Annotated in this window: 217 protein-coding genes, 1 tRNA gene, 1 other RNA gene, 7 pseudogenes and 1 CRISPR repeat array (3 of these 227 cut by a window edge); of the genes and pseudogenes, 101 read left to right on the forward strand and 125 right to left on the reverse strand. The window is 66.3% G+C overall.

What is annotated here, in order from left to right; genetic code table 11:
- Window positions 1–83 (forward strand): annotated as a pseudogene (gene istA / locus KBY97_RS00505) (IS21 family transposase); its annotated part reaches 994 nt to the left of the window's first position; the annotation flags it as partial.
- 376 nt (window positions 84–459) lie between these two features.
- Window positions 460–1257: an IS21-like element helper ATPase IstB gene (istB, locus tag KBY97_RS00510; protein WP_255144690.1), complete on the forward strand. Its 798-nt coding sequence runs from the start codon at window positions 460–462 to the stop codon at window positions 1255–1257.
- Window positions 1258–1605: 348 nt separating this feature from the next.
- Here istB and KBY97_RS00515 read toward each other — a convergent pair whose 3' ends face one another.
- The 5 genes from KBY97_RS00515 to KBY97_RS00535 all read right to left on the reverse strand — a co-directional run bounded on the left by KBY97_RS00515 (window position 1606) and on the right by KBY97_RS00535 (window position 7697).
- Complete coding sequence (locus KBY97_RS00515; RefSeq protein WP_255144691.1) at window positions 1606–2592, reverse strand: toll/interleukin-1 receptor domain-containing protein; 987 nt, start codon at window positions 2590–2592, stop codon at window positions 1606–1608.
- 239 nt (window positions 2593–2831) lie between these two features.
- Window positions 2832–4502: a hypothetical protein gene (locus KBY97_RS00520; RefSeq protein WP_255144693.1), complete on the reverse strand. Its 1671-nt coding sequence runs from the start codon at window positions 4500–4502 to the stop codon at window positions 2832–2834.
- Window positions 4499–5917: a hypothetical protein gene (locus tag KBY97_RS00525; protein WP_255144695.1), complete on the reverse strand. Its 1419-nt coding sequence runs from the start codon at window positions 5915–5917 to the stop codon at window positions 4499–4501. The genes KBY97_RS00520 and KBY97_RS00525 overlap by 4 nt, the downstream gene beginning before the upstream one ends.
- Before the next feature lie 2 nt (window positions 5918–5919).
- Window positions 5920–6324, reverse strand: a complete 405-nt coding sequence (locus KBY97_RS00530; RefSeq protein WP_255144696.1) for a hypothetical protein — start codon at window positions 6322–6324, stop codon at window positions 5920–5922.
- Window positions 6325–6401: 77 nt separating this feature from the next.
- A complete protein-coding gene (locus tag KBY97_RS00535; RefSeq protein ID WP_255144697.1) occupies window positions 6402–7697 on the reverse strand; it encodes a hypothetical protein in 1296 nt (431 codons plus the stop codon).
- A 372-nt stretch (window positions 7698–8069) separates the two neighbouring features.
- Here KBY97_RS00535 and KBY97_RS00540 point away from each other — a divergent pair, with 372 nt between their 5' ends.
- Entirely contained in the window at window positions 8070–9125 is a 1056-nt protein-coding gene (locus KBY97_RS00540; protein ID WP_255144698.1) for a DUF4145 domain-containing protein, read from the forward strand.
- Between the two features lie 603 nt (window positions 9126–9728).
- Window positions 9729–10797: a CRISPR direct-repeat array (repeat unit 36 nt; unit sequence GTTTCCAATGAATAGGTGTCACCAGCGAGTGGTGAC).
- 269 nt (window positions 10798–11066) lie between these two features.
- Here KBY97_RS00540 and cas2 read toward each other — a convergent pair.
- Both cas2 and cas1 read right to left on the reverse strand, forming a co-directional pair.
- Entirely contained in the window at window positions 11067–11348 is a 282-nt protein-coding gene (gene cas2, locus KBY97_RS00545; protein WP_255144699.1) for a CRISPR-associated endonuclease Cas2, read from the reverse strand.
- A pseudogene (gene cas1, locus KBY97_RS00550) lies at window positions 11345–11851 on the reverse strand (CRISPR-associated endonuclease Cas1); the annotation flags it as partial. The gene cas2 and the pseudogene cas1, both read right to left, overlap by 4 nt.
- A gap of 232 nt (window positions 11852–12083) precedes the next feature.
- On the opposite strand from cas1, the gene KBY97_RS00555 reads away from it, so the two are divergent.
- The 4 genes from KBY97_RS00555 to KBY97_RS00570 all read left to right on the forward strand — a co-directional run bounded on the left by KBY97_RS00555 (window position 12084) and on the right by KBY97_RS00570 (window position 15117).
- Window positions 12084–13154 (forward strand): ATP-binding protein, encoded by a 1071-nt coding sequence (locus tag KBY97_RS00555; RefSeq protein WP_255144700.1) that lies wholly within the window; start codon window positions 12084–12086, stop codon window positions 13152–13154.
- Window positions 13151–13510, forward strand: a complete 360-nt coding sequence (locus KBY97_RS00560; protein ID WP_255144701.1) for a hypothetical protein — start codon at window positions 13151–13153, stop codon at window positions 13508–13510. The genes KBY97_RS00555 and KBY97_RS00560 overlap by 4 nt, the downstream gene beginning before the upstream one ends.
- Entirely contained in the window at window positions 13510–13731 is a 222-nt protein-coding gene (locus KBY97_RS00565; RefSeq protein WP_255144702.1) for a hypothetical protein, read from the forward strand. Before KBY97_RS00560 ends, KBY97_RS00565 begins: the two co-directional genes overlap by 1 nt.
- A gap of 132 nt (window positions 13732–13863) precedes the next feature.
- Window positions 13864–15117, forward strand: coding sequence for an ATP-binding protein (locus KBY97_RS00570; RefSeq protein WP_255144703.1), 1254 nt, complete (start codon window positions 13864–13866; stop codon window positions 15115–15117).
- Window positions 15118–15411: 294 nt separating this feature from the next.
- On the opposite strand, the gene KBY97_RS00575 is transcribed toward KBY97_RS00570, so the two are convergent.
- Both KBY97_RS00575 and KBY97_RS00580 read right to left on the reverse strand, forming a co-directional pair.
- Entirely contained in the window at window positions 15412–15591 is a 180-nt protein-coding gene (locus KBY97_RS00575; RefSeq protein ID WP_255144704.1) for a hypothetical protein, read from the reverse strand.
- A 201-nt stretch (window positions 15592–15792) separates the two neighbouring features.
- The gene (locus KBY97_RS00580; protein WP_255144705.1) at window positions 15793–15939 is read right to left on the reverse strand and encodes a hypothetical protein; all 147 of its coding nucleotides are present in this window, start codon (window positions 15937–15939) and stop codon (window positions 15793–15795) included.
- A gap of 218 nt (window positions 15940–16157) precedes the next feature.
- On the opposite strand from KBY97_RS00580, the gene KBY97_RS00585 reads away from it, so the two are divergent.
- Window positions 16158–16940 carry a hypothetical protein gene (locus tag KBY97_RS00585; RefSeq protein ID WP_255144707.1) on the forward strand — a complete coding sequence of 261 codons (783 nt, stop codon included), beginning with the start codon at window positions 16158–16160 and terminating at the stop codon, window positions 16938–16940.
- On the opposite strand, the gene KBY97_RS00590 is transcribed toward KBY97_RS00585, so the two are convergent.
- Window positions 16897–17343 (reverse strand): hypothetical protein, encoded by a 447-nt coding sequence (locus KBY97_RS00590; protein WP_255144708.1) that lies wholly within the window; start codon window positions 17341–17343, stop codon window positions 16897–16899. The genes KBY97_RS00585 and KBY97_RS00590 overlap by 44 nt on opposite strands.
- A 95-nt stretch (window positions 17344–17438) precedes the next feature.
- On the opposite strand from KBY97_RS00590, the gene KBY97_RS00595 reads away from it, so the two are divergent.
- Window positions 17439–17573, forward strand: a complete 135-nt coding sequence (locus tag KBY97_RS00595; protein WP_255144709.1) for a hypothetical protein — start codon at window positions 17439–17441, stop codon at window positions 17571–17573.
- Here the strand turns inward: KBY97_RS00595 and KBY97_RS00600 are convergent.
- Entirely contained in the window at window positions 17568–18059 is a 492-nt protein-coding gene (locus tag KBY97_RS00600) for a hypothetical protein (RefSeq protein WP_255144710.1), read from the reverse strand. The two genes, KBY97_RS00595 and KBY97_RS00600, sit on opposite strands and share 6 nt — an antisense overlap.
- A 174-nt stretch (window positions 18060–18233) precedes the next feature.
- On the opposite strand from KBY97_RS00600, the gene KBY97_RS00605 reads away from it, so the two are divergent.
- The 6 genes from KBY97_RS00605 (at window position 18234) to KBY97_RS00630 (ending at window position 27483) form a co-directional block, all read left to right on the forward strand.
- On the forward strand, window positions 18234–20411 hold the full coding sequence (locus tag KBY97_RS00605; RefSeq protein ID WP_255144711.1) for a WYL domain-containing protein: 2178 nt from the start codon (window positions 18234–18236) through the stop codon (window positions 20409–20411).
- Window positions 20408–21910 (forward strand): IMS domain-containing protein, encoded by a 1503-nt coding sequence (locus KBY97_RS00610; protein ID WP_255144712.1) that lies wholly within the window; start codon window positions 20408–20410, stop codon window positions 21908–21910. The genes KBY97_RS00605 and KBY97_RS00610 overlap by 4 nt, the downstream gene beginning before the upstream one ends.
- A gap of 37 nt (window positions 21911–21947) precedes the next feature.
- A complete protein-coding gene (locus tag KBY97_RS00615) occupies window positions 21948–23051 on the forward strand; it encodes a putative CRISPR-associated protein (protein ID WP_255144713.1) in 1104 nt (367 codons plus the stop codon).
- A gap of 110 nt (window positions 23052–23161) precedes the next feature.
- Entirely contained in the window at window positions 23162–23728 is a 567-nt protein-coding gene (locus tag KBY97_RS00620) for a hypothetical protein (protein WP_255144714.1), read from the forward strand.
- Window positions 23729–23842: 114 nt separating this feature from the next.
- A complete protein-coding gene (locus tag KBY97_RS00625) occupies window positions 23843–25954 on the forward strand; it encodes an ATP-binding protein (protein ID WP_255144715.1) in 2112 nt (703 codons plus the stop codon).
- A gap of 71 nt (window positions 25955–26025) precedes the next feature.
- Window positions 26026–27483, forward strand: coding sequence for a DEAD/DEAH box helicase (locus KBY97_RS00630; protein WP_255144716.1), 1458 nt, complete (start codon window positions 26026–26028; stop codon window positions 27481–27483).
- A 21-nt stretch (window positions 27484–27504) separates the two neighbouring features.
- On the opposite strand, the gene KBY97_RS00635 is transcribed toward KBY97_RS00630, so the two are convergent.
- The 12 genes and pseudogenes from KBY97_RS00635 to KBY97_RS00690 all read right to left on the reverse strand — a co-directional run bounded on the left by KBY97_RS00635 (window position 27505) and on the right by KBY97_RS00690 (window position 39246).
- Window positions 27505–28305 carry an SPFH domain-containing protein gene (locus KBY97_RS00635; RefSeq protein ID WP_255144717.1) on the reverse strand — a complete coding sequence of 267 codons (801 nt, stop codon included), beginning with the start codon at window positions 28303–28305 and terminating at the stop codon, window positions 27505–27507.
- Window positions 28306–28421: 116 nt separating this feature from the next.
- The gene (gene fmt / locus KBY97_RS00640; protein WP_255144719.1) at window positions 28422–29480 is read right to left on the reverse strand and encodes a methionyl-tRNA formyltransferase; all 1059 of its coding nucleotides are present in this window, start codon (window positions 29478–29480) and stop codon (window positions 28422–28424) included.
- A gap of 39 nt (window positions 29481–29519) precedes the next feature.
- A complete protein-coding gene (locus tag KBY97_RS00645) occupies window positions 29520–30902 on the reverse strand; it encodes a TldD/PmbA family protein (protein WP_255144720.1) in 1383 nt (460 codons plus the stop codon).
- Window positions 30903–30904: 2 nt separating this feature from the next.
- On the reverse strand, window positions 30905–32341 hold the full coding sequence (locus KBY97_RS00650; RefSeq protein ID WP_399217043.1) for a TldD/PmbA family protein: 1437 nt from the start codon (window positions 32339–32341) through the stop codon (window positions 30905–30907).
- 108 nt (window positions 32342–32449) lie between these two features.
- A complete protein-coding gene (gene acsF, locus KBY97_RS00655) occupies window positions 32450–33547 on the reverse strand; it encodes a magnesium-protoporphyrin IX monomethyl ester (oxidative) cyclase (RefSeq protein ID WP_255144721.1) in 1098 nt (365 codons plus the stop codon).
- 239 nt (window positions 33548–33786) lie between these two features.
- A complete protein-coding gene (locus tag KBY97_RS00660; protein WP_255144722.1) occupies window positions 33787–34248 on the reverse strand; it encodes a DUF2996 domain-containing protein in 462 nt (153 codons plus the stop codon).
- Between the two features lie 60 nt (window positions 34249–34308).
- A complete protein-coding gene (locus tag KBY97_RS00665) occupies window positions 34309–34848 on the reverse strand; it encodes a hypothetical protein (RefSeq protein WP_255144723.1) in 540 nt (179 codons plus the stop codon).
- 8 nt (window positions 34849–34856) lie between these two features.
- The gene (locus tag KBY97_RS00670; RefSeq protein ID WP_255144724.1) at window positions 34857–35480 is read right to left on the reverse strand and encodes a flavin prenyltransferase UbiX; all 624 of its coding nucleotides are present in this window, start codon (window positions 35478–35480) and stop codon (window positions 34857–34859) included.
- Window positions 35481–35483: 3 nt separating this feature from the next.
- Complete coding sequence (locus KBY97_RS00675; protein ID WP_255144725.1) at window positions 35484–37790, reverse strand: RNB domain-containing ribonuclease; 2307 nt, start codon at window positions 37788–37790, stop codon at window positions 35484–35486.
- A 105-nt stretch (window positions 37791–37895) separates the two neighbouring features.
- Window positions 37896–38180, reverse strand: a complete 285-nt coding sequence (locus tag KBY97_RS00680; protein WP_255099363.1) for a TMEM165/GDT1 family protein — start codon at window positions 38178–38180, stop codon at window positions 37896–37898.
- A 224-nt stretch (window positions 38181–38404) separates the two neighbouring features.
- Window positions 38405–38731: pseudogene (locus KBY97_RS00685) on the reverse strand (TMEM165/GDT1 family protein); the annotation flags it as partial.
- 98 nt (window positions 38732–38829) lie between these two features.
- Window positions 38830–39246: a YkgJ family cysteine cluster protein gene (locus tag KBY97_RS00690; RefSeq protein WP_255144726.1), complete on the reverse strand. Its 417-nt coding sequence runs from the start codon at window positions 39244–39246 to the stop codon at window positions 38830–38832.
- A gap of 117 nt (window positions 39247–39363) precedes the next feature.
- On the opposite strand from KBY97_RS00690, the gene psb30 reads away from it, so the two are divergent.
- Window positions 39364–39471 (forward strand): photosystem II reaction center protein Ycf12/Psb30, encoded by a 108-nt coding sequence (gene psb30, locus KBY97_RS00695; protein ID WP_094510689.1) that lies wholly within the window; start codon window positions 39364–39366, stop codon window positions 39469–39471.
- 4 nt (window positions 39472–39475) lie between these two features.
- On the opposite strand, the gene recJ is transcribed toward psb30, so the two are convergent.
- A complete protein-coding gene (gene recJ / locus KBY97_RS00700; protein ID WP_315857124.1) occupies window positions 39476–41497 on the reverse strand; it encodes a single-stranded-DNA-specific exonuclease RecJ in 2022 nt (673 codons plus the stop codon).
- A 23-nt stretch (window positions 41498–41520) separates the two neighbouring features.
- Between recJ and KBY97_RS00705 the strand changes: the two genes are divergently transcribed.
- The 3 genes from KBY97_RS00705 to KBY97_RS00715 are packed head-to-tail and all read left to right on the forward strand — an operon-like array spanning window position 41521 to window position 43693.
- The gene (locus KBY97_RS00705; protein ID WP_255144727.1) at window positions 41521–42297 is read left to right on the forward strand and encodes an HAD-IA family hydrolase; all 777 of its coding nucleotides are present in this window, start codon (window positions 41521–41523) and stop codon (window positions 42295–42297) included.
- A complete protein-coding gene (locus tag KBY97_RS00710) occupies window positions 42294–42638 on the forward strand; it encodes a DUF565 domain-containing protein (RefSeq protein WP_255144728.1) in 345 nt (114 codons plus the stop codon). The genes KBY97_RS00705 and KBY97_RS00710 overlap by 4 nt, the downstream gene beginning before the upstream one ends.
- Window positions 42639–42643: 5 nt before the next feature.
- Window positions 42644–43693 carry a hypothetical protein gene (locus KBY97_RS00715; RefSeq protein ID WP_255144730.1) on the forward strand — a complete coding sequence of 350 codons (1050 nt, stop codon included), beginning with the start codon at window positions 42644–42646 and terminating at the stop codon, window positions 43691–43693.
- Here the strand turns inward: KBY97_RS00715 and rpmF are convergent.
- On the reverse strand, window positions 43654–43833 hold the full coding sequence (gene rpmF / locus KBY97_RS00720; RefSeq protein WP_255144731.1) for a 50S ribosomal protein L32: 180 nt from the start codon (window positions 43831–43833) through the stop codon (window positions 43654–43656). The two genes, KBY97_RS00715 and rpmF, sit on opposite strands and share 40 nt — an antisense overlap.
- A gap of 264 nt (window positions 43834–44097) precedes the next feature.
- Here rpmF and ftsH (KBY97_RS00725) point away from each other — a divergent pair, with 264 nt between their 5' ends.
- Complete coding sequence (gene ftsH, locus KBY97_RS00725; RefSeq protein ID WP_255144732.1) at window positions 44098–45918, forward strand: ATP-dependent zinc metalloprotease FtsH; 1821 nt, start codon at window positions 44098–44100, stop codon at window positions 45916–45918.
- Between the two features lie 97 nt (window positions 45919–46015).
- Here ftsH (KBY97_RS00725) and KBY97_RS00730 read toward each other — a convergent pair whose 3' ends face one another.
- The 3 genes from KBY97_RS00730 to thrC form a co-directional block, all read right to left on the reverse strand.
- On the reverse strand, window positions 46016–47005 hold the full coding sequence (locus KBY97_RS00730) for a cupin (RefSeq protein WP_255144733.1): 990 nt from the start codon (window positions 47003–47005) through the stop codon (window positions 46016–46018).
- A 94-nt stretch (window positions 47006–47099) separates the two neighbouring features.
- Window positions 47100–47375, reverse strand: coding sequence for a MoaD/ThiS family protein (locus tag KBY97_RS00735; protein WP_255144735.1), 276 nt, complete (start codon window positions 47373–47375; stop codon window positions 47100–47102).
- 102 nt (window positions 47376–47477) lie between these two features.
- Complete coding sequence (gene thrC / locus KBY97_RS00740; RefSeq protein WP_255144736.1) at window positions 47478–48764, reverse strand: threonine synthase; 1287 nt, start codon at window positions 48762–48764, stop codon at window positions 47478–47480.
- A 149-nt stretch (window positions 48765–48913) separates the two neighbouring features.
- On the opposite strand from thrC, the gene KBY97_RS00745 reads away from it, so the two are divergent.
- A complete protein-coding gene (locus KBY97_RS00745) occupies window positions 48914–51793 on the forward strand; it encodes a UPF0182 family protein (protein WP_315857125.1) in 2880 nt (959 codons plus the stop codon).
- Window positions 51794–52002: 209 nt separating this feature from the next.
- Here the strand turns inward: KBY97_RS00745 and fba are convergent, their stop codons facing one another.
- From fba to KBY97_RS00820, 15 genes are all read right to left on the reverse strand, one after another.
- Complete coding sequence (gene fba / locus KBY97_RS00750) at window positions 52003–53076, reverse strand: class II fructose-bisphosphate aldolase (RefSeq protein ID WP_255144737.1); 1074 nt, start codon at window positions 53074–53076, stop codon at window positions 52003–52005.
- A gap of 140 nt (window positions 53077–53216) precedes the next feature.
- Entirely contained in the window at window positions 53217–54341 is a 1125-nt protein-coding gene (locus tag KBY97_RS00755; RefSeq protein WP_255144738.1) for a Gfo/Idh/MocA family protein, read from the reverse strand.
- Window positions 54338–54913 (reverse strand): hypothetical protein, encoded by a 576-nt coding sequence (locus KBY97_RS00760; protein WP_399217050.1) that lies wholly within the window; start codon window positions 54911–54913, stop codon window positions 54338–54340. Before KBY97_RS00760 ends, KBY97_RS00755 begins: the two co-directional genes overlap by 4 nt.
- Window positions 54913–55788 (reverse strand): acetyl-CoA carboxylase, carboxyltransferase subunit beta, encoded by an 876-nt coding sequence (accD, locus tag KBY97_RS00765; protein WP_255144740.1) that lies wholly within the window; start codon window positions 55786–55788, stop codon window positions 54913–54915. Before accD ends, KBY97_RS00760 begins: the two co-directional genes overlap by 1 nt.
- A gap of 85 nt (window positions 55789–55873) precedes the next feature.
- Complete coding sequence (locus KBY97_RS00770; RefSeq protein WP_255144741.1) at window positions 55874–56716, reverse strand: A24 family peptidase; 843 nt, start codon at window positions 56714–56716, stop codon at window positions 55874–55876.
- Window positions 56713–56985 (reverse strand): hypothetical protein, encoded by a 273-nt coding sequence (locus tag KBY97_RS00775; RefSeq protein WP_255144742.1) that lies wholly within the window; start codon window positions 56983–56985, stop codon window positions 56713–56715. The genes KBY97_RS00770 and KBY97_RS00775 overlap by 4 nt, the downstream gene beginning before the upstream one ends.
- A gap of 94 nt (window positions 56986–57079) precedes the next feature.
- Window positions 57080–57982, reverse strand: coding sequence for a phosphoribulokinase (locus KBY97_RS00780; protein WP_255144743.1), 903 nt, complete (start codon window positions 57980–57982; stop codon window positions 57080–57082).
- Between the two features lie 47 nt (window positions 57983–58029).
- Window positions 58030–59118: a 3-isopropylmalate dehydrogenase gene (gene leuB, locus KBY97_RS00785; protein WP_255144744.1), complete on the reverse strand. Its 1089-nt coding sequence runs from the start codon at window positions 59116–59118 to the stop codon at window positions 58030–58032.
- 70 nt (window positions 59119–59188) lie between these two features.
- The gene (lpxD, locus tag KBY97_RS00790; RefSeq protein ID WP_255144745.1) at window positions 59189–60241 is read right to left on the reverse strand and encodes a UDP-3-O-(3-hydroxymyristoyl)glucosamine N-acyltransferase; all 1053 of its coding nucleotides are present in this window, start codon (window positions 60239–60241) and stop codon (window positions 59189–59191) included.
- Between the two features lie 47 nt (window positions 60242–60288).
- Window positions 60289–61410, reverse strand: coding sequence for a glutamate 5-kinase (gene proB / locus KBY97_RS00795; protein ID WP_255144746.1), 1122 nt, complete (start codon window positions 61408–61410; stop codon window positions 60289–60291).
- A complete protein-coding gene (locus KBY97_RS00800; protein WP_255144747.1) occupies window positions 61407–61922 on the reverse strand; it encodes a YqeG family HAD IIIA-type phosphatase in 516 nt (171 codons plus the stop codon). Before KBY97_RS00800 ends, proB begins: the two co-directional genes overlap by 4 nt.
- Window positions 61919–62473, reverse strand: a complete 555-nt coding sequence (locus tag KBY97_RS00805) for a DUF3727 domain-containing protein (protein WP_255144748.1) — start codon at window positions 62471–62473, stop codon at window positions 61919–61921. The genes KBY97_RS00800 and KBY97_RS00805 overlap by 4 nt, the downstream gene beginning before the upstream one ends.
- A gap of 10 nt (window positions 62474–62483) precedes the next feature.
- On the reverse strand, window positions 62484–62942 hold the full coding sequence (gene ruvX, locus KBY97_RS00810) for a Holliday junction resolvase RuvX (RefSeq protein WP_255144950.1): 459 nt from the start codon (window positions 62940–62942) through the stop codon (window positions 62484–62486).
- A gap of 50 nt (window positions 62943–62992) precedes the next feature.
- Window positions 62993–64138 carry a hypothetical protein gene (locus KBY97_RS00815; RefSeq protein ID WP_255144749.1) on the reverse strand — a complete coding sequence of 382 codons (1146 nt, stop codon included), beginning with the start codon at window positions 64136–64138 and terminating at the stop codon, window positions 62993–62995.
- Window positions 64139–64209: 71 nt separating this feature from the next.
- Window positions 64210–65457: a F420-0:Gamma-glutamyl ligase gene (locus tag KBY97_RS00820; protein ID WP_261356178.1), complete on the reverse strand. Its 1248-nt coding sequence runs from the start codon at window positions 65455–65457 to the stop codon at window positions 64210–64212.
- Window positions 65458–65555: 98 nt separating this feature from the next.
- Between KBY97_RS00820 and KBY97_RS00825 the strand changes: the two genes are divergently transcribed.
- A complete protein-coding gene (locus tag KBY97_RS00825; protein WP_255144751.1) occupies window positions 65556–66938 on the forward strand; it encodes a PhoH family protein in 1383 nt (460 codons plus the stop codon).
- A 5-nt stretch (window positions 66939–66943) separates the two neighbouring features.
- Here KBY97_RS00825 and fumC read toward each other — a convergent pair whose 3' ends face one another.
- The 5 genes from fumC to hisA form a co-directional block, all read right to left on the reverse strand.
- Complete coding sequence (gene fumC, locus KBY97_RS00830) at window positions 66944–68320, reverse strand: class II fumarate hydratase (protein ID WP_255144752.1); 1377 nt, start codon at window positions 68318–68320, stop codon at window positions 66944–66946.
- Window positions 68320–68916, reverse strand: a complete 597-nt coding sequence (locus KBY97_RS00835; RefSeq protein WP_255144753.1) for a thylakoid membrane photosystem I accumulation factor — start codon at window positions 68914–68916, stop codon at window positions 68320–68322. The genes fumC and KBY97_RS00835 overlap by 1 nt, the downstream gene beginning before the upstream one ends.
- 39 nt (window positions 68917–68955) lie before the next feature.
- On the reverse strand, window positions 68956–70650 hold the full coding sequence (locus tag KBY97_RS00840) for a DUF3685 domain-containing protein (protein ID WP_255144754.1): 1695 nt from the start codon (window positions 70648–70650) through the stop codon (window positions 68956–68958).
- 917 nt (window positions 70651–71567) lie between these two features.
- Window positions 71568–71930 carry a Fur family transcriptional regulator gene (locus KBY97_RS00845; protein ID WP_255144952.1) on the reverse strand — a complete coding sequence of 121 codons (363 nt, stop codon included), beginning with the start codon at window positions 71928–71930 and terminating at the stop codon, window positions 71568–71570.
- A gap of 164 nt (window positions 71931–72094) precedes the next feature.
- Entirely contained in the window at window positions 72095–72856 is a 762-nt protein-coding gene (gene hisA, locus KBY97_RS00850) for a 1-(5-phosphoribosyl)-5-[(5-phosphoribosylamino)methylideneamino]imidazole-4-carboxamide isomerase (RefSeq protein ID WP_255144755.1), read from the reverse strand.
- 90 nt (window positions 72857–72946) lie between these two features.
- On the opposite strand from hisA, the gene KBY97_RS00855 reads away from it, so the two are divergent.
- On the forward strand, window positions 72947–73864 hold the full coding sequence (locus tag KBY97_RS00855) for an NAD-dependent epimerase/dehydratase family protein (RefSeq protein WP_255144953.1): 918 nt from the start codon (window positions 72947–72949) through the stop codon (window positions 73862–73864).
- Here the strand turns inward: KBY97_RS00855 and KBY97_RS00860 are convergent.
- The gene (locus tag KBY97_RS00860; RefSeq protein WP_255144756.1) at window positions 73836–74453 is read right to left on the reverse strand and encodes a CDP-alcohol phosphatidyltransferase family protein; all 618 of its coding nucleotides are present in this window, start codon (window positions 74451–74453) and stop codon (window positions 73836–73838) included. The genes KBY97_RS00855 and KBY97_RS00860 overlap by 29 nt on opposite strands.
- 125 nt (window positions 74454–74578) lie before the next feature.
- Between KBY97_RS00860 and KBY97_RS00865 the strand changes: the two genes are divergently transcribed.
- The gene (locus tag KBY97_RS00865) at window positions 74579–75013 is read left to right on the forward strand and encodes a CBS domain-containing protein (protein ID WP_255144954.1); all 435 of its coding nucleotides are present in this window, start codon (window positions 74579–74581) and stop codon (window positions 75011–75013) included.
- On the opposite strand, the gene pdeM is transcribed toward KBY97_RS00865, so the two are convergent.
- Window positions 74970–75656 (reverse strand): ligase-associated DNA damage response endonuclease PdeM, encoded by a 687-nt coding sequence (pdeM, locus tag KBY97_RS00870; protein WP_255144757.1) that lies wholly within the window; start codon window positions 75654–75656, stop codon window positions 74970–74972. The genes KBY97_RS00865 and pdeM overlap by 44 nt on opposite strands.
- 95 nt (window positions 75657–75751) lie before the next feature.
- Here pdeM and KBY97_RS00875 point away from each other — a divergent pair, with 95 nt between their 5' ends.
- Entirely contained in the window at window positions 75752–75988 is a 237-nt protein-coding gene (locus tag KBY97_RS00875) for a hypothetical protein (RefSeq protein WP_255144758.1), read from the forward strand.
- A gap of 159 nt (window positions 75989–76147) precedes the next feature.
- On the opposite strand, the gene KBY97_RS00880 is transcribed toward KBY97_RS00875, so the two are convergent.
- Window positions 76148–77377, reverse strand: a complete 1230-nt coding sequence (locus KBY97_RS00880; protein WP_255144759.1) for a glycosyltransferase family 2 protein — start codon at window positions 77375–77377, stop codon at window positions 76148–76150.
- A gap of 703 nt (window positions 77378–78080) precedes the next feature.
- Between KBY97_RS00880 and KBY97_RS00885 the strand changes: the two genes are divergently transcribed.
- Both KBY97_RS00885 and KBY97_RS00890 read left to right on the forward strand, forming a co-directional pair.
- Window positions 78081–78677 (forward strand): hypothetical protein, encoded by a 597-nt coding sequence (locus KBY97_RS00885; protein ID WP_255144760.1) that lies wholly within the window; start codon window positions 78081–78083, stop codon window positions 78675–78677.
- 174 nt (window positions 78678–78851) lie between these two features.
- Window positions 78852–80978 carry a 4Fe-4S binding protein gene (locus KBY97_RS00890; RefSeq protein ID WP_255144761.1) on the forward strand — a complete coding sequence of 709 codons (2127 nt, stop codon included), beginning with the start codon at window positions 78852–78854 and terminating at the stop codon, window positions 80976–80978.
- Window positions 80979–81057: 79 nt separating this feature from the next.
- Here the strand turns inward: KBY97_RS00890 and KBY97_RS00895 are convergent, their stop codons facing one another.
- The gene (locus KBY97_RS00895) at window positions 81058–83268 is read right to left on the reverse strand and encodes a PhoX family phosphatase (RefSeq protein WP_255144762.1); all 2211 of its coding nucleotides are present in this window, start codon (window positions 83266–83268) and stop codon (window positions 81058–81060) included.
- Window positions 83258–85789: a glycogen/starch/alpha-glucan phosphorylase gene (locus KBY97_RS00900; RefSeq protein ID WP_255144763.1), complete on the reverse strand. Its 2532-nt coding sequence runs from the start codon at window positions 85787–85789 to the stop codon at window positions 83258–83260. The genes KBY97_RS00895 and KBY97_RS00900 overlap by 11 nt, the downstream gene beginning before the upstream one ends.
- 133 nt (window positions 85790–85922) lie before the next feature.
- On the opposite strand from KBY97_RS00900, the gene KBY97_RS00905 reads away from it, so the two are divergent.
- Window positions 85923–87869 (forward strand): NAD-binding protein, encoded by a 1947-nt coding sequence (locus tag KBY97_RS00905; RefSeq protein ID WP_255144764.1) that lies wholly within the window; start codon window positions 85923–85925, stop codon window positions 87867–87869.
- Between the two features lie 42 nt (window positions 87870–87911).
- Here KBY97_RS00905 and KBY97_RS00910 read toward each other — a convergent pair whose 3' ends face one another.
- The 4 genes from KBY97_RS00910 to KBY97_RS00925 form a co-directional block, all read right to left on the reverse strand.
- Entirely contained in the window at window positions 87912–88856 is a 945-nt protein-coding gene (locus tag KBY97_RS00910; protein WP_255144765.1) for a phosphate ABC transporter substrate-binding protein, read from the reverse strand.
- A complete protein-coding gene (locus tag KBY97_RS00915; protein ID WP_255144767.1) occupies window positions 88853–89551 on the reverse strand; it encodes a PspA/IM30 family protein in 699 nt (232 codons plus the stop codon). The genes KBY97_RS00910 and KBY97_RS00915 overlap by 4 nt, the downstream gene beginning before the upstream one ends.
- A gap of 71 nt (window positions 89552–89622) precedes the next feature.
- Complete coding sequence (locus tag KBY97_RS00920; protein WP_399217101.1) at window positions 89623–92121, reverse strand: ligase-associated DNA damage response DEXH box helicase; 2499 nt, start codon at window positions 92119–92121, stop codon at window positions 89623–89625.
- Between the two features lie 82 nt (window positions 92122–92203).
- The gene (locus KBY97_RS00925) at window positions 92204–92413 is read right to left on the reverse strand and encodes a DUF350 domain-containing protein (RefSeq protein WP_255144769.1); all 210 of its coding nucleotides are present in this window, start codon (window positions 92411–92413) and stop codon (window positions 92204–92206) included.
- Here KBY97_RS00925 and KBY97_RS00930 point away from each other — a divergent pair.
- The 4 genes from KBY97_RS00930 to KBY97_RS00945 are packed head-to-tail and all read left to right on the forward strand — an operon-like array spanning window position 92412 to window position 95995.
- On the forward strand, window positions 92412–93500 hold the full coding sequence (locus KBY97_RS00930; protein ID WP_255144771.1) for a hypothetical protein: 1089 nt from the start codon (window positions 92412–92414) through the stop codon (window positions 93498–93500). The genes KBY97_RS00925 and KBY97_RS00930 overlap by 2 nt on opposite strands.
- Window positions 93501–93530: 30 nt before the next feature.
- Window positions 93531–93764: a hypothetical protein gene (locus KBY97_RS00935; RefSeq protein ID WP_255144773.1), complete on the forward strand. Its 234-nt coding sequence runs from the start codon at window positions 93531–93533 to the stop codon at window positions 93762–93764.
- On the forward strand, window positions 93761–95308 hold the full coding sequence (locus KBY97_RS00940; protein WP_255144774.1) for a polyamine aminopropyltransferase: 1548 nt from the start codon (window positions 93761–93763) through the stop codon (window positions 95306–95308). Before KBY97_RS00935 ends, KBY97_RS00940 begins: the two co-directional genes overlap by 4 nt.
- A 60-nt stretch (window positions 95309–95368) precedes the next feature.
- Window positions 95369–95995, forward strand: a complete 627-nt coding sequence (locus tag KBY97_RS00945) for a DUF4178 domain-containing protein (RefSeq protein WP_255144776.1) — start codon at window positions 95369–95371, stop codon at window positions 95993–95995.
- A gap of 34 nt (window positions 95996–96029) precedes the next feature.
- Here the strand turns inward: KBY97_RS00945 and KBY97_RS00950 are convergent, their stop codons facing one another.
- The 5 genes from KBY97_RS00950 to nadA form a co-directional block, all read right to left on the reverse strand.
- Window positions 96030–97700, reverse strand: coding sequence for an ATP-dependent DNA ligase (locus tag KBY97_RS00950; RefSeq protein WP_255144955.1), 1671 nt, complete (start codon window positions 97698–97700; stop codon window positions 96030–96032).
- Window positions 97701–97966: 266 nt separating this feature from the next.
- Window positions 97967–99241, reverse strand: a complete 1275-nt coding sequence (locus KBY97_RS00955; protein WP_255144778.1) for a choice-of-anchor tandem repeat GloVer-containing protein — start codon at window positions 99239–99241, stop codon at window positions 97967–97969.
- A gap of 217 nt (window positions 99242–99458) precedes the next feature.
- Complete coding sequence (locus KBY97_RS00960) at window positions 99459–100235, reverse strand: hypothetical protein (RefSeq protein WP_255144779.1); 777 nt, start codon at window positions 100233–100235, stop codon at window positions 99459–99461.
- 167 nt (window positions 100236–100402) lie between these two features.
- Entirely contained in the window at window positions 100403–101422 is a 1020-nt protein-coding gene (locus KBY97_RS00965) for a ligase-associated DNA damage response exonuclease (protein ID WP_255144956.1), read from the reverse strand.
- Between the two features lie 28 nt (window positions 101423–101450).
- Complete coding sequence (nadA, locus tag KBY97_RS00970; RefSeq protein ID WP_255144780.1) at window positions 101451–102569, reverse strand: quinolinate synthase NadA; 1119 nt, start codon at window positions 102567–102569, stop codon at window positions 101451–101453.
- On the opposite strand from nadA, the gene KBY97_RS00975 reads away from it, so the two are divergent.
- The 4 genes from KBY97_RS00975 to KBY97_RS00990 all read left to right on the forward strand — a co-directional run bounded on the left by KBY97_RS00975 (window position 102568) and on the right by KBY97_RS00990 (window position 105736).
- Complete coding sequence (locus KBY97_RS00975) at window positions 102568–103419, forward strand: TIGR04168 family protein (RefSeq protein ID WP_255144781.1); 852 nt, start codon at window positions 102568–102570, stop codon at window positions 103417–103419. The genes nadA and KBY97_RS00975 overlap by 2 nt on opposite strands.
- Entirely contained in the window at window positions 103413–104486 is a 1074-nt protein-coding gene (locus KBY97_RS00980) for a hypothetical protein (RefSeq protein ID WP_255144782.1), read from the forward strand. The genes KBY97_RS00975 and KBY97_RS00980 overlap by 7 nt, the downstream gene beginning before the upstream one ends.
- A gap of 12 nt (window positions 104487–104498) precedes the next feature.
- A complete protein-coding gene (locus KBY97_RS00985; RefSeq protein WP_255144783.1) occupies window positions 104499–104792 on the forward strand; it encodes a hypothetical protein in 294 nt (97 codons plus the stop codon).
- A gap of 203 nt (window positions 104793–104995) precedes the next feature.
- Window positions 104996–105736: an endolysin gene (locus tag KBY97_RS00990; protein ID WP_255144784.1), complete on the forward strand. Its 741-nt coding sequence runs from the start codon at window positions 104996–104998 to the stop codon at window positions 105734–105736.
- A 4-nt stretch (window positions 105737–105740) separates the two neighbouring features.
- On the opposite strand, the gene KBY97_RS00995 is transcribed toward KBY97_RS00990, so the two are convergent.
- Window positions 105741–106589: a TPM domain-containing protein gene (locus KBY97_RS00995; protein ID WP_255144785.1), complete on the reverse strand. Its 849-nt coding sequence runs from the start codon at window positions 106587–106589 to the stop codon at window positions 105741–105743.
- A 47-nt stretch (window positions 106590–106636) separates the two neighbouring features.
- Here KBY97_RS00995 and KBY97_RS01000 point away from each other — a divergent pair, with 47 nt between their 5' ends.
- Together KBY97_RS01000 and KBY97_RS01005 are read left to right on the forward strand one after the other, a co-directional pair.
- The gene (locus KBY97_RS01000; protein ID WP_255144786.1) at window positions 106637–107851 is read left to right on the forward strand and encodes an SAM-dependent methyltransferase; all 1215 of its coding nucleotides are present in this window, start codon (window positions 106637–106639) and stop codon (window positions 107849–107851) included.
- Between the two features lie 126 nt (window positions 107852–107977).
- Complete coding sequence (locus tag KBY97_RS01005; protein ID WP_255144787.1) at window positions 107978–109054, forward strand: hypothetical protein; 1077 nt, start codon at window positions 107978–107980, stop codon at window positions 109052–109054.
- Here KBY97_RS01005 and KBY97_RS01010 read toward each other — a convergent pair.
- From KBY97_RS01010 to KBY97_RS01025, 4 genes are all read right to left on the reverse strand, one after another.
- A complete protein-coding gene (locus KBY97_RS01010; RefSeq protein WP_255144788.1) occupies window positions 109035–109859 on the reverse strand; it encodes an efflux RND transporter periplasmic adaptor subunit in 825 nt (274 codons plus the stop codon). The genes KBY97_RS01005 and KBY97_RS01010 overlap by 20 nt on opposite strands.
- Window positions 109856–110113 (reverse strand): hypothetical protein, encoded by a 258-nt coding sequence (locus KBY97_RS01015; protein ID WP_255144789.1) that lies wholly within the window; start codon window positions 110111–110113, stop codon window positions 109856–109858. The genes KBY97_RS01010 and KBY97_RS01015 overlap by 4 nt, the downstream gene beginning before the upstream one ends.
- An 82-nt stretch (window positions 110114–110195) precedes the next feature.
- Window positions 110196–113309, reverse strand: a complete 3114-nt coding sequence (locus KBY97_RS01020; RefSeq protein ID WP_255144790.1) for an efflux RND transporter permease subunit — start codon at window positions 113307–113309, stop codon at window positions 110196–110198.
- Window positions 113309–114574: an efflux RND transporter periplasmic adaptor subunit gene (locus tag KBY97_RS01025; RefSeq protein ID WP_255144791.1), complete on the reverse strand. Its 1266-nt coding sequence runs from the start codon at window positions 114572–114574 to the stop codon at window positions 113309–113311. The genes KBY97_RS01020 and KBY97_RS01025 overlap by 1 nt, the downstream gene beginning before the upstream one ends.
- Before the next feature lie 184 nt (window positions 114575–114758).
- On the opposite strand from KBY97_RS01025, the gene KBY97_RS01030 reads away from it, so the two are divergent.
- From KBY97_RS01030 to KBY97_RS01050, 5 genes are all read left to right on the forward strand, one after another.
- Window positions 114759–115295: a PadR family transcriptional regulator gene (locus tag KBY97_RS01030; RefSeq protein WP_255144792.1), complete on the forward strand. Its 537-nt coding sequence runs from the start codon at window positions 114759–114761 to the stop codon at window positions 115293–115295.
- Between the two features lie 25 nt (window positions 115296–115320).
- Window positions 115321–116136 (forward strand): bifunctional hydroxymethylpyrimidine kinase/phosphomethylpyrimidine kinase, encoded by an 816-nt coding sequence (gene thiD, locus KBY97_RS01035; RefSeq protein WP_255144793.1) that lies wholly within the window; start codon window positions 115321–115323, stop codon window positions 116134–116136.
- A gap of 244 nt (window positions 116137–116380) precedes the next feature.
- A complete protein-coding gene (locus tag KBY97_RS01040) occupies window positions 116381–117550 on the forward strand; it encodes a serine hydrolase (RefSeq protein WP_255144794.1) in 1170 nt (389 codons plus the stop codon).
- 284 nt (window positions 117551–117834) lie between these two features.
- The gene (locus KBY97_RS01045) at window positions 117835–119556 is read left to right on the forward strand and encodes a YdiU family protein (protein WP_255144795.1); all 1722 of its coding nucleotides are present in this window, start codon (window positions 117835–117837) and stop codon (window positions 119554–119556) included.
- A 61-nt stretch (window positions 119557–119617) separates the two neighbouring features.
- Complete coding sequence (locus KBY97_RS01050) at window positions 119618–119899, forward strand: nucleotidyltransferase family protein (RefSeq protein WP_255144957.1); 282 nt, start codon at window positions 119618–119620, stop codon at window positions 119897–119899.
- Here KBY97_RS01050 and KBY97_RS01055 read toward each other — a convergent pair.
- The 6 genes and pseudogenes from KBY97_RS01055 to KBY97_RS01080 all read right to left on the reverse strand — a co-directional run.
- Entirely contained in the window at window positions 119862–120092 is a 231-nt protein-coding gene (locus KBY97_RS01055) for a DUF5615 family PIN-like protein (RefSeq protein WP_255144796.1), read from the reverse strand. The two genes, KBY97_RS01050 and KBY97_RS01055, sit on opposite strands and share 38 nt — an antisense overlap.
- The gene (locus KBY97_RS01060; protein WP_255144797.1) at window positions 120089–120319 is read right to left on the reverse strand and encodes a DUF433 domain-containing protein; all 231 of its coding nucleotides are present in this window, start codon (window positions 120317–120319) and stop codon (window positions 120089–120091) included. The genes KBY97_RS01055 and KBY97_RS01060 overlap by 4 nt, the downstream gene beginning before the upstream one ends.
- Window positions 120320–120584: 265 nt before the next feature.
- Window positions 120585–120911, reverse strand: a complete 327-nt coding sequence (locus tag KBY97_RS01065; RefSeq protein ID WP_255144798.1) for a nucleotidyltransferase family protein — start codon at window positions 120909–120911, stop codon at window positions 120585–120587.
- A gap of 51 nt (window positions 120912–120962) precedes the next feature.
- Window positions 120963–121166, reverse strand: a pseudogene (locus KBY97_RS01070) (hypothetical protein); the annotation flags it as partial.
- A 171-nt stretch (window positions 121167–121337) separates the two neighbouring features.
- Window positions 121338–121535, reverse strand: a complete 198-nt coding sequence (locus tag KBY97_RS01075; protein WP_255144800.1) for a type II toxin-antitoxin system HicB family antitoxin — start codon at window positions 121533–121535, stop codon at window positions 121338–121340.
- A 76-nt stretch (window positions 121536–121611) separates the two neighbouring features.
- A pseudogene (locus tag KBY97_RS01080) lies at window positions 121612–121899 on the reverse strand (DUF3427 domain-containing protein); the annotation flags it as partial.
- Between the two features lie 201 nt (window positions 121900–122100).
- Between KBY97_RS01080 and KBY97_RS01085 the strand changes: the two are divergent.
- The 3 genes and pseudogenes from KBY97_RS01085 (at window position 122101) to KBY97_RS01095 (ending at window position 123748) form a co-directional block, all read left to right on the forward strand.
- Window positions 122101–122442: a helix-turn-helix domain-containing protein gene (locus KBY97_RS01085; protein ID WP_185465818.1), complete on the forward strand. Its 342-nt coding sequence runs from the start codon at window positions 122101–122103 to the stop codon at window positions 122440–122442.
- Between the two features lie 2 nt (window positions 122443–122444).
- Window positions 122445–122738 (forward strand): annotated as a pseudogene (locus tag KBY97_RS01090) (type II toxin-antitoxin system HipA family toxin); the annotation flags it as partial.
- 254 nt (window positions 122739–122992) lie between these two features.
- On the forward strand, window positions 122993–123748 hold the full coding sequence (locus KBY97_RS01095) for a type II toxin-antitoxin system HipA family toxin (RefSeq protein ID WP_255144802.1): 756 nt from the start codon (window positions 122993–122995) through the stop codon (window positions 123746–123748).
- Here KBY97_RS01095 and KBY97_RS01100 read toward each other — a convergent pair.
- Window positions 123721–126975 (reverse strand): DUF3427 domain-containing protein, encoded by a 3255-nt coding sequence (locus KBY97_RS01100; RefSeq protein WP_255144803.1) that lies wholly within the window; start codon window positions 126973–126975, stop codon window positions 123721–123723. The genes KBY97_RS01095 and KBY97_RS01100 overlap by 28 nt on opposite strands.
- A gap of 269 nt (window positions 126976–127244) precedes the next feature.
- Here KBY97_RS01100 and KBY97_RS01105 point away from each other — a divergent pair, with 269 nt between their 5' ends.
- Window positions 127245–131096, forward strand: a complete 3852-nt coding sequence (locus KBY97_RS01105; RefSeq protein WP_255144804.1) for a PIN domain-containing protein — start codon at window positions 127245–127247, stop codon at window positions 131094–131096.
- Window positions 131093–133027, forward strand: a complete 1935-nt coding sequence (locus tag KBY97_RS01110; protein WP_255144805.1) for a hypothetical protein — start codon at window positions 131093–131095, stop codon at window positions 133025–133027. The genes KBY97_RS01105 and KBY97_RS01110 overlap by 4 nt, the downstream gene beginning before the upstream one ends.
- Window positions 133028–133281: 254 nt before the next feature.
- Here KBY97_RS01110 and KBY97_RS01115 read toward each other — a convergent pair whose 3' ends face one another.
- Window positions 133282–133887, reverse strand: a complete 606-nt coding sequence (locus tag KBY97_RS01115) for an HIT domain-containing protein (protein WP_255144806.1) — start codon at window positions 133885–133887, stop codon at window positions 133282–133284.
- Between the two features lie 164 nt (window positions 133888–134051).
- Here KBY97_RS01115 and KBY97_RS01120 point away from each other — a divergent pair, with 164 nt between their 5' ends.
- Both KBY97_RS01120 and KBY97_RS01125 read left to right on the forward strand, forming a co-directional pair.
- Window positions 134052–134405 (forward strand): nucleotidyltransferase domain-containing protein, encoded by a 354-nt coding sequence (locus KBY97_RS01120; RefSeq protein ID WP_255144807.1) that lies wholly within the window; start codon window positions 134052–134054, stop codon window positions 134403–134405.
- Between the two features lie 136 nt (window positions 134406–134541).
- Window positions 134542–134775, forward strand: a pseudogene (locus KBY97_RS01125) (hypothetical protein); the annotation flags it as partial.
- 800 nt (window positions 134776–135575) lie between these two features.
- Here the strand turns inward: KBY97_RS01125 and KBY97_RS01130 are convergent.
- Together KBY97_RS01130 and KBY97_RS01135 are read right to left on the reverse strand one after the other, a co-directional pair.
- Window positions 135576–136199: a Fic family protein gene (locus KBY97_RS01130; RefSeq protein WP_255144808.1), complete on the reverse strand. Its 624-nt coding sequence runs from the start codon at window positions 136197–136199 to the stop codon at window positions 135576–135578.
- 30 nt (window positions 136200–136229) lie between these two features.
- Entirely contained in the window at window positions 136230–136577 is a 348-nt protein-coding gene (locus KBY97_RS01135) for a nucleotidyltransferase domain-containing protein (protein WP_255144809.1), read from the reverse strand.
- A gap of 313 nt (window positions 136578–136890) precedes the next feature.
- On the opposite strand from KBY97_RS01135, the gene KBY97_RS01140 reads away from it, so the two are divergent.
- The 4 genes from KBY97_RS01140 to KBY97_RS01155 all read left to right on the forward strand — a co-directional run bounded on the left by KBY97_RS01140 (window position 136891) and on the right by KBY97_RS01155 (window position 138278).
- Complete coding sequence (locus KBY97_RS01140; RefSeq protein WP_255144810.1) at window positions 136891–137205, forward strand: nucleotidyltransferase family protein; 315 nt, start codon at window positions 136891–136893, stop codon at window positions 137203–137205.
- Window positions 137202–137585: a DUF86 domain-containing protein gene (locus tag KBY97_RS01145; protein ID WP_255144811.1), complete on the forward strand. Its 384-nt coding sequence runs from the start codon at window positions 137202–137204 to the stop codon at window positions 137583–137585. The genes KBY97_RS01140 and KBY97_RS01145 overlap by 4 nt, the downstream gene beginning before the upstream one ends.
- Window positions 137586–137776: 191 nt before the next feature.
- Window positions 137777–137950 (forward strand): type II toxin-antitoxin system RelE/ParE family toxin, encoded by a 174-nt coding sequence (locus KBY97_RS01150; RefSeq protein ID WP_255144960.1) that lies wholly within the window; start codon window positions 137777–137779, stop codon window positions 137948–137950.
- Complete coding sequence (locus KBY97_RS01155; RefSeq protein WP_255144812.1) at window positions 137943–138278, forward strand: helix-turn-helix transcriptional regulator; 336 nt, start codon at window positions 137943–137945, stop codon at window positions 138276–138278. The genes KBY97_RS01150 and KBY97_RS01155 overlap by 8 nt, the downstream gene beginning before the upstream one ends.
- On the opposite strand, the gene KBY97_RS01160 is transcribed toward KBY97_RS01155, so the two are convergent.
- Both KBY97_RS01160 and KBY97_RS01165 read right to left on the reverse strand, forming a co-directional pair.
- Complete coding sequence (locus KBY97_RS01160) at window positions 138264–138449, reverse strand: hypothetical protein (protein WP_255144813.1); 186 nt, start codon at window positions 138447–138449, stop codon at window positions 138264–138266. The two genes, KBY97_RS01155 and KBY97_RS01160, sit on opposite strands and share 15 nt — an antisense overlap.
- Window positions 138450–138915: 466 nt before the next feature.
- The gene (locus tag KBY97_RS01165; protein WP_255144814.1) at window positions 138916–139128 is read right to left on the reverse strand and encodes a hypothetical protein; all 213 of its coding nucleotides are present in this window, start codon (window positions 139126–139128) and stop codon (window positions 138916–138918) included.
- A 50-nt stretch (window positions 139129–139178) separates the two neighbouring features.
- Here KBY97_RS01165 and dcd point away from each other — a divergent pair, with 50 nt between their 5' ends.
- Window positions 139179–139703 carry a dCTP deaminase gene (dcd, locus tag KBY97_RS01170; RefSeq protein ID WP_255144815.1) on the forward strand — a complete coding sequence of 175 codons (525 nt, stop codon included), beginning with the start codon at window positions 139179–139181 and terminating at the stop codon, window positions 139701–139703.
- A gap of 415 nt (window positions 139704–140118) precedes the next feature.
- Here the strand turns inward: dcd and KBY97_RS01175 are convergent, their stop codons facing one another.
- From KBY97_RS01175 to KBY97_RS01190, 4 genes are all read right to left on the reverse strand, one after another.
- Window positions 140119–140520: a type II toxin-antitoxin system VapC family toxin gene (locus KBY97_RS01175; RefSeq protein ID WP_255144816.1), complete on the reverse strand. Its 402-nt coding sequence runs from the start codon at window positions 140518–140520 to the stop codon at window positions 140119–140121.
- Between the two features lie 8 nt (window positions 140521–140528).
- On the reverse strand, window positions 140529–140789 hold the full coding sequence (locus KBY97_RS01180) for a type II toxin-antitoxin system Phd/YefM family antitoxin (RefSeq protein WP_255144817.1): 261 nt from the start codon (window positions 140787–140789) through the stop codon (window positions 140529–140531).
- 118 nt (window positions 140790–140907) lie between these two features.
- The gene (locus KBY97_RS01185; protein WP_255144818.1) at window positions 140908–141348 is read right to left on the reverse strand and encodes a lipocalin-like domain-containing protein; all 441 of its coding nucleotides are present in this window, start codon (window positions 141346–141348) and stop codon (window positions 140908–140910) included.
- A 249-nt stretch (window positions 141349–141597) separates the two neighbouring features.
- Window positions 141598–141819, reverse strand: a complete 222-nt coding sequence (locus tag KBY97_RS01190; protein WP_255144819.1) for a hypothetical protein — start codon at window positions 141817–141819, stop codon at window positions 141598–141600.
- Window positions 141820–141999: 180 nt separating this feature from the next.
- Between KBY97_RS01190 and KBY97_RS01195 the strand changes: the two genes are divergently transcribed.
- On the forward strand, window positions 142000–143340 hold the full coding sequence (locus KBY97_RS01195) for an MFS transporter (protein WP_255144820.1): 1341 nt from the start codon (window positions 142000–142002) through the stop codon (window positions 143338–143340).
- A 138-nt stretch (window positions 143341–143478) separates the two neighbouring features.
- Here the strand turns inward: KBY97_RS01195 and KBY97_RS01200 are convergent, their stop codons facing one another.
- The 3 genes from KBY97_RS01200 to KBY97_RS01210 form a co-directional block, all read right to left on the reverse strand.
- Complete coding sequence (locus KBY97_RS01200; protein ID WP_255144821.1) at window positions 143479–143739, reverse strand: hypothetical protein; 261 nt, start codon at window positions 143737–143739, stop codon at window positions 143479–143481.
- Window positions 143740–144024: 285 nt separating this feature from the next.
- A complete protein-coding gene (locus KBY97_RS01205; protein WP_255144822.1) occupies window positions 144025–144684 on the reverse strand; it encodes a rhodanese-like domain-containing protein in 660 nt (219 codons plus the stop codon).
- On the reverse strand, window positions 144681–145109 hold the full coding sequence (locus KBY97_RS01210) for an NUDIX domain-containing protein (RefSeq protein WP_255144823.1): 429 nt from the start codon (window positions 145107–145109) through the stop codon (window positions 144681–144683). Before KBY97_RS01210 ends, KBY97_RS01205 begins: the two co-directional genes overlap by 4 nt.
- Window positions 145110–145242: 133 nt before the next feature.
- Between KBY97_RS01210 and KBY97_RS01215 the strand changes: the two genes are divergently transcribed.
- On the forward strand, window positions 145243–146721 hold the full coding sequence (locus KBY97_RS01215) for a glycosyl hydrolase family 57 (protein ID WP_255144824.1): 1479 nt from the start codon (window positions 145243–145245) through the stop codon (window positions 146719–146721).
- A 60-nt stretch (window positions 146722–146781) separates the two neighbouring features.
- Here KBY97_RS01215 and KBY97_RS01220 read toward each other — a convergent pair whose 3' ends face one another.
- Entirely contained in the window at window positions 146782–147543 is a 762-nt protein-coding gene (locus KBY97_RS01220; RefSeq protein WP_255144961.1) for a VanW family protein, read from the reverse strand.
- On the opposite strand from KBY97_RS01220, the gene KBY97_RS01225 reads away from it, so the two are divergent.
- Window positions 147442–147660 (forward strand): hypothetical protein, encoded by a 219-nt coding sequence (locus KBY97_RS01225; protein ID WP_255144976.1) that lies wholly within the window; start codon window positions 147442–147444, stop codon window positions 147658–147660. The two genes, KBY97_RS01220 and KBY97_RS01225, sit on opposite strands and share 102 nt — an antisense overlap.
- Here the strand turns inward: KBY97_RS01225 and KBY97_RS01230 are convergent.
- The gene (locus KBY97_RS01230) at window positions 147657–148385 is read right to left on the reverse strand and encodes a GAF domain-containing protein (RefSeq protein ID WP_255144962.1); all 729 of its coding nucleotides are present in this window, start codon (window positions 148383–148385) and stop codon (window positions 147657–147659) included. The two genes, KBY97_RS01225 and KBY97_RS01230, sit on opposite strands and share 4 nt — an antisense overlap.
- 286 nt (window positions 148386–148671) lie before the next feature.
- On the opposite strand from KBY97_RS01230, the gene KBY97_RS01235 reads away from it, so the two are divergent.
- Window positions 148672–150537, forward strand: a complete 1866-nt coding sequence (locus KBY97_RS01235) for an ATP-binding protein (RefSeq protein WP_255144825.1) — start codon at window positions 148672–148674, stop codon at window positions 150535–150537.
- On the opposite strand, the gene KBY97_RS01240 is transcribed toward KBY97_RS01235, so the two are convergent.
- Window positions 150527–151876 (reverse strand): cation:proton antiporter, encoded by a 1350-nt coding sequence (locus KBY97_RS01240; protein WP_255144826.1) that lies wholly within the window; start codon window positions 151874–151876, stop codon window positions 150527–150529. The two genes, KBY97_RS01235 and KBY97_RS01240, sit on opposite strands and share 11 nt — an antisense overlap.
- 204 nt (window positions 151877–152080) lie before the next feature.
- Here KBY97_RS01240 and KBY97_RS01245 point away from each other — a divergent pair, with 204 nt between their 5' ends.
- Window positions 152081–152287 carry a hypothetical protein gene (locus KBY97_RS01245; RefSeq protein WP_255144827.1) on the forward strand — a complete coding sequence of 69 codons (207 nt, stop codon included), beginning with the start codon at window positions 152081–152083 and terminating at the stop codon, window positions 152285–152287.
- Between the two features lie 57 nt (window positions 152288–152344).
- On the opposite strand, the gene KBY97_RS01250 is transcribed toward KBY97_RS01245, so the two are convergent.
- The gene (locus tag KBY97_RS01250) at window positions 152345–152518 is read right to left on the reverse strand and encodes a hypothetical protein (protein WP_255144828.1); all 174 of its coding nucleotides are present in this window, start codon (window positions 152516–152518) and stop codon (window positions 152345–152347) included.
- 88 nt (window positions 152519–152606) lie between these two features.
- Window positions 152607–153272, reverse strand: a complete 666-nt coding sequence (locus tag KBY97_RS01255; protein WP_255144829.1) for an SDR family oxidoreductase — start codon at window positions 153270–153272, stop codon at window positions 152607–152609.
- Window positions 153273–153379: 107 nt separating this feature from the next.
- Here KBY97_RS01255 and KBY97_RS01260 point away from each other — a divergent pair, with 107 nt between their 5' ends.
- Window positions 153380–154870 carry an FAD-dependent oxidoreductase gene (locus tag KBY97_RS01260; protein WP_255144830.1) on the forward strand — a complete coding sequence of 497 codons (1491 nt, stop codon included), beginning with the start codon at window positions 153380–153382 and terminating at the stop codon, window positions 154868–154870.
- Between the two features lie 39 nt (window positions 154871–154909).
- On the opposite strand, the gene KBY97_RS01265 is transcribed toward KBY97_RS01260, so the two are convergent.
- A complete protein-coding gene (locus tag KBY97_RS01265; protein ID WP_255144831.1) occupies window positions 154910–155125 on the reverse strand; it encodes a hypothetical protein in 216 nt (71 codons plus the stop codon).
- 96 nt (window positions 155126–155221) lie between these two features.
- Between KBY97_RS01265 and KBY97_RS01270 the strand changes: the two genes are divergently transcribed.
- Window positions 155222–156028, forward strand: a complete 807-nt coding sequence (locus tag KBY97_RS01270; RefSeq protein ID WP_255144832.1) for an ABC transporter ATP-binding protein — start codon at window positions 155222–155224, stop codon at window positions 156026–156028.
- Between the two features lie 62 nt (window positions 156029–156090).
- Complete coding sequence (locus KBY97_RS01275) at window positions 156091–156807, forward strand: PCC domain-containing protein (protein WP_255144833.1); 717 nt, start codon at window positions 156091–156093, stop codon at window positions 156805–156807.
- Between the two features lie 6 nt (window positions 156808–156813).
- On the opposite strand, the gene KBY97_RS01280 is transcribed toward KBY97_RS01275, so the two are convergent.
- The gene (locus KBY97_RS01280) at window positions 156814–158532 is read right to left on the reverse strand and encodes a mechanosensitive ion channel family protein (protein ID WP_255144834.1); all 1719 of its coding nucleotides are present in this window, start codon (window positions 158530–158532) and stop codon (window positions 156814–156816) included.
- Entirely contained in the window at window positions 158529–158939 is a 411-nt protein-coding gene (locus tag KBY97_RS01285) for a YccF domain-containing protein (protein WP_255144835.1), read from the reverse strand. Before KBY97_RS01285 ends, KBY97_RS01280 begins: the two co-directional genes overlap by 4 nt.
- 135 nt (window positions 158940–159074) lie before the next feature.
- On the opposite strand from KBY97_RS01285, the gene KBY97_RS01290 reads away from it, so the two are divergent.
- Together KBY97_RS01290 and KBY97_RS01295 are read left to right on the forward strand one after the other, a co-directional pair.
- Window positions 159075–160514 carry an NAD(P)/FAD-dependent oxidoreductase gene (locus KBY97_RS01290; protein WP_255144836.1) on the forward strand — a complete coding sequence of 480 codons (1440 nt, stop codon included), beginning with the start codon at window positions 159075–159077 and terminating at the stop codon, window positions 160512–160514.
- Between the two features lie 28 nt (window positions 160515–160542).
- Entirely contained in the window at window positions 160543–161595 is a 1053-nt protein-coding gene (locus KBY97_RS01295) for an isopenicillin N synthase family oxygenase (RefSeq protein WP_255144837.1), read from the forward strand.
- Here KBY97_RS01295 and KBY97_RS01300 read toward each other — a convergent pair.
- The gene (locus KBY97_RS01300) at window positions 161504–162550 is read right to left on the reverse strand and encodes a metallophosphoesterase (RefSeq protein WP_255144838.1); all 1047 of its coding nucleotides are present in this window, start codon (window positions 162548–162550) and stop codon (window positions 161504–161506) included. The two genes, KBY97_RS01295 and KBY97_RS01300, sit on opposite strands and share 92 nt — an antisense overlap.
- A gap of 244 nt (window positions 162551–162794) precedes the next feature.
- On the reverse strand, window positions 162795–163736 hold the full coding sequence (locus tag KBY97_RS01305; protein ID WP_255144839.1) for a phycobilisome rod-core linker polypeptide: 942 nt from the start codon (window positions 163734–163736) through the stop codon (window positions 162795–162797).
- 394 nt (window positions 163737–164130) lie between these two features.
- Here KBY97_RS01305 and KBY97_RS01310 point away from each other — a divergent pair, with 394 nt between their 5' ends.
- The 4 genes from KBY97_RS01310 (at window position 164131) to KBY97_RS01325 (ending at window position 167095) form a co-directional block, all read left to right on the forward strand.
- On the forward strand, window positions 164131–164412 hold the full coding sequence (locus KBY97_RS01310; protein ID WP_255144840.1) for a hypothetical protein: 282 nt from the start codon (window positions 164131–164133) through the stop codon (window positions 164410–164412).
- A gap of 109 nt (window positions 164413–164521) precedes the next feature.
- The gene (locus KBY97_RS01315; protein ID WP_255144964.1) at window positions 164522–165511 is read left to right on the forward strand and encodes an ATP-binding cassette domain-containing protein; all 990 of its coding nucleotides are present in this window, start codon (window positions 164522–164524) and stop codon (window positions 165509–165511) included.
- Window positions 165495–166307, forward strand: coding sequence for an ABC-2 family transporter protein (locus tag KBY97_RS01320; protein WP_255144841.1), 813 nt, complete (start codon window positions 165495–165497; stop codon window positions 166305–166307). The genes KBY97_RS01315 and KBY97_RS01320 overlap by 17 nt, the downstream gene beginning before the upstream one ends.
- Window positions 166307–167095 carry an ABC transporter permease gene (locus KBY97_RS01325; protein ID WP_255144842.1) on the forward strand — a complete coding sequence of 263 codons (789 nt, stop codon included), beginning with the start codon at window positions 166307–166309 and terminating at the stop codon, window positions 167093–167095. Before KBY97_RS01320 ends, KBY97_RS01325 begins: the two co-directional genes overlap by 1 nt.
- Before the next feature lie 120 nt (window positions 167096–167215).
- On the opposite strand, the gene KBY97_RS01330 is transcribed toward KBY97_RS01325, so the two are convergent.
- Entirely contained in the window at window positions 167216–167788 is a 573-nt protein-coding gene (locus tag KBY97_RS01330; RefSeq protein ID WP_255144843.1) for a hypothetical protein, read from the reverse strand.
- Window positions 167789–168163: 375 nt separating this feature from the next.
- Between KBY97_RS01330 and KBY97_RS01335 the strand changes: the two genes are divergently transcribed.
- Window positions 168164–169753, forward strand: coding sequence for a serine hydrolase (locus KBY97_RS01335; RefSeq protein ID WP_255144844.1), 1590 nt, complete (start codon window positions 168164–168166; stop codon window positions 169751–169753).
- 50 nt (window positions 169754–169803) lie between these two features.
- Window positions 169804–170145, forward strand: coding sequence for a hypothetical protein (locus tag KBY97_RS01340; protein WP_255144845.1), 342 nt, complete (start codon window positions 169804–169806; stop codon window positions 170143–170145).
- Between the two features lie 31 nt (window positions 170146–170176).
- On the opposite strand, the gene aroB is transcribed toward KBY97_RS01340, so the two are convergent.
- Window positions 170177–171286 (reverse strand): 3-dehydroquinate synthase, encoded by a 1110-nt coding sequence (gene aroB / locus KBY97_RS01345; RefSeq protein ID WP_255144965.1) that lies wholly within the window; start codon window positions 171284–171286, stop codon window positions 170177–170179.
- 127 nt (window positions 171287–171413) lie between these two features.
- The gene (recQ, locus tag KBY97_RS01350; protein ID WP_255144846.1) at window positions 171414–173291 is read right to left on the reverse strand and encodes a DNA helicase RecQ; all 1878 of its coding nucleotides are present in this window, start codon (window positions 173289–173291) and stop codon (window positions 171414–171416) included.
- Window positions 173292–173366: 75 nt separating this feature from the next.
- Here recQ and KBY97_RS01355 point away from each other — a divergent pair, with 75 nt between their 5' ends.
- From KBY97_RS01355 to ssrS, 3 genes are all read left to right on the forward strand, one after another.
- Window positions 173367–174251: a carbohydrate ABC transporter permease gene (locus KBY97_RS01355; RefSeq protein WP_255144847.1), complete on the forward strand. Its 885-nt coding sequence runs from the start codon at window positions 173367–173369 to the stop codon at window positions 174249–174251.
- Window positions 174252–174327: 76 nt separating this feature from the next.
- Window positions 174328–175614, forward strand: coding sequence for a 5-(carboxyamino)imidazole ribonucleotide synthase (locus KBY97_RS01360; RefSeq protein WP_255144848.1), 1287 nt, complete (start codon window positions 174328–174330; stop codon window positions 175612–175614).
- A 6-nt stretch (window positions 175615–175620) separates the two neighbouring features.
- Window positions 175621–175803, forward strand: a non-coding RNA gene (ssrS, locus tag KBY97_RS01365) — 6S RNA.
- 227 nt (window positions 175804–176030) lie between these two features.
- Here the strand turns inward: ssrS and KBY97_RS01370 are convergent.
- On the reverse strand, window positions 176031–176309 hold the full coding sequence (locus KBY97_RS01370; RefSeq protein WP_255144849.1) for a DUF2103 domain-containing protein: 279 nt from the start codon (window positions 176307–176309) through the stop codon (window positions 176031–176033).
- A gap of 69 nt (window positions 176310–176378) precedes the next feature.
- On the opposite strand from KBY97_RS01370, the gene KBY97_RS01375 reads away from it, so the two are divergent.
- Window positions 176379–176594, forward strand: a complete 216-nt coding sequence (locus tag KBY97_RS01375; RefSeq protein WP_255144850.1) for a hypothetical protein — start codon at window positions 176379–176381, stop codon at window positions 176592–176594.
- Window positions 176595–176599: 5 nt separating this feature from the next.
- On the opposite strand, the gene clpS is transcribed toward KBY97_RS01375, so the two are convergent.
- Complete coding sequence (gene clpS, locus KBY97_RS01380; protein WP_255144852.1) at window positions 176600–176926, reverse strand: ATP-dependent Clp protease adapter ClpS; 327 nt, start codon at window positions 176924–176926, stop codon at window positions 176600–176602.
- A gap of 75 nt (window positions 176927–177001) precedes the next feature.
- Between clpS and petN the strand changes: the two genes are divergently transcribed.
- The 4 genes from petN (at window position 177002) to KBY97_RS01400 (ending at window position 180009) form a co-directional block, all read left to right on the forward strand.
- Complete coding sequence (petN, locus tag KBY97_RS01385) at window positions 177002–177103, forward strand: cytochrome b6-f complex subunit PetN (RefSeq protein WP_094510511.1); 102 nt, start codon at window positions 177002–177004, stop codon at window positions 177101–177103.
- A gap of 19 nt (window positions 177104–177122) precedes the next feature.
- Window positions 177123–177272: a hypothetical protein gene (locus KBY97_RS01390; protein WP_255144853.1), complete on the forward strand. Its 150-nt coding sequence runs from the start codon at window positions 177123–177125 to the stop codon at window positions 177270–177272.
- A gap of 101 nt (window positions 177273–177373) precedes the next feature.
- Window positions 177374–178516 carry a CofH family radical SAM protein gene (locus KBY97_RS01395; protein WP_315857127.1) on the forward strand — a complete coding sequence of 381 codons (1143 nt, stop codon included), beginning with the start codon at window positions 177374–177376 and terminating at the stop codon, window positions 178514–178516.
- Entirely contained in the window at window positions 178513–180009 is a 1497-nt protein-coding gene (locus KBY97_RS01400) for a hypothetical protein (protein WP_255144855.1), read from the forward strand. Before KBY97_RS01395 ends, KBY97_RS01400 begins: the two co-directional genes overlap by 4 nt.
- A gap of 52 nt (window positions 180010–180061) precedes the next feature.
- Here the strand turns inward: KBY97_RS01400 and psb29 are convergent, their stop codons facing one another.
- A complete protein-coding gene (gene psb29 / locus KBY97_RS01405) occupies window positions 180062–180835 on the reverse strand; it encodes a photosystem II biogenesis protein Psp29 (RefSeq protein WP_255144856.1) in 774 nt (257 codons plus the stop codon).
- 191 nt (window positions 180836–181026) lie between these two features.
- Here psb29 and clpP point away from each other — a divergent pair, with 191 nt between their 5' ends.
- On the forward strand, window positions 181027–181620 hold the full coding sequence (gene clpP, locus KBY97_RS01410) for an ATP-dependent Clp endopeptidase proteolytic subunit ClpP (RefSeq protein WP_255144857.1): 594 nt from the start codon (window positions 181027–181029) through the stop codon (window positions 181618–181620).
- Window positions 181621–181744: 124 nt separating this feature from the next.
- Here clpP and KBY97_RS01415 read toward each other — a convergent pair whose 3' ends face one another.
- From KBY97_RS01415 to pyk, 5 genes are all read right to left on the reverse strand, one after another.
- Entirely contained in the window at window positions 181745–181999 is a 255-nt protein-coding gene (locus KBY97_RS01415) for a hypothetical protein (protein ID WP_315857126.1), read from the reverse strand.
- Between the two features lie 120 nt (window positions 182000–182119).
- Window positions 182120–184051, reverse strand: coding sequence for an ATP-dependent zinc metalloprotease FtsH (ftsH, locus tag KBY97_RS01420; RefSeq protein WP_255144858.1), 1932 nt, complete (start codon window positions 184049–184051; stop codon window positions 182120–182122).
- A gap of 76 nt (window positions 184052–184127) precedes the next feature.
- Window positions 184128–184427, reverse strand: a complete 300-nt coding sequence (locus tag KBY97_RS01425) for a DUF1830 domain-containing protein (RefSeq protein ID WP_255144859.1) — start codon at window positions 184425–184427, stop codon at window positions 184128–184130.
- A 126-nt stretch (window positions 184428–184553) separates the two neighbouring features.
- A complete protein-coding gene (locus KBY97_RS01430; RefSeq protein WP_255144860.1) occupies window positions 184554–185783 on the reverse strand; it encodes an ABC transporter permease in 1230 nt (409 codons plus the stop codon).
- A gap of 72 nt (window positions 185784–185855) precedes the next feature.
- Window positions 185856–187643 carry a pyruvate kinase gene (pyk, locus tag KBY97_RS01435; protein ID WP_255144861.1) on the reverse strand — a complete coding sequence of 596 codons (1788 nt, stop codon included), beginning with the start codon at window positions 187641–187643 and terminating at the stop codon, window positions 185856–185858.
- 66 nt (window positions 187644–187709) lie between these two features.
- Here pyk and KBY97_RS01440 point away from each other — a divergent pair, with 66 nt between their 5' ends.
- Both KBY97_RS01440 and KBY97_RS01445 read left to right on the forward strand, forming a co-directional pair.
- Window positions 187710–188039 (forward strand): nucleoside triphosphate pyrophosphohydrolase family protein, encoded by a 330-nt coding sequence (locus tag KBY97_RS01440; protein WP_255144862.1) that lies wholly within the window; start codon window positions 187710–187712, stop codon window positions 188037–188039.
- Between the two features lie 106 nt (window positions 188040–188145).
- Window positions 188146–188688 (forward strand): hypothetical protein, encoded by a 543-nt coding sequence (locus KBY97_RS01445; protein WP_255144863.1) that lies wholly within the window; start codon window positions 188146–188148, stop codon window positions 188686–188688.
- 106 nt (window positions 188689–188794) lie between these two features.
- On the opposite strand, the gene KBY97_RS01450 is transcribed toward KBY97_RS01445, so the two are convergent.
- The 3 genes from KBY97_RS01450 to ilvA are packed head-to-tail and all read right to left on the reverse strand — an operon-like array spanning window position 188795 to window position 191280.
- On the reverse strand, window positions 188795–189091 hold the full coding sequence (locus tag KBY97_RS01450) for a YggT family protein (RefSeq protein WP_399217074.1): 297 nt from the start codon (window positions 189089–189091) through the stop codon (window positions 188795–188797).
- 26 nt (window positions 189092–189117) lie between these two features.
- The gene (gene scpB, locus KBY97_RS01455) at window positions 189118–189669 is read right to left on the reverse strand and encodes an SMC-Scp complex subunit ScpB (protein ID WP_255144864.1); all 552 of its coding nucleotides are present in this window, start codon (window positions 189667–189669) and stop codon (window positions 189118–189120) included.
- 48 nt (window positions 189670–189717) lie between these two features.
- Window positions 189718–191280, reverse strand: a complete 1563-nt coding sequence (ilvA, locus tag KBY97_RS01460; RefSeq protein WP_255144865.1) for a threonine ammonia-lyase, biosynthetic — start codon at window positions 191278–191280, stop codon at window positions 189718–189720.
- Between the two features lie 169 nt (window positions 191281–191449).
- On the opposite strand from ilvA, the gene dxs reads away from it, so the two are divergent.
- Window positions 191450–193360 carry a 1-deoxy-D-xylulose-5-phosphate synthase gene (gene dxs, locus KBY97_RS01465; protein ID WP_255144866.1) on the forward strand — a complete coding sequence of 637 codons (1911 nt, stop codon included), beginning with the start codon at window positions 191450–191452 and terminating at the stop codon, window positions 193358–193360.
- 8 nt (window positions 193361–193368) lie between these two features.
- Window positions 193369–194577, forward strand: a complete 1209-nt coding sequence (locus tag KBY97_RS01470; RefSeq protein WP_255144867.1) for an NAD(P)/FAD-dependent oxidoreductase — start codon at window positions 193369–193371, stop codon at window positions 194575–194577.
- A 44-nt stretch (window positions 194578–194621) separates the two neighbouring features.
- Here the strand turns inward: KBY97_RS01470 and psaK are convergent, their stop codons facing one another.
- From psaK to KBY97_RS01485, 3 genes are read right to left on the reverse strand one after another with little or no spacing between them, the layout of a single operon-like run.
- Window positions 194622–194879 carry a photosystem I reaction center subunit PsaK gene (gene psaK / locus KBY97_RS01475; RefSeq protein ID WP_094510498.1) on the reverse strand — a complete coding sequence of 86 codons (258 nt, stop codon included), beginning with the start codon at window positions 194877–194879 and terminating at the stop codon, window positions 194622–194624.
- Window positions 194876–195343 (reverse strand): DUF3593 domain-containing protein, encoded by a 468-nt coding sequence (locus KBY97_RS01480; RefSeq protein ID WP_399217077.1) that lies wholly within the window; start codon window positions 195341–195343, stop codon window positions 194876–194878. Before KBY97_RS01480 ends, psaK begins: the two co-directional genes overlap by 4 nt.
- Complete coding sequence (locus KBY97_RS01485; RefSeq protein WP_255144868.1) at window positions 195340–195639, reverse strand: DUF2499 domain-containing protein; 300 nt, start codon at window positions 195637–195639, stop codon at window positions 195340–195342. The genes KBY97_RS01480 and KBY97_RS01485 overlap by 4 nt, the downstream gene beginning before the upstream one ends.
- Before the next feature lie 63 nt (window positions 195640–195702).
- On the opposite strand from KBY97_RS01485, the gene csaB reads away from it, so the two are divergent.
- Window positions 195703–196755, forward strand: coding sequence for a polysaccharide pyruvyl transferase CsaB (gene csaB / locus KBY97_RS01490; RefSeq protein ID WP_255144869.1), 1053 nt, complete (start codon window positions 195703–195705; stop codon window positions 196753–196755).
- Between the two features lie 239 nt (window positions 196756–196994).
- Here csaB and KBY97_RS01495 read toward each other — a convergent pair whose 3' ends face one another.
- Window positions 196995–197567: a peroxiredoxin gene (locus KBY97_RS01495; RefSeq protein ID WP_255144870.1), complete on the reverse strand. Its 573-nt coding sequence runs from the start codon at window positions 197565–197567 to the stop codon at window positions 196995–196997.
- Between the two features lie 21 nt (window positions 197568–197588).
- Window positions 197589–197825 carry a 50S ribosomal protein L28 gene (gene rpmB / locus KBY97_RS01500; RefSeq protein WP_094510493.1) on the reverse strand — a complete coding sequence of 79 codons (237 nt, stop codon included), beginning with the start codon at window positions 197823–197825 and terminating at the stop codon, window positions 197589–197591.
- Window positions 197826–198662: 837 nt separating this feature from the next.
- On the opposite strand from rpmB, the gene KBY97_RS01505 reads away from it, so the two are divergent.
- Window positions 198663–199256, forward strand: coding sequence for a hypothetical protein (locus KBY97_RS01505; protein WP_255144871.1), 594 nt, complete (start codon window positions 198663–198665; stop codon window positions 199254–199256).
- Between the two features lie 822 nt (window positions 199257–200078).
- On the opposite strand, the gene htpG is transcribed toward KBY97_RS01505, so the two are convergent.
- Window positions 200079–201968, reverse strand: a complete 1890-nt coding sequence (gene htpG, locus KBY97_RS01515; protein ID WP_255144872.1) for a molecular chaperone HtpG — start codon at window positions 201966–201968, stop codon at window positions 200079–200081.
- A gap of 618 nt (window positions 201969–202586) precedes the next feature.
- Here htpG and KBY97_RS01520 point away from each other — a divergent pair.
- Both KBY97_RS01520 and KBY97_RS14635 read left to right on the forward strand, forming a co-directional pair.
- A complete protein-coding gene (locus tag KBY97_RS01520) occupies window positions 202587–203681 on the forward strand; it encodes an ABC transporter substrate-binding protein (protein WP_255144873.1) in 1095 nt (364 codons plus the stop codon).
- A gap of 189 nt (window positions 203682–203870) precedes the next feature.
- Window positions 203871–204719, forward strand: a complete 849-nt coding sequence (locus tag KBY97_RS14635) for a shikimate dehydrogenase (protein ID WP_261356180.1) — start codon at window positions 203871–203873, stop codon at window positions 204717–204719.
- Between the two features lie 679 nt (window positions 204720–205398).
- Here the strand turns inward: KBY97_RS14635 and KBY97_RS01535 are convergent.
- Window positions 205399–207075 carry an alpha-keto acid decarboxylase family protein gene (locus tag KBY97_RS01535; protein WP_255144874.1) on the reverse strand — a complete coding sequence of 559 codons (1677 nt, stop codon included), beginning with the start codon at window positions 207073–207075 and terminating at the stop codon, window positions 205399–205401.
- 356 nt (window positions 207076–207431) lie between these two features.
- A tRNA-Lys gene (locus tag KBY97_RS01540) sits at window positions 207432–207503 on the reverse strand.
- A 62-nt stretch (window positions 207504–207565) separates the two neighbouring features.
- Here KBY97_RS01540 and KBY97_RS01545 point away from each other — a divergent pair.
- From KBY97_RS01545 to KBY97_RS01570, 6 genes are read left to right on the forward strand one after another with little or no spacing between them, the layout of a single operon-like run.
- Entirely contained in the window at window positions 207566–208126 is a 561-nt protein-coding gene (locus tag KBY97_RS01545; RefSeq protein WP_255144875.1) for a gamma carbonic anhydrase family protein, read from the forward strand.
- A 27-nt stretch (window positions 208127–208153) separates the two neighbouring features.
- Complete coding sequence (locus tag KBY97_RS01550) at window positions 208154–208276, forward strand: photosystem II protein Y (protein WP_255144876.1); 123 nt, start codon at window positions 208154–208156, stop codon at window positions 208274–208276.
- Entirely contained in the window at window positions 208276–209670 is a 1395-nt protein-coding gene (trmFO, locus tag KBY97_RS01555; protein ID WP_255144877.1) for an FADH(2)-oxidizing methylenetetrahydrofolate--tRNA-(uracil(54)-C(5))-methyltransferase TrmFO, read from the forward strand. The genes KBY97_RS01550 and trmFO overlap by 1 nt, the downstream gene beginning before the upstream one ends.
- Window positions 209671–209694: 24 nt before the next feature.
- Entirely contained in the window at window positions 209695–211248 is a 1554-nt protein-coding gene (gene crtH, locus KBY97_RS01560) for a carotenoid isomerase (protein WP_255144878.1), read from the forward strand.
- A 55-nt stretch (window positions 211249–211303) separates the two neighbouring features.
- On the forward strand, window positions 211304–211552 hold the full coding sequence (locus KBY97_RS01565) for a hypothetical protein (RefSeq protein WP_255144879.1): 249 nt from the start codon (window positions 211304–211306) through the stop codon (window positions 211550–211552).
- Window positions 211553–211581: 29 nt separating this feature from the next.
- On the forward strand, window positions 211582–212133 hold the full coding sequence (locus tag KBY97_RS01570; RefSeq protein WP_255144880.1) for a hypothetical protein: 552 nt from the start codon (window positions 211582–211584) through the stop codon (window positions 212131–212133).
- 98 nt (window positions 212134–212231) lie between these two features.
- On the opposite strand, the gene KBY97_RS01575 is transcribed toward KBY97_RS01570, so the two are convergent.
- Window positions 212232–212957 (reverse strand): response regulator transcription factor, encoded by a 726-nt coding sequence (locus tag KBY97_RS01575; protein WP_255144969.1) that lies wholly within the window; start codon window positions 212955–212957, stop codon window positions 212232–212234.
- A gap of 193 nt (window positions 212958–213150) precedes the next feature.
- Here KBY97_RS01575 and KBY97_RS01580 point away from each other — a divergent pair, with 193 nt between their 5' ends.
- The gene (locus KBY97_RS01580) at window positions 213151–213417 is read left to right on the forward strand and encodes a DUF6761 family protein (RefSeq protein ID WP_255144881.1); all 267 of its coding nucleotides are present in this window, start codon (window positions 213151–213153) and stop codon (window positions 213415–213417) included.
- An 87-nt stretch (window positions 213418–213504) separates the two neighbouring features.
- Here the strand turns inward: KBY97_RS01580 and grxD are convergent, their stop codons facing one another.
- The 4 genes from grxD to KBY97_RS01600 all read right to left on the reverse strand — a co-directional run bounded on the left by grxD (window position 213505) and on the right by KBY97_RS01600 (window position 215504).
- On the reverse strand, window positions 213505–213828 hold the full coding sequence (gene grxD, locus KBY97_RS01585) for a Grx4 family monothiol glutaredoxin (protein WP_255144883.1): 324 nt from the start codon (window positions 213826–213828) through the stop codon (window positions 213505–213507).
- A gap of 104 nt (window positions 213829–213932) precedes the next feature.
- Window positions 213933–214166, reverse strand: coding sequence for a BolA family protein (locus tag KBY97_RS01590; protein WP_255144884.1), 234 nt, complete (start codon window positions 214164–214166; stop codon window positions 213933–213935).
- 60 nt (window positions 214167–214226) lie between these two features.
- Window positions 214227–214793, reverse strand: a complete 567-nt coding sequence (locus KBY97_RS01595; RefSeq protein ID WP_399217084.1) for a hypothetical protein — start codon at window positions 214791–214793, stop codon at window positions 214227–214229.
- 27 nt (window positions 214794–214820) lie between these two features.
- Window positions 214821–215504, reverse strand: coding sequence for a 1-acyl-sn-glycerol-3-phosphate acyltransferase (locus tag KBY97_RS01600; RefSeq protein WP_255144970.1), 684 nt, complete (start codon window positions 215502–215504; stop codon window positions 214821–214823).
- 258 nt (window positions 215505–215762) lie between these two features.
- On the opposite strand from KBY97_RS01600, the gene KBY97_RS01605 reads away from it, so the two are divergent.
- Window positions 215763–216512: a pyridoxine 5'-phosphate synthase gene (locus KBY97_RS01605; protein WP_255144886.1), complete on the forward strand. Its 750-nt coding sequence runs from the start codon at window positions 215763–215765 to the stop codon at window positions 216510–216512.
- Window positions 216509–216841: an MgPME-cyclase complex family protein gene (locus KBY97_RS01610; protein ID WP_255144887.1), complete on the forward strand. Its 333-nt coding sequence runs from the start codon at window positions 216509–216511 to the stop codon at window positions 216839–216841. The genes KBY97_RS01605 and KBY97_RS01610 overlap by 4 nt, the downstream gene beginning before the upstream one ends.
- Before the next feature lie 35 nt (window positions 216842–216876).
- Here the strand turns inward: KBY97_RS01610 and KBY97_RS01615 are convergent, their stop codons facing one another.
- Both KBY97_RS01615 and KBY97_RS01620 read right to left on the reverse strand, forming a co-directional pair.
- On the reverse strand, window positions 216877–217044 hold the full coding sequence (locus KBY97_RS01615) for a hypothetical protein (RefSeq protein WP_255144888.1): 168 nt from the start codon (window positions 217042–217044) through the stop codon (window positions 216877–216879).
- Window positions 217045–217424: 380 nt separating this feature from the next.
- Complete coding sequence (locus tag KBY97_RS01620) at window positions 217425–217769, reverse strand: hypothetical protein (protein ID WP_255144889.1); 345 nt, start codon at window positions 217767–217769, stop codon at window positions 217425–217427.
- Between the two features lie 111 nt (window positions 217770–217880).
- Between KBY97_RS01620 and KBY97_RS01625 the strand changes: the two genes are divergently transcribed.
- Window positions 217881–218537, forward strand: a complete 657-nt coding sequence (locus KBY97_RS01625; RefSeq protein WP_255144890.1) for a metallophosphoesterase — start codon at window positions 217881–217883, stop codon at window positions 218535–218537.
- A gap of 19 nt (window positions 218538–218556) precedes the next feature.
- Window positions 218557–221958, forward strand: coding sequence for an exodeoxyribonuclease V subunit gamma (locus tag KBY97_RS01630; protein ID WP_255144891.1), 3402 nt, complete (start codon window positions 218557–218559; stop codon window positions 221956–221958).
- Window positions 221955–225877: the 5' portion of a UvrD-helicase domain-containing protein gene (locus KBY97_RS01635; protein WP_255144892.1), read on the forward strand. The gene runs 1 nt beyond the window's last position; only the first 3923 of its 3924 coding nucleotides appear in the window; the start codon lies at window positions 221955–221957; its stop codon straddles the right edge of the window (only 2 of its three bases are visible, at window positions 225876–225877). Before KBY97_RS01630 ends, KBY97_RS01635 begins: the two co-directional genes overlap by 4 nt.
- Window positions 225875–225877: the beginning of an AAA family ATPase gene (locus KBY97_RS01640; RefSeq protein WP_255144893.1), read on the forward strand. 1704 nt of this gene lie beyond the right edge of the window; only the first 3 of its 1707 coding nucleotides appear in the window; the start codon lies at window positions 225875–225877; the stop codon falls past the right edge of the window. The genes KBY97_RS01635 and KBY97_RS01640 overlap by 4 nt, the downstream gene beginning before the upstream one ends.

The following is a 225877-nucleotide window of genomic DNA, read 5'->3' on the forward strand; positions in this document are numbered from 1 at the left end:
GCCACCAGCTGACGGTGCATCTGCGCCATGACCGGCTGGATCTGTTCCTGCGCAGTCAGTTCACCTTGACGATCCAGCGGCTGCACGCCCGCAAGGGGCACAAAGGACCGCTGCGGCGGATCGATTTCCGCCATGTGATCGAGAGCCTGCGCCGGAAACCCCGGGCGTTGCTGCGCGCCCAGCTGCAGGCCGACATCCTCCCCGGCGAGGCCTGGCATCAGCTCTGGCGTCGACTGCTGGGGGCGTTGACCCCGGATGAGGCCGCCAAGGTGATGGTCGACAGCCTGCATGTGGCGGCGAGCCGTGACGATCTCGATGGGGTGCAGCGCTACCTGGAACGCCAGCTCCGCAAGGGCGAACTGAGCCTCGATGGACTGCGCAGCCGCTACGGCCTCCGGCCGCCCAGGGGCCTTGCGGCCCTGCCCCAACTCGACATCCCCGAACATTCGCTGACCAGTTATGACGAACTCCTGGGTGGAGCCCCCCAGCCGGCCGGCGCTGGAGAGTGCTCTGCCGGCCCTGCTCAAGCAACTCAAGCTGGCCCAGTTCCGCAGCCAGTGGCAGGCAGCGGAGCAGCAGGCCAAGGCCGATGGCTGGAGCCCGGCCAGCTACCTGTATGTGCTGGCGGAGCAGGAGCACCAACAGCGCCACCAGACACGGCTGCGGCGGTTGCTGCATGAGGCCCAGCTGCCCTGGCCCAAAACCCTGGCCGACTACGCCTGGGAGGCGATCCCTGATCTCGATCGCCATCAGATCGAGCAGCTCGCCCACGACACCAGCTGGATTGACAGGGGCGAAAACCTGCTGCTATTCCGCCCCAGCGGCGTGGGCAAAACCCATCTGGCCTCGGGGATCTGCCGCAGCCTGATCGCCCTGGACCGCTCGGCACGGTTTTTCTCGGGCACGACGCTGGTGCAGCACCTCCAGCAGGCCAAAGCCGACTACGCCCTGGCCAAGGCGCTCACCAAGCTGGATCGCTACGCCCTGCTGGTGATCGATGACATCGGCTACGTGCGCAAGGACGAGGCTGAGACCTCGGTGCTGTTTGAGCTGGTCATGCACCGCTACGAGCGCAAATCCCTGCTGGTGACGAGCAACCAGCCGTTCAGCGAGTGGGAGAACGTCTTCTCCACCAGCGCCATGACCGTGGCGGCGGTTGACCGGCTGGTGGACCACAGCACGATCATTCAAATCAACGGCGAGAGCTACCGCCGCAAGCGGGCACGGCGTTCAGCCCCACCCCAGGCCGGTCGATAGCCAGTGATTTGGCGTCCTGACCGGGCGTCAATTACCCGCCAACGGCAGCTGCCTCACAACGCCGCCAGCCCCTGCCATGGCAGGGGCTGGGCTAGGCAACCCGCCTACGTAATTGCACAAAGCCGCCTACGTAGTTGACATCAGGCAGCCAGCTATTGGGTCGATGTTCCAGCGGCTTTTGCCTGTGGGCATGGCTGCTCCTAACGCAGGCTCTGTGTCTTCCGCTTAAACCGTTCGATGCTTCTGATTGATGGTTCTCTTTTGCAGAACGAATTCAAGGATGCCAACGGAGCTCGGCCTTATCAAGTAAGCCTTTAATACTCAGGCTTGGCTGAACAGAGTTGTCACTCATTTGGCGATATCACTGCGCATCACCTCAAAGTAACTGCTTTGGTAGTCAAACTGGAAGCAGCGGAATGGAGTCATCCCACGTAGGCGTCCGCCAATATCAAAGGCAAGCACAGCAGGGCATTCAAGGTAGAGATCCATTGGCTTTCCTTTGATGTGCGGCGCTTGCAACACACGGGTGGCTGAACGTGCCAGGTCGGCCCAGATGTGTGGATCATTCAGTGGGATCATGAACCTGTTCGAATCTTTCGGCACATGCCCTTTCAGAAAGAACACCCAGACAGGAAGGTGTTCCTGAAGGCGATGACGCATCACTTCTGCAACCGTGTCCCCCCGGGAAAGCTCTCCGGTGCACTTGCACAGAAATGCCAGTTGATCGGGAAGCGCCAGCCGATTGTGCTCCGGTGCCACCAAAAAGGTGGTTGAGTAAGCAGAAGGCATCAAGGGAAGGTATCTGAATGTAATTCCATCAACCGTGAACGAGGCATCTTCTCCAAGTACATCTGCTGCCTCGCCGACGGTAAGGTCTCCGCCATCAAGCAGTTCCAGCAAAGAAGAGATCTTCTGGGAGGGCTTGCCCATCAAGCTCGTCACTAGCTTGCTCAGAGCGCCGTGATAGCCAATTTCAGCGAAGGTAAAATCCACAATCTGGCGAACCCGCCATGCCTCAGGCAGATTCTCCAGCAGACAGGTTCGCAGGATATAAATCTTCTTTTCTGATTCCAACGCGATCCTGAATTCATCCGAAACAGCCACGGAGGCTGCAGCTTCTATGGATGCCAAGAGGATGAAGTGATCACAGGAGCGAATGCTCTCTGCAATTGTGGTTTCCCAGTCTGGGTCATGGGGGGCAATGTCACTTGTGTCAAGCCAAGCCTCCAGCCCCGCTCTGGCCAGATCGCATTGCAGCAGCCTGGCAAGTGGAGCATTGGTTCGGTCGTAAGACAGGAAGACCCTTGGCTGCTCGCCTGTTGTTGTTGATGACATGGCAGTGAAAGGCCTTGGAATCTGAGGTTATCCTAAAGGCAATGTTCAACTATCCACGTGTATCTCGCTCATCTACTGAGACACGAAAGCGGGCAAGCTGTCTGCCTCAGATGGCTAGTCGTGGGCAGCAAGTGCAGTAGATCCCTAAGCAGGTTCCAAGTCAGCTGATGGTCAGGGGCAGGTTTGGATCCGTTGATGGTCTGCTGGACTGATGGTCTGATGGCCATTGGCTCAAACCATCAACTCACCGGCTTGTACACACGCTGCAGCTGGCTGGTGACCCAATCATTGAGCTCGTCGATCTTTTCTCTGCCAACGGCTTCCACGGCGCATTTCAGGCGCATGGTGCGTTGCTGTTCGGTGCTGTTGGTGGCCATGGCTTGCTGGATCGCCTGAAGTCCCCGCTCAAATTGCTCACGTGAGCGTGTGTAGCGGGTCACCATGTCGGCATAGCCCATCAGTTCCCGGAAGCCAAGGGAAAGCACGAAGATGATGAAAAAGAATTCTGGTAACCAGGCGATCTGCGTTGTTGGTTGCCTGGCAATGAAGATGGCACTTGCCAGCGCTCCAGCATAGGCCAGCCCTGCAATCCAAAGGCAACGGCTATCGCACCGCTTGTAGCGAATGCACGTGATAGCCAGCCAGTGCACCTGCTCCTCCAACCAACGCCTCACAGCGGATACAGGAGCGATCGCACCACTCCCTGGAAACCCAGCGAGCCTGGCGATCAGCTGCAGGCGTTTCGATCGAAGCACCATGCGGATCCAGGCCATGTTTGTATTGGTCTGGGTTCGAAAGAGATCGGCCACATCAGCCTCCACTTCCATCTCGCTCCAGAACTGCTGCACGGTGAGGGCTTCGGCCAGGCAACGGTTTTCAATGAACGCTTGCTTTTGCTTCCGCTGTAGTTTTGGAAAGATCACGGCAGCCAGCAGAATGGTCAGCAGGCCGGCAACCAGATAAGGCTGAAATGTGAGCAAGAACCCGATACTTCCTCCAAGCCCCACGAACGCATAGCAACAGAGCAGAAATCGCTGCTTCCCTTGCACCGCCTGCTGATCAACGTGCCTCCACAGCATAGACTGAACCGGCGCATCGGCGCTGATCGTTGCTGGTGAAGCCAGCAGGCTTGCATTAATCCGATCCAAAGCCGCCGGCAGCTTCAAGGTGGCATCCAGCTGGTTGACCGCCTTTGTTTCAAGCCAGTAGGCACGAGCAGGCCGTTCGTTGTTGCCAGCGTTCTTATGGCGCGGGGTGTGATACTCGATCATCGCGCCAGGCTCTCTGGCGGCTACCACCTCATCCACATTGAGAAACAACGGGTGTACCTCCCCTTTCTGCAGGGCGATGGTCTGCCCGGTGCCGCCCATCTCCATGGTTTCACCGCCATTGAAGAACGCTGCAACCAAATAAGCGTGGCGCACCAGGAAGATGCCCTGTCGGCCATAGCAGTCAGGGCTGGGAAGATCCTCTCCAGGGGCAGCCTCCCCTCGCAGCTCGGCGCAATTGCCTGGATGCAGTACGGCATGGCACCGCATCAGCAGATGATCAAAACGATCCTGTTCTTCCGGCTTGAAATCGATGCGGTAGCGATTGGGATGCTGCGGCAGCGCCGCCACCAGCAGGTGGTGCAGCGGGGCGTGAGGTTGCGTGGCATTGCGGCTCACAGCCATCTCCAGAAACACCTCTGCAGCCATGCTGTCCATCCCTGTGGCCAGCCCGTTGAGCATCAGGATCGGCGTGTGTGGCAGGGCGTGGAGAAGTTGGCGCAAATCTTCCTTGAAACGTTCCACCACTTGCGGAACGCACGCTTGGATGGGATCACGGTGGCCCACCACGCCCAACACCAACGGAATCAGGCTTTTGTCGGGTTGCTGGGGGCCATTGGAAGGCGCTGGGGTGGTGATCAAGGCAGCTGCCAGGGCGAAATCTCAAGGCTATCGTTCACCAGGTCAATCACCTCCACACCGATATCTCGTACCACGGCACGAAGGTGTGCAGCAAGATCGGGATCTGCCATCTGGTCGGCTGTCTGAGTTCGGCGGAGTTCCCGCAAGTGCTGTTCCAGCTTGGCAGCGAACCGCTTCTGCCGCAGCACCGACACCATCGGAACAGGCCGGCGATACCAGAAAGACGCGAGCGTCAGCAACCCGATCGGCAGCAGCAGCTGGATGGCGAGCTGAACCCTGGCCATGGCAACCCAGGGGGTGAGCAACGGCAGCATCAACAAGAGGAGCACCAGGCCGCCCGTGATCCATTGCAGCCATTGCCGCTGCCCCTGCAGCCGTTCTGCATCAGCGATGGCGTGGGCCTGCCACCAAGCCACGTCTTCGGCGGCTTGATGGAGGCACTGCCGTGGCTTGAGCACGGCCGTTGTCCCTCTCCAGAGCCAGAGTTGCCGCGCACGGAGCAGCAACAGCAAGGAGCCCTGATCGTTCCCGCTGTGCAGCGGGCGTTGCTTGGCATGGATGAATTCAGCAGCTTCATCACTGATCCCGAAGCTGTGCCAGAGGCGCTGCACCCAGAGAATGTGGGCCACACACCACCACTCCAGGCTGCGCTTGCGCAAAGGCTGCCAGTTCAACCAGGCGAAACCGACTCCACCGAACCCCACCAGTGCCAACGGCGAGGCCACCATGGCAGCTAGGGCCAATAGCGGCAGGATCAGCACCAGCAGTTTGGCTTGCAATCTCCGGTTGCTGAGGCGTTCGAACTGCTCACTTTTCTCCAGCGCCCAGGCTTCGATCCAGGGGCCGTAGGGATCGGCTTCTGAACAAAAGCGGCGCAGCCCACCAGCCAGCCTGCGCGTCTGAACCCATGCCCAGAGGTCGGCGTGCGCCGGCAGCAACTGATTGGCCGGATTGAAGGCCTCATCCCGGCTGAAAGGCAGATCGCCACGGCAGCGGTGAAGGGTGCAGCCATCAGCCTCGCTCTGATACTCCAGCAGCACGGTGGCCATGCTTGGCAATCGCAGCTGCTGATCAGTCAGCTGCTGGTGCATCAGAACGCCATCCGCTGGCGCCAGCAGCAGCAGCAGCTGGCTGTGGCGCAGCAGCCCCTGGAGGGCACCTGGTAGCTGCTGACAGCACACCACAGCGCAGCCATCAACCTTGCAGACAAGCTCCTGTAACCGCACGAGCGTATCCGCTGCGACCGGCATTCCATCCAGTTGCCCCACCACCACAACGGCTTGCATGCCAGGCCTGAGTTGCCTGAGATGCAGCATCAGTTCGTAGTGAAGGTGTTTCACCAGCTCCTGGCGCCTCCACAAGCTCTGCGCATCCGCGCAGCTGGGAAGCAGCACCCCCACGGACAGCGTGAGCAAGGCTAGTTGTGTGCGGGATCGTTCAGAATCTTGTAGTGATCCAGCAGGTCGTCGTTGAGGTTGGGGTAGTAGGTGTCTCCTGTCTCTGCCACATGTTTCCGCCAGAGGTCAAAGAGGATCTCCTGGTATTTCTTCTCGGCATAGCGGCGATCAGAAGACAATTGCGCATTGTTTCTCAGCCAGCTCAGCGACCTGACCTGAAAAGCTTCAGATTCCTCCACGGGGGGCCTTTCAAGTGCTTCCAGTGAGCTGTTCAGAGCTTGAGAGAGAGCAGTTGAATCAAGCAAGCCATAATCCTGTGTGTTGTAGAAGTCGTCGATGAGCAGTTTCGGCGCTTTGGCTTCTCGCACTTTGTCGACGAGGTCTTGCAGTTGAGGGTCGCGGGAGGCGAGAGGGATCCAGGGCATAGCTTGGCAGTGATGGAGGTGAGGTGAGGAGAACGAGGCGCAGGTGGGAGAAGTGATAATCGAGTTGAAGATAGGGCTCAGGAATGAAGCTTCAGTTGCTTATCAATCAAACGCCCATACTCATCAAGGCGATCATCCCTGATGGAAGTGAGCTCGTTGGTGTAGGAAGCTTTCACATCATCCAATTGAGAAATATCATAAATGCGCTTGGCGGCTAAGGCCGTGAGCACTACAGAGGTTGTGAGAATGAAGATTGAAAGCACAATCAAGCTGAACCTGCCAGCAAAGAGATTGGCGTAGAACTGGGAAAAAGCCTGTGACACAGCTATTTGCCCGCTCACCCATTCAATCTCTCCACTTCTGGAGCGGAAGTGCTCGTTGAAGAGATCGGGCTCCTGCTGCTGGAGATAGACAAGGTTGGGCTGGGAGCCAATCAATCCGGATTTCTCATCGACCGCAGCGCGCAGCGGTGCAGCCTTTTCCCTGTTGATCTCCTTCCACACCTGCTCTTGGCGACAAGCTCCAGGGATGGCAGCCACGGATCCATACTTTTCAACCAGTTGTGGGCTGGTCAGGCCCACATCCGACTTCACTTCCGCGTTGCTGCCAAAAGCTTGGACAAACAACGACTGGAACTGCCGCTCATTGTTTCTTCTGTCGGTGCCCTCCATGCGCCTGTTCAGATCAGCGCATCGCCTGGAAGCCGCTTGCTGAGAGGGATCAGAGCCTTCGAGCCTTGCTAACTCCCGCTGGTCCTTCTCCAGCTTTTCCTTTGCCAACTCACCGGCAAAGACGGTAGCAATGCTTTGAGAACCCAGCAACAGATCAACGCCGGGTCCTGATGAAACTGTTTTCAAGCCGCAGAGAACGATGAACGCCAGCAAGCTCCAGTTGGCCTTGTTGCCACTATTTCGTGCACGGTTAGTGGCTGCTTCACCGCTGGCGTTTGAGAACAATAGGAGGATATACGAAAAAACAAAGGCTCCAGGCAGAGCTGCACCCTGAAAGGCAACAAGCAGAAGCGTAAAGAGTGGAAGTGTACAGAGGAAGTCGAAGATTGTGGAGAGCGACATCAACTTCGCCACTCCGTTCAACGAAGCATCGAGCCCTGAAGTGGCGTAGGCCTTGCCCCGCATGCTCCTGCCTGGCACCCAGATGGAATCGCGGAATTTGCCCAGTACACCGTTTCGAGGAGGATCGAGCTCAACGGAATGGGGCGCTGTAATTCTTGTGATCGACGACGAATCCTCTGGCCGATACTGACAAGTGACCCGATTGGCCTTCTCGCGCAACTCCTTGAGACTTGGCTCCTGCTCCAGCCAGGCGAAGAGTGCTTCGATGTCAATCTTGCCGGAGGGGATGCTGTTGGTCATCAGGGAGTGAGAAACGGTGGCGAAGATTGAATGTGGGCAACAATGATTGACGCAATGGGCGATCAGCCGGCGATGCCAACAGACTGCCGGCAGGCAGGAGTGCAATGGATTTCATGCACCCGATGACTTCCCAGCCGCACCAGTGAGCATCGGCAGATCTTAAGAGACTGCCTCTGACTGCTCAAGGGTTGATGCACATTTCGACCAACCAGCTGGCTGGAGGATAGCCGCTTCGTCTCACAGCCTGGGCATTTGTCTGCACAGGATGGTTGGTCGGAAACGACAACCCCTCCCATCCCCGGAACATTGGCAGGCAACTCAGCCGCACCAGCCCGCAGACTGGCCCCAACGCCACGAACGCAGCCCAACACGATGCTCCTCAATGCTTTTGATGTGGATCCCGGCCTGCCAGAACGCACGCTCGAGCTTCAAGTTGGAGAGCTGTTCGGGCTGGGTGTCCAGGCCGATCTGCTGGTGGTATCGGCCTTCCAGGGTGTGTATGAGCCTGTGCCCGGCACCTTGATTGCCCGCCTGCAGGAAGCCTGTGGGCTGGAGGTTGGCTCCCTGCCGGTAGCCCTCGATCTGCGCCAGAGCCGGCTCGGCTGCTGGGTGAGTGAGCCCTTGGCACAGTGCTGCCCTCCCGTGCGCTGGCCTGATGGTTCGCGCACGCGGTTCCGGCGCATCGCTGTCGTGGAAAGCCTCCCTGCTGATCCCAAGGCTGCAAACCCGGAATCGTGGCCGGTGTTCAACCAGCTGTTCTGCCTGCTGGCTCTGCTTCCCCTGCACGGCATTGCCAGCGCCACCGTGGCCACGCCGCTGCTGGCGACGGGCAACCAGGGCATTGCCCCACAGTTGCTGTTCCCTGCGTTGCTGGAGCGCTGCCGTGACGGGTTTCGGCACATCCCTGATTTGGAACGGCTCGTTCTGTTTGACCGTGAGCTGGGCCCCTTGGAGCAATTGGCTGCTCTGATTGATGGCGAGCTGAACCGCCCGGAAACGCAGCGCAAGCTGATCGCGCTGCAGGAAGATTTCCTGCCGCCTGAAGCCCTCGTTGACCTGCTCCTGAGCTTCAGTGGCCGCCACCAGCAACTCAAGCTCGATGGCGACATCCAGGAGCTGCACCATCAGCTTTCAAACACACAAACCACAGCGGTGGCCCTTGGCATTCACAGCCGGCGGCTGGTGGAACGCCTGGTGCGGCAACGGCTGGGCTGGCGCTACGGCACGTTGAATGAAGGCATCCTGGAATTGCGAAGGCACAACCTGCATCCCTGGATCATCAGCTGCCTGCACCAGGTGCGGGTGTTCGGAAACATGGTGAGCCACCCAGGCAAGCCCGGGCAGCAACGCGATGTGCACGTTACCGACGTGGTGGCCATGCTGGCTGCGCTGCAACGTGTGCTCGCTGATTACCCGTGGAGTTTGTGAGGCTGTTGATCTTTTCTGGACGCCTCGATGTTCAAAGCCTTGGCCCACTCCTGATCGGCTTGCTGGTTGCAGTGTGCTGTTTCTTGTCTCCAAATGCCTCATGCGCTGATTCAACCACTTCGCTATAAGGATTGGGCTTTAACGAATTGTAGAAGCCTGGAACCAGCTGAGGTCCATGCGCTTACGGAGCTTCCTATTCGGAAAGCTGATCGTGAAGTTGAGTGATTAGCCCAGGAGGCAACGGTACGCGCTCCCCTATCTGGCCTGCATCTCGATGCGGCTAAAGGTAGTCCTGAATGTCATAGCGCTCTCTCAGGCAGATCTTAATGGGGCTTATCAGTGTTCCATCTGCATGGCAAGCAAGAACAAACAACGAGTCTTCTGAGACAATACGTAATTTATCGTTTACAACTATAGGCTCGCCGGTGTCATTGTATAGAAACTTCCAATAGGTCGGAAGGTCTGGTGTGTTCGGAGTGTGAATCAGGCGTTTGTCGCGAAACTCATCAATGATTGCAGGCATAACAAACCTGTTGAAGGTTGAGTACAGCATGGGATTCCTGTGTTTGGATTCGAGCATATGAAGTAGCCAGTTCGCATGGCTCATTTGGCGTCCCTTGCGAGTAGTGATCCACTGAGAGCATCAGTAGACCTTTCTTGCAAGCAACTTCTTCCCTATCAATAGGTGTCACCAGCGAGTGGCGATCCTCTCAGCAAAGGCCCTCTCCGAGGGAGCAGTGGACAGTGTTTCCACTCAATAGGTGTCACCAGCGAGTGGTGACTCTGGAACAATTAGAGTTTATTGGTATGAAATTACTCGTTTCCAATCAATAGGTGTCACCAGCGAGTGGTGACAGGGGATCCGTTTTGGACGACGGAGCGGACGTTCCGAGGTTTCCAATCGATAGGTGTCACCAAAGAGTGGTGACTCCTATCGTGATCAATCGCGATGGAGAATACGATCTTCCTGAGTTTCCAATCAATAGGTGTCACCAGCGAGTGGTGACCATTATCCTCACATTAATTCTATTGTTCATAGGAGCTCGTTTCCAATGAATAGGTGTCACCAGCAAGTGGTGACCAAGCGTCGACCTTCCTGAGCCAGGGCCTAGCCCGATGGTTTCCAATGAATAGGTGTCACCAGCGAGTGGTGACCCTTCAACGGAAAGAGTGGTGGTATCGGGTAAGAAGTTTCCAATGAATAGGTGTCACCAGCGAGTGGTGACGCTCTGGTCAATATCGGGTGATGGGTTTCAATCCCACTGTTTCCAATGAATAGGTGTCACCAGCGAGTGGTGACTGGTTGACACTGGCGGAGAAGGTGGCGTGCAATCAGTGGTTTCCAATGAATAGGTGTCACCAGCGAGTGGTGACCCCTTCGACATTCGCTGCCAGTTCGCTTGTGACCTGGGCGTTTCCAATGAATAGGTGTCACCAGCGAGTGGTGACCCCGGTCGCCAAGCCACCCTCAATGAGAGCGGCCGTATCCTGTTTCCAATGAATAGGTGTCACCAGCGAGTGGTGACTCCCGTCGGGGTGGTGGATGGAGGACGCGGATCCGCACAGTTTCCAATGAATAGGTGTCACCAGCGAGTGGTGACTGGTATTCTGAACCCAACACATCCCCCCCGGACGCGTTTCCAATGAATAGGTGTCACCAGCGAGTGGTGACAGCGGCCCCCGAGAGGGCCTGCGCGGCAGGCGATCCGAAGACCGTTTGCGCACCCCTCCACTATGGGCACCCTTATGCGGTGCGTCAACCCTGTGGAAAACGCTGAGATCCATTGCGCTGCAGGCCAGCGCGCAGGATCACGCCAACACTGGGGTTCTGGACGACCGCCGGGGTGCGCGCGGCGGATCGAAACGGCCCAGGGCTCTGTTGCCAACCGTTCTGCCCTGTGGGTTCTCTGCGCACCCCCTGGCCGTTCCGGTGATCCCGGCTCAGATCACCTTGTCCTGCCAGACGGGCAGCTCCACCTCCCGCCCCAGCTGCAATGGCTCGGCGGCCCGTGCAGGCAGCGCCCAGAGCCGCAGGCTGTCGGCCGGTTCGGCGATGCTCTCCAGCCTCTGCCGCAGCCGGCGCAGCTGGTGGGGCCGCAACCGGCATTCGAACACGCTCCACTGCAGGCGCACCCCATAGCCCTCCAGCAACTTGGCCAGCTTGCGGCGCCGTTTGTTACTGGGGCTGTCGTAGGCGATCACCCAGAGTTGTTCCTCGCTCATCGCCGCAGTGGCACCTGCAGGGGGCGATCGGGATCATCCACCCAGCGGGCGAAGCTCTGCACCAGCTGATCGAGCAGTTCCCAGCGCGGGCCGGTGTTGCCATCGCACAACAGGATCGGCTCGGCCATGAACGCCGACCAGGCCTGCAGCCACAGGCGCCGGCCGGCCTCGGAGAGATACACACCGCCAGCGTTGGGCTCAAAGTGCACCTCGGCCCGCAACTGTCCGCTGCGGATCAGTTGTCCGTGGAAGGGATCCACCAGGTAGGTGCGCAGCGGTTCGATCAGATCCGACACCAACGCTGCATGGCGGGCCGATCCCACATGCAGCACCCCGGTGTAAGGATCGAGCCCGCGCAGCTCCACCCTCAGCAGCAGGGCATTCCACAGCACGCCATAGCCGAAGCCGCAGAGGGCATCGAACGGTGTGCGCGGAGGCCGCCGGCTGCGCACCGCAAAGCCGAAGCCATCGCCCTCCAGCAGGTTGCCGAGGCTGCGGAAGTAGAGAGCTGCCGCAGCGAGGAGTCCACCCCGGTCCGGCCGCCTCTGCGCGTGAACCGCTGCAGCACCACACGGCTATTGGCGATCTTGCCGGCGGTGCCGTGGGAGCGCAGCAGATAGAGGGTTCCCTGGGGCGGGCTGTTTGGAGATGGTCCGTTGGTCGTTCGCACGGGCTCTCATCCATCAACGCGTGTCCCGGTGCAGGATTCCTATCCACCCGGTTACTGCAACGGCGATGGCCACGTCCCTGCGCTTTCACCTGCTGATCGGCCCGCCGCTCAGCGGCAAAACACCGTTGGCGAGCCGTTTGGTGTCGCGTCTTGAGGCGCGTGGCCGTGAGGCTTTGGAGTTGACGGTCAGTGAGGCCCTTCAGGAGGAGCTGGAGTGGATGCCATTGCAGGAATCTTTCATCCTGACGTTCTTCCGGAAAGCGGCAGGTCTGGCGCCTATCGCCGGCATGCGCCCCGGCGGTATGGATCCGCTGGATGTCGTGATCGATGGAACGGCGATAACCCGCGCTCAGCGATTGCGGTACATGCAGATGGTCGATCAGGCGGTCCCGATCGAATGGATCGGCTGGTGGCTGCACACGCCGCTGGACATCTGCCTGCGGCGGAACAGCAGGCGGCCCTCAGCCACCATGTCGCGTCAGGCCATTATCGAGGCCTTTTGGCAGCTGAGGGATCGCAGGGCACTGCCGTCGATCGAGGAAGGATTCAGCGCCCTTGTGCAGCTCGACCCGTTCGAATTCTTCGGCAAAAATGATGGTGATGCGATCGACCAGGTTCTGGATCTCATCCTCGATGACCTTCCAGCTTGCTGCGCTGATGTGGCGGCCCAGCGGCAGGGGTTGCAGCTGCATGCCTATTCCCGTCTGATCGAATTCGAACGGTTGATGCAGCACCTCTCGATCCGACTCAACGTCTCGCACGGGAGCGAGCTGAGCCCGGGCATCTCTGAGCCCTCAGACAGGAGTCGACTCCGGATCATGGCCCACACTGAGGCAGAAGATCTTGACTGGATGTTGAACAACAGGCTGATATTGCCACGGGTGCTCGGCCAGAGCTCAGCTCCCATCCACGCTCCCGAGCCGCCGGAACGTACCCGTCTGCACTGGGGCGGTTGGCATCGCTACGCCGATGCCAGGGCTTTTGAGATGTTGATGGAGGAACTGCGACTGTATATGTACAGCTCACAGGATGAGCCCCACCCATCCAGCGCCGACCTGCAGGAGCTGATCGCTCGCTACAGCCTTCAGCCTTGGGATTCTGACAGGGTGCTCGGGGAACGGCACAGCCAGCCATGACTCCAACTGAACCCAGCCCACTGCAGATCTACGAGCGGGTCAGCCAGGCGGGCAGCTTCGCCAGCCGCGCCGGCCGAGGCACGATGTCGGTGGTGCGGGAGTTCATCATCACCGAACATCTGCGCGGCACCGGTGTGGTTCCGCAGGTGGACCTGGACGAGGGGCTCTATGGCTACCCGTTGAGCTTCCAGATGGAGAAGATCAACAACGGCGGCACCCTGCAGGACTGGCTGGAGTTCCACAGCCTGTCGCCCATCCCGAGGCTGGTGTGGGCGGAGATCTTCCAGGGGGTGAGTGAGGGGATCCGTGCGGCCGCCGGCTCCGGCCCCACATCATCGATTTCGGTGTGGCCGTGATGGACGAGGAGCCGTTCGAAGCCCTGGCCCATGGCTTCGGCCTGCCCGATGTGGTGGCCGAATCGCAGCACTGGTTTGAGCGCCAGATCCGGCCCCGCTACGACGACCCCAGCGATGAAAAGGCCTTCCTGATCAGCGACATTCAGGAGTGGATCAACACCCTCAACATTCAGGATCTCGATGGCCCGCTGGAGGGCTTCCGCCGCGGGCTGCGCACCTGACCGAAACCGAATCCGGCGAACACCCCATGAAGGGGACGGCGAACTCCGCAGGAAAATGCCGGCAAAAGCAGCATCAAAGCGGCGGCGAAAGCAGCAGTAAGCTGTCGGCATCCACACCATCGAGTCGCAGGGATGCCGGCGTATCGCCCCCGAACCGTCGATGGCGAACTGCTGGATCAGCTCCGGTCCGCAGGGGCGGTGGTGATCGAGGGACCCAAGGCCTGCGGCAAGACCATGACGGCGACCCAGCAGGCGGCTTCCAGGGTGCTCCTGGACGTTGACCTCGCGGCTCGGCAGGCAATGGCCGTTGACCCAGCGCTGGTTCTGGCAGGCGCCAGGCCGCGTCTGCTGGATGAATGGCAGGTGGAACCTGGGCTGTGGAATCAGGTGAGGCGGGCCGTGGATGCCGCGGATCAGCCAGGCCAGTTTCTGCTGACTGGATCGTCGGTGCCGGCCGATGACGCTGATCGCCACACCGGCGCTGGGCGGTTCTCCTTCCTGCGGATGCGTCCGATGACCCTTTTCGAAGCAGGTGTCTCCGCGGGTGGGGTGTCGCTGCGGCAGCTGTTCGCGGGTGAGACCCCACGATCGGCCGATCCCGGCCTCACGGTGCAGGATCTCTGCGCCCTGATCAGCGTCGGCGGCTGGCCGGCACAACAGGGCCGGCCGGTGAAGGCGGCGCTGCGGGCCGCCCGCGACTACCTGGAACAGGTGCGGCAGGTGGACATCAGCCGGGTGGGGGAGCATCGCCGCGATCCCGTCAAGGTTGGGACCCTGCTGCGGGCCCTTGGGCGGCATTCGGCCACGGAGGCGCGCCTGGCCACCCTGGCCGCCGATGCGGTAAGTGGGGGCGCGGCACTGGATGAGCGCACCGTGACCGACTACCTGCAGGCGCTGGAGCGGCTGATGGTGATCGAGGATCAACCCGCCTGGGCCCCCCATCTGCGCTCCAGAGCAAGGCTGCGCAAGGCACCGAAACGGCATTTCGTGGATCCCTCACTGGCTGTGGCAGCGCTGGGCGCTGGCCCGGAGCGGCTGCTGGCGGATCTGGAGTTGTTGGGTCTGCTGTTCGAATCCCTGGTGATCAGGGATCTGCGGGTGTGTAGCCAGCCGTTGGATGGGGAGGTGCTCCATTACCGCGATCACTACGGTGTGGAGGTGGATGCAATCGTGCAGCTGCGCGACGGCCGCTGGGGAGCAATCGAAATCAAGCTGGGCGAAGGGCAGGTGGAGCAGGCGGCCACCGGCCTGCTTCACTTCACCCGCCAGATCGACACGAGCCGAACCGGCCGGCCGAGTTTCCTCGCCGTGATCTGCGGCAAGGGCTATGGCTATCGGCGTGAGGATGGGGTTGTGGTGGTGCCGGTAGGGGCGTTGGGGCCCTGATCGCGGCTGCTGCGCTGGGCCCTTTCGATGTTCTGCGCGGCCACAGATTCCGTGGTCATTACCAGCTGGATATAGGCCTTGGGCTTCTCCATCTCGGCGCGAAGCTTCAACTTGATGCGCTGACGGTAGGGATTGTCCGCCTGCGGTGGCGCGTCAGACAACCTGGCGCGCTGGTCAAGCTGTGCTATCTGTTGATCATGCTGTCCCGGTGCTGGCTGCGCCAGATCCGGTTCGCGGGCTTCTGCAGGTGGCCTGCTCCACCTCCCTGAACAACGGGCCGTCCAGGCCAGCCAGCTACTGCCGGGTGCGCCCCGAGAGACGCAGGGATCCGAGACGGCCATTGGTGGCCTCAGGCAGGATCTCCAGGAAGCTGTCGAACAGCGGCGCCTCCGCCGGGATGAAGCCGGGAATGCGCCATTGAAAGCCGCTGCAGTCTGAAGAAGGCCGATATGGCTTCCAATCAATTGGTGTCACCAGCGAGTGGTGACAGTGGCCCCCGAGAGGGATTGCGCTGCAGGCTATCCGGAGACCGTTCTCGCACCCCTCCACTATGGGCACCGCTTCGAAGCGCGTCAACCCTGTGGAAAACGCTGAGATCCATTGCGCCGCAGGCCCGCGCGCCGGATCACGCAAATACTGAGTTTTCAGCCGTTGGGTGGGGGGTGCGCGCTGGACTCACCGTGCACAGGTTTCTGCTCCCGGCCGTTTTGCCCTGTGGGCGTCCGCGCGCACGCCGTAGCCCTCCAGCAGCTTGGCCCGCTTGTGCCCTCGCCTTTTGCTGGGGCTCTCGTAGCCGATCACCCAGAGTTGCTCCTGGTTCATCGCCGCAGGCCTGTGCTGTCTGTGGATGCAATCTGCGGGCCTCACGACCAGCCCCTTTGGTTCTTCGCAGGAAACTCCTGAAAAGATCGGCGATCAACGAGATGGTGGCTTGGTACGCAACAGAGAGGCGAACCGTGACGGACAAACAGCTTCCAACTCTCCCAGACTCCAGTCAATCTGCTCGTCCCAAGGGCCGCACCGCTCGTCCCAGGCAGCCGGTGATTCGTCATCGCCCTGCCGAGGCGGCGCGACCCGTTCGCACCCGTGGTCAGGATCCCTTGCTCAGCGGCAAAGGCCCGCTCGCGTTGAGCAGCATCCACGGCGAAGTGGCCCAGTTCAGCGGCGTGGTGGATCGTTTCGGCGGCAAGCAGAAACTGGGCAAGATCGTGCCCACGCTCTGCGTGCGGTCCTTGCGCCATGTGGCCAGTGGCCGGGTGGTGGAGCCCGAGCACTGGTGGTTTCGCCTCAGCCAGGAGTGGAGTGAGCTCGGTCTGCAGCCCGGTGATGCCGTGCAGTTCACCGCCAAGGTGCACCACTGCACCAAAGGCTGGGTGGATCAGTGTCTCAGCGAAGGCGATCACGCATCGGTGCGCGATCAGGTTGTGGGATTTGCCGGCAACATTCGCTCCGTGGTGGTAACCCGCCGCTCCCCACGTCGCCTGGATCACGAGCTGCTGCTTCGCGAGCAGCTCCAGCAGCAGGAGGCGCGAATCAGCGCGGCCGATCAGGCACGGCTCAACCTTGAGGCCCAGGTGACTCAGGCACGGCTCTGCCTGGAGGCCCAGGTGGATCAGGCAGCGCGTGCCCTGGCGGCGCAGCAACGGCGCGCACTGTTGGCGGTGGTGTGCGCCCTTGGCCTTGGTTTCTCCGCAGGAAGGTTGGTGGGTTGGCGCATGGCCAGCCCTGGCGAGGCGGCCTCCATGGGGGCGGCGCCCCAAGCCAGCAGTGGGTTCCAACTCACGGAATCCGCTGTTGCCCCACCCGGAAGGAGTACCCCGTAAAGGCTGAAAGCCGCATTGCAAAATTGGTGGCGTCCCCCACGCTGGTGAAGCTGGCCACCTGGGTGGCTCCATCGGCGGTGGCGTAGGCATCGCCGCAGTAGCGGCTGCGCACCAGATCGAGGGCCTCGCGTGGCCCGAGCACGGGCCACCAGCTCAGGCCACTTCCATCGGTTGAACCGCATGTGGGCTGCCAGGCGAATGTTGCTGCATCAGGGCTCTGGGATCCCGTCGGGTTCTGGGGGTTCACGCGCGCCGAGCGTTGCGACATCTCCACGACCGCCATCAGCCCCACCAGGCCGGCAACCAGCGCACCGATCACCACGCCCTTGTGCAGAGAGAAGTGTGGTGGCTCTGGAGCTGCCTCGAACGCCAGCCTCGAAGGCTCAAGTGCTTGGGCAGCCATTGGTGTGGCGTGGGCTATTCGTGAGTTGAGGGCTGTGGGGGATGCTGTTTGTGATGGTGACCCATCTGCTTGTGAGATCGACGCTGATGCACTAGTTGGTGCTGAACTTTGTGCTGCCGCTTGGGATGGAGCCGGTGCAGGAGCCGCAGCCGGTGCTTCAGTTTGAGATTGCTCAGCGTAGAGCCCTCGAAAATGATCATCAGAAGAGCGACGCGGTTGGCTGGTCATGATGGTTGAAGCTCCCCACGTAGAAACTCAAGCTTGGCGCGATCGATGGCGTTCAAGAGAAAGTGGCACTCATCCAGCGACAACTTCTCGGCGGGTATAAGCATGAGATAGCCGCCAGTCGATTCAATTGCAATCGATTTGCTGCGCCCAAGGAAATACACCAACACCAACAACACGGCAAAGAAAAAGAGCACCCCGGTCACGCCATTGCCGATCCCATCCGGCAGGCCCGTGGCCAGCAGAGCACTCAGCACCAGAAGTCCCGCGATCACCAGCAGGCCTGGCTTGGAGATCACCCGCAAGCCGGTAGACGCCACGGAATCCAGCAGGATGCTGTCTACCTGTAGGTCAGACAGAACATAAAAGCGGTGGCGCACCCGGTAGTTGGTGACCTGCAATGAGACCCGGCTGCTCTCCAGATTGACTCTTTCTCCGGGTAGCAGGGCGAGCGAGCCAGACATCCACGCAAAGCACTTCTCAACAGTCACCCTATCGACTCCGCTGGGACCATGCATGCCGATTTGCGGTGTGACGCATGAAAACCCCAAGCAATCCCTTCGGCTTGAGCATGCTGAGCCGACGATGACCAAAAGGTTGCCATCAACCGCCACTCCAGCCAGGCTTTGACGATTCGATGCGTCCCGGGCTTCGAACCTGCGTTCATGCCTTCACCGAATCTCCAGCTCCTTCCGCCCCTGCGCTGCCATCTGCTGATCGGCCCTCCTGCCAGCGGAAAATCCAGCCTGGCCGCCGCGCTCCTGCCCCTGCTCTCCCTTCCGGATCGGCCCGCCCCAGTGCTGCTCTCCACCGGTGAAGCGTTGGCGGAGCGCTTACGGCTGGCCACTGCCGGCAGCCAGCCGGTGATCGTGGAGGCCTGTCACACCAGCAGATCCCAGCGCCTGGCGGTGATTCAGGCCTTGCAGCTGCCAGCTCCGCTGGAATGGATCGGTTGGTGGCTCACCACTCCCCTTGCCACGTGCCACCGCTGGAATGGTGGCCGTGGCAGCCAGGCCGTTTCCGAGCAGGCGGTGGCTGACGCTTACCGCGAACTTCATGGCAGCAAGGTGTTCCGGCCCAGCCGGCAGGAGGGATTCGCCTCCTTGGTGGCTGTCGACCCCAGCAGCCATACGCCGCAGGAGCTCGATCAGTTGCTGCGCACCAAGCTGGCCGGCCTTTCCACCTCCATTGCGCAGGCGCACAAGCGCGCGCCTCGGCCGAATCGCCTCCACGGCTACTCACGCCTGCTCGATTTCGAGCGCCTGATGCACCTGCTCAGGCTGCTCAGTGAAGGCCACGGCCACACCACCGCTGACCTTGTTACGATCCTTCAGGAGCGCCACGGCCCTTGCTACGCCGATCCAAGCGTGATTCCTGTGGATCTGGCCTGGCTTGAAGCGCAGGGCTTTGGTATTGCCACGCCTGTCACCACTCCAATCGTTCCACCACCCTGCACCGTTGTCGATCAACACAACGGTGTGTGGTGCGCCTACGGCGACAGCGACAAATTCCGCCAGCTGATCACCTTCATCCGCCACCTGCTCCATCATCCGTTCGAGCACCCGCCCAAAACAGACGACGACCCGATCCAGGTGGTTCAACCCACGACGCGTCAATCGGCCGCTAGCAGCAAGCAGCTCTATGAGCACCTCGGCCGCCAGCTCACGGCCCTTTACCCCGATCTCTTCCCCTGGGGCGGATGGATGCACTCGCTTCATAACGACATCACCGACGTGATTCATCCCTATCAACTTTCCAGCGGGCATGCCCGCAAAGGGTTCACGATCGGCACGGCCCTTCTCAATGAAGCCGAACTGATCGAAATGCACAGCATCGTGCTCGATGCCACCACGCGCAAGCACGATCCATCGCCAGCGGGCTACGAACTGCGCGACAAACTCTCGGCCTGTCTGCCTCGGGCCGGCATCGCCATCGATGAACGCCTGCCGGTGCGAGCCACGGCCAATCGCTCGATCGTTGACCCGGAGCTCGTGGCACCCACCGCATTAACGCGGCATGCCAGGCAGCTGGAGCAGGCGATCGTGCGCCGTGAGCCGATCGTGATTGCCAGGCTCAGCCACGCCGGCAGATTTCAGCCACAGGATTCTGCTCAGGCTCAGGCCGCTGCTGTTGCCAGCCAGGGGCCCTGGACGGTGTGGCCCCTGCAGTTGCTCTTTCACAACATTGCCTGGTATCTGGCCTATGAGAAGCAGCCGGAGCCCGGCCAGAGCCACGGCCTGATCAAGACCGACCGGCTCGACTGGCTCGAGTGGCGCAGGAGCCCGGCGCCGCTGGCTCCGCCCCGCTCCTACGCCGATCAGCAGGCCAGCGTGGCCCTGTTGCACCGTTTGATCAAACGCAGCGGCGGAATCCACTTCGGCGGTGACCCTGCTCTGCAGCGGCGTATCGGGGGGAGCAGCGCCAAAGCCGCCCGTGCGGCCATGACGACCTTGCGGTTTCGCTGCAACCAGCAGGTGTTCCCCTTCTTTGTGGCCGGTTCAGCCCGCTTTCCTGGTCAGATGCGCCTGTCAAAGCGGCGTCCACACGATCCCTGGCGGCATCGCCCCGATGCCGATGCTCTGCACCAGATCGCCCCGGATCTCACCGACGACGACCATCCCTATCCCGTGGAAATCAAGCTGCCGCCCTGGACGTTACGGGAGGATTTCGATTTTCGCCGCTGGCTGTTTGGCTTTGGCAATGCCATCTATATCGAGCAGCCCGAAGAATTGCGGATCATGCAGGTCAATCAGGCCAGGCAGCTGATTGACACCATCACCGCCAAAGCTGAGGCAGAAAATCAGGCCAAAGTGAACGCCTGGAACAGAAGGGTGGCACCATGACCCGCCGTTTTCACGAGCGCGAGGGCCCGCTCGGTGGGCGCTACTGGGAAGACGACGACGGCAACAAGATCCATGAGCAGGAGGGCCCCTTCGGTGGGCGCTACACCGAAGACGACGACGGCAACAAGATCCAGGATCGCAAGGGTCCCTTTGGCGGCCGCTTTGTCCAAGACGCCGACGGCAATACCAACAGCGAGATACCCGGCGCGTCGGGCCCCATGGCTGTGGATTCCGACGGGAAGCGCACGCGGCTGCGCAGCGGGCCGTTCGGTGGGCGCTGGGTGGAAACCGACAGCGCCACGCCGATTTTCCCGGAACAGCCCGCGTCCGCCAGGCGCTTCAGCCTGCCTCGCCCCCGCTCCTCAAGCTCCTCCAACAACGATGACACCTGGAGCGGCATCGGATTTCTGCTGACCGCTTTGTTCGTGCTGGTCGTGGTGATCCTGTTTGTCTATATCGGCGTACCGATCCTCGCTGGCATTTGGTTGGCGAAGCTCGTGAACCGTCGCTGGGTCGAGCCGGTGCCCGACCGTCACCGTTGGCGCTGGGCGATTCTTCCCGCTGCCTTCGCCGCTGGGGCCCTTCCCACTAACGAACTGGTGGCCACCGGCTTTGGCGCCCTTAACTGCACCGATCCACAGAGCGTGTCCTGTGCCAATTACCGCCTGGAGCCCACCCCCACCGTGCTGGGCTTGCATCGCTGGCTGGTGCAACGCGATTCCATCGCCAGCCAGCCACCGCCGGCGGATTCATCAGCCACATCGTCATCGTTTGCGCCGCCGTATCAGCCTCTCTATCACCCGCCTGTTCAGCCACCGCTGCAGCAGACGCCAATCGCCCCCAACAGTTCCAGCCAGCCCTTGGCCCGGCTGCGGGCCAGCGATCCCCGTGCGCGCATCAACCTGCGCCATGAACCCAACACCCAGGCGCCGTTGCGCGGCTTCGGGGCGGTCGGAGATCAGGTGGCAGTGCTCAACAGCAGCACCGGCGCTGATGGCCTGGTGTGGCTCTACGTGCGGTTTCCTGCTTCCGGCGCCGAAGGCTGGATCCGCTCCGACTTCGTGGATTCGGCCGCTGCGCAACCCAACCGCTCACGTTCCAACGCTCCCGCCGTTGCTCTTGAGCGCGATGAAGCGCTTCGCCTGATTGAGCGTTGGTTGGCGGCCAAGGGCCGCGTCTTCGCGCCACCCTTCGACACGAGCGCGATGGCCGGTGTGGTGGGCCAGGGCCCGCTGCGCCATGACATCACCAAAGCCAATGGCTCCATCGATTGGCTGCGGGCCAACAACAGCCGCTACAGCTACCAGAGCACTCGCCTCTCTGCCATTCAGTCGATGAACCTCAGCGGATCACCTGCTTCCATCACAGTGCTAATCGACGAGCAATCCACGTTTCATGGTCCGAAAGGCGACAAACCAAGCGCTACTTCCAATCCTTTCCTTTATACCTTTGTCTGGGAGGATGGCCGCTGGCAGATTCTGGACGCCCGCAAGCTCTGACTTCGCCCTCGTTCCTTCTTTTTTTGCAATCTCTGGCATGGCCAATCCCCGTTTCGTTCTCTCCCCCTGTGGCACCAGTGTCCTCACCAACGTGTCCAGCATCGAGGAGCGTCGCCTGCTCACCCGCTATGCCAATGCTCACGCGCCGGAAGATGTTCCTGTAGAGGAACGCCAGCAGCTGGAGGCGATGATCCAGCGGGCACAACAACGGCTGGAGGCAGCGGATCTCGATCGGGCCGTCCGGCAGTCTGCTGAGCTGAACGGCCTGATCAAGCTCTGTGATCGCCGCTTGGAGGCAGGTCCGGATGTTCACCAGCTGCTCTGCACGGACACCTGGCTGGGTGAAGCGGCCAGCAGTCTGATTGCCGCCTGGCTCCGCTCCCGCCAGTGCATTGTGGCAGTTCGGCGCCAAAGTGATCTTCAGACGGCACGCCTGGACGCCTTTCAGCTCGCATTGTCGGAGCTGGTGAAATGGTGCGCTGAAGATGTTGCCGGCTACCGTGCCTCCGGTTTTCGCGTGATCTTCAACCTCACCGGTGGCTTCAAGAGCATTCAGGGATTTCTGCAGGTGCTGGCCACCTTTCACGCTGATGAAACGGTCTACATCTTTGAGAATGCCGCTGATCTGCTGAGGATCCCCCATCTCCCTGTGCAGATGGCTGTCGAACGTTCGCTTCGTGATCACCTGAGTGTGTTTCGCCGCTTGTCCCTGGGTCTAACGGTTGATGGGGTGGCTGGGATTCCGGAGATCCTGCTCATGCAGCTCGACGGACAGAGCACCCTGTCGCCCTGGGGAGATCTCGTGTGGTCTCAGAGCAGAAAGACGCTCTACAGCGAAGGGCTGCACCCCTCGCCAAGCCATCAATTGCGTTTTGGCCAAGGGTTTGTGCGCAGCAGCGAAGGCCTTCCGGCCGATCGGATCACGCTCCTCAATGAGCGCATCGATCAACTCTCACGCCATCTGGAATGCGATCGCAACTACAACCCCGCTTCTCTCGACTTCAAGCCCCTGCGGAACAGCCCACTTCCCTTGTCAAGCCATGAGGCGGATGCCTGGGCGGATCAGGATGCCAAGCGCCTGTTCGGACATTTTGAGCAGGAGGTCTTCGTGATCGATGCGTTGGCCAAGGGGTTGCACTAGCCAGGCGAAAATCAGCCCTCCACCCACACCCCCCATTCGGTCCTTCGCAGCAACCGGCTGCCTGGCGCCTGCTGCCCCCCTCACCATGGCTTCAGTTGCACCACCAGCTGATGACCTTCATCCTTCCCCTTCATGTCCTGCACCGCGAAGTGCACCGCTTTCGCGGTGTCGTCGACCGCTTCGGCAGTTTCGTCAGCGGCCCGGACACCATCCACACCCTCTGCATTCGTGGTCTTCACCACGCCCGCAGCAACCGTCCGCTCCTACCGGCTCACTGGTGGTTTCGGCTGCGGGAGGGGTGGACCACCGTCGGCATTCAGCCCGGCGATGAGGTGATCTTCACCGCCAAGGTGCAGCGTTGCTCCAAGGGCCTCGATCAGCACGGCCAGCCCCAGCCTGATGCCGGCAGGGAGCGCCGCCAGGTGATCGGGATCGGCAACAGGGTGCGTGATGTTGTCGTCAGCCGCCGGGCGTGGCAGGCCTCGCCCCGGTCGGCCGAGCACACCGCTCTGGTGCTGGAGGTGGAAGTGTTGCGGCAGCAGCTCAGCAGTGCCCGCTCCAGCCGCACCCTCTGGTTGGTGCCCACTCCGTCGTCATCGCCTGGGCCGCACCTGCCCGGCCCTTCCCTGCACGACTGGGAACGGAACCTGTCGATCGGGCCTGCAGCAGGCAGCTGATCACTGAGCTGATCGGCACTGAGCTGGCGCCTGACCGCAGGCCCGTCTGCCCCTCGGTGCCCTCTTCACACCCCCTCTCCCTTTGCTTCTCCCCCCACTCTTCTGGTTCTTTCCATGGCCGATCTTCTCCGCTGCCACCTGTTGATCGGCCCACCTGGCAGCGGCAAAACCACCCTGGCGGCTGTGTTGGCCCAGCGTTTTGCTCTCCGAGGGCAGGTCGTTGAGGTGCTGTCCACCGACGGCATCCGTGAGGAGCTGTACGGCGATGCCACGATCCAGGGCTTCTGGCCGGCGATTGAGCGTCGGCTGCATGAGCGAATCACTGCTGCGATCGCCCGTGGTGTCGGCGTCATCGTTGATGCCACCCATGCCAAGCGTCCCTGGCGGCTGGCGATCACTCAGCGGCTAGAGCTTCCCCAGCCGGTCCAATGGATCGGTTGGCAGCTCACTACACCGCTGGAAACCTGCAAGCAGTGGAACCGCCTACGGGAGCGACGCGTGCCCGATGCCGTGATCCACGCCTTTGCCGCCTCATTGGCGGATGCGATCTTTCAACCCAGCCGGGCGGAAGGGCTGGCGGTGCTGGTGGATCTTGACCCCTCGGCGCACGCCGACCTTGAGGCGGCTGTGGAGCAGGAGCTTCGCCGCCTTGACAGACGCATCGTGGCCTCCCTCAACCGCGAGCAGAGCCACCAGCTGCATGGCTATTCCCGATTGCTCGATTACGAGCGTTTGCTGCACCTGTTGCAGCTGCTGATGCGTTTTCCCGATCTCCATGCGGCAGATGCCCCCACCACGGCCGCCCTGCAGCAGATCTGCAATCCCCTCCCCAATGGCGATCTGGCGGCACGAGCAGCCGCCTATCTCACCGCCTTGCACGGCAACTGCTACGGCGATGCCGCCGCGATCATGGCCGATCTGGCCTGGCTGGAGCAGCAGGGTTTCTTTTCCGTGCTCCCTGCCGAGGCGCCGATCTCCGCTCCACCGCCCGATGCCCGTGTGGCAGCAAACCAGGGGGGCTGGCCTCAGGAGGCCGACGCCAAGGTGTTTGTGCGCGTGCTTTCCCTGATCCGCCATGTGCTGCAGCATCCCTTCGACAAAGGCAGCGAAGGCCCGGTGCAGCGCCATCTGCTCGAACGCCTTCACGAACTCGATGCCTCCACCTACACCCCCCGCAGCGGCGACACCTTGCGCCGTGACATTCAGAAGGTTCTGACCCCCTATGGCTTCCGCCCTCCGGGGGAGAACGTGCGTCATGGCTATGCCCTGGGTACGGCGTTGCTGTCGGCTTCCCAGCTGCGCGATGCCGTGACCCTGCTGCGCAGCACCGCCGCGCAGCTTGGTGACCCGGTGCACCAGCAACTGCTCGCCGACCTCGAGCGACGCCTTTCCCAGGGGGGCCTGGAGCTTGAGGCCTCGTTCAGTGTGCGACGCATCGCCAACCGCTCGATCGTGGACCCAGCCCTGGTGCGCTCCGACTCCCTGGCCTGCCGCGATCAGGCCCAACGCTTGGAGGCGGCCATCCTGCAGGGCAACCGCGTGGTGCTTGGCCGCATGGCCTCTGCCGCCCGTTTCACCACCAGCACGGACATGTCTGATCAACGGATGTGGCCCCTCCAGCTGGTGTTCCACAACATCGGCTGGTATCTGGCCTATGAAGTGGAATCCCCCGGCCGGGCCGAAGGCCTGATCCGTACGGAACGGGTAGACCGTCTGCTACTCCAGGAGGTTCACAGTGGCTTCCGCCAGGCACCTTCCCAGCGTCAGCGCAGCCTGCAACGGCTCGACCGCCTCCTGCGGCATACCGGCGGCATCTATTGCGGCGAGAACCTTGAAGCCCAGCTCGCCATCGGCGGCACCGATCCCGCTGTCCGCCACCGGACCCTGCAGCCCTTGCGTTTCCGCTGCACCCGCTACGTGTTCGCCTTCCTGCGCGAGGGTCTGCAACGCTTTCCATTGGAATGCATCCGCCTGTCGAAGCCCCTGCCAGGCGACGACTGGTGGCGCCATCCCGACGCCCCCCACGTGCTCGAGCCCGGCGATGGCAGCCACCCCTACCCGATCGAGATCGATCTGCCCCCCTGGACCCTGGCGGGCGACATCGATCTGCGCCGTTGGCTGTTCGGCTTCGGAAACGGGGTGATCATCGAGGGTCCTGAGCTGCTGCGCCGGGAGCACCGCGAACGGGCCGAGGAGGTGGCGGCGCTGTACGCATCTGCAACCTGAAGCGGAGCCTTGAGGCTGCGCCTCCCATCACCCCTGGCGCGGTTGGTGGCTCCCTCTAGGCTTAACCCACCATGCGAGCCGCTGCGATCACCCTTCTGACCCACCCAGCTCCGGGACAGGAGCAGCCCAGCGGCGGTCGCCGCACCTCACCCATCCGCCGCCTTGACGCAGAAGAGCAGGCACCGCAAGAGCGGCCTGTACTTACCGATCTTCCCGACGCCGGCGTGTCGTTTGCCTCGCTCGGCCTCTCGGAGCCGCTGCTCAAGGCGATCGTGGCCAAGGGTTACACGGTGCCATCACCGATCCAGCTGCAGTCGATTCCGGCGGTGCTCGCTGGCCACGATGTGATGGCGGCCGCTCAGACGGGCACCGGCAAGACCGCCGGCTTCACCCTGCCGATGCTGGAGCGGCTTCAGCACGGCCCCCACGCCCGCAACAACCAGGTGCGGGCTCTGGTGCTCACGCCCACGCGCGAGCTGGCGGCCCAGGTGCACGAAAGCGTGCAGGTCTATGGGCGCTACCTCGATCTGCGCAGTGATGTGGTGTTCGGCGGGGTGAAGGTCAACCCGCAGATGCAGCGCCTGCGCCGCGGCGCCGACGTGCTGGTGGCCACACCGGGGCGTCTGATGGACCTCTATCAGCAGAACGCCATCCGCTTCGACCGGCTCGAAATCCTCGTGCTCGATGAAGCCGATCGCATGCTCGACATGGGCTTCATCCGCGACATCCAGAAAATCCTGGCCCTGCTGCCACCGAAGCGGCAGAACCTGCTGTTCTCCGCCACCTTCAACCCCTCGATCCGCAAGCTGGCCCAGGGGTTGCTGCACAACCCGGTGCAGCTGCAGGCCACCCCTGAAAACAAGGCCGCCCCGCTGGTGGAGCAGGTGATGCATCCCTGCGACATGGCCCGCAAGGCCGATCTGCTCACCCATCTGGTGCGCGAGAACGACTGGCGGCAGGTGCTGGTGTTCTCCCGCACCAAGCACGGGGCCAACCGCCTGGCCGATCGCCTCAACCAGGAGGGCCTCACGGCCATGGCGATCCATGGCAACAAGAGCCAGGGCGCCCGCACCCGGGCGCTGGCCACCTTCAAGAGCGGCGAGTTGCGCGTGCTGGTGGCCACCGATCTGGCCGCCCGCGGCCTCGATATCGAGCAGTTGCCCCATGTGGTGAACCTCGATCTGCCCAACGTGGCCGAGGACTATGTGCACCGCATCGGCCGCACGGGCCGGGCCGGCCAGAGTGGCCATGCCATTTCCCTGGTGGCCGCCGAGGAGCACGAACTGCTGCGGGCGATCGAGCGGATGATCGGCAACCCACTGCCGCGCCGCGAGATCGCCGGCTTTGAGCCCACCATCCTTTCGGCCCCACCGTTGGACCTCAGCGGCGGGCGGGGCAAGGGTGGGCGCCGCTCCGGCGGTGGTGGCGGTGGTGGTCGGCCCGATCGGCCCCCCAGCCGCTCCCGCCGGCCGGCCACCGGCTCCGGAACAGCCGCAGCACCGGCCCGGGCGCGCAGCCGGCGTCCCTGAGCCTCCCCCCAGACTGCCGGCTCAGGCCGGCGGTGGTGGCGGTGGTGGCGGTGGTGCCGGCCGAAACAGGCTGGCCAACGCCTCCAACGCAGCCGGCAGTTCCCCAGCAGGGCGCTGCGCCGGCAGGGTGAGGCTCTCAATGCTCACGTCGCTGAGCGCCAGGCCGACGGCGGCAAAACTGCCGCGGCAACGGTCCTCCGTACTGTTGGCCAGCACTGCCAGTGACGGCTCCTCCCGCGCCGGTCCATGGGCGCCATCGCAGCTCACCTGCCGCAGCTGGCTGCAGATTTCCAGGAACAGCGGCGCCAGCAACTCAGCCACCGCTGGCGCCGGCCGTGAGGGGCCCTCGATCAGTTGGCGGGCGCCCAGGGTGCGCAGCAGCAACAGCGGGTCGCGGCACTGGATGGCGCAGCGCCCGGAGGCGCTGAAGGATTCCGCCAAGGACGCCTCCTGCCAAAGCGCAGGCGGCAGCACCGGCTGCGCAGAGCGCAGGCCCCAGGGCAGAGCGATGAAGGATCGCAGGTCCACCACGTGGATCTGGGCGTTGAAGAAGGTGCCTTCCTGGCCCGGCAGATCGATCACCCCCGCCAGCTTCGGCAGCGTCTGGCGCTTGAGCTGATGGCGGCCGGTGGGGAGCACATCGGCCAGCCGATCACCGACGGCGAACACCGCCACCTGATCCGCTTCCACTTTTAACCAGGTGCCCACCCGCAGCGGTGCCTGCGCATGGTCCAGGGCCCACAGCAGCGGATCAGTGCTGCGCCCACTCTCCAGCGCCGTTGCTGGCGCCTGCGGCGCCCCTTCTGCTCCGGCCTGCACCATCGTGCCTGTCCTGTCCGCCCATGGCGTCACTGTATGGAAAGGCGCCCGGCGTGGTCGCCAGTGGAGCCGGCGCCGCTGCAACCTGTTCTGCTGCAAGCGACTCAGCGACAAACCGTTCAGCCGCGAGCAGGCGATCGCTCTGCCTCGCAGGCTGAAGCCCCCTCACCCAACCGGTCTCCCGGTTGCAGGCCCAGCTGCTGGAGCAACGGCTGGCCGCTGGCCGCCTGTTTGCCTTCCAGCTGGGCACTGCGCAGCAGCAGCGGGCAGCCGCCGGTGGCCACCACTAGCCCCACCCCCGGCACCAACGCCAGCACCTCACCGGGAGTCCCTTGCCGCTCCGCGGCGCCGGTGGCCAACGCCCGGACGTCGGCGCTCAGCTGCTCCGCCAGCCTTCCCACCAGCGGCTCGGTGGCGAGCAGCTTGAGCCGCTTGCCCGCCAGCGTGGTGGTGGCGCCGGGGTAGAGCCCCATCACCTGCCGGTGGATCGCCAGGGCCGAGCGGCTCCAATCCACCGCGTAATCCTCTTTGCGCAGCAGCCGGGCCAGACGCACCCCGTCGTCGCCCTGGGGCCGCAGCCCCAGCCGCTGCCAGCGCTCCGGCTCGGGGCCACGACCAGCGGCCTCGATCATCGGTATCGCTTCCACCAGCAGGCTGGCGGTGAGCGCACTGAGCCTGGCTCCGAGCTGCTGGGCGTTGTCGAGCAGGCCAATGGCAAGGCGGCCTTCGAGCAGCACCGGACCGGTGTCGAGGCCAGCCTCCATCGCCATGATTCCCACGCCGGTTTCCGCATCGCCTTCGATCAGGCACCACTGGATCGGCCCGGCCCCACGCCAGCGGGGCAGCAGGGACCCGTGGCCGTTCCAGCAGCCCAATGGCGGTTGCTGCAGCACCTCGGGCGGCAGCAACTGGCCGAAGGCCACCACCACCGAAAGATCGGCGCCGAGGGCCGCCAACTGCTGCTGGGTGTCTGGTTCGCGGCGGATGCGGGTGGGTGTGATCACCGGTAAGCCCAGCTCCAGGGCGCGGGCCTTCACGGCTGATGGGACGGCAGCGGCCCCCCGCCCGCGCCGCCGGTCGGGTTGGCTCACCACCCCCACGATGGTGTGGCCGGCCGCCACCAACGCCTCAAGGCTGGGCACGGCATAGGCCGGCGTGCCCCAGAACAGGATCTTCACAACAGCGCGGGCGGGTGGATCAAACGGGGCCGGCGCCGCTCAGGCGTCCCCGGTCACGGACAACCCTTCCACCCACACGTGCGGGCAAAGGCCATCGGGGGTGAGCTTGGCTTCTCCTTCAAAACCGAGGAGGCCCTTGAGCACGGCCCGGATGTCACCGGCCACGGTGGCCGCTTCGATCGAGCGCGCTTCCCCGTTGCGAATCAACCAGCCGTCAAACGGCAGCGAGAACGAGCCCTGGCTCGCCTTCACGCCGGCATGAAGCGCCGAGAGTGAATCGATCCACACCACGCCGTCGGCGCTGTGACGATCGAGGCCGCTGGCGCCACCGGAGGAACCGGCGCTCGGCCCCACCTCAAACCAGTGCGGCCCCACCGACACCTTGGCGCCCAGGCCCGCATGGCCGGTGGGCTCCACGCCGAAGGCGCGCGCCGTGGCTTCGGAATGGAGGAAGTGGCGCAGCACGCCACCCTCCACCAGGGCCAGGCGCCGCACCGGCGTGCCTTCGCCATCGAAGTTCGAGGCGCCCACATTGCCGGGATGCAGGCCGTTGTCGTGGATGGAGAGAAACGGCACCGCCAGGGTGCTGCCCAGCGCCTCGCGGTCGCTGAGGCTGACGCCATCGAGCACGGCCCGGGCATTGAACAGGCTGCTGAAGGCGCCGATCAGATCGAGAAAGGCTTCCGGCGAAAAGATGCAGGTGTAGTGGCCCGTCTGGATCGGGGCGTAATCGAGATGGGCGATGGTGCGCTCGGCCGCTTCGGCGATGCAGCCGGCCACATCCAGCTGCTGCAGGCCGTAGGCCAGACGCACGGCGCCGCTGCTGCGCGGCTTGCGGCCTTCCTCTTCACTGCGGGCGTAGAGGTAAAGGCTGGCCGTGGTGAGCTTCTGCTCGCGGCAGGCGCCGGCGCTGTTGAGGTACAGGCGCTCGCTGCTGCGCTGGGCCAGGCCGTTGTAGGGAACGGTGGTGATGGCGGCATGGCGGCTGAGCAGCTCGCGCTCCGCTTCGCGCAGGGTGTCCAGCAGTTCGAGGATGCCGCGCGGTTCCACCAGGGGTTGATCGAGCGGTTCGAGTGGGGCCGTGGCCAGCGGCGAAAAGGCGGGGATGTCGTCGGCATTGCCGTAGGCGCTGGCATCACGGGCGCCGCTGAGGGCGCGGGCCAGGCCGGCGGGGGAGAGGTCGGAGGTGCTGGTGATGCCCACCAGGCCATCGCCGTTCCAGACCCGCACGGTGATGGCGCTGCGCTGGGCGCCCTTCAGCTGCTTGGCCTCGCCCCGGTCCACCTGCACGGAGGTGTCGGTGCTGCAGGCGGCACCCAGATCCCAGCGTTCGATGCCAAGGCCCTGGGCCAGGCTGCCGAGCTGCTCACTGAGGGAATGGGCATCGAGGCCCAGGGTGGCCATTGCTGTGGAGGTACCCATGATCAGCGGCCCCCCACGGTGATGGCATCCACCTTGATGTGCGGCTGCCCCACGGTGACGAAGATGCTGCCACTCACCGACCCGCAGAAGCCGGCCGCCAGCTCCAGGTCGTTGGCGCACATCGACAGCCGCGGCATCACTTCCTTAGCTTCACCGATCAAAGTGGCCCCCTTCACCGGCTTGCCAAGGCGACCGTTCTCAATCAGATAACCCTCTTCCACCGCGAAGTTGAACTGGCCGGTGGGGCCCACACTGCCGCCCCCCATCGATTTGCAATAGAGGCCCCGATCCACCGATTCGATCAGCTGCTCCGGGGTGTGCGGGCCGGCGGCGATGTAAGTGTTGCGCATGCGGCTGGCAGCCGCGAAGGCGTGGCTCTGGCGCCGGCCGCTGCCGGTGCGGGGGTGGCCGGTGCGCAGTTCACCGGCGCGGTCGGAGAGGAAGCGCTTGAGCACCCCGTTTTCGATCAGCACCGTGCGCTGGGGCACCATGCCCTCGTCATCCATCGACAGGCTGCCGAAGGCACCGTCGCTGAGGCCCTCGTCGATCGCCGTCACGGCGCTATGGGCGATCGGGGCTTCGATGCGGTCGGCGAAGGGGGTGGTGCCCCGCTCCACCTGGGTGGTTTCCAGCAGGTGGCCGCAAGCCTCGTGGAAGATCACGCCACCGAAGCGGTTGGCGAGCACCACCGGGTAGGTGCCCGCTTCCACGTAGTCGGCATGGAGCATGGCCTGGGTGCTGGCGCACAGGTCGATCGCGGCCGCCTGGGCATCCCATTGGCGCAGATCATCCGGGCGGTCGCTGCTGCCGTAGCGGCGGCCCTGGCTGGCACGGTGGTCGCCGTCGGCGGCCAAGGCCGTGAGCCCCACCGACTGATGCAGCCGGATGTCACGGGCGAAGGTGCCATCGCTGGCGGCCACCATCACCTCCTGCCAGTCGCGGGCGTAGCTGCCGCGGCGCGCCTGCAGGTGCTGGCCGTGCCGATCAAGCAGGGCGGTGCCCTCCAGCAGCCGGTCGGTGGATTCCGCCAGGGTTGGGCAGGCGCCCAACCAGTCGCCTTTGGCGAGGGCGTGATCGTGCAGTTCGGGCAGGCCGTCGAAGCCGCTGAGGCTGCTGCTGCTGATCGTCAGGCCGAGCATGCCCAGGGCCTGCTCCAGGGCCACCAGCAGACCCCGCTCGCTGAGGTCGTTGGTGGAAACAAAGCCGTCACGCTCGCCGCGGAACACGCGCACCCCGGCGCCCCGGCCAAAGGCCGGGCTCACGCTGGTGATGCGGTCCTGCTCGGCCAGAAGCCCGATGTGGTCGGCGCTCTCCAGGAACACTTCCACCAGGCTGGCTCCAGCGGCGCGTCCAGCAGCCAGCAAGGGCTCCAGGCGTTGACGCCAGCTGAGGTCAAAACCTTCAAGCGCCAGCAAAGGGCGAGCAGTGGAAGCAACCAAGGAAGTCGGCCTGATCTTGGTGGATCAGGCTAACGGCGGGGCCTCAGCGACGGGACTGCAGAAGCTTTGCTAGGGCGGACTGGCCCCCAGGGCTTTGAAGGGCTGGGCTCAGCGCACGGCGGGTTGGAAAGCCTCGCTGCGGATCGGAGCCATCAGGAACAGCTTCGCCATTTCGAGGCCGTTGGCGGCCCAGAAGGGCAGCTTGCGCAACACCTTGATAGGAGCGATGGCCGAGGAGGCATCGGCGGCGCTGAGCGCCTGGTTGTTGCCCACGATCCGCTCCAGCCGCTCATAGAAGCGCGGGTGCTCCACGTTGAGCACCACGGGGAAGACGCGGGCCGAGGTTTCGTTGGTCTTGGCGATCACGTACTTGTCGTAAGTGCGGGCATCAAGGCCAAGCGCCTCATAGAACTCCTTGCGGGCCACGTCACGCACATACATCGTGGCGAACACCGCCAGCAGGAAGAAACGGCACCACAGCCGCGCCTGCAGGCCGCGCACAGTATCCGGCTGGGCCTTCATCAAGGCGTCGAAGAAGTCGCCGTGGCGGTTTTCGTCCTGGCACCAGTTCTCAAAAAAGTTGAAGATCGGGAAGATCTTGCTGTCGGGGTTCTTCTCGAGGTGGCGGTAGATGGCGATGTAGCGCCAGTAGCCGATCTTCTCCGAGAGATAGGTGGCGTAGAAGATGAACTTGGGCTTGAAGAAGGTATACGACTTACTGGCGGTGAGGAAGCCCAGATCAAGCTGAAGCCCGAAATCGCCCATCGCCTTGTTGAGGAAGCCGGCATGGCGGGCCTCATCCCGTGCCATGTGGGCGAAGCATTCGGCCAGCAGCGGGTTCTTGGTTTTGATGCGGCGGCTCAGTTCCTTGTAGAGCAGGAAGCCGGAAAACTCCGAGGTGCAGCTCTGCTCAAGAAACTCCACGAACACACGGCGTGTGTCGGGATCGAGCTTGTCGGCGGCACCATCGAATTCGCTGTTGCGAACGAAGTGGTGGCGGTTGTAGTCCTTGCGGAACTCTTCGCAGATCGCCTCCAACTCCACTTCATTGGGCCGCAGATCCATCGCCGCCATGGCGTCGAAATCTGTGGTGTAGAAACGCGGCGTGAGGATCGTGTCTTTGACCGGATCCTTGAAGGCCGGTGCACCGGCGCGGCCCTCAGAGGCGGCGACGGGAGCGCTGGGTGCGGCGGTGGGAGGCACCATTCTGACGTCGAAGCAGGCGATGCAGGCATCGTAAGGGCCATCCGAGCCGGCGGGGCCCAGTTGTGAAGCTCCCACAAAACCAGGCGTGACCAAGACTGAGCAAAACGTCTCAGCGCCACACCGAGGCCCGTTTCAGTTGGGCCGAGCGGCTTCCAGCATCAATGCTGGCCAGGTTGCTGCTGGTTTCAGTTCGGCCCGAGCTGCTGCTGGTGTCAGTTGGGCGCGAGCTGTTGCTGGTTTCAGTTGGGCCCGAGCCACTTCTGGCCGTTGAGGCGCGACACCACCCGGGACACCAGCAGGGGCAAGGTGGCTTTGCGCTCGTCGATCAGGAACGACTCCAGCAAGGTGGGTTCGCTACCTGATTCCGCCAGGCTGAAGGTTTTGGGGCCGTGGATGTCGGTGGTGGTGAAGCACAGCCAGAAGCGCCGACCCCGGGGCATGGACCCCTTCACCACCCAGCAGTCGCTGCCCACCACAGGCATCGGCGCCTGCTCGAAGCTCAGCTCCGGCGAGGGCCCGCCATAGACCTGCATTTCCTTGGCCAGCGCCGGCAGGAAGATCTGCGGCACGAACTCCGCAAACGGCTTGTCTTCCAGAGCCGGGGGCTTGGCTTTGGCCGCAGGCGTGGCCTTGGTTGCGGGCGCGGAATCTGCTGGTCCCTTGGCAGATGGCGTGGAGGCGGCTCCGTTGGGTTCGCTCACCGGCACGGGGATCTGGCGTTCAGGTCGTTGGAACTTTAGGGGCGGCAGTCGCAGGCTGGATCACCAGTCGTCGCTCTGGGCCGCATCCCAGCCATCCCCACCGGCTCCTGCTGCTGCTGCGGCAGCGGACGTGGGGGCAGGGGAAGTTCTTGCAGCGCCCACGCCTGGGTCCGCGCGGTGAATCACCCGGAAGGGAACGGCCACGGTGGGGGCGGGGTCTCCCGCGGCCCGAACGGGTCCGGCAGCCGCGGCGGCAGCAAAGGGCCGCCCCCGTTCGGACGCCTCAGCGGGGGCCTCGCGGCGCCGCGAGGGCTCGCTGCGGGGCAGGTCCCAGGGTTCCGGCTGGGCTCCCGCCTCCAGGCCCCGGCGCTGCCGCTGAACAACGACCCGCGCTTGACCCTTGAGCGCCAGGGCCGTGGCGCCCGCGCTCAGGGCGGCGCCACCAGCGGCAGCCGCGGCGATCCAAAGACCGATCGGCAGCGCTGGGGAGGTCCAGATCAGCAGACGCAGGCTGGTGGCCGGCCGCGGGTTGATCGCACCCACCAACAACACCGCCAGCAACGGGAGAAGCAGGGGCAGCAGCAGCAGGCGTTCCAGCACAGCAGGGCTCAGGTGGGGAGCGGCTGCTCGATCGGACCCTGCCAGCGGCGCAGGTTCCCGAGTTCGAACCCGAGCGAATCGAACACCCGGATCACCAGAAAATCGACCATGTCCTCAAGGGAGCGGGGCTGCTGGTACCAGGCGGGAATCGGCGGGGCGATGCGGGCACCGGCCTCCGCCAGCTGGGTGAGGTTGCGCAGGTGCACCAGGTTCCAGGGCATCTCCCTCGGCGCGATCACCAGCGGCCTGCCCTCCTTGAGATGCACATCGGCGACCCGCTCCACCAGATCCAGCGCCACACCGCTGCTGATGCGTCCAACGGTGCCCATGCTGGCCGGCAGGATCACCATGCCGCGGGTGCGGAAGCTGCCGCTGGCGATCGCCGCCGCCTGGTCGTTCCAGCGGTGGCAGCGCAGGGGCCCATTCGCGCAACCGGTGCGCTGCAGCCAGAACGCCCTCTGGGCGTCAGGCTCAACGGGAATGCGCAACCCTTGCTCCGCCAGCCACACGGTGATGGCACCGCGGCTCACGATCAGCTCCACAGGCTGCCCGGCCTGCAGCAGCAACTGCAGGGCCCGTTCTGCCAGCGGCATGGCGGATGCGCCGGAAACCGCCAGCACCACCGGATCCATCGTTCAGGCCTCCTCGCTGGAATCGGGCTCGAAGCCGTCCTGGTCGTCGGGGCCCGTGCTGTCCTCGAAGCTGCTACCACCGTCGTCGTCCGGCAGGATCGCCGCCAGATCGATCTGGTGGCGCAGGGCATCCACCTTGAGGATGGTCACCTCAACGGCGTCGCCCAGCATGTAGGTGCGCCGGTTCTTGCGGCCCACCAGCCGGTTCTGGCGAGAGCGGTACTCATACCAGTCGTCCTTGAGTGAACTCACATGCACCAGCCCCTCCACCAGGGAGGGAGGGATTTCCACGAAGAAGCCGTAGCTCTGCACGCCACTGATCACACCGGTGAGGGTTTGGCCCACCAAGGGTTCGGCGGCACGGGCCTGGGCCATCGCCAGCAGGTCGGCCTGGAGGTCGGCCACGAAGCGGGCCCGGCCATTGAGCCGCTGCAGCAGGGACACGCTGCGGGATTGCTGCAGCTCGGCCATCTGGCTCGGCGGCAGCAGCGGCCAATCGATCTGGCCATGGCAGGCATCGGAGGCCAGGTCGACCCGGGTTTTATGGCGCACGCTGGGGCGATCTTTGCCTTCGGTGAGCAGCAGCACCAGCAGCTGCTGGTTCCACAGATCGGCATAGGAGGAACTGGCCAGACACCAGGGGGCGTAGGCCTGTGCTTCGCCGGCCAGCAGGTTGGGCCCCGGCTCCAGGCTGATCTGCACGGGCCTGAGCACTTCGCTGAGCTGGTGCTGCAAGCCGCGGCGGCGTTCGCTGGTGGCGAAGATCCCGGCCAGCACGCCAGGAGCGGGGGCATTGCCCTCGTCGTCCAGTTCAAGCGGCACATCGAGGGCTAGGGCGGCCTTTGCCACCTCGTTGATCTCCGCAGGATCGGGAGCCGCCTGCACAGCGAACAGGGCCGGCAACTGCAGCGCCTGCAGGTGATGGCCCAGGGCACGGCCTGCCACCAGCACCACTTCCCGCAGCAGCGCCAACGGCTGGGTGGGGGGCAGGGCGATCATCCAGCCGCGATGGTGCTCATCGGGTTCGGGCGTGCGCAGATCACCGAGCACCTCGAGCGAAGGGAACGGCAGATCGAGATCAACCGAGCCCGCCGCCAGCCGCTGCTCCTGCAGCCCACGACCCACCGCGATCAGCCGTTCCAGATCGGGCAACACGGTTTTGAGCGCCTTGAGGGGCGCCGGCACCGTGCGGGCCTTCGGCTTGCGATCTGCCAGGGCCTCCAATGCAGCGGTGTCCACCTCGGCGTCAGGGCGGATGGTGGTGAGGGCAAAGCGGTAGTGGCTCAGTTGCCCCTCCGGCGTGATCGTGAGGGCGACGGAAACGGCGGCTGAAGATTCCCCCGGCCGAAAGCCCGTGGCCTTGGCGAGTGCCGGGCTCAGCAGCGGCAACCAGCGCTGGCCGAGGCAGTAGGCCGAGCCCTGCTGGCGCAGCCATTGGTCGGTGGCACTGCCGGGCGCGATGCGTTCGGCCACGGCGGGGCTGTGGATCCACACCCGCAGGCCCTCGTCGCTGTCCTCCAGCGAAAGGGCCGGCAGTTCCGGCGCCTCTGCTCCCTGCCAGGGCCGCAACAACAGGGTGGGCAGAGCGGTGAGATCGGTGCGGCCCTTGTCGTTGGGGCTGCGCAGGCTGGCGCGCGGAGCATTGGCGCGCTCGCGCAGGCCATGTTTGGTGAGCAGCAGATCCAGATCCGCCTCTTCACCCCCTTTGATCGGCAAGCGGCGTGCCACGTGGCCCAGGGGAGGGAACTGTGCCACCGGGTAGCGATCAAGCCGTACCTCCACCACCGATTCGGCCTCGGGATCGAGGTAGGCGGCATCCTCTGCGGGCAGGGCCACGGTGGTCAGCAGGCGGTCGTCCAGGGGCACGGCCACCAGGCGGTCGTCCTGTTGCTCCACCTGGGCCAGCAGGCTGGCGGTGGCCCGCTCGAGGATGCACTGCACGCCGCCTTCCGGTGAACGGCGCCGCCCCCCTTCGCGCGTGATCCGCACCAGCACGCGGTCGCCGTTCCAGGCGTGATTGAGCTGGTGGTCACGGATGTAGATGTCATCACCGCCGTCTTCGCGCAGGGCGAAACAGAACCCTTTGCTGGAGCAGCGCAGCCGCGCCTCAATCAGGCTGTCGTCGGTGCGGCGCGAGATGCCGGCCTCGTTCGACTCCAGCAACCCCACCTTTTCAAGACCTGCGAGGGCGATGCGGAGGTGTTGCTTGTCGGGCGTGAGGCTCAGACCGAGCGCCTTCTCGAGCTGCTCGACCGGCAGAACATCGGATTCGGGCAGATGGTCGAGCAGGTCAGCGACCGAAAACTTCATCGGAGCAGCGGGGAGAGACAGGGTTGGAGCCAGGAACGGAGCAGGGGATGGCGGCTTCCGGGGCGTGCAGCGGAGCCCCCGGGAACTGGCGTCTTAGCAAAGACTTTACGAAGCCTCCTGCCGCACCCGGATCAGCAGGCGGCTGCCGATCACCAGGAACCCCAGCGAGGCGGCCAGCTGCAGGGCGGCCGGCGGGATCAAGGAGGAGAGCGAACCCCCCGCCAGGGCCCCCAGCAGGCTGGCCAGCACCAGTGCGCCGGCGCTGCCCAGAAACACCGCCAGGGTGTTGCTGGAGGTGCCGCTGATCGTCACGATCGTGAGCTGGGTTTTGTCACCGAGTTCGGCAACGAACACAGTGAGAAAGGTGGAGGCCAGCAGCGGAAGTTGCATCGGAGGAGAGGGGTGGGCGGGGAAAAACAGGCTTGAGCAAGGTGGAACGTGCGATCACGGGAACACCCACCCAGGGGAAGATCCATCCAGGCGACGTTCCGTTCTAGGGAAGATCAACCCAGCGAAAGGATCAACCCAGGCACGCTTGATCCAGGCAGCAGCGTTGCGGCCACTGATGTCTGCCACACGGCGGCCCCTGGTGCTTGCAGCACGGCGGCAGTTGGTGTCTGCAGCAATTGCACCGCCGCCTGGATGCCCAGCCAGAGACCGAGCGCCACCATCAGCACCCCGGCAAACAGCTCAAGGCGTTGCGGGGGGAGCACCGTGGCCAGCCAGCGGCCGAGCAGCACCCCCACCAGGCTGGAGCAGATCAGGGCGAGCGCCGCCCCCACAAACACCACACCGGGGCGCCCCGACTGAGCGGACAACAACAGTGCCGCCAGCTGGGTCTTGTCGCCCAGTTCCGCCAGAAACACCGTGGTGAAGGTGGTGAACAAAATGCTCAAGAACGAAGCCGGCAGGGCGGCTCCGCTGGCTTCCGGTCCGCTCAGCTGAGCGTTGCTTGCCTCAGGTGCGCCCGCCTCCGGAACACTGGCCGGAGTGGGCGCAGAGCCTGCGGCAGGTCCGCTGCTGGGGTCGCTGGTGGCGCTCATGAAGGGCGGGAGGCAACGGAGCCAGGTTGGCTGTTCGGTTGGCCGTTCAGCGGCGCCGGCGCCCGGCGGGTGGCCCGTTCAAACCGCCGCAGCTCCAGGCTGCGCCCGCCGAATTCGCTGCGGATCTGCTGCTGACAACAGCGAATGGCGAACGCTTCGCTTTCTGCTGGCGGCACCCCGAACAGACCAGCCAGCTGGCTCACCTGGCAGAAATCGGGCCGCTCGGCGTAGATCCTGCAGCGGCGGGAACCGGTGTCGAAATGGCGGCACCAGCCGTCGGCACCCACCATCGACAGGTAGGTCTCCCGCTGCTGCGGATTGAGGGCTTCGAGAGCCTCGCCCCGTTCCTCGGGATCAAGGCGACAGCAGGCCCCACATCCGGAGATGCAGCTCCAGTGGGTTCCGCAGACCATCAGGCCACCCCGCGTTGCTGTGACAAGCCGTCACAGTGGCATGGTCGCCACCGGGATGCCTGTCACCACGACCCTTAGGCTGCCGTGCAGAGCGCTTTCCTTGCGAGCTTTCGGACCATGGGTATTGATTTCCATCTGATCGCCAACTTCCTCGCCCTGGCTCTGATCACCCTGGCCGGTCCGGCCGTGATCTTCATCCTTTTCTATCGGCGCGGCGCGCTCTGAGCCTTCAGGCCACCAGGCCCAGCGCCAGGCTGGCCTCGTCAATCAGGCCCTGCACGTAGGGGTGCCGCTCCCCTTGCACGTTCGTTTCGTGCAAGGGGATTCCCATTTCTTCGCCTGAGGCATTGCGGATACGCAGCTCCTCCGCCTCCACCCGGCACCAATAGGAACGCCGGCGGCGCTGCAGCAGCACCTCGCCTCCACCGCTCTCGCGCAGGCCCACCACTTCGAGCTGCAGCCGCTCCTCGCCCTGCCAGTGGTTGAGCCTCAGGCGAAAGGCCACATCCACCACGGCCGGCACCGCTCCTTCCCCTTGCCAGCGCCAGGCGATGGCCCGCTGGCGGATGCCGTTCTGCTCCAGCACCAGCTGCAGATGGCCGCCCCGCAGGCTGCGCTGCTCCACCACACGGCACCCCTGGCTCCAGAACACGGGGGTTTCATGGCCGGCACCGAACGGCTCCAGCCGCTGCAGGCAGTGCCAGAAGGGCCTGTCGATGCGATCGAGCGCCAGCCGTGCTTCCGGCTCCACCGGCAGCCCACCGCCCAGGGGGGTGGCATTGCCACTGGCGATGGCGCTGAGCGCGTCGTGGAGAGCAGCGACGTTCTCGGCCCGCACCGTGAAACCTCCGGCGGCGGGGTGGCCGCCGTGGCGTTCGAGCAGGTCGTGGCAGGCCCGCAGCGCCGCATCCACCGCAAACCCCTTGGGCGCCCGCACCGATGCCCGCAGCAGCCCGTTGCCCTCGCCGGCCAGCATGGCCACCGGTGCCCCGAAGCGCTCCACCAGCCGGGCCGCCACCACGCCGATCACGCCGTGGTGCCAATGGCTCTGGGCCAGCAGCAGAAAGGGGCTGCGCTCGGGTCCGTCGGCTTCCACCAGCGCCACCGCCTCCGCTTCGATTGCATCGCAGAGGTCGCGGCGCTGCCGGTTGAGCGCTTCGCACTGCTGGGCCAGTTCCATGGCGCACTCCAGGTCTGCGGTGGTCAGCAGGTCGACCACCAGCTGGGGATCACCGAGCCGGCCGACCGCATTGATCCGCGGCGCGATCTGAAAGGCCACCGCCATGGCATCCAGCGGTCGCTCACCAAGGCCGGCCAGCCGCTGCAGAGCCTGCAGCCCGGGCAGCGCGGAACCTTGCAAGCGGCAGAGGCCGTCCTGAAGCCAGCGGCGGTTCACCCCATGCAAGGGGGCCATGTCGGCAATCGTGCCGATGCAGAACAGATCAAGCGCCATGCCGGTGGCATCGGCGCGGTTCAGCCGCTCGGCAAGGGCCACCGCCAGCACGTAGGCCAGCCCCACCCCGGCCAGGCCGCGGTAAGGCGAGGCTTCGGGGGTGACGGCCGGGTGCAGCAGCGCCAGGTATGGCGGTGGCTCCGGCGGAATGGTGTGGTGATCGGTGAGGATCACGTCCACCTGCAGCGCCCGGGCCCGGTTCAAGGCGGCGGCGGCGGCGATGCCGTTGTCCACCGTCACCAGCAGGCGGATGCCGTCGCCGGCCAGGCGCTCCACCATCGCCGTGTTGAGCCCATAACCATCCTCCTGACGGCTGGGAATCGCCGCCACCGGCCGTGCGCCCAGCCGCTGCAGCACCCCCACCAGCAACGCCGTGCTGGTCATGCCGTCAGCGTCGTAGTCGCCGCAGATCGCCAGCGCTTCGCCCCGCCCGCAAGCCAGCGCCAGGCGCTCCACGGCCACGCCCAGGTCCGGGAAATGCTGCTGGGGATCGGGGGCCGCGGGGGGATCCAGCAGGGCGGTGATCGACGCAGCGTTGTCAAAGCCTCGCCGCCGCAGCACGGCCAGCAGTTCGGCTGGCAGCCCCAGGGCGGCCAGCGTCATGGGCGCATCCCTGGCTTCGCGGGCACTGGCTGCAGGATCACTGGCTGCAGGATCACTGACTGCTGAATCATTGGCTGCCGGATCATTGGCTGCCAAGGCCGGCAGGGGCGCCGGCAGCTGCCAGCGTTGCTCGGGCAGGCGGGTCAACAGGCCATCGTCGAGGCGGCCGTCGCATTCTGTGTGCTGGCTGTTCATGCGGCTTTGCGTAGCCTCCGTGCATGGATGACGCTCCCCTGAAGCATTCCCTTGGCGCCCTGCTCTGGGACGTGGACGGCACGCTGGCGGAAACCGAGCTGGACGGCCATCGCCCCGCCTTCAACCTGGCGTTTGCCGAAGAAGGCCTCCCCTGGCACTGGGATCCGCTCACCTACATCCAGCTGCTGGCGATCAGTGGCGGCCGCGAGCGGTTGCGCAGCTTTCTCAGCGATCAGGGGCCCGAGCCCCCCGATCCCGCCCTGCTGGAGGCCCTGGTGCGCCGCAAGCAGCAGCACTACACCGCCCTGATGGCGGCTGGGGCGATCCAGCTGCGACCGGGCGTGCAGCGGCTGATCACTGCCGCCGCCGCCGCCGGACTCACCCAGGCGGTGGTCACCACCAGCGGGCGCCGCGCCGCCCAGGCGCTGATCGAGCGCCTGTTGCCCGACGCGGCAGCGGCCTTCGCCTTTCTGGTGTGCGGCGACGACGTGACCGCCCTGAAACCCGCCCCCGACGCTTACCTCCTTGCCCTGCGTCAGCTGGCCATGCCGGCGGCGGCGGCGGTGGCGATCGAAGATTCCAGCAATGGCACCAGGGCTGCAACGGCGGCCGGTCTGCGCACCCTGGTGACGCTCAGCGAAGCCACCTGCCGTGAACCGCTCACTGCGTTCAAGGGGGCTGCCGCCATCGTGAGCCAGCTTGGCGAGAGCGACGCTCCCGTCTCGGTGTTGCAGGGCCCGGCTTGCCCCGGCGGCCTGATCACGCTCTCCTACATCGAGCAGCTGGTCGTTTCTTCGTGAGCACCCCGCCGGTTCAAGCCACCCGCTTTCAGCACCTGCTCGATCGCAGTGCCGCGGCCCTGCTGCAGGGGGTGCGTGGCACCTGGCGGCGCCGCAGCCTGTCGTTGATTGCCCTGCTGGCCGGGTACTTTGCCGGCAACAACCTCACCTCCTACTTCCTGGTCACCATCGGGCAGCGTCCGGTGGTGGTGCTGCTGTTGGTGGTGGGCCTTGAAGGGCTGGTGCGGGTGCGCAGCCATCAGGTGCGCGGGGAACCCTCCCTGGCCTGGGTGATCTGCGACCACCTGCGGCTCGGGCTCGTCTACGCCGTGGTGGCGGAGGCGTTCAAGCTGGGCTCGTGACGCTGATGTCAGGGCCTGCCTTCACCCCGCTCTGGCCGGAAGCTCCCTACCACCGCCTGCTGCAGGCCTGCGGCGTGGCCGATCCTGCGGCCTGGCACGGGCGCTGGCGGCAGCATCCAGACGCCCTGTCCATCCCGCCTGATCCGCGCTGGGCGCTGGTGTTGCCGCTGTTGACCCGCTGCCAGCGCGAGGCGGCCCAGGGCAAACGCCTGCTGATCGGCCTCAATGCCCCGGTGGGGGCGGGCAAATCAAGCCTGGGCGCCTGGCTGAGCGCCTTGGCGCCGGCGTTTGGGCTGCGCCTGAGCAGCCTCTCGATTGACGACTTCTACTGGCCCTGGCAGGAGCGCAGCAGCCGGATGGCGGGCAATCCTTTTGGTGTCGACCGGGTGCCGCCCGGCAGCCATGACGCAAACCTGCTGGCCCACCAGCTCACAAGCTGGCGCCAGGACGGGGTGCTGCGATGGCCCCGCTTCAACAAGCGCCTGCGGCAGGGGCACGGCGATCGCAGCGGTTGGAGCAGCCAGGAGGCCGATGTGGTGCTGCTGGAGGGCTGGCTGATCGGCTGTCGTGCCATCGGCGCGGCGGCACTGGCGGGGCGGCTGGAGCAACTGGGGGGTGCGGCGGCCCTGGGGCTGACGTCCGAGGAGCACGCGTGGCTGCCGCACTGGGACGCCGCGTTGGAGCCGTACGTGCCGGTGTGGGCCCAGTTGGATGGGCTGTGGGTGTTGCAACCGCTCGACTGGTGCTGGCCGCGTCGCTGGCGCTTCCAGGCCGAAGCACGCCAGCGGCGACGGAGCGGCGGCGCTGGCGCGGCAGGATCGGCGTTGGGTGGGGCCGACGTGGAGCGAATCGTGCGGGCCAGCCTCTGCTCACTCCCACCAGCCCTGTACCAGGACCCCTTGGTCACGAACGCTGGCTGCCAGCAGATCACTGGTGCGGAAGCGGTGGGGTTGCTCGATGGCCGCCGCCGCTTCCGTTGGATCGGCCCCGGAGATGAAGCCGGCACCGTTGCTGATCAGCTGTCTTCAGTTTCGGCGCTTTCATCGATCGGGTAGACGAAGCCCTGGGCCCGGCCACTCAGCACGGCTTTGCCGAGCGAGAGGGCCTTGCTGGCGGCAACACCCGCCTTGGCTTTCCAATGGGCGTGGCGCTGGTTGCGCTTGCCCTTGGACGTTTTCTTCTTGGGAACAGCCATTCCCTACCTACTGCCAAACAACTACTTTCCGTTGCCGGCCTGCCTTTCGTCAAATCGCTAAACTGCTTGCAGAAGCAAATCCATGTGAGCAGCGCGCCTCCTGTGCTTCCGCTCTGGTCCAGCGGATCCACCGCTGCCCTGGCGGTTGCCCCAGATCCCAATGCGGCACCTGCCGCTGAATCGAGGCCATCTGCCACCAGCACCAGCCCTACTCCAGGTGATCAGGCCCCTGCCGAACAAGCACCGGCAAGCCCAACTCCTGCAGTGGCCCCAGCCCGCCCGGGCCTGTTCAGCAACCTCGGCGTGCGTCAGCCTGCCCCCCCCACCTACAGCCAACTGCTGGCGCTGATGCGCGATGGGCAGGTGAAGGAACTGGAGCTCTTGCTGCGACAGCGGGAAGCTCTGGTCACCCTCGCCGATGGCACCAAGACGCGGGTGGCGGTGTTCGCCAACGACACCCTGCTGCTCAGCACCGCCGAGCAGGCGAAGGTGCCGCTCAGCGTTCGCGACGATCGCCAGGAAGATGCCACCGCCGGCCTGGTGGTCAACGTGCTGCTGGTGGTGATGCTGGTGGGCGGTCTCACCCTGCTGATCCGCCGCTCCTCCCAGGTGGCCAACAAGGCGATCGGCTTCGGCCGCAGCCAGCCGCGGCTTCAGCCCGAGGGCACGGTGTCGGTGCGCTTCGAGGATGTGGCGGGCATCAACGAGGCCAAGGAAGAGCTGCAGGAAGTGGTGAGCTTCCTGCGCCAGCCCGAGCGATTCACCTCCATCGGCGCGAAGATCCCCAGAGGGGTGCTGCTGGTGGGCCCGCCAGGCACCGGTAAAACCCTCCTCGCCAAGGCGATCGCCGGCGAAGCCGGCGTGCCCTTCTTCTCGATGGCGGCCTCGGAGTTCGTGGAGATGTTCGTGGGCGTGGGCGCCAGCCGGGTGCGCGACCTGTTCCGGCGCGCCAAGGAAAAGGCACCCTGCATCATTTTCATTGACGAAGTCGATGCGGTAGGGCGCCAGCGGGGTGCGGGCATCGGCGGCGGCAACGACGAACGGGAGCAGACCCTCAACCAGCTGCTCACTGAGATGGATGGCTTCGAGGAAAACTCGGGCGTGATCCTGCTGGCGGCCACCAACCGGCCGGATGTGCTTGATGTGGCCCTCACCCGGCCCGGTCGCTTCGACCGTCAGATCAGTGTGGATCTGCCCGACCGCCGTGGCCGTGAAGCGATCCTGGCGGTGCATGCCCGCAGCCGCCCCCTCTCTGAAGAGGTGTCGATGGCCTCCTGGGCTGCCCGCACGCCGGGATTCTCCGGCGCCGACCTGGCCAACCTGCTCAACGAGGCCGCCATCCTCACCGCCCGCCGCCAGAAGGCGAGCATCGACGACCAGGCGCTCAGTGATGCGCTGGAGCGCATCACCATGGGTCTGTCGGTGGCTCCCCTGCTGGACAGCGCCAAGAAGCGCCTGATCGCCTACCACGAGGTGGGCCACGCCCTGCTCACCACCCTCATTCCCCACGCCGATCGCCTCGACAAGGTGACCCTGCTGCCGCGGGCCGGCGGTGTGGGCGGCTTTGCCCGCACCATGCCCGATGAGGACATCATCGATTCCGGGTTGATCAGCCGCGCCTACCTGCAGGCACGGCTGGTGGTGGTGATGGGCGGGCGGGCCGCGGAAACGGTGGTGTTCGGCCCCAGCGAAATCACCCAGGGCGCATCCGGCGATCTTCAGATGGCCACCCGCATCTGCCGTGAGATGGTCACCCGCTACGGATTTTCACCTCTCGGCCCGGTTGCGCTTGAAGGCGATGCGGCCGAGGTGTTTCTCGGTCGGGATTTGATCCATACACGGCCCAGCTACGCGGAAAGCACCGGTCGCCGCATCGATGCCCAGGTGCGTGCACTCTCGCGAGAGGCGCTCAATCGGGCCGTCGGCGAACTGCAGCAGCGCCGCGATCTGCTCGATGATCTGGTGGAGCTGCTGATCGAGCGGGAAACCCTCAGTGGCGATGAATTCCGGGCGATCGTGGAGAGCTACGAAGCCAACCAGACGGCCGGCATCCAGCGTGCGCTCACCCCCTCTCCCGCAGCCTGAAAGGTGGCACAGGAGGGGGGCTAAGCACCCGATCAAACCAGTCGAATGAGTCGAACCAGGGGATGCGTCGAACCCGGCGATCAGGTCAATCAGGCGCTCAGGTGAAGCGGATGTCGAGGCTGCGCAGGTAGGTGTGCAGGCCGGCGTCCTGGATGGGCAGCAACAGTGCGGTGCGGCCGCTTTCGTTCACGTGGGAATGCCACTGGCCCGGCGGGGTCACGAAGGCGGCGCCCGGCTCCCACTCCATCCGCACCGGATTGCGGATCGTGCCGTCGGCATTGAGCTCGCTGCCCGAGAGCGTGGCGCAACCGGGGTCGCAATCGATCACCAGATCCAGGGCCACCGACTGGTGCCGGTGCGGCGGCTGGACCGCACCGGCCGGCACCATGCCGTACATCGCCCAGAGGGTGTGGGTGATGGTGCGGCTGGCCGGCAGAGCGGTGTTGGCCAGCAACAGGCTGAGCCGGTTGCTGCGGGCGCTGCTGGGGTCGGCAGCCAGCAGGTCCAGCTCCTGGCGCAGCCAGCTGCCCGGGTAGTAGGTGGCCTCGAAGCGGGCCTGATCGGCACTCACACCCAGATGGCTGAGCAGCGGGCCGTCGTGCACCCAATACAGAACGCTGCCGGCAGTGGCATCCAGCTGGGGCTCAGCTCCTGCCGGCAGCACGAACAGGTCGCCTTGGCTCCAGTGCTGGCTGAAGGCCGGGGCGATGGCGTTGCCCTCCCGCTGGCAGCGGCCTTCGCCGTGGAGCACGTAAAAGAGCAGGCTGGTGGCATTGGCGCCGGCCTTGATCGATTCCCCGGCCAGCAGGCGAATGAAATTGGCAGAAAGGGCCGGGCTGGTGGCCGGACCGCTGCAGCCCAGGGCCCCGCTCAGATCAAGGGGCAGCACAGCCGTGGGGCCGCTGGCGTGGAGTTCAGGGCCCCAGCGATGGTCGGGGATCGGTTCGGTGAGCCCGTGGCGGATCGGGTTGGCCGCCTGTCTGTAGTCGAACAGCTGGGCGGTGGGGCTTGGGCTGCTCGGCGCCGCAGCGCAAGGCAGGCCGGGGCTGCTCGGTGGAGCGGCGGGTGCTGGCTTGGTCTGGGTCATGGATCCAGCCGCGGGATGGTATCGGTGAGCCTATTGACGCAAGCCTGGAGCCGGGGGGTGGCCGCCGCTGACACCATTTCAACAGGCGTTGGCCTCAGCCACCAGCCACGGCCGGCACGATGCTCACTTCATCGCCATCGCTCAAGGCGGTGGCCTGATTGTCAAGGAAGCGGATGTCTTCGCTGTTCACGTAGACATTGAGGAAGCGGCGCAGCTTGCCTTGTTCATCGGTGAGGCGCGCCTTGATGCCGGGGAACTGGCTGTCAAGGGCCTGCAGCAGGCCATCCACGCTGGACGCCTCCAATTCCACGCTGGCCTGATCAGCGGTGTACTTCTGCAGCGGGGTGGGAATCAGGACCTGAATGGCCATGGGGGAAGGGAAAGGGGGAAAAAGAATCGGGAACGCCGGAGAAGGCGTAACGGGAATGCCGCTCAGACGGTGGGAAGGCGGTGGAAAGACGGTGGGCGGGGGTCAGACCCCCATCGGCTCCCAGGTGGCGCGATGCAGCGATTGGGCCCGCTCCCAGGCGGCATTGAAGCTGCTGAGCTGGGGTTCGATGGTGTGGGGCTCGCCCACCACCCCACTGATGGCCTCAAGGGTTTTGAGCCCGTTGCCGGTGATGTAGGCGACGGTGGTTTCCTCGGGATCGATCTTGCCCTGCTCGGCGAGCTTCTTGAGCACGGCGATGGTGGTGCCACCGGCCGTTTCGGTGAACACGCCCTCGGTTTCGGCCAGCAGCTGGATGCCGGCCACGATTTCCTCGTCGGTGACGGAGGCGATGGTGCCGCCGGTGCGACGGGCGATGTCGAGGGCATAGGGGCCGTCGGCGGGATTACCGATGGCGATCGATTTGGCGATGGTGTCGGGCTTCACCGGGGTGATGAAATCACGGCCCGCCTCGAAGGCCTGGGCGATCGGTGAGCAGCCTTCCGCCTGGGCGCCGCTGAAGCGCACCGGCTTGTCGTCGACGAGGCCCACCTTGATGAATTCGTCGAAGCCCTTGCGGATCTTGGTGAAGAGGGAGCCGGAAGCCAGCGGCGCCACGATGTGGTCGGGCAGTTGCCAGCCCAGTTGCTCGATCACCTCGTAGCCGAGCGTTTTGGAGCCTTCCGAGTAGTAAGGGCGCAGGTTGATGTTCACGAAGCCCCAGCCGTAGGTGTTGGCCACTTCCGAACAGAGCCTGTTGACCTGGTCGTAGTTGCCCTTCACCGCCATCAGGGTGGGGTTGTAGATCAAAGTGCCGAGCACCTTGCCCAGCTCCAGATCGGCGGGGATGAACACACAGCATTCGAGGCCCGCATGGGCGGCGATGGCGGCGGTGGAGTTGGCCAGATTGCCGGTGCTGGCGCAGCTCACCGTGGTGAAGCCCAGCTCACGGGCGCGGGTGAGGGCCACCGACACCACCCGGTCCTTGAAGGACAGGGTGGGCATGTTGACGCCGTCGTTCTTGATGTAGAGGTGCTTGAGGCCGAGGCGCCGCGCCAGCCGGTTGGCCCGCACCAGGGGCGTGAAGCCGGTGCCCACATCGATGGGGTCGCCCTGAACGGGCAGGAATTCGCGGTAACGCCAGATCGAGGCCGGGCCCGCTTCGATCGTCGCCCGGGTGACCCGGGCGCGGATGGCGTCGTAGTCGTAGACGACTTCCAAAGGCCCGAAGCAGACGTCTTCGCAGACGTGGCGGGCACCGGCGTCGTAGGGGTGGCCGCATTCCTTGCAGCGCAGCCCCGTGAAGGTGGCACGAGAGAGGGTGGCCGTCACAGGCTCACTGCAGCGATGGAACGAAAGCTAGCAGCGGTGCACAGCCGACCCAGATATATCCGATCTCTGAAGTCGGGTATTTGGGTGTGCCTGGAACCCCATTCAGGCCACAGGCTTGTCAGCGGCCGATGCCTGTTTAGCCTCTGCCCGTGCCCCACCGTTTCTCCCGCCTGAAGCCACCGCTGCTGGCGGGGCTGATCTTCGTGCCCCTGCTCGCCTTGGGCGTGCTGGTGGTGTCGCGGCTGAGCGTCGAGTGGTCGTGGTATTCCCAGTTCGACTTTCAGCAGGTGCTGTTGCGCCGCTGGATGCTGCAACTGCTGGGTTTTCTGCTGGTGATGGGGGTGGGCATTCCCCTCCAGCTGCAACAACTGCACCGCTGCTGGCGGCTGCGCAGCGAGGCGCCAGCCAAGCCGTTGCCACGCCAGGCCTTGCTGCGGATGGGCCCCCTCGCCCTGGCCTGCACGCTGCTGGTGCTGCTGTTGCTGCTCAGCACAGGACTCCTCTTTCTGTTCGTCCAGGCCCGCGGCCTGATTTCTGATCCCTTCGACAGCGATGTGGTCAGCGGCCTCTCAGCACTGGCCGGCCTCTCGCCCACTTGGGTGGCGCTGCTGGCCGCCGTGCTCGGCCTGTTGCTGTTGCTGCGGCCCTTGCCGGTGCTGCGGGTGGTGCTGGCGGCGGCGCTGGCGGGATCGGCCACCGCCCTGGCCCGCGGCTGGAGCCTGTGGTTGCCGGCGCTGCTGGCGGTGCCCTTCGGTGAAGCCGATCCGCTCACCCATTTCGACCTCAGCTTCACAGTGCTGCGGCTGCCGGCACTGCAACTGCTGCTCAGCGTGCTGATCGCGCAGTTACTGGTGGGGCTTGCTGGCTGCCTCTGGGTCAGTTTCACCGAGGGATCCAGCCTCAGCGACCTGCGCTTCGTGGGCCTGAGCCGCGAACAGCAAGGGGTGCTCAAGCCGCAGATCGCCGTGCTAGCCGCCCTGGCCTCTTTGACCAATGCGCTGTCCCCGTTTGCGTTGATGGTCCAAGGGAGTGGTGTGGCTGCTGGCGCCGGCTTCGTCGACCTGCACGTGCGCCTGCCGATCCGTCTGCTGCTGGCCCTGCTGCTGCTGCTGGCGTCGCTCGGCCTGGCCCTGCCGGTGCGGCGCAGCTGGTTGCGGCGCCTGGTGGTGATTCCCCTGCTGGCCACGGCCCTGCTGCTGCCGGTGGCCGAATACCTGGTAGCCCCCCAGGTCCAGAGCTTGTGGGTGCAGCCGCGGGAGCTGGAGGTGGAAACGCCCTACATCGAGCGCAGCATCCGCGCCACCCGCCGCGCCTTCGGTCTCGAAGATGTGCGCGATTCAATTCTGGAGCCCCTGCAACGGATCACCGCCGACGACCTCGTCGGCGCGCCGGGCACCCTCGCGAACATCCGCCTGTGGGACAGCGGACCCTTGCTGGCGGCCAACCGCCAGTTGCAGCAGCTTCGCCTCTATTACAACTTCCCTTCAGCGGCCGTCGACCGCTATGACCTCTCGGCCCCCGGCGAGGATCAGACCTCTCAGCAGGTGCTGATCTCCGCCCGGGAACTCGACAGCAGCGCGCTGCCTGAGGGGTCACGCACCTGGCTCAACCGGCATCTGGTGTTCACCCATGGCTACGGCTTCACGGTGTCACCGGTGAATGCCTTCGGCGCCGACGGGTTGCCGTTGTTCTTCGTGAAGGATCTCGGCCGCAGTGAGCGGGTGCAGGGCATCCCCCAGCTGGGCATCAAGGACGCCGAAGCGCAGGCCGCCTTTCCGGTGGGCCGGCCACGCCTGTACTTCGCCTCTGGCCCGGCGCCTTATGCGATCGCGCCCACAAAGGTGCAGGAGTTCGATTTTCCTGATGGAGAACTCAACGTCTTCACCCACTACGACGGCGAGCGTGGCATTCCGCTGACCAACGCCTGGCAACGGTTCAAGGCTGCGGTCTATCTGCGCGAGCCGAGGGTGCTGTTGGCCGGTTCCTTCACCTCCCGCTCGCTGTTGCTGCTGCGGCGCCAGGTGAATGAACGTGTTGAAGCCTTGGCACCCTTTCTGCGCTTTGAGAGCGAGCCCTATCTCGTTACCGTGAGGGTGGATAACGAGCCTGAATTCGAGGCAGAGCACCATCAGTATTGGATGCTTGATGGTTACACCACCAGCCGCAGTTATCCCTACAGCGATGCCAACAGTGACGGCATCCGCTATTTCCGAAATGCTGTCAAGGCCGTGGTGGATGCCCAGGATGGCCGGCTCTGGCTCTATGTGAGCGAGCCGAACGATCCGGTGCTGCGCACTTGGCAGCGGGCCTTCCCGGAACTGTTCCACCCGCTCACCGACATGCCGGAGCCGCTGCTGGCCCACATCCGGGTGCCCAACAACCAGTTCAAGATCCAGTCAGAACGCTTGCTCCGATATCACGTCACCGATGCACGCACTTTCTACAACGGCGACGACGTGTGGGCGGTGCCACTTGAGACCTATGGCTCCGAAACCGTGGCCGTTCAGCCTTATCACGCCACCCTGCAATTGCCTGGGGAGAGCCGGCCGGAATTCGTGCTGCTGCTTCCCTTCTCCCCCGTGCGCCGCTCCAACCTGGTGGGTTGGCTGGCCGCTCGCAACGATCCTCCCCATTACGGCGAACTCTTCCTTGTGCGGTTTCCGCAACAGCGGCTGTTGCTCGGACCGCAGCAGATCACCGCATTGGTGGAGCAAGATCCTCAGATCAGCTTCCAGTTCGGCCTCTGGAACCGTGCTGGCGCCAGGCTTGTGCGCGGCAACCTGCTGGTGCTGCCGGTGGGGGATGGGCTGCTCTACGTCGAGCCGATCTACCTGGAATCGGGCAACAACAGCCTGCCCACACTGGTGCGGGTGGTAGTGACCGACGGACGCCGCTTCGTGATGGACCGGGATCTCAACACGGCCCTCAATAAGCTCACCCAGGAGGCTCCAACTACCACCAGTCCAGCGGAATCACTGCCGGAATTCTCTCTGCCTTTGGCGATTCCCGGCCTCGACGGACTGCTGTGACGCCAGCCCGCTGATGGTGTCGCATAAAAAAGGGGCCTGCCATCGGCCCCGAATGAAATGAGCGCGAAATCACTCTGCATAAAAAAGGGGCCGATGGCCCCTGGGTGGTGGTGGCCAGGATGAGCGAACCCGCTCAACTGACCAGGGGTGATTGGGCTCAACCGGCTTGACCGGCCGGTGTGGCCGGTTCAGACCGTCAGTGGCCGGGTTCAGACAGGCACGGCGGTTTTGGGATCTAGGGCGCCCTTGGCGTAGAGAGCAGCGTAGTAGTTGATGTTCTGCTGCTTGATCTTGCTGGCCTGGCCGGCACACCAGAACTGCTGGTAGCGATCCAGGCACACCTTCTTCATGTAGGCCCGGGCCGGCTTGTTGAAGTGGCGGGGGTCGAAGTTGGCGGGATCCTTGAAGGCGGCTTCACGCACAGCGGCGGTGAAGGCCAGGCGGTTATCGGTGTCGATGTTCACCTTGCGAACGCCGTTCTTGATGCCGTTCTGAATCTCTTCAACTGGCACGCCATAGGTTTCGGGAATGGCACCGCCGTACTTGTTGATCATGTCAAGCCATTCCTGGGGAACGGAGCTGGAGCCGTGCATCACCAGGTGGGTGTTGGGGATCGCCTTGTGAATTTCGGCGATGCGGGAAATGGCCAGCACTTCGCCGGTGGGCTTGCGGGTGAACTTGTAGGCGCCGTGGCTGGTGCCGATGGCGATCGCCAGGGCATCCACCTTGGTTTTGGTGACAAAGTCGGCGGCTTCGGCAGGATCGGTGAGCAGCTGTTCGCGGGAGAGGGCACCTTCGAAACCGTGGCCGTCTTCCGCTTCACCCTTGCCGGTTTCCAGTGATCCGAGGCAACCGAGCTCGCCTTCCACGCTCACGCCGATGGCATGGGCCACATCCACCACTTCTTTGGTGACAGCCACGTTGTAGTCGTAGCTGGCGGGGGTTTTGGCGTCAGCTTCCAGGGAGCCATCCATCATCACGGAGGTGAAGCCGTTGGCGGCGGCACCGAAGCAGGTGGCGGGGCTGTTGCCGTGGTCCTGGTGCATCACCACCGGGATGTCGGGATAGGTTTCGGTGGCGGCGATGATCAGGTGACGCAGGAAAATCTCGCCGGCGTACTGGCGGGCTCCGCGGGACGCCTGCAGGATCACCGGGCTGTCGGTTTCATAGGCAGCCTCCATGATCGACTGGACCTGCTCCAGGTTGTTGACGTTGAAGGCAGGGATGCCATAGCCGTTCTCAGCGGCATGGTCAAGCAGCAGCCGAAGTGGAACGAGGGCCATGGGGGAATACCTCTGAGGGTGTGGGTGGGCACGTCGGGGGGCCAGCGCAGTGAACGAGGGGAGGCGGACCAAGAGACCAGGCCACCGGCTTCGAAACCCTGACGCGGGATGGGCGCGACTCTAGGCGATGCTGATCGCCCTTAACCCACCGCCACGCTCTGGCGCAGGCCGGTATCGGCGGCGGTGATGGCCAGATCGCAGCAGAGCTGACTGCGAAAACCCTCGCTTAAACCTGGCACCATCGGCCGCCCCGTGCGCACACTGTTGGCCCACCAGCGGTGCAGCCGCGCCACCGGGGCGATCCGTCCATCGGCCCAGGTGCGGGAAAAGGCGAGAGCGGGATCAACCGGCACCGGCTGCAGCGCATCCCCTCGCCCTGCCCGCCAGAGATGGAAGCCATGCACGTAATCGCTTTGATTGTCGCTGCCCAGCACCAACGTGCCTTCGCTGCCGTAAAACTCAAGCCAGCAACCGCGTCCCTGCCGGGCCACCGCCGCCAAGCTCACCTGCGCCGGCACCAGCCGCTTGTTGCCGGCAACAAGGCCTGCGTCGAGGCCCAGCTGCAGCAGGGCGATGTCTTCCGCGTCCACGGCAGCCTGGCGCCCGCTGCCATCGGGCAGGGGTCGGGCAGTGATGGCGGTGGAGAGTGCCCCCTGCAGCTCCCGGGTGGGGCCGATCAGCCAGTGCAGCATGTCGAAGGCATGGGTTCCCAGCGCTCCCAGCACGCCACCACCCTCGCTGCGTTGGGCATACCAGTTCCAGGGGCGAGTGGCATCGGCGCGGCTGCTCATCAGCCAGTCGAGCTTCACCAGCCATGGATCGCCGATCACGCCTGCCGCCAGCAGGGCAGCCAGCTGCTGAAACACCGGCACCGCCCGGTATTCGAAGTTGACCGCCACCTGCAGCCCTTGGCGGATCGCCAGCCGCTGCAGCTCCTCCACCTGCTCCGCCGACACCCCCACGGGTTTCTCGAGCAGCAGGTGCTTACCGGCGTTGAGGGCCGCTTTCGCCAGGTCGAAGCGTGGCGCCGGCGGCGTGGCGATCACCACCGCCTCGATGCCGGGCTCGGCCAACAGGGCGCCGAAATCGGTGAAGCCAGGCAGTGCAGCGGCACGGGCGGCCTGCTGCACCCGCTCGCGGCGCGGGTGCCAGAGCGCCACCGGTTCGGTGGAACCACTGGCACGCAGGGCCGGCAGGTGCACCTTTTCCCCGAACCCAAGGCCTGCCACCGCCACCCGCAGTGGCGCACCGTTGGAGTAGGTCATCGGGAGGCCAGCAGTGGAGCGCCGGCGGCGCAGGCTTCCTCCAGCACGGCGGTGATCAGGGCGTCGCCGCCGGTGGGTTGCCAGTCGGCTCCGAAGCGGGGCAGGCCGTTCACGGCGGTGTCGCGGTAAAGCCGCTGGCCGCAGTCGAGGTCCATCACATAGAGCTGGCCGGGGCGCGCTTTGGCCTTGATGGCGTTGCCGGAGTCGTCTGCTTCGGGTGGTGGGGCCGGCTGAAAGCGGCTCAGCACCGAGAGCCAGCCATCACGGCTCAGCCTCAGGCTGCCCTCATCCCACCACTGGCGCCCTTCTTCGGTGGCGGGCACCTCTTTCCAGCTGACCGGACCGGCCAGGGCCGCCCCCGCAGAAGGGCCGGGAGCCGGCAGCAACAGCGCCGGAAGCAGCGTCAGCAGCAGCACGGCGACTACCACGACACCCTGGCGCCTGCCGCCGGCGATCCTCGCCCGGGCCAACGACCCGATCCGGCTGGCGCGCGACCAGATCCGGTGGCCGGTCTCCTGGAGAGACCAGCACTGCACCAGCGGCTGATCACTCTGCTGCGAAAGCCGTGCCATCAGGCGGCTACGGCGGGGGTGACGCCATGCAGCCGCAGCAGACTTGCAAACGTGGAGCGGAAGCGCGTGCGTGGCACGATCAGGTCGACAAAGCCGTGTTCCTGCAGATATTCCGCCGTCTGGAAGCCTTCGGGCAACTTTTCGCGCAGGGTCTGCTCAATCACCCGGCGTCCGGCGAAGCCGATCAAGGCCTTGGGCTCGGCGAGGATCAGGTCGCCCAGCATCGCGAAGCTGGCGGTGACACCGCCGGTGGTGGGGTGGGTGAGCAGGGGGATGTAGAGCAGCTCTGCCTGGCGGTGACGCTGCAGGGCGCCGGAAATCTTGGCCATCTGCATCAGGCTGAGCATCCCCTCCTGCATGCGGGCTCCGCCTGAGGCACACACGATCAGGACGGGCCAACCGCGATCTGTGGCGGTCTCGACCATGCGGGTGAGCTTCTCGCCCACCACTGAGCCCATGGAACCGCCCATGAAGCGGAAATCCATCACGCCCAGCGCCAGCGGCAGGCCGTCAATCCGGCAGAGGCCCGTGATCACCGCATCGCGCAGTCCGGTGCTGATCTGGGTGTCCCGCAGGCGATCGGCGTAGCTGCGTCGGTCTTTGAAGGCGAGCGGATCGGTGGGGGAAAGGTCGGTATCGAGGGCCTGGAAACTGCCCTCATCGGCGATCAGCCGCAGCCGGGCTTCACTGTCGATCCGCAGATGGTGGCCGCAGCCGCTGCAGACACTGGCATTGGCGATCAGGTCTTTGCGGTAGACCACCAGCCCGCATTCCGGGCACTTGCTCCAGAGGCCGTCGCCCTCGTCGAGTTCCTGGGGGGTGCGCACCACCGGGACAGCCTTGCGGCGATCGGCGAACCAGTCGAACAGCGACACGGGAGAGACGACAGGCGCAGGGACTGAGATCCATTAAACGCCGCCGCTGCCGGAGCGGCTCCGGGGCTGCTCAGTGGCAAGCCGTTCAGAGGCTCTGGAAACCGAGCCAGCCGCCGAACCAGCGCAGCCACCAGCCCTCCCCTGCTAACCACACGGCGATGCCGCCGAAGGCCAGAAAGGGGCCGAAGGGAAAGGGCTGATGCGGACCCAGCCGGCCGGTGAGGCGGCCGAGCGAGCCCAGCAGGGCGCCGCCCAGCACGGCCAGGGCCACCGCCAGGCCCATGCCCTGCAGCCCGAGCCAGGCCCCCAGCAAGGCCGTGAGCTTGGCGTCGCCCAGGCCAAGGGCAGGGCGGCCAAGCAGCTTCTCGCCCGAGGCGCTGAGCCCTTCGAACGCGAGCAAGCCCACGGCTGCAGCGAGCAGATGGTTCACCAGCAGCTGGCGGGCAACCGCCTCCGACTGACTGATTCCCAGCAGGGCGGTGACGACCAGACCCCCCACCAGTCCCCAGCGACAGAGCGGCTCAGGCAGCCACAGCTGATCGGCATCGATCAGCACCAGGGGAATCAGCAGGCTGATCAAGGCCCAGCCGGCCATCAGCAGCAACCAGAACGGCGGCGCGCCCATGGCGGTGGGGCGGGCCAGCACGACCGCCACCCAGAGCCCGGCGGTGAGCAGTTCCACCAGGGGGTAACGGGGGGAAATCGGAGCGTTGCAGTGGTTGCAGCGGCCCCGCAGCCACAGCCAGCCCAGCACCGGAAGGTTTTCGTGCCAGGCCAGCGTGGCGCCGCAGTGGGGGCAGTGGCTGGGGGGCGAAACGATCGACTCGCGGCGCGGCAGTCGCCAGGCCACCACGTTCAGAAAACTGCCGACGCAGGCGCCGAGCAGGGCAGCCAACACGGCGATCGGTTCGATGCTGATGGGAGTCATGGGCGTCGGGTGTTGCGGGAGCGTGCGCCCCGCCCGCCAATCATCTCCAGCGGAATGAACCGCTCCTCCGGGAGGAGCACCGGGGCTTCGAACACCACCCGGCCCTGATCGGTGGCCTCCTGCAGGACGATTCCCAGCGGTTCGCTACCGCCGGGGACGTGTTCGCAGTAGTGGAAATACACCTGACGGGCCCGCCGCAGCACATCGCCGCTGTTGATCCGATCCCAGCGCATGGAATGGTTGGCCGCGCTGCCGGCCCCGCGAATCACGAAGGACGGGGGGAGGGAACCGGATGGGGAATCAGGAGATGTGGCGATGGAAATCGTCCTCCCCCGGCGCGATCGTCAGGGGCAGCCTAAGCGGTCAGAAGAGGCTCTTCTTATCTTCGATCATCCGGTGGATGATCGGCGTGAGGATCAGCTCCATGGCAAAGCCCATCTTGCCGCCGTTCACCACGATGCTCGTGGGGCTTGACATGAAGGAGCCGTTGATCATCCGCAGCAGGTAGGAGAAATCGATCCCCCACTTCTCCCGCGCTCCCTTGCGGAAGTGAATGATCACGAAGCTTTCGTCGGGGGTGGGGATGTTGCGGCAGATGAACGGGTTGGAGGTATCCACCGTGGGCACCCGCTGGAAGTTGATGTCGGTGCGGCTGAACTGGGGGCAGATGTGGTTGATGTAGTCGGGCATGCGCCGCAGGATCGTGTCCACGATCGTTTCGGCGGAGTAGCCCCGCTCAGCGTTGTCACGGCTGATCTTCTGGATCCATTCCAGGTTGGCGATCGGCACCACGCCGATCAGCAGGTCGACCAGCGAGGCCACGTCGTAGCCATCCCCTTCCACACCGCCATGCAGGCCTTCGTAGAACAGCAGATCGGTGCCGGTGGGGATCTCTTCCCAGGGGGTGAACTGACCGGGTTCCAGCTGGGTGCCGAGCCGGGCGTTGTGCTCGGCGGCCTCCTCGACCGAGTGCAGGTAGTAGCGCTTCTGGCCGTTGCCGGATTCGCCGTAGGCCCGGAACAGATCCTCCAATTGGTCGAAGAGGTTGGCTTCCGGACCGAAGTGGGAAAAGTTGATGCCGTTGGCCTGGGCCTTGGCCATCTCCTCCTTCATCGGGCCGCGCTCGAAGCGGTGGAAGCTGTCGCCCTCCACCACCACGGGCTGGATGCCCTCCCGCTGGAAGATGTGCTCAAAGGCGCGCTTGACCGTGCTGGTGCCTGCGCCCGAGGAACCGGTGACAGCCACGACCGGGTGACGTTTGGACATCGGTGCAGCGGGGGAGAAACGAGGCTGTGAGTTTGGCAGGTCGCCGGTCAGAGGGCTTCCAGCAGCCGATCACCGATTGCGGCGCAACCCAGCTGCGTGCAGCCAGCGGCCAGGCCGGCCTCACCGATCAGGTCGGCGGTGCGGCAGCCCGCCGCCAGCACCCTGTCCACCGCACGCTCCAGGGCATCGGCGGCCTCAGGCCGCTGCAGACCCACCCGCAGCAGCATGGCGGCCGACAGCACCATCGCCATCGGATTGGCCACGTTCTGGCCGGCAATGTCGGGCGCTGAGCCGTGCACCGGCTCGAATAAACCTGGCCCATCGCTGCCGAGGGAGGCGGACGGCAACATGCCGATGCTGCCGGTGAGCATGGCGGCTTCGTCGCTGAGGATGTCGCCGAAGAGGTTGCCAGTGAGCAGCACATCGAACTGCTTCGGCCACCGCACCAGCTGCATGGCGGCGTTATCGACGTAGAGATGGCTGAGCTCCACGGCGGGATGGTCGGCGGCCATCGCCGTGACCCGGTCGCGCCAGAGCTGGCTCACATCGAGCACGTTGGCCTTGTCGACCGAACACAGCCGCCCACGGCGCTCGGCCGCCAGCTGGAACGCCACCTTGGCGATGCGATCGATCTCGTAATCGCTGTAGGCCATGGTGTTGAAGGCGCGCACATGCCCACCGGCTTCCACCCGGCCTTTCGGGGTGCCGAAGTAGATGCCGCCGGTGAGCTCGCGCACCACCAGCAGGTCAACGCCTTCGATCACCTCGGGCTTGAGGCTGCTGGCGCCCGCCAGAGCCGGAATGATCTTCACCGGGCGCAGGTTGGCGAACAGGCCGAGGCCGGCCCTGAGGGACAGCAGACCGCTTTCGGGGCGCTGCTCGCGCGGCAGAGCGTCGTAGCGGGGGCCGCCGATCGCTGCCAGCAGCACCGCATCGCTCTGGCGGCAGGTCTCGAGCGTGCGCTCCGGTAGGGGCACCCCGCAGGCATCGATCGCCGCCCCCCCCACCGGCTGTTCGTCGAAGCTGAGCGAAAAGCCGTGGCTGGCGCTCACCGCCTCCAGCAGCCGCCTGGCCACCGCCGTGATCTCCGGACCGATGCCGTCGCCGGGCAGAAGGGTGATCCGGTACGTGGTCATGGGTTCAGCCGAGGCGGCGGGGCCAACTGGCGAGATTACCGGCTCAGCTGCAGACGCCGGCGCAGGGCCCTCAGTGATCGCTTGCGGCGGCCTTGAGCTGGCGCACGCTGCGGGCCAGCTCCGGCAGCTTGCTGAAGGCCGCCGAGCAGCGCAGCCACAGCCGGTTCGGGATCGCTGGGTAGCCGCTCACCACCTCGCCGGCGGCGATGTCGCCATGCAAGCCCGACTTGGACGAAGCGATCGCCCGATCACCGATCGTGGTGCGGTTGGCCACACCCACCTGGCCCGCCAGGATCACGCCATTGCCGAGGCGGGCACCGCCGGCGATGCCCACCTGGGCCGCCAGCGCACACCCCCTGCCGGTGACAACGCCATGGCCGATCTGCACGAGGTTGTCGATCTTGGTGCCGGCGCCGATGCGCGTTTCCCCCACCGAGGGACGATCGATGGTGGTACCGCAGCCCACTTCCACCTGCTCCTCCAGCACCACCAGGCCTGTCTGGGGCATCTTGCGCCAGCCATTGGCGGTGGGCACGAAGCCGAACCCCTCCGAACCGATCACGGCGTTGGAGTGCACCACGCAGCCACGCGCCAGGCGGCTGCCGGGATGAAGCACCGCGTTGGCATGCACCTCACAGCCTTCGGCCAGGTGCACGTCGGGGTAAAGCACCACGCCGGCATGGAGCACGCAGCCCTCACCCACCAGGCAGTCGGCCCCCACCACCACATGGGCGGCGATATGCACGCCAACGCCGACACTGGCGCTCGGATCGATCACGGCAGACGGGTGAATGCCGGCGGGCCATTGCCGGGGCGGATGCAGGGCCGCCAGGGCCTCGGCGAACCCCAGCCGCGGATCCTTCAGGGCCACCCAGGCCAGGCCCCGCTCCTGCGCCAATTGCTGCAGTTCCGGGTCGAGCGGCAGCAGCAGGGCCGAGGCGCAGCAGGTGGCCAGGGCGGCACTGAGCTGGTGGCCAGGCATGAGAAAGGAAAGCTGGCCGGTGGCGGCCTGGTCCACGGCGGCCGCCCCGCTCAGTTCGGGGTCGCCTGCGAGATGCCGCGGCGCGGTGTCGTTGAGCACGCCCTGCTGGGCGAGGTGGAGCAGCAGGGTGCTGAAGCGCATGCTGCCGGAGCCGCGAACTGAGGCCGGATCGTAGGCCTGCTTTGCGGTCAGTCGGTGACGGGTGCCAGGGCCGTGAGTACCAGATGATCTCGATGCACCACCGCTGCTCCCGCCGGCTGCTGCAGCTCCCGCTGCACGGCGCTGCTGCTGAGGCCCAGCACCTGCCGCACCTCCTCGCTGCTCAAGGCGCAGAGGCCCCGGCCGATCTCCTCTCCCTGAAGCGACACCAGCCGCACCGCGTCCTGGCGCCCGAAGTGGCCCTCCACGGCGCGGATTCCCACGGCCAGCAGCGAGGCACCGCGCTCCACCAGCGCCTGCTGGGCACCGGCATCGATCACCAGATCCCCCTTGGGCAGCAGGGCGTGGGCCATCCAGCCCTTGCGATCGGCCAGGGGCTGGCGGCTCGGTTGAAACACGGTTCCCACCTTGTCGCCGGCCACCAGGGCGTCCAGCACGCTCGGATCGCGGCCATCGGCCAGCCGCACCCGCACCCCGCTGGAGGTGGCGATGCGGGCGGCGGTCAGCTTGGTGGTCATGCCGCCGGTTCCCCAGCGCCCGCCGCCGCTGGCCACGCCGCTGAGCCGGGCCAGCTCCTGGAGGTCGCGCACCTCTTCGATCGGTTCGACGTTGGCATCGCTGCGGGGATCCCCGGAATAGAGCCGGTCGACATCGGTGAGCAGCACCAGTTCCTCCGCGCCGATCGCCACCGCCACCAGCGCGGAGAGGGTGTCGTTGTCGCCGAAACGCAGTTCGTCGGTGGCCAGGGTGTCGTTTTCGTTCACGATCGGGATCACGCCCCAGCCCAGCAGGTGCTCGAGGGTGCGGCAGCCGTTCTGGTAGCGGCGGCGCGAGGCGAGGTCGCCGCGGGTGAGCAGCACCTGGGCCACGCAGACGCCATGGGCCGCAAAGGCTTTGGCATAGAGCCCCATCAGCTGGCCCTGCCCCACCGCCGCCGCCGCCTGCAACGCCACCACTTCGGTGGGGCGCTGCGTCAGCTGCAGGGCATGGCAGCCCAGGCCCACGGCGCCGCTGGTCACCAGGGTGACCTGATCGCCACGGCGGCGCTGCTGGCTGAGGCTGGCCGCCAGATCGGCGATCACGCAGGCGGTGTCGCGATCGGCCGCCCCCCGCAGCAGGCTGGTGCCCACCTTGATCACACGCCGCGTCATCCCTTCAGATCCGCTCCCACCAGCCGCGCCAGCCGCACTTCCAGCCGTTGCAGATGATCAACGCGGCAAGGCATCCCGTGCACATCCACCGGCTTGGCCAGCACCGTGAACAGGCCGAGCCGGTTGCCGACCAGCACATCGGTGAAGAGGCGATCACCCACCACCGCCACCTGCCGCGGCGGCAGATCCAGTTCGGCCAGCACCCGCCGCAGGGTGCTGCGGCGGGGCTTGCCCGCCGAAATGGTGTAGGGCAGATCGAGCTGATCGGCCACCGCACCGATGCGGCGCCGGGAGGGGTTGTTGCTGAACAGGTGAATGCGCAGGTGCGGCTTCGCCAGAATCAGCCACTGCTCCACCGCAGGCGGCAACTGCGACTGCCGGCGCGGGATGAGGGTGCGATCCACATCCAGCACCAGCGCCTTGATGTTCTGGTCGAGCAGGCGCTGCAGGGGCAGCCCGGCCAGGCTGGTTTGCAGCTCCCAATCGGGTTGCAGCAGGTGGCGGGAGGTCACCCAGCGCTCTCCCGATCGTCGAGTTCGGCCTCGATTCTGGGCTGCACACGGTCGAATTCCTCGCCTTCCACCAGCACGGCTTCGCCGTTCTGCATGCGGGCCACCACGAAGAAGGGATCCAGCGGGATGTACAGGCCGTACTCCTGGTCTTCGACCATGAAGCTGACGAGCAGCTCGTAGGTGTCGGTGTCGTCGTCGTCGTCGCCCTCTTCGTCGTCGAGATCCTCTGGATCAGGCTCCTCCAGCTCACCGCTCACCGTGAGCGTGACGGCAGAACGCACCAAGGTGAGGTCGTGCTCCTGCAGCACCACATCGGCCACCGAGAGGATCGGCTCGGTGGCATCGAGGGTTTCGATCGGCTCCGGTTCGTCGTCTCCTTGCATCCGGAACAGGCAGACCGGGGTGTCGACTGGGGTGAGCAGGGCGTAATCCTGCCCATCCAGTGGAATCAGTTGTTCGAGGAAACAGAGCAGCTGGCGGTCGTGGTCGTCACGGACGAGAACCGTGGGCACGTCACCGGATCCTGTGATCGAGGGGCCTTCGGCACTCATAGAGGGGGAGTCAGACCCTCTCAGAATGTCGCAGCGTCGGCCTGGTGTCCGTATGCGGGGTCGCCAAGGTCACCGGCTCATCACCTTCCCGCAACCATTGCTCCAGCAACAGTGCCGCAGCGGCGCTGTCGAGGGCGCCGCTGCGGTCACCGTGCAGGCGGTGGCGTTCGCCCGCTTCCCAGCTGCTGCCGTGCTCATTCACCCAGGCCAGTGGCAGGTTCAGGTGGCGGGCCAGCCGTTCGCCGTAGCGGCGGCAGTGGACGGCCTGGGGCGTGGGCTGCTGACGGCTGTCGAGCGGCAGGCCCACCACCAGGGCCACCACCCGCCGGCTCAAGCTGAGGGCGCGCAGGATGTCGAGGTCGTGGGCGTAAATGCCGCGCGCGAGCGCCGGCAGGGGTGTGACCGTGAGACCGAGCGGATCACAGCCCGCCAGGCCGATGCGGCGCCGGCCCACATCCACAGCCAACACAGAGCGGGGCTGCGGTGGCCTGGTACGTTGCGGCGCAGCGGGGGTAGTGCTCACCGGGCGGCGGACAGCGCGCTGGAGCAGGCGCTCTGCGAGCGAGATGGCCGGGCGGCGGGCGTGAGCGCCGAGGGCCCAGCGGGGGTGGGCACCGTGCGGCGGCGCGGCTTGAAAGGGTCGAGCACGGTGTCAAGGCGCCAGTTGGCGGCGCGGCTGCTGATCTGCTCATGGCGCCGCCACACGCTGCGGGCCATCAACAGACGCTCGCCTTCCGGGCTGGCGCCGATGCTGCGCAACCAGGCACAGCGCTCCGCATCGCCGGCATCGCTGCACAGGCGCACCACCGGATCACTGGCCACCGCCTGGATCAGCAGCTGCTCCAGCGCCGGGCCATGCAGCCGCGACCAACCGGGATGCAAGGTGAGCTGCACGTCCACTGGGCCGTGGCCCTGGTGGTGCAGCCGGCGCACGCCAGCCACCGCCTGTTGACGACTGGGGTCGAGCCAGAGGGCGCCGGGGCCGCTGCTCTGATCCAGCAGATCCTCCATCCGTCGGTCGAGCAGCTGGCGCAGCAGCGCCGGGCAGGCGGCCTGCTCCAGGTGCAGCAGCAGACCGGCGGTGCGCCGGTTCAGGGGCCGCAGCTGGAGGTCGCCGGGGGGGGGCAGCGCCGGACCCGGCTCGGCCGGTGCGCTCCACAACCAGGAGAGTTCGTGCCGCAGCGGCTGAAAGCCCTGCTCCCGCAACAGCGCCAACCGGTCGGTGTCGGTGCTGTCGCAGCGGGCGATCCAGCTGGCCGCACCGCTGCAGCGGTGCAGCGCCTCGCGCAGCAGCGCCGCCTGGATCTCCTGGCCGCAGAGGCTGCCTGGCCGCTGCAGAGCGCTGCGTGCCACCCGCAGGGCCTCCACGCCCCAGCAGCTGCCGCTGCGGTTGAGGCGCCGCACCACGCTCAGCCCCAGCATGCAATCAGCCGCCACGTAGGCCACCAGCACTTCAGGGGCCAGAGGCGGCCGCTGCACGAGGGCACTCAGCAGGCGCTCCGGCTGGCGCAGCAGCAGTGAGCGCTGCAGCAGCGGCTGAAGATCGGCAAAGGCAGGATCGCTCAGCAGGGGCAAAGACCAACCCTGCAGGGGTTGGATCCGCAGCTCCCCTGGCGCGGCGAGCGGGTCACCTCCCGAGGGGCGTAGGGGGATGGGGTGCCGCACGTGACATCAGTCGTGACCCGACTGTATCGGTTCTGGACCGGCTGGCCGGGGCGGGCGCCGCCGCAAGGCCGTCAGGCGGGACGCACCACCACCAGGGGGGTGCGCTCGTTGGCATTGCCGGCCGGATTCGGCCGTAGTGCCCGCAGCAGCAGGCCCTCATCGCAGCCCTCGCTGGCGGCCAGCACCTTCACCCGGCCCAGATCGTTCACATCCACCACTGCCACCGGCACCCCCAGTGCCCTGGCCAGTTCACGGCAAGTGCGCTCCGGTTGCGCCGGGCCCAGCACGATCGTCTGGTCGTAGGGAGGGGTGGTGCCGGTGATGTCATCGATCAACCGCGCCTGCTCTCCCGCCAGCCGGTAGAAGCCGCCGCGGCTGCCCACGAGCTTCATCAAGGTGCCCGCCAGCCAGGCGCACAGCACCCGCGCGGGGCCCACGTCATCGATCAGGGTCTGCAGGCCGCAGGCGGTCGCCAGGCTGCTGGTGGGATGGAACACCCGGCAGAGCAAGCGGGCCAGAGCCGACGGCTCCACCATGGCCGGGTGCTGATAGCGGCCCTGCATCACCGCCAGCGGTGTTTCCCCGATCGTGAGGATGTCGCCGGGTTGCAGCACGGCACCGGCGTAGCGGCGCAGCACCTCGGCCGGATCATCCAGCACGCCCAGCAGATGGGTGGGCAGCGGCAGGACCTGGCAGGCCTCCCCTGCGCGCCAGCGGGCCGTGGCGGGCTGCAGCGGCTCGGGTTTGCGCAGCGGAATCAGCAGACCGTCGCGGCGCTGCAGCCGCCCGAAAGGCCCGTAGTTGATCCACAACACTTCAAGCCAGAGGGTGTCGATCAGGGCGAGGGGATCGTTCTGGTGCTCAGCGGCGCCGGCGGCGGGGCGGCCGGCAGGTGCGGCGATCGTGAGCGTGACACGGGCTTCGGTCTGCTTGTGGCTTTTGACGATGTAGGCCGCCCAATAGCCATCGGCGCGGCTGTCTTCATCGGGATGGGCGGCGGTGAGGCGGGTCGTGATCGTGACCCCGCTCAGGTCGCCTTTGCCCAGCAGGGTGGGCCGCAGCTCCACTTCCGGCACCATCACCTCCATGCGGGCATGGGGGTTGCTGAGGCGCAGCACGCCGTCCACGGTGATGGCCGCAGTGGCGGCTCCTGGGGATGCCTCAGTGGCGCTGCCGGTTGCCGGCTCGTTCACCGCCCAGCTGTGGGAATCGAGCCGCAGCGGTGAGGCGGGCCGCAGCCGGTGGCGCAACTCCAGCCAGAGCAGCAGGACGCCGAAGCCCAAGGCGGCGATCAGGGCCAGGCACAGAGGAGCGGGCAATGGGGCCACGGAGTGCGCGGGGGCGGCGAAACAGCGGGAGCGTAGATGCTGGCCTCAGCACCGCCTTAGCTTTCTGGGCGGCAGGACGCCGGCACGCCATGAAGAAGACCTTCGTTCTCGATACGAACGTTCTGCTGCACGACCCGCGGGCGCTGGTGCGTTTCGAGGACAACAACGTCGTGATTCCAATCGAAGTGGTCGAGGAGATCGATCGCTTCAAACGGGACAGCAGTGAGAAGGGCCGCAATGCCCGTCAGGTGTCGCGCCTGCTTGACGGCTTACGCGAGAAGGGCAACCTGGCGGAGGGGGTGGAGATCGACCCGATCGCCCACGGCCAGCTGAAGGTGGTGTTCTGCCGCAGCGAAACGCTCAGCCAGTTGCCGCCGGAACTGAAATCCGGCAACGGCGACAACAACATCCTGGCGGTGGCGCTGGAGCAGCGCCTGCAAGGCGTGATGGGCAGCCAGCCGCCCGTGATCCTGGTCACCAAGGACACCAACCTGCGCATCAAGGCGGATGCGGTGGGCCTGATCGCTCAGGACTACACCAGCGACAAGGTGGCGATCGCCGATCTCTACCCCGGCACCGCCGAGTGGTGGGTGAGCGCCGCCCAGATGGCGCAGCTGCAGCGCGAGGGCAGCCTGGTCGTGGCGGAGCTGCCACCGCTGCCGCCGGACGCTCCCCTGCTGCAGGCCAATGAGGGCGTGACCCTGGTGGATACGGCCCAGCCCGGCCACACCCTGCTGGCCCGCTATTGCGCCGCTGCCGCCCAGTTGAGGCCCCTGCCCAAGGTGTCCCGCGCCAAGCTGGGCCGGGTGTCAGCGCGCAACCGGGAGCAGACCTTCGCGCTTGATCTGCTGCTCGATGCCTCGATCCAGCTGGTGACGCTGGTGGGCAAGGCCGGCACCGGCAAGACGCTGCTGGCCCTGGCGGCCGGTCTGCATCAGGTGGCCGATGACCACACCTACGAGCGCCTATTGGTGACCCGGCCCGTGATCCCCCTCGGCAAGGACATCGGCTTTCTGCCCGGCGATCTTCAGGAAAAGATGGGTCCGTGGATGCAACCGATCGTCGACAACCTCGACTATCTGCTCGGCAGCGACGACCCGGGTCAGGCCCAGGCCCGGGGCGCGCGCAGCGCACGCAACAACTGGCTGGATCTCAAGAGCATGGGCCTGTTGGAAGTGGAAGCCATCAGCTACATCCGCGGCCGCTCGATTCCCAACCAGTTCATGGTGGTGGATGAAGCCCAGAACCTCACCCCCCATGAGGTAAAAACGATTGTGACCCGGGTGGGCGAAGGCACCAAGATCGTGTTCACCGGTGATCCCTACCAGATCGATAATCCTTATGTGGATGCCGACAGCAACGGGCTCACCTGGCTGGTGGAGAAGTTCAAGGGCCAGGAGCTGGCTGGCCATGTGACCCTGCGGAAGGGGGAACGCTCCGCCTTGGCGGAGTTGGCGGCCAATCTGCTCTGAGCCGCTCAGATCATCCGGGCGGGATCAATGCAGCGGTCGAAGGCTTCAGGGCTGATTTCCCCGAGCACCAGCGCCGCTTCCCGCAGGCTGAGCCGGTGCACGTGGGCGTGGCGGGCGATGCGGCAGGCGCCGTCGTAGCCGATGGCGGGAGCCAGCGCGGTGACCAGCATCAAGCTCTGATCGAGCAGGGTTTCAATGCGGGCGCGGTCGGGCTCGAGCCCTTCAATGCAGTGTTCGCGGAAGGCGTGGCAGCCGCCGGCCAGCAATTCGATGCTCTGGAGCAGGTTGAGCGCAATCAGCGGCTTGAACACGTTGAGCTCGAAGTTGCCCTGGCTGGCGGCCATCTGCACGGCGGTGTTGTTGCCCATCACCTGCACGGCCACCATCGTGAGGCTCTCGCACTGAGTGGGATTCACCTTGCCGGGCATGATGCTGGAGCCCGGTTCGTTTTCCGGCAGCACCAGTTCCCCCAGCCCGCAGCGGGGGCCGCTGGCGAGCCAGCGGATGTCGTTGGCGATCTTCATCAGGCTGCCCGCCAGCACCGTGAGCGCGCCGTGGGCACCGGCCAGCGGCTCATGGCCTGCCAGGGCCTGGAATTTGTTGACGGCGCTGGTGAAGGGCAAGCCGATCCGTTCCGCCAGCCGGGCGGCCACCGCCTCGCCGTAGCCCTTGGGGGCATTGAGGCCGGTGCCCACCGCCGTGCCACCGATCGCCAGCTGCAGCACCTGGGGCAGCAGTAGGCGGAGGCCGGCGGCGGCCAGCTGCAGCTGGGCCACGTAGCCGCTGAATTCCTGGCCGAGGCTGAGCGGCACCGCATCCTGCAGGTGGGTGCGGCCGATCTTGATGATGCCGCGGTAAGCCTCGGCCTTGGCGGCCAAGGTGGCGGCGAGCGCCTCCACCGCCGGCAGCAGGGTGTGTTCGAGCTGAATCGCCACGGCGATGTGCATCGCGGTGGGAAAGGTGTCGTTGCTCGACTGGCTCAGGTTGACGTGGTCATTCGGGTGCACCGGGTGCTTGCTGCCGAGCACACCGCCAGCGGCTTCGATCGCCCGATTCGCGATCACCTCGTTGACGTTCATGTTCGTCTGGGTGCCGGAGCCGGTCTGCCACACCTTGAGCGGGAATTCCGGGTCGAGCGCCCCTGAGGCCACCTCTTCGGCCGCCGCCACGATCAGCGCCGCCAGCTCGGGCGTCAGCTGGCCCATGGCGCTGTTCACCTCGGCGCAGGCCGCCTTGAGCTCGCCGAAGGCATGCACCAGCTTCAGCGGCATCGCCTCACCGAAGGGGAAGAAGTGCAGGGAGCGCTGGGTCTGGGCGCCCCAGTAGTGCTGGGCCGGCACCTCCACTGGCCCGAGGCTGTCGGTTTCGGTGCGGGTGGCCATCAGCTGCCGGACACCACTTCGCTGTTGAGCTCGTTGAAGCTGCGGGTGCTGGTGGCCCGCTCACCGCCGGCGGGCTCCAGGCCGGTGGCCTCGGTGAGCACGGTGCTGATCGTGGTGGTGTTCACCTGGCCGTTGGCATCGAGCAGCACCTTGCCGTCGCCATCGAAGACCACCACCTGCGGAATCGTGCCGTTCCAGTAGTGCACGGGATCATCGGGACCCTGATCCTCCAGGCCCTGCAGCGGATCGGTGGTGAGCGGGATCAGCTCCACATTGCGACCCCACAGGCGCTGCAGCTCCGAGAGCACTGGCGCGAACTGCTTGCTGTCGGCGCTGTCATCGAGATAAAACACGAGCACCACGGGGCGATGGTCGGCGCGGGCCTGGGCCAGCGTGCTGCGGGGCGGCACCAGCGAGCCGTTGCCCGCGTAAAGAGCATAGATGTTGCCGTCGTAGCTGTTGGTGGTGAGCGAGGCCAGCGCCGGCCGCGGGGATACCAGCAGCAGCAGCGCCACCAGCAGCGCCATGCTGCGGCGGATCAGGGAAGGAAAGGCGGTAGGGCGCAGCAACCGGAGCGGGAGGCGGGTTGGGGTCATTGTGACGCCCAGCGCGAAAGGCCAGGGCTCAGCCCCCACTCACGGGCGGTTGATGCCCTTGCCCATCCCCTGCAGGATGCCCCGGCCGATCAGGCCGATGGCCCGGCCGATCACCTGGGTGAGCACCACCACCAGCAGATCGCCCAGCTGGCGCAGGAACGACTGCAACTGCGGCGCCACGGCATCACGGGCTTCGAGGGCCAGGGTGACCGCCTGCTGCAACCAGCCCAGCTGGCGCAGTTCGCGGTCGCGGGGCTCGGTGAGCAGCAGCGGCGTGATCCGGCCGGCTTGCAGGCGGAACAACAGCCGCCGGCTCTCGTAGAGCTGGATCGGCCGTTCGAACCAGCTGCTCCAGCGCTGCTGAGCATTGAGCTGGTTGCGCAGGCGCTCCAGGCTGCGGGTGGCCAGCAGCTCATGCACCAGCAGATAGCGCCTGAGCTCCGGCCAGTCACCGCAGCAGGCCAGGAGCTCGGCGCTGATCAGCTCAGCCGTGCGGATCAGCCAGTTGCTCACCAGGGCTTCCAGGTGCAGCAGAGCGGTGGGCTCATCGGGAGACAGCAGGCGGCCGTCCACCAGCAGCGGTTGGCCGCCCATCAGCGCGCTGAGCATCGGCAGTGAGGCGGGGAGTTCCGGGTCGTTGTTGGTGAGCACGGTGGTGCTGGTGAGCTGGTCGGCCACCGGCAGCAGCACCCCATCGAGGGGAAGCCGCACGTAGGCGCCGGCCACCTGCCGCAGGGCATGGCGGCGCAGCTCCGGCTGCAGTTCCTGCCAGCGGGCCTCCAACGTGTCGTTGGCGGGTCGTTCCTGCCGCAGCCGCACCAGGAGCTGATCGAGCTGGCCCAGCAGGGCGAGCAGCAGGTCGCGGCGCCGCTCCACGCTGAGCCCCTGCAGGGCGAACAAGGTACCGGCGTGCGGATCAAGCGGTCCCGCCAGGCTGGCGTCCTGCAGCCGTTGGCGAATGGCGCTCCACACCCCTTCGGCGGTGCGTTGCCGCAGGGTGATCGCCGTGCTGCCGCTGACGGGGGGAGTCGGCAGCTGGCCCGTTGCAGCAGGGTCCGGCGGGCCAGCGTCGTCACTGATCAGGGCATCGCCCCAGGCCAGCACCAGCGGCCCCCACAGCCAGAGCAGCAGGGAGCGGGCGGCGCCGAGCTCCCGCAGGCGGCCTTCGAGGATCAACTGCAGCAGGAAGGTATCGGGCGGTGGATTCAGCAGGCGGCGGCACAGGCGCAGCTCGGCATCGATCTGCTGCAGGCCGCTCTGCAGCAGCCATTGCCCCAGCCCGATCGGCCCCATCAGCGGCGTGACCTCAGCGGCTGGAGCACCATCGCCCTGAAGATCCACCACCCGGCCACCGGCCAGCAGGGTGCCCACCGCAGCCAGCAACGCCTCGGGACCGGGATCCTGCAGCAGGCCGGCGACGGGAAGCTGCACCAACCAGTCGCTGGAGCAACCCGGCTGCGTGGGTAACAGCAACAGCAGCGGGGCGGGCTGCCAGCGCTCTTCCAATCGCTGCAGCTCCCGCAGCAGGTTGGCGGGCTGCACCGGCGCGCTCACACTCCAGATCAACAGCTGGGGTGCCCGGCTGCAGGCCGCTGGATCGGTGAAGATCTCCGCGGTGCAGGGGGCGGCGCTCAACAGACGGCTGAGGCCATCGCGCAGCAAGGGGTCGGCGAACAGCAGGATCCTGGGACGGTGTGCTGCCGTGGCTGGAGCGTCCTCAGGGGCTGGTGTCACTCGTGGCGTGCGGTCATTGGCGCCAAGGTAACGAGCCTGCGGCGATTTCTCCAGCGTGAACGCAGGCCATTGGCGCGAAAAGATGCGTGCCGCATGCTGAGCCGATCGCGATCTGCCTGTTCTGATCTTTGTCTGGCCTGAGGATGAACGGTGGAAATGGTTCGTGGTGGCGGCTTGCAAGAGGAGACCTATTCGGAGCAAGAGGGCCGCTCACTCGGCCAGATTTCAGAGAATCGGAGTGAGGTTTTCAGAGAATGGGGGATTGAAGAGGGAAGGCCGCACAAAGCGAAGGCATGAAAAGCAGACACTTAGAAAAGGAAAGGGGATTGCAGCATCAAACGGTGCAATCAGCCAAGTTCATGAATGCAGAGCCATGCAATCAGGACAATCTTGCCACCCGAAGTAGCAAGGGAGCATGCAATGCGGCGGGATGCCCTGAGTAACAGCAGCTCGCCACAGCATTGGCGCCGATCCCGACACCATCGTCAAGTCCGGCTGGCAAGTCGCCAAGTCCGACTGTGCAGGAATCCTGCCTCAAGAGGCACTGCCTGGGGCAACAAATCTCCTGCCAAACAATTCACAGATGCGGCGCCATGATCAGCGCCTAAAGATCAGGAAACCTAAGACGATGCAGGCAAAGCTAAAACAGACTGAAGTCAACGCAGGCAAACGCTCAAGCAGATAACAATCAAGCGATTGTTGATCAAGCCACGTCAAGAATCAATGTCAGCATATCTATCAATCAAGCAAGGTATTGGCCATGTCGTTCAGCCAACAAATGAGCCAAATGCAAAAGACAGCTGGGACAAGCTGCATGCCAACGGAACAGCTCGGCCACCGGTAACGGCTGCATGGAGAACACCCATGTCGCACCTTTTTTCTCTCACCGGCGCAACCCACTCACCGGCGCCACACGCTCAGTGGCGGGGCCGGCCGGCCAGTTGCAAGGTGTACGACTCGATCGTGTAGCCGGTGAGTTCTTCGATGCGGTGGACCAGTTCCGCGGGGAGCACCACATCAAGATCCTGGATTTCGCCACTCTCCAGGCAGGTGAGGTGGCTGTGGGGGTCGCTGCGGTAGCCATAGAGGCGGCCGTTGGCGCGATCGAGGCATTCGATCACCCCGGCGCTCTGCAGGGCTTCGAGGTTCTGATACACGGAGGTATGGCCGATGCGGCGTCCTTGCTGATTGAGGCGCTCAAAGATGTCGCGGGCACTCAGGTGACGCTGTTCTTGCCAGAGCAGTTCGAGCACGAGCTTGCGCTGGCGGCTGAGGCGCATGCCCAGATCGCGGCAGCGCCGAAACACCTCGAGCACCCCTGCGAGGGCGGCGGGGCCTGTGCTCTGCCCGTTGTTCAGCGGTGGGGCAGACGCAGCCTTCACACGTGGATACGAATGCTTTACCTCAACCTTAATCGATTCTCGCTTTGGCAAGGGACAGGCCCTTAGCAGACGCTGGGCGGAATCGGATCCTGTAACCGCTCCGGTCCCACGGCCTGCAGCGCTTCACGAAAATCGACCGCCCCGTCGTAGAGGGCCCGGCCCACGATCACCGCCTCCACGCCCAGCGGCTCCAGGGCCAGCAAGGCCAGCAGATCGGTGAGCGATCCCACGCCGCCGGAGGCAATCACCGGCACCGGGCTGGCGGTGGCCATCGAGCGCAGCGCCTCGAGATTCGGGCCGGCCAGGGTGCCATCGGTGGCGATGTCGGTGCTCACGATCGCCGCCACACCGCTGCCCTCGAAGCTGGCGGCGAGAGCTGTGGCCTCCACCGCGCTTTCCTCCAGCCAGCCGCGGGTGGCCACCTTGCCGCCGCGGGCATCGATGCCCACCACGATCCGGCCGGGGAAGCGGGCCGCCAGCGCATGCACCAGCTCTGGCTGCTCGATCGCCACCGTGCCCAGGATCACCCGCTCCAGGCCCGCGGCGAGCAGCGCTTCCGCCCGCTCGGCCGTACGCACACCGCCGCCCAGCTGCACGGGAATGCGGAGCGCCGCCGTGATCGCGCGCACCACCGCATCGTTGACCGGTTCACCACTACGGGCGCCATCGAGATCGACCAAGTGCAGCCGTTCGGCCCCCTGGCGCTGCCAGTCGAGGGCCTGCGCCACCGGATCGTCGCTGAAGCGGGTGACCTGGTCGTAATCGCCCTGGTGCAGCCGCACGCAGTGGCCGTCGAGCAGGTCGATGGCGGGAATGATCTGCATGGCGGAGCGGGTGAGCCGTGGTCGGGGGCCATCCTCGCTGGCAGGGGTGGGGGCAGCGCTTGAATGGCGGCGCCGTTGCCGCTGCCTTCCGTGAAGATCCTGGTGATGGGTGGCACCCGCTTCATCGGTAAGCCCCTGGTGGCCCAGCTGCAGGGCTATGGCCATGCGCTCACCCTGTTCACCCGCGGCCGCCATCCGGTGCCGGCCGGAGTGGAGCATCTGGTAGGCGACCGCAGCGATGCCGCCGCGCTTGAGTCCCTGCGGGGCCGCGCCTTCGATGTGATCATCGACAGCAGCGGCCGCAACCTCGACGACAGCCGGGCGGTGGTGGAGCGCACCGGCCCCCCTGCCCATCGCTTCGTGTATGTGAGTTCGGCCGGCGTCTACGCCGACAGCGAGCTGTGGCCGCTGGATGAAAACGCCGCCACCGATCCGGCCTGCCGCCATGCCGGCAAGCTCCACACCGAAGACTGGCTGCGGGCCGAGCGCATCCCCTTCACCAGCTTCCGTCCCACCTACATCTACGGCCCCGGCAACTACAACCCGGTAGAGAGCTGGTTCTTCGACCGGATCGTCCACGACCAGCCGGTGCCCCTGCCCGGCGACGGCACCACCATCACCCAGCTGGGCCATGTGAGTGACCTGGCCACGGCCATGGCCCGCTGCCTGGAGGTGGAGGCCGCCACCAACCGCATCTACAACTGCTCGGGCCGCAAGGGCGTGACTTTCCGCGGGCTGGTGGCGGCGGCGGCACGGGCCTGTGGCAAGGATCCGGCGGCGGTGACAATCCGCACTTTCGATCCCTCGGGCCTCGACCCCAAGGCCCGCAAGGCGTTTCCTCTGCGCCTGGCCCATTTCCTCACCGATGTACACCGGCTGGAGCGGGAGCTGGCCTGGACGCCTTGCTTCGATCTCGATGCCGGCCTGGCGGACAGCTACAACAACGATTACGCCCTTCGCACCGCCGCCCGCCCGGATTTCAGTGGCGACGCGGCGCTGCTGGGCTGAGGTACCCCAGCGCCGAACTCAGGGCCAACGCCAGCGACGGCCAGAACAGCCACCAACCGGTGCTGTGCAGCACGGCAACCAGCCCGGCCTGGCCGAGCCCCAGCCCCCAGCGTTCGGGCCAGAGCAGCAGCAGCAGGGCGCTGAACTGCAGCACCGTCTTGGCCTTGCCGGCGCGGGAGGCGGGGCCGCCATCCCCCTGGCCGGCCCGCCAGCCGGAGATCAACAGTTCACGGGCCAGCAGCAGCCACACCGCCCAGAGCGGCAGATTGCCGGCGGCGCCCAGCCACAGCAGCGGGGCACTGATCAGGATCTTGTCGGTGAGGGGATCAAGGCGGGCGCCCCAGGCGGAACCGCCGCCGGCACGGCGGGCCAGGGCGCCATCGGCCCAGTCGCTGAAGCCGCCGATCAGCAGCAGGCACCAGGCTGCCCCCTGCAGGTCGGCAGCCAGCAGCAGCAGCAGCGGCAGGCCGAGCACGGCCCGCGCCACTGTGAGGCCATCGGCAAGGCGCCGGGCCGCAGAAGCGGCAGGCCGGTCGGTGGGTCGGTCGGCAGGTCGGCCTGTGGGTCGGTGCTGGGGTGTCGGCGTCAAGCTGGGCAGGTCGGAAAGGGCAGTCTGCTGCTGCGGATCCTGAGCCCTCGCTGGCCTAGAACCATTTCAACCGCAATGCACCGATGACCCTCGACTCCCAGCCGACCCTGCGGGTGGCGGCGGCCATGACCAGTCCAGTGTTGAGCGTGACACCCGAAACCCCCCTGCAGCAGGCGGTGCAACTGCTGAGCGAACACCACATCAGCGGCCTGCCGGTGCTGGATGCCAACGGAGCGCTGGTAGGGGAGCTCACGGAGCAGAACCTGATGGTGAAGGAAAGCGGCTTTGACGCCGGCCCCTACGTGATGTTGCTCGATGCGGTGATCTACCTGCGCAATCCGCTCGACTGGGACCGGCAGGTGCACCAGGTGCTGGGCAACACGGTGGGCGAGCTGATGGGCGCTCACCCCCACACCTGCTCTGCCGAGCTCTCCTTGCCGGAGGCGGCCCGGCTGCTGCAGGACCGCAGCACCCAGCGGCTGTTCGTGCTTGAGGGCGACAACCTGGTGGGTGTGCTCACCCGCGGTGATGTGGTGCGCGCCCTGGCGGCGGCGGCTTGAGCCAGGCCACGATCGAGCCGTCGGCCACCAGCCAGCGCTGGTGGTAGGCCTCGCAGGGGTGGCCGCCGGTGAGCGTGCCGAAGGCCGGCAGCACCAGGCGCTGGGCGTCGGCGTGGTGCACAAAACAGGGCAGGCGCAGCCGATCACTGCGGCCACCAACCGTGGCCACCGGATGCAGGTGGCCACAGAGCTGCAGCAGCTCACTGCCGCCCGCTGGCAGGGGTTCCGGACCGTGGCTGAGCCAGAGGGGCCCGCGTCGGCTGCTGGGCTGCTGCACCAGCCCTTCGAGCCAGCTGCCCCGTTCGTGGTTTCCGGCGATCAGGGTGAGCGGGCAATCGAGCAGCTCCGGCAAGGCCTGGATTTTCTGGCGTAGCTCACCGGTGAGGCCAAGCCGTCCGTGGATCAGATCACCCAGCACCAGCACCTCATCGGGCTGCCAGCGGTGCGCCAGGGCGATCAGGGCGTTGAAGGTGGCGGCATCGCCATCACTGGGCAAGGGCACGCCGTGGGCCTGAAACGACTCCGCCTTGCCCAGGTGCAGATCCGCCACCAGCAGCAGGCGCTGGGCAGGATCCCACACCGCCTTTGCTCCCAGGAGCTCAAGCCGATGGCCGCGCCAGTGGAAGGGAAGGTGTTCGCTCAACGGGTTTTTTGAGGAGCCTTGCTGCTGATGTGTTCCATCTGATACCCAGTTTCCCGCTCCATCCGTCAAGATTCCCTCACTAGGCGGCACTCCCCGTGAGCCAACGTCGTTCCCAGCGCCAGCTTCCTGGAGAGACTCTCCAGTGGATCGAAGGCCGCCTGCGTGATCTGGAGCGGCTGGAGTTTTTTGAAGAGGCCTACGCCCTGCGGATGGAAATGGCGGAATGGCTGCTGGAGCGTGACAGCAGCATGTCCGTGAGCAATCTGACGGTGGCCCGCCTGCTCCGTGATGGCTGCCTCGCCCCGGCGCCACCGGTCTCGGAGCAGGGCTGAACCGCCGCCGCTCCGTAACCTGCACCCACCTTTGGCACCGCCTCTGTCATGACCATCGCCCTGCTCGTTGCCCTTGTCGGTTCGTTGGCGCTGATGTCGGTGATCATCCGCCGGCTTGAGAAGGCCTGAGCACCCCCTTCAGGCCAGTGAGCCCCGCCTTCAGGCCAGTGAGCGCCCACGCCAGGTCCAGCCTCGGCCGGTGGTGGTTTTCCAGATCGAGGCCAGCGTGATCGCGGCGATCAACCCACCGCCCAGCCCGGCCAACCACCAGTGCCGTGCCGGCAGCAGCACCCGATGCTGCGCCCAGAGCCGCAGGGCCAGGTGCAAGGCAATGCCGGCCGCCGCCGGGGCCAGCAGCGGCGAAAGGTTTCCTTCCTGCAGGCTGTCGATCCCGGCCAAGGCCAGCAGCAGCCAGGGACCGCTGAACAGCAGCAGCGTCACAACGCCACTGGCGAGCACCAGCGCACCGTTGCCCTGCAAGCCCAGATACCAGTTCTTGGTCCAGCCTTCCCAGAGGCCGGCGAAATCGCGGTACATCCTCAGGCTCACAAGATCCAGCGCCAGCAGGTAACGCAGCCGGAACCCCTGCCCCTTGATCGCCCGCGCCAGGGCCATGTCCTCCACCACTTCCGCCGCCACGGCCCGGTGCCCGCCGATGGCGTCGTAGGCGCTGCGGCGAAACAGCATGAACGGCCCGGCAGCAAAAGCGCTGGGGTCGTGTGGGTCGTTGGTGCGATCGGTGGGGAAGCCCAGGGTGAGCAAAAACGCCACGATCGGCTGCACCAGCCACTCCGCCAGGCAGCCGCAGGCCAGGCGCGGCGCCAGGCTGAGCAGGTCACTGCCCTGTTGTTTGGCGTCCTGCAGGGCGGCCCGTAGCGCGCCCGGGTCCACGCTCACATCCGCATCGACAAACAGGATCCAGCCGTGGGGGGTGGCCGGCGGCCGTTGCCGTGAGGCTTCGCTGCACGGCCAGTTCTTGCCACACCAGCGCTCCCCGACCGGCCGGGGCCCGCAACGCAGCACCTGCCCTGCCGGCAGAGGCACGGGGGCGGATGCTGGGGTCGCCCGTTCTGCGATCACGGCTTCCGCCTTGCGGATGGTGTCGTCGCTGGAGCCATCGTCGGCCACCAGCACCTGCCAGTGGCCGCAGGGTGGATCGCTCGCCAACAGCGCCCTCAGGCAGCCCTCAATGTTGGCGGATTCGTTGTAAGTGGGCACCACCACCAGCAGATGGTCGTCGTTGGCGGTGGCGAAGTCAGTGGCGATGGCGGTGGCGATGGCGGTGCCTTCGGCGCTGCTGCGGCCTTCGCCATTGGCGCGCTGGAGCCGGGGAGCACGCCGCAGGATGACCTCCAGCAGCACCAGCATCAAGGCCAGCCCGGCAACCACCGACCAGCCAAGCGTCAGCGTTGCTGTATGCCAATCGATCGTCAGCGCAACTGAGAACCAGCCGACCGTTGAGATTGCCGGCCACGTGAACGTCAGCACCAGCGCCATTCACGCATCCTCATCAGCTTGGGTGTCCGCCCTCCAGCATGGGGCTGCGGCCCCAGCGAAGCAGGCACCGGCAGGGGGGCCAGCATGGTGGATTGTCAAAGGCGGACCCAGCCTGGGATCCTCAGCACCACTGAATTCCCGCAATGCTCGGTTGACAGCCTCTTCGCCTGGCAGGCCTATCACCAGGCCATCTTGGGAACGGCGTCAAGCACAAATATCTCTGCTCATTTAGAAATTCATCGAGATATGCATTCCGTAATGAATATCTTCGTGCCATCGCATTCTCTTGTACCAGTTGCAAACAGCCTCAATCGCCAGCCATCGCGCAGGTTTGAACAAATCCCACAGGGTGGTCATTGAGCAGAAGTCAATGCTGCCTCAGCAGAGAGGATGGACGGCGAGTCGCGGCGTGGCAGTGGCGCTTAAGGCTGTGCCACAAGTCCCACTGGCATGAGCGCAACGTGGAGCTTGGGCGGCACGCTGATTGGCAACCAGGGTCACATTCGGTCACCGCTGGTGCTGCGGCAATGCTTGCCACTGAGGAGCGGTTCGATTTAGTTAAAGGCCCCTGAGTGTCACCACGATGGACGGACGCATGCAACGGCTATTGCTCACGTCGCTGCTCCCCTATTCCATGGCCCTGGCACTGCTGCTGCACGTGCCGGCGCGGGCCTCCACCTACCAGGCGCTATGTGGGACCGCCGCCTGCACCGTGAACCTCGACGCCAACGGCATCGCCTCGCAGGGGCGTTTCATCCCGATCGGCCGGGTGGCGCAGTGGTTCACCGGAGGCCAGGAAACCTTCGACACCACCAACGGCACCGTGGGCGCGATCGGTGGCGGCACGGCCGGGGCGATTGCCGGTGGCGTGCTGCTGGGGCCGATCGGGCTGGTGGGGGGCATGGTGGGCGGCGCCTTTGCGGGCTCCAGGGCCGGCAAATCGGCCGACCTGTATTTCACGGTGGTGGGTTATGACACCGCGGGCCAGAAAACCACCTTCAGCTTTCGGTTTGTGAACCCGACACCGGCCAACCAGCTGAAAACTGAACTGCCGATGTTCACCGGTCTGGCGATGGGCCAGGTGCGCCCGATTGCGGAATTGCAGCGCACCGGCATCGCCCTGCCGGAGCGGCTGTCAGACCTGCCGCCCTCCCTGGCGATCCCCTCCCAGCCCTACGCCCCGGGACGCTGAGGCCTGCTGCATGGAGGTCTGCTGCATGGAGGCCTGCTGCATTGATCCCCAGGTTTGGTCGCAACGCGCAGAAGCGCACCAGAGTGGAGCCATCTGCAGGCACCGGCCTTGAACGCGCCTCTGCCCCCAGAGCCCACCGCTCCAGACCCCATCGGGACGCTTGAGGAACACGGCGTGCCCGAGGCCTTACTGCGGCTGGCTCCGTTTCTGGTGGGGCCGGCGCGGCGGGGTGTGGTGGGCTCAAGCCGCTATGCGCGCACCCTGCGCGATGCGGTGCACCGGGCCGCCGCCGACCCCGCGCACGGGCCGGTGCTGCTCTCGGGGGAACCGGGGCTGGAGAAGGACAACCTGGCGGCCCTGATTCATCGCGGCTCCAGCCACCGCCGCCGCCTGATGGTGCGGCTGGATGGGGCGCTGCTGCGGGCCGACGGCAGTGACCTGTTTGGTGTCGCCGGCAGCGGTGGGCACGGCGCGTTGTTGGAGGCCCTTGGCGATGGCGCCCTGCTGATCGACCAGCTCGACCGGGTGGATCCCGCCCTGCTGCCCGCCCTGCTGCAGCTGGCCCGCGACGGTAGCTGGCAGGCACCGGGGGAGCCGCCGCCCCAAGACCAGGCCACCGCGAGCCATCACTTCGCGGGGCGTGTGTTCTTCACCGCCGAATCGGCCCTGCCGGCCTTCGATCGGGTCTGCAGCCGCATCCGGGTGCCAGCGCTGCGGGTGCGGCGCCAGGACCTGGGCGAATGGCTGCGGTACCTGCTGCGCCAGCAGAGCCGCCACCTCGGCTGGCCGGTGGCGCCGGCGGTGGGGGCAGAGGTGGTCCGGCGCTTGCAGACCCACGATTTCCCCGGCAACATCCGCGAGCTCAAACAACTGGTGGAGCGGGCCCTGCGGCAACTGCCGGTGCCGTCCGCCGCCACGGCCGGCGAACGCCAACCACCGCTGCTGCCCGAAGAGGTGTTCTGGCTGGCGCCACGGCAGCCTCGCCTGCGCTTCGATCTCTGGCGCTGGAAGCCCTCCCTGCGCGGTCGCATGCGCTCGCCGCGCTTCTGGAACGCCCTGCTCTTCGGCCTGGTGAGCTGGGTGTTCGTGCTGGTGAACATCTGGCTGTGGGCCGGCCCCCAGGACCGCGCCCACAACGGCGGACTGGTGTTCTTCTGGGCGTGGTGGTGGCCGCTGATCCTGATCAGCTACCCGCTGGTGGGGCGCCTGTGGTGCTCGTTCTGTCCGTTCATGGTGTGGGGAGAGATCGCCCAGCGGCTGTCCCGTGCCGTGGGCTGGCGACCCGCCGCCTGGCCCCACGGCGACACCGACGCCTGGGCGGCGCCCTGCCTGGCGGCCGGCTTCGCGGCGATCCTGCTGTGGGAAGAGCTCAGCGGCATGGAAAACGTGGCCCGGCTGAGCAGCAGCCTGCTGCTGGTGATCACCGCCGGCGCCGTGATCTGCTCGGTGCTGTTCGAGAAGCGCTTCTGGTGCCGCTATCTGTGCCCGGTAGGGGGCATGAACGGCCTGTTCGCCAAGCTCTCGGTCGTCGAGTTGCGTGCCCAGGCCGGCGTCTGCGCTGGCAGCTGCAGCAGCTACGCCTGCTTCAAGGGTGGGCCGGCGGAAGGGGAGGGGCTGGCCACAGCTGGCTGCCCGCTCGGCACCCATCCCGCCCACCTGACCGACAACCGCAACTGCGTGCTCTGCCTGACTTGCGTCCAGGCCTGCCCGCACCGCTCGGTGCAGCTGAGTGTGCGGCCCCCCGCCGCTGATCTGCAACGGGACATGCGGCCGCCGGCGGGGGAGGCCGGCCTGATCCTGGTGCTGGCCGGTGGCGTGTGCCTGCACGTGTGGCAACGCCTGCTGGGCGGCCTGCCGCTGGCGCCCGCCAGCCTGCAGGAGGGCCCGCTGCTGCCCCGCCTCGCCTTCGCCGCTGTGGCACTGGCGCTGCCGTCGGCGCTCTTCCTGCTGGCCCGGCTGGTGGCGGCACTGCGGAGCTCCGTGCCGGCCCCGGGCCTGCGCCTGGCGCTCTACGGCCTGCTGCCGTTGCTCTGGGCGCTGCTGCTGGCCCGCCATCTGCCGCTCGGCATGGCAGAGGCGGGCCTGGTGCTGCCCGTCAGCTTCCAGGCACCGCTTCCGGCCTGGAGCGCCGACCCCCACGTGATCGCCTTCTGTCAGAGCGTGGTGGTGCTGGTGGGCGCCGCAGGCTCCCTGCTGCTGCTGCGCCGCTTGCTGACGCCGGGGCGCTTGTCCCTGTGGGGCGGCTGGCTGGCGGCGCTACTGCTGGCCACCTCGGGCCGCTGGCTGGTGGCGGTGGGCTGATGGCGGTGGGCTGATGCACTGACCACGGATCACCGATCACCGGGTCGCGGTTCACGGTTCACGGTTCACGGTTCACCGTTCATAGGAGGCGCTGGCTGGTCGGCGCTAGCAGCGGAGCGCCATCCAGGCGGCGGATCGCCACCACCCCTGGCCTTGGCGGCCGCCCCGGCACCCCCGACGGCCAGTTCGAGCCCAGCGGCACCCAACGCAACTGGTCAAAGGGGAGGCCATCGCGGTTGACCAGCCGGTAGCCCTGACCTTCGCGGGCAGCGCCGGCCCTGGTGCCATTCGCTTCGCCGGGGTGCTGCACGGCCAGAAACAGGCTGGTTTCGGCGGCATCGAAACAGGGACCGCACAGCTCGCATTCCATCGGCCCCGTGGCGAACAACAACGCCTCCCCCGCCGCCGGCCCGCTGCGGGGCAGCAACCAGCAGCCGTTGTTGCCGAACTGCAGGATCTCCCTGCCGCGGCCGGCGTGGTCGGTGACCATCCAGAGGTTGCCGGCGCGATCGAAGGCGAGGTTGTCGGGGTTGGTGAAACCGGCGCCGCCCTGCCATGGCGTGCCGCCGGTGGCCGCCATGCGCCAGCGGAAGCGGCTGCCCGCTGCAGGACCGCCATCGCTGAGCCGCATGATCCAGCCGTGCGGCCAGCTGGCTTCACCGGCCGGGCCACGGAAGATGGCGGGATCGGCGCGGCCATCGGCATTGGCGCCGCCGGCGGTGAAGGCGATCAGCAGGTCGCCGTTGAGGGGATCGAGATCGGTATCTTCCGGCCGCGCCGAGGGCGTGGCGCCCGCGGCGGTGGCGGCCAGATGGGCGTCGATCAGGATTGCCCCCATCCGCTGCTCGCCCTCGCCTGGGTAGAGGTCGCCGAGGGTGGGGAAGCGGCGGCGGTAGTCCACCACCTGGGCATCGCTGCTGAACGTTTCGGCGCCGGCGCGGCGACGGTCGCTGTGGGGCAAGCGGCAGGCCTGCGGCACGCCGTGGCCTTCGAAGTGGCTGGGCAGCAGCGGATCCACGGCCGTGCTCGGCGTCAGCGGCAGCCACTGGCCGCTGCCGTCAGCGGCGAAGCGGGCCGCCTCCAGGCGGCCGTCCTGCAGCAGGCGGGAGTTGGTGGGGTCGGCGGGATCGCTGATCCGCCCCGCGCTCACGAAGCGATAGAGATGACCCCCCATGCGGTCGCAGCCGGAATACACCACCAGCGGCTCACCCGCCTGCGCCCGCACCGCCACTGCCTCATGGCGGAAGCGCCCCAGCCAGCTGTGCTTCACGGCAGGCTGCTCGGGCCGCTGCGGATCCAGCTCCACCATCCAGCCATATTTGTTGCCCGCCAGGGCAAAGGGGTTGCCGAGGCCCTTCACCCGCTGCTCGCCGAACTGGAAGGGCAGCTGGGCCGGCGGCGAGGCGCTGCCATCGGCAAACACCGCTTCGGCCACCTGATCCTGGAAGTTTTCCTCAGCGCTGAGCACCGTGCCCCAGGGGGTGACGCCGCCGGCACAGTTGGCGAAGGTGCCGATCACACGATCGCCGAGGCCGTCGTCATAGCCGAGGCGCTCGCGGGCGCGGAACACCGCCGCCGCCGGCCCGCTCACCCGCAGCAGGGCGGCCGGATCCTCCAGACCGCTGAGCCCATCGATGCGCCGGTCGTAGCGGCCGGACTCCCGCCGCCAGCTGCCCTCGCCATCGCGGCGCAGGGCGATCACGCCGATGCCCAGATCGCGCAGGGCCGCCGCCGCCAGCTGGCGGCACTGCCGTGCCAGCAGACCAGCCGGATCCAGCGACGGCACGTCCACAGCACCGCCCCGCTCCACCAGCGCCTGGATCACGGCGCGGGCGGGCAGCTCCTCACCGGTGGCCTCCTTGAAGCCTTCGAGCCAGGGCCGCGGGCTGATGTACTCGAAGTTGACCGTCAGCAGCGCCAGGCCATCGCCCAGCTCCCGCAGGGCCAGGTAATCGTTGTTGTAGCCGAAGCGGCCCGCCGCCACCGGCTCGCCCCACACCGCCACCAGTTCGGCGCGGTAGCCGTCCGGCACCACCAGCCGGTCGTCGAGCGTGATCACGCTGAACAGGCGCTGCTGCTCGGCGCCGCTGAGCCCAGCCACCGGCAACGGCAGGGGGCCGGGCAGGGGCTTGAAGGGCAGTGCGTTGGGGGAGGGAGGCCGCCGCGCGGCCGTGCGGGAAAGGGCCTGGGCGGCCGGCGGGTTGGCCCCGCCCGAAGCGGCGGCAGCGGCAACCGATACCCCCAGGAGGGCCAGCAGCTCGCGGCGGCGCAGGAGCGGATCAGCAGCCATGGGTCATGGCGATGCGCAGCGGGCGCACGCCCCAGATGCCATCGCAATACTGGCGGATGGCACGGTCGGAGGAGAAGAAGCCGCTGCGGGCGGTGTTCAGCAGCGACCGGCGGGTCCACAGGGCCGGCTGGCTCCAGGTGCGGCTCACCTGATCTTGGCAGGCGAGGTAGTCGTTGAAATCCGCCAGCAGAAAATAGGGATCGGCCCCCCGGATGGAGTCGACCAGGGGGCGGAACAGGTTGCCATCCCCTGCGCTGAAGTGGCCCGCGCTGATCAGATCCAACGCCTCGCGCGCCAGGGGTATCGCGTCGAGGCGGTCGTGGGGTTGACCTTTGGCGCGCAGCTCGGCGATCTGCTCGCTGGTGCGACCGAACAGGAAGAAGTTGTCGGCACCCACCTGATCGCGGATTTCGATGTTGGCCCCGTCAAGGGTGCCGATCGTGAGCGCACCATTGAGGGTGAATTTCATGTTGCCCGTGCCGGAGGCCTCCAGCCCGGCGGTGGAGATCTGCTCGGAGAGATCGGCCGCCGGATACACCTTCTCCCCCAGCTTCACGTTGTAATCGGCCAGGAACACCACCTTCAGCAAGCCGCGGACATCGGGGTCGGTGTTGATCACACCGGCCACGCCGTGAATGAAGCGGATGATCAATTTCGCCATCGCATACCCCGGCGCCGCCTTGCCCCCGAAGATCACCGTGCGCGGCACCATGCCATCGCTGTCGCCGCGCTTGAGCCGGAGGTACTGAGCCACCAGTTGCAGGGCATTGAGGTGCTGCCGCTTGTATTCGTGGATCCGCTTCACCTGGACGTCGAACAGGCTGGCCGGATCGATCACCTGACCGCTGCGCGCCTCGATCAGGGCCGCCAGGCGCTCCTTGGCGGCGCGCTTCGCCCCGGCCCAGCGCTCCAGAAAGGCCGCATCGTTCTGCCAGGTTTCCAGCCGCTGCCAGAGCTCCGGAGCGGCAGGCCAGGCGCTGCCGAGCGCTTCGTCCAGCAAGGCGCCCAGGTCGGGATGGGCGAGGGCCAGCCAGCGGCGCGGCGTCACCCCATTGGTGACATTGGTGAAGCGCTCCGGCCAGAGGCGGGCGGCGTCGGGGAAGAGGCTGGTGCGCACCAGCTCGCTGTGCAGGCCGGCCACGCCGTTGATCCTGTGGGCCGCTGCCACGGCGAGGTGGGCCATGCGCACCCGCTTGCCACCCGTCTCATCGATGATCGACACGCGCCGCAGCAGGTCGTTGTCGCCCGGATGCCGCAGCCGCACCTCCTGCAGAAAGCGGTGGTTGATTTCCAGGATCACCTCCAGATGCCGTGGCAACAGCGAGGCGAACAGGCCCAGGTCCCAGCACTCCAGCGCCTCCGGCAGCAGGGTGTGGTTGGTGAAGGCGATCGACCGGCTGGTGATGTCCCAGGCCGCCTCCCAGCCCAGCTCCCGCTCGTCCACCAGCAGCCGCATCAGCTCGGCCACGGCGATCGCCGGATGGGTGTCGTTGAGCTGCACGGCCCAGTGTTCGGCAAACGCTTCGATCGGGATGCCCCGCAGCATGAGGCTGCGCACCATGTCCTGCAGGGAACAGCTCACGAAGAAGGCCTGCTGCCGCAGGCGCAGCCGCCGTCCGGCGTCACTGCCGTCGTTGGGATACAGCACCTTGGAAAGCGTTTCCGAACCCACCTTCTGCTCCACCGCGCCGTAGTAATCACCGCGGTTGAAGGCATGGAAATCGAAGTCTTCGGCGGCGCCGGCCCGCCAGAGCCGCAGCCGGTTGCAGCTGTTGACGCGAAAGCCCAGCACCGGCACATCGTGGGGAATGCCGATGACCGCTTCAGCAGGCACCCAGCGATGCCGCAATTCCCCGCGTTCATCGCGGATCTGTTCGGTGTGGCCGCCAAAACCCACCCTGCAGCTGCGCTCGGGTTGGATCAATTCCCAGGGCCAGCCTCCCTTCAGCCAGCCGTCGGTGATCTCCACCTGCCAGCCGTTTTCGATCAGCTGATCAAAGATGCCGAACTCGTAGCGGATGCCGTAGCCGGTGGCGGGGATCTCCAGGCTGGCCAGCGACTCCATGTAGCAGGCCGCCAATCGTCCCAGCCCGCCGTTGCCCAGGCCCGGCTCATCCTCTTCATCAAGCACCGTGTCGAGGTCGTCGATGCCAAAACGCCGCAGGGCTTCACGGGCCTGCTCGGCGATGCCGAGCATCAGCAGGTTGTTGCCCAGCTGCGGGCCAATCAGGAACTCAGCCGAGAGGTAGGCCACCGCCTTGGGCCGCAGCCGCCGCAGCTCGTCCTTGTAGGCGAGGTGACGGGTCATCAGCCGGTCGCGCACGGCATAGCTGAGCGCCATGTAGAGGTCGTGGGGGCTGGCCCCCCTGGCCTGCCGTCCCAATGTGTAAAAAAGGTGTTCGGTCATGCCGTCGACCAGATCCTCAGCGCTCAGCCCGTTGCGTTGCGGGTCGCCGTAGCTGGCCGGCAGGGGCAGGTCGGAACTGGAGGGCGCCAGGCTCGGCGTCTGCGGTCCAGACATGGCTGACGGGCGTGGAACCCTTTCACGCTGTCGGTGGCCGGTTAAGGGCTGATCAACAGGCGGTTGGGCTTCGGAAGCCGTCACATTTCGCGGTCAGCTCCGCCGATGATGGAGGTCCTCCCTGGCGGCGAGCGTGAGCGGCCCATTCGAGGACAGTGACGCCAGCTGCCCCGGCCAGGCAACGGCGGTGTGCTGTCGGGCCGACCTGGTGCTGGTGTGTGGCCTCGGTTCGCTGGGCCAGGCCTGCCTGAGCCGCCTGCTCAGCTTCGATGTGCCCCTGGCGGGGCTCGATCTGCAACCGCCCAGCTGGCTCGATCCCTCCCTGCGGCAGCGGCTCGGCGCCGGGCTGCTGCAAGGCGACATGCGCCAGCCCGGTGATCTGCTGCGGGCCGGCCTGCACCAGGCGCGCGCCGTGCTGCTGCTCAGTTCCGATGGCTCGGTGAACGTGGAAGCGGCGTTGCAGTGCCGCCTGCTCAACCCCGACGCCACGATCGTGCTGCGATCCTCCAGCCGGCAGGCCAGCCTGGGGGCCCTGCTGGAGGCCCGCCTGCCCGGTCTGGCGGTGGTGGATCCGGCCTTGCTGGCCACCGGTGCGATCAGCGGCGCGCTGCGCCCGGGCGAAGCCGCCGCCAGCTTCGAAGCCGACGGCCAGCTGTATCACCTGGTGGAAGGGCCCCGCCAGGACCCTCGCTGGCAGCGCCCGGTCCATCTCACCGAGCAAGCCGGGGGCGGTGGGAGCGATCTGCTGCTCACGCCGGGATCCCTGCACCCGCTCGGGGTGGCGCCCATGGCCGCCGGCCATCACTCTGAAGCGGCGGCGGGGGTCTTCGCGCTGCCACGGCGGATGCTGGCGCCGTTCGCCCGCCGTTCACGGGCCCAGTGGCTGGCCATGAGTGCCCTGGCCCTGCTGCTGGTGATCGGCCCGCAGCTGTTTTCGCAGCCGGGCAGCTGGCGGCAGGGGATGTTCGTCACCCTTGCCCTGCTCAAGGGGGAATACGTCGATCCGGTCAACGTGCTGCTCGATGGCGGCGCCGGCCTGGCGGAGGCCAGCGGCTGGCTGATCACCGGCACGCTGCTCTATTCGCTGGTGGGCACCCTGCTCACGTCGGCCCTGGTGGCCGTGCTGCTGGAACGGCTGCTGCGCGATCGCCTCGTGCGCAGGCGCCCCGCCCGGCTGCGGCGGGGGCTGCGGCCGGTGTTGCTGGTGGAAGGCGCCAACCTGGCGCGGGGCGTGGCGCACGCCCTCCAGCGCCAGAAGTTGCCCGTGGTGCGGGTGCAGCCGGGTGAGGAGTGGGAGGGGCAGGACGCTGGTACCCCCATTTACGAGAGCGTCGATGCGGCTCTGACCGCCCTCCGGGGAAGCAGGGTGTCGGCGGTGGGTCTGCTCTCCCCCGATCTATTGGCGAATCTGGAAGCGGCCCTGGCGCTGCAGCGGCGCTGGCCCGAGGCACGGCTGGCGGTCCTGGCCCATGCCCTGGCGGCGGCACCCAGGCTGGGGCAGCTGCTGGGCGGGGTCACAGTGATCTCGGCGGTGGACCTGGCCGCTGACGCCCTGGTGGCCACCGCCTTCGGGGAACGGGTGGAGGGGGTGGTGGGCATCGGCGGCCACCATCTGCTGCTGGTGCGCTACCGGATCGCGCCCGGCGACACCCTGCTCGGCCGCACCATCGCCCGCTTGGAGCAGGGCTATGGCGTCACGGCCGTGTCCCTGCGGCGCCGCGGCAGCGCCACGGTGATCGAGCTGCCGGCCTGCGATCTGGTGCTGGCTGCGGGCGATGGCTTGCTGGTGTTGACCACGCTGGCGGGGTTGCGCCAGATCGAGCGCGGCGACGCCGTGCCGCCGGGCTGGCGGTTGCGGCTGCGCGTGCAACACGGGGTGGAGGGCGACGCGCGTTTCGAGCTGCAGCAGTGCCTGGCCCGCTGGCTGGGCTGCGCGCCAGGGGAGATCATCGGGCTGCTGGCGGAAGGCGAGGCCCTCACCGCGCCGCTCGACCGCGAGCCCGCCGAACGGTTGCATGATGAGCTGCGGCGGCTGGGAGTCGGCAGCCAGCTGGAAGCCCAGCCCTCAGGCGAGAGCTGAACGGCGCAGCACCTGGATCAGCAGAATGGCGCAGTTTCCGTATCAGGGGCCCTTCACGCCGGCCGCGATCGCGGCGGTGCCCTGGGGGGAGAGGGCGTAGCCGAGAAAGGCCTGGACGGCGGGCCCCGCCGGCTCGCGGTAGGCGTAAAGCAGGGGCCGCTTGAAGGGGTAATCCTGCGCTTCCGGGGTGCTGCCATCGATCGGCACCACCCGCACCGTCTGTTGATCGGCCACCTGGGCAAAGGTGGCGTAGCCGATGCCATCGCTGCCGAGCAGGCGCAGCATCGGCGTGGTGGCGTCGCGCTCCATGGTGGTGATGGTGGGGCCGCTGCCGAAGGGCTGCCCCTCCAGCACCAGGTCACGGAAGGCCGAATGGGTGCCGCTGACGCTGGGGCGGTTCAGCACCCGGATGGCCCGATCGGCGCCGCCGAGGGTGGCCCAGTTGATGATCTCGCCGCGAAAGATCTGCACCGCCTGGCTGCGGGAGAGGCCACGACGGAAGGGGTTATCCATGCCGACCACCAGGGCGATCTGGTCGTCGGCCACCGGCACGGCCCTCAGCCCCCGGCCCTGCTCCTCCGGCGAAAGCGGCCGCGAGATGGCCGCCAGGGTCACGGATCCGCCCAGCAGCGCCTGGATGCCGTTATCGGTGCCGACCGCGGCGGTGCTCACCTCGGTGCCAGGGAACGCTGCCATGAAGCCGGCCTTGAGGGCTTCGTTGATCAACACCATGCTGGTGGAGCCATCGATGCTGATGGCGGTGCCGGCCGGCACGGCGGCTGGCGGCGGAAAGGCCGCCGCCTCAGGATTCTGGCCCGGCAGGCTGGGCAGCCCCTGGGGCAGGCCGGGCAGGGAAGGAGGGGAGCCCAGCAGGCCGAGCAGCTGGGTGCGGCCACTCCATAGCGCGCCAGCCCCGATCAACAGCAGCAGGATGAACACAATCGGCGGTGGGCCGCTGCGCTTGCCACCGGATTTTTCTTCGTTCATGGTTGCCTGTCTTCGAACTGGGGCATGGGGGCGGCCTCAAGGGCCTGCAGCCGCTGGGTCACCTCCGCATCGAGCGAGAGCTGCTCCAGATCGGCCGTGAGCTTTTCCTGGGGATTTTCGCTGAGTTCGGCGAGGGCGGCGTTGCGCAGATTGCGCCCCTCCACTGCGTTCTTGGCCTGTTCGAAGGAGGAACGGGCGGAGCCGATGTCGAAGTCGTTGTTGACCTGGGCGATCGATTCGAGCGCGGCGTTAACCTCCGCCAGATCTTTCATGTTCTGCATGTCGCTCTTGTAGTGCTCGAGCTTGAGGCGCTCCCGGTTGAGCTTGTCCTTGGAGGCAGTGACATAGGCCTCAGCCTGCTGCACCTGCTGCTCGAGGGCGGGCAACAGCTTCTCGATCTGAATGGCGCGGCCCATCGCCAGCTTGGCGCCGTCGATCTGGCCGGCCTTCTGGGCCAGCGCGGCCTGCTGTTCGTAGGTGCTGAGCTCGATTGTTTTCGCCTGATATTTCTTCTTGGCCCGCTCATAGGCACCCACCTGCATGGCCACCGCCTGGGCGAGTTTCTGCACGGAAAGCTGCATCGACTGCAGGGATTCCTCGGCCACGGCCACGGCGATCTGGCCGCCGGATTCCACCGGCCGCCCCCACAGCCAGCGCCAGCTGCCCACCACCACACGGCCAGCCCGATCACCCATCAGCCAGTAGATCAGTCGCTTCACAAGTCTGTGCGGCGTCGCCCCAGCGTACGCAGTCCGTCCAGTGCGGATCAGATCCCCTCCGCCCGCCTGGCCTCCGCCATCAGCCGCTCCAGCCGGGTCAGCACCGATTCATTGCTCATGCGGTTGTTGAGCCGCTCGGCCAGCAGCGGAAAGGCGAATGGCCCCGGGCGTGGCGTGAGCTCCAGGCGCAGCTCGCTGGCCCGCAGGCGTGTGAGGGCGGCCTGCAGGCGGCCGAGCTCCAGCTGCTCATCGAGCACCTCACGGCGTGCCTGGGCCAGCAGGCGGTTGGCCGGTTCGTGCTGCAGGAACACATCAAACAGCAGGCTGGCGCTGATCTGCAGCTGGCCGCCGGTTTTGTTCTGGCCGGGAAAGCCGTTCAGCACCAGGCCGCTCACCTGGGCGATGGCGCGGAAGCGGCGGCGGCACAGCTCCGAGAGGTTGATCGTGCGCTCCAGGTCGTCCTGCAGCCCCGCCGCATCCAGCAGCGCCTCGCCGGCCTGCTCGAACAGCGCGGCGAAGGGATAGCCGCGCGGAGCCAGCAGCTCGAAGCCGTAATCGTTCACCGACACCGTGATGGTGCCCGGCTGCAGCCGCGCCAGGCGGCCGGCCCAGAGGAAGCCAAGGCCCTCATGCACGAAACGCCCTTCAAAGGGATAGGCGTAGAGGTGGCTGCCCTCACGGCTGCGGGTGATCTCCACCAGAAACTCGTGCGCGCGCGGCAACGCCGACAGCTCGTGCTGGCGGCGCAGCAGGGGCTCCAGGGCGCGCAACTCAGGGGTGTCGAGCGTGGCGGGGCCCGCCGGATCGGGGCTGGCTGATGGGTGAGTGCCGCTGTGGTCGTTGGCCGCCAGGGCCCGGGCGCAGCGGTCGACCTCCTGGCGCAGGTGTTCGCTGAGCAGGTCGGAGAGGGCCATCTGCCCACCGGCCCAGGCCGGCACCAGGGTGCTCTTGCGGCTGCTGGCCTTCACCAGGGCGGTCATGTCGCGCAGGCGCACGAACTCCAGCTGGCGGCCGGCGAAGAAGAACACATCGCCGGGCTTGAGCCGGCTGACGAATCCCTCCTCCACATGGCCGAGTGTGGCGCCCCGCACCACCTTCACCGTGATCGAACGGCTGGCGGTGATCGTGCCGATGTTGAGGCGGTGCAGGCGGGCGATGGCGGTCTCGCGCACACGAAAGCGGAAGGGGGCTTCTGGGTGCTCCTGTTGTGTCGGCATGCGTTCCGCCGCCGCCAGCGGCTCCCGTTCGAGCTTGCGGTAGCGGGGGTAGGCGCCGAGGCAGTCGCCGCCGTGCTCGAGGAAACGGAGGCACCACTGCCAGTCGTCGTCGCTGAGCTGGCGGTAGCTCCAGGCGCTGCGCACGTTGACCAGCTCCTGCTCCGGCTCAAAACCCGGCCCGCAGGCCAGGGTGGTGAGGTGCTGCAGCAGCACATCGAGGGGGGCCTGCGGCAGCCGGCGCCGTTCCACCAGCCCCGCCGCCAGCCCGCGTCGCATCGCGCTCAACTCCAACAGTTCCAGGGCGTTGGTGGGCATGAACAGCACCTGGGAGGTGCCGCCGGGGCAATGGGCGGAGCGGCCGGCCCGCTGCAGCAGCCGCGCCAGATTTTTGGCGCTGCCGATCTGCACCACCCGCTCCACCGGCTGAAAGTCAACGCCCAGGTCGAGCGAGCTGGTGCACACCACCCAACGGATCCCCCCCGCCTTCACCCCCGCTTCGATCGCCTCCCGTTCGGCCCGGTCGATCGAGCCGTGGTGCAGCGCCAGCGCCCCCTCCATCTCCGGGCAGGCATACCGCAGGCATTGATGCCACCGCTCCGACTGGTTGCGGGTGTTGGTGAACAGCAGCGTGGAGACGGCTGGATCGAGCGCCGCCACCAGCTCCTCGTACATGCGCAGACCCAGGTGACCGGCCCAGGGGAAGCCGTCGATCTGCTCGGGCAGCAGGCTGCGGATCTCGGTGTGGCGGCGCAGCTTGGCGGTGACGATCAACGGCGGCGCGGCTGCGGCCCCCACCGCCGCGCGCGCCGCTTCCTCCAGGTTGCCGATCGTGGCGCTGATCGCCCAGGTGCGCAGGCCCGGCCGCAGCCGGCGCAACCAGCTGAGGCACAGCTCGCACTGGCTGCCGCGCTTGCTGCCCATCAGCTCGTGCCATTCATCCAGCACCACCGTTTCCAGGCTGCCGAACAGCTCGCTTGCCTTGGCGCCCGCCAGCAACACCGACAGCGATTCCGGCGTGGTGATCAGGATCTGGGGCGGCTGGCGCAGCTGGCGGCTGCGTTCGGCGCTGGCGGTGTCACCGTTGCGAATGCCCACCCGCAGCGGCCAGTCCATCGCCTCGATCGGCGCGCGGATCGCCAGGGCCAGATCACGACTCAGCGCCCGCAGCGGCGTGACATACAGCAGCCGCACGCCCCCGCCGGGGCTGGCCAGCATGCGGGCGATGGGCCCCATCACGGCGGCGTAGGTCTTACCGGCGCCGGTGGGCACCTGGATCAGGCCGTCGCGGCCCTCCAGGCAGGCCTTCCAGCACTGGCGCTGAAACGGCATCGGCCGCCAGCCCTGGTGCCGGAACCAGTCTTCGATCGGGCGGAGCGAGGCGCCGGTGCGGCTGGCCAAGACGCGCCACCCGTCAGCTGGTGAGCACGGCCACCACCACGGCGGCGATCGCCAGGATCACAGCGCCCAGCACCAGGCCGGCGGCGGTGTTGCCCTTGCGGATCTCGCTGCGGTAGTCAATCGGCGAGAGGCGATCGAACAGCAGCAGGCCGCCATAGATGAGGATGACCCCCAGAAACGTCCAGCCAACCGTCAGCAGCAACTGGAGCAGCGGTTTGACCATGACCACGTCACGCCTTCGCCGTCAGGGTAGGGACTCCCCGGGAGCGGGCCGAGCGGGCGGCGGCGCCGGTGCGGCCGCTGCAGGGGCCACCACCGTGCGCTGGCCCCTGCTGGCGCTGCTGCTGCCGCTGCTGCCGCTCTCGGTGCTGGCGCTCTCGGCGCTCGAACCGCCGCAGCGGCTGGTGCTGGTGGCGACGGAGGAGCAACCGGCCCGCAGCGAGCCTTTCGACCTGCGCGATGGCTGGCTGGGCAGCCCGCGGATCGCGCTGGAGGCGGAGATCCCCGACAACAGCACGGTGGAGCTGGGGGTGCGCCTGCTCGACGAGGCCGGCCGGCCGGTGCTGGAGCTGTTCAAGGATGGCTGGCGCGAAAGCGGCACCTGGGCCGAAGGTGGCGAAAGCGGCAGCTGGCAGGAGCGGGACACAACGCTGCAGCTGCAATTGCGCCCGCAGACCAGCGGCCGCTTCCAGCTGGAGGTGACGCTCGATGAGCTGCTCGGCGTGAGTGGTCTGCCGCTGCAGGCACCTGTGACGCTGCGCGGCACGGTGCGCAACCACAGCGTGGCCGCCGCTCTGCTGCTGTACACGGCGGCGGTCAGCCAGGCGATCGTGCTCTGCCTGCTGGCGGCGGTGTATGGCGCAGCGCGCTCTCGGCGCCGGCTGCGGGTGGAGGAAGGGGTGGCGGCGCTGCGCCTGCCGCTGGGCGGGCCGGGCCTGGTGAAGCTGGTGGTGCGCGCCCGCTGGGAGCTTCCCGATGGCGCCAAGCCCGAGCACGATCCGCCCGCCCTGGCCCCGTTCAGCCTGAGCCTCAGCGATGGCGCCGGCCAGCGCCGCCTCGACCATCAGGCCACGTTGAAGGTCTGCCGGCACACCAATGATGGCGACAGTTGGCTCACACTCACGCAGACGCACCACCTGCGACTGGCGGAACCGGGCAGCTACCGGCTGCGGGTGACGGTGCCTGAAACCTTCAGCCCCCAGGGTGACCCCTGGGAGATCGAGTGGTTGCAGCTAAGCGTGGAGGATGGTGTGAAGACGGCGTTCCGGGTGCCGCTGCTGCCACTCCGGCCGCGGGGCGCCCGGGCCTGAGATGCTCACAGGGTAGGGAGCCCGCTTGCCATGCCCCGCGAACAAGCGGTGATCCTGCTGTTGGCCGTGGGCGCCGTGGGCGTGGGCACCACCGCGGCGATCCTGCAGCCCGCCCTGTTCCGCCTCGGCCAGGAGGGCACGCCGGCCAGTTTCAGCGGTGTGCGCTATGGCGGCAGCTACCGGGCGGGCCGCTGGGTGGCGGCGCCGGATCGCTCGCGCGCCTGGTCGGGCTTTCAGGGGCGCGGACCCGGCACCGCCAAGTGATCGCCCCGTCCGCCCCGCCGCTGCGCCCCCTGCAGGTGTGGGTGCTGCTGCTGGCGGCGGCGATGTCCTCCACCGTGAGCCTGGTGCTGGAGCTGATGCTCGCCACCCAGGCCAGCTATCTGCTGGGTGACCACACCCTGGCCACCGGCATCGTGGTGGGCACCTTCCTGGCGGCAATGGGCCTGGGGGCCTGGCTGAGCCAGTTCCTCGCCTGCGGCCCCAATCCCTTCGCTCGCCTGCTGCGGCTGTTCCTGTTGGTGGAACTGCTGCTCAGCCCGCTCTGCCTGCTGGCGCCCCTGGGGCTGTTCGCCCTGTTCGGTGCCGGCGGACCGGTGTGGCTGGGGCTGGTGGTGCTCACCGTGCTGGTGGGGGTGCTGGGCGGCATGGAGGTGCCGCTGCTCACCCGCCTGCTGGAGACCCAGCAGCACCTGCGCACGGCGCTGGCGCGGGTGCTGGCGCTCGATTACCTGGGCGCGTTGGTGGGGGCGCTGCTGTTTCCGCTGGTGCTGCTGCCCTGGCTGGGCCTGCTGCCCACCGCCGCCGTGCTGTCGCTGGTGCCGCTGCTCAGCTGCCTGGTGATCTGCCGGGTGTTTCCGCTGGAACGCCGCTGGCGCTGGCTGGTGGCCGGCACCTTGCCGCTGGTGGCCCTGGTGGCCTGGGCCGTGCTGCCCCTGGGCGACAAGATCGAAGACAGCCTCTACGACGACCCGGTGGTGGGCCGGGTGCAGAGCCGCCACCAGCGCATCGTGCTGACCCGCCGCCGCGATGACCTGCGCCTGTTCCTCGACGGGAACCTGCAGTTCTCGAGCCTCGACGAATACCGCTACCACGAGGCGCTGGTGCATCCGGTGATGGCCTTCCACCGGCAGCCGCGCCGGGTGCTGCTGCTCGGTGCCGGTGATGGCCTGGCCCTGCGGGAAGTGCTGCGCTGGCCGGGCGTGCAGCGGGTGGATCTGGTGGAGCTGGATCCCGCCATGCTGCAGCTGGCGCGCCGGCACCCTTTCCTGCGGCGTCTCAACCAGGGCAGCCTCGACGACCCGCGGGTGCATCTGCACACGGGAGACGCCTTCGAGCGGGTGCGGCACCTGGCCGGCACCTACGACGTGGTGATCGCCGATTTCCCCGACCCCGCCACCGCACCGCTGGCGCGGCTTTACAGCGTCAGCTTCTACGGCCGGCTGCTGCAGCTGCTGGCCCCGGACGGCCGGTTGGTGACCCAGGCCTCCACGCCCTTCTTCACCCCCAAGGTGCTGGCCTCGATCCAGGCCACCTTCGAGCAGCTGCCGCTCACCACCCGCGCGTACAGCGTGGATGTGCCCAGCTTCGGCCCCTGGGGCTTCGTGATCGCCTACCGCGCGGGCCAGAGCCTGCAGGCCACCCCGCTGCCGTTCATGGGCCGCTGGGCCGACGACGCCCAGATCGCCCGTCTGTTCCCCTTGGCGCGGGATCTGCGGTTAGCGCCCGGCGAGCAGGTGCGGCCGAACCGCCTGCTGCGTCCTGTGCTGGCCGAGTACCAACGCCAGAGCCGCTGGTCGGGGCCCTGAGGGTGGTGCCGATAAGCTCCCCGCTACCGGTGGCCGTGGCCGGGCTTTGAGAGCGAGCCGATGACGGTGTGGGTCCTGCTGCTGGCGCTCCTGGTAGCCGCTTTCGTGGTGCTGCAGCTGCGGCGCTGGCGCCGCCGCCCGGCCGCCCTGCCGCAGGACCGCACCCTGTTCACCCTCTGCACCGGCGACATCGTGCAGTTCGAAGGACGCGACTGGGTGGTGGAAGACCGGCTCCTGTACAACGAAGAAGGCTTCGAGTGGCTGGAGTATCTGCTGCGGGACGGCACCGACGGCCGCTGGTTGAGCGTCACGGAAGACGATTGGCTGGAGGTGAGCTGGCTGGAGGGTGTCAACGCTTCGGAGTTGGCGCTGGCGCCGCTGGTGGGCCCCGGCGCGGCCCACTTCCCGGCGCACGTGCAATTCGACGGGGTGCGCTATGCGCTCAAGGAGCAGGGCCAGGCCTCGATCAGCTCCAGTGCGCGGGTGATGAACCGGCGCCAGAGCGGCTGCCGCTACGCCGACTACACCGCTGCCGGTGGCCTGGTGTTATCGCTGGAGCAGTGGGATCTGGCCGCTGCCGCCGCCGCCGGCCAGGCCCCTGACCCGCCCGAACTCAGCGTGGGCCGCCTGATCGATCCCGCCCTGCTCACCCTGCTGCCCGGCGATGGGCGCTCGGTGTACCGCTGAGGCGCATGGCTGTCCCAAAGGGACGGCGTTCCGGTCAGCCGTCCTCGAGCAGGGCTTCGGCAGCGGCCAGGGTGTCGGCCTCAGCGGCGTGTTTGTCCTGGCGCCAGCGCAGGATGCGCGGGAAGCGCACGGCCACACCGCTGCGGTGCCGGCTGGAGCGCTGGATGCCTTCAAAGCCGAGGGTGAACACCTGCAACGGCTCCACCGCCCGCACCGGTCCGAAGCGTTCGGTGGTGTGGCGGCGGATCCAGCGGTCGAGTGCCGTGATCTCGGCATCATCGAGGCCGGAATAGGCCTTGGCGAAGCTCACCAGCTGGCGCGGGCTGCTCTCTGCTGCTGCCGTTTGCGGATCCGCCGTGGCCCACAACCCGAAGGTGTAGTCGGTGAAGAGGTTGGCGCGGCGGCCGCTGCCTGCCTGGGCGTAGAGCAGGACCGCATCGAGCTCCATCGGCTCGAGCTTGTGTTTCCACCAGTGGCCCCGCTTGCGGCCCGCCAGATACGGCGAGTCGAGCCGCTTGAGCATCAGGCCCTCGGCGCCGGCCTGGCGCGCCTGACTGCGCAGTGGTTCCAGCGCCTCCCAGCTCTGCAACGGCAGCCCGGCCGACAGGCGCAGGGACCCCTTGATGGCGTCTGCGGCCCCTTCCCGCACCGCGGCGCTGAGCTGGCCCAGGGCCTGCAGCCTCGCCGCCAGGGGCTGCAGGCGTTGGTCGCGGCCGCCCTCTTCCAGCAGGTCGTAGGCCACGAAGGCGGCCGGGCAGGCCTCACGCAGCGCGCGGCTCACGCTGCGGCGCCCCAGGCGCCGTTGCAGGGCCGCAAAGCCGAGCGGGCGCTCTGCCGCCGCCGGCCACACGATCACCTCGCCATCGAGCACGGTGCCGTCCGGCAGAGCATCGCCCAGGGCCACCAGCTCCGGGAAGCTGTCGTTCACGAGGTCTTCGCCGCGGCTCCAGAGAAAGGTGGTGCCGGCACGGCGGATCAGCTGGCCGCGGATGCCATCCCATTTCCACTCGGCGCGCCACTGGGCGGGGTCATCTGCCTGCAACCGCTCCGGCTCCAGCGGACTGGCCAGGAAAAAGGGATAGGGGCGGCTGATTGGGGCGGCCTCATTGCCGGCGGTGGGGCAAAGCAAGGCGGTGAAGGCGGCGCCACTGGGCTCGAAGCCGCCCATCAGCCGATGGGCCACCTCCGCCTCCTCCAGCTGGCTCACCACGGCCAGGGCGCGCGTGACCAGGCCGGTGGACACTCCCACCCGGAAGCCGCCACTCAGCAGCTTGTTGAACACGAACACCTGCGACGGTGGCAGGGAGGCCCAGATCTGCAGCAGCGCCTGCGCCTGCGCCTCGCCCTCCAGTGCCGCCAGTGCCGGCAGCCGCTCCGCCATCCACTGATGCAGGGGCAGATCCAGCGGCTCTTGAGCCGGCAGGTTCAATTCCGGCAACAGCAAAGCGATCGTTTCCGCCGAATCCCCCACCTGGGCGTGGCAGACGTCGAACAGCCACTCAGGCAGCCCCGCCGCCCCCAGGCAGACCTCCCGCAACCGCCGCCCGGTGAGCAGCCGTCGGCGCCGTTTGCCAAGCAGCAACTGCAACGCCCAGGCCGCATCGGCCGCCGGCGCCTCGCTGAAATAAGCCGCCAGCGCCACCACGCGCGCCTTGGTGCCGCTGCTGCGATCCAGGCACTCAAAAAGGTCGCAGAAGGCGTGCACGGGGCGGGAGTGGTTGGGTAGGGCCTCAGGCCCTGCGCCGGTTGTAGCGATCAGGGGCGAGGCGGTGTGAGGGGGCGTCCGTTGGCGGGCCAGCTGTTCCATGCTCCACCGCGACGCTGACACCGGCTCTCAACATCAACCACCAGCTGCAACCACTGCCCGTCAGATTGGCAACCGCTCCTGCTCAGATCTGTGAGCGATGACCTCAACGAGGAGCACCATGGCGCGGTGTTGCCGCAGATGGCATCACCGCGCCATGGTGCAGATCACCCGAACCGGGAGGCCTTGATGCGCCTGCGGAGCTTGCGGCTCCACCCGAAGGCCATGCCTGCCCCGAAGATGGGAAGCGGGCCTGGAACTTGCAGGGTGTAGAGCGTACCTTCATTATTGGCGCCGCCAAGATTGGTGGTGCCGTAGAAGATGTCAGCGGGTCCAGCGGTCAGTGCCGCTTCCGTACTTTCTCCATTGGCGCCATCGAAGCTGACAAGGCTGGTGATGGTGTTGCTGTTGCTGTCAAAGGAGAAGATCGAGCCAAAGTCATTCGCGCCTCCCTGGTCGGTGGTGCCGTAGAAGAGACCACCGCTGCCAGGGGTCAAGGCAGCGCTCGGGCTTTCTCCATTGTCGCTATTGAAGCTGACGAGGCTGGTGATGGTGTTGCTGTTGCTATCAAAGGAGAAGACCGTGCCTTCGTTATCGCTCCCGCCCCGTCGTGTGGTGCCGTAGAAGAGGCCAGCGCTGCCAGGGGTCAAGGCTGCACTTGGGCTTTCCCCGTTGGCACCCACGAAGCTCACGATGCTGGCAATAGTGTTGCTGTTGCTATCAAAGGAGAAGACCGTACCGCTGTTATGGGTCCCGCCCCTTTCTGTGGTGCCGTAGAAGAGGCCACCGGTTCCTTCGATCAATGCAGCGCTGGGTGTGGAGCCGTTGGCGCCAACGAAGCTGGCTAGGCTCGCGATGGTGTCGTTGTTGCTGTCAAAGGAGAAGACCGTACCGCCGTTGTGGGTCCCGCCCTCTTCTGTGGTGCCGTAGAAGATCCCGCCACTCCCGGCTGTCAAGGCAGCGGTGGGGTTGGCCCCGTTGCTGCCATCAAAGCTCGCGAGCGTGCTGATCGTATTGGTATTGCTGTTGAAGGAGAAGATCGCGCCCGCACTATTCGCCCCGCCGGCAGAGGTGGTGCCATAGAAGAGACCACCGCCGCCGGCGGTCAATTCAGCTCTGGGCCTGACACCGCCGTCGGTGCCACCAAAGCTGGCAAGGCTGGTGATCGAGCTGCCATCAAAGGAAAACACCGTTCCGAAGCCATCCGTTCCGCCGTTTGCCGTGACTCCGAAGAAGAGACCTGGGGGCCCGGCGGTCAAAGCAGCGCTGGGTCTGCCCCCATTGGGGGCGCCCGTGAAGCTGATGAAGCTGGTGATGGTGTTGGGGGCCGCCAGGCCTGGCAGTGGGGCAAGCGATGCCCCTGCCACAAAGATTGGGAAGAGAACTGTCCTCGACAAGCCTCCCCAAGCGGCGGCAGTAATCTTGGTATCGAGTGACACCATCGTTAGGGGTGACCAGGCAGTTCTGACGCCGATAGCTGCAGGCATGGCGCTTAAGGCCTTATTGGATAACGTCTACAAAAACTACACCCATTTTTCTCGATTATCCTCCAGTTGGAGTGGGCTCGATCACACCAGAAAGGCCAAGCCTCTGACCCCGCCGCTCAACTGGTGGCACCAAATCAAGCTGAGGCCGGTGAGCATCAGCAGCAAGGAGAAGTCACTGACGAAATTGTTGCAGCGCCTCCCGGGCATGGCCTGGCAGGGCTGACAGCCGCTGGGTTGGCGTCAGGCGCCTGGCCGTGCCACGCGCGATGCCGGCCTCGGGGCTCAGCCACCAACGCACGTCGCTCAACCGACGCCGCGCGATCAGCTCCAGCTGCCTCTGGCACCTGTCGCGGGGAGCCTGGAGGAGCAGATCTTTCGGAAGGCCCAGATCAAGCTGATCGTTCAACACCCGCGCCGGCACCCAGAAGGCCCGCGGCACCCCCAGCTCCTGCACCCAGCGCTGCACCAAGGTCCAGTCGATCGGAACGGTGGCCGTGCGCCGCAGCAAAGCCACGTCCCAGGCAGCCTTGGTGCCAAAAGCAAACAGATGGATGGTGGGGAGCCGTGCGGGGCGCCTCCAGCTGGCCGCTGAAAAAGTCTGGCGCCCAGGCACGAAGAGCGGGATCATCCACCAGTGGCAGCAGCGGGCGGGCCAGGCCGCAGGCCAGGGCTGCTCAGGGTGGTTCATGGCGTGGTGAAACACACGAGGGGCGGAACATGGGTTCACCGCCGCTGAAATGGATGGTGCGGATGCCCGCAGCGGCTGAAGCGCCGCCAGCGTCGCCGCCATGCCGCGTGCGCCCAGGATGGTGCTGTAGGGCGTGAGGGCCAGCGGGGCTTCGGCGGCCACGAATGGCTGCAGCTCGCCTGGTTGCGGCTGTGCCGTGCGCCGGGCGAGGAACACCACCCCCGCGAGCGGGACGCCAGCGGGGCCGTCGTTGGCAGCCACTTCATGGGGGTGGAACAGGGCCCCCTCCTGCCTCCGCAGAAAGGAAGGCGACGACTGAATGGAGCTCCACAGGCGGGGTGCCAGCAGCTCGTGGACTCCTCAACCTGCACGCCACCGCGTGGTGATGCAGCGGGTCTCAAGGGACGCGTCAGCCTCGATGCTGGTGATCAATCAGCCGCAAGCGTTTCAGGCTCAGCGTCTTCCCCCCGCTCCGCCGCGAAGCCGCCGCTGAGCGGCTCGGCGCTGATGCCTTCCACCTCGCGCAGGTAGCGGGCCAGCACGTCGCTCTGGCCGTGGGTCACGTACACCTGCCGGGCCTGGCTCTGGCGCACGGTGGTGAGCAGGCCGTTCCAGTCGGCGTGGTCGCTGAGCACGAAGCCCCGCTCGTAGCCGCGGCGCCGCCGGGCACCGCGCACCGCCATCCAGCCGCTCACGAAGCCCGTCTGCGGCGCCTTGAACCGCTTCATCCACACCGAACGGTGCGCCGACGGGGGCGCCAGCACCAACCGGCCCGCCAACGGCTCACTGCGGGGCAGCTCACTGGCGGGCCGGGTGGGCGGCATGGCGATGCCCTGCTCGCGGTAGGGCGCCATCAGGGTCTGCACAGCGCCGTGCAGCAGCACCTCCTCATTCAGGCCGAGCTGGTGCAGCTCCGCCAGCAGGCGCTGGGCCTTGCCGAAGGCGTAGCAGAACAGAATCGAGGGCCGCTCCGGTGCCTGCTTCCACCAGCTGGCGATCTCGGCCGCCACCTCCTGGCCCGGCCGCCAGCGGTACACCGGCAGGCCGAAGGTGGCTTCGGTGATCAGCACATCGGTGGGCACCGGCTCGAACGGCACGCAGCTGGGGTCGGCATCGCGCTTGTAATCGCCGCTGATCAGCCAGGTTTCACCACCGGCGCTGATCCGCACCTGGGCCGAACCCAGCACGTGGCCGGCGCTGTGAAACGACACGGTGGCGTCGCCGAGGCGCAGCTCCTGGCCGTAGGCCACCTGCCGCAGATCGATGCCCTGGCCCAACCGCTGGCGCAGCACGCCGGCGGCGCTGCCCTCCGCCCAATACACCTGGCTGCCGGGCCGGGCGTGGTCGGCGTGGGCGTGGGTGATCAGGGCGCGCGGCACCGGCCGCCAGGGATCAATCCAGGCGTCGGCGGCCGGGCAGTAGAGCCCCTGCGGGGTGTGCTGGATCAGGGCGCCCGGCGGCAGCAAGGGGCCCGGCTCAGCGGCTCATCTCGAGCATGCGTTGGATCGGCAGCAGTGCCCGGGTGCGCACCGCTTCATCGAGCTCGATCGCCGGCTCCAGGGTGGCCAGGCAATGCCACAGCTTTTCGAGCGTGTTCAGACGCATGTAGGGGCAGGCATTGCAGCTGCAACCGTCCTGACCGGGCACCTCATGGAAGGTTTTGTGGGGCAGCTTCAGGCGCATCTGGTGCAGGATGCCCGGCTCGGTAAGCACGATGAAAGCCGTGGCGTCGCTGGTTTCGGCGCGGTGCAGCAGCTTGCTGGTGGAGCCGATGAAATCGGCCAGATCCAGCATGTTGGGCAGGCATTCCGGGTGGGCGATCACCTCGGCGCCGGGATGGTCGAGCCGCAGCTTCAGCAGGGCCTGCTCGCTGAAGGTTTCGTGCACGATGCAACTGCCCGGCCAGAGGGTGAGCTCACGGCCGCTCTGGCGCGCCACCCAGCGGCCCAGGTTCTGATCCGGCGCGAACAGGATCGGCCGGTCGGGGGGCAACTGCTGCACCAGGCTCACGGCATTGCTGCTGGTGCAGATCAGGTCGCTCTGCGCCTTCACCGCGGCTGAACAGTTGATGTAGCTCACCACGTAATGGTGGGGGTGCTGGGCGCGGAAGGCGGCGAAGGCGTCGGCGGGGCAGGCATCGGCCAGGGAACAGCCCGCATCCAGATCGGGCAGCAGCACCGTTTTGCCCGGGTTGAGGATCTTGGCGGTTTCAGCCATGAAGTGAACGCCGCAGAACACGATCACCTCCGCGTCGGTATCCGCGGCGCGGCGGGAGAGCTCGAGTGAATCGCCGATCACATCGGCGATGTCCTGGATTTCAGCGTTCTGGTAGAAGTGCGCCAGGATCACAGCCCGCCGCTGGCTGGCCAGCTCGCGGATCGCCTGCGGCAGCGCGTGCCGGGCGGGAACAGGGCTGCCAGCGATAGGGCTGGCGCTCAGCAGGCTGCCAGCGGTGGGGCTGGAGATGAGCGGCCTCGTGGTGAGCGGCCTGGTGGTGACGGTGTCGATGGCGGGAGTGGAGGGTGTCGCGGTCGCCGCCCAGAAAGCATCTGGGGCAAGATGACACCACCCTAGGGACGGGGGCCCGGCCCGCATGCGCATTGCGATCGCCGGCGACCTGCACGGGCAATGGGATGCCAGCGATGTGACCCTGCTCCACCGGCTCGCCCCCGATGCGGTGCTGGTGGTGGGCGACCTCAGCGATGGCCAGGAGCGCATCGCCGCCAGCCTGGCGCGGCTGGAGCTGCCCCTGGCCTGCATCCTCGGCAACCACGACGCCGGCCGGGATGCCAGCGGCCGCTGCCTGCGGCGTCAGATCGAGCTGCTGGGCGAGCGCCATTGCGGCTGGGCGCTGCGGCAGCTGCAGCCCCCGGGGCTGGCGGTGGTGGGTGCCCGGCCCGGCAGCGCCGGCGGTGGCTTCCATCTCTCGCAGGCGGTGGAGGCGCTCTGGGGCCCGATGAGCGCCGACGATTCGGCGCAGCGCATCACCAGCGCCGCCCTGGCGGCCGATCCGGCCCTGCCGCTGGTGCTGCTGGCCCACAGCGGGCCGGCCGGTCTGGGCAGTGAGGCCCAGGATCCCTGCGGCCGTGATTGGAAACCGCCCGCCTGCGACTGGGGCGACCAGGACCTGACCCTGGCGATCGAGCGCATCCGCCGCCACCGGCCGGTGCCGCTGGTGGTGTTCGGCCACATGCACCACGCGCTCAAGCGCGGCCGGGGCCTGCGCCGCAGCTTTGTGATCGACCGCAGCGGCACCGCCTACCTCAACAGCGCCTGCGTGCCGCGCCATGGCGTGGATCAGGAGGGACGCGCCCTGCGCCACTTCTCCTGGGTGGAGTTGGTGGACGGCCGCCTCCGCCGCGCCAGCCACCGCTGGTACCACCCCGGTGGCGAGCTGCTCTACGAACAACTGCTGGTGGAGCAGCCGCTGGCGGTGCCGTGCTGATCTACGCCTGCGTGAGCGGCCATGGCTACGGCCACGGCTCCCGGGTGGCCTCGGTGCTGCTCGCCCTGGCGGCGCTGCGGCCCAGCTGGCGCCTGGTGCTCTCCACTGCGCTGCCGCCAGCCTTTCTGCAGCTGGCCCTGGCGGGGGTGCCGTTCGAGCACCGCCCGCTGCGCTGGGATGTGGGCGCGATCCAGGCCGATGCGCTCGGTGTGGACGGCGACGCCACCCTGGCGGCCTTGGAGGCCGTGGCGGCCTCGCTGCCGCCGCTGCTGGAGGCGGAGGCGCAGTGGCTGCTGCAGCAGCAGGAGCCGGTGCTGCTGCTGGGCGATGTGCCACCGGCGGCGGCGCAGCTGGCGGCGTTGCTGCAGCGGCCGCTGGTGTGGATGGGCAACTTCGGCTGGGACGACATCTACGCGCCGATGGGGGGGCCATTCCTGGGCTGGGCCGAGCGCTTCCAGCACGATTACCGCCGCGGCACGCACGTGATTCGCTGTCCGTTTTCGATGGCGATGGACTGGGGCCTGCCGGAGACGGCGGTGGGCCTGACGGCGGCGGCGCCGCAACTGGAGGCAGAAGCGTTGCGCCAGCGGCTGGGCTTGCCGGCCGAACGGGAGCGCTGCGTGATGGTGAGCTTCGGTGGGATGGGCTTTGCGCTGGGGCCTGAGCCCTATGGCCGCTGGCCCGGCTGGAGCTTCGTGAGCACCGATGCCAGCGCCGCCGCAGCGCCGAATGTGCGCCTGCTGCCGGCAGACGTGCGGCCCCTGGAGCTGATGCGGCTGTGCGGCCGCCAGATCAGCAAGGCCGGCTACAGCATCTTCTGCGAGGCGCTGTCCCAGGGCACCGGGCTGCATCTGGTGGAGCGCCACGGCTTTGCCGAAGCGGCGGTGCTGGAGGGCTGGCTGCGGCGCCATGGTCAGCACCGGCTGTTGAGCCGGGAGCAACTGCTGGCCGGCGATTGGCAGCTTGACCAGCCGCTGCTGCCCCCCAGCGACGGCCTGCTGGCAAGCGATGGAGCCGAGCAGGCGGCGGGGCTGTTGGTGCAGCTGGCCGAAAGGATGGCGAGTTGAACAAAAGCGGCAATGGCTGGGGAGCATTGCGCCGCAGCCATTCTGGTGTCATTCACTACGTTGCGGCTTCAATCAGCAGATCTGATCAACCAGAGCAGATTGATTGGAGCAGCAAAAAGCTCAGTGGCCGACAGTGATCAGAACCGTGCGGCGCCTCAAGATAACTGGTGGACGATTGTGCGATTGGCACAAATAAGCTGTGGATGGTTATGGGCGTTTGTCACATTGTGCCGAACCAAACCCGCCGCGATGGATTCATCCTTCCCTACGACGGTTTCAGAACAAGAAACTGACCTGCACATCTGAGCCACATCGTCAAGGCTCAAGAGCACTTCTCAGTCAATTCACAGAATTTTAAGCCAAATCAGAACCCGTAGCAGCAACAACAGTTCTGTTGATTGCTTGCTTCCGGGTAACGGCAAATTCCCACTGGGTTTCGCCACATCGTTCTCGATTTCCTCTTCACTCCGACACCCGTTTTGCGCACTCTCCGTTCTGCTGCCCGCCACTTGCTGCTGCCGGCAGCCGCTCTCGCCCTGGCGGCTCCTGCCCACGCTGCCGCGCCCAGAACGCCCTTCCTGTGGCAGGAGATCCGCCGCCCAGCCCCGGCGCCGGCCATCACGGGCCCCCATTCCCTGGCGGTGGCACTTCCCGGTGAGGCGCCGCAGGATCCGCGCTTCTACGTGATCACCCCCGAGCGGCGGGCCCTGCTGAACACGATCCGCTACGCCGAAGGCACCTGGGCCCGCGGCGAAGACCGGGGCTACTGGATCATGTTCGGCGGCAGCCTGATGCCGTCGCTGGATCGCCACCCCAACCGGGTGAACCGCACGCCGGGCTACGCCAGTGCCGCCGCCGGTGCTTACCAGTTCATGCCCTTCACCTGGACCATGGCCAGCAGCCGCATGGGCCTCAATGGTTTCGGCCCCCATGTGCAGGATCAAGCGGCCATCTTCCTGATCCAGCGCCGCGGCGCCCTGCAAAAAGCCGACAGTGGGGTGTTCAGCCCGCAGCTGGCCGCCCGGCTGGCACCGGAATGGGCCTCGTTCCCCACCCTGGCGGGCCGCAGCTTCTACGGCCAGCCGGTGAAGCGCTTCGATGAACTGCGCCGCTTCTACGACGCCAACCTGGCCGAGCTGCGCGCCTCGCTCAGCATGCGCACCGATGTGGCCGTCGCGCCGACGCCACCGCCCCTCTGCGACAACGACAGCCTCTCCTGCGCGCTGGAGCAGGTGAGCCCCACCCCCTGAGCGCTCACCCGCCCGCATCGCCCACCGGAGGTTTTCCCACCGTGCGCTGGGCGATGAAGTAGGCGGCCAGGGAGCTGCCGAGGAAGCCGAGGCCGTTGCGCAGCACCGGCAGCAGGTCGGAGGTGCGGGTCACCACCGGGCCCAGGCCAAACACCACAAACAGCATCACCCACAGCGGTGAAAGCAGCAGCACCCAGCTCCAGGCCACGGTGTCGCCCTCCTTGCGCGGGTAGGCGGCGAAGCCCACGATCAGCCCGCCCAGCACCGAGGTGCAGAAGGTGAGCAGCCATTGCTCCTGTGGCAGGCCCGGCACCACCTGGCAGCCACCGCGCTCCAGGCAGGTCTGCACGGCGCCGAGCGCCGCCACGATCGCCCCGTCTTCGCCGTTGTCGCGCACATAGAACTGATTGCCGTAGCGCGTCTGCAGCTCCACCCAGAAGGTGCGCGGCATCAACGCGAACAGGGCATCGCCCACGTTGAAATTCAGCAGGTTGCCGCCGCGGGGGTCGGCCACCAGCAGCACGCTGCGCTCATCGAGATCCCAGTACTGCTTCACCGCCAGCCCCGGGGTGCGCTCGTACTGGGTGAGCACCCGCAGCTTCCAGCCGCTGGCATCCTCGAAGCGGTCGAGCTTGTCTTCCAGGGCGGCGCGCTGGCCGTCGGTGAGCGCCCGGGCCAGATCGATCACCGGCGTGGGGTGATCGGGCAGCAGCTCCGGGTTATCGGCGGCAAAGGCGGGCGCCGGCGGCCACAACAACAGCAGGGCGGCCAGCAGCGCCAGCCAGGGCCCTGCCGCGGCGCGGCGCCGGGGCAACGGCGAAGCCGGCGAGCGGGAGGCGGAGGAACGGCCCATGCGGCAGGTTCAATGTGTTCCGATTCTCTTTAACGCCAGGCCTGCCCGTGTCCGTTCCCCCCTGGCTGCAACAGCGTCTTAACGCGGCCGGCGGCAGCGTGCCCTTCCGCACCTACATGGACTGGGCCCTGCACGACCCCGACCACGGCGCTTACGGTGCCGGCCGCCTCCGCATCGGCCGCGCCGGCGACTTCGTGACCGCCCCGGCACTCGGCCCGGAGTTTGCCGCCCTGCTGGCCCCCCAGCTGGCCCAGTGGCTGCAGCAACTGGAGGCCACCCGGCCCTTGGCCCTGGTGGAGACAGGTCCGGGCGAAGGTGAGCTGGCGGGCCAGCTGGCGCAGGCGCTGGTGACCGGCTGGCCCCAGCTGGCCGCCCGCACCGAACTGGTGCTGGTGGAACCCAACGCCGGCATGGCCGCCCGCCAGCGGCAACGGCTGCAGCACTGCCCGCTGCCGGTGCGCTGGAGCAGCTTCGAGCAACTGGCGGCGGCACCGGTGGCCGGTGTGGTGGTGGCCCATGAGGTGCTCGATGCCCTGGCGGTGGAGCGGATCGTGTCGGACGGGGCGGCCTGGCGCCAGCAGCGGGTGACGCTCCACCAAGGGACGTTGCGGCTGGAGCCCGGCGCACCCCTGGAGCCGGAAGCGGCGGCGCGGCTGCAGCCGTTGGGGCTGGCGGCGCCGGGCGCCCAGCGGCCCGCCGGCTGGTGCAGCGAGCTGCATCCCGGCCTGGAGCCCTGGCTGGCGGCCTGCGGCGCGGCGCTGGGGCGCGGCCGGCTGCTGGTGATCGACTACGCCCTGGAGGCCTGGCGCTATTACGCGCCCTCGCGCTCCGAGGGCACCTTGATGGCGTATCGGGAGCAGCGGGCCAGCGCCGATCCGCTGCTGGAACCCGGCGCCTGGGATCTCACCGCCCATCTCTGCATCGACAGCCTGGTGGCTGCGGCAGTTGCCAGCGGCTGGCAGCTGCTGGGCCAGCGGCGCCAGGGAGAAGCCCTGCTCGCCCTGGGGCTGGCCCAGCGCCTGCACGGGTTGCAGCATGCCCGTGGGTGCGACCTGCCAGGCAAAGGCAGTGGCCGCGTGGATCTGGCTGATGCGCTGGCCCGCCGCGAGGCCCTGCTGCGGCTGGTGGATCCCACCGCCCTGGGCGACTTCCGCTGGCTGGCTTTCCAGCGCGGGGAAGGCGAGAGCGAGGGCCCCGCGCCCAGCCTGTTCCTGCAGGACCCCGCTCCCACAGCAGAAGTGGCGGGAGCAGAGGCGAGCTGAGTAGTGATCACAACCCTCAGCTCTGGGCCGGGGCGTATGGCGTTCTCACCGTCTTGTTTTCCCTTGTTAAGACCATTCGAGAGAAGGCACTACCGCTCTAGCGTCATATCGTGATGTGGTGCCGCCATGCCGGACCTTGCTGTTCCAACCCCTGTGCTGGGCCGAGCACGCCAGGCGGTGATTCAGATGCTGGCAGCCGCTTCACTGGCGTTGCTGCCCGGCCTGGCGCAGGCGGTGATCGTGGTGGAAGGCAACGGCAGCCTGGTGCCCGCCGCCGATCTGCCGGGCTTCTCCACCCTCGGGGTTCAAGGGGGCCCCAATGGCGGCTTCATCGGCATTCCGATCGGGCCTTCCACCTGGATCGGCGCCGGCCATGCCGGCGTGTCGTCCACCCTCTTCTATCAAGGCAGCTCCTACAGCTCTCGCCGGCTCACCGCCTTGGACGTGGTGGATCCGCTGTGGGGGAACACCGTGGTGGCAGGAGAGGTGGTGGTCATGGAGCTGGAAGCGGGGGTGCCGCGCTTCAGCAGCTGGTCACCCCTCTGGAGTGGGCCTGCCGGCTTGGACGCCAACAACACCAGCCTGCTGGTCTATGGACGCGGCACAGCGCGTGGCGAGGCCATCTGCCGTCCAGGCCTATCGGCCTGCGACCCCACGGATCTCAACCAGATCGCCGGTTGGCGATGGGGCGGCGGCCAGTCGCTCACCACCTATGGCACCGGGATGCTGAGCACGAATGCATCGGTGAGCCGCAACGGGGCCTGGATCACCTGGCCGTTCGAGCAACCCACGGCAGCCAATGGGCTACCGGGCACAACCTCGATGCTGTCGGTGGGGGATTCCAGTGGTGCGGTGTTCGCCCACAACGCCAGCGCCGCCGCCTGGCAGTTGGTGGGCCTCAATTACGCGGTGGATCTCGTCTACAGCCTCAGCATCAGCAGCAGCGGCACCAGATCTTGCGAGAGGGTGCACGGAGCCGTGTTCAACCTCACAGGTTTTTACCGCAATAACAGCTGTATCAACGGCACGGAGATCACCAGCGAAAGCGCGCTGCGCGGCCACTCCTACGCCAGCTCGCTCCATGCCCTCTCCCATGACCTCGCCCCACTGGCGGTGCCCGCCCCACTGCCGTTTGCGGCGTTGGCCTCAGCGATGGGCTGGGCCCGGCGGCTGCGGCGCCGGATCAGGACGCAAAGCGGGTGATGGTGCGCAGCCCCACCAGCTGTCGCACGCGGCGGGCGTCGGCGGGCGCCAGTTCCAGCCGCACTTCCACCACGCCATCGGTGGGGGCGCGGTCGGCAGGATTCACCTGGCGCACGCGCGCCGCCAGGCTGCCGGGGAAGGCGCCGCTGAGGCTGCTGATGCGGGCCGTCTGTCCCAGGCGGATGCGGGCCAGGTCGTTGGCATCCACTTCTGCGATGGCTTCAAGCTCGTCGCTGCTGCCGAGCTCGAGCACGTTCATCACCCCCGGCCGCTCGCCCACGCGGGCATAGAGGCGCAGCACCTTGCCGTCGATCGGGGCACGCAGGGCGCTGCTGTCGAGATCGGCAGCGGTGCGGAGAATCGCCTGGCGGGTGGCCTCCCGATCGGCCTGCAGATCCACCAGCTGCTGTTCGCGTTGGTGCAGCTCGGCGCGCGCGAGGGCACCGGCCAGCACCAGCGGCCGGAAGCGCTCCAGCTCTTCCTCAAGGCGGCCCGCCTGGCGACGCAGGTGATCCGAGCGGTTCTGCAGCACCTGGCGCTCGGCCTGCAGGGCGGCGCCGGAGTCGAAGCGGGCCAGCAGCTGGCCGCGTTGCACGCTTTCCCCCTCCCGCACCAGCAACTGCACCAGGCGCGGGCTCACGCCGTTGCTGCTGATCGGCGCGGCGAGCTTGCGGGTTTTACCCGCCAGTTCGAGCCGGCCGGGCGTGGAAAGCGGCTCAAAGGGGCCGCTGGCGCGCAGGGTCTGGACCACACCGGCACCTGCGGCCAGCAGCATGAGCACCCCCAGGAGGCGGGAGCGCTTCATTTGCCTTCGTTCACGCCCCGGTTGATCACGCATCCGGCGGTGGCACCGATCGCCGCGCCCCCCAGCCGGTTCACCACACTGCCGCGGCTGAGCAGGCCGCCGGCGGCCCCGCCGATCAGCACGCCATTGCGGCAGCGGTCGCGGTTGGCATCGGCCTGCTGTTGCTGCTTCGATTGCTGCGCCTGGGCCGGCATCACGTTCAGCAGGGCTGCGGCCAGCACCAGGGCGCAGGCTGATCGACGCGTGAGCGACATCTTCAAGCAGGAAGCCAAGGGTGCGCCGACCTTACCGAGCCTGCCCGGGGGCGCCATGGCCGAGTTGTGACAGGGTATGAGATCAACACGGCGGTGGGGCGAGCGCGGCCGCCGGGTGCCGCACGGCCACTGGCCGCTGCGCAGCCGGGCGCATCAGCAGGGCGTGGGCAGCCGGCACGTAAAAGAGCGCCAGGCCGGTGGCGCCCACCAGCCCGCCGGACACCGCGATCGCCAGCGGCGGCCAGAAGCCGGTGGGATCGAGCATCAGTGGCAGAAAGCCGATCACGGTGGTGAGCGTGGTGGCCACCACGTGGCGGGTGGCGTGCAGCACCACGGCGGTGCTGGCGGCCGGATCGCCATTGGCGGCCGCTGGATCGGTGCGCAGGGCATTGAGCACCACGATCGAATCATTCACCGCCAGCCCGATCAGGCCGAGGGTGCCCAGGATCGCGGTGAAGCCGAACAACGAGCCGCTGAGCTGGAGCGCCAAGGCCGCCAGGCCCACCGCCAGCACCGCCACCGAACCGATCAGGGCGGCCAGCCGGAACGAACGGAAGGAGAGCACCAAGGTGGCGGTCATCAGGATCATCAGCACCCCCACCGCGGACAGCAGGCCGCCCACGGCATCGCCGCGGGCGTCAGCTTCGCCGCCAACGCTGAGCTGCACCCCTGCCGGCAGCTGCCAGCCGTCGCGCTCCAGCTGCCGGCGGAACTCCGCCAGCACGGTGCTGGGCAGGGTGCCGGCGGCGAGGTAGCCCTGCACGGCGTTGATGCGCTGGCCGTCGCGGCGGGCGATCGCGGCCAGCTCCGGCTCCAGCTGCAACGTGGCCAGCGCCGCCAGCGGCACCGTGCCAGCGCCGCCGGGCGCCACCAGATCAAGGGCCGCCACCTGCCCGGGATCGCCCCGTTGCGTTTCTGCCACCTGCACCCGCACCGGCAGGGTGGTGGTGCCCTCCTGGATCGAGCCGCCCACGACGCCATCGAGGCCGGCCTGCAGCTGCCGGGCGATGGCGCGGTTGTCGAGGCCGCTGCGGCGGGCCTGCTCCTCATCCACCGCCAGGGCCAGCCGCGGCAGGGCCTCGCTCAAGCTGGCACGGGTGTGGGTCACCGCTGGCTGCTGCGCCAGCCGCTGCCGGAGTTCATCGCCGAGCTGGCGCAGCTGCTGCAGGTCGGGGCCCTGCAGGCGCAGCTCGATCGGCGCCGCAAACGGCGGCCCCTGCTCCAGCTGCTTCACCAGCACCTGGGCCTCCGGGAAGCGGCGATCGAGGCTCTGCTGCAGGGTGCGGATCGTGTCGCGCAGACCCTCGGCGCTGCGCAGCTGCACCAGGCCCTGGGCGTAGTGGGAGGCGTTCTCCTCACTGGCGATCACGTTGTAGAAGAACTGCGGCGCGCTCTCGCCCAGAAACCAGTGCACGTCGTCAACGTTGGGATGGCTGCGGATGTGCTGGCGCGCCGCCAGCGCCAGCGCTTCGGTGCGGGCGATGGCGCTCTGCTGCGGCAAGTGCAGCTCGATCTGGAACTGGTCGCGGTTGGTGGGGGGAAAGAACTGGCGCTCGAGGCTGGCGAAACAGGCGAAACCCACCACCGGCAGCACCAGACACAGCGCCACGCCCTGCCAGGGACGGCGCAGCAGCTGGTGCAGGACGGCGGTGTAGCGGCTGGTGAGTGCTGGAACGGCGATGCCCTGCTCCCACCAGCGCACGCCGGGCCCCAGCGGCTGCCAGCGGTGCAGCCGCGCGGCCAGGGCCAGGATCACCGTGAGCGAGAGCAGCAGGGAACAGAGCAGCGCAAGAATCACGGTGAGGCCGATGCTGCCGATGAATTCGCCTGTGGCCCCTGGTGAGGCGGCGATCGGCACGAATGACAGCACGGTGGTGAGCGTGGCGGCCAGCATCGGCACCAGCAGGTAGCGGCCGGTCTGCCGCACCGCCTCACCGGGCGCTGTGCCGGCCCGCAGGCGCTGCTGCAGCTCCTCCACCACCACGATGGCGTTGTCGATCAGCAGGCCCAGGGCAATCACCAGGCCGGTGGCCGACATCTGATGCAACGGCACCGCCAGCACCCGCATGCAGCCGAGCACCATCAGCGCCGTGAGCGGCAGGGCCGCCCCCACCACCAGGGCGGCGCGGCCGCCGAGCATCAACGCCGACACGGCCATCACCAACAGCGAGCCGGTGATCAGGTTGCCGATCACCCCATCGAGGCGCTCCTCCACGTAACGGCTCTGATCGAGCACGGTGTGCAGCCCCAGGCCCGCCGGCAGGGTGGCGCGCACCTCCTCCAGCAGCTGGCGTGCGTCCTGGGCCCAGTGGTCGAGCCGCATGCTTGGGGCCACTGTGGCGGCCACCACCACGGCGGGGCGGCCGTGCACGAGCGCCTGCTGGGCGGCGGGGTGGCGCACCCCCCGGCGCACCGACGCCACCTGGGCGAGGCGGGCACTGGCGCCATCGGCGCCGTTGGTGAGCGGAATGGCCCGGATCCGCTCGAGTGAATCGAGGGCGCCATCCACCTGCAGCAACCATTCACCGCGCGCGTTGCGCACCTGCCCAGCGGCCTCCTTGGCATCGCTGGCGGCGATTCGTTCGGAGAGCTCGCGGGCGGTGAGGCCCAGCCGGGCGAGCTCGCGGGGGCCGATCTCCACCAGGATCTCCTCCTGGGGTTCGCCACTGATCTCCACCTTGTTGGTGCCGGGCAGGGCACGCAGCCGGGTCTGCAGGTCGTCGGCGAGGCGGGAGAGCAGGCCCAGATCGGCGGGGCCGGGCAGCTCCCAGGTGAGACCCACGATCAGGGCGCTGGCGCCCACATTGCCATCGCGGAATTCCGGATCGCTGGCCTCCGGCGGCAGCAGCGGGGTGGCGTCGTCGATCGTGCTGCGCACCTTGCTCCAGGCCGGCGCCAGCTCACGCACCGCATCCTTGAGGACCACCGCAATCACCGAACTGCCCGAGGCGGAGGTGGAGGAGAGCTCATCGACCTCCTCCAGTTCCAGCAGGGCCTCTTCCAGGGGTTTGGTGATCAGCGCCTCCACCCGCTCAGGTGTGGCGCCAGGCAGGGTGGTGATCACCAGGGCATTGCGCTGGCTGATCAGCGGATCCTCCAGGCGCGGCAGGGTGAGCAGGGAGCTGAACCCCCACACCACCACCAGCAGCACGGTGAGCAGCAGCAGCTGGCGGTTGCGGTGAAACAGATCACCCATCAGTTCGCCTCTTTCACCCACACGCCCGGCACCACCCGCTGGGTGCCGGTGGCGATCACGCGCTCGCCGGGGCGCAGGGTGCCGCGCACCAGCGAGCGCTCGCCGTCGCTGTGCGCAACGGTCACCAGACGGCGGGCCACCTGCTGCCCCTGGGCTGGAGTGCCACTGCTGCCACCGCCGTTGGAGTTGCCGCTGCTGCCGAGCGCTCTCACACCGCCACTGCCGGCCGGCGCCTCAAGCACATACACCGACCACAGCCCGCCTTCCGCCGCCACCAGTGCGGTGGTGGGCAGCCAGAAGCCTTCTCCCTGCTCGCGCTGCTGCAGGCTGAGCCGGGCGGTGGACCCCACCGGCAGATCGTTCACCGGCAAACGCAGCACCACCGTGACCGTGCGGCTGGCGGCATCAAGCTCCGGCAGCAGGGCGCTGATGCTGGCCTGCAGGCGGCGATCGCCCACCTGCACGGGATGGCGATCGCCCAGGCGCAGGCCACTGGCGACGGCAGGGGGCAGGCCCACCCGCACCTCCTGCGGGGCCGCCTCCACCAGGGTGATCAGGGCCTGGCCGCCGCTCACCACCACGCCCTCATCGAGCAGCCGCCGGCTCACCGTGCCGGCGAAAGGGGCCACCAGCACGCTGCGGGCCAGGTCCACATCGATCTGGCGCAGGCGGGCGCTCACGTCGTCCACCTGGCTTTCGGCCTGAAGCAGACGGCTGCGCAACACGGCACTGCTCTGGATCTGCTGGTCGAGTTCCTCGCGGGCAATGGCGCCCTGGGCGAGCAGTTGCTGGCGCCGTTCGCGTTGCAGCTCGGCGAGGATCAGCTGCTGGCGCACCTCCTCCACCCCGGCCACCGCCACCCGCCGCTGGGCCGCCACCTGCTGGCGCTGGGCCTGCAGCCGGCGGCGATCGAGGCGGGCCAAGGGCTGCCCGCTGGCCACCCGGTCGCCCTCCTCCACCAGCACCTGCTCCAGAGTGCCGGGCAGCTCGAAGCCGAGGCTGCTGCTGCGGCCGGCCACCACTTCACCGGTGAAGGCGCGGGTGGTGAGGAAGCTGCTCACCGGCTCGGCCGTCACCACCGCCACCGGCAAGGGGCGGACCGTGGGCGGGCGGGGCCGCAGGCCGGGCGAGAGGGCCAGGGCGACAGCAGCGGTGGCGGCCAGGGGCAGGCCCCAACGGACCCAGCGGGGCTCAAGGGACCCGCGCAACGCCTGCCGCAGCACCGGGGCAGGGGCGGCAGGCGTGGCAGCGGGGACGGAATCCATGGCTGGAAAGGGGCGTGCAGCGTGGGCGGGCAACGGGGCTGAGCCCGGCGCTGGCCGCGCCATCCACTACACAACAGATTGAGTATGTGCGACAGTGTATGCACAACGAATTGAGTAGGTCAACCAAAGGCGGTGGCGGCTGGGAGAAGATCAGGTGCCAGCCGTTGCGACCTCCCCCCCTGCCATGGCCCTGGCGCACACGATCCTCACGGTGCTCTGCGAGAAGGAGGCCAGCGGCTACGACATCAGCAAACAGTTCGAGGAATCGATGGCCTGCTACTGGACGGCCAGCCAGCAGCAGATCTATCGGGAGCTGGGGCGGATCGAGCAGAACGGCTGGGCCTGCTGCCGGGTGGTGCCGCAACACGGCAAGCCCGATCGCAAGGTGTATGCGATCACCGAGGCGGGCCGGCAGGAGCTGAGCCAATGGGCGGCCGAACCCTCGCTACCCACACCGATCCGCGAAGACCTGCTGGTGAAGGTGCTCGGCGGCCCCTACACCGATCCCGATCAGCTGCTGGCGGAAGTGCAACGCCGCCGCGGCGTGCATGCCGGCCAGCTCGCGTCCTACCGGGAAACAGAAGCGCTGTTCTTCAGCCAGGGCGAGCTGCCGCTGCAGGAGCAGTTCCGCTATCTCACCTTGCGCCGCGGCATCCTCTTCGAGCAGGAATGGATCCTCTGGTGCGATGAGGTGATCGCCTTCCTGGTGGCGCTGCGATAGAGAACGGTGCATCGCTGCCGCTGCCATGGCCTTGATCCCGATTGCGCTCACGATCGGCGGCAGTGATTCCGGCGGCGGCGCCGGCATCCAGGCCGACCTCAAGACGTTCAGCGCCCTGCAGGTGCATGGCTGCTCGGCGATCAGCTGCGTGACGGCCCAGAACACGCTCGGCGTGGAGCGGGTGGACGCCCTGCCCCCCGAGGCGTTGCGGGCCCAGGTGGAGGCGGTGAGCCGGGATCTACCGGTGGCGGCGCTCAAGACCGGCATGCTGCTCAACCGGGGCTTGATCGAGGCCACCGCCGCCTCGATCGCGCCGCTGGCGGCCGCCCGGGTGATCGATCCGGTGATGGTGTCGCGGAGCGGGGCGGTGCTGCTGGAGCCGGAGGCGATCGAGGCCCTCAAAGCCCTGTTGCTGCCGCTGGCGGATCTGCTCACCCCCAATGTGCAGGAGGCACGGCTGCTGGGTGGGCAGCCGCTGGAGAGCGCCGGCGATCTGGAGCTGGCGGCGGAGCGCATCGCCGCGATGGGGCCCAAGGCGGTGCTGATCAAGGGGGGCGGGCTGCGGGGCCTGCGCGGCAGCGACGTGCTGTGGCGGGACGGCCGGATCCAGTGGTTTCGCTTGGCGCCGGTCGCAACACCCCACAGCCACGGCAGCGGTTGCACCCTCTCGGCGGCGATCACAGCCGAGCTGGCCCGTGGGGCCGCCCTGGAAGCGGCGATCCGCACGGCCAAGGCCTTCGTGGCCGGTGGCTTGCGCCATGCCCTGGCGATCGGCGGCGGCCAGGGGCCGCTGTGCCATTGGCATCAGGCGCTGGGGAAAGGACCGGAAGGCCAAACGTGAGCGTGGCCGACCGTGAGCATGGTCACACCACTGATCACTGATCATCACGGGAGCCGGGTGGGTGAGCGAGACCTTGGCATCGTTCCCAACGACGACAGACCGGTAGGAGATCGCCATGGTGATTCGACAGTTGCGGCTGCCTGCACGAGCGAGTGAACGTCCTCGCGGGCACGGCCGATCTGCGCGGCGCATTTTTGGCGCCGTGCTCGCTGCCTGCCTGAGCGGAGCGGTGCCCGTTCAGGCCATGAACATCAGCGACGAACGGGCGGCGGATCCGGCCCAGGCTGCTGGCATCCTGCGGATCGTCCGCAAGCGCATGGCCGACGACCACCTGAGGGCGGTGATCGTGCGCGTCACGGTCGACGGCAAGGAGGTTGTCACCGAAGCGATGGGCGAGTCGATCACGGGTGTGCCCGCCACGACGGACATGCACTTCCGCAACGGTGCTGTCGCCATTTCCTACGTGGCAACGCTGCTGCTGCAACTGGTCGACGAGAACAAGGTGAGCCTGGACGACAGGCTTTCAACGTGGCTTCCAGACATCCCGAACGCGGACCGCGTCACGCTCGGCCAGCTCGCCCAGATGACATCCGGCTACCGCGACTACGTGATCGGCAATGACCCGTTCGCCAAGGTTCTGCTCGCGAACCCGTTCCGCCAGTTTGCGGTTGAGGATCTGCTCGCTTACGCAAACCTGCAGACGCTCTGGTATGAGCCCGGCACGAGTTGGAACTATGCCCACACGAACTACATCCTGCTCGGCCTGGCGCTCGAAAAGATCACGGGCAAGACGATCCCCGTGCTGATGGAGGAGCGGGTCTTCAGCCCCTTGGCGCTCCGCAACACCCTGGATCCCGGCGGCACGCCCGCGATCGCACCGCCGGTTCTTCACACCTTCTCGTCGGAGCGGCGTGAGCACTTGGGCATCGCAGCAGGCACTCGCTTCTCTGAGGAGTCGACCTACTGGAACCCGTCGTGGACGCTCACCCGCGGTGCAGTCCAGACCACCAACATCCATGACATGGCCACGTCTGCCGAGGCGATCGGCACGGGTCGATTGCTGTCGCCTGAGAGCCACAGGCTGCAGATTGCCCCGAAGCTTCGGGGCTTCGGAAAGCCGATCAAGGGTTGTGCCACCTGCACCACGCTCAGCGACTTCTACACCTATGGAATCGGGATCGTGCTCTCGGGCTCCTGGCTCCTGCAGAACCCGCTGTTCTCCGGGCAGGCCGGGGTCATGGCCTACCTGCCATCGCAAAAGATCGCAATCGCGGTGGCGGTGACCTTCGACGAAGAGGCCTTCGATCCAAGCGGTGCGTACGTGAACTCGGCGGATGACATCTTCCGCGAGATCGGCGCGTACCTGGCGCCCGATGAAGCTCCGCCCGTCAGGCCTCACCCCAACGCCAAGTGAGCCGGGAAAGCTGAGTTCTCCAGGGGCAGGAAGGAGCACCGTGGCGCCACGACACAAGGCGGCAAGCCCCTGGGGTCCCTGCCAGCGAAAGAGGTTGGAGGGTCTGCCGCCCCGATGCCCCGAGGCTCCCGACCCCCTGGATTCCGCCGCCGTGGCGGGCCTGGAGACACCCGCAAGGTCGCCACTGTGGCCGCCCGCATCGCCAGGATGGGGACCTCAGCGTCAGGGCCTAGCCCAGGCCGCTCAACTCCTAGAGACCCGTGCCGACATCCGTGCCTACATCGATGCCGTTACCAGGGCCGACAGCAGGGCCGACAACAGCGGCCACACCAGAGCCAACCGCCACGTTCGCGGCGTTTGCACAACGGGCCGATTACTCGCTGCTGGATTCGCTGCGGGCGGATCCGCAGGCCACCGTTGATGGCGACGACCACCAGCCCCGCCAGGTGTTCTCCGGCCATTACGTGCCGGTGACACCCACGCCGCTGCCGGCGCCGGAGCTGGTGGCGCACAGCCGCACCCTGTTCCAGGAGCTGGGCCTGGGTGAGGCGCTGGCCCACGACGACCAGTTCCGCCGCCTGTTTTCCGGTGACATCAGCGCGGCCACCGGGCCGATGCGACCGTTCGGCTGGGCCACCGGCTATGCCCTTTCGATCTACGGCAGCGAATACATCCAGCAGTGCCCGTTCGGCACCGGCAACGGCTATGGCGATGGCCGGGCCATTTCTGTGTTCGAAGGCGTCTTTGGCGGCCAGCGCTGGGAGATGCAACTCAAGGGCGGTGGGCCCACGCCCTACTGCCGTGGCGCCGATGGCCGCGCCGTGCTGCGCTCCAGCGTGCGCGAGTTTCTGGCGCAGGAGTTGATGCACGCCCTGGGCGTTCCCACCTCCCGCTCGCTGACGCTCTATGTGTCCAGGTCGGAAACCGTGCGCCGGCCCTGGTATGCGCCGAATTCCCGCGCGTTCGATCCCGACATTTTGGTGAACAACCCGGCGGCGATCACCACCCGCGTGGCGCCCTCCTTCCTGCGGGTGGGCCAGCTGGAGCTGTTCGCCCGCCGCACCCGCAGTGGTGCCCATCCGGAGGCGCTGAACGAGTTGCGGATGATCGCGAGTCACCTGATCGCGCGCAACTACCGGCAGGAGATTGATCCGAACCTGGCGTTCAGCGACCAGGTGGTGGAGCTGGCGGCATTGTTCCGCGCGCGGCTCACGTCACTGGTGGCGAACTGGATGCGGGTGGGCTACTGCCAGGGCAATTTCAACAGCGACAACTGCGCCGCCGGCGGCACCACCCTTGACTACGGCCCCTTCGGCTTCTGCGAACTGTTCGACCCCCGCTTTCAACCCTGGACCGGCGGCGGCGAGCATTTCAGTTTCTTCAATCAACCGGCGGCGGCTGAAGCCAACTTCCAGATGTTCTGGTCTGCCATCCGGTTGCTGCTGGAGGGCAACACGGAGGCACTGGCCCGGCTGGATCAGATCCGCGACGGCTTCGCGGAAGCGATGCAGCAGGAGCTTGAGGCGATGTGGGCCGGCAAGCTGGGCCTGAGCCGCTACGACGCCGAGCTGGTGAATGAGCTGCTGCAGCTGATGGTGGCCGCCAAGGCGGATTACACGATCTTTTTCCGCAAGCTGTCTGACATCCCGGAGCAGGTCTCTGCCCTGAAGAAGAGCTTCTACCTGCCCAGTTCTGAGCAGCTCGACGGGCAGTGGACGCTGTGGTTGCAACGCTGGCGTGCTCAGATCACGACCAACGGCGACATCAACGAAACCTCCGCCGCGATGCAACGGGTAAACCCGACCGTGACCTGGCGCGAATGGCTGATCGCCCCGGCCTATGAACAGGCGGCGCAGGGTGACTACAGCCTGGTGGGGGAGCTGCAGGAGGTATTCAGCCATCCCTACGACGCCCTATCTCCGGAGCTGGCGGCGACCTACGACCGGCTGAAGCCCAGGGAGTTTTTCAACGCTGGAGGCGTGTCGCATTACAGCTGTTCCTCCTGAGCCGGTCGGTGGCTTCTGGCCAGGTCGCGGGTGCGGCTGGGTTCGTGCCAGAGCACGCCGGCTGGCCTGCCAGCTGCATCACGTCAGGCAGCTGCATGCCTTCGGTTCGATGCTGCGATCCGACTATCTACCTGGCAAGAGTGATATCGACTTGCTGGTTGAGTTTGAACCTCTGGAACCAATCACCTTGGTGGAGGCCTATTTCGGCCTGGAACAACAGCTTGCCGCGAGCATCGGCCCATCTGTTGACCTCGTGATGGCGACAGCCATTCGCAATCCGATCGTGCGCTCTGAGATTGATGCGTCTAAACAGCTGATCTATTGGGAGTACAGCCTCTGGTAACACTGAGAAGAAGGAAGTCTTCGTCCTTGGTCACAAGCACGTAACCATGACGGAGCGCCACTTTCCAGATTTCTCGATCGTCAGCGCCACCAAGCCCGAGAAGGCGAATGTGCTGCGAATTAGGAAACCGTTCGGCGATCAGAGGAATCAGCCGTTCGGAGAGATTCTCAACCAGCAGCAGCCGCAGGGTCACGCTGCCGGGCAGGTGGTTATCAGCCGGCGTTCCCGCTCTGCGGCAAAGGCCAAGCAGGCGAGGACATCTTCATGGGTGAGCTGAGGAAAATCCTGGATCAGCTCAGCTTCTGTGCTTCCGCTGGCCAATCGTCCCAGCACATCCCCCACGCTGAGCCGAGTTCCCTGAACGCAGGGCTTGCCGAAGCGAACGGCCGGATCAATCGTGATGCGTTCCAGAAGGTCCATCTGGCTACTTTAATCCCACTTTCGCTGACCGACCCGCATCCCCCTTAAGCCGCCAATCCAGCTCCGGAACGAACGCCGCCGGAATCGCCCGCTGCAGCAGGTGCCAGCAGGAGCACCACTCTGCGACCAGGACGATCCGCTTGCCCGCGTGGCTCACGTCATGGGCGGTGGCGGGGCAGATGGAATCCATCCGGTCTTTGGATGAATTGGGCCAATGGCTAAGGAATGGGCGAATCCTTATCCAATGCAGCCAAAAGAGAGCATTTCAGAATTCCAGGAGAAGCCGGCGTGAAGCGTCCACGTCTTTACGGAAATAGGGATTTTGGATCATGGATTCCGTCAGGAGGTCCACCGGACGGCCGAAGAGGGCTTCCAATTCATCGGCGAAGGAACAAAAGCGCCGGGCATAGCCCGGTTCCCGCTGCCCCGTCATCTGCTCGATGAAGTCCAGGTCACTGCTGGCAGGGTCAAAGAGGCCCTTCGCCGCCGAGCCGAACAATTCCAGCCGATCCACGCCGTAGTGGTTGCACAGGTGCCTGAGCGGCTCCAGCCGATCGGCCAGCAGGGGCAGCAGCGGGGCAACCGTGTCCATGGGGTCAGGCTAGCGGGGCCCGGGTTTTCCCTAAAACCGCCAACGCCGCCGCTATGCCAAGCAACGGCCTGGCATCCACATCGCCGGAATCGCCCGCTCCAGCCGCCAGCGGCTCTCCCAGCAGTGGAACAGGGAGGGGTCGAGGGCCAGGTCGCGGGTGCGGGTGGAGGGGGAGAAGAGGGCTTCGCTTTTGCGCAGGGTGATGAACAGCAGATCGCACTGGGTGTCCTGGTGCCAGAGCACGCCTTCGCGGTGGCGGCCGTGCGCGCCCATGGTGATGGCGTTGATGGGGTCGTGGCGTGGAATCACCAGGCGCCGCTCACCATTGCTCAGGATCAGATGACCGGATTCGCGGACGATCCGATACCCCAGCTTGAGAAATACTCTTACGGCTTCCTTCTGACTGATCTCTGGCAGACGCGGAATTTAGAACGCCAGTTCCAATGTCTCCACACTGCGCACGCCACCCTCCTCAGCTTCCACTTCCAGCCAGAGGGCAATCGCTTCGCGAATGTTCGCCAGTGCTTCGTCCCTTTTGGCTCCCTGGGAGTGGCAGCCCGCCAGGTCAAGACAGCTCACCGACCAGCCTTCTTCGGTTTCCAAAAGCCGGATGCGGTAGCTCATGCCGGTCTGACTCCCTGACCTGCGTTGAGGCTAAGCGGCATGGAGCTGGCCTCTGTGACGAAGCCTCCCAGTCCTCTCAAACCGCCACCGCCAACTCCGGGTAGAAGGCCCCCGGAATCGCCCGCTGCAGCTGCCAGCGAATCGCCATCGGCCGCTCGCCCTCGTGGCTCCCATACTCGGCAAAACCGAGGCAAAGAAACGGCAGCGTCACCCCGCCACGTTTGTTCTCCTCCCGCACGAATAGCAGCACCCGGCTGCCACGCTCCACGTGGTGGATGTAGCGCTGCCCGGTGGCGGAGGCTTCGCGGGTGTTGCTCTGGCTCTCCCAGTGGAACTCCCACGGGGAGATCGCATAGTCGTTGGTGCGGGTGGCTTCATCAAGGAAGCCCCCTCGCGTTCAGGGGTGGTCGTGCCCCTCCGGAGCCGATCGAGGACCTCGTGCGGGCACGTGCTTCCGGCCGCTGTCCGCGGGTTGGGCCATTGCGAGCAAACCGTGTGGCTGCAAAGCACCAGGAAATGCCTTTAGGATGCCTTCAGGCAACTTCTTGTTCGTCCCGCCTTGCCCATGGCCCAAGCCAGCTCCATCGTGCGTCATCCCCCTGCGGCCCTGGAGCAGAGCCTGGAGCGCCTGGGTCGCAACATCCGCACGGCCAGGTTGCGGCGCGGTTGGCGCCTGGAGGATGTGGCCAAACGCATGGGGGTGACGCGCTACACGGTGTCCGACGTCGAGAAGGGCAAGGCCGGCACCTCTGTGGCTGCCTATCTCGGGGCGCTCTGGGCTCTCGGTCTGCTCGATCAGATGTCCGAGTTGGCTGATCCGGATCGGGACGAGGAGGGCAAGGCGCTGGAGGGTGTCCGCAGCCCAAAACGGGCCCCCCGTGGTCTCCGAATGGATGACGACTTCTGACCATGACTGCTGAGCAGGAGTGCTTCGTCTATTTGGTGCCGCCGGGAGCAACATACTTCGTCACGGCCGGGCGGTTCAAGCTCAAGAAGGATCGCTTGGGACGTCCGGTCGGTGCGTTCGTGTATGGCCGCCGCTACCGGGAGCGCCCCGATGCCGTGGAGCTCGACCCGGTGGAGTTGAGGCTGGGCGCACGCCCGTTCGAAACCGGTCGCATGGGCGGCTTCTTCGGGGCTCTGCGCGATGCGCTGCCAGATTTTTGGGGTCGACAGGTGATCGCCCGCCACTCAGGTTTGGGGGACCCCAGCGACTTCGATCTCTTGTTGCCTGGGCCGGATGATCGTGCTGGCGCTCTCGGTTTTGGCCGCAATGTCGAGCCACCTGCACCGGAGCGTCATTTCAACCGAACACTTGATCTCGAACGAATCAAGCGGGCGGCTGATGCGATCTTGGCCGATCAACCGCGCCTGTCGGGTTCAGCCCATGACCAAGTGGAGGAACTGTTGCAGGGGGCAGGAACCTCCATGGGTGTGGTGCACGGCCGAAAACTACCGTGGAGCATGAAGATGCTCTCTGGCTGGCTAAGTTTCCGGCTCCAAAGGACACCTGGAACCAACCGCGGGTGGAGCATGGAGTGCTGCAGCTGGCCCGGCTCTGCGGGTTGCAGGTGGCGGTCAGCCAGCTCACGCAGGTTGGAAAGGCCGATGTGCTGTTGGTGAAGCGCTTTGATCGCGACTGGAGCGGTGATGGTTATCAGCGCCACAGGATGGTGAGCGCCCTCACGTTGCTGCAGGCCGAAGACAGCGCCACCGATCGCCAGAAGTGGTCATATCGGTTGCTGGCCGATGAACTCCGGCGCGCCAGCGACCGGCCTACGGAAGATCTGCGCGAACTCTTCAGCTGCATCTGCTTCAACGCGGCGGTGTCCAATCTTGATGACCACCCGCGCAACCATGCCCTACTGGCCCGCTCCAGTAGCTGGCGGCTGAGCCCCGCCTATGACCTCACCCCCGGAACGATGCGCACCGAGACACGGCGAGATCTAGCCATGGTCTGTGGTTTGGAGGGCGGCAAGCCCAGCCGTTGGGCCAACCGGGGCACGATCGTGGACGGGGCCGCATGGTTCCTTCTGGAGCGGGAGGAGGCGGAAGCAATCGCGACGAGGGTGTTCTCCACCGTGTCGGCGGAGTGGGAGCCCACCCTTCGCAGCGTTGGCGTCAGTCAGCGAGATTGCGATGCCGTTCGGGGGGCATTTCTTTATGCGGGGTTGAATCTTGACGCTCACACTGCCACCGCCAGCTCCGGGTAGAAGCTCCCCGGAATCGCCCTGTGCAGCCTCCAGCGAATCGCCATCGGCCGCTCGCCCTCGTGGCTCACGTAATCGGCAAAACCCAGGCACAGGAACGGCAGCGTCACCCCGCCGCGCTTGTTCTCATCGCGCACGAACAGCATCACCCGGCTGCCACGCTCGGCGTGGTGGATGTAGCGCTGCCCGGTGGATGAGGCTTCCCGGGTGAGGCTCTGGCTCTCCCAGTGGAACTCCCACGGGGAGATGGCGTAGTCGTTGTAGCGGGTGGTGGGGGAGAAGAGGCGCTCGGATTTCTTGAGGGTGATGAAGAAGACGTCGCAGCGGGTGGCTTCATCGAAAAAGACTCCCTCGCGGCAAGGGAAGGGGCGGGCGTCGTTCAACAACCCAAAGGCGGCTAATACCTCGGAGCGGGAATAGCGACCGTGCAGGCCAAGGGGCACCGGTGGGGCTGGTTCGCCATCCGCCAGAAACGGCCAGGCGAGCGGCGCCACCAGGTGGTCGGTGCGCTCCAGCAGCAGCTCGAACAGCTCCACCAGCTCGGCGCGGATCGCGGAGGAGGCCCACAGCCGCACCAAGGCCTCGGCCAGGGGCAGGTGCTGGCGGCCGCTGCCCCACAGCTGGGCCATCAGCATGCGCCAGCTGCGTTCGGTCTCCGGATCGAAGCCCGCCGGATCGGGGGGTGCCGCGCGCTGCAGCTGCTCCACCAGCCAGCGCAAGCGCTCCGGATCATCGAGATGCAGCAGCCCCCCGGCGATGCCCCGCCCCAGCCGCTCTTCATCCGCCGTGGGCTCCCCTGAGGCCGCCCCGGCCAACCACCCCAACTCCCGCTGCAGCAACGCCCACGACCCCGCCACCCTGTAGAACTCCCCCAGCTCCATCCCGAGCCCCTCCAGCAGCGCCGCCAGCGAACAGCGCCCGAGGCGGCGGCATTCCGCCAGCAACTGGGGCCGCCGGCTGGGCAGCGACTCGCGCAGGTTCGCCAGCACCCGCTCGCTTGACACCCGATCGAGCTGGAGGCTGCAGCCGGCCGGCAGGAAGGGAAAACCTGATTCGATCTGCTGTTTGAGCTGGTCGCGGGTGCCGCCGAGCAGGGCGCGGTAGCGCAGGTCGAAGCGGAAGTTGCGGTGGGCCTGGCCGATGAAGTCGAGCACGGTGAGGCAGCTTTTGCCCGGGCAGAGACGCAGCCCGCGGCCGAGCTGCTGGAGGAACACCAGATGGCTCTCGGTGGGGCGCAGGAACAGCACCGTGTCGATCTCGGGGATGTCGAGGCCTTCGTTGAACAGATCCACCGCGAACAGGATCTGCAGCTCGCCGGCGCGCAGGCGGCGGATCTGCTCGGCGCGCTCGTCGCGGGGGCTGGAGGCATCGAGGGCAGCGGCGCGCAAGCCGGCGGCCACGAATTTGCGGGCCATCCAGCGGGCGTGCTCCACGCTCACGCAAAAGCCCAGGGCCCGCATCGCCTCCAGGTGGGTGACCTTGGCGGCCAGTTCGCGCAGGATCAGGCGCAGGCGGGCGTCGTCGGCGGTGTAGAGGTTGGACAGGGCCTCGCTGGCGTAGCCGTTGCGGCGCCATTCGATCTGGGAGAGATCGGTGCCGTCGTGGAGCCCGAAGTAGTGGAAGGGTGCCAGAAGGCCCTGGTCGAGGGCGCTCCACAGGCGCAGCTCGGCGGCGATGCGTCCCTCGAACCAATGGAGGATGTCCTCGCCGCCGGTGCGCTCGGGAGTGGCGGTGAGACCCAGCAGCAGGGACGGCGCCAGGTGGGCCAGCCAGCGCTCGTAGCTGGCAGCGGCGGCGTGGTGGAACTCATCGACGATCACCACGGCGAACGTGTCCGGCGCCAGGGCCGCCGGATCCAGCCCAGCGAGCGACTGCACCGAGGCGAACACATGGCGCCACTGGCTGGGGCGCTGGCCATCGACCAGCAGCTCGCCGAAGGAGCCATCGCGCAGCACCTGGCGGAAGGTGGCGAGGCTCTGCTGCAGGATCTCGCGCCGGTGGGCCACGAACAGGAGGCTTGGGTGACCGGGACCGCACTGGCGGGCGTAGTCGAGGGCGGCGACCACGGTTTTGCCCGTGCCGGTGGCGGCCACCACCAGGTTGCGCCAGCGGCCATGGAGACTGCGCTCGGCCGACAACTTTTCGAGGATCTCCTGCTGGTAGGCGTAGGGGCGGATGTCGAAGAAGCTGAGCGGGGTGGCGTCCGCTGCCGATTCCCCCGCCGACTCCTCACGCACGGCCCGATCAAAGCGGCGCTGCTCCAGTTCGCTGGCCCGGTAGGGCTCGAACTCGCCCTCCTCCCAGTAGCTCTCAAAGGCGGCCTGGAACTTGGCCAGGATGCCCTCGTTGTCGTGGGCGGAGAGGCGCACGTTCCACTCCAGGCCGTCGTGCAAGGCGGCGGTGGAGAGGTTGGAGGAGCCGATGTAGGCGGTGGAGGCAGGGGGTGAGCCTGCTAGGCCGGGCCGATGGAACAACCAGGCTTTGGCGTGCAGGCGGGTGCGGCGGGTGTCGTAGCTGACGCGCACCTCGGCGCCCTGGGCCACCAACCAATCGAGGGCGCGGCGGTCGGTGGCGCCCAGGTAGACGGTGGTGAGCACCCGCAGCTGGCGGCGGGGCTGGGCCTGCAGGAAGGCCGAGAGGGCCGGCTGGAGCAGGCGCAGGCCGCTCCACTTGATGAAGGCGCAGAGCAGGTCGATCCGCTGGGCGGAGGGGATTTCGTGGATCAGCGCCTGCCCCACCGACGGTTCGCCGCTGGCGTTCACCAGCAGGGTGCTGTCGGCCAGGGGGATGAGCGGGCGGATGGTTTCGGCCTGGCCGGGCAGCAGCGCCGTGGAACGGATCTCCGACAGCAGCTGTGCGGAGGGATGCAGCTGGTCGGCCGGAGAGATCGCGCGGGGAGCCTGGCTCTGGAGCAGGCCCACCAGTTGGTTCACCAGGGCCAACTGGTGCTCAGGGGTGGCGCCACCGCTCAGGTGCTCCAGGGCGATGCGGGCCAGACTCGCCAGGTGCCGGGCCAACAGGCGTGGGGCTTCCTGGGGGTCCAGGCCGTCGGTGGCGACCAGGGATTCCTGCAGTTGGCGCAGCTGCTGCTCCAGGCCCTCGGTGAGGAGTTGCTGGTAGAGGCCGGGGGGTGGAGGCTGGTTGGGCAGGGGTGGGCAGGCGCTTGGGAATGGGGGCTTGTGAAGGACCCGACAAACGAAGCCGCAGGGCCGACAATGAAATCTTGACAAGGTTAGATTAATACCATCAGCTTGCCCCATTTAGGGTCACCCTAAAAATCCAGCCGATCTACGAGACAATGGCTCGGTCATCACTTCCCCTAAGAGCAAAATGACCTCTTCGAAGAATCTAATCTCGTATGTTGTTGACAACAAAGAATGGATTTTTTCGGGTATAGGTGTATTGGCGATTTCATGGCTATTGACTGCGCTCAAGAAGTCTCGCTCTTCAGTAAAACAGACTATCAATTCGGGCGCGAGATCAAAAAACGTTCAAGCACTTGGCGATATCAACCTCTCTACAAAGCGGAAAAAGTGAGATGAGGGAAAAGATAGATCAGTCTGTTTCGGCCGGCGCTGGTTCCAATGTTTACCAGGCAGCTAATGGCAACATTAGTGTAACGAACATCAATTTGCATGTCCCAGAATGGCTTGTTGATAACGAGATAAATAGAAAAGTTGATCAACTAGTGAAGTGCCGATACTACACTGAGTTTGATCTAAGAACCGAAGCGCTGCAACTCAGTCGGAGTGTCTTTGAAGGCGGCAAACTTGCAGGCGGTTCGGATGCGGCAAGGAGCCTAGCCCTTGCATGGTGTGCCCGAATCTTGGCCCATTCACATGATCTTGATCGGGTGGAAGAATGTGTAGAACTTGCTAAAACTATCAATGATTCACCAGAAGTTACAATCGCAGAAGCATTTATAGCTTCTCGAAAGGGAGATAAAGCGGCTGCGCTTCAAATTCTTGCAAGCATACATTCTGGCGCTTCACATACTGCAAGCCTGATTATTGTTATGCATCATGATGGAGCCGAGAGTGCACTTAAGTGGATGAGTAAAGTCTGCCGCACAGCTTATCATTTGGATTCGGATGGCAAGGGCTATCTCCTAAATCACCAGCTTCAGCTTGGTTATTGGGATGCGTCCGCCCAGACAGTCGCTAGTTTGTCCTCGGACGACTTTGAAAGAACTCCTACCCTTCATCATTTTGCAGGCTTGGCTAGCCTAATTCAGACAGTACCGCCTGAGTTTCGATCAACTATTCTTACACATGTTCCATTGGATGCACGTAACTTTCGACTTGCTTCGACTGCCAGTGCGATGGAAGCAAGGCGAACAGCTCATAATCACTTTCTCGATGGGGCTGCAGCAGCACGTCAACTGAGTTGTTCCTTCGCAGCTGAAACGGATGATGAGTATGCACTGTGGCTCGAGTTACTCGATCCGATTATGTCTTCAAGCGGTTTGAGTAGATTAAGAGATAAACTCTCCGATCCTGAAACTCGACTCCAATATGTCCGCTATGGAATTCAGTTCGGGCTCAAACCAGACATAGGGGCGATTGAGAGAGATATTGAAAAGAGTGTCGCGATCAATGCTGGCAAGATTGGAATTGATGCAGCTCTTGCTCGCTTTGCGCTTATACAAGCGATGCCGTCTGCCGAGGAAGCGGCTAACTATATCGAGCGTCACCAAAGCCAACTTGTCGCCCACATAGAAGGCGAGCAGATTCGCCGTATTCAGATCGAGCTGCTGATACATGCAGGGCTGATTGAAAAGGCCAAAGAGGGGCTCGCACAGTGGATTGAAGATGGTATTGATGCTCAACAAGAAAGCCAGTTGCAGAGAGCCATCTTGTATGCTTCTGCTGTTGACACTGTTGAGCCATTTAAATCTCAATTCGAAGCCACAGGATCTCTTGGCGATCTTATCCTTCTAGTTGGTGAGCTTGAAGCCCATAATCGCTGGAGCGAACATTGTGAGTATGCCAGACTTCTGTTTGACAAGACACATTCATTAATTGATGCCGAGCGACTTGCCAACTCTCTTATCAAGTTGCATAGATCAGCGGATTTGGTCGAATTCCTACGCAGCAATGAAGATTTGATATCGCAATCCAAGAGTCTTCAGAGTCTGTATGCTTGGGGCCTTTACTATGAAGGAGACTTTACTGGTTCCCGAGCGGCACTAGAAAGGTTAAGTGATGAAGTAAGCAATCAAAGCTATCGCTTACTATTGGTTAACTTGGCGATTGGTACAGGAGATTGGGCATCCCTCACCTCTTTCATCGCTAGCGAGAATCAAGAAAGAGATTCTAGAAGCGCCTATGAACTCCTTAGTGCTGGAAAACTAGCACTTAACTTGGATTTACTCCAAGCAAAGAACCTTGTTTTTGAAGCAGCAGCAAAAGCTGGTGATGATTCTGCTATTCTGGCAGATGCATACTTTACTGCTATAAGTGCAGGTTGGGAAGAAGATCCGCGAGTTGGCGTATGGCTAGAGCAAGCTGGTCGCTTATCAGATGATGATGGACCACTTAGAAGAATGTCGCTTAAAGAGCTTCATGATCGTAAGCCGGAGTGGGATCAACGAGAAGCAGAGATTTGGTATTTACTTGCGCAAGCCAAACTGCCGATCTTTCTTGCCGCCCAGCCGCTCAATCGCACCCTCCTCGATCTTACGTTATTCCCCGCGTTGGCTAATTCTGAGGAAACCGACCCGAGGCTGAGAAAGGCAATACCAGCTTATAGCGGAAGGCGATTTCCGTGTCCGTCTGATATGGACAGGAAGGCAGTTGGGTTGGAAGCAACAGCACTATTGACTTTGGGCTTTTTAAACCTTCTTGATCAGGTCTTCGATGCTTTTGAAACAATACACATACCCCATTCAACGCTCGCCTGGTTGTTTATGGAGCGACAGAGAGCCGTATTCCATCAACCAAGTCGAATAGAAGATGCACGTACAGTTAGGAACTGTCTGGCAACGAACATGCTGGAAGTCTTTAATCCTAGTACCTCTGCTGATGTTGAACTAACGGTGCAGATTGGCAAAGAGCTGGCCTCATTTATTGCCGAGGCTGAAAATGCAATGGACAGAGCTAACACGCAGCATATTGTTGTTCGTCCTGCTCCTGTTTATCGCGTTTCTAGCCTGATGGAGGAGGAGGCAGACCTTTCCGAACACGCACCAGTGTTGAGCAGTTGTCTAGCCGTTGTGGAGAAGCTTAGGCAGAGAGGAGCAATAACCGCAAATGAGGAGAAGAAGGCAAGAGCATACTTGAATCTGCAAGAACGTTCGTGGCCTAACCAGCCCTCCATTGCCGATGGAGCGACTATCTATCTCGACGATCTTGCGATCTCGTATTTCTTGGATTTAAAGATGCTCGGCAAGCTCAAGGATGCTGGCTTCACAGTTGTGGTGTCGCCAAGCGAGGTATCTGAAGGTGACGCTTTAATCTCTTACGAAAGCATTTCTTATGACTCCAGGATTGTCGTAGAGCGCATAAGATCTGCGCTAAGCTCACGGATAGACATGGGAATAGTCAGGGTTGGGTGTATGCCTGCCTCTGGCAGATTCGATCAACAGTCTATCCATGGGCACCCCTCTGTCAGCATTCTTGATCTGGCAGGAAAGTGCGACGCTTTAATTATAGACGATAGATTTCACAATCAACACGCCTGCATCAATGCTGACGATAAGAGCACGGCGATCATGACAAGCCTGGACCTTCTCGAAGCATTAGTGGCTGCAGGCACTATTAGTAATGATGATCGCATAGAGCATCGTACACGTCTACGCCGAGCGGGCTATGTCTTTATTTCAATTGATCAAGAAGAGCTAGAGGCGTGCCTATTGGAATCACCTGTTATTGATGGCAGAGTTGTTGAGACGGCCGAGTTGAAGGCAATACGAGAATCATTTCTTAGAGTCAGGATGAGTGGCATTCTTCAGCTACCTCACGAAGCAGCTTGGCTGGAAGGTGCCCTTAGATCGATTGTTCACGTCCTAAAAGGGCTTTGGGTTGATGTGCCGGATTTCAGTGACATCATAGTGCGATCAAATTGGCTCGCTGGTTTCCTCGATATCCGAGGATGGGCACATTGCCTCGACTCTGATTCCGTTGACTATGTCATTCAAAGTGGGCCCATGGCCTTGGTTGAGATATTGTTATCTCCCCCAGCTGACGACACTCAAACTGTTTTTGATGCCTATTGGAAATGGCTTGAAGAATATTTCCTAGAGTCATTCCAGGAGCAGTTTCCAGAGCAATATAACCTGATTGTTGATTCTCAAAGAAGATTCATTGGCGAGATGGCTGACCGACATTCTTCGGAGGAAACTGACGCATGACTGGTATACCGCCAGAAAGAACTGCTATTGCCATTTCTGCGCTGAAGTTTTTTCCCCCACTCATACGTGATAGCCTACTCAATGACGTGAGCTTCACTGGCGAATATGGCTTAAAAGCCAAAGTAACTATTACCCTGGGTGATAACGGACCTTCTCTGATTCGAGCAAGCTTCTTTGACGCGATTCGATCTGTTCTTTCTAGTGATACTTCTGTCAGCTTGACTGACGGAAAAGATAAGACTTGGATTCTTTCGCGCGATGAAGGCGAAGCCGGTTCAGCGGCTCTCATTCTTTCATGCGATCAACAGCTATTAATTCTACCTGATTTTTCTGAGCTTTCTGACGATGTATCCTCTCGTCTTCGTGCGCTTGAAGATTCTGCTGCTGATATGAACCTACCAGTTGCTTCTCTGCAAAAGTGGAGAAATGTCTTGACAATGCAACCACTATCAGACTTTGAACTTGATCAACTCACTAAAGATATCTCTGATTCCCCGGTTATTCTAGAGCGTTCGATACGAAGCATTAACAAGGGGGCTAACATCAATGTGTCAGATCTGGTTCCTAATTCGCGGCGTTACTATCATCGGCTAGTTGGCGCTTATGATGGAAGTACCTCAATTAAGGAGTATGCTGCTGGAGCTGGACGAGAATTCCTGAGGCAACTTTCCGAGTGGCGGCCATCAGAGGGTTTCTTTTTTGGCCTATATCTCTCCTCTCACCAGGCGCTTACTGATGAGCTTAATGCTGATTCACTTGATAAGGAACAGCTAGAAGAACTATATTCATCATTGGAGAAGTATGGCGATCCTCTTTCTAAGTTGGGTGCGGTCGAAGTTGGATTGCGTATTCTTGGAATTCGGCCAGAGGTTGAGCCTTTCCTTCTCCGACTAGTTCAGCATATCCGCGACGACGACGTAACTGGCAATACCAGCCAATTCAAGTCTTTCTCTTCATTGTTTGTTCTGGTCGACGGGGAACTGGCTAGAACTCGTTGTCTATCTCGGGAGCCACCTTTTTATCGTAGACTGGCTTCTCTTGCCCAGGCTGCGTTAATTCTGCGTCAGCTCATTCGGCTAGGAATTGATTGTCAGAGCTTTTCTGATTATGCGTTAAGGACTCGCAGCGTGGAATTCTATATGCAGTCATTAGCGGATATGAGACTAGAGCCTAGATGGAGGCCTGACTTTGCAGACGCAGCACAAATACAGGCAGATTTCTTTGGTCGTATCAGGTTCGCAGGATCAAGGGTGGAGCCAACCTTGAGCTCGGGCCCAGAGGAGCTGCGCGATATCATCCTCGGTAATGGAGAAAAAAGTTTAATAAGCTTGTGTTGGAGGCTGAATCAGTCTTTCCCAGGGCCGCTCGACGGTACTGAGCATAAGGAACAAACTCTGCCTGACGACTTTGCTCATGTTATTGAGGAGAAGCTCGGCATGGAGAATGTGGATGTATCCTCCTTCGCTCCACTCGTTAATCTATCTCTCATCTTTAACGTTTCTAGACACCATTCAAGTTTGGCGTCTCAGGCCGTGAAAAGGTGTGGCTATGTATTCTCTGGATTAGAGAGTAAGGCGCAGCTTCTGACCGTGCTAAACGGATTGGCCAATGTTGCCGCTATATCCCGTGATACGGTGTTGGCTGGTGATGTTCGAATCTTAGTTCGCCGCTATCGTTCAGATTCTCAATTTGATATAACCTTGCTTGAGGCTGTGTCAATGTTGCTTGTTGCATCCGCTGCGCATGAGGGCATCGTCCAATGGCGAAATAATGTAGGTGAAGTTATTTCTGAGCTCGCGTTTGGACGTCTTGATGGTGACGATGGGCGCCTGCTTCATTCGCGATTGCTGGCGCTGTTGCATTCTGTGCCAGATTTGTGGGTTTCATGCGCAAGGGCGGAAGCTGCACTTCAGGCCTTCTGTTTTCGGTGAATCTGAGAATGAGTGCTTGATTCCATTCTATTTCGTCTGATTGCAACGCATCAAGAGGAGGGGCTGGAGGTTATTGGCCGATGCTGGCGGCTGCCGGGCTCCAGGGCAGGTTTGGTTTTGGGCGGCCCGGCAGGTGGGCGCCCCTGCTGGGATCCCTTCTGGAGTGAGAGTGATGCGGCTGCAGCCGCCCCGGCTCCGGGTGTGCTGTGCCGCCCCAGCCCCTTCATCCGCACGGCCGACGAGCAGGCCACGGCTTAGTAGTGCTGTTTGCCCTCGATAACCCCCCGACCGCCTCCGCGGGGGGAATCGTCATCACCTTTTCGCCTCGGGATCAGATGCCAGTGCGCATGAAACACCGTCTGCCCCGCCACCTCCCCTGAGTTCAGCCCCCCTCTTGCGTTGAGCAAACCAGCCCAGCCGCTGATCGACGCGGCCTGGGCACTAAGCTGCTCACGCCGCAGCTTAAGCAGCTTCACCACGGCATTCCACTCCTGCTGGTGCAGCTCCAGCCCATAGGCCCCATGACGCCGCGGGATCACCAGGCTGTGTCCCTCGCTCACGGGATAGGCGTCGGCGATGCAGAGCGCCAGCTCGTTCTCCAGCAGCATCCGGCCGCTGCCCTCCAGCGCGCAGAACACACATCCCGTTTCGCGGTGGCCGTCGCTGGCCTGCACACCGCGGAAGCAGAGCGCCTGCAGATTGCTGATGGCGTCGGAGCCGCCCTGGTTTTTGGGGATGATGGGGTCCACCTCCAGGGCCCGCTGGTGCTCGTGCGCCCCGCAGCACTCGTAGCGGCCCCGGGCACGGGTGAGCACCCTGTCTTTCACCGAGCCGCTGATCGGGGTGCTCGCGGAAGGCATCGAGGCGCTGGCGGCACAGCTGCTGCAGCGCGTCGCGCTCAGGGTCGCTCAGCTCTACTGCTGCGCAGAAGCCTTCGGCTACGCCGCCCACCAGGCGCGGCGGTTCCGGCGGGCCCCATTCTGCGGCTCTACCACCCCCATGCCTGTTCGGTCAGAATGCCCCCATGACAGCAGCACTCTCCACCACTCCCTCCATCCCGATCGACCCACGGATCAGCGCGATCGCCTCAGGAATCTCCGCGGCCATCCCGCAAGCCCAGGTTCGCCTGTTTGGATCACGCGCCAAGGGCACATTCCGGCCTGATTCCGACGTGGATCTGCTAATCACCGTGCCGGATCAATGGCTGGCTGGCCATGATCGTGTTCATGTTCTGGGAGACCTTTGGCGTCAATATTCCAGCCATCGGCTGCCGCTTGATCTGCTTCTTTACACCGAAACTGAAGTGAGTCAACGCCAGCAATACAGAAGTGCTGTTACATCCTTGGCTTATCAAGAAGGAATTTTGCTGAATGGTTGATCCGGATGCCCTGCGCTAACTCCGGATCGCCCAAGCTGATCTCGATGAGGCGCAGCGCATGGTGAAGCTCTCGGGCTTTCGCGACAGCAGCATCGGCTTTCGACTTCAACAGGCCTGCGAATAAGCCCTCAAAAGCTGGATCCACGCCAAGGGAGGCATGGCTCCTTTCACCCATGACCTCGTCGCTTTGATGGATTGGCTGGAGGAATCAGGTACCGATGTCAGCGCGTTCGAGCAGATTGCCGATCTCTCATTCTTTGCGGTTCAAACCCGATACGATGACACTGTAGAGATCAGCTCTCCAGATTGGTCGCTCCTGTTGGGCATCACGGCCTCACTGCTCGATCAAGTCCAGCGTGAATCTTCATGACGCAGCTTCTGCCTTGGCTCTCAGTAATCGATACCTGCGCAATGTTTGCCCCAACACCATCATGCGCTCGACCCGATGCATGAGACTTGGGGTATCGCGATGGTGGCCGCGGGCGGGGATGATGCGCTTTAGAGCGAAAACAATAACCCTGCCCCCCCGAGCATCAACGGTTGATAGATGGGGCTCATGCGCATCTGCTGGGCGATGGTCGCGCGTAGGCGAAGGAAGGCAGCAGAGGGGCTGTTGGCCATGGAGTGATGCTGGCGGCTGCCGGGTGACCGGGCCAGGTTTGGTTTTGGGCGGCCCGTCAGGCAGGCGCCCCTGCTGGGATCCCTCCTGGCGTGGGCGTGATGCGGCTGCAGGCAGCCTGGCTCCGGGTGTGGGTGTGCCGCCCCAGCCCCCTTCCCCATCCAGCTGGGGAAAGGACAAGAAGGAGCGGATCCCAGGCGGCGGCAGTTGGAACCCACGCTGCGGGCCCATGCCGTTGAAGGCCAGAAACAACGCCGTTGTCGTGACGACGTCTCCTGAGGATCCCATCCGCTCCGATCGTCAGCGGGTGGTGGCCCATGGGATCCATCCGGAGTGGTGGGCGGGGGCGAGGTTGTGGTGGTGACAGAATGAAGTTGAAAAGCGGTATGCCATGGCCAGCTCCGATCCAGGTCTCCAGCGGCTCCGTCAGGAGGCTGGCCGAGTCCCGCTTCGGTTGCGGATCATTCGTGCAGTGGCCAGCTCCACAGCCATCGAAACGGGCCAGTCCATCGCCGTGATTGAAGGCCAGCTTGCGGCTCGGCAAACCCCTCCTAATCACCCCCACCAGGCAACACCAGCCTGAACAGCTGCTGCATCGGAGCGTTGTTCAACACAGCCCCGGCACGGATGGCGGCGAAATACTGCTCACGCTGCAGATCCCAGGCTGAGTAGTCGAGAGGGCCGATGCCCGCCTGGCTCGCCATCACATCCGCCAGCAGCCGCGCGATGCGGCCATTGCCCTCGCGGAATGGATGGATGAGCACAAATTCAACGTGCACCTCAGCCAGCGCCTCAACCAGTTCGTCGACCGACTGGGGATCAAGGGGTGTGCGTTTGTTGAGCTGTTCGCGTTGAAAGGCCTCCAGAAGATCGGGCAGGAGATGGGCGCTTGCAAAGGCAAAGTTCCCTTTGCTCAGGTTGAACTGGCGCATCTTTCCTGCCCATGGATAGACAGCCTCCAGCCAGAGCCGGTGCCATTCGATCACTTCCGCGACAGTGAGACGATGAGGTTCAGCCCCGTTGATGAATATCCCCTCATAGAGCTGAAGCAGCAGATCCTGTTCCAGTGACCCCATGACCCCTGGATCTGTGATTCCCAATCGGTTACGCAGAACCAAGCCGTTCGAGCCAGGCTCACATTCAGCGGCCGATCCAACAACGGTGTAGCGGTTCATCCGCAGGCGATCCGTAGTAGGCCTTCCGGCTCAGAAAGCACCATCCAGCAACCGCCCCTCCCGGTAGGCCCTGCCGATCACGTGACTGCGCCAGTGGCGACGCTCCTCGCACTCCCGCTGGGAATAAAGCAGCAGATCCAACGACACATCCGCCTGGGCCAGTTCGTCCCAGAGCTCGTTGAGCACCTCGAAGCGGTGGTGACGCTCCAGCCAGGCATCCGGTGCGGTGATCAACAGGTCGATGTCCGATTCCGGCCCCGCTGTGCCACGCGCCCGGGAGCCAAACAGACGCACTTCCGCGCCTGGGATTCTTTGCTGGATCACAGCCGCCATCCCCTGGAGGCGCTGGTCGATCGGTGGCGCGGCGACGCTGGTCATGCCGCCATTCTGGGCAGGGTCTGATCAAGCTGGTAGCGGGGGTGGGGATTCCTGGCTGGGGGTGTGATGGGCCATGGGTTGATCCTGGCGGCTCCCGTACGCCTCGGGCAGGGTGGTCTTTGGGCGGCCCGTCAGGAGGGCGACCCTGCTGGGATCCCTTCTGGTGTGGGCGCGTGGCGGCTGGAGGCAACCTGGTTCCGGGTGTGGCTGTGCCTCAGCCCTAACCCACTCCGCGGCCCCAGGCAGCTGCAGCATGTCGGCGAGGGGTGTCGTTCCCATCGCCCTCGACGGGGATGCAGTCCAGAATGGAGCCATGGCTGCCCCTTCGACCCAGCAAACCTCCCTCTCCCAGCGGCTCCAGGGCGCCCGTAAGGAGGTGCTTGCTGTGGCTCACCGCCATGGGGCCCGCAACCTGCGGATCTATGGCTCGGTGGCCCGTGGCCAGGATCGGCCCGGCAGCGACCTTGACCTGCTGGTGGATCTGGAACGGGGCTGTTCCCTGCTGGAGGTGATCGCTCTTCGGCAGGAACTGGAAGCTCTCTTGAATTGCCAGGTGGATCTGGCGGAAGCTGCGCAGTTGCATCCTTTGATCCGCGATCAGATCATTGCGCAGGCCAAGGCTTTGTGAGCAAGGATCTCCTTTACCTCAGCAGCATTGCCGAAGCTCTTGAGCGCATCACTCTCTACTCCATAGAAGGCCGCTCAGCTTTTCTTGCTTCCACGCTTGTGCAGGATGGAGTGATCCGGAACTTGATCGTGATCGGCGAAGCCGTGAAGAATCTGTCGGCGGATCTTCGCGAGTCCGAACCGTCCACTCCTTGGAAGTCCATCGCCGGCATGCGAGATGTTCTGATTCATGATTACTTGCGTGTGAATCTGGAGCAGGTCTGGGAAACCGTGGCGCGTGATCTTCCTCCCCTTGGTCTCACCGTTCGCTCGCTGATTGAGCGGCACATGAACGATGGTGGTGGTGGGGGACTGGGGCATGGGGGCGTCCTGGCGGGGTGAGACGGGGGTGGCACTGACAAAGGAGAAGCCCTGCTGCCGTGGCGCTCACGCGCGCTCCTTCACCCCACAACGGCCTGGCGCCCAGAGCCCATCAGCGGGTCCGCCCCGTGGGCACGTAGCACGCGCACTAACACGGAAGGGTCGTTTCGGCTTGAGTACTACAACTCTCGTGTTCGCGAGGACATCGAGGACTGGCCTGTGGAGGCGCCACACCTCAAGGCCATGGTCGGCGGGCTTTCTATTGCTTCTGCAGTGGGCGGGTGATCACCGTGCTCCATGCCTTCGTGAAGAAGACCCAGAAAACACCCAGGCGTGAGCTCCTCATCGCTCGCGAACGCCTCAGGAACGTCAAACGCCATGGCTGACACCCCCTATCAACCGGTCATCCGCGATCGCGGCGCCGAACGCGCCCGGCTCGATCAGGTGCCGGGCTACAGCCAAGCGCAGCAGGAGGCCGCCGTGGAATTCCGTCTTCTCCGGCAGCTCCTCGAGGCACCCCAGCGGGCCGGTCTCACCCAGGAGGAGGTCGCCGTGCGGATGGGCACCACGCGCAGCGCCATCAGTCGGCTCGAGGGATCCCGCAAGCACCTGCCCGCACTGTCCACTTTCCGCCGCTACGCCGATGTGCTCGGCTGCGATGTGGAGATCCAGCTGGTGCCTCGAACCCCTGACGGAGCTTCACCGCCTTGTTGAGCGGCGGCGGAAGGCATCGAGGCGCTGGCGGCACAGCTGCTGCAGCGCGTCGCGCTCGGCGCCGCTCAGCTCGTCGCCGCCGATCAGGCTGGTGGCGCCGTTGCCGTAGGCGGTGATGTCGTTGAAGGTGAACCTTGCCCTCCATCTGCTGCCCAGGATCCGCCGGGCCACGTCCTGCGCTGGGGCGGGGCTGGCTGTTGCCTGGCAAATCAGGGGCCGAGCAGTTCCAGGAGCATGAGCGGTTGGTCGATGGGGCTCATGCGCATGCGCTCGGCGATGGTGTGCCGCAGGCGCTGGAGGGGGGCGGGGGCATGGCAGATCCCGTCAGGCCTCAGCGTCGAAACCCGGCATGACCGGCGCCTTTACCCGGTTGATCAGTTCCTTTACCCCTCGGTTCAAGGCCTGCCGATCCAGCCCCAGGGGGGGCGGGATCGGCTTCGTAGCGGAACTGCACGGCATAGACGGTGAGTTGAGCGAGCGGCAGCCGACGCACTGGGGTTCCGCAGACCGTGCCCATCGCCACCTGGTGTTCACCCGAGAGCCAGTCACTGGGTGATGGCGGCAGCAGGCTCCCAGGCGAACCCTGGATCCACCGGCCCTGGCCAGCAGGATCGCGCTGCCCGACGAAGCGCTACGCCTATCCCACGCCGCCGGAGCCGAGCGAGCGCAGGGTGGCCCAGAGGCCGCCGCCGGCTTCAGGCCGGTCCACACCCCGATTCACAAACCACAGCGCGCCCGCCATGGCGTTGAGCGCCAGCGCCACCAGCCACACCCTCCATCCCTCTGGCAGCTTCATGGCGATCGGTTCAGGCAACTGCCCCATCATCTCCGCTGTGGTGCTGGCAGCCACCGCGGCGGCCGCCTGAGACAATCCACAACCGCCCACCCCCAGGCAAACCCATGGCCGTTCTCGGCAGAGAGGCGATCCTGCAGGCGATCGAAGCGGGCGCGGTCGGGGTGACGCCGTTCGTTCCCGAGCGGCTGGGCCCCGCCTCGCTCGACCTCACCCTCGCCGGCACTTTTCGCGTGTTCCGCAAGGTGCACGAGGTGATCGAGGTGCGCGAGCACACCGACTACCGGCAGCTCACCGAGAAGATCGAGGTGCCCCAGGGCCAGCACATCCTGATCATGCCGGGCGAGACGGTGCTCGGCATCACCCAGGAGCGGCTGCGCCTGGGCCCCGGTCTGTGCGGCTGGCTGGAGGGTCGCAGCCGTTTTGCGCGGCTGGGCCTGATGGTGCACATCAGCGCCCCCTTCATGGGGCCGGGGATCGACAGCCAGCAGGTGCTGGAGATGAGCAACTTCGGCCCCGCTCCCCTGGCGGTGCACCCCGGCACGGCGATCTGCCAGTTCGTGTTCCAGAAGCTGGAAGGGAGCGAGATCTATGCCGGCTGCTTCGCTGGCCAGACGGAAGACTCCTTCTGACCATTTCCAGCGCCCGCGTGGGCTGATCGCTCAGGAGGGCATCACTTGGCGCGCCAGGGGAGCTCGCCCCCATCCGATCGGGTGACGGAACGACTCCCATCTGGAGGAGGTGATGAGGTCCGCAGCCGCCATCTGTCACTTCGATCCCGGCCAGGCGCCGCCCCTGATCCGCCTCCATCTGGCAGGTTGTGTAGGAGAGCGTTCCAGCCTTGGCTGACCAGTTGGACCAAGGGATGCAGGCTGGGCTCTGGTGACGGCGAGTCCGTGCTCGCGGCCCTCGACCTTGGCGGTGCCCGTCGCCGTCGGTTGGAGCAGAGACGCGTCAATGTTGACGTCCCCGTATGGATGATCGACCAGCTCGATCGTGAATCCAGCGGCTCCTCTCCAGGGGGATGGGGGCAGCACTGAACCAGCCTCACCCCACGGCTGCTGCCATGAACCGCACCGGCCCAGGATAGGTCGCCAACTGGCTGTCGGCCGTGATCAGCAGCAGCCCGTCAGCCGTGGCCTGGGCCAGCAGCAGCCGGTCAAACGGGTCGCGGTGCAGCGGCGGCAGCTGGGCCACCGCCAGGGCATGGCGCGCTTCGATGGCCAACTCCTGCCAGCCCCCCTCCAGCAGGACCCGGCGCAGCACGGCGGGCTGCACGTTGAAATCAGGCCGCCCCAGCGCCTGCTTGATCACCAGCTCCCACAGGCTGGCCACGCTGAACAGCGGGGTGTGGCGCGGATCTTCCAGCATCGCCGCCAGGCCGGCGGGCAGCCGTTGCGGCGATCCCATCGCCCACACCACCAGGTGGGTATCCAGCAGCAGATGCATGGCGTTCCTCAGCCGCCGAGCCCGGAGCCCTCAAACAGATCGGCGATCTCGCCGGCAGCGATGTGATCGAAGTCGTCGGGCACGTCGCACTGCCCCTGCAACAGGCCCAGCCGCCGCCGCTCCGGTGCTGCATGGCTGGAATCCTCCAGGGCGGTGACGCGCACCATCGGCCGGCCGGCCTTGCAGATCACGAACGGCTCCCCCGCCGCCGCTTGCTCCACCAGGCGGGAGAGGTGGGTCTTGGCTTCGTGCATGTTCACCTGACGCATGGCCACCACGATCGGATGCAGTTCAACCAGCTTAGTCGACTAAGTTGTCGTTGATCTGGCCCGTGCCATCGACCGATGCCCCTGCTGCAATCCCCCAAGCCATGCGCCCCGGTGGGGATCAGTCGTGTCCGATGCGATCCCACACGAGTTCTGCCCGGCGTTCCACTCCCTGAAACACCATCGGCTTCGTGCTCAGCACCAGCACGTTTCCATCAAGCTTCGCGTAGCGAACCTGGGCATTGCCGATCCAGTTCGGATACGAGCACACCTCGATGTGGTGCACAACGGCATCCTGATCTTCGAGCACTTCGAACGGACCGGAGTAGGAAAGATAGGAGCTGATGGCATCAGAGCGCTCCGCAGGCGTGCCTCCAAAGACGTCCGGGTCGTGGTAGGGCGAACGGTGGCTAGCCATGATCTCCACTGACATGTAGCCGTCGTGGTTGTAAAAGATGAACCCCACGGGGTGCTCACCGAGTGGGTCGACGCCGATGCCGTCGCTGGCAACATTCCTCCATGAACGGAGCCGCCAGGTTCCCATCAAGTCGGCAGCCTTCACAACGAATCTCCTTGGCGTCAGTTGATGCGCGGATGCTAGCCCAGTGAAGATCTCAGCCGTCTTGCAGAGTGGCTCTGCCAATGGATACTGATGCGGGCCTGTAGATGCTGGCCTGTAGATGTTGGCCTGTAGATGCTGGCCTGTTGATACAGGCTGAGCTGGAGAATCTCGGCGGCAGCGAAGCTCAGCTCAATGCCAACGTGAAGGCCTGAGGGTGGAGCGCAGGCGCCTGGTTGCCAGCGCAATCATTCAAATGCGTGCGAAAATGGCTCGCTCTGCCAACGACTCTGATCCGTCCGTGAGCAGGATCGGCCGGGCAGCGACCGTGCCCGAATGGTGGATCTGGCGGAGGGACAGCAGCTGGATCAAGTTCGCCTTGAACCTCCGTTGGCCTGCAGGATCTTTGGATGGCTGACCAAGCCAGTTCTGCTCATGAAACGTCATCGACTTGATGCACGGGGCAAGATCCATAACACCGACATGAACCAGAGATTAACGATGGCTAGACGCAACTGAAACGACAATCAAGGCCTAAACTCCAAAGGCCCAACCACGGCAGCCCTTGTGGCCAAACATTCGGTTCAAGCCTATATCGAGGATGTGCCCCATTGGGAGGATGGCTCTCTCCTTGCGGGCCCACCGCTTTCGGGAATGCAGTGGCTGGTGTGGAGCCTGGCCACCGCAGGCAAGTTCTTTGAGGGCATGATCGTATTCATGCAGGGTGTGGGCTTGCCTCTGATCACCCGGGAGTTCGGGCTCTCGGATCTGGACAAGGGATTGGTCACCGCCGCCACCTTGGCCGGGATCCTGTTCGGTGCCCTGCTGCTCGGTGGGCTGGCCGATCGGCTGGGGCGCAAGCCAGTCTTCATCGGGGAGATGGTGCTGCTGCTGATCGCCTTGGTGGTTGCCGCCGTGTCACCGAACAAATCGGTGTTGATCGGCAGCCTGTTCGTCATTGGTCTGGCATTGGGGGCCGATTACCCCACGGCACACCTGGTGATCTCCGAAAGCATTCCGTCAGCCGTCCGCGGCAGGCTGGTGCTGGGTGCCTTCAGTTTCCAGGCGATCGGAGCCGTGCTGGGCACCGCCATCGCCGCTGTGGTGCTCGGCTCGAGTGCCACACTCGATGCCTGGCGGATTTTCTTCCTTGTGCCCATCCTGCCGGTGGCGGCGGTGATCTGGGGCCGTTTGTTCCTACCAGAGAGCAGCCACTGGCTCTATTGCAAAGGCTTCCCGGAGAAGGCAGAAAAGCAGCTGCGCAAGCTGCTCAACCGGCAGAATCTCAGCCTGGCCAAGGTAGATCTGCTCAAGGAAGTGCAAAGGGAGCAGCGCAGCAATCAGGTGATGAAGCTCTTCCATGGCAAGCATCTGCGGGCCACCATCCTTGCTTCCGTGCCTTGGTTTCTTCAGGATCTCTCCACCTATGGCATCGGCATCTTCACGCCAGTGATCATCACCCTTGCCTTCGGCGAAAAGGTGCATGAGAACACGGTGGCGGCCCTGATTCAGAATGATGTGATTGCCGCACGCGGTACCGCACTGATCGATGTGGGCTTCATGGTGGGGATCGCGGTGGCGATCGTGCTGGCGGATCGCTGGGGCCGCATTCCCCTGCAGATCACCGGGTTCATCGGCTGTGCGGCGGGTCTTGCCCTGGCTGGCTTTGGCGGCAGCGGCGCCACCAGCAACCTGCCCCTGATCGTGGCCGGTTTCACGCTGTTCCAGTTCATGACCAACCTCGGTCCCAACGCCACCACCTATCTGCTGGCCGGTGAACTCTTTCCCACCAAGATTCGGGGCCTCGGTGCTGGCTTTGCGGCTGCCTGCGGAAAGGTGGGTGCTGTGCTAACTGCATTCTTCTTCCCCACACTCCTGAGAATCTGGGGAACCGAAAAGCTGTTGCTGGTGTTGGTGGTCACCTCCTTGCTCGGCGCCGTGCTCACCTGGCAATTCCGCATCGAAACCAAAGGCCGCGACATGGAATCCATCTGAATCAACGGTGCGAAGGGCTGCAGCTCTGCAGAACGGCAGCCTCGTGAGCGGCTACGTGAGTGCCTTCGTGGACGGCCTCATGTACGGCCTAATGAGCGGAGGTTAGAAGAAATTTGCCGAAGCACCGGTCAGAACAAATCAGAACAATCCGAGGGTTTTCTTCTTGCAGTACCCCGCCCCGATGTTCATCCAGCCCGATTCACAGGGCTTGCCGTAGGTGGGCTTCACCTCGTAATTGATGGGTGAGTTGCAATGCTGTTTGAGATCGTTCACATAGCCAAGTGGGCATTCGTCATAACCAGGAAGTTTTGGAATCCGTTGTTGCGCTTGTGCGGCGCCGGGCGTCAAAAGCGGCAGGGCCAGCAGCACAGCGGCCAGACCAAGGGGAAGTGGTGGCATGGGGTGACCCATCAAGTGTCCCAACCCTAGGAACGAACGCGCAATCTGCCCTCACCAGCCAAGCGTGGATCGCCTCAACCACACTGCAGATCTGAGACGAATGTGCGTCATGAGAGAATGGAGATTGAAGAAACGTGCGACGGCCTCCAGGCAGCAGCAGTTGGGAAGACATGCCCCCAAACCGGCCTGGCCATGGCCCCAACTCAGCTGGCCTGCCCATCGCACCACCGAGCCAATCGCTCGATTCAGCCGGCTGGGGGGCATTCGCCGTGCTCAATGGTGCAATCAGTTGCCCCCATGGCCTTCCGGCAGCGGCAGGAATCTGGAGACGACTGGCTCGTAACCGCGCGGCAGCAGATTCCAGCCGGCGTTAAACACGTGCACCCGGCGGGTGGCTTGACCATCGGCTTCGAATGGCAGGCCTGCGTGGGCCCACGCAAGCGCACTACCTGCCAGGTTCTGTGCCTCAAACCCCTGGTCTCTGAGTGTTTTGGTATAGATGCCACTGCGCACACCGATGGTGCAGTAAGGCACCACAACCCAGGAGCGATAGCGGGTGCTGTTGCGCTCGAATTCTTCCTTGGTGATCGCACCCGGCAACATCGACACGCGCCGTTCATGCGGCTCCCGCACATCCACCAGCACCGCAGGCCGCTCGTTCGAGCGGTTCAGCCATTCGGCCACGGAGATCTCCGGCTGCTCGGGAAATTGCAGCAGCTTCATGGCGACATAACGGCGCTGCACGTCTGCTGCCAGTTCCTGATCGGCGCTGCGGGAGGTCCCTCTGCCATTGCCTGCGTCCAGGCGATACAGCGATAGGCCCGCCACAGCGGAGGCCACAGCCAATGCCGCACTGACCCAGACAGTTTTGGACGACGCAGCACCCACCCAACCCAGCCGACCCAGACCCGGCCGCTTGGCGGCACCCAGACCCGGCCGCTTCATGGCAGCCAGGCCTCCTCCACCAGCTTCTCCACCGCCCGCTGCAACGAGGGGGCCAGCGGACGCGATTCACGGCGACGGGGGCTCCAGATCGAACCGGTGCGCAGCTCCTCCAACGAGGCGAGCGTCAGGTCCTGACCCTCGCGCAGATCGAGTGCCTTCAGGGACACAGCAAGCGTGGTGCGAAAGAAGTGGGCGTCACGCTGTGGGTTGTGGTGCAGAAACCAGAAGCTGAGCGCTTGCGCCTCCCAGCGGATCTCCTCGCGCAGCTCGCGCCGCAGGGCCTGCTCCGGGGTTTCACCCGGATCCAGGTGGCCGCCGAACAATCCCCAGGTTCCTGGATGCACGATGCCTTCGATGTCGTCGCGGAGCTGCAGCAGCCAGCGGCCCTGCTGCTCCGCCATCGCCAGGGCCACCTCCACGCTCATCAATTCCGGCTGCTCAGGCGGTCAGTTTGGCGCGGAACGGCGCTGCAGCAGTGGCACCGGTGGCATTGCTCGGGAGTAGCAGGCAGAGCGGGGCGCCATGGGGATGATGGTGGCCCTGCCGGCAGCCACCATCATGAGCCACCCAACCCTGCCTCCGATCGCTGGCTCAGAAGCCGAGATCCTTGCCCTTGTTCAGGATTCCGGCCCGGTGTTTCTGCCGCGCAGCAACCTGAATCTTGCCCAGATGCGTTCCGGCTTTGCCTGCGCCTTGCACATGCACCAGCCCACGGTTCCTGCGGGCGCCCATGGAGAGCTGATCTCGCACCTGCAATACATGCTGGAGCACCCGGGCGAAGGCGATAACCACAACGCCGAACCTTTTGCCCATTGCTACCGGCGCCTAGCAGACATCATCCCCCAGCTGATGGCTGAGGGCTGTAACCCACGGATCATGCTGGATTACTCCGGCAATCTGCTCTGGGGCCTGGGCCAGATGGGCCGCCTCGATGTGATCGAAGCCCTGCACCAGCTCGCCTGCGATCCCGTCCTCCAGCCCCACGTGGAGTGGCTCGGTACCTTCTGGAGCCACGCGGTGGCGCCCTCCACCCCGATCCCCGATCTCAAGCTGCAGATCCTCGCCTGGCAACACCAGTTCAGGGCCCTGTTTGGCGATCAGGCGCTGCAACGGGTGAAGGGGTTCTCCCCGCCGGAAATGCACCTGCCCAACCACCCGGACACCCTCTATGAACTGGTGAAGGCGCTCAAGGACTGCGGCTACCGCTGGCTGCTGGTGCAGGAGCACAGCGTGGAAAACCCAGATAGCAGCAGCCTGAGCCAGGAGCAGAGGTATCTTCCCAATCAACTGGTGGCGCGCAACTCCAGCGGGGAGGAACTGTCGATCACAGCGTTAATCAAAACCCAGGGCTCCGATACAAAACTGGTGGGGCAGATGCAGCCCTGCTATGAGGCGATGGGGCTAGGCCGGCAGGTGCTGGGAGCCATCACGGTACCCTCGTTGGTGTCACAGATTGCCGATGGCGAGAATGGCGGCGTGATGATGAATGAGTTCCCGCCCGCCTTCCTGCAGGCCCATCGCACCATCGCCGCCAAGGGAAGTGACGCAGGCACTGCGGCGATCAACGGCACCGAGTACCTCGAGCTGCTGGAGGCCGCCGGTGTCACCCCCGAGCAGTTCCCCAGGATTCAGGCGGTGCAGCAACACAAGCTCTGGCAACAGCTGAGCGGCCCGCCCAGCCCTGCGGCCACCGAAGCCGCGATCGCCCAGCTCCAGGCCAGTGATCCCTCCTTTTCGATGGCCGGCGCCTCCTGGACCAACAACCTCAGCTGGGTGGAGGGCTACGCCAATGTGCTCGAACCACTCACTCGCCTGAGCGCTCAGTTTCACCAGCTCTACGACCCTCTGGTGGCCAACGATCCGGGCATCACCAAAACGGAGCCTTACCAGCAGGCCCTGCTGCACCTGCTGTTGCTGGAAACCAGCTGCTTTCGCTACTGGGGACAAGGCACCTGGACCGACTACGCCACCGAGATCCACAGGCGCGGTGTGGCGCAGTTGGAGCTCGCAGCTGCTGGCACCCTGCAGGTGGCCTGAACCGCTCGGCCGGCAGCACCACCACAACACCGCTGGCTCAGCCGGCCTTTCAATCAGGGTTCAGGAGCGCTCACAGGGCGCGTAATCGCTGATGCCGTGATAATTCACCACCCAGCCAGCGTCTGCCGCCTGCATGGGGCGCACCTGGCGAACGGTTTCTGTCACCCATCCCGGCAACTGGCTGTCTGCGTTCGGCGCCCGCTCCTGCAGCACCCTGGATTCAATAGCCACCTGCAGCGGACAGGGTTCCACCCCCCATAGGCTGGATGCCAATTCACCGGTGGTGCCCATCAGGTCAACGCGCAACTGCAGGGCGATGGCTGTGGTATTCCTCACCACAAGATCCTTGTATCCGTAGGCCACGGCCGCATCGCGCCCGAGGGCATAGAAGCGCTGCTCGCCATAGGCATCAATGCTGTGGCAGTGGCGCTCCAGCACCTCACAACCCGACAGCAAAAAGGTATTGAAGAGATTGGTGGCCATCAGGCACAATCCACCCCCAACCCCCACAGACACTTTCCCCTTCGTAAACACCGGCCCCGCTCGATAGCCCCTGCGCAAGCTCGGCTCACCCACGCGGTGGCTGAAGCTGAAAATCGCTCCCGCTGGTAGCAACAACCCATCAATGTGTTGTGCCGCCAATTGCAGGTTCCAGAGCCGATCTGCACGAATCTGCGGGGTACCGCGATCGGGGATTGGCGTCTTGAACTCAGCCCACAGGTGGCCATATTGCGGAGCGGCAGCGGCATCCTGCTGGCGGGCATAGCGGAAGACATGGCCCTTCAGGCAGGCATGGCCTTGCTTCAGGCATTGCCTGATCACACGCTTGCAGGTTCCCAGCATCAAATGAAGAGGATCGGCCAGTGCAGTGGAGCAGCAGCAGGCTTGCTGCCGCTGTTCCACAATCATCAATTCAAGCAGAATCCCTTGATCAGCTAGCTCTCTGGCGGATCACCTGCCAGTTCTCCAGGGGTGAGGGGCTGCACGTCCGGGAAGAAGCGGGCCATGCAGGCATTGCAGACGCCGTGGGAGAACTCCACGTTGTCGTGGCTTTTGATGAAGGCCTCCACGCTCTGCCAGTAGCCCTTGTCGTTGCGAATGCCCTTGCAATAAGAGCAGATCGGGATCAGTTCCTCCATCACATTGATGCGCTCCAGGGCAGCGGCAAGCTGATCGGACACCCGCTTGAGCTCCAGCTGCAGCACCACCTGATGGGCCAGCACCTCAAGGGAATGCACCTGCGAGGCACTGAGTTCACGGGGCTGGCGATCGATCACGCAGAGGGTGCCGATCTTTGCTCCCTCCGGCGTGCTCAATGGCACCCCCATGTAGAACACGATATTCGGCTCACTGCACACCAATGGGTTATCACGGAAACGCTCATCTTCGCGGGCATCCCGCACCACCAGGGTTTGCTCGCCGAGAATCGCGTGCGCGCAGAACGACACATCACGGCTCGTTTCACTCACCTCCAGGCCTAGCTTGGATTTGAACCACTGGCGCTCCGCATCCACCAGGCTGATCAGCGCGATCGGCACATCGCACAGCTGGGCGGCCAGATAGGTGATCGCGTCGTACGACGATTCGGCATCCGTATCGAGGATGCGGTAATTCTGCAGAGCCTCCAGGCGAGCTGCTTCGCGGGGAGCCACATTCGCGCGCATGGAGAGCCTGATCACCAGTTCAAACGTAGGGAAAGGCGATCAATGCGGCAGACCGGGGTTCACATCTCCTCATGGCACAAAACCAGGGTTTCCGTGCAGGCGCATTGGGGGTGCTGCCCGAGTAGACAAGAGCTATGACCTGCCGTGAGGGCATCTGGCTGGCTGGTTCCCCCGTGCCCCCGGCGCATCCGGGTGGCCTCAGCGCCACCCTCCCATCGCCACGGCCGGCTGGAGCCGCCAGCGCATTCGTCGCGAGAGCGTTCTTCTGGCCGCCACGATCTTCGGCGTGGCTGCAGTTGCACTCAGCTTCAATTACTGGAGTGCCACCAGGCTCCTGCGCCAGGAGGTGCGCGAAAACCTGCGCCATCTGGTGAGCATCGCTGCCAGCAAGATGGATCCAGCCCTGGTGGCTGCGATCACCAGTCCTGAGCAGACAGGAAACGCCGACTACCGCCGCGCTAGTGCTCCGCTGCTGGAACTGCGCCGGCTCGTGCCCGAGATCTTCTACGCCTATGTGTTGGTCAACTCGCCGGAAGGCCTGCGCTTCACACTTGACAGCACCTATTACATCAAGAACCCGAATGACTTCGTCAGCCCTCTCAGCGTTGGTCAGCTCTACCTCGACCCCTCGGCAGATGCGCTGCAGGCGGCCAGATCCGGTCTGATCACGGTCAGCGCCAAGCCCTACACGGATCAATTCGGCACCTTCATGAGCGGCTTTGCCCCGATCCGCAACAGCGATGGGGAGCAGGTGGGCCTGGTGGGCATCGATTTCTCGCTGGCGCAACTGCAGCGCAAGGAACTTCCGCTGCAGCTCACCTATCTGCTGGCCCTGCTGGGCAGCGGCGTCTTTTCCGTTCTGGCGGCCAACTTCCATCGCCGCTCCCTCAAGGCCCGCGCCAAAGCGTTTGAAGCCATGGCTTCTGCCGAACGGGCCAAGACCACCTTTCTCGCCACCCTCAGCCACGAGATCCGCACCCCGCTCAATGGCGTGATCGGCATGACGGGCCTGGTGCTCGACACCGAGCTCTCCAGCCAGCAGCGGGAGTGCCTGGAGATTGTGAGCAGCTCGGGCGAATCCCTGCTCGCCCTGCTCAATCAGGTGCTCGACGTTGCCCGACTCGAAGCGGGAGACCTGGTGGTTGAACTGGCGCCGTGCCCGTTGCCTGAACTGATGGAGGAGGTGATCGCCACCTGCCTGAGCCTGGCCAGAGCCAAGGGGATCGAACTGTCGTTGGTGGTGGGCCAAGACGTGCCGCCGCTGATCCGCATCGATGGCCAGCGCCTGCGCCAGATCCTGCTCAACCTGATCGGCAATGCGATCAAGTTCACCGACGCCGGCAGGGTTGTGGTCTCTGTTCAAGCGGCCGAGGTCAGGGCCGAGGTCAGGGCGAAGGGCAGCGCCCACAAAGGAGAGCAGCCGGCAACCGCCTTGAGCTTCTCCGTCGTGGACACCGGAATCGGCATGGCCGCCGATCAGATCGAGCTCCTGTTCCGGCCCTTCTCCAAGCTGATCGGCTCCACCACCACGCCCCACGCCGGCACTGGGCTGGGCCTCGCCATCAGCCGGCAGCTGGTGGAGGCCCTCGGCGGCACGATCCAGGTGGAGAGCGAATCCGGCCAAGGCACTGCCGTGAGCTTCAGCCTGCCGCTGAAAACGGTGGCCTCAACGCCAGCTCCGGAGGCGAAGGCCGCTGCCTCTGCGCTCCAGATGGAGGCGTCAGCACTGGACCCCCCGGCCCAGCCGGAGGGCAGCAGCTTCGCGGCCTGCCATCCCCTGCGCATCCTGCTGGCCGACGACAGTGCCGTGAACCGGCGGCTCTGTGAGCTGATGCTGCGGCGCCTTGGCTATGAGCCCGAGTCCGCTGTCGATGGTCAGGAGGCGCTCGAACGCCAGCTTCAGCTCGACCCCGACCTGATCCTGATGGATGTGCAGATGCCACGGCTCGATGGCCTGGAGGCCACCCGTCGCATCCGCTCAGCCACGGGTGGTGCGGAGCGTCCCTGGATCGTTGCCGTCACCGCCTTCACCACGGTTGAAGATCGGGCGGCGGCGCTCCTGGCGGGCATGAACGAAGTGCTCGGCAAGCCGCTCAAGAGCGAATCGCTCACGGCCAGCCTCCTGCGTGCCCACGCCAGTCTCAGGGGGTGAGCTCCACGGGGTGGGCCACGGGCTGGGGTGGGGTCGCCAACACCAGGCGCAACAGCACCGGCGCCAGGAAGGTGGTGCCCATCACCATCAGCAGGATCGCCGCCTCCAGCGACGGACCCAGCACCCCGGTCTGGGTGCCCAGCCCCAGGAAAATCAGACCCACTTCGCCGCGCGGCAGCATGCCCAGCCCCACCGCCAGCCGGTTGGTGGGCTCCTTGCTGAGGTAGCTCCAGCCCGCCGCCACCTTGCTCACCACCGCTGCTGCCAACAGGAAGGCCGCCATCACCAGCCCCTCGTGGTTGGCCGCATCGAAGGGGTTGAGCACCGCCAGATTGAGGCCGCTGCCGATCAGCACGAAGAACACCGTGGCGAACAGGGCCACCAGCGGCTTCACCGCCTCCTCGATCGCATGCCGGTGGCGCGAGGAACTCAGGATCAGCCCGCCGGCGAAGGCGCCGAGGGCGGCCTCCAGCCCGAACGCCTGGGCCGTAAAGCAGGCCAGCGACAGCACCAGGAAGGCCGCCACCACCACCTCACCCGGGGCGCGCAGGCGGTCGAGCAGCCAGTCGAAGGCGGGGGCGGCGGTGCGGCTCAGCAGCAGGGCCACGGCCACGAACACCGCAGCTGCAGTCACCAGCTTCAGCACCGGCGCCAGCGAGAACCCTTCGCCGCCCGCCAGCGCCACCACCACCGCCAGGATCACGATGCCGAGGATGTCATCGAGCACGGCCGCGCCGATCACCGTCTGGCCGTCGCGGGTGCGCAGAAACTTCAGCTCGCCCAGCACGCTGGCGGTGATGCCGATGCTGGTGGCGGTCATGGCGGCACCGGCGAAAATCGCCGGCAGCAGGGGCACGCCGAACAGGGCATAGAGCCCGAACGTGCCCAGGGCGAAGGGCAGCACCACGCCGGTGAGCGCCACGGTGATCGCCTGCACCCCCACCGCCATCAGTTCCTCCAGCTCGCTCTCGAGGCCGGTGAGGAACAGCAGGGCGAACAGGCCGATCTTGCCCACCGCCTGCAGGTTGCTGAAGCTGTGGTCGTAGATCTCCTGCACCTGGATCGGCTCCACGTGGGCCAGCGAGGCGATCGCCCCTTGGGCGGTGCCGTTGAGCGCACTGGCCAGCTCCGGAGCCAGGATCAGATGCAAGCCCGACACGCCGATCAGCACCCCGGCCACCAGCTCGCCGAGGATGGCCGGCAGGCCGAACCGCACCATCAGCTCGGCCAGGGCGCGGGCGGCGAACAGGATCACGATGAAGCGACCCGCCTGGATGAGGGTTTCGGCCGCTTCGATCTGATGGCCCCCGGTGGCGAGCAGCAGGGCTGGAAGATCCATGGCAGGCGTTCCGCGGTGTGGCGGGCATCCTTTCATCTCTGCCGAGTGAGCGGGCCCACCATGGGCAGACGGCGATCAGAGGGGCTCAGCTGACTACCAGCTCAGCCTTCGGAGGCATTCGTGGCATCTGACACCAGCGGCTCGCTGGCAGCCCGGCCACGCCCCGTCACACTGAATCCCCAAGCAGGCCCGCAGGTTCCAGCGATGGGAAGGTCCACCAGGCCCCAGCGGCGGCGACATCGCCATCGGCCGGTTCACTCCAGCGAGGTTCCCCCGGCCCGCGCGTCCACCCACTCCTTGGGGGTGGTGATCGCCATTGCTGCGGTCCTGTTCACCCTGCCGCTGCTGCTGACAAACGTGCAGCCGTCGAGCGATGGGCTCAGGGGGCGGCGGGAGTTGCGCAAGTTCTGAGCGGATCCACCAGCGCTCGCTCGGGGCCAGTGGTCACTGCGGCGATCCGGCTCCGCCTCAGGGCAGGGTGAAGCCTGAGGTGTTCAGGTGCTTGAGATCGAGCAGCACCACCGTGAACCACCCCAGCAGGGCCAGGCCGCCGATCACCGCAACGACCACCAGCAAGCTGGCCAGCGCTGATTTGGAAGAGCCGCTGTCGTTCGGCACGCGCAGGGTGAAAGGGGGCTTCACTGTCCCACAGGCCGGCAGCGCCAGCTGCTCACCTCGAAGCCGCTCAACCCTCAGACGCACACGGCACAGCTGCACGACCCACAGCAGTTCACCAGGGCAGCAGCTCGCCGTTGGCATGCCAGAAGCTGCCGGAGGTGGCGAGGCTGAGCGCGTCGATGCGGGCCAGCAGCCCCTGCACCGACTGCTCGACGCTGATGCCCTGCGCCGTGAAGCCCGTCATGCGGGTGCGCACCAGGCCGGGATGCAGGATCGCCACAGCGATGCCGCGCGGTGCCAGGTCGATCGCCAGGGATTTGCCCGCCATGCAGAGCGCCACCTTCGACATCCGGTAGCCGTAGGAACCGCCGGAGCTGTTGTCGGCGATCGAGCCCATGCGGCTGGTCATCAGGATCACCTTGGCGCCGGCCGGCAGCTGGGGCAGCAGGGCCCGGGTGAGCCGCAGCGGCGCCACCGCATTCACCTCGAACTGACGGCGCAGGCTGATCGGATCGAGATCCTCCAGGCTGGTGCGCTCCAGGATGCCGGCGTTGTGGATCAGACCATCGATCGCCTGCCCGTCGAGCCGCTGCAGCAAGCCCGCCACGGCGGCATCGGAGGTGATGTCCACGTCCTGCTCGATCCGCACCCCCAGGGCCTCCAGTTCGGGCGAGGGCGTGCGGCAGGCGGCAATCGCCGTGTCGCCGCGCGCCTGAAGCTGGCGGCAGTATTCGGTGCCGATGCCGCGGTTGGCACCGGTGACGAGAAACGTGGCCATGGGGCGGGCCGGCCGGCACCGTGGGGTGAGGAGACTATCGGCTGAACGGCCCACGATGCTGCCCGCCAGCCCGGCGGACGCTGGCACCCCGCTGCGATGCTGAGCCGATGAGCCTGAACATGATGGATCCCGTCGATGTCGTGGTGGTAGGCGGCGGCCTGTCGGGGCTGGTGGCGGCACGGGAACTGCAGGCGGCGGGTTGCTCCGTGCGCCTGATCGAGGCCGCTGCAGAGCTGGGTGGCCGCATGACCGGCCAACGGGTGGACCTCCCCGGCCAGGGTTCTGCAGCGGCAGCCCAGGCTTCCAGCCCCTGGATCGACCTGGGCGGCCAATGGGTCGGCCCCACCCAGACCCGCTTCCTGGCGCTGCTGGAGCGCTATGGCATCCGCCGCTTCGACTCTCCCCACGACGGCAAGACGGTGCTGGTGTTCGGCAGCACCCGCTGCACCTTCGCCGGTTTCTTCCAGGGTTTCCCGGAAGGCCAGCCGCCGGCCGTGCCCAGCGCCGACTGGGACGACGCCATGGCGGCACTGGAGCGCTTCCAGGCGCTGGTGGAACAGCTGCCCGAAGGCCACCCGCACCACCATCCGTCCGCCGCCGCGCTCGATCAGCTCAGCTTCCAGGACTGGATCGACGCCAACACCCACACCCCCTTCGCCGCCTGGTATTTCGCCTACTTCTGCCGGGCCGTGGGCTTCCTCGGTCCTGCCGAACCGGAACAGGTGTCGCTGCTGCACGTGCTCTGGGGCCAGCGCACCGCCGCCCAGGGCGAGCACCCGGAGGAAGAGCTGCTGCATGGCGGCGCCGGCCAGTTGCCGGCGTTGCTGGCTCGGGAGCTGGGTGAGGGCGTGGTGCGGCTGGGGGAACCGGTGCGGGCCGTGGACCAGCTGGACCCCAGCGGGCCTCTGGACACAGCGAGCGGCCCCCCTGATCACGCCTCTGCTGCCGGCAGCAGGCCCTCAGCCGCCCATCCGGTTCTGGTTCACACCGACCGGGCCAGCTATCCCTGCCGTGCGGCGATCTTGGCGATGCCACCGGCGCTGGCCGCCCAGCTGCGCTTCACCCCCGAACTCCCCGCCGACCGGCTGGAGCTGCAGCAGCGGATGGAGATGGGCGCCTGCGCCAAGGTGCTGGTGGTGTACCGCACGCCCTGGTGGCGGCAGCAGGGGCTGTCGGGCATTGCGATCGGCGATCGCCCCTGGGTGGAGCTCTGCGCCGACAGCTCCGACCCTGAAAGCGGCACCGGCGTGCTGGCGGCCTTCGTGGTGGGCCACCGCTACGCCCGCTGGGCGCCGCTGGAGGCCGGCGCGCGCCGGCAGGCGGTGCTGGCCGATCTGGCGGCCTATCTGGGCCCCGAAGCGCTTGAGCCCCTGGCCTACGTGGAAAAAGACTGGCCGGCCGTGCCATTCGTGGGCGGTGCCTATGCCGCCTGGATGCCACCGGGGCTCTGGAGCCGCTGCGGTGATGGCATGCGCCGGCCCCACGGGGCGGTGTACTGGGCCGGCACCGAAGTGGCCGAGCGCTGGCCCGGCTTCTTCGATGGTGCCGTGCGCAGCGGTGAGGAAGCCGCGGCGGCGGTGCGGGCGCGGCTGGGCTGAACGGAGGTGCGGCGGAGCGGAGGTGCGTGGCGGGCCGGCTCAGCCCTCCAGGCACTCGCCCAAAGGCCTGGAGGCCGGATGCTGCGCCAGCCCCAGATCGCCCGTGGCGAGGCGTCGCCGCAGCTCCCGCCCGAAGGCGCGGCTGAGCGCCTGAGACCTGTGCTGCTGCCAGCGGCGCGCCATGCCCACAGCCTTGACAGCCAGCATGGCGCCCCAGATCAGCGCGGCGATCGTGTGGGGCGTGGGGTGGTCCATTGCTCACCAGTCTGGCGGCAGCGGGAGCGGAGGGCCGTGCCGCTGTTGCTGGGTGCCCACCCCTCTGCCACCGCCACCTGGCCTTACCTTGCAGCGATGGCCAGTGCTGCCACCACCACCGTCCCTTACGTCGAGGCCCAGGCGGTGGAGGCGTGGCTTGGCCCACGCAAGGTGTTCGAGAACCTGAGCGTGCAGTTCCAGCACGGCGAGCATGCCGTGGTGATGGGGCCCAACGGCTCCGGCAAGAGCTCCTTGATCAAGCTGCTCAGCCGCGAGCTGTATCCGGTGGTGAAACCGGGCTCGGCGCTGCGGCTGTTCGGCAGCGAAACGGTGAACCTGTGGCAGCTGCGCCGCCGCATCGGTCTGGTGTCGCAAGACCTGCAGGCCGGCTACGTGGGCCGGGTGCCTGCCGCCGATGTGGTGCTCTCCGGCTTCTTCGGTTCGGTTGGCATCGGCCGCAGCCAGGTGGCCGATGCCGCCCAGCGCAAGCGCGTGCGCAGCCTCATGGAGCAGCTGGGGCTGGCGGATCTGGAGGAGCGTCCCTACGCCCAGCTCTCCGATGGCCAGCGCCGCCGGCTGCTGCTGGCCCGCGCGCTGGTGCATGAACCCGAGGTGCTGGTGCTCGATGAGCCCACCAACGGCCTTGATCTCCAGGCCCGGCACCAGCTGCTTGAACTCCTGCGTGGCCTGGCCCGGGCCGGCACCACCCTGCTGCTGGTCACCCACCAGATCGACGCGATCATCCCGGAGATCAGCCGCTGCGTGCTGCTGCGCCAGGGGACGGTGGTGGGCGATGGCCCGGCCGCCACCCTGCTGCAGGATGCCCCGCTCAGCGCCCTGTTCGACACGCCGCTGCGGGTGGTGAGCGCCAACGGCTACCGCCAGGTGCTCCCCGGCAGCTGAGCCGTAGGGCTGAGCGGTCGGGCTCACCCGTAACCTGACCCCCTGACCCATCGTTGTTGCCCATGCATCCGTTGCCGCTGCACCTCGAACCCGGCAGCGACCTGCGCGCCAGCCTCGAGCAGCTGGCCGTGGAGCACAACGCCGCCGGCTTTGTGCTGGGGGTGGTGGGCAACCTCTCGCGTGTGGCCTTTCAGTGCCCGGGGCGATCGGAGCCGTCGGTGCTGGAAGGCGATCTGGAGATCATCACCCTGCAGGGCACGCTCTCGCCCCAGGGGGTGCACCTGCATCTGAGCCTCTCCGATGCCGATTGCCAGGTGTGGGGCGGCCACCTGGAGCACGGCACGGTGGTGCTCAAAGGTGCCGATCTGCTGGTGGGCTTCCTGGTCGGCGGGCCTGAACCCGAACCGCCCGCCGCCGTCCATCCCGCCCCTGTAGAGAAGGCAGCTCAAGCCGTTGCATCGCAAGACGTTGCATCGCAAGCCGTGGCCGCTCCAGCCCTGGCAGCCCCGGCAGCGAGCCCCCACCCGCAGGGGGAGCTCCGCGTCGAGATCGCCGTGCTGCCGGGCTGCCCCTACTCCGCCCGCGCCCAGCGCATGCTGCGCACGCTCGGCATCGCCCACCGGGTCCACACCGTCGCCAACGACGAACAACGCCAGGCACTGCAGGAGCACACCGGCATCAGCACCCTGCCGCTCGTGTTCATCGATGCGGCCTGCATCGGCGGCTACGACGCCCTCGCCGACCTGCACCTGCGCGGCGAACTCGACGGCCTGCGCTGACGCGACTCAAGCTGTAGGCGGAGCCGATCGAGGATCCGAAAGCGGCGCCGCACCAGAGGTGGATTGATTTGCCGCGCCAGGCGCGGTTAGCGGTGGCTGCGGAGTAACTTCGGCGGCCGCGCCGCTGGTCTGCAACCTGCTGAGCGCTTCAGCCAGCTCGCTGGGCCATTCGAGCTGCAATTTTGCGCCGCTCAGGTGTACATCCCGCTGGGGGAACGGCACGGTGATCTGGTGTTTGTGCAACACCGCTTCGATGCGGAAGTTGAGGTCGCTGATGATCTGGTATTGACGCATCGGCTGCTGGATCCACACCAGCAGATGGAACTCCAGGGCACTGTCACCGAAGCCTTTGAACAGCACGGAAGGCGGCGGATCCTGCAGGATTCCCGCATAGCCGTCGCAGGCCTCCACCAGGGCACTGCGCACCGCTTCGCAGTCGGCGCCGTAGGCCACACCCACAGGCAGGGTCAGGCGGGAGGTGGGGCTGCCGTGGCTCCAGTTCACCACCTGGGATTCAAGAAACTCTGAATTCGGCACAATGATCGACACACGATTGAGCGTCACCACCTCCGTGCAACGCAGGCTGATGCGTCGCACCGTGCCCTGCAGATCGCCCACCTCCACGAAATCTCCCACCTCGATCGGCCGCTCGAAAATGATGATCAGGCCACTGATGAAGTTCTTGGTGATGCCCTGAAGCCCAAGGCCCAGGGCCACACCGAACACACTGGCGAACAGGGCGAGCGAGCTGAGGTCGAGGCCCCACAGCTGGAGCAGCACCAGGGTGCCGATGAACAGCAGCACGTATTGCAAGCTGAAACCGATCGCCGCCTGCGAGCCGCTGCCGATGCCGGTGTACGCCAGCACCCGCACGCGCAACAGCTGCTGCAGCCAACCCAGCACCTTCGCCAGCAGCACGAACAACGCGATCAGCACGATCGCGTCGAGCACCGAGTAGCTGCGCTGCCCCAAGGGCAGAAACGGTGACGCCAGGCTGTCGGTGAGGGCCACCCGCAGCCGCTCCATCCAGATCCGCGTCACCGGGAACATTCCCAGGCTGCGGGTGACCACCACAAACCAGACCACCGCCTGCAGGGCCCGCAGCAGCGCGCGCGGCAGGAAGCGGGAACTCAGCTCGTTGTAGCCGTTGGTGGATGCTGGCGGCGGTTCCGCCCAGGCCAGCGGGAAGATCCGCCGTGACAGCCGTTGCAGCAGCCGTTGCACCAGCAGCGCCCCAGCCAGCAGCGCGAGGCTCAGCAACGCCAGGCGCTGGATGGTGGCCGGCTCCCGTTCCAGGCGGCCACGCGCCAGGGCCTGCTCCAGCTGCACCCGCCAGCGCTCGGCCATCTCCTCGGTGCTCACCCCCTCGGTGGTGTCGCGGCGGGTGACGGTGAGCAAAGGCCTCTCATCGATGCTGATCACCGGCAGGCCGTTGCGTTCGATCACGGCGATCGGCGGGCTGCGGCGGTCATCCAGCGCCCGCTGCAGCACCCCGTTCACCGGCTCCACCCGCTGCTCGGCACTGAAGTCGTTCGACGCCCACACCTGAAACAACTGGCGGCCGTCGCCCTGCACGTACGCCCAGGGCACCTGGCTCTGGCGGCTGGTCTGGGTGTCGGCGCCCGCAGGGCCCAGGGCCGGGCCCAGGCCTGGCCACGCCAGCAGCAGCGCGCCCAGCAACAGCCCCAGCCAGGCCTGCCGCCAGCGTCGCGGCAGGCCCCTCAACGCCTGGAGCCGCTGGGCACCACCTGCAGGCCGATCGGCGCCAGGGCAATCAAGGCCAGCTTGATGTGCTGGATGCCGAAAGGAATGCCGATGATCGTCACAAAGCAGGCCACCGCCGAGCTGAGGTGGCCGATCGCCAGCCACCAACCCGCCAGCAGGAACCACACGATGTTGCCCACCAGGCCCAGCGGGCCGGTGCCGAAATCCGTGCGGCCGGTGAGCTCGCGGCGGCTCACAGCCTCCTGGCCGAAGGGCCAGAAGGCGAAGTTGCCGATCACGAAGCAGGCGCGCGCCCAGGGCAGCCCCACGATCGTGATCGCCGCCACCAGGCCGGCCAGCCACCAGCCCACCCCCATCAGGAAGCCCCCCAGCACGAACCAGAGGATGTTGAGCAGGGTACGGATCATGCCCCCACCCTGCCGCAACTCGCGCCCGCTGTCCCATCGCCGCCAGCGCCATGGGCCCGATGCAGCAACGGGCACAGCCATCGGCCTGCGGCCCCGCTACAAAAAACTTGACATCCCTTTGGAGCGGCCGGATCCATGGCGCCGGAACGCTTCTTCCTCGAACTTGAGCCCCCCGCAGCCCAGCTCGCCGCGGCCCCCCATGTGGTGGTGGTGGGTGGTGGCTTCGCCGGCCTGCGGGTGTGCCAGGCCCTGGCCAACCGGCCGGTGCGGGTCACCCTGATCGACAAGCGCAACTTCAACCTGTTCCAGCCGCTGCTGTATCAGGTGGCTTCGGGCCTGGTGTCGGCGGCGGATGTGGCGTCGCCGCTGCGCCAGATGGTGGGCCAGGCGCCCAACGTGCAGGTGCTGCTGGGGGAGGTCACCGATGTGGACCTCGAAGGCCGCACGCTGCTGTTCAACGGCCATCACTACGCCTACGACCAGCTGGTGCTGGCCTGCGGATCGGGGTCCGCTTACTTCGGCCATGAGGAGTGGCGGCCGCTGGCCCCACCGATGAAGATCCTTGAGCACGCCCAGGAGATCCGCCGCCGCCTGCTGATGGCCCTGGAGGAGGCGGAGCAGACCCCCGATCCCCAGCGCCGCCGCTTCCTGCAGACCGCCGTGGTGGTGGGGGCCGGCCCCGCCGGCTGTGAGCTGGCCGGCTCCTTGATCGAGCTGATGCATTCCGCCATCCGCCGCGATTTCAAGCAGTTGCGCCCCGAGGCCTGCCGCGTGCTGCTGGTGGATGCGGTGGACCGGGTGCTGCCGGTGATGCATCCGAGCCTGTCAGCCGCGGCAGCGGGCTATCTGCGCCGCCAGGGCGTGGAGCTGCGGCTGGGCGCCATGGTGGCGGCGATCGAGCCGGGCAAGGTGCGGCTCAAGGGAGAAGATGGCAGCGAAGCGCTGGAGGCGGCCACGATCTGCTGGACCGCCGGTGTACGCGCCTCCCGCCTCGGTGCCCTGCTGGCCGAGAAGAGCGGCTGCAGTGTGGACCGGGGCGGGCGTGTGCAGGTGGAGCCTGATTTCTCCCTGCCCGGCCACCCGGAGGTGCGTGTGATCGGCGATCTCTGCCATTACAGCCACACCAGCGATGGCGCCCCACTGCCCGGCATGGCCGGACCGGCCGTGCAGATGGGCGCCTGGGTGGCGAAGGACATCCTCAGACGGCTGGCGGGCCAGACCAGCGCCCCGTTCCGCTGGCTGGATCTGGGCAGCATGGCGGTGATCGGGCCGCTGTACGCGGTGGCGGATCTGCGCGGCGTGCGGGTCACGGGTTTTCCGGGCTGGCTGCTGTGGGGCCTGGCCCATCTCGCCTTCATCCCCGACACTGAAAACCGCATCACCCTGCTGAGCCGCTGGCTGTGGCAGATCGCCACCCGCCAGCGGCGCGCGTTGCTGATCACCGGCCGTCCCGATCAGCACATCGGCGTCGATGTGGGGCTGGCCCGCGCCCAGGGCCTGGCGCTGGCGAGCGGACCGTCCGCTGCTCCGCTCGCCGGCGGACCGGACGCCGGCCAGGAAGCGGCGGCGGCATGACACCACCAGGGCCATCCCAACCCGTGCGATGAGCAGCGCCATCCTCGACGTCGATCTGCTGGCCTTTGAGCAGGGCAGCCGTGCCGCCCGGGCCGCCGTGGTGGACGGCGTGCGCCGCAGCCTGGCCACCGGCTTTGTGTATGCCCATGCCGACCTCTCCACCGATCTGCTCGAAGCCGCCTACGGACTGCTGGGCCGCTTCTTCGCCCTTGAGCCGGCGGTCAAGCAGCGCTTCGTGGCCAGCGGCGCCAGCGGCCAGACGGGCTACACCGGCCTGCTGGTGGAAACCGCCGCCGGCCACAGCCATGCCGATTGGAAGGAGATGCTCAACTGGGCGGCGCCACTGCCGCTGGCGCACCCGTTGCGGCGGCGCTTTCCGTTGCACTACCCAGAGCCGTTGCTGCCCGAAGCGGCGGTGCCAGGGCTGAGCGTGGTGCTGCAGGAGTTTCACGCCGCGATCGCCGCGCTGCAGCGCCGCTTCCTGCGGGTGATCGCGGTAGGCCTGGGGGCCGCCGAAGGCTTCTTCGATGCCGTCGTCGAAGACGCCCCCACCCTCACCCGCGCGATCCGCTACCCACCGATGGCTGAGGCGCCCTCAGGCCCCCACCTCTGGGCCGCCCCCCACGCCGACATCAACCTGATCACAGCCCTGCCGCGCGCCACCGGCCCGGGCCTGCAGGTGCTGGTGGAGGGAGAGTGGGTCGATGCGCTGCCGCCGGATGGCCGGGTGATCATCAACAGCGGCCTGATGCTGGAGCGGCTCAGCAACGGCCACATCCCGGCCGGCTGGCACCGGGTGATCGCCCCGCCGGCCCCGGCCGCTGAGGCCGGAGTTACGGCTGCCGGCGGGCGCCTCAGCGTCGTGCAGTTCTGCCATGCCCGGCCCAGCACGGTGTTGCAGCCGTTGCCCTGTTGCTGCGGACCCGACACCCCCCAGCGCTATGCCGCGATCAGCGCCGCCGATGCGCTCGAAGACGTGCTCTACCGCATCAACTTGCTCGAGGCAGCCCCCGCCCCTGGCGGTCCACCAGCTGACGCGGCAGCGTCTGCGGCGCCACCGCCCGCAGCGTGCGCAGGTTGATCGCGGTGCTCAGCGGCCGGCCGCCGCGGCGTGGCAGATCGAGCACGGTGAGCGTCTGAAACGGAGCGGCGCTGCTCTGCAGCAGGCGGCGCGGACCGCTGCCCATCGCCCCCAGCGCAATCGCATCGAGCTCCCCCAGCCGACCGGGGAAATAGGCGTGGTGGTGGCCGCTGATGTAGGCCGCCACCTTGTGGCGATCCATCAGCTGACGCAGGCTGGTGGCGTCGCGCAGCACGTTGCCGGCGGTGTCGCGCCCCTGGGCCACCGCCTGCAGGGGCAGGTGCCCCACCACCAGCCGCTGCCGCGCCGCGCGGGCCGCCGCGGAGCCGAGGCTGCGGTCAGCCCAGCGCACCTGCTCCGCCGGCACCACCGCCGAAGAGGCATCCCACACCAGCACGAACAGATCCTTCTGGCGGAAGGAATAGAAGAACGGAAAGCCGCTGCCATCCACGAAGCTCAGACCGAGCGTCTGCTTCTGGCGGTTCCAGAACCGCTCCGCCTCGGCCCTCTCGCGCGCGAACAGGTAGCCGGCGCCCTGGCGCAGGTTGGAGGCATCGTGGTTGCCCATCGCCGGCGCAAACGGCAGGCCGGCGCGGCGCAATGGCACCAGCACGGAGCGATCGAAGCCGGCCCACATCGCCTGCAGTTGCGCGCTGCTCAAGCTGGCCTTCTGGCCCGCCACCATGTCACCGGCGCAGAGCACCAGATCGGCCTGCAGTGCTGGGATCAGGGCCACCCCCCGGTGCACCTGCTCGATGTAGGTGGTGGAGCCGTAGCTGGCGTTCAGATCGCCGATCAACGCCACGCGCAGATCACCGCGCGGCGGCAGGCTCAACCCGGCCGGCAGGCGGCTGGCCGTTGGGGCGGCGGCGCTGCGCAGGGCGCCGAACGCCAGGCTCGCCAGCCCCAGGCCGCCCAGGCCCAGCAGCTGGCGGCGGTTGAGCGAGGGGGGCATGGGATCAACCCGGGTGGCGATCTCGAAAGCATGGGCGAGGCGTGGCCGATGCGCCAGCGGTGCCTAAGGGCGCGGACGTGATGCGGGTGACGCCGCTGGTGCTGAACCTGATCTGAATCGGCCGCCAGCTGCACCATTGGCACCCCAAGCCGCGCCAGCGATGCCTGGCCGCGGCGCCCCATGAGCGGACGGGTGGCGGGAAGGGCCGCAGCCCCACCCGCCCGCCCCTGGCGGCGGCCTGGGCTCAGCTCACCACGACATCGGTGACGCGACCGCCGAGGCGCTGCACCCGTTGCAGGGCCTCGTTCATGCGGGAGTAGGGCACCTGCAGCACGTAGGCACTGCTGCGCACATAGCCGTTGTCGGCCAGGCCGGTGGCGGAGATCGTCACCACCCGGGCACCACTGTCGCTGGTGGAGCGAACCCCAGCCGACACCCGCAGCGCTTCCACCCGCTGCTCCCCAGACGGCGCGCGACGCTCGCCGCCCCACGACTCATCGTTGAACAGGTTGGTGGCGGAGCTCACCAGCGCCTTGAAGGGCCCGTCGGTGGACACAACCACGGCCCGGCCCATGGAACCGCGCACAGGCACCGCGCGGTCCTGGTGCAGCGCCTTGCCGAGGCGGAACTGGGTGCCGGAGGGATCGCCCTTCACCGAGGCGGCGGCGCCACGGGCCAGCTGCATCAACCAGGAGAACTGGCGGCCTTCATGACCTACCGAATAATCCCAGCCGTGCAGGTAGGGAACGGTGTCCTGCCCAAAGCGTTGCTGGTAGTCATCGCCGTCGATGTAGGAGTCGATTTCCGCATCAAAGCCCTCCTCCTGCAGGATCGTGAAGTGGTGCAGCATCTCAGCGCGGTTCTGCGGCGCGCGGCCGAGCAGATGCTTGTGGTTCAGTTCGATGAAGCGGTAGGGATTGCAATTCTCGAAGAAGCGCTCGCGGTACAGCCCGCTCTTGGCGACGGTGCGCACGAGTTCGCGCACGCTCAGGAAGCCATTGCGGAACAGGGATTCGGCTCCGGTGAGGCGCTCATTGGCCATCACATACTGTTGGCCCAGCACCTGCTGATACACCGCCCGGATGATTGTGGTGTTGTCGTCGTCGGAAGCCTGCGACCAACTCTGCTTGTTCCTGTCATTCTCAAACCTCTCGATTCCCAGCGAGGGCGCCTGAAGCAGTGCCATGGTGAAACGGTCAGCGAAGGGAGAAAGCAACAGATCCAAACCCCTGAACCGAACGCCATGGATGAGAATTCTTTGCTCAGAATTCCTGCTCAGAATTCGTGTTCGGAACTCTTGGATCAGAACCCCTGGGTGAGAGTTCTTCAATCAGAATTCCTGGCTCAGAATCTTTGGCGTCAGAATCCCAGAATCAGCACCTGTTGGCTCGCACAACTTTAAGAGCAGAACAAGAAATGGTGGCCAACTTCTGATCCCTTAAACAAACGAAAGAAGCCTTCATCTTCACCCGATCGCGCCAGGCCGTCCCCTTCGCTCTGCAAGGGGGCTCCAGCCCCTGAATGTCCCCCTCCGTCAGCCCTACGCTGAACAGCCTTCACCGCCCTCTGCGGATTCGCCCTTGTCCGCTCGTCTCGCCATCGGTCCCGTCGATGTCGACCCCATCGTGCGCGAATGGGTGGATGCCGAAACCCTGCAGCGCCTGGTGGCCCGCCACCGCCGCGGCGACTGGGGCGATGTGGACGCCCGCGATGCCCGCGACAACACCCTGGCCGCCTACCGCCAGCAGGGCGCTCTACGCAGCGTGTTCAACCTCGGCCGCGGCCTGCAGGTGTGGGTGATCACCAGCGATCTGGGCCAGGACAGCCTTCACACCACGGTGCTGCTGCCCGAAGACGTCTGACCCCGTCCGTGAACCTCCCGCTGCCGCCCTCCCCCATGCTGCGCCAAACCCTGTTGCGCGGAATCCAGCCGCCCCTGGCCCCGCTGCCCGACTCCGGAGCCTGCCGGTGATCATCGAGGCCGAGCTGCTCAGCAAGACCTACCGGGTGGCCGACAAGCAACCCGGCATGGCCGGCACCCTGCGCCATTTCGTGCGCCGCCGCCATCGCGATGTGCCCGCCGTCAGCGGGGTGTCGTTTGCGATTGCGCCCGGGGAGATGGTCGGGTTCCTGGGCCCGAACGGCGCCGGCAAGACCACCACCTTGAAGATGCTCACCGGCCTGATCCACCCCACCGCCGGCACGGTGCGGGTGGTGGGGCACGACCCGAAACGGCGCCAGGCCGCTTTCCTGCATCAGATCACCCTGGTGATGGGGCAGAAGCAGCAGCTGATCTGGGACCTGCCGCCGCTCGATTCGTTTCGGGTCAACGCGGCGGTCTACGGCCTCACCCCGCCCGAAGCCCGGCGCCGCATCAGCGAACTAGCCGACATGCTGGAGCTCGGGGAGGAGCTGACCCGCCCGGTGCGCAAGCTGTCGCTGGGCCAGCGCATGAAGGCCGAGCTGCTGGCGGCCCTGCTGCACCGCCCCGCTGTGTTGTTCCTCGATGAACCCACCCTCGGGCTCGATGTGAACGCCCAGGCCCGGGTGCGCGATTTCCTCGCCGACTACAACCGGCGCACCGGTGCCACCGTGCTGCTCACCAGCCACTACATGGGCGACATCACCGCCCTGTGCGAGCGGGTGCTGCTGATCCACCAGGGCCGGCTCTTCTACGACGGCCGGCTGGAGGGGTTGAGCGAGCGGCTGGCGCCCTACCGGCTGGTGCGGCTGGAGCTGACCGTGCCCCAGCCCGCCGCCGCCTTCACCGGCCATGGCGAGGTGGAATCCCTGCAGGGCAATCAGGTGTGCCTGCGGGTGCCGGCGGCCCAGCTCACCGGCAGCGTGGCGCAGTTGCTGGAGCGGTTCGCCGTGGTGGATCTGGAAGTGAGCGACCCGCCGATCGAGCAGATCATCGGTGGGCTGTTCGAACGGGGGCGGGTGGATGACAGCCCCGCGTGAGCCCCGCGCCAGGGCTGTGTGGCCGCTGGTGCGGGTGCTGCTGAGCACCCAGTACGCCTACATGCTCGAATACCGCGCCGAGATCGCGCTGTGGGCGCTCTCCGGGGTGCTGCCGCTGATCATGCTCGGCGTCTGGAGCGGATCGGGCGCTGGCGAGGCGGCGGGCTTCACGCCGGCGATGCTCACCCGTTACTTCCTGGCGGCCTTCGTGGTGCGCCAGTTCACGGTGGTGTGGGTGATCCACGTCTTTGAGGAAGACAACCTGCAGGGCCGGCTCTCGCCCTATTTACTTCAGCCGCTGCATCCCTTCTGGCGCTACCTGGCCGCCCACGTGGCCGAACAGGTCACCCGCGTGCCGTTCGTGGCGGCCCTGCTGGCGCTGCTGTTCCTGCTGCAGCCCAGCCTGCTGTGGTGGCCCCAGCGCGCCGATGTGTTCTGGGGGGTGCTGGCCACCGTGGCGGCGTTCATCCTGCGCTTCTTGCTGCAGGGGGTGATCGCCATGGCCTGCTTCTGGAGCGAGCGGGCGCTGGCGTTGGAGCGCCTGCTGCTGATTCCCTATCTGTTCCTGTCGGGCCTGGTGGCGCCACTGGAAACCTTTCCGCCTGGCGTACGCGCCTTCGCGCTGGCCACCCCGTTCCCCTACACAGTTGCCTTTCCCGCCCGCGTGCTGATGGGAGCCGAGGTGAACCTGGGAGCGGGCTTCCTGGGGCTGGCTCTCTGGAGCGGTCTGTTTCTGATCCTGTTTCTGGTGCTCTGGCGCGCCGGCATCCGCCGTTACTCGGCCATGGGGGCCTGATGCACCGCTACCTGCGCACCTTGGCCCGGTTCTGGAGCGCCTCGCTGGCGGCGGAGATGGAATACCCCGCCAACTTCGTGCTGGAGCTGCTCGCCGAAGTGGGCAACCTGGCCGGCAGCCTGTTCGTGCTGTCGCTGCTGTACGGGCCAGGCCAGAGCCTGGGGGGCTGGAGCTGGAATGCGGCGCTGGTGGTGCTCGGTTTCTACACCCTGTTGGAGGGCCTCACCAGCACCCTTTTCCAGCCCAACCTGTCCACGATCGTCACCCACGTGCAGAACGGCACCCTCGACTTCGTGCTGCTCAAGCCGATCGACAGCCAGTTCTGGTTGTCGGTGCGCACCTTCTCTCCCTGGGGGTTGCCGGGGATGGCCATGGGCGTTGGCCTGATCCTGGTGGCCGCCCTGCGGGCCGGCGCGGTGCTGGGGCCGGGCACGGTCGCCGCCGCTGCGGTGCTGCTGTTGGCCAGCGCCGCCATCCTCTACAGCCTCTGGTTCGTGATCGCCGCCACCAGCATCTGGTTCGTGAAGGTCTGGAACGCCACCGAAGTGCTGCGCAGCACCCTGGTGGCCGGCCGCTATCCGGTGAGTGTGTACCCAGCGGGCCTGAGGGCCTTCTTCACCTTCGTGCTGCCGGTGGCCTTCCTCACCACGGTTCCGGCCGAGGCGGTGCTGGGGCGAGCGTCCGGCAGCTGGATGGCCGCCAGCGTGGTGGTGGCAGCCGCCTGCCTGGTGATCAGCCGCGCCATCTGGCGCTATGCCCTGCGGTTTTACACCTCCGCCTCCAGCTGAGCGGGGCCCTTGTTGACCAAATCTCCAGTGGATCGGGCCACCCGTTGCTTCATCCTTCCGCTGTGACGGCTTGGCGGCATGGTTCCAGTCGGGGTGTTGGGCCCATGGCTGCGCTGGCCGTCAGCGGTTGGCCGAGCGCTCCAGCTCCCGGCGCAGACGTTCCAGTTCCCGTTCGGCGGCAGCAAGGTCGTCGGCGCTGGAACTGGAATCGCCCGAAGCACCGAGCCCATCGGCGTCGGGTCTGCGGTGATGCCCCTCGCCGGCATAGCTGGAGAGAGAGCGGAACATCAGGCCGCCGCCAGCGGCAATCATCACCACCATCGTGGCCAGGCTCCAGAGCGTGGTGGGCCGGAAGCTGATGAAGAGGCTGTGCAGCACCCCCACGCCCACCGCCGCTGAAGACGCCCAGACCAGAAACCAGCCGGCGCGGCGGTAGGTGCCGGAGAACAGCAGGCAGACGCCGATGCCCAGGAGTAACACCAGCAGGCCGAAGCCCTCACCCACCCCCTGGGCCACCACCCCACTGAAGCCGCCACCAAATCCGCCACCGAAGGTGCGGCCAGCGAAGCCGCCGCCGGAGAACCGCAACGCCGATCCCACCATCACCTGGTTGGTGAACAGAAAGATCCCGGCGGCGAAAAAGGCACCGCCAATCAAAAACAGAAAGAAATCTTGCTTCGGCCTGGCTGTCATGCCTGCTTGACGCAGAGGTTTTGAATTTAGGCCAGATCGCCATGGTGGCTGGATCCAGCTGCGATCGGCTGCCTACAACTGGGCGATCGCTCCAGCGATGCCCTGCAGATCAGTCGGCGCCATTGCCGTTCGTCACAGCCGCCGGCTGAAGCCAACCAACCCCGCTCAATGGAAAGGCCTCAGGTGAACCACCACCCGAGACCCCTGCCCGAAGGCACCACCACCGTGAAATGTTGGTCCGTCATGAGTATGCCCGCTGGCTGGCACGATCTCCCCTGACGGCACGGTCTCCCCTGACGGCACCGTCTGCCCTGACGCCCGCCGGGCCAGATTCGGGCAGTGGGCTTAGCTTCCGGCCGTGCTGCCTGTGCCCTGGTGTCGGTGCCTTCTCGTTTTCCCCGCCTGCTGTTGGGGGCCGCCCTGCTGGCCGGCAGCCTCGCCGGCAACCTCGTCGTCGGGGGCTTTGCCGGGGCTCCCGCCGCCCAGGCGAAGGCACCGGCGCAGCGGGTCACCGCGCAAGCCCTTGCCGTTGCCCTGAAGCGCCTTGATGGCCTGGCCACCTCCATGCAGCGCCGCACCGGTGTGCCGGGCATGGCGATCGCGGTGGTGCACAAGGATCAGCTGGTGTTCCTGCGCGGCTACGGCGTGCGCACAGCCGGGCAGGCAGGCACGGTCGACCCCGACACGGTGTTCCAACTGGCCTCCCTCTCCAAGCCCATGGCCAGCACTGTGGTGGCGGCCCTGGTGGGGGATGGGGTGGTGGGCTGGGACGACCCCGTGCTGCGCACCCTGCCTGAAGCCCGCATCGGTCCGGCCGGCACGGCGCCGAATGTGACCCTGCGCGATCTGCTCTCGCACCGCAGCGGCCTGCCCGACCATGCCGGCGAAGACCTGGAGGACGTCGGCTTCGACCGGAACGCCGTGCTGGCCCGGCTGCGCTTTCTGCCCACCGGCAATCGCTTCCGCGCCGACTACGCCTACACCAACTTCGGTTTCACCGCCGCGGCCGAGGCCGCTGCCCGCGCCAGTGGCAACGCCTGGGAGGTGCTTTCGCGCGAGCGGCTCTATCAGCCTCTCGGCATGACGCGCACCTCCTCCAGCCATGCCGCCTTGATCGCCGAGCCCAACCGCGCCCGGCTGCATGTGCCCAGCCCCCAGGGCTGGGTGGCGCGCTTCGATCGCGATGCCGATGCGCAATCTCCCGCCGGCGGGGTGAGCGCGTCAGCGCGGGACATGGGCAGCTGGCTGCGGCTGCAGCTCAACGGCGGCCGCTTTGATGGCAAGCCGGTGATCAAGGCCGCCGCCCTGGCCGAAACCCATCGCCCGCAGGTGATCAGCATCCCGCCGGCGGATCCCGCCACCGATGCGGCCAGCCTCTACGGGCTCGGCTGGAATGTGGGCCAGCACGGCGCAGGGCTGGTGCAGCTCTCCCACTCCGGTGCCTTTTCCCTCGGTGCCGCCACCGCCGTGTATCTGCTGCCTGCCGAACAACTCGGCATCGTGGTGCTCACCAACGGCCAGCCGATGGGCCTGCCGGAAGCGGTGGCGCTCAGCTTTCTGGATCTGGCGGTGGCGGGGGAGGTCAGCCGTGACTACCTCCCCTTGCTGCAGGGCATCTTCAAGGAGATGTTCGAGCAGGATTACCCCGCCGTGGTGGCCCCCGCTGTCGCAGCGCCGCCGCTGCCGCTGGAGCGCTATGTGGGCCGCTACTCCAACGACTACTTCGGCCCGCTCGCCATCCGCCGCGGGGCCGACGGTCTTGAGCTGCTGATCGGCCCGACGCCGCAGCGCTTCGCGCTCACGCCCGTGAGCGGCAACACCTTCTCGTACCAGCCCCGCGGCGAAAACGCCTTCGGCCCGGCAGCGGTCACCTTTGAGGCCGGGGCCGGCGGAGCGCTCACCACCGTGCGGGTCGGCAACCTCGATCGCAACGGTCTGGGGCTGTTCACCCGCCAGACGCCGTGACGTTTTGGCAGGTTTGCCGCGATGCTTGGTCAGCATTTCGCGGCATTCCCTTGTTCAATGATGGCCACGATGGTCCGCCCCAGCTGCCGCCACTGAGCCGGCAGCAGCTGGAAACCCTGCTGGCGGCCCTGGATCCGCGCCTCGATGGCTTCGGCAAGGGACCCTCTTGCCTCGACGACGCTGCGGCCTTCCTGGAGCGGCTGTCGGCGGAGCCTGGCGCTGGCAATGGCACCGCCGGCCATGGCCATGGCACCCACAACGAATCAGCGCCGCTGCAGGTGTGGCTGGAGGCCTGGCGCTCCGCGGGCGGCAACCGCCAGACGCTCTCGCTGATGGTGGGGCTGCTGCTGGCCCAGACCAGCGAGCAACAAGGGGCACCACCGAGCGCCTGAACCCGGGCTGGAACTGCGTGGCGAGGGCCACTCAGAGGGCGCCGGCCAGCAGCTGGCGGATCAGGGCCGGATCCACGTCGTTGCGGATCACCACATGGCCGATGCCGGTGGGCAGCACGAAGCGCAGCTGCCCCTGGTTCACCTTCTTGTCGCTCTGCAGGGTCTGCAGCGCCGCCTCCACATCCAGTGGCGGCAGGGCCAGCGGCAGGCCGGCCTTGGCGATCACCGCCCGCTGACGCTCCTGGTCGGCGGGCTTCCACAGGCCCATCGCCAGGGCCAGCTGCCCGACGGCCTCCATGCCCATCGCCACCGCCTCGCCGTGGATCACGGTGCCGTAACCGCAGAGGGTTTCCACCACATGGCCCAGGGTGTGGCCGTAATTGAGGATCGCCCGCAGGCCGCCTTCCCGTTCATCGGCCGCCACCACCCGCGCCTTGGCGGCCGCCGAGCGTTGCAGCAGCCGCTGCAGGCGGGCCGGGCCGATCGCCTCAAGGCTGGAGAGGTCCGCCGCCGACTCCAGATCAGCGAACAGGACCGGGTCACCGATCACCCCGTACTTGATCACTTCCGCCATGCCGGCGCGGAATTCGCGCTCCGGCAGGGTGACGAGCGTGGCGGGATCCACCAGCACCAGCTCCGGCTGGTGAAAGGCACCGATCAGGTTCTTGCCGCCGGGGTGGTTCACGCCGGTCTTGCCGCCGATCGCCGCATCCACCATGGCCAACAAGGTGGTGGGCACCTGCACCACCGGGATGCCGCGCAGCCAGGTGGCGGCAGCGAAGCCCGCCATATCGCCCACCACACCGCCACCCAGCGCCACCACCAGCGAGCGCCGCTCCAGCCGCTGCGCGTAGGCCGCGTCGTGGATCAGGGCCACGGTGGCGGGGGTCTTGTGCTCTTCCCCTGCGGCGATCACCAGGCGGGTGGGGCGGAAACCATGCCGCTGCAGGCTGGCCAGCGCCCGGGCGCCGTAGTGGTGATCCACCTCAGCGTTGGTGACCAGCAGCACCTGGGTGCCGGCCGCGAAGCCCCGTTCCTCCAGCAGGGCACCCAGCGCCTCCAGGGCCCCGTCACCGATCCGCACCGTGTAGGGGTTGCTGGCCAGCGCCACCTCGATCGTGCGCAACGGCAGCCCCGGCATGGCGGCCGGGCCAGGGGTGCGGTCGGATCGGAAGCTGGTGGGCTGGCTGGAGGTCATTGCGGAGACCCTGCGAACGGAGGGGGGTCTGATCGTGCTGAAGGTAAGGCGCGGCTTCCTGCGGCGGTGCTCAGCTGTCGCTGTTGAGCAGGCTCAGCAGGGCGCTGCCGTAACGCTCCAGCTTGGCAGCGCCGATGCCGCTGATCGCCGCCAGTTCCGCGATCTGGAGCGGCCGCCGCGCGGCCAACTCCACCAGGGTGCGGTCGTGGAACACCACATAGGGAGGCACCGCCTGCTCGCGCGCCTGTTCCCGCCGCCAGTCCTTGAGCCGTTGCAGCAGCTCAAGATCGGCGTCCTGCCCCTCTGCTCCTGCCCCGGCTCCGGCAGCGGCAGCCAGCGCGCCGCTGCGCGACCGCGAGCGCCGCTCCTGACGCGGGGGCGGCAGTGGCAGTTCCAGCCGCTGTTCGCCGCGCAGCAGCGGCCGCACCTGGGGCTCGGGCCCCCAGCGCAGACCGCCGTGTCCATCAGGCACCGGCTCCAGCAGGCCAGTGGCGGTGAGCTGCCGCAGCAGGGTGCGCCACTGGCCGCGGTCGAGTTCCTTGCCGATGCCGTACACGCTCAGTTCGTGGTGCCCCAGGGCCCGCAGGCGGGCCGTATCCGCCCCCAGCAGCACGTCCACCACGTGGGCGGCGCCGAAGCGCTGGCCGGTGCGATACACCGCCGACAGGGCCTTCTGGGCCGGGATCGTCACATCGGTGCGCTCCTGGGGCTCCAGGCAGCGGTCGCAGTTGCCGCAGGGCTGCTCAAGGGTTTCGCCGAAGTGCGCCAGCAGCACCTGGCGGCGGCAGCCGGGGGCTTCGCTGAAACCGATCAGGGCCTCCAGTTTTCCGTGCTCGATCCGCTTCTGGGCCGGCTCGGCCTCGGAGTCGTCGATGAAGCGCCGCAGCTGCGGCAGATCGCCGGCGCCGTGCACCATCCAGGCGGTGGCCGCCAGCCCGTCCCGGCCGGCCCGGCCGGTTTCCTGGTAGTAGGCCTCCAGGCTCTTGGGCAGATCCACGTGGGCCACGAAGCGCACGTCCGGCTTGTCGATGCCCATGCCGAAGGCGATCGTGGCCACCACGATCACACCGCTGTCCCGCCTGAAACGGCCGAGGGCGGCGCTGCGCTGCTGCGCCTCCAGCCCGGCGTGATAAGCGATGGCGTCGTGGCCAGCGGCGCGCAGGTCGACGGCGAAGCGGTCCACCCGGGCGCGGGAGCGGGCATACACAATGCCGGCATCGCCGCGGTGCGCTTCGAGGAAGGTCAGCAGCTGCGCCTTGGCGTCGTCTTTGTCGCGCAGTAGGTAGCGGATGTTGGGGCGATCGAAGCTGGCGGTGAACACACGGCCCTGCTCCAGCGCCAGCCGCGCCACGATCTCGTCGCGGGTGCGCGGGTCGGCGGTGGCAGTGAGCGCCAGCCGCGGCACCTGGGGAAAGCGGGCCGCCAGTTCCGCCAGCTGCAGGTATTCCGGCCGGAAATCGTGCCCCCACTGGGACACGCAATGGGCTTCATCGATGGCGAACAGCGCCAGGGGGCGCTCCGCCAGCCGCTCGAGCAGGTCACCGGCCAGCAACCGCTCCGGCGACACATACAGCAGATCCAGGGTCTGGGCCTGCAGGGCGCGCCAGATGGCGCTGCTCTCCTGGGCCGCCAGCGCCGAATGCAGCGCCGCCGCCCGCACCCCCGATTGCCGTAGGGCTTCCACCTGGTCTTCCATCAGGGCGATCAGTGGCGAGATCACCACCGCCAGCCCAGGGCGGCACAGCGCCGGGATCTGATAGCAAAGCGATTTCCCGCCGCCGGTGGGCATCAGCACCAGGGCTGAGCCGCCATCTATCACGTGCTCCACGATCGCCTGCTGCGGGCCGCGGAAGGCCTCGTAGCCGAACACCTCACGCAGCACGCCCTGCGGCGAGGCGCCAGGCTGCAACGAGCCCTGCGGCGACACGCTCGACTGCGGGTGTCCCAAGGCGTTGGCCCCTGCGCGCTGATCTCCCACAATGGCGCCATGAACGGCCCATCAGCACCGCGCGCGGCCACGCCGATGGCAGTGGCCATCGGCCGGAGGCTCACCCCCTGGGGGTTCCTGGCGCCGGCGCTGCTGCTGCTGGCGGTGTCGGTGCTGGTGCCGGCGGCGATGGCCCTGGTGATCAGCTTCACCGCCACCGGCCTCGACATGAGCGAGCCGCTGCGGTTCGTGGGCCTCGCCAACATCCGCCGCCTGCTCACCGACCCGGTGTTCTTTCAGGTGCTGGGCACCACCTTCCTCTATCTGGTGGGGGTGGTGCCGCCGATCGTGTTCGGCTCGCTGGCGCTGGCGGTGCTGGTGAACCGCAGCCTGCCGGGCATCCACTGGTTCCGGGCCGCGTTCTACACACCCGTGCTGGTGTCGATCGTGGTGGCGGCGATCGCCTTTCGCTGGCTGTATGCCGAAAACGGCCTGATCAACGGCTGGTTGGCGGCCCTGCTGGGCAGCACGTTCGAACCGATCGGCTTCCTCACCAGTCCGCTGCTGGCCTTGCCGGCGGTGATGCTGGTCACCCTGTGGAAAGGCCTGGGCTACTACATGGTGATCTTCCTGGCCGGTCTGCAGGGGATTTCCGCGGAGCTCTACGAGGCGGCGGCCCTCGATGGCAGTGAGGGCTGGCGCAGCCATCTCGACATCACCCTGCCCCTGCTGCGCCCCTACATCACCTTGGTGGCGGTGATCTCGGCGATCGCAGCCACCAAGGTGTTCGAGGAGGTGTTCCTGATGACCCAGGGGGGGCCGGCTGATTCCACCCGCACCCTCGTCTATTACGTCTACGACCAGGCCTTCTCGGAGCTGGAGATCAGCTATGCCTGCACCGTGGGCCTGGCCCTGTTCCTGATCGTGCTGATCTTCTCGATGCTCCGCTATCTGCTGGCCGGCGACCGCAGCCTCACCTGAGCAGGATGGGCGCGGCGGATGTCAGGCTGCTCGCTTGCTCGGCCGCCCCGGCGGACCACCATCTGGGGCAGCAGGCATGAGTGGCAGCATTGGCGTGGTGGGGGGCGGCCAACTGGCCCTGATGCTGGCGGAGGCAGCCCAGCGCCTGGGCGTTGAGCTTCACGTCCAGACCCCGCTGGCCACTGATCCGGCTGCAGCCCTGGCCACCAGCGTGGTGCAAGCCCCCATCGACGATGTGGCCGGTACCCGGGCCCTGGCCGCTCTCTGCCAGGCGATCAGCTTCGAGAACGAATGGCTCAACCTCGACGCCCTGGCGGCACTCGAAGCGGAGGGGGTGGTGTTCGTGCCGCGGCTGCAGGCGCTGCAGCCGCTGGTGTCGAAGCGCAGCCAGCGGGAACTGCTCGACCGCCTGCAGCTGGCCTCCCCCCGCTGGATTCCACTCGAAGCGGTGCTGACTCCTCCAGCAGGGCTGGCTGCCGATTCGCTGCCCCAGCAAGCGGGTGGCCCCGGTGGCGAGGGATGGCCGCCGGCCACGGCTGAGGGCGGCACCGCAGAGGCCCCCAACCCGCCCGAACCCAGCGCTCCCCGCTTGCCACAGGGCTTCAGCTTTCCGCTGATGGCCAAGGCCGCCACCGGCGGCTACGACGGCCGCGGCACCGCCTGCATCCACGACGACCAGGAACTGGCCTTGCTGGTGGAGCGCGTGCCGCCTGAGCAGTGGTTACTGGAAGAGTTCGTGGCCTTCGAGCAGGAGCTGGCCCTGGTGGCCTGCCGGGATCGCGGCGGCAATGTGCGCGCGTTTCCGCTGGTGCAGACCCATCAGCACAACCGCGTCTGCGACTGGGTGCTCGCCCCCGCCAACGTGAGCCATGCAGTGGAAGCGCGCGCCCGCAACATGGCGGCCTCCCTGCTCACGGCGCTCGATTACGCCGGGGTGCTGTCGGTGGAGTTTTTCTACGGCCCGGCCGGGCTCCAGGTGAATGAGCTGGCGCCCCGCACCCACAATTCCGGCCATTACACGATCGAAGCCACCGTCACCAGCCAGTTCGAGCAGCAGGTGCGGATCGTGCAGGGCCTCGGGCTGGGTGACACGGCCTTAAAGCTGCCCGGCGCCTTGATGGTCAACCTGCTCGGCTTCGAAACCGCCGCGTCGTCCTACGAGGAGCAGCGCCAGGCCCTGGCCGACCTGCCCGGAGCCAGCGTGCATTGGTACGGCAAACGGGAGTCCAGCCCGGGCCGCAAGCTCGGTCACGTCACCCTGCTGCTGACCCAGCAGCAGCCGGAGCCACGCCAGCAGGAAGCCATGCAACGCCTTGATCAGGTGCGTGCAATCTGGCCGCTGCCCCCTGAGGAAAGGCCTTAGTGTGTGGGCGGACTGCTGTGTTGGTGACTGCCTTTCACAGTTTTCTGATCTGACTCCTTCTTCGACGTGGGTGGTCTGTCGCGACGGTGACGTATGCCGGCCTTGTTGCTGGAAACGAAGCCCCGCTTTGCCTGCCCCTCTGGTTCTTCCAGGTCGAAATCTGGGGCAAGACGGCATGGCGGTTCACCCTTTTCAGCTTCAGCGCAGCTGGGTTCACCAGGCTGGGTTCACTAGGCTGGATTCACCGGACCCGTTGATCGTCCGGCGCTCAGCTCCGCAGCGTGTTGCTGATCCGCCCGCTGGTGATCGCCGCTTCGTGTGCAGCCTGCTGGCGATCCTCCCTTCGTGATTCGGCCTGCTGGTGATCAGCCTGCTGAGCCCGGGCCCTGCCCGGCTCAACATCCCTGCAGACCCCATCAAGCGTCCAGCAGCCCATCGAGCCTGTGTTGAAGCGCGTCCTTTTCCAGGGTGGTCACCACGAACACCTCCTGGGCGGTGGTTCCCCTGCGCGCCAGCAGCTTGAAGCCACCCCGGATCGGCGCCGACACCCGTAGCCGCAAGCTGGGACTGCGCCCTTTCACACGCGTGATCACCGCCGGTGTCACGGTGTCGACGCCCTCACCAGCCGCCAGTTTCCGCAACACCGGGATCAGCCCCTCGATGTAGGTGCTGTGCGTGATCACCACGCGACCCATCAAAGAGTGTCCTTCATGAGAAAAGGCCGCAGGAACTGTTAAAACCATGACACTTCGGACGGCTTCCTGATGCTCCAGACCCGCGCCTCCATCGCCCGTCAGCTCAGCTCGCACCGTGGTGAAGCTGTTCAGGTGGTGAAGGCGGTTGTGGCGCAGGGGCACCGGATCCAGGGCCTGGCGGTGTGCCCGGGGCGGGTGATCAGCTTCGTGCTCGATGCCGGCACCGGCTCCGTTCATATGCGCAACCTGCTGGAACTCTCCTCGCTGACGCGCGATCTGTCCTGAGCGGGTCATCCCCGCTCCAGGGGCGCCATCGTCAGCCCTTCGGCAGCGAGTTGCTGGTGATAAAGCTCCGCCTGCTCCTGCGGGCCGCTCCACACCACTGCCGAACCTTCGGTGTCGATGCGCTTGGCCAGGGCCCAGGCGCGATCCGGCTGCATGCCGGGGATGTAGGTCATCAGGCAGGCCACCACATGCTGGTAGGTGTTCACGTCGTCGTCGAGCACCACCACCTTGAAGTGGGGATAGGGCTGCTGCAGGCGCACCGGCTCCAGCACCGTGGCGGCTCGGCCCGGTGCGGCCACAGCCCGTGGATTGGCGAAGAAGAGACGAACCATGGCCATCACCACCGGCCGCTGCCGGCAAGGGGGCAGCTTAGGTAAAGTGCGCCGAGTCAAAGCCGTGTCCACGCCATGCTGATCACCCTGGGTTGGTCCTCACTCGCCGCCCTCTTCAGCTTCTCCATCGCCATGGTGGTGTGGGGCCGCAACGGCGACGGCAGCATCAACTTCTGAGCAACATCCGGCGCAACTGATGCCTGAAACCGCCTTCACGCTCACGAATGCCCTGGCGGTCGTGGCTTCGATGCTCCTGGTGTTCGTCAGTGGCGGCGTCGTCTATCTGTCCACCGTGGAGTGGCGGGATCGCCGCCGCCGTCAGCGCGCCGCCAGCCCGCGTCGATGACCCTCGCTCCAGTTCGGCCCATCGCGCCATGGGCCTGGCGCGAAGCGGGTGCCGTGCTAGTGCCGCCGCCACCGCCCAGCGCTGCCGATGCCTGGCGGTCCATGCCCACGGCAGAGCTGATCGCCAGGCTGGCCGATCTGAACGGGCAGCTCCCCGATCCCGGTGCAGCCCTGGCGATCTGCAGCGGCGATCAGCCAGCCGCTGCCCTCCAGCGCGCCGCCGATGCGCTTCGCCGGCAACTGGCGGGAGACACCGTCACCTACGTGATCAACCGAAACCTCAACTTCACCAACCACTGCGTGAAGCATTGCGGATTCTGCGCCTTTCGCCGGGATGCCGGCGCGGAAGGAGCGTTCTGGCATGGCTTCGAGCTGCTGCAGGAAAAAGCCCGCGCCGCCCAGGCCTGGGGCGCCACCGAGCTATGCCTGCAGGGCGGTCTCAACCCGTTGGCCCGCGAGAGGGGCAGCGCCCTGCGCTACTACGAAACGCTGTTGGCAGCCTTGCTGGAAGCCGCTCCTGGCATCCATCTGCATGCCTTCTCGCCCCAGGAGCTGCTGTTCATCGCCGAGCAGGACGATTGCCCACTCGATGCAGTGATTCAGCGCTTGCGCGGGGCGGGCCTGGGCTCGGTGCCCGGCACCGCCGCTGAGGTGCTGAGCCCGCAGGTGCGGCGCCAGCTCTGCCCTGAAAAGCTGTCGGCGCGAGCCTGGTGTGCAGTGGTGCTTGAGGTGCATCGCCATGGCCTGGCCAGCACCGCCACATTGATGGCGGGCCACATCGAAGCCGCCGCCGATCGCGTCGCCCATTGGCTCACGCTGGTGGGTCTGCAGCAGCGGGCCTGGCAGGCAGGGGTGGCTGGCTTCTCCGAGTTTGTGCTGCTGCCGTTCATCGGAGCGGCCGCGCCTGAGCCGCTGCGGCGCCGGGTGGGCCGCGATCAACCCGACCACGCCGCCATGCTCGCCCTCACCGCCCAGGCCCGCCTGCTGCTGGGGCACTGGTTCGTGAACCATCAGCCCAGCTGGGTGAAGCTCGGCCTTGATGGCGCCACCGAGGCATTGCGCTGGGGCTGCAACGACATCGGCGGCACCTTGATGGAAGAGCACATCACCACCATGGCCGGCGCCACCGGCGGCACGAGCCGCACCCCCCAAGAACTGAGCACCGCCGCCACGAGCCTGGGCCGCCCGGTGCGGCAACGCACCACCCTTTACGGATCCATCGCTGCTGAGGCGCTGCCCGCATGAGCCTCAGCCTGCCCCGCTTGCGGCTGCCCCGCTGGCGCCTGCCCCGCCGGCCACGCTTGCGTCTGCTCCTGCCGGTCACCAGCGGCGTGATCGTGCTGTTGCTGCTGCCGGCGCTGCTGCTGCAACGCTTCCCGCGTTCCAATGCCGCCGGCCTCGAGCGGCTGGTCCCCGTCGCTTCTCTGATTCAGAGCTTCGCCGCCGCGCCCAGCCGCCCGGTGCCCTCCCTGTGGCAGGAACGGCTGTCGGTGCCCCTGGCCACCCGGCTGTGGGCGCGGCAGCAGGGGCAGTGGTGGCAACTGTGGGGGGAGAGCGGCGATGGCGGCACCCTGCTCGCGATCAGTGACAGAGCCTTCGAAGGGCGTCCAGAGCGCGCCCTGCCCGCCAACAGCTTCCGCGTCGACGACCTGCTGGTGATCGCCGCTGACCCCCTGTCCCGGCAGCAGTTGCAGCAGCAATTGAGCCGCTCCACGCGCCCACCGAAGGGGATGGAGAAGCGCTGCGTTGAGCAGCTGCGTTCCGCCCAGGCAGTGGCCTGGACCGGCACCGCTCTCAACCAGCTCAGCGGCCCCCTGGCGCCCCTGCTGGGCCGTTTCCAGCAGGGGTGTCTGGTGCTGGGCGGCGATGCCACCGGCCTCACCTGGCAGGGAGAAGCCACAGGGTCCGGCAAGGCCGCCGCCGCAGCGCTGCCCAGGTTGCCGGCCGTGCCACCGCGTCAGCCCCTGCCTGCAGCCCTGCTGCTCGACGTGGAGGGGGATCGCCTCGATCTGCTCTTTGAAGGCCTGCTGAGCCGCCAGCTGATCCGCCAGCCGCTGGTCGATCGCTACGGGCTACAGGAAACGCTGCTGCTGCGGTTGGGCGGCAGTCCGTTCCGGCTGCGCCTGAGCCCCCAGCCAGCGGGCGTCTTTCAAGCCTCCCTCGAGCTGCAGTTGCAGGTGGGCAAACAGCGGCAGGAGTGGATCCAGTGGCTGGCACAGCTGCGCGAGGCGCTCAAGGAGCAGGGGCTGGTGGAGCAGCTGCCGGCAGCAGCGGCGGGCGCGGAAGCCCCCCCCAGCACCATTGCCGCCCAGCTGCCCACCGGTGTGTGGCTGCGTCAGGACGGCACCGTGGTGGGGGGATGGCGCTGGATCCGGCCTCCTACCGGCGACCCGCCCCTGCTGGCTTTCTTCCTGGGGTCACTGCCGCCGGCGCTGCCGGCGGCACCACTGCCGGCTGCGCCGCCACCGGAAGCAACGCTGCCTGAACAGGAGAGCGCGGCCACCAAGCAGGTGCCCCAAGCGCTACGGCTGCGGGCCAGGCCCCAGGCGCTGGCCGCCCTCGGACTGCTGCCCCCGGCCCTGCCACCGGTGCTGCAGCAGTCGGATCAGCTGGAACTGCTGGCCCGCTGGCCAGCCGCCAGCGAAGGCGGAGCCAATGCCCACGCCCTGTTGGCCGGATCGCTGCAACTGGGGGCAGCACCGGCGCCTGGTGCCAAGGAATCACCCGCCAACCCCTGACGGGTGACCCAGCAAACCCCAGCACCCAAGGCACCCAGCACCTAAGCGAGCGTCAGGCGCTGGGTGCCGCGGTACCGCTGCCCGCTTCGGGGCCCGACGCCATGTCAGCGGCGGCAGAAGCCACGGCCACACCAGCCTCCGCGGCAGGAGTATCAGCGGCGGCCTCAAGGCTCTGGCGCTCGCGCCGCCGCCGCTCGGCGGCCACTGTTTCCTCCATCAATTCAACGGCCAACGCCATCTTCTCGAGGTTGGTGGCATAGAGGTTGAGGTCTTTGTCGACGCGGTCTTTGAGCAGACCCATTGCTTCACCGATCTCATGGGCAGCCTGGCGCAGCGCCAGGGGCTCGATCGCTTCGGCCCCCTTGGCCTTCTGCAGAAGGCTCAGCAGGCCGACGGCGAACAGGCGGGAGTAGTGGAAATCCGGGCGCTTCACCGACTGGAGCACGCTGCCGATCGGCTCAGGCGCACCGGCCCCCTGGTCGGTGATCCACTGGCGCACGTCTTCGACGCTGTGCTCGCCAACGGCCGTGATGGCTTGATCGCGAACCCGGTGGAAGTGGTCAGCTTCGTAGCCACAGGCCGCACACAAGGCCTGGAACAGGGGTTCACGCTGCGCCTCCGGCCGGTAGCCGCGCGCAAAGCTGTCGAACACCTGGGTGAGACCCACCGCGAACAGCGGATCGATTTGAAATCCCTTCTGGCGGCTGAGCAGATGCAGCTCCACCAGCAGCTCATCCACCAAGCGCCGGTAGAGGGGCGCGATCACATGGGGAAAGGCGCGATGGAACGAACGCTTGCTGTCAGCGACGGTGAGGCAGGCGCCCACACTAATTCTCCTGGTTATTTGGACTTTAGCGCTGCCCCCCACCCGGCGATGGGCGGCCACGGCCGCTGATGCCCAGCGCAGACGGGGGCCCGGCCGCAGGGACGCCTCAGGGGCGCACCGGAGGCGCTGCCCGCGCTGAACAGTGGGCGCACCGCCCTCGGTAAGATGGGTGGGTTGCTGATTTTTCGTCCATGATCCCGATCGTGATTGAGGATTCGGGCCGGGGCGAGCGCGCGTTCGATATCTATTCCCGGCTGCTGCGCGAGCGGATCATTTTTCTCGGCGAAACGGTCACGCCAGAATCCGCCAACCGGGTGGTGGCCCAGTTGTTGTTTCTGGAAGCAGAAGATCCCGAAAAAGATATCTTCCTTTACATCAACTCTCCCGGTGGATCCGTCTACGACGGCCTCGGCATCTTCGACACAATGCAGCACATCAAACCCGACGTGCAGACCGTGTGCGTGGGCCTGGCCGCCAGCATGGGTGCCTTTCTGCTCACCGCCGGCGCCAAAGGCAAGCGCAGCAGCCTGCACCACTCCCGGATCATGATCCACCAGCCCCTCGGCGGCGCCCGTGGCCAGGCGAGCGACATCCGCATTCAGGCCAACGAAATTCTTTTCCTGAAAGACAAACTCAACCGCGAACTGGCTGATCGCACCGGTCAACCCCTGGATCGCATCCAGGTCGACACCGACCGTGACTTCTTCATGTCGCCGGCAGAAGCAGTCAGCTACGGACTGATCGACAAGGTGATCGAGCGACGCCCTATTCGACCGGTGGATTGAGCCCCAGCGCACGGACTGAACGACAGGACAGACTGAACGACAGACTGAATGAGCGAACGGAAAGAAAGAAATGAATGAGCGTACCGAATGAAAGGCAACATTCAGCTTCTAGTGAAGCTGAATCTCACTCCTTCGGCCTATCTGAAGGCTTATCTGATTTGAGCAAATAAGCCTTGCTGAATTTCAGCTCTTTCCAAAGGGCACGAATCCGGTCGTAGGCATCAGCCTGGGTGATTTTGCCGTTGGCTTGAAGCGCAACAATCAGGCCAACACGTTCGGCGAATTGCTCAAGATTCTGGTGGAATGCCGCACCTTCCGGAGACCAGTCGTCGCCGTGGTAGCGACTGAACGACTCCATTGGAGATTTAATATCGCTCAATGATGCAGGGCAATGGTAAGTATTTTATCCAAGCCGAGCCCAGGTAGTGTGATTTTCGGTTAACGCCGGTTAAAGGAAAGCGGGCCAGTGGCACAAAATCCACCGGCCCGCGTTCAACGATCAGGTGGTGGTGGCTGGCAACAGGGGCGAAAAGCGTTCCTTCTCAGGAATCACGCTGAATTCAGCCACGATGCTGCGGAACTCATCGCCATTGAGGCTTTCCTTCTCGATCAGCAGCTCCACCAGGCGGTCCATGCATTCCCGGTGGTTGCCCACCAGTTCCAGGGTGTCCTGGTAGCAACGGTCAACGATCAGGCGCACCTGCTCATCAATGCGGCGTGAGATGGATTCCGACACGTCACTGCGGGTCATCAGGTCGCGGCCGAGGAACACCTCCTGATTGCCCGCCTCCAGCGACACCGGGCCGAGATCGCTCATGCCGAAACGGGTGACCATCTGGCGCGCAAGGCCTGCGACCATCTGAATGTCACCGCCTGCGCCAGTGGTGACTTCAGCGTGGCCAAACACCACAGCTTCAGCGGCGCGGCCGCCCAAGGCCCCCATGATCCGGGCCTGCAGCTGGGAGCGGCTCACCAGCATCTGCTCCTCATCGGGGGCAAACCAGGTGAGGCCCTGGGCCTGACCGCGGGGAATCAGCGTGACCTTCTGCACCGGGTCGTGGTTTTTCACCAGGGTGCCCACCAGGGCATGGCCCACTTCGTGATAAGCGATCAGGCGCTTGCTGCGTCCATCGGTGAGCGGCTTGCCTTCCATGCCGGCAATCACCCTGTCCACGGCATCATCGATCTCCGCGAGGCTGGTGGCCTCCTTGCGGCGGCGTGCGGTGAGGATGGCCGCCTCGTTGAGCAGGTTGGCCAGGTCGGCGCCGGTGAAACCGGGGGTGCGGCGGGCGATCGCTTCAAGCGACACATCCTCGGCGAGCTTCTTGTTGCGCGAGTGCACTTCAAGAATCGAAAGGCGGCCCTTGATGTCGGGCGCATCGACGCTCACTTGGCGGTCGAAGCGGCCCGGACGCATCAACGCCGAATCGAGCACATCGGGGCGGTTGGTGGCGGCAATGATGATGATGCCGCTGTTGCCTTCAAAGCCATCCATCTCCGTGAGGAGCTGGTTGAGGGTCTGCTCGCGCTCGTCGTTGCCACCACCGATGCCGGCGCCGCGTTGGCGGCCCACCGCATCGATTTCATCGATGAAGATCAGGCAGGGGCTGTTTTCCTTGGCACGCTTGAACAGGTCGCGCACGCGGCTGGCGCCGACGCCCACGAACATCTCCACGAACTCGGAGCCCGAGAGGGAGAAGAAGGGAACACCTGCCTCGCCGGCGATCGCTTTGGCAAGCAGGGTCTTGCCGGTGCCGGGAGGGCCCACCAACAGCAGGCCACGGGGGATCTTGGCGCCCACGGAGGTAAAGCGTTCCGGTTGCTTGAGGAAGGTGACCACCTCCTGCAGATCTTCCTTGGCCTCTTCCACGCCGGCGACATCGGCGAATTTGACGCCGGTTTCAGCCTCCATGGCGAAGCGGGCCTTGGTTTTGCCGAACTGCATGGCCTGGCCAGGGCCGCCGGGCATGCCGGAAGAGCGGCGCGCCAGGAAGATCAGGGAACCGATCAGCAGCAGCGGGAACAGCAGATTGCCCAGCAGGCCAAGGGCTGGTGGGGAATTACGGGGCGGGTGGATGTCGAAGCTGATGCCCTTCTCTTTGAGGTTGTTGATCAGCTCGGGAGCCACGCCGGGCAGATCCACCCGCAGACGCTGCACGCGGTTATCGAGATCCGGGTCCACCGCTTCGATCACGGCGCTGCGGCCACCGTCGTAGATGTCGACTGCGGTGACGCGGCCCGCCTCCACGTAGTCAAGGAAGCGGCCGTAGCTCATGCGGGCCACAGCCGTGTTGCGGGCGCTGGGGACACCGGCACCGGTGCTCTCGGCGAAGCGAGCGGGGCCACCACTGCCGAGCACCTGCCAACCAAGGAACACAGCCACCCCGAAAGGGAGGAGCCAAAGTGCGATCAGACGCCAGCGCTGGTTCATGGCTGAGAGATTGTTTTAACAACTGTAAAGCTCGGAATCCCAGAAGGAGACTGCTCCCAGCAGATCCGCGCTTCTCTCAGCCTGCCACGGTGGGGCGGGTTTCCTGAGAATCCGCCTGATGCTCCCCGGCCGGCGTGCCAGGCGGAACATCCGGCTCGCTTTCCATCAGCAGCTCATTGACCGAGAGCGTTTCAATCAGGTCAGGGCCGCCCAGGCTGTGGGTCCAGATCTCCACTTCGCAGCTGGCGGGTGCCTCAAAGCTGAGGAATTCGAAGGGGAACGCCACCCGTTCCAGATAAAAGGTTTCAGGGCCGCAGCAGCGAAGGATCACCATGCGGTCGCTCGCGTTGCGATACCCGCAGGGGAGTAGTGCCACGGTTGGTGCCTCATCTCAGAACTCTCATAAACGCACCCTCGGGGCCTGCGGTTTGGTCACGGTGACCACCAATAGGGTTTCTTAATGTTTTTTCGGGATTGTGCCGCCGGGCCAAACCGGCTCAGCTCAGAGGCTGCGCAAGGCCACGATCGGATCCAGCTGCGACGCCCGCCGCGCCGGCACCACACCGAAGAACAACCCGATCGAGCCGGACAGCGCCACCGTGAACAGCACGCTGCCCGGATCGATCGACGCCGGCAACGGGGTGAAGCGGGCCACCCCCGCCACCGTGGCCAGCCCCACGGCACTGCCGATCAGGCCACCCAGGCTGGCCAGCACCAGCGACTCCACCAGGAACTGGGCAAGCACATCGCCGCTGCGGGCACCGACCGCTTTGCGCAACCCGATCTCCTGGGTGCGCTCGCTCACCGACACCAACATGATGTTCATGATGCCGATGCCGCCCACCAGCAATGACACGCCGCCGATCGCGCCCAGCATCAAGGTGAGGCCGCCGGTGATCGTGCCCACGATCGAGAGCGCATCCTGCTGGGAGCGCACGGCGAAATCGTCCTCGCGCAGGATGCGGTGGCGCTGGCGCAGCAGGTTGGTGATCTGGAACTTGGCCGCACCGGTGCTGGCCTCATCGCGCGCTTCCGCGCTGATGAAGGTGAGCACCACCCCGAAGGTGGGGTCGCGGCCGCTCAGCTTGCTCACCATGGTGGTGAGCGGGATGTAGGCGGCTTCGTCCTGGTTGTTGCCGAACACGGCTCCCTTCGCCGCCATCACGCCGATCACCTCGAACGATTGGTCGCGGATGCGCAGGACCTTGCCGATCGGGGAATCGCCGGGCAGCAACTTGTTGCGCAGATCCGGGCCGATCACCACCACGTTGCGGGCCGAGCTGAGATCCTCCTCGCTGAAGAAGCGGCCTTGGGAGATCTCGAAACGGCGCACCGGCAGGAATTCGGGCGTGATGCCTGACACCGACGAGCTGGAGCTACGCCCACCGGATTGCACCACCAGGTTCATGGTGATCTGGGGAGCCACCCGCCGCACCGAAGGCACCTGGGAGGCGATCGCTTCGGCGTCTTCCAGCACCAGGGTGCGGGGGTTTTCGAGCCCCTGGCGGCGCGTGTCGTTGTTGCCGGGCACCACGAACAGCACGTTGGCGCCCAGGGTGCTCAGCTGCCCTTCCGCCAGGTTCTGGGCTCCCTTGCCCACGCCCACCAGGGTGATCACCGAGGCATTGCCGATCACGATGCCAAGCATGGTGAGCAGGCTGCGCATCCGGTTGGCTCCCAGCGTGGAGAGCGCCATCCGGATGGTTTCACCCATGGGCAGCTTTGATGCCATGCCTGAAACGGATTAAGGGCCCATCATGGCCAGGCTGGCCGGAGCCCGGGCGGGTCAGAGGGGCCTGGCGGATCAGATCTCGGGGCTCTGCCGGCCGCCTTGGGTGTGGTTGCGGGCGCCGCGGTGCACAAGGCCCTGCCGCAGCTCCAGTGTGACGAACTCGCCATGGCGCAGATCGGTGGTGGCATTGGCCACACCGACGATCACCGGCACGCCCAGCCGCTGGGCAATCACGGCGGCATGGCTCTCGCTGCCCTCCGTTTCGGCGATCACTCCCCGCGATTTGCGGATCGCTTCCACGTAGGCCACGGTGGTTTCGCGCACCACCAGGATTTCGCCGGCCTCAAGCCGGGCTGCGTCTTCGGGGCTGTTGGCCACATGCACCCGGCCGCTCACCGAGCCATCGCCGATGCCCAGCCCACGGCCCAGAACCGCCGAAACAATGCCCACTTTCACCAGGTCGGTGGAGCCGCTGACACCCGCCAGGGTGCCGGCGGTCTGTACCACCAGATCGCCATCCTTGAGCAGGCCCTGCTCCTGAGCCACACCCATCGCCAGGGTGAAGGTGCTGGTGGTGGATTCCTGGTTGCTGATCAGCAGGGGGTTCACCCCCCACACGAGCTGCAACTGGCGGGCCACGTTCACGTCGTTGGTGATCGCCAGAATCGTGGTGGAGGGACGGAACTTGCTCACATTTCTGGCGGTGGCGCCGGTTTTGGTGAGCGGCAGGATCGCCGCCGCCTTCAGCTGGCGCGCAATCGTGCTCACCGCCTGGCTGATGGCATTGGGGATCGTGCTGGCCATGTGCGAATCGACATGCCGGGTGGGGTAGTCGCGTTCAATGCGCAGAGCGATGCGGGCCATGGTGGCCACCGCTTCCACGGGGTAATCACCCACGGCGGTTTCGTTGGAGAGCATCACGGCATCGGTGCCATCGAGGATGGCGTTGGCCACGTCGCTCACCTCGGCGCGGGTGGGCCGCGGACAGCTGGCCATGCTGTCGAGCATCTGGGTGGCCGTGATGATCGGGATGCCGAGCATGTTGGCCTTGCGGATCAGATCCTTCTGCAGCAGGGGCACTTCTTCGGCGGGCATTTCCACGCCGAGATCGCCGCGGGCCACCATCACGCCGTCACAGAGGGGCAAGATGGCATCGATCTGATTGATCGCCTCAAACTTCTCGATCTTGGCGATCACCGGGGTGCTGTGCCCGAACGTGGCGATCAGCTCGCGGATTTCCTGCATGTCGGAGGGATTGCGCACAAAGCTGAGCGCCACCCAGTCGACCCCCTGCTGCAGCCCGAAGGCGAGGTCCTGACGGTCTTTGGTGGTGAGTGCCCGGATCGAAAGCTGCACGTCGGGGAAGTTCACCCCCTTGTTGTTGGAGAGCACGCCCCCCACCACCACGGTGCAATGGAGGGTGCGGCCCGCCTGATCCACCGCGTCGACCACCATCTCCACGCGGCCGTCATCCAGCAGGATGCGGCTGCCGGTGGGCACCTCATCGGCGAGCTTGTCGTAGGTGATCGTGGCGATCGACTGCGTGCAGGTCACCTCCCTGGAGGTGAGCGCAAAAGGATCGCCGTTGGCGAGGGTGATCGGACCCTGCTCGAAACGGCCCAGCCGGATCTTCGGCCCCTGGAGGTCGAGCAGAATGCCCACATGGATGCCCAGCTCATGGGCCACCTGGCGGATGGTGGCGATGCGCAGGGCGTGTTCGGAGTGATCGCCGTGCGAAAAGTTCAGCCGAAAGGTGGTGGCACCGGCGTGAATGAGCGCCCGCAGCCGTTCGGGGCTTTCGGTGGCCGGACCAATCGTGGCCACGATCTTGGTACGACGCGAAAGATCGGGAGGAGCCATCAGAGCGCCGGACGGTGAGCGGAAACTACCATCCGAAACCACCGGGCATCCGCCGCAACCGCCGCCATGGAGCTCAACCACTATCAGCAGCAAGCGCGGTCCACCGCCCGCTACCCCTCGGTGGGAAGCAATCCCATCTATCCCACCCTGGGGCTCTGCGGCGAGGCCGGCGAAGTGGCCGACAAGGTCAAGAAGGTGCTGCGCGATGGGGACGGCAGTTTCGACGCAGACGTGCGCGGCGCAATCATGCTGGAGCTGGGTGACGTGCTTTGGTACGTGGCTCAGTTGTCAAGCGAGCTCGGTTTCGATCTCGACACCGTTGCCAGCGCCAATCTCGCCAAGCTGGCCGACCGCCAGCAACGCAACGTGATCGGCGGCAGCGGCGATCAGCGCTGAAGCCAACAGCACCCACAGGCGGCATGCACCGTGGGCCATGCGCGCCCAGCCGCGCTTAGCCACCCCGCCACGATTGATTGTTCGTCCCCTGCCACCCGGGAGTGCCATGCCAAACCTGCGTGATCGGCTTCTTCAGCGCCTGCTGGGGCCACTCCTGACCCCCCTGCAGTTCGCCCCTCTGCTGTTGGCCCCTCTGCTGTTGGGCCTGGTGCTGCTCGGTCCTGTGTCGCCTGGCTGGGCCGCCGATCTGGTGGTGAGCGACGTCACCCTGGACGCCTGCCCAGCCGCCGATGCGGGCGCCCAACCCACCCTGCGACGGGCCGCCGAAGCCAGTTGCTATGCGCTGCGGGGCGTGGTGGTGAACCCGGGCCGCAAACCCGTTGTGGACACCGATGTGTTCGCGGTGATCGTGGATGCCAGCGGGGAGCCGGTGCTGCAGAACCGCAGCCGGGTGGGCTCGATCGGTGATGTGCCACCGGGCCGCTCCGAATTCGCGCTGCGCCTGGCTGTTCCTGCCGGCACCCCCGAACCACTGCAGGTGCGCAAGGCGCGGGCCCATGGCTTCAGCGCCCCGGTGCGCACACGCGCGGCAGAAGGGGATGAACTGCTGCCGCTGGAGCAGGCGGTGCAGGATCAGGAGCTGGGTTGATCGGGCCAGCGCCAGCTCGCTGAATGGGCTGCTGCAATCAGCTGGGTGACTCACCGGCGTCGATCAGCCGCTCGACTGACCGACTCGACTGACCTAACCGACTGACTTAACCAAAAGTGGAGCCCATCAGCGAGCCACTTGCTGCGCCCAGCAGGCTCTGGCCAAGGCTGAGCGCCAGGAAGGCGATCAGGGCGGACAGATCAAGGCCACCGATCGGCGGAATCAGCCCCCGAAAGGCATTGAGGTAGGGGTCGGTGATCGAGCTCACGGTGGACAGCACCGGGTTGCTCCAATCGAGATTGGGGAACCAGCTCAGCAACACCCGCACCAACAGCACCAGGCTGTAGATGCTGAGGGTCTGGGCCAGCACCGCAAACAACTGGCTCAGGATCGTCAGGGTCATGGGCGCCATCGGCTCGTTCTCCGACTTTATGGGGAGGCGAGCGGTGGCGTGCGGCCGCTGGGGAGCTCGGCCACACCGCGCAGGGCGAAGGTGCGGTGGAACTTCTCACTCAGGCTGATCCAGTAGGAGCGGCCGTCGCTCTGGCGGCGGCGTTCGATGAAGTTCTGGGCCAGCAGTTCCTTGATGTGGTCGTAGGCCCCGGAACCGCGCAGTTCCACAAGATCGGATTGCAGGATGCGCTTCTTGAGGGCGATGGTGGCCAGCGTGCGCAGGGTGGCGGTGGAGAGCTCCACCGGCAGCAGGTTCTGCACCAGGCCGCTGAGGCTCTCGCGCAGCTGCAGGCTGTACTGGCGCCCTTCCTGGCGGATCTCCAGGGCCGTGTCCCGATGGGCGTAGTCGGCCATCAGCGTGATCAGGGCCAGCTCCACCTGCTCGGCGCTGAGCGCCACAGCAGGATCGAGGCTGGCCAGCCGGGCCAGTTCGGCCAGGTCCAACGGCCGTCCCTTGAGATAGAGGATCGCCTCGATGCGCGCCGCCAGCGACAGGGAGGCCGGGCCCGTTGTGTCGTCGCTGGACATGGAGCCGACCAGCAGGAGCTGGGCCGAACGTACCGCAGCCGTTCGGGCTCAGGCCAGGGCGGGGATCGGTGGCAGCACGGGCCCGAGGAAGAGGCGATAGGCCGGGTTATCGGTCTCGTCCCAGTAGCGGTAGCCCAGCCCATCGAGAAAGGTTTGCCAGGCGCCGTTGTCTTCCGGTTCCACCTGCACCCCCACCACGATCCGCCCCACATCGGCGCCCTGGTTGCGGTAATGAAAAATGCTGATCGACCAGCTGGGATGCAAGGCGTTCACGAACGCCATCAAGGCACCCGGCCGCTCGGGGAATTCGAAGCGGTAGAGCAATTCCTGGCGCAGCTCCTGCCCTTCGCCTCTGAAGCTCTGGGGACGACGCCCCCCCACCATGTGGCGCAGATGCAGCTTCGCCAGCTCATTACCACTGAGATCGAGGCAGGCGAAGCCGCTGGCCTGCAGCTGGGCGATCAGAGCGGCGGTGTCGTCGGCGCCGCTGATCTGCACGCCCAGGAAGATGTGCGCCAGCTTCGGATCGGCCATGCGGTAGCTGAACTCCGTGAGGCTGCGGGAGCCCAGCAGTTCGCACAGCTGCCGCAGGCTGCCGGCCCGCTCGGGGATCTCCACGGCCACCATCGCTTCGCGCGCCTCGCCCAGCTCGGCCCGCTCGGCCACGAAGCGCAGCCGGTCGAAGTTCATGTTGGCGCCGCAGGCCACCGCCACCAAGGTGCGGCCCTGCAACTGACGGCGCTGCACATCCGCCTTCATGCCGGCGATGGCCAGGGCGCCGGCCGGCTCCAGGATCGAGCGGGTGTCTTCGAACACGTCCTTGATCGCTGCGCAGATCTCGTCGGTCGTCACCGTCACCATGGCGTCCACGTGCTGCTGGGCCAACGCGAAGGTGTGCTCGCCCACCTCCCGCACCGCCACCCCATCGGCAAACAGGCCCACCGTCTCCAGGCGGATGCGCCGGCCAGCCGCCAGCGAGCGGGTCATGGCATCGGCATCCACCGGCTCCACACCGATCACCTCCACCTCCGGCCACACGCTTTTCACGTAAGCGGCGATGCCGGCGATGAGGCCGCCGCCGCCCACCGCCACGTAGATCGCATCGGGGGGGGACGAGCACTGGCGCAGGATCTCCAGGCCGATCGTTCCCTGGCCGGCGATCACTTCGGGGTCGTCGAAGGGATGGATGAAGGTGAGGCCCGCCTCAAGGGCGCGGCGCCGGGCTTCCAGGCAGGCCTCGTCGTAGGTGTCGCCGTGGAGCACCACCGCGGCCCCAAGGGCAGCCACGGCACGCACCTTCATCTCCGGTGTGGTGAGCGGCATCACGATCACGGCCTTGCAGCCCAGGCGGTCGGCCGCCAGCGCCACCCCCTGGGCGTGGTTGCCCGCACTGGCGGCAATCACCCCCCGCTCGAGTTCATCGGCGCTGAGGTGGGTCATGCGGTTGTAGGCGCCGCGCAACTTGAACGAGAACACCGGCTGCAGGTCTTCCCGTTTCAGCAGCACGGTGTTGCCGATGCGGCGCGAGAGATTTGGCGCCGCCTCAAGCGGCGACTCGATCGCCACGTCGTAGACGCGGGCGCGCAGAATCCGCTGGAGATAATCACTCATCAACCCAGTGTGACAAGCGCCGGCCAGCGGCAGCCTGCAGGTCGCTCACCGCTCGCCCGCAGGCGGCTCGCCGCCGTTGCGGCCGCGCCTTCCCCTGCCCATTGGTGACCATTGCCGCCGCCCGGCGGGAGGGGGACCGTAGATTGACCTGTACTGAACAGGCCGGGGCATGCATCTCAGCGAGCTGAGCCATCCCAATCAGTTGCATGGGCTCAGCGTCGCCGAGCTGGAAGGCATCGCGAGGCAGATCAGGGAACGTCACCTGGAGGTGGTGTCCAGCAGCGGCGGCCATCTGGGCCCTGGCCTCGGTGTGGTGGAGCTCACGCTTGCGCTCTATCAAACCCTGGATCTCGATCACGACAAAGTGGTGTGGGACGTGGGCCACCAGGCCTATCCCCACAAGCTGATCACCGGCCGCTACCTCCGCTTCGACACGCTGCGTCAGCAAGGGGGCGTGGCCGGCTATCTGAAGCGCAGCGAAAGCCGGTTCGATGCCTTCGGCGCTGGCCATGCCTCCACCAGCATCTCGGCAGCCCTGGGCATGGCCCTGGCCCGCGATCGGCGCGGCGAGGATTTCAAGTGCGTGGCGGTGATCGGCGATGGAGCCCTCACCGGCGGCATGGCGCTGGAGGCGATCAACCATGCCGGCCACCTGCCGCACACCCGGCTGCTGGTGGTGCTGAACGACAACGACATGTCGATCTCACCGCCGGTGGGTGCGCTCTCCACCTATCTCAACCGCATGCGGCTGAGCCCGCCGCTGCAGTTTCTCTCCGGCAGCGCCGAAGAGGCGGTGAAGCATCTGCCGTTCATGCACGGCGAACTGCCGCCTGAGCTCAAGACCCTCAAAGAGAGCATGAAGCGGCTCTCGGTGCCCAAGGTGGGCGCCGTGTTCGAGGAGCTGGGCTTCACCTACATGGGCCCGGTCGATGGCCACGACATCGCCGGCATGATGCGCACCTTCCAGGCGGCGCATCGCTGCGAAGGCCCGGTGCTGGTGCACGTGGTCACCACCAAGGGCAAGGGCTATCCCTACGCCGAAGCCGATCAGGTGGCGTATCACGCCCAGTCGGCCTTTGATCTGAAAACCGGCAAGGCCTACCCCTCCAGCAAGCCGAAACCACCGAGCTACAGCAAGGTGTTCGGCCAGACGCTGGTGAAGATCTGCGAGCTGGATCCCACCGTGGTGGGGATCACGGCCGCCATGGCCACGGGCACCGGCCTTGATCTGCTGGAGAAGGCGCTCCCCGACCAATACTTCGACGTCGGCATCGCCGAGCAGCACGCCGTCACCATGGCGGCGGGCATGGCCTGCAACGGCGTCAAGCCCGTGGTGGCGATCTACAGCACCTTCCTGCAACGCGCCTACGACCAGCTGATCCACGATGTGGGCATCCAGAAGCTGCCGGTCACCTTCGTGCTCGACCGCGCCGGCATCGTCGGTGCCGACGGCCCCACCCACCAGGGCCAGTACGACATCAGCTACTTGCGCGCCGTTCCCAATTTCACGGTGATGGCGCCCAAGGATGAAGCCGAGCTGCAGCGGATGCTGGTCACCGCGATCGCCCACACCGGCCCCACCGCCATCCGCTTCCCCAGGGGCGAAGGCGAAGGCGTGCCGCTGGTGGAGGAAGGCTGGGAACCGATCGCGATCGGCCGTGGCGAACAGCTCGCCGATGGCGACGACCTGCTGATCGTGGCCTACGGCGCCATGGTGTACCCGGCCATGGCCACCGCCGGTCTGCTGCAGGAACAGGGTGTGCGGGCAGCCGTTGTGAATGCCCGCTTCCTGCGCCCTCTCGATGAATCCCTGATCGTTCCCTTGGCCCAGCGCATCGGCCGCGTGGTCACCATGGAAGAAGGTGCCCTGCCCGGTGGCTTCGGCGCTGCCGTGGTGGAAGCCCTCAACGACAACGACGTGCTGGTGCCGGTGCTGCGCATCGGCATTCCTGATGCGCTGGTGGATCATGCCAGCCCCGAGCAGAGCAAGCAGGCGCTGGGGCTCACCCCGCCACAGATGGCCAGCCGCATCCTGCAGCGGTACCCGCTGCGGGCCCTGCGCCAGCCGCTCACCGTCTGAGCTCACCCTTGGGCTCAAGCGAACGGCTGCGCTGTCAGGTGCTCGTGGTGGGCTGCGGCCCGGCCGGCGGGGAACTGGCCCGGGGCCTGGCCCGCAGCGGCGTGGATGTGCTGGTGGTGGATGCCCTGCCGGATCTGCGCGCGTGTGCCTTCAGCAGCGCCGCCTTGCCGCTGGAAGCGATCGACTGCTTTGGTCTGCCGCCTGAGGTGGTGGCCAGCCGCTGGAGCGGTTGGCAGCTGTTTGGCCCCGGCGAGGGCCAGCGCCAGTGGAGCCAGAGCCAACCGCTCGGGGCCGTGCTCGACTTCGGCGCCCTGCGCCATTGGCTTGCTCTCCAGGCCAGCGGCTGGGGAGCCCGCCTGCAGCTGGGCCTGCGGGCGAAGCGTTGCGAGCCCGTGGGCGAGCACCTGCGCACCAGCTTGGGCGGAGCGGCGGGTGTGGCCGTGGAAGTGGAAAGCGACTGGGTGGTGGATGCCAGCGGCCAGGGCCGGGCCTTGATTGGAGAGCCTCCCCCCAGCCGCGATCCACTGGTGCGCGGGGTGGGGGTGGAGTGGCTGCTGCGCGTGCCAGAGCCGCTCTGGAGCCGCTGGAGCCAGCGGCTCAGCTTCTGCCTCGGTTCCCAGTGGATGCCCCAGGGCTACGGCTGGGTGTTTCCCATGCAGCCGGGCTTGCTGAAGCTGGGGGTTTGCCGGCTGGAAGATCCCCGCCGCCAAGGGTCCCAACCGGCGCTCGGTGCCTGTCTGCTGGAGCTGCAGCGCCGCTGGCAGCTGCAGAAGGCTGAGGTGCTGGATCGGCACGGCGGCGTGATCCGCAGCTCGGTCCGACGCCGGGAGCCCCATCGCCGCGGCAGGTTGCTGGGCCTGGGCGATGCCATCAGCACCGCCAACCTGCTGGGCGGTGAGGGGATTCGCCACGCCATGGCGAGTGGCCGCCTGCTGGTGCCGGCGTTGCTGGAGGCGCTGGCTGGAAACGAACGGCTGCTGGATCGCTATCCGCGCCAACTCAAACAAGCCCTGGGCTGGCGCTGGAGCCTGAGCGGCAGGCTGGCGCAGCGCACCTGGCTGGGCCTGGTGGACGACCGGGGGGATCGCAGGCTTGCAGCCCTGTTACACGGCCTGGAGCAGACCGCCGCCGCCAGCGATCTCTCCGCCCTGCTGTTCCACTACCGCTTTGAGCGCTATGGGGGGCGGATGCTCCCCTACCTGCTGGGGTGGCGCTGAAGCGCCACCCACACGGCCCTTGAACTCAGGTCACACCCCTTAACTCAGAGCACGCCCCGGGAAGCCAGGCCCTGGATGGCGCCGATGCCGAAGATGTGACCCAGGCTGGTGGTGGCCAGCAGGGAGGCATGGCTCAGGCCGCCGAAGAACTGCGGGCTGGGCAGTTGAGCGCCTTCGGAGGGGTATTTGATCGTGGCCTTGCCGATGCCAATGGCAATCACATTGCAGACAATCATCACCAGAGCCACTTTCGGTGACCAGGAAATCGAAGCGGGGGCAAGCGCGAGGAGCGGAGCGATCATCTTGGATCAGAAACCGACGCCTCATCTTCCGGGTGAACCACCCCATCCTCACCGGGGCGTAAAACTTGTTCATGGCCCTGGGGCTGGGGCGCGTCAGCGGCGGCAGCGCTGAAACCCAGCAACACCATCAAATTGGCCGCAGTGAGGAAGGCCTCCGCGCCGCCATGCAGGGGGTCGACATCGGCCAGCTGGTGGCCGAAACGCAGCTCTGCCACCACCGCAGCCACGATCGTGACAGCCACGAACACCAGCGTGAACTGAAACCCCCGCAAGGCCAACGGCGGAAAGCGACCGCTGCGGCCGGCCCAGCGCAGAAAGGCCAGATAGGGCAGCAGCGAAAGCACGAACAGGGGCGCTGGATCCACGCCCGCCAGCGGCTCCAGCAGCGCGGAACTGGAGGCGGCGCTGATGGCCGCAGCAAGGCCCTGCAGAGGGGCAACGAACAGCGGCATGACGATCGTCATGCCTGACGCGGCGCCGGCAGCAACTGCCAGGCGGCAGCCGCCAGGGCGATGTTGCCGATCAAGGTGGTGAAGGCCTGGAACACCACCAGGCCGCGCAGGGCTTCGGTGTTATCGAACAGGTGCCAGGTGCAGGCCGCCATGGCGCTCACAAGGGCGGGCAACATGGCCAACGCCAACCAGCGCCATTGCGGTTCCTGGCGCCGCTCCCCCCAGCGCACGATCGCGGCGATCGCCAGCATCCATTCCAACACCGAGGCGATGTGGATCCACCAGGTGGGAAGCGAGAGCGCGTGCATCGGAGCGTCCGCTCGAATGGGCTCATCATGAAGGACCTTGCTGCCGCTGCGTCAGACAGCTCGATGCCGACCCACCCCCTGCTCTGCGGTTACTACGGCGAGCACAACCTCGGCGATGACGCCTTGCTCGCGGCCCTGTTGGCGCAGCTGCCGGCGGGGTGCGACCCGCTCGTGACCGCGTTCGATCGAGAGGAGGTGGAGCGCTGCTTCGGGGTGCGCACGGTGGAGCGGCGCCGCCTGCCGGCGGTGCTGCAGGCCCTGGGCAGCTGCGACGCGCTGGTGCTGGGTGGCGGCAGCCTGCTGCAGGACGCCACCAGCTTCGGCAGCCTGATCTATTACACGGCGCTGATCCTGCGGGCACGGCTGGCGGGCCTGCCGGTGCTGCTCTGGGGCCAGGGGCTGGGCCCGCTGCGCCGGCGCCGCAGCCGCCTGCTGGTGCAGCGCCTGCTGCCGCTGGTGCAGGGGATCACCTGGCGGGATACCGGTTCAGCCGCCATGGCTGCAGGGTGGGGCATAGAGGCACCGGTGGGTAGTGATCCGGTGTGGTCGTTGCCGGCCCAGCGCTGGCAAGGGCCGGGCGGCCCGATCGTGCTCTGCTGGCGCCCCACCGCGCTGCTCACCGACAGCGGCTGGGCCGTGCTGCTGCAGGCCCTCGATCAGGTGGCCACCCGCCTGGACCGGCCGGTGCACTGGCTCCCCTTCCACCGCCAGCAGGACACGGGCTTGCTGCAGGAGTTGCGGGAGCGGCGCCTGGTGCCACCGGGCCTTGAGGCCCGCAGCCGCGACCTGCAGGTGGAAAATCCCCAGCAGGCCTGCGAGCAGTTCCGTGGGGCCGCGCTGGTGGTGTCGATGCGGTTGCATGGCCTGATCCTGGCCGCCCTGGCGGGGGCCCCCTGCGCCGCCCTCAGCTACGACCCGAAGGTGAAGAGGGCCGCCGAGGCCCTGGCTTGCCCCTGCACCGACCTGGAAGCGGGGGCCATGGCCATGCCCCAGGCAGCGGCCCTGGGGCAGAGCTGGCTGAGCGTGGCGGAGATTCCGCCGGCACCAGCCACCATCAACCAGTTGCGACAGCAGACGGGGGTTCACGCTGAACTGCTGCATCACCAGCTGGGCTGATGGCGAGGAGCTCGCTCGCAGCTGGGCCGCCTGGCAGCTTGACTGGCAAGGCGATGCCCTTGGCCGCTCTGCGATGGACCGCGTGAAACTGCAGATCCTGCTCAGCGTATTGATCCCGCTGGGCGGGATTGCCTATTGGCTGAGCACCCTCGGCTTCTTCGACAAGCCTTAATTAAAGGATCGCCGACCGCGCATCCTTTTGTGGGCTCTTCGGTCCTGGGCTGCCAGGTGGTGGGCGCTCAGGTGGTGAGCGATTCGCTGGACAGCAGGCGCAGGCGCCCGAGCTGGTCGAGCACCTCCTGGCTGTGGCCGCTTGGCCGCACCGCCACCCACCGGGCCCGCAGCGTGCCTTGAGGGTCGATCAGGAACGTGTGACGCTGGGAGAATGGGGGCAGCCATGAGCCGTAGAGCTGGCTCACCTTGCCGCCGGGATCGGAGAGCAGGGGAAAGGTCAGTCCCTCGCTGTCACAGAAGGCGGCATGGTCGTCGAGGGCATCGGCGCTGATGCCTGCCGCTTCGGCCTCAAGGCTGTGGAAACGGGCCAGATCCTTCTGAAAACCACGGGCTTCCAGCGTGCAACCGCCCGTGAAATCCTTCGGATAGAAATAAAGCGCCAGCCAGCGTCCGCGGAAATCCCCTAACCCCAAAGTGGTGGGTTCGGGCTGATCGGCGGTGAAGGCCGGCAAGCTGAAATCGGGAGCCGGGCGCTCCAGCTCTGGCAGCGTCCCGCCCATCGCGCTAACTGGACGCGGACGCGCCAGCCAGGCGGAGAAGAACAGGGCAGAAGCCTGCAGGAGTTGTCGACGTTTCACCGAAACCGGAGGGGGAACGGTTCAGATTTTGGCGAGGTTGATGCCCAGTTCGCGGGCGTAAGCACCAAGGCCTTTCTTCTGGATCGTGCGCAGAGTGCGGGTGGCCACGCGCAGCTTCACCCAGCGGTTGCCCTCGGCCCACCACAGACGCCGCTCCTGCAGGTTCACCTGCTGGAGCTTCTTGGTGCGCACGTGGGAATGGCTGACGGCCATGCCGTTGTTGGCACGCTTGCCGGTGAGCTGACAAACCCGGGACATGAAGGCAACCGATACTCAGTGGACGGGCAGCAACCAGGAATCTGGAGTGCGCCAAGGGGCCACCATAACAAAGGGGTGAACCTCCCAAGCGGAATCAGCCAGACTGACAAGCAGCAACGCTCAGTGCTTGATCAGCCGGCCAGTGGTGAGCGCGGCGAAGCTGTGCATGCAGATGGTTGACGTTGGAGTCGAGCAATAAGAATTTCACCGGCCCCCTGGTCAGGGGGTACCAGCGGCCCTTCGGATGTCGTGGTTGCCCAGCACGGCATGGAAGGACAGGTCGGCGGCGAGCAAAGCCTTGTCGGGGATGGGGACCATGTCGTTCACCTGGCTGAGGTGGCCCAGCGGATCGACGTTGCCGCCCCAAGCTCCACCAGTTCCATGGGCCGGGCGCAATGGACGGCCGCCATGGCCCTGCATACAGCCCGCTGGGCCTCGTTGCCGCCGCCGGTTTCGGCCGAGGACAGCCAGGCGCACTGGGCGGCTGTACAACCAACCCGACAACAGCAAGGCGGATTGTCAGCTTCTCGCAGGCTCGTGAGAGTTCGGGCGCGGTGCTGGATCAGCCTGATTCAAGCCTGCCTGCGGGATCCTTGTCGTGGATTCCGCACCACAACAAGGCCAAGCCACAGCCCGACGATCATGGCGCCACCCCCAGGTGAGGCCCGGCGTTGATCTGGAGCGCCGCTAGCAAGGGGGGCGGTGTGGTGGCGTGTCAGTGAGCGCACCACTGACGGCAGTGGTCTGCCGGACTGGGGTGCGACGAGCCGGTATCCCTTGCAACACCGCTGCCAGGAATAATTCTGCTATGAGGTGACTCAGCCATCTAACTAGGCCTTGGCGAAAATCCTCACTTCTTTTGGCCAAGCATCCTGCGCCAAGTCAGTGGCCTCCTCTTCTCTGCACCGACTCGGTGCATTGGCCAAAACAGCCCTTGGTGCTGCTGTGATTGCCATCGGGAGCATTGGTCTTACCGCCGGTCAGGCCGAAGCTCTTGTCGTTACTGTTGAAGTGGGCGGTTCCACATTCGAAGTGACCACCTTCACGGGGCTCTACAACGACAACATCGGCAAATTCGAAACTGCGGCCAATGGTGGCGTGATGCCTTGGTGGGATGACGAACAACTTGCGCTTGACCTCGCTGAAACAGTGGGCAATGCCTTTGGCGCAACCAACGGGCCCTTTGGGCCCTTCTTCGCATATGATTTTGTGGATCCGAGTATCTTTGTCGCCGTCGGTTCTAGTTTTGGCAGTGTTGTAGCTATTACGGGCGCTACCAATGTAGTGAGTTCAGAAACATGGGCCCAAGCAACCGAAGTGCCAGGCCCATTGCCTGCCCTTGGCGCCGCTGCTGCATTCGGCTTCAGCCGCAAGCTCAGGAAGCGAATTAAGGATAGCGAAAGTTCTTTTTCGAGCACTTACACTCTCTGATCCAATACTTGTCACCTTTCACGGCTGCTAAGTCCTTTTTAACCAAGGCAGTGGGGCTTTTGATCCACCAGTGAGCAGGCGATTTTAAGCCACCGCTGACCATTAATTAGCCCACCCCTTTCCGCTGCTTGTTCCGTGGATAACTCATTCGCACTTGATCGTTGATTCTTGTTCTACTGCTGCCACGCTCCTGAGAGGTTCACGTTCAAGCACTTCGAACAACTGGTTCGCTTCCCAGTCTCTGTCCCTGGCCCCATTGGGCCGCCTGAACGTCTCCGCCAGTGACTGACATTCCAGTGGCAGCGGTAGCTCTCGCCCGCCGCTCGGACTGCCCGTAGTTGCTGTACAGGGTATGGAAGCCCTTGCGCACCCCGGCCACCTTCGGGTTGGCGTGGATGTAGCGCAGCGTGGCCAGCATCCGCCACGTGTCTCTGGGATCAATCGGCGTGGAGAAGTCGCGGGCCTCCCAGCAGTGGCCGCAGCGCCTCGTCAGCAGGCTCAGCGCCATCGCCGAATACCAGCCAGCCGATCAACTGCATGATCCGTGGCAGGTCATGCCCCTGGGGCGTCTGCAACAGCTACCAGCAGCAGATCCCGGCGCCGCACCCCGCGGGAGATCAGGAAGGCCCGGCTGTTGCAGCGCAGGGTGATGTGGAAACTGCAACCATCAGGAAGTTGTCTTGCAGAGCGTCCCCTACATCGAACTCTGCGCCCTGGGTCGTGGTCAGGGCGTACCACTGACAGCCGCAAAGGCTTTTGGGGGTGCAGCCGCCCTGCAGGGCCGCTTGCCCGGGGATGGTCCCCTGGCCCAGAGGCGGAGCCTCAAAGGCCCCGCTCCATCAGGCGGCCCATCAGGTCGGAGCTGCGCTGCTGGAAGCCGGCCAGCTGGTTGGGCTCGAGGCCGCCCACCGAGAGGCGGGCCAGCTCGTAGATGTGCCGGCCGAGATCGTCGGCCAGCTGCTGGCTGGGGGAGCTGCCGCCGCCGGTGATCACCGCGCCGGCAGAGAGCTTGAGCAGCCCTTCCACCAGGGGGTGGCGGCGGTTGATCAGCAGCACGTGGTGGTCGGGCAGGCCGGGCAGCCGTTGCTCCATCAGGGCGCCCATGTCGTTGATGCGGCGCATCTGCTCGGGCAACAGGATCAGGGCGGCCGGGGCGTTGTCGCCTTTGAGGGCCTGCACCTGGATGGTCACCTTGTCGTTGGCCAGGGCCTGCTTGAACAGGTTGCGCAGCTTCTCTGTGCTGTCGGTGCCCTGGGCATCGCTGAGCTCGCTCTCCTTCTCTTGAAGGCTGTCGTCGAGTTCAGCATCGACGCGGCGGAAGGTGAGCTCCTCGTGGCGCGTTTCCAGCCAGGGGATGAACTGGGCATCGATCAACGCATCGGCCAGCAGCACCTCGGCCCCCTGGCCCTGCCAGAGCGCGAGGGCTCCGGCCTGGCCAGCCTCATCGGTGCAATAGAGGATGCGCTTGTCGTTGTCGGCAGGCAGACGGCTGCGGTAGCTGGAAAGCGTGGTGAAGGTTTTGCCCTCCACGGCAATCGGCTCAGGGTCGGCGGCGGCGGCGGTGGTCCCGAACAGCACCAGATCCGCCACCTGCTCGGCGAATTTGTCGTCTTCCATGGCGCCGATCTTGATGAAAGGCGCGATGCCCTCCCAGATCTCCGCGTAGCGGTTCGGCTCATCCTTCTGCAGTTGCTTGAGCCGATCACCCACCTTCTTGGCCACGAAGCCGCCGATCGAACGCACCCGGCGGTCGGTCTGCAGGGCGGAGCGGCTCACGTTGAGGGGGATGTCGGGGGAGTCGATCACGCCGCGCAGGGGCAGGAGGTAGCGGGGCACCACTTCCTTGATCGAATCGCTGACGAACACCTGATTGCAATAGAGGCGGATTTCGCCCTTTTCCCAATCGCCCCGGCCGGTGAGCCTGGGGAAGTAGAGGATGCCCTGGAGGGTATAGGGATAGTCGGTGTTGAGGTGCACCCAGAGCAGGGGATCGCCCTGGAAGGGATAGAGATAGCGATAGAGCTCGATGTAGTCGTTGTCGGTGAGGTCGCGGGCGCTCTGGCGCCAGGGAGCCTGCCGCTTATTGACGGCTTGTCCTTCCAGCTGCACTTCCACTGGCAGGAAGTCGCAGTAGGTGGTGATGAGCGAACGGATGCGGGAAGGCTCGATGTATTCCATCTCCTCCTCCTGCAGATGCAGGATCACATCGGTGCCCGGCTCGGCGCGTTCGCCTGATTCGAGGCTGAAGTTGGGGGAGCCGTCGCAGCTCCAGCGCACGGGTTCGGAATCCGGTCGTGCACTTCGGCTCACCAGCTCCACTTTGACCGCCACCATGAAACTGGAGTAGAAACCAAGGCCGAAATGGCCAATGATGGCGTCGTCTTCCCGTTTGTACTTCTCCAGGAATTCTTCAGCACTGGAGAAGGCCACCTGGTTGATGTAGCGCTTCACCTCATCGGCCGTCATGCCGATGCCGTTGTCACTGATGGTGAGAGTCTTGGCTTCGCGATCGATGCGGATCTGAATCCGGCCTTCCTCACCCTCACTGCAATCGCCGGCCATCGCAGCCATGCGGCGCTTGCTGATGGCATCCACGCCATTGCTCACAAGCTCCCGCAGGAACACCTCATGGCCGGAATACACGGCCTTCTTGATGATCGGGAAGATATTCTCGGTGTGGATCTGAATCTGGCCCTGTTCCAGCACCGTCATGGGATCAAAGGGTCATCAACGTCTCCGCGACCCTAGGAAATGGCCGTGACCTCGTTCAAGGGGACCAAAGGAGGGGTGACCGAACCCCCACCAAGGCTCCCCACCAAGGCTGGAGCCCTCCAGCAGCGCCGCTGGGGTCGTGGCCACGGCCAGCAGGGCTGGCATCGATCCGGCAACGGGGCAGGTTTGTTGAGCGCAGATCGTGGTGCGGCTGACTCCTTGAGCGCAGATCCTGCTGTGGCTGGCATCCGGCCCTGGAGATCAGGGGAATGCTTGAGCCCCAGTGGCGCGGAAGCAGCGAGAACGAGCAGAGAGTTGATGCTTTGGCATTGCAGCCTCAGAGGTGAGGAGGGTCGTGAGCAACACGTCGCTGCAGGCAAGCCTCGACTCCCATGCAGGGCAACAGCACTGCAGTGAGCTGCGAACAAGTGAATCAAGAACAGCGGACAAGCACCTCAAGGCCGCACGCTCAATCATCAGCTCAAGATTAAGCACAGCTCAAAGGGGCCTGTTTCAACGCGGCGCCAACACCCACTTCTCAATACAATCTCACCGTGTTAAGATTGATCAAGTTCGGCAGGCATTCGCTGCGTGAGAAGAGATTCAAGCAGGCGCCTTGTGCTGCTCTCGTTTGCATTGGTCGGCATTGCTTGGGCGTCAGCCGTCAAAGCCCGGCCATCGCTCCGGATCGGCGTTGTGGATGATCAGGTGCCATGCTCAGAAGTGGTGGAAGATATTTATCGCGGCAGCGCCGTTGATGTCTGGCAAGAGGTGGCCAGCAAAGCGAATGTTCAATACCTGTTCAAAGCCGTGCCCTCCACCGATGCCGGCATCCAGGAAGCCATGCGAGGAAATCTGGATCTGCTTGTCTCTTGCCTCAGCATCACCCCCTCCAGGCTGCAAAAAGTGGAGTTTTCAACCCCCTACACTGAAGACCGGCTCGCATTGCTCACCAGACGCAAAGAAACCTCTTTCCTGGATATTGTTCGGCGACTGAGCTCCAATCTTGTGATCCGGCAAACCACAGCCCTGCTGTTGCTCGGTGGCCTGCTCTTTGCCGTCATCCTGTGGCTGCTCTCCAAGGAGTTTCAACATCGGGACATCGTGGGTGGCAACAAGCGGCAGACCTTCTTCAAGGGTTGGATGATGCTGGCAATGGGAACCGGCATTTACAAAATGGGAACAGCTCCACCGAGCATGGCGGTGATTGCCCTCAGTAATTTCATTCGGCTGGTGATCACCGCAATTTTCGTTGCCGCAACAACGAGCCTTGTGATCAATGCGTCTGAAGAGCCCTCAGACCTCACCGAATCCGACATTCTGAAAAGGGCATTGGTAAGCAAAGTCGGTGTTGACAAAGGCAGCTTTGCCGCCGCCTGGATTGACCGCAAGGCAGATGCCTTCTTGAGCGATCACAATCAACGCGACATGATCGTGAGGGTAGACAGTTCAGACGACATGCTAGTGCAGCTTGAGCAGGGCAAGATCAACAGCTTTCTTGCTGAGCGGAATAGGGTGATGGCACTTCAGAACAAGCTCAAGAATTCAAAAGATTTTGAAATCGTTGCGCAAACATTCTTTCGCACACCGCAGGCTTTTGTGTTTGGGGCAAAGCTGGATCGAAAATCACAGGATGCAATCAACGTTGCCATCAGTGAACTGAAGTTTGATGGCGAGGTCGAGTCCGTTCTCGAACGCTGGAAAACACCATAATCCCATTCTCAAGCCAACTGTTCTAATCGATAAGTTTTGATCGGCGGGAAGGTTGTGCCGGCAGGAGCTTTACCCAAGCCACGAGAAGTAGCTGCTGAAAGATTCGTCAACAGGGATATGTCGGCTTGTTGGGATCTGTACTCCAAGGTGGGCGATTGCTGCGAGCCTGGAGCTTGCTGCATGGCCGCCATGATCCCTCCCCAGAAGCAGATGACCGGCATGCTGGGCCACCCTGTGGCGGAGAACCCGATCGATCTGATGTTCGATGCGGTGTATGCCCACTACGGCTTGAACTGGCAGTTCTGGAAGAACGACATCGCCAACGAACGGGATCTGGGCCTGGCGGTGAAGGCCCTGGTGCCCCTCGGTTACCGCGGCGTGGGCATCACCGTGCCCTACAAGGTGGCGGTGATGCCGCTGCTGGATGCGGTCGATGCCGATGTGGAGGCCATCGGCGCCGCCAACTACCTCACGATTGAAGCGGGCCGCCTGATCGGCCACAACAACGATGGCAAAGGGGTGGTGAAGGCGATCGCAAAGGTGGCGCCCCTGGCCGGGCAGCGGGTGGTGATGCTGGGAGCCGGGGGTGCCGGTCGGGCGATGGCGGTGGAGCTGGCCTGGGCTGGGGCCGCCCATCTCACCCTGGTGACGCGGCGGCAGGAGCAGGGCGAAGAGGTGGCCCACACCGTGACCCGCGCCTCCGGTGTGCCGGCGGTGTGGCAGCCCTGGCAGGGAGAGGTGGCCGTGCCGGCGGGCACCACGCTGTTGATGAATGCCACCCACCTGGGCTGTGCGCCCGAACTGGAGCCTGTGCCTGTGCAATGGAACACGGTCGGTCCCGCCTGCGTGGTGGTGGATGTGATCACCAACCCGCGCCTCACCCCCTTCCTGGCCACGGCGCGCGATCGGGGCTGCCCGGTGGTGGATGGCGTTGAGATGCTGGTGCAGCTGGCCATGCAGATCTTCGAGCGCTGGACCGGCCTGACCCCGCAAGAGGTGGTGTTCCAGCGGGCGGTGGCTGCTGCGCTGGGCGAGTGATGAAGGCTGGTGAGTGGTGGTGGCTGGGAGAGTGGTGGGGTGTTGGTGAAATATGGAGAGAAATGATGGGGCTCCTGAGGAAAAGAAACGAGTTTCTATTCGCTGTGATCAAGCAAGCCCAAGCGTGAAGGTGGCAACAGGTCATCTCACCTCCGTGTCTTCGCGTTGATCAGCTCGCGCTCCCTCCATCAGCCATCGCGACGAGCCGTGGATGTAGCCAACCCCATCAGCTGGACACGCTCAGTTGCCCACACAAAGAGGAGGAATGCGGAGATCCTGGCATATCCTTGGAGAAGAATAAATACCCCTTCCCCTTGCTTGTCAGCGCTAAGGGTGAGGTGGCTTGGTTGCAATCGCCATGCGAGGAACATTGCACCTGGCTTGTGCAAATGGAACTGGGACGGCTGCTGCGATGGCACCAGCCGCGATGAGGAACGCACGTCGCGGCATCACGCTGGGAGGCGTTGATGATGTTGGCTTAAAGCCGGGCAATCTTATCGCCAAACCGCCAAGTAATCTCCAGCTTATAGCAGACAGAATCAGTAAGTAGCTGTCGCTTTTTGTTGAGCAGCCTTCAGCTCGCTGTCGATGTCCAATGGAGAGGAGAAGGCTGCTCGTTATTCACCAAGAGGCGATGCACTGCCCTTGGCACCTACTCCACTTTGGGACACTCATCCGACTAACCAGCCTCAGGAGTGTGCAATTTGTAACCACTATCAATAATGCACTCATCCATGGGCTGGCTCTCTTCATCAGGAATCATCACCTCGATGCATGCCGCGCCGTCGTGGCCATCGATCCGATCGAGCACCCGATCAAGTTCAGTAACCGTGCCTACACGAGCACTCAGCCAGTTCCTGCAGCCGAAGGCTTGGGGCAACATGTGATAGTTCACCGTGGCGAGGTCGTCGTAGTCGTGGCCGCGCTCGCTGATCACATCTTCTATGCCGTAGAGGCCATTGTTGAGCACAAAGATCCTCGGCTTGACGCCGTATCGGCCCATCACCGCGAGTTCGTTAAGGGTGAGCTGGTGCGCGCCATCGCCCGTCACCATCCAGGTCTGACCAGTGCTCTTGGCCATCGCTATACCCAGGCAGGCGGGAGTTGCCCAACCGATCGAGCCCCACAAACCTTGCCCTTCTGCGGTAACCCCTGGCGGCATCAACACCTTGTTGAGATGGGTCATGCAGGTGCCCGTTTCGATCACCAGCGTGTCGCCAGCCCGCAGGCGCCGCTGAAGCCGTGGGTAGAAAGTGGCTGAGCTGGTGGGTTCCTCAGCGCGACCCACCAAAGTTGGAGGCTCCAGCTTCAGGCCATGGTCGACGCAGCGGGTGGTGACCCGCTCGTACAACGCATGCAGCACATCATCAATCGCCACATTCACAAACACCTTGACTCCAGAGCGAACCCAGTTGTCGTTGATCGACACGATCTTGGTTTGGTCGTAATGGCCCGTCCAAAACCCCGTGTTCAATTCCGTGGTCACGATTCCGCCGATATCAAGCACCAGATCGGCATTGCTCACCAGATTCCGTACCGCCGGCGATGACGACAAAGCTCTCGCGTTGAGCCCCACGTATTGAGGCATCCCCTCATCCATTGTGCCCTTGTCGTTGGGGGTGAGGGCCGTGGGCAGGTTGGCCTTCTCGATCAAGGCCAGGGCTTTGTCACGAACGCCATAGCGGCTCACGAGATGGGTGAGCACCGCCACCGGGTTCTCGGCTGCTTCCAGCCGAGACACGATCGTTTGCACGGCGGCGTCCAGTTCCTGAGGCACGCTCTTCTGCCGCTTGATGGCAGAGAGCGGGGTTCCTGAAACAGGGCTGCCCAGGACTGGCTGGCCGCCATTCACCTCGGATATCACCAAATAGGCCGGCATGCTCAGGCGCAGAGCTTCCCGGATCACCCGCTCCAGCTCATCAATGCAGTTGTCAGGAGTTAAACCAGCGCTCACGCACGCTGCTGCTGCCGAGAGCGGTTGAAAACGGTCGTAGAGCGTGTCACCCAGGTTGTGGTGCGTCATCAGACCCTGCCTCTGGATGCGCTCGCTGGGCATTCCCACCAGGTGAAACACCGGCAGGCGATGGGCCTTGCTGCCCATCACGCCATTGATCGCGGAGAGTTCGCCAACCCCATAGGTGGTGGAGAGCAGGGCTGCACCGCGAATACTGGCATAACCATCAGCGGCATAGGCCGCATTGAGCTCGTTTGCACAGGCCACCCACGACAGACCGGGCACCAACTCGGCGGCATCGTTGATGGCAAACGCATAGTCGCCAGGCACACCAAAGATCCGATCAATGCCTAACTGGGCCAGACGGCTAAGGGTGTACTGGGCGACGGTCGATGCTGACATGGAAGGCAGTGCTTGGAGGGTGAGGTTGGAGCCGTTCGTCGATAGAAACAGCCTCCCTCTCTTTGCAAACTAAACACAAAACCCAGAGCATTCGCCCCGGGCTTTGGCCTGCTCAGCCCTGGTGCCATTTCATTGCGGTGGATGGTGCAGCACCGCTGTCGCTGTTGCTTGGCCACAGGCGTGGCTGATCTCTAGGCCACTGGGCCATCCCGTTCAACCTGGTGGTGAGAAACCAGGACCTGGTGGGGGCAATGTGAACCTGGTCAAGGCCACGCAGCTGATCAAGACCGCAGGCCTGGAGCAGAAAAAAGTTGAGAAGACTGGGCTTTCAGCGCAAACCCAGTGTTGAGGAGGTATGGGTCGCCTGAGATTCGAACTCAGGACCAATCGGTTAAAAGCCGAGTGCTCTACCGCTGAGCTAGCGACCCGCCCAGTTGGGCACTAATGGAACGTATCACAGGGAGAATGGGCTCCAGTGGCGCCCCGTTCCTTGCCCCAAGCCCCCTGGCCTGAGCCCTCTGTGCACCCGGAAGCCTGGGTGGCGCCGGGGGCGGTGGTGCTCGGGGATGTGCAGCTGGCGGCCGGGGCGAGCGTGTGGCCCACGGCCGTGCTGCGGGCCGATCTGGCCCCGATCCGGGTGGGGGAGAACAGCAACGTGCAGGACGGCGCCGTGCTGCATGGCGATCCGGGCCAGGGGGTGTGGATCGGCGCCGAGGTGACCGTGGGCCACCGGGCGGTGGTGCATGGCGCCACGCTTGAGGATGGCTGCCTGGTGGGCATCGGCGCGGTGGTGCTCAACGGGGTCACGGTGGGGGAAGGGGCGCTGGTGGCCGCTGGGGCGGTGGTTACCAAAGATGTGCCGCCACGCACCCTGGTGGCCGGGGTGCCAGCCCAGGCGCGCCGCACGCTCAGCGACGCCGAAGCCGCCGAGCAGCGCCAGCACGCCCGCCGCTACCGCAGCCTCGCCGAGGCCCATGCCGGGCGCGGGCCGATTGCTGAGAAATGGCTCAACCGCCCCGCTGCAAGCGAACCGAGCGCCGGAGATCCGTAAGATTCACCCACACTTCGCCCCTTTCCGATGGACGCTCGGCTTCTGTTGGTTGCTACCCCAATCCTGCTGGCCGTGGGTTGGGCCGTGTTCAACATCGGCCGTGCGGCGATCGGCCAGCTGCAACTCATGCTCAAGCGTTCCCGCGCCTGATGGTCTGGGTGATCGGTGCCGGCCTGGCTGGCACTGAAGCGGCCTGGCAGATCGCCCGGGCGGGAGTTCCCGTACGGGTTGTGGAAATGCGCCCGGTGCGGCGCTCGCCGGCCCACCACAGCGCCGAATGCGGCGAACTGGTGTGCAGCAACAGCTTCGGCGCCCTCTCGGCCGACCGGGCAGCGGGCCTGCTGCAGCACGAGTTGCGCCAGCTGGGGTCCCTGGTGATCGGCACCGCCGATGCCCATGCCGTGCCCGCCGGCGGTGCCCTGGCGGTCGACCGCGGCCGTTTCAGCGGCGCACTCACCGCGGCGCTGGAGGCCCATCCCCTGATCACGTTGGAGCGCAGCGAGCAATTGCTGCTGCCGCCGGAAGGGGAGATCGCCGTGCTGGCCACCGGGCCGCTCACCAGTGATCCGTTGGCGCAGGATCTGCTCCGCTTCACCGGCCGTGCTTCCTGCCACTTCTTTGATGCCGCCAGCCCGATCGTGGAGGGCGATGGCATCGACATGGACGTGGCCTTCCGCGCCAGCCGCTACGACAAAGGCGACGCCGACTACATCAACTGCCCGATGAACCGGGAGCAGTACCTCGCCTTCCGCGAGGCCCTGCTGAGCGCCGAACAGGCCGAACTGAAGGACTTCGAGCAGGACAGCGCCACGTTCTTCGAAGGCTGCCTGCCGATCGAGGAGCTGGCCCGCCGCGGCGAAGACACCATGCGCTACGGGCCGCTCAAGCCGATCGGGCTCTGGGATCCCCGCTGGGGCGACCTCTACGACGCCGATGTGCGCCGCGCCCGGCGGGCCTATGCGGTGGTGCAGCTGCGCCAGGAAGACCGTGACGGCCAGCTCTGGAACCTGGTGGGCTTTCAGACCAACCTCAAGTGGGGCGAGCAGAAGCGCGTGCTGCGCCTGATCCCGGGCCTGGAGAACGCCAGCTTCGTGCGCTTTGGCGTGATGCACCGCAACACCTTCCTGGAAGCGCCCCAGCTGCTTGATGCCACCCTGCAGTTCCGCCAGCGCCCCGCCTTGCTGGCAGCCGGCCAGATCACCGGCACCGAGGGGTATGCGGCGGCGGTGGCCGGCGGCTGGCTCGCCGGCACGAACGCCGCCCGGCTGGCGCTGGGCCAGCAACCGATCTGCCTGCCCGCCACCACCATGGCCGGCGCCCTCACCCACTTCATCGCCACCGCGCCGAGCGAGCGCTTCCAGCCGATGCCGCCGAACTTCGGCCTGATGCCGGAGCTGCCGGAGCGCATCCGCGACAAACGCCGCCGGTATGGCGCCTACCGCGACCGCGCCCTGGCGGATCTGGCCCCCTTCGCGGCACCGTCCGCCGCGCCCAGCGCAGCACCCCTGGCCGCCACCACCGGGGCCGACCTGGCGCTTGCCTAGCCTCGGCGTACCGGCAACAACCCCGTGCAGCAGACGAGCGTCAACACCTCCGCGGCGGCGGGCGGCGGGGCCTTGGATGCGGTGGTGATCGGTTCCGGAATCGGCGGGCTGGTCACGGCCAGCCAGCTGGCGGCGAAGGGGGCGAAGGTGCTGGTGCTGGAGCGCTACCTCATTCCGGGAGGTAGCGGCGGCAGCTTCGAGCGCAGCGGCTACACCTTTGATGTGGGCGCCTCGATGATCTTCGGCTTCGGCGAGAAGGGGCACACCAACCTGCTCACCCGCGCTCTGGCAGATGTGGGCGAACGGCAGGACACGATCCCCGATCCGGCCCAACTCGAATACCACCTGCCCGGCGGCCTCAACGTGGCGGTCGACCGCAACTACGACAGCTTCATCGCCCGGCTCACGGCCCTGTTTCCGCACGAAGCCACCGGCATCCGCGCCTTCTACGACACCTGCTGGCAGGTGTTCCGCTGCCTGGATGCCATGCCGCTCCTCTCCCTGGAGGATCCGGCCTACCTGGCCAAGGTGTTCTTCAAAGCGCCCCTGGCCTGCCTGGGGCTGGCCCGCTGGCTGCCGGTGAATGTGGGGGATGTGGCCCGCCGGCACATCAGCGATCCGGCGCTGCTGAAGTTCATCGACATGGAGTGCTTCTGCTGGTCGGTGATGCCGGCCGATCGCACCCCGATGATCAACGCCGGCATGGTGTTCTCCGACCGCCACGCCGGCGGCATCAACTACCCCCGTGGTGGGGTCGGCACGATCGCCGAGCACCTGGTGCGTGGCCTGGAGCGCCACGGCGGCGCCATCCGCTACCGCAGCAGGGTCACCAAGGTGCTGCTGGAGGGCGGCCAGGCGGTGGGCGTGGAGCTGGCCGGCGGTGAAACGATCCGCGCCCGGCGGGTGATCTCCAATGCCACCCGCTGGGACACCTTCGGCACCCTCGTCGACCCCGCCCACACCCCGGCGGCGGAAACGGTCTGGCGGCGGCGCTACAAGCCCTCGGCGTCGTTTCTTTCGCTGCACCTGGGGGTGAAGGCGGAGCTGATTCCGGCGGGCAGCCATTGCCACCACCTGCTGCTGGAGCGCTGGGAGGAGATGGAGGCGGAGCAGGGCACGGTGTTCGTCTCGATTCCCACCCTGCTGGATCCGGCCCTGGCGCCGCCTGGGCGCCACATCGTGCACGCCTTCACCCCTTCCTCGATCGACACCTGGAAAGGGCTGGGGCCCACGGCCTACGCCCAGGCCAAGCAGGCCGCCGCCGACCGCCTCATCCGTCGCCTTGAATCCTTCCTGCCGGGCCTCGGCGCGGCGATCACCCACCGGGAAGTGGGCACGCCCCGCAGCCACCGCCGTTTCCTGGGCCGGCACCAGGGCAGCTACGGCCCGATTCCGGCGCTGCGGCTGCCGGGGCTGCTGCCGATGCCGTTCAACCGCACCGGCATCCCGGGGCTCTACTGCGTGGGGGATTCCTGCTTCCCCGGCCAGGGGCTGAACGCCGTGGCCTTCAGTGGCTTCGCCTGCGCCCACCGGGTGGGCGCCGACCTGGGCCTCAACCCCTGGGCACTGCCGGACTGACACCGCAGGCCAGCGCCTGTCCGCCTAAGATTGTGTCAATTCGCAACAACTCTTCATGGCCGCCGTGCCCTCCCCCAGTTCTGAGGATCTGGCGCGCTACCTGGAGCAGCAGGGCATGCTCACCAAGCCCTGGCTGCTGATGCAGTTGCGGCTCAGCAAGCTGCGTGAGGAAAAAGATTCCATGACCCCCGAGGACTACCTCCAACGGGTGCAGGACGCCCACACCGATCTGATGCGCCTTGGTGCCTTCTGGAAAGGCAAGGAGCGCCAGGTGTTCGGCGCCGGTGGGGGCCAACCCGCCTGATCGCCCGGCCCTTCCCCAGCTGTTCAGCCATGACGCCCCCTTCTGCTGAACCTCCCGCCAGCGAGCATCACGCCTATCCGCTGGCTCCACTGATCCGGTTCACCCTGCTGGCCCTCTATCTCGCCTTGGTGCTGCCCCTGCCAGTGATGGCACCACCAGGCCTGCGTGCCTTCTGCCTGGTGGCCTTGCCGCTGGGCTTTCTGCTGGTGAGCGCCCTGCTGAGCGAGCAGGTGCAGCTTGATGGCGAAGGGGTGCGCGTCACCTACCCCGGCTGGTGCCGTTGGTGGCTGCGGCGTGGCTGGAGCCTGCGCTGGGAGCAGATCCACGGGCTGATGCCGATCGGCACCAGCCAGGGCGGCACCGTCTACTACCTCAAGGGCCCCGGCTCCAGCCGCTACCTGCTGCCGCAACGGGTGGCGCGCTTCCCTGACTTCCTTGAGCGGGTGCAGCAGGCCACCGGCCTGAAGCTGTCTGGGGTGGGCAGGATCACCCCAGCGTGGACCTACTGGACCCTGGCGGGCCTGAGCGTGACCATGCTGCTCGGTGAAGCCGCGGCCTTCGCGCTTGGCGCCAGGGTCTGAGCGTTCTGGTGGCTGAACGTTCTGGTGGCTGAGCGTGCCGTGCCGGAGGCTGAAGGCTCCTGCCGAGCACTCCAGCCTCAAAGCCCGGCACTGGACGTTCAGTTGGCGCTGGTGGACTGCCGCAGCGGCGTGGTGGATGCTGCAGGCGGCATGTCGTTGGCCTCCGGCAGGGTTTCCAAACTGAAGCGATAGCCCTGCTGGCGCACGGTTTCGATGCCACCACCTTCGCCGAGACCCGCCAGCTCCAGCTTGCGGCGCAAGGTGAGCACCTGGGTGTCCACCGAGCGGGGGCCGCCACTGAACGGCGGCCAGGCCATCCGCAACAGTTCCTGGCGGCTGCGCACCATGCCCGGCGGCATCAGCAGAGCGCAGAGCAGGGCGAATTCGCGTGGGCTCAACTCCACCGGCTGGTCGTGCAGGGTGACCTGGCGGAGCAGCAGATGCACCTCCAAGGGGCCCACACACACCCGCTCCTGCAGGCCGTTGCCACTGCGCCTGAGCAGGCTGCGGCTGCGGGCCGCCAGCTCCTCGAGGCCGAAGGGTTTGCGCAGCACGTCGTCGGCGCCGGCATCCAGCAGGGACACCACTGGATCGGCGCCGGTGCGGGCCGTGAGCACCATCACCGGACAACGCAGATGGGCCGCCAGGCGCAGGGCTGAGCTTTCCTCCAGCAATTCGGCGCTCACCAGCAGATCGGGCATCTGGTCTTCACAGAGCTGCAGCGCTTCTGTGGCTGTGGCCACCGCGGCAGCCAGGTGGCCGTCCTGGCGCAGGCGCTGGGCCAGCACCGTGCGCAGGGTGGGATGGGGGTCGACCACCAGGATGCGTTTGAGAGCACTGGTTGCGGGTCCGCGGCGATCGACGCCAACCGATCCCTCAGTCTTTGCTGGGTTTGGATTCTGATTGGGCGTGAGTTCCACTCGCGACCGCGTACGCGCTCCTAGGCTAGCTGCAGAGGGAGAAGGTCACTGGTGACACTGGCTGTGCTGGCGACCGGCTCCTGCCACTGATCTCCCCATGACCTCGCTCCAGAATCCCGAAGCCATTCGTCACTTTCAGTCGCTTTGCGACGCCTGCCAAGATCTGGCCAGCCGCTTCCACAGCCAGAGCGAGCTGCGGCTTTACGCCGATGGCTACCTGCACGCCCTACGGCGCACGGCCATCCTTGACCCGCTCACGCAACGGCGGCTGGAGGAGATCACCGATCGCTGGATCATGGATCCATCTTCCTTCGTGGGGCCCAACGGCGACATGAGCACATTGTTCGAAAACAGCCGCAACTGATCGCCAGACAAGATGTCCGTCCGTGCCCGGCAAGGCGCGAATGGGCAAACTGGCGGTTTTGCCGGGCTGCAACAAACACCAGCGGATTCAGGAGGCCAACGCCACGGCGAGCTTCTCGCGCAGTTCGCCGGAGTTGTACATCTCAATGAGGATGTCGGAGCCGCCGATGAATTCGCCGTTCACGTACACCTGAGGAATGGTGGGCCAATCAGAGAGTTCCTTGATGCCCTGGCGCACCTCCGGATCGGAGAGCACATCGAAAGTTTCAAAAGGCACTCCGAGCGCATTGAGAATCTGAACCACGTTGTTGGAGAAGCCGCATTGGGGCATGAGCTTGTTCCCCTTCATGAACACCAGCACCGGAGCGCTGTTGACGAGGGCTTCAAGGCGTTGCTGCGTGGCGGATTCCATGGAAATGCGGGGGGTAAAAAAGAGACGGTGAAGCGGTGGCTGGATCAATGCAGGGATGAAGGGGCGCGAGGCGCCAATGGGAGCCGTCAGAGCGATGGGTGCCGTCAGGCCGGTGCGGAGGTCTGCAGCGCCAGGGCGTGAATGGCTTCACTGGCCAGCTCGCTGCGCAGGGCTCCGTACACCAGCTGGTGCTGGCGAATGCGGCTGAGCCCCTCGAAGGCGGACGACACCACCTTCACCTGCAGGTGATCGCCACCACCGGTGAGATCTTCCACCTCCACCTCGGCATCCGGGAGGGATCCCTGGATCGCTGCCCTGACCTGATCCGGTAACACCATGAAGAATCCGTCGTCACCTGTGGCGGAAATCTAGAAGTCAGCGTTGCGGATCTGCCGAAATCAGCGCGGGGTTGCAGGGGCTTCGGTGCCCGCCGTGTACGGAGTGATGGCGAAGCCGAGCTCCAGCAGGCTCTGATAGGCCTTGCGGCCCTCTTCGCGCGCGGGGGTCATCACCTTCACCACTTCCACCAGCAGCGGCACGGCCACCTCAGGCTGCCCCTGACGGCGCAGCAGTGCGGCCAGGCGCAGGTTGGCCTGGGCATAGATCTCAAGCGCCTCCCGGGCCTTCTGATCCATCTCGCGCGGGATGCGGGCATCAAGGCCGCGGAAGGAGCCGCTCAGGTCGCGGTAGAAGCCGAGCAGGCGGCGGCTGGCATCACGGGCAAGGTCGTAATCCTTGCGGGCACTGGCGAGATCCCCCCGGGCCACGGCCGCATCGCCACGGGTGAGAAATCCCCTCACGGCCGTGAGATTGAAGCCGGTGCCGGAGGCTTCAAGCACTTTCGGGGGCTCTGGCTGCACCTGGGGCTGAGCCTGAGCGGGCTGAGCCTGAGCAGGCTGGGTGGCACCGAAGGGGAGAAGAGCGAGTGACAGGGCAAGCCCAAGGGCGACGTGGGGCCGACGCACGGCTGCTTCACAAAAGGCGGCCGAACTCTAGGCGGCAGGCATCGGCCTCCCGACCGCCACGCGGGCCGCTTCCTCAGCTGATTGCATCGCCGCCGCCAGTTGGGTGTTGAGGCCCTTGACCGCCGCACGGCTCTGGTTCTCCACCGTGAGCGGCGCCTCGAAGCACACCGCGGCCTCATCCCGGCCAAGCCCCCGGCCTTGCCGATAGGCGATGCCGACGGGCACCACATTCACGGCCACCCCCTGCCCTGCCGCCAGCCCCGCCAGCCGGGCCAGCCCCTGGTGCAAGCGGATCGGGCCGTCCTCACGGCGGATGTGACCCTCGGGGAACACCACGAGTTGCTGGCCCGCCGCCAGCAGATCCACCGCATACCGCAGCGGCGTGGTGCCGGGGCGGCTCTGGTCCACCGGGAAGCAACCGAGGCGATGCAGGAACCAGCCCTGCAGGCCTTGCATCTCGGTGCGGGTCACCATGAAGCGGCAGTCGCGGCCGGTGACGCGCCGGCCGGCCGCATGGGGCAGCACCAGCGCGTCCCAGCGGGCCCGGTGCGTGGGGGCCAGCAGCACGGCGCCCTCCCTGGGCAGGTGCTGGCGGCCCAGCACCTGGATGCGGCGGAACTGGAACGGCAGGGCCAGATCCTGGGTGAAGGCCATGGCCAGGGGAGCCAACCAAGGGCTGATGCCGTTACAGAGGCGCCGCTCGCGGCGCATCAATGCCGGTGTGACAGCAGGGGTGGGCGCAGCTGGTGCGGGCGCGGCAGACGGTGGCGCGGCTGCGGCGGGCGGGCGGGCCGTGCTCTCCGGCTCGATCTGCTGCTGCGACTGCGCTGTCACCGCCCACCGCTGAAGGTGACTGCAAGCTAAGAGTCACAGCAGCGCAACGCCGAAGGGAACGGGCAGTTGCCGCTGCGGCCAGAGAGCAGCGCCCTGGAGGAGATCCATAGGATCCAGGAACCTCCCGGTTTTGCCATGGCCAGCCTTGGCGTCAACATCGATCACATCGCAAATGTTCGCCAGGCCCGCCGCGCCGTGGAACCCGACCCCGTGACCATGGCCCTGCTGGCTGAGCTTGGTGGCGCCGACGGCATCACCGTGCACCTGCGGGAAGACCAGCGGCACATCCAGCCGCGCGATCTGGAGCTGCTGCGCGCCACCGTGCGCTCACGCCTCAACCTGGAAATGGCCGCCACGGCCGAGATGGAGGCGATCGCCCTGCGCATCCACCCCGACATGGTGACGCTGGTGCCCGAGAAGCGGGAGGAGGTGACCACCGAGGGTGGGCTCGACGTGCGGGCCCAGGCCGCCAGCCTGGGGCCTCTGGTGGGCCGGTTGCAGGCGGCGGGGATTCCCGTGAGTTTGTTCATTGACCCCGACAGCGCCCAACTGGAGGCCTGCGCCGCCAGTGGCGCCCGCTGGGTGGAGCTGCACACCGGCGCCTATGCCGAGGCCAGCTGGGCCGATCAACCGCTGGAGCTGGCGCGCCTCACCGAAGGCAGCCACGTGGCCCGCAGCCTGGGGTTGCGGGTGAATGCCGGGCATGGGCTCACATATCAGAACGTGGAGCGGGTGGCGGCCATCGAAGGAATGGAGGAGCTGAACATCGGCCACACGATCGTGGCGAGGGCTCTGGCCGTGGGTCTGCAGGAGGCGGTCCGCCAGATGAAGGCGCTGGTTCAGAATCCACGCCGCGATCCCCTGTTCGGCTCGATCGATCCATGACCCTGCCTGCGCCTCTCACTTATCACTTCGTGGCCGCCAGCGAAGCGTTTCTGACCGTGGAGGAGCCGCTGGAGGAAGTGCTGCGCGAACGCCGCCGCTACTACGCCGAGCGCAACCAGCCGATCGACTTCTGGCTGGTGCTGCGGCCCGCCTTTCTGGAGGCCGCTGACCTGCAGGCCATGGGCAGCGGCGTGCCCAAGCCAGCAGCGGCGGTGGTATCCACCGATCCGAAATTCATCGAATTCCTCAAATTGAGGCTGGAATTCGTGGCCAAGGGCAGCTTCTCTGCCCCCTCAGCCACCATTCCCGACCCCTTGGCCTCTGCCTGAACAGGCCCCAGATACCTGGCGCAGCCAGGGCGGACTCAGCCGCGGCGAAGCGGGGCTTTGGTCTTGTGCTGCACCCAACCAGCGAGGTGGTGGTGCTGGCGGGAATCCAGGGCAGCGTCGGCCAGCCAGCGATCCCGGAGGCACTCCAGATCGTCGGGATGGAGTTCTCCGTTCTCCTGCCAGTGGAGGTTGGTGGGAGTCAAGTGTTGAATCGCTGTCATGGCTTGGCTGCCCACTTTGTCAGCTGAAGTGGTGGCAACGGGCGAATAATGAAGCGAATCTCCTGTAAAGAATCGGTAGATCCGGTGGAGCGTTGATCGCTTGGTGCGGATCTTGGGTGCGGCGGACCTTGCGGCGAAACGTGGTTGTGTCACCTGGGTAGGGGACCTGGATAGGGGACCCGTGGTTCGTTCGCACCCTCAAGGCAGTGTCCGCGCCCCGAGCCCAGCGTCATGTCCCGCCACTCCAGGCCCGACAAGACCAGGTAGGCGCCAAGCCCGCGCCGCGCCGGATCAGACCGCACCTCCCTCGCAGCCCGCGCCGTGACCGCTGAGGCCAAGGGGCCCGCCCGCTGGCACCGCCTTCAGAACAGGCCGAAAAAGCGCTTGCGCTTCTCGCCGTCGGCGCCCTCTGCCGCCGGCGCCTGAGGGGTCGGCCGCACGTCCTGTTGGTAGCGCGGGCGGTTGTCTCCGATCGTGAGCAGCGCTTCTTTGTTTTTCCACCAGATCCAGTCGCGGATCGGTGGGGTGGAGAGCAGGTCCTCGCGGGTGAGGCCGAGGCCGAGCTTGGCGGAGGCTCCCAGCAGCACCTCGATCATTTCGTCCCCGTCCTGGCAACGCGCCAGGGCTTCGTTGGTGCGTTTGGCGCCGTTGAGCGCCTTCACCAGCGCCTTCACCTTCTGCGATGGGGGGAGGGAGGCTGGATTCATGGGCCCGCAACGACGCCTGCCGGACCGTATCAGCGCCCGAAGGCAGTTTTTGCTGGGGGGGCTGACAGATTCATGCGCGCCGGGCGAGACTGTTGTTAACGCATTCTTTGCATGCTTCCCCCTTCGCAGCCTTCCCGTCACTGGGTGATCGGTGACGTGCATGGCTGCGCCGATGCCCTGCAGTCCCTGCTGGAACGGCTGCCCACCGGCGATCGGCTCGTGCTCTGCGGCGATGTGATCAACCGTGGGCCCCAGATCGAGCGGGCGATGCAACTGGCCTGGAGCCTCGTGCAGGAAGGCCGCGCCGTGTGGCTGCGCGGAAACCACGAACAACGGCTGCTGGAGGCGCTCGGCCGGGGCAGCTGGCTGCGCAACCCGGCCCTGGCGGGCTGCGAAACCTACCGCCAGCTCGGCGATTCCCGCTGCCGCCTGTGGCAGGAGCGCCTCGACACCCTGCCGCTCACCTACGCAGCCGAGGGCTGGCTGGCCACCCATGCCGGCTTCAACCCCCACACCTGGGCGCCGGATCTCGGCATTCGTCTGCCGTTCTGGCAGGCCTACGACGGCCGCTTCGGTGATGTGGTGATCGGTCACACACCAGCACCGACGCTGCGCCGCCTCAACCGCATCGTGATGATCGACACTGGCGCCTGCTACGGCGGCAGCCTCACCGCCTACTGCCCCGAAAGCGGCGCCACGATCTCTGTGCCCGGCACCGGTCAATCGCAGCGGGCCCGGCCCAGCCGGGCCGCGCTCGGCTCCTCCTGACCAGCCCACCGGCCGCGCCGTGCTGAGCGTTTTCCGCAGCAACCGCGCTGAACAGCTGGCCGCCCTGCTTGCTCTGCAGCTGCTTCACGACCCGCCCGGGCCGTTCGAAACCGTGCGGGTGGTGGTGAACACCTGGCCCACCAGCCGCTGGCTGGGTGAGCAACTGGCCGTGGAGCTCGGTGGCATCGCCGCCAACCTGCGCTTTCCCTTCCTTACCAGCGAGCTGCGCCAAACCGTGGACGGCTTGCTCGGCGAAGGCGCCGCGGGCGGCGATCCCTGGCGGGCCACCGAGCTGGTGTGGCCACTGCTGGAGCTGCTGCCCGCCCTGGCCGCCGGCCCGGACGCCGCCCTGCTGGCCCGCTGGCTGGAGCAGCGCGGCCATGGCCAACGACCGGCCCTCGACCTGCCCCTGTGGCAACTGGGCCGGGCGATCGCCGACAGCTTCGACGACCTCAGCCTCTACCGGCCGTCGATGGTGGCCGCCTGGTGCCACGGCCACGACCAGGACGCCCGCGGCCAGCCGCTGCCGGCCGATCAGCTCTGGCAACCGCGTCTGTTCCGCCAGCTGCACGACCGCCTCGGCCGGCCGCCCTTTGGCCTCAAGGTGCTCACGGCGATCGAGCGGTTGCGTGGCGGCACCGCCTGCCTCGATGGCCTCCAGGGTTCGCTGCGGCTGTTCGGCCTGAGCAGTGCTGCGCCGGTGCAGGTGCACCTGCTGCAGGCGCTCGCTTCGGTGGTGCCGGTGGATCTCTATCTGCTCACCCCCTGCCGTGACCTCTGGCAGCGCTGCAGCGACCGGCGCCGCAGCCTCGGTGGGGCGATCGAACTGGCCGATCCCCACGACCTCGACTGGCTGGCGCGCACGCCCGGGCTCGAAGCCCGCTTCGGGCGGCTCGGCGGCGAATTCCAGCAACTGCTGGAGGGCACCGGCGACACGCAACTGGCCGCCGAGGAAACCCGCGACCTCTTCCTGCTGCCCGCCAGTGCCGCTGAGCATCAAGGGCTGCGGCCGCCCAACTTGCTGGAGCAACTGCAGCAGCAGCTGGTGGAGGCGGACGCCTGGCCCACCCTGACGCTGGCGCCCGGGGACCACTCGCTGGAGTTTCACCCCTGTCCGGGGCGGCTGCGCCAGGTGCAGATCGTGCGCGACCGGTTGCTGCAGCTGCTGGCCGAGGACCCCAGCCTCGAACCACGCCACATCCTGGTGATGACCCCCCAGGTGGAGCGGCTGGCGCCATTGCTGGGTTCAGTGTTCGGCGACAGCGGCGCCACCGGGGTGGTCCTCCCCTGGCGGCTGACCGACCGCAGCCAGCAAGGCGACGCCAGCATCGGCGGGGCCCTGCTGCAACTCTTGCGCCTGGGCGGGGAGCGGCTCACCGCTTCCGCGCTCGAGGCCCTGCTGGAGAACGGCGCCCTGCAGGCCCACTTCGATCTGGAAGCTGACGAACCCGCCGCCTTGAATGCCGCGCTGCAGGCCACCGGCTTCCGCTGGGGCCTCGATGGCGCCGCCCGCGGCGGCGATCCCACCCACAGCCTGCGTTGGGCCATCGACAGGCTGCTGCTGGGTCAGGTGCTGGCCGACCAACCGGGCGTGGCCGTGGGCCTCACCGCCCCGCAGGCGCTGGGGGGCAGCGTGGAGCGCCAGGCGCGCTGGATCAGGCTGCTCATCGAGCTGCAGCGCGTGCTCGACGGGCTGGGCCGGCCGCGCAGCGCCGTCGCCTGGGGCAGCCAGCTGGCCGAGCTGCTGCCGGAGCTGTTCGGCGAGGGGGGAGAGCGGGCCTGGGAGTTGCAGGCGATTCGTGCCGCCATTGCCGATTGGCAAGCCAGCGCCGCCCGCTGCCCGCTGCCGATCGGCGCGCCGGTGGTGGCCGCGGTGCTGGAGGAGCGCCTCACAAGCGACAGCGGCCGCTTCGGCCACCGCAGCGGCGCCCTCACGATCAGCGCCCTGGAACCGATGCGGGCCATTCCGCACCGGGTGATCGTGCTGATGGGCCTCGACGCCGAGGTGTTTCCGCGGCAACGGCAGCGCCCCGGCTTCGACCTGATGGAACGGGAACGGCGGCTCGGTGATCCCCATCCCGCCGACCAGGACCGCTACGTGTTGATGGAGGCGTTGCTGTCAGCCCGCGACCATCTGCTCATTGCCTGGACCAGCCGCGAGGAGCGCAAAGGGGAGGAGATGCCACCGGCCACCGCCGTGCGCCAGTGGCTGGAGCTGCTGAAGGCGGAGCTGGGGGAGCCGCTGGCGCAGCGGCTGGTGGTGCACCATGCCGCCAACCCGCTGGAGCGCGCCAACTTCCTGGCCACAGGCGAGCGGCCACCGGCCAGCTGCGACCGGCGCCACCTGCTGGCGCGCCAGCAGCTCGATGGCGCCGCAGCCGTGGCACCGGCCCTGCCGCTGGCCCTGCAGGAGCCGGCCGAGCCGCCGGCCAGCGGTGTGGCGGAGGCACGGACGCGAGAGTTGGCTGGCGGGGACGAGGCCGGCCTTGATCCCTGGAGCGACCTGCGTGACTGGCTGCTGGCGCCCCAGGCGCAATGGCTGAAGGAGCTGGGCCTTCGGCCCAAGGAGTGGGTGGAACCGCTCGATGACCTCGAAGCCCTCGAGCTCGATGAACGGCAGCGGGCCTGGCTGCTGCGTCAGGAGCATGAACGGCAGACCAGCGCGCTGTCAGCGGCGCAATCGGCGGGGCTGACAGCAGCGCAGCACACTCCCCTGCCTGCCCCCGATTGGCGCCTGCTGGCACAGGGGCGCGGGGTGCTGCCGCCGCTGGGCGCCGGGGCCCTGGAGGTTCAGACATTGACGGACCGCTGGGACACCCTGCAGCAGGTGCTGGCAGACCTGGGCCCGCCGCGGCCCCTGGCGTTGCGTTGGCAACCGGGCGAGGCCCGCACAGCCCTGCGGGCGCTGGCCACTGAGGTCATGGTTCACGGCGACGCGCTGGTGCATGTGCGGCTAGCGCGTCCCCGCCCTTGCGACCGCCTCGGCCTGTGGCTGGAACTGCTGCTGGCCGCCGCCGCCGGAGCCGCGCCCAGGGAAGCACGCCTGATCGCCCGCGAGAAGGAGGCTTTCCAGCTGGTGGGCGTCTGGGTGGCGCCAGCGCCTGTTGTGGCGGAGCAACACCTCAACGGCCTGCTCCAGTGGCGCCAGGAGCACCACCTGCGTTGCTGGCCGGTGCCACCGGCCATGGGTTACGCCTATGCGTTGGCGGAATGGAAAAAAGCCGGAAGCGGTGCCGGCGCCGCCAGCAGCGCCTGGGAGGGGGGGCTGTTCGCCATGGCGGAACGGGAGGAGGCGCCGCTGGCGCTGGCCTTCGGCGGCGGCACCCCCGCCGCCGACCTGCTGGCGGGACGCTTCGGCGATGTCTGCGGCCTGGCGCTAGCGCTGTGGACGCCGCTGCTGGACGCGCAGGTGCAGCCATGAGCCAAACCCTGAGCCAGGCCAACAGCCAGCGAGAGCCACGCTCGAACCCAGCCGATGGGCCGCTGCAGGAGTTCGATGCCAATGCCCTGCCGCTCAGCGCCGGCCTGCGACTGCTTGAGGCCAGTGCGGGCACCGGCAAAACCTTTGCCCTGGCCCATCTGGTGTTGCGCCTGGTCACGGAGCCACACCTGGAGGAGCAGCCCCTGGCGGTGCGGGAGCTGCTGGTGGTGACCTTCACCGAAGCGGCGGCGGCGGAGCTGCGTGACCGGATCGGCCGGCGGTTTCAGCAGGCCCTGGAGGCGCTTGACACACTGCAGACGCCCGCCGCCGACCGCCCCGCCATGGACGCGGTGCTGGCCGGCTGGCTGGAGCAATGGCCCACCGACACCAACGTGCCCCAGCTGCGGGCCCGGCTGCTGCTGGCCCTCGAAGAGCTCGATGCCGCCGACATCACCACGATCCACGGCTTCTGCCACCGCAACCTGCGGCGCCAGGCGCTGGAGGCGGGCCTGGGCCCGCAGCTGGAGGTGGAAACGGAAGGGGCCGAACTCGCCGAACAGGTCGTCCACGACTACTGGCACAGCCAGGTGCTGCCCCTGCCGCTGCACCTGCTGCAAGGGCTGAAACGGGCCAAGGTGACCCCGGCCAGCCTCGCCGGCCTGCTCCAGCAGCTGGAAGGTGATGCGGCGCTGACGCCCCCGCCCCTGCCGGACGGCTGGCAGGCCGAGGCGCCGCTGCAGGGGCAGCTCACTGGCTTCTGGAGCGAGGTCTGGGAACGGTTCAAGCCGTTGTGGGCGGCGAAGGGGGAAGCGCTGGAGCAGGCGTTCTGTGCCAGCGCCAAGCAATGGAAGGCGCTGGGGACCAGCGCCATAACGCCCTACGCCGGCAAACCCAGAACGAATCGGGTCGAGGAGCTGACGGCCTGGCTCGCCGCCCAGCCCGATCCCGGCTCCTACGCCGACTTGCACATCCACAAGCACACCTGGCTGCCCGACTACTTCCATCCCGGTGCCTTCACGAAGGTCGCTCAGGCGTTCGAAACCCCACCGGTGTCGTTGCCGCAGCGGCCGCTGCTGGAAGCGGTGGCCGCGTTGGTGGATGGCCCCGCCGAAGCCGTGCTGGCCCATTTCTGCCACTGGGGGGCTGGGGAACTGCGCAGCCGGCGGCAGCGGGCCGGGCGGATCAGCTACGGGGAGCTGCTGCGGGGCCTTGATCCGGGCCCGTCCGGCACCGAGCGCCCCGCACTGATCGAGGCGCTGCGCCGCCGCTACCGGGCGGCCCTGATCGATGAATTCCAGGACACCGACCCGATCCAGTGGCGCACATTGAGACAGGCCTTCGCTCCTGCCGGTGACATCAGCCGCCATCTGCTGGTGATCGTGGGGGACCCCAAACAGGCGATCTACCGCTTCCGTGGCGGCGATCTCGACACCTACCTGGCGGCGCGGCAGCTGGCGGGGGCTCCCTCCATCCGCGGCATGCGCCACAACTTCCGCGCCTCCGGGCCCCTGGTGGCCGCGCTCAACCGCTTGATGGCCCGGGGGCTGGTGCGCACCGGCCTGGACGTGCCCGCCGTGGTGGCCCAACCGCAGAACCAACTGCTGCAGTTGCGACTGCCACCGGGCCAGGCGTCGCTGCAACTGCTGTGGCTGGGGCCGGAGCCCGGATCCGCCGCCACCGGGGCGAAGCTGCCCAGCAAAACCGAGCTGGAGAAGACCCTGCCCGATCAGATCGGCGCGCTGACACTCGATCTGCTGCAGCGCGGCGTTGAGGTACGGGAACACGGCGAGCAGCGTGCCCTGGAGCCGGGCGACATCTGCCTGCTGGTGAGCCGCCACTCCCAGGCCGACGCCCTGCGCCGGGCCCTGGAGGAACGGGGCATCGCCAGCCGGCTGGTGAGCAAGGGCGATGTGTTCGAAAGCGAAGGGGCCGCCGCCCTGCAACGCCTGCTCGATGCCCTGGCGGAGCCTGCCAGCGGCCCGCGCCAACGGCTGCTGGCCGCCTCCCCCCTGCTGGGCTGGAGTCCCCGGCGCCTCGCCGCCGCCAGCCCAGCCGACTGGGATGCCCTGGCCGGCCGCCTGGCCCGGCTGGCGGAAGGGCTGGGGCCGCGGGGCCTGCTGGGGGTGCTCGCCGAGCTGTTGGATGGCGAGGGGCTGGGGCGCCTCTCGCAAAGCGGCAGGGTGCTCGCCGATCTGCAGCAATGCGCCGAGCTGGTGCAGGAGCAGATGCACAACGAGCAGCTGGGGGCGGTGGCCGCCGCCGACTGGTTGCGTCGCCGCCGCCGCCATCCGCCCAACGACCCGCCGGAACGGCATCAGCCCCACAGCGATGCGGTGGAATCGGCCGTGCGGGTGGTGACGGTGCACCGCAGCAAGGGGTTGGAGTTCCCCGTGGTGATCTGTCCCTACCTCTGGCAGGCGCCCCAGCCAGGCAGCAGCAACCCTGGCGTGCGCTGGACGCCCCCCGGTGCCGCGGGCCCCAGCCTTGACATTTCCCTGGACCCCCGCTGGGGCGTGGGCCTTGAGGCGCGGCAGCAGACCCACCTGGCTGGGGCACAGGAGGCCGAGCGGCTGGCCTATGTGGCGCTGACCCGGGCCATGCAGTTGCTGGTGCTCGTCTACGGCCCCGCCAAGGGCCAGGCGGCCAATCCACTGCGGCCCTGGCTGTTCCCCGGTCAGCCCCTGGGCGAACCCGGCGACGACGACCCCAGCGCCTTGGCCTTGGGCCCAGGCGACGCCCTGAGTGGTCTGAGCTGGATCCAGCTGCCGGCGGAGGCTGCCGCAGCGGGGCGCTGGCAGCACCCGCCCCGCTGCGGCAGCTTGTGCACCGGCCCGGTGCCGCAGCGGCTGCTTGATGGCAACTGGGGGCGCAGCAGCTACTCCAGCTGGACGCACAGCAGCAGCGGCGGGGCACTGGCTCCAGCGGCGCTCGAAGAAGGCCGGGAAACCGATGCGAACACCGCTGCCCCACCGATCGAGGCGCCGGCGGCCGCCCCTCTGATCGAAGCGGCGGCCAGCGCCAGCTCCGTTGCAGCCAGCCCCGACCCAACCGCCCACGGACCGCTGCAGGATTTCCCGAGGGGGGCCGGCGCCGGCGATTGCCTGCACCGCATCCTCGAGCAGGTCGACCATCAACGCTGTGCCATTGCCGATCCCGCCACCGCCGCCCTGGTGGAGCTGGAGCTGGAGCGGGCCGGCATCGGCGTGGAGCAACGTGATGCCGTGCTGGCGGGCCTTGAGCAGCTGCGCCTCACCCCGATGGGCGGCGCCCTGGGTGGCTTCTGCCTGGCCGATCTACCGCTGACACGGCGGCTCAACGAAATGAACTTCGACCTGCCCCTGGCCACCCAGGCAGAGCAGGGCATCCAGAGCCAGCCGCTGGTGCGCGCCGCCGGGCTGGCAGCGCCATTCCGCGAGCACCCCAGCGGGGCCTTCGGCGCTGCCTACGCCAGCCAGCTGGAGCTGCTGCCGGTCGCCAGCCGCGGTTTTCTCACCGGCTCGATCGATCTGGTGTTCACCGCTCCAGGCGCAGCTCCCGATGGCGCTGGTGAGGTGCGCTGGTGGGTGGCCGACTGGAAGAGCAACTGGCTGGGTGAGCGCGGCGAGCACGGCCAGCCGCTGGCCTGCGGTCCGTTGCACTACAGCCCGGAGGCGATGGCGGCGCTGATGGCAGCGAATCACTACCCGCTCCAGGCCCACCTGTACCTGGTGGCGTTGCACCGCTACCTGCGCTGGCGCCTGCCCAACTACACCCCCGAGCGGCACCTGGGTGGCTACGTCTACGTGTTCCTGCGCGGGGTGCCGGGAGAGCAGGCGCCGGCGGGCGGCCCCGGAGCGGCGGTGCCGGGAATGTTCGTGGAAGCGGCTGATCCCGGCCGGCTGCTGGCCCTTGACGCCGCCCTGCGGGAGGGTCAGCCATG

The sequence above is a fragment of the Synechococcus sp. ATX 2A4 genome (assembly GCF_024346375.1).
Lineage (GTDB): Bacteria > Cyanobacteriota > Cyanobacteriia > PCC-6307 > Cyanobiaceae > MW101C3.

Coding starts and splice junctions, on each gene's coding strand:
- istB (WP_255144690.1), top strand. CDS start 460: ATGACGAACTCCTGGGTGGAGCCCCCCAGCCGGCCGGCGCTGGAGAGT.
- KBY97_RS00515 (WP_255144691.1), bottom strand. CDS start 2,592: ATGTCATCAACAACAACAGGCGAGCAGCCAAGGGTCTTCCTGTCTTAC.
- KBY97_RS00530 (WP_255144696.1), bottom strand. CDS start 6,324: ATGCCCTGGATCCCTCTCGCCTCCCGCGACCCTCAACTGCAAGACCTC.
- KBY97_RS00535 (WP_255144697.1), bottom strand. CDS start 7,697: ATGACCAACAGCATCCCCTCCGGCAAGATTGACATCGAAGCACTCTTC.
- KBY97_RS00540 (WP_255144698.1), top strand. CDS start 8,070: ATGCTCCTCAATGCTTTTGATGTGGATCCCGGCCTGCCAGAACGCACG.
- cas2 (WP_255144699.1), bottom strand. CDS start 11,348: ATGAGCGAGGAACAACTCTGGGTGATCGCCTACGACAGCCCCAGTAAC.
- KBY97_RS00555 (WP_255144700.1), top strand. CDS start 12,084: ATGGCCACGTCCCTGCGCTTTCACCTGCTGATCGGCCCGCCGCTCAGC.
- KBY97_RS00560 (WP_255144701.1), top strand. CDS start 13,151: ATGACTCCAACTGAACCCAGCCCACTGCAGATCTACGAGCGGGTCAGC.
- KBY97_RS00565 (WP_255144702.1), top strand. CDS start 13,510: ATGGACGAGGAGCCGTTCGAAGCCCTGGCCCATGGCTTCGGCCTGCCC.
- KBY97_RS00570 (WP_255144703.1), top strand. CDS start 13,864: ATGCCGGCGTATCGCCCCCGAACCGTCGATGGCGAACTGCTGGATCAG.
- KBY97_RS00580 (WP_255144705.1), bottom strand. CDS start 15,939: ATGAACCAGGAGCAACTCTGGGTGATCGGCTACGAGAGCCCCAGCAAA.
- KBY97_RS00590 (WP_255144708.1), bottom strand. CDS start 17,343: ATGGCTGCCCAAGCACTTGAGCCTTCGAGGCTGGCGTTCGAGGCAGCT.
- KBY97_RS00605 (WP_255144711.1), top strand. CDS start 18,234: ATGCCTTCACCGAATCTCCAGCTCCTTCCGCCCCTGCGCTGCCATCTG.
- KBY97_RS00610 (WP_255144712.1), top strand. CDS start 20,408: ATGACCCGCCGTTTTCACGAGCGCGAGGGCCCGCTCGGTGGGCGCTAC.
- KBY97_RS00615 (WP_255144713.1), top strand. CDS start 21,948: ATGGCCAATCCCCGTTTCGTTCTCTCCCCCTGTGGCACCAGTGTCCTC.
- KBY97_RS00620 (WP_255144714.1), top strand. CDS start 23,162: ATGACCTTCATCCTTCCCCTTCATGTCCTGCACCGCGAAGTGCACCGC.
- KBY97_RS00625 (WP_255144715.1), top strand. CDS start 23,843: ATGGCCGATCTTCTCCGCTGCCACCTGTTGATCGGCCCACCTGGCAGC.
- KBY97_RS00630 (WP_255144716.1), top strand. CDS start 26,026: ATGCGAGCCGCTGCGATCACCCTTCTGACCCACCCAGCTCCGGGACAG.
- KBY97_RS00635 (WP_255144717.1), bottom strand. CDS start 28,305: ATGGTGCAGGCCGGAGCAGAAGGGGCGCCGCAGGCGCCAGCAACGGCG.
- KBY97_RS00645 (WP_255144720.1), bottom strand. CDS start 30,902: ATGGGTACCTCCACAGCAATGGCCACCCTGGGCCTCGATGCCCATTCC.
- acsF (WP_255144721.1), bottom strand. CDS start 33,547: ATGGTGCCTCCCACCGCCGCACCCAGCGCTCCCGTCGCCGCCTCTGAG.
- KBY97_RS00670 (WP_255144724.1), bottom strand. CDS start 35,480: ATGGATCCGGTGGTGCTGGCGGTTTCCGGCGCATCCGCCATGCCGCTG.
- KBY97_RS00675 (WP_255144725.1), bottom strand. CDS start 37,790: ATGAAGTTTTCGGTCGCTGACCTGCTCGACCATCTGCCCGAATCCGAT.
- KBY97_RS00680 (WP_255099363.1), bottom strand. CDS start 38,180: ATGCAACTTCCGCTGCTGGCCTCCACCTTTCTCACTGTGTTCGTTGCC.
- KBY97_RS00690 (WP_255144726.1), bottom strand. CDS start 39,246: ATGGTCTGCGGAACCCACTGGAGCTGCATCTCCGGATGTGGGGCCTGC.
- psb30 (WP_094510689.1), top strand. CDS start 39,364: ATGGGTATTGATTTCCATCTGATCGCCAACTTCCTCGCCCTGGCTCTG.
- recJ (WP_315857124.1), bottom strand. CDS start 41,497: ATGAACAGCCAGCACACAGAATGCGACGGCCGCCTCGACGATGGCCTG.
- KBY97_RS00705 (WP_255144727.1), top strand. CDS start 41,521: ATGGATGACGCTCCCCTGAAGCATTCCCTTGGCGCCCTGCTCTGGGAC.
- KBY97_RS00715 (WP_255144730.1), top strand. CDS start 42,644: ATGTCAGGGCCTGCCTTCACCCCGCTCTGGCCGGAAGCTCCCTACCAC.
- rpmF (WP_255144731.1), bottom strand. CDS start 43,833: ATGGCTGTTCCCAAGAAGAAAACGTCCAAGGGCAAGCGCAACCAGCGC.
- KBY97_RS00730 (WP_255144733.1), bottom strand. CDS start 47,005: ATGACCCAGACCAAGCCAGCACCCGCCGCTCCACCGAGCAGCCCCGGC.
- KBY97_RS00735 (WP_255144735.1), bottom strand. CDS start 47,375: ATGGCCATTCAGGTCCTGATTCCCACCCCGCTGCAGAAGTACACCGCT.
- fba (WP_255144737.1), bottom strand. CDS start 53,076: ATGGCCCTCGTTCCACTTCGGCTGCTGCTTGACCATGCCGCTGAGAAC.
- KBY97_RS00755 (WP_255144738.1), bottom strand. CDS start 54,341: ATGACCTACTCCAACGGTGCGCCACTGCGGGTGGCGGTGGCAGGCCTT.
- KBY97_RS00760 (WP_399217050.1), bottom strand. CDS start 54,913: ATGGCACGGCTTTCGCAGCAGAGTGATCAGCCGCTGGTGCAGTGCTGG.
- KBY97_RS00770 (WP_255144741.1), bottom strand. CDS start 56,716: ATGACTCCCATCAGCATCGAACCGATCGCCGTGTTGGCTGCCCTGCTC.
- KBY97_RS00780 (WP_255144743.1), bottom strand. CDS start 57,982: ATGTCCAAACGTCACCCGGTCGTGGCTGTCACCGGTTCCTCGGGCGCA.
- leuB (WP_255144744.1), bottom strand. CDS start 59,118: ATGACCACGTACCGGATCACCCTTCTGCCCGGCGACGGCATCGGTCCG.
- lpxD (WP_255144745.1), bottom strand. CDS start 60,241: ATGCGCTTCAGCACCCTGCTGCTCCACCTCGCCCAGCAGGGCGTGCTC.
- proB (WP_255144746.1), bottom strand. CDS start 61,410: ATGACGCGGCGTGTGATCAAGGTGGGCACCAGCCTGCTGCGGGGGGCG.
- KBY97_RS00805 (WP_255144748.1), bottom strand. CDS start 62,473: ATGAGTGCCGAAGGCCCCTCGATCACAGGATCCGGTGACGTGCCCACG.
- KBY97_RS00825 (WP_255144751.1), top strand. CDS start 65,556: ATGAAGAAGACCTTCGTTCTCGATACGAACGTTCTGCTGCACGACCCG.
- fumC (WP_255144752.1), bottom strand. CDS start 68,320: ATGGCCACCCGCACCGAAACCGACAGCCTCGGGCCAGTGGAGGTGCCG.
- KBY97_RS00835 (WP_255144753.1), bottom strand. CDS start 68,916: ATGACCCCAACCCGCCTCCCGCTCCGGTTGCTGCGCCCTACCGCCTTT.
- KBY97_RS00845 (WP_255144952.1), bottom strand. CDS start 71,930: ATGCGCCTCAGCCGCCAGCGCAAGCTCGTGCTCGAACTGCTCTGGCAA.
- hisA (WP_255144755.1), bottom strand. CDS start 72,856: ATGCAGATCATTCCCGCCATCGACCTGCTCGACGGCCACTGCGTGCGG.
- KBY97_RS00865 (WP_255144954.1), top strand. CDS start 74,579: ATGACCAGTCCAGTGTTGAGCGTGACACCCGAAACCCCCCTGCAGCAG.
- KBY97_RS00885 (WP_255144760.1), top strand. CDS start 78,081: ATGCAACGGCTATTGCTCACGTCGCTGCTCCCCTATTCCATGGCCCTG.
- KBY97_RS00895 (WP_255144762.1), bottom strand. CDS start 83,268: ATGGCTGCTGATCCGCTCCTGCGCCGCCGCGAGCTGCTGGCCCTCCTG.
- KBY97_RS00900 (WP_255144763.1), bottom strand. CDS start 85,789: ATGTCTGGACCGCAGACGCCGAGCCTGGCGCCCTCCAGTTCCGACCTG.
- KBY97_RS00910 (WP_255144765.1), bottom strand. CDS start 88,856: ATGAACGAAGAAAAATCCGGTGGCAAGCGCAGCGGCCCACCGCCGATT.
- KBY97_RS00915 (WP_255144767.1), bottom strand. CDS start 89,551: ATGGGTGATCGGGCTGGCCGTGTGGTGGTGGGCAGCTGGCGCTGGCTG.
- KBY97_RS00920 (WP_399217101.1), bottom strand. CDS start 92,121: ATGCCGTTTCAGCGCCAGTGCTGGAAGGCCTGCCTGGAGGGCCGCGAC.
- KBY97_RS00930 (WP_255144771.1), top strand. CDS start 92,412: ATGACCACGTCACGCCTTCGCCGTCAGGGTAGGGACTCCCCGGGAGCG.
- KBY97_RS00925 (WP_255144769.1), bottom strand. CDS start 92,413: ATGGTCAAACCGCTGCTCCAGTTGCTGCTGACGGTTGGCTGGACGTTT.
- KBY97_RS00935 (WP_255144773.1), top strand. CDS start 93,531: ATGCCCCGCGAACAAGCGGTGATCCTGCTGTTGGCCGTGGGCGCCGTG.
- KBY97_RS00945 (WP_255144776.1), top strand. CDS start 95,369: ATGACGGTGTGGGTCCTGCTGCTGGCGCTCCTGGTAGCCGCTTTCGTG.
- KBY97_RS00955 (WP_255144778.1), bottom strand. CDS start 99,241: ATGGTGTCACTCGATACCAAGATTACTGCCGCCGCTTGGGGAGGCTTG.
- KBY97_RS00975 (WP_255144781.1), top strand. CDS start 102,568: ATGCGCATTGCGATCGCCGGCGACCTGCACGGGCAATGGGATGCCAGC.
- nadA (WP_255144780.1), bottom strand. CDS start 102,569: ATGCGGGCCGGGCCCCCGTCCCTAGGGTGGTGTCATCTTGCCCCAGAT.
- KBY97_RS00985 (WP_255144783.1), top strand. CDS start 104,499: ATGGCTGGGGAGCATTGCGCCGCAGCCATTCTGGTGTCATTCACTACG.
- KBY97_RS00995 (WP_255144785.1), bottom strand. CDS start 106,589: ATGGGCCGTTCCTCCGCCTCCCGCTCGCCGGCTTCGCCGTTGCCCCGG.
- KBY97_RS01005 (WP_255144787.1), top strand. CDS start 107,978: ATGCCGGACCTTGCTGTTCCAACCCCTGTGCTGGGCCGAGCACGCCAG.
- KBY97_RS01010 (WP_255144788.1), bottom strand. CDS start 109,859: ATGAAGCGCTCCCGCCTCCTGGGGGTGCTCATGCTGCTGGCCGCAGGT.
- KBY97_RS01015 (WP_255144789.1), bottom strand. CDS start 110,113: ATGTCGCTCACGCGTCGATCAGCCTGCGCCCTGGTGCTGGCCGCAGCC.
- KBY97_RS01020 (WP_255144790.1), bottom strand. CDS start 113,309: ATGGGTGATCTGTTTCACCGCAACCGCCAGCTGCTGCTGCTCACCGTG.
- KBY97_RS01025 (WP_255144791.1), bottom strand. CDS start 114,574: ATGGATTCCGTCCCCGCTGCCACGCCTGCCGCCCCTGCCCCGGTGCTG.
- KBY97_RS01030 (WP_255144792.1), top strand. CDS start 114,759: ATGGCCCTGGCGCACACGATCCTCACGGTGCTCTGCGAGAAGGAGGCC.
- thiD (WP_255144793.1), top strand. CDS start 115,321: ATGGCCTTGATCCCGATTGCGCTCACGATCGGCGGCAGTGATTCCGGC.
- KBY97_RS01040 (WP_255144794.1), top strand. CDS start 116,381: ATGAACATCAGCGACGAACGGGCGGCGGATCCGGCCCAGGCTGCTGGC.
- KBY97_RS01045 (WP_255144795.1), top strand. CDS start 117,835: ATGCCGTTACCAGGGCCGACAGCAGGGCCGACAACAGCGGCCACACCA.
- KBY97_RS01060 (WP_255144797.1), bottom strand. CDS start 120,319: ATGGACCTTCTGGAACGCATCACGATTGATCCGGCCGTTCGCTTCGGC.
- KBY97_RS01065 (WP_255144798.1), bottom strand. CDS start 120,911: ATGGACACGGTTGCCCCGCTGCTGCCCCTGCTGGCCGATCGGCTGGAG.
- KBY97_RS01075 (WP_255144800.1), bottom strand. CDS start 121,535: ATGAGCTACCGCATCCGGCTTTTGGAAACCGAAGAAGGCTGGTCGGTG.
- KBY97_RS01085 (WP_185465818.1), top strand. CDS start 122,101: ATGGCCCAAGCCAGCTCCATCGTGCGTCATCCCCCTGCGGCCCTGGAG.
- KBY97_RS01110 (WP_255144805.1), top strand. CDS start 131,093: ATGACTGGTATACCGCCAGAAAGAACTGCTATTGCCATTTCTGCGCTG.
- KBY97_RS01115 (WP_255144806.1), bottom strand. CDS start 133,887: ATGCCTTCCGCGAGCACCCCGATCAGCGGCTCGGTGAAAGACAGGGTG.
- KBY97_RS01120 (WP_255144807.1), top strand. CDS start 134,052: ATGACAGCAGCACTCTCCACCACTCCCTCCATCCCGATCGACCCACGG.
- KBY97_RS01130 (WP_255144808.1), bottom strand. CDS start 136,199: ATGAACCGCTACACCGTTGTTGGATCGGCCGCTGAATGTGAGCCTGGC.
- KBY97_RS01135 (WP_255144809.1), bottom strand. CDS start 136,577: ATGACCAGCGTCGCCGCGCCACCGATCGACCAGCGCCTCCAGGGGATG.
- KBY97_RS01140 (WP_255144810.1), top strand. CDS start 136,891: ATGGCTGCCCCTTCGACCCAGCAAACCTCCCTCTCCCAGCGGCTCCAG.
- KBY97_RS01155 (WP_255144812.1), top strand. CDS start 137,943: ATGGCTGACACCCCCTATCAACCGGTCATCCGCGATCGCGGCGCCGAA.
- dcd (WP_255144815.1), top strand. CDS start 139,179: ATGGCCGTTCTCGGCAGAGAGGCGATCCTGCAGGCGATCGAAGCGGGC.
- KBY97_RS01175 (WP_255144816.1), bottom strand. CDS start 140,520: ATGCATCTGCTGCTGGATACCCACCTGGTGGTGTGGGCGATGGGATCG.
- KBY97_RS01180 (WP_255144817.1), bottom strand. CDS start 140,789: ATGCGTCAGGTGAACATGCACGAAGCCAAGACCCACCTCTCCCGCCTG.
- KBY97_RS01190 (WP_255144819.1), bottom strand. CDS start 141,819: ATGGATCTTGCCCCGTGCATCAAGTCGATGACGTTTCATGAGCAGAAC.
- KBY97_RS01195 (WP_255144820.1), top strand. CDS start 142,000: ATGCAGTGGCTGGTGTGGAGCCTGGCCACCGCAGGCAAGTTCTTTGAG.
- KBY97_RS01200 (WP_255144821.1), bottom strand. CDS start 143,739: ATGCCACCACTTCCCCTTGGTCTGGCCGCTGTGCTGCTGGCCCTGCCG.
- KBY97_RS01205 (WP_255144822.1), bottom strand. CDS start 144,684: ATGAAGCGGCCGGGTCTGGGTGCCGCCAAGCGGCCGGGTCTGGGTCGG.
- KBY97_RS01210 (WP_255144823.1), bottom strand. CDS start 145,109: ATGAGCGTGGAGGTGGCCCTGGCGATGGCGGAGCAGCAGGGCCGCTGG.
- KBY97_RS01215 (WP_255144824.1), top strand. CDS start 145,243: ATGAGCCACCCAACCCTGCCTCCGATCGCTGGCTCAGAAGCCGAGATC.
- KBY97_RS01230 (WP_255144962.1), bottom strand. CDS start 148,385: ATGCGCGCGAATGTGGCTCCCCGCGAAGCAGCTCGCCTGGAGGCTCTG.
- KBY97_RS01240 (WP_255144826.1), bottom strand. CDS start 151,876: ATGGATCTTCCAGCCCTGCTGCTCGCCACCGGGGGCCATCAGATCGAA.
- KBY97_RS01245 (WP_255144827.1), top strand. CDS start 152,081: ATGGGAAGGTCCACCAGGCCCCAGCGGCGGCGACATCGCCATCGGCCG.
- KBY97_RS01255 (WP_255144829.1), bottom strand. CDS start 153,272: ATGGCCACGTTTCTCGTCACCGGTGCCAACCGCGGCATCGGCACCGAA.
- KBY97_RS01260 (WP_255144830.1), top strand. CDS start 153,380: ATGAGCCTGAACATGATGGATCCCGTCGATGTCGTGGTGGTAGGCGGC.
- KBY97_RS01265 (WP_255144831.1), bottom strand. CDS start 155,125: ATGGACCACCCCACGCCCCACACGATCGCCGCGCTGATCTGGGGCGCC.
- KBY97_RS01270 (WP_255144832.1), top strand. CDS start 155,222: ATGGCCAGTGCTGCCACCACCACCGTCCCTTACGTCGAGGCCCAGGCG.
- KBY97_RS01275 (WP_255144833.1), top strand. CDS start 156,091: ATGCATCCGTTGCCGCTGCACCTCGAACCCGGCAGCGACCTGCGCGCC.
- KBY97_RS01285 (WP_255144835.1), bottom strand. CDS start 158,939: ATGATCCGTACCCTGCTCAACATCCTCTGGTTCGTGCTGGGGGGCTTC.
- KBY97_RS01290 (WP_255144836.1), top strand. CDS start 159,075: ATGGCGCCGGAACGCTTCTTCCTCGAACTTGAGCCCCCCGCAGCCCAG.
- KBY97_RS01295 (WP_255144837.1), top strand. CDS start 160,543: ATGAGCAGCGCCATCCTCGACGTCGATCTGCTGGCCTTTGAGCAGGGC.
- KBY97_RS01300 (WP_255144838.1), bottom strand. CDS start 162,550: ATGCCCCCCTCGCTCAACCGCCGCCAGCTGCTGGGCCTGGGCGGCCTG.
- KBY97_RS01305 (WP_255144839.1), bottom strand. CDS start 163,736: ATGGCACTGCTTCAGGCGCCCTCGCTGGGAATCGAGAGGTTTGAGAAT.
- KBY97_RS01320 (WP_255144841.1), top strand. CDS start 165,495: ATGACAGCCCCGCGTGAGCCCCGCGCCAGGGCTGTGTGGCCGCTGGTG.
- KBY97_RS01325 (WP_255144842.1), top strand. CDS start 166,307: ATGCACCGCTACCTGCGCACCTTGGCCCGGTTCTGGAGCGCCTCGCTG.
- KBY97_RS01330 (WP_255144843.1), bottom strand. CDS start 167,788: ATGACAGCCAGGCCGAAGCAAGATTTCTTTCTGTTTTTGATTGGCGGT.
- aroB (WP_255144965.1), bottom strand. CDS start 171,286: ATGCCGGGGCTGCCGTTGCGCACGATCGAGGTGGCGCTGGCCAGCAAC.
- KBY97_RS01355 (WP_255144847.1), top strand. CDS start 173,367: ATGGCAGTGGCCATCGGCCGGAGGCTCACCCCCTGGGGGTTCCTGGCG.
- KBY97_RS01360 (WP_255144848.1), top strand. CDS start 174,328: ATGAGTGGCAGCATTGGCGTGGTGGGGGGCGGCCAACTGGCCCTGATG.
- KBY97_RS01370 (WP_255144849.1), bottom strand. CDS start 176,309: ATGGGTCGCGTGGTGATCACGCACAGCACCTACATCGAGGGGCTGATC.
- KBY97_RS01375 (WP_255144850.1), top strand. CDS start 176,379: ATGCTCCAGACCCGCGCCTCCATCGCCCGTCAGCTCAGCTCGCACCGT.
- clpS (WP_255144852.1), bottom strand. CDS start 176,926: ATGGTTCGTCTCTTCTTCGCCAATCCACGGGCTGTGGCCGCACCGGGC.
- petN (WP_094510511.1), top strand. CDS start 177,002: ATGCTGATCACCCTGGGTTGGTCCTCACTCGCCGCCCTCTTCAGCTTC.
- KBY97_RS01390 (WP_255144853.1), top strand. CDS start 177,123: ATGCCTGAAACCGCCTTCACGCTCACGAATGCCCTGGCGGTCGTGGCT.
- KBY97_RS01395 (WP_315857127.1), top strand. CDS start 177,374: ATGCCCACGGCAGAGCTGATCGCCAGGCTGGCCGATCTGAACGGGCAG.
- KBY97_RS01400 (WP_255144855.1), top strand. CDS start 178,513: ATGAGCCTCAGCCTGCCCCGCTTGCGGCTGCCCCGCTGGCGCCTGCCC.
- clpP (WP_255144857.1), top strand. CDS start 181,027: ATGATCCCGATCGTGATTGAGGATTCGGGCCGGGGCGAGCGCGCGTTC.
- ftsH (WP_255144858.1), bottom strand. CDS start 184,051: ATGAACCAGCGCTGGCGTCTGATCGCACTTTGGCTCCTCCCTTTCGGG.
- KBY97_RS01430 (WP_255144860.1), bottom strand. CDS start 185,783: ATGGCATCAAAGCTGCCCATGGGTGAAACCATCCGGATGGCGCTCTCC.
- pyk (WP_255144861.1), bottom strand. CDS start 187,643: ATGGCTCCTCCCGATCTTTCGCGTCGTACCAAGATCGTGGCCACGATT.
- KBY97_RS01440 (WP_255144862.1), top strand. CDS start 187,710: ATGGAGCTCAACCACTATCAGCAGCAAGCGCGGTCCACCGCCCGCTAC.
- KBY97_RS01445 (WP_255144863.1), top strand. CDS start 188,146: ATGCCAAACCTGCGTGATCGGCTTCTTCAGCGCCTGCTGGGGCCACTC.
- KBY97_RS01450 (WP_399217074.1), bottom strand. CDS start 189,091: ATGACCCTGACGATCCTGAGCCAGTTGTTTGCGGTGCTGGCCCAGACC.
- scpB (WP_255144864.1), bottom strand. CDS start 189,669: ATGTCCAGCGACGACACAACGGGCCCGGCCTCCCTGTCGCTGGCGGCG.
- ilvA (WP_255144865.1), bottom strand. CDS start 191,280: ATGAGTGATTATCTCCAGCGGATTCTGCGCGCCCGCGTCTACGACGTG.
- dxs (WP_255144866.1), top strand. CDS start 191,450: ATGCATCTCAGCGAGCTGAGCCATCCCAATCAGTTGCATGGGCTCAGC.
- psaK (WP_094510498.1), bottom strand. CDS start 194,879: ATGATCGCTCCGCTCCTCGCGCTTGCCCCCGCTTCGATTTCCTGGTCA.
- KBY97_RS01480 (WP_399217077.1), bottom strand. CDS start 195,343: ATGACGATCGTCATGCCGCTGTTCGTTGCCCCTCTGCAGGGCCTTGCT.
- KBY97_RS01485 (WP_255144868.1), bottom strand. CDS start 195,639: ATGCACGCGCTCTCGCTTCCCACCTGGTGGATCCACATCGCCTCGGTG.
- csaB (WP_255144869.1), top strand. CDS start 195,703: ATGCCGACCCACCCCCTGCTCTGCGGTTACTACGGCGAGCACAACCTC.
- rpmB (WP_094510493.1), bottom strand. CDS start 197,825: ATGTCCCGGGTTTGTCAGCTCACCGGCAAGCGTGCCAACAACGGCATG.
- htpG (WP_255144872.1), bottom strand. CDS start 201,968: ATGACGGTGCTGGAACAGGGCCAGATTCAGATCCACACCGAGAATATC.
- KBY97_RS14635 (WP_261356180.1), top strand. CDS start 203,871: ATGATCCCTCCCCAGAAGCAGATGACCGGCATGCTGGGCCACCCTGTG.
- KBY97_RS01535 (WP_255144874.1), bottom strand. CDS start 207,075: ATGTCAGCATCGACCGTCGCCCAGTACACCCTTAGCCGTCTGGCCCAG.
- KBY97_RS01550 (WP_255144876.1), top strand. CDS start 208,154: ATGGACGCTCGGCTTCTGTTGGTTGCTACCCCAATCCTGCTGGCCGTG.
- trmFO (WP_255144877.1), top strand. CDS start 208,276: ATGGTCTGGGTGATCGGTGCCGGCCTGGCTGGCACTGAAGCGGCCTGG.
- KBY97_RS01565 (WP_255144879.1), top strand. CDS start 211,304: ATGGCCGCCGTGCCCTCCCCCAGTTCTGAGGATCTGGCGCGCTACCTG.
- KBY97_RS01570 (WP_255144880.1), top strand. CDS start 211,582: ATGACGCCCCCTTCTGCTGAACCTCCCGCCAGCGAGCATCACGCCTAT.
- KBY97_RS01580 (WP_255144881.1), top strand. CDS start 213,151: ATGACCTCGCTCCAGAATCCCGAAGCCATTCGTCACTTTCAGTCGCTT.
- grxD (WP_255144883.1), bottom strand. CDS start 213,828: ATGGAATCCGCCACGCAGCAACGCCTTGAAGCCCTCGTCAACAGCGCT.
- KBY97_RS01590 (WP_255144884.1), bottom strand. CDS start 214,166: ATGGTGTTACCGGATCAGGTCAGGGCAGCGATCCAGGGATCCCTCCCG.
- KBY97_RS01600 (WP_255144970.1), bottom strand. CDS start 215,504: ATGCGCCGCGAGCGGCGCCTCTGTAACGGCATCAGCCCTTGGTTGGCT.
- KBY97_RS01605 (WP_255144886.1), top strand. CDS start 215,763: ATGGCCAGCCTTGGCGTCAACATCGATCACATCGCAAATGTTCGCCAG.
- KBY97_RS01610 (WP_255144887.1), top strand. CDS start 216,509: ATGACCCTGCCTGCGCCTCTCACTTATCACTTCGTGGCCGCCAGCGAA.
- KBY97_RS01620 (WP_255144889.1), bottom strand. CDS start 217,769: ATGAATCCAGCCTCCCTCCCCCCATCGCAGAAGGTGAAGGCGCTGGTG.
- KBY97_RS01625 (WP_255144890.1), top strand. CDS start 217,881: ATGCTTCCCCCTTCGCAGCCTTCCCGTCACTGGGTGATCGGTGACGTG.